The organism is Yoonia rosea, from assembly GCF_900156505.1.
GTDB lineage: Bacteria > Pseudomonadota > Alphaproteobacteria > Rhodobacterales > Rhodobacteraceae > Yoonia > Yoonia rosea.
Genome location: NZ_FTPR01000002.1, coordinates 341,787 through 568,438, shown reverse-complemented (window position 1 = coordinate 568,438; position 226,652 = coordinate 341,787). Strand labels below are relative to the sequence as shown.

Sequence of the window (226,652 nt, the reverse complement as noted above, 5' to 3'; positions counted from 1 at the left end):
ACATCGCTGTCAATGCTGTCCGCCACACCAGGGTATTGCACCTTGATCGCAAGATCCCTGCCATCCTTTAGCCTTGCACGATGGACCTGCCCGATCGAGGCTGCCGCAATGGGCCGCACATCAAACTTTGCGAATTGGCTCAACCAGTTCTTGGGCCACTGCGTATCCAGAACCCGCCGCAACTGCGCGGGCGGCATCGTATGGGCATTGTCCCGCAGCCGCGCCATGATCTGTGCCATCTCCGGCGGGAGAAATTCACCCGTATCCATCGACATAAGTTGCCCGATCTTCATCGCCGCACCGCGCATCTGGGCAAGCTTTTCGGTGATCCGCGTAATGTTCTGCGGGGTGATCAGCAAATCGCGCATTGCGGGCCGCTGGCCTTGCGCCAATTGCGCAATCCCGTTGACGGCCATATTACCGGCAACGCCAGCCGTCATCGCGCTCAAACGGGTAAACCGCGATACGCGGCTGGAAGGCACGGCAAGGGCGCGCACGTTGGGGTCTTGTTCACTCATGTGAGTGAGGTAGGCGGGTAGCGCCACATTGCCAGCTATTTATAATGCGCCCGTCTGTCCGAAAAATCGCGGACGCGTTTACGCCATGCGCGGTAACTGCCGGTTTTCAGGGTGTCGCGCATCAGGGCTTTGACGTCTTTCTCGCCAATCCCGTATTCGCGGTGGATATCCGCAAAGCTGACGTGATCCGACAGCGCCATCTGGATCACTTCGCTGACATGTTCGGGGGCAAGTTCAGGTTTCTTCGTCATGCCCTTCCAACTAGCGGGGCCGCGCATGAAAGCAAGCTGCGACCAATGACCCTCTACAGTCGTCTTCCGCCGCGCCCGTCCTATTTGGGGCACATGGATCAGAACAAACTCTCTCCCTTGAAGCGCCTGCTCACCCTTTGTCTCGGCGTCTTGCGCCCGCCTGCAGGCCGTAAACGGATCGCGGTGGCGTTTCTTTATGGCTCAGTTTGCCACGTGATCTTTGCCGCCGCCGTGATGGCGATGATCACGGCCATGTTTTTCGGGATGAGCGAAAGTCTGGGCCGTGTGCCGGGTACTTGGGCGATTTTGGCCAACGCGCTTTTGATCCTGCAGTTTCCACTTATGCACTCCTTGCTCCTGAGCGCACGGGGGCGGCGGTTGCTTGGTTATCTCGCCCCTGCCGCCTATAGCGGCACGCTCTCAACCACGACTTACGCGATTGTCGCATCCGTTCAGCTTCTGGCGCTCTTTGCGCTTTGGACACCCAGCGGCATTGTCTGGTGGCGTGCCGAAGGGGCGGCGTTCTATGTGATTTGCGCCTTCTACATGATCGCTTGGCTGCTGCTGATCAAAGCCAGTTATGACGCAGGGGCCGAGGTGCAATCAGGTGCTTTGGGGTGGATGTCTTTGGCGCAGAACATCAAGCCTGTCTTTCCCGACATGCCTGTCACGGGTCTGTTCCGGATCATCCGGCAGCCGATCTATGTGGCTTTTGCCCTGACGCTTTGGACAGTCCCGGTCTGGACGCCCGACCAATTGTTCCTTGCGATCAGTCTGACCGCATACTGCCTTGCCGCACCGCGACTGAAGGAGCGGCGGTTTGCCCAACGCTATGGCGAAAGGTTCACACGCTACCAAGCAAAGGTACCTTATGCCGTGCCAGCCCTGCGCAAGTTGCCAAAGCATCCCGACCAGCCATGAAAAAACCCGCCGCGCAGTTGGCGCAGCGGGTGATTTTCAATGTACCTGATGGTTAGTCTGCCGTCAGAAGCGGTGGTTTCTTGCTTCCACCTGTGATCCGGCCCTGCGTCGGTTCTTCAAAGGTCAGATCCAACGCGCCCTTCTTGACGCCAACCTTGACAACACCACCTTTGACCAGCTTGCCAAAGAGCAACTCTTCGGCCAGCGGCTTTTTGATGTGTTCCTGAATGACACGGCCCAGCGGGCGCGCACCCATCTTTTCATCATAGCCCTTGTCGGCCAGCCATTCGGCGGCGGCCTTGGTCAGTTCGATGTGCACATTACGGTCGATCAGTTGTGCCTCAAGCTGCAGCACGAATTTCTCGACAACCTGCATGATCACCTCTTTCGGCAGGGCGCCAAAGCTGATGATCGCATCCAGACGGTTGCGGAATTCCGGCGTAAATGTCCGTTCAATCGCGGCGGTATCTTCACCGGTCCGCGCTTCACGGCCAAAGCCCAGAGCATTCTTCGACATCTCGGCAGCACCTGCGTTCGAGGTCATGATGATGATCACGTTGCGGAAATCGGTTGTCCGGCCGTTGTGGTCGGTCAATTTCCCGTGGTCCATCACCTGCAACAGGATGTTGTAGACGTCAGGATGCGCCTTCTCCATCTCGTCGAGCAACAACACACAGTGCGGGTTCTGATCGACACCGTCAGTCAGCATACCACCCTGATCAAAACCGACATAACCAGGAGGCGCACCGATCAAGCGTGAAACCGCGTGCTTTTCCATGTACTCGGACATGTCAAAGCGCATCAGCTCGACACCCAGCGTATCGGCCAGCTGCTTGGCCACTTCGGTTTTACCAACACCGGTTGGACCGGCGAAAAGGTAGTTACCAATCGGCTTCTCCGGTTCACGCAGACCTGCGCGCGCCAGTTTGATCGCAGAAGACAAGGCCTCAATCGCCTGATCCTGACCAAACACAACGCGCTTGAGGGACTTTTCAAGATCCTTAAGCACCTCTGCATCGTCTTTCGAAACGTTCTTTGGCGGAATGCGGGCAATCTTGGCCACAACATCCTCGATCTCTTTGGCACCAATCGTCTTGCGGCGCTTGGATTCAGCAACCAGATGCTGTGCGGCACCCGCCTCATCGATCACGTCAATCGCCTTGTCAGGCAATTTGCGGTCGTTGATATAACGTGCAGAGAGCTCTACCGCGGTTTTGATCGCATCGGCTGTGTATTTGATGTGGTGGTGCTCTTCGAAGTAAGGCTTCAGACCCTGCAAAATCTTGATCGCGTCAGGCACCGAAGGCTCTGTCACATCAATTTTCTGGAACCGGCGCGACAAGGCGCGGTCCTTTTCAAAGTGCTGGCGGAATTCCTTATAGGTCGTCGACCCCATGCAGCGCAGCTTGCCGCCCTGCAACGCAGGTTTCAGCAGGTTGGACGCATCCATCGCGCCGCCGGATGTGGCACCGGCACCGATCACTGTGTGGATTTCATCAATGAAAAGCACCGCATCTTTGTGCTCTTCCATCTCTGTCATCACCGCTTTCAGGCGTTCCTCGAAATCACCGCGATAGCGTGTACCAGCCAGCAACGCGCCCATATCGAGCGAATAGATCGTCGCTTTGGACAGCACTTCGGGCGTCTCACCGTTCACGATCTTGAACGCGAGACCCTCAGCGATAGCCGTTTTCCCCACGCCGGGATCGCCCACCAGAAGCGGGTTGTTCTTGCGGCGGCGGCACAGCACCTGAATGCAACGCTCGACCTCATGCGCGCGGCCGATCAGGGGATCAACATCGCCCTTGGTCGCCTTGGCGTTCAGATCAACACAGTATTTTGCGAGCGCACTTTCTTTTTCGTCACCTTCGCCCGGCGCGATTGTTTCGCTTTCGTCGGTAGATCCCGTGACAGGACGCGATTCACCGAAAGCGGGGTCTTTGGCCACGCCATGGGCGATAAAGTTCACCGCATCATAACGCGTCATATCCTGTTCTTGCAGGAAATAAGCGGCATTGCTTTCGCGCTCGGCAAAGATCGCGACCAGCACATTGGCACCGGTCACTTCGCTGCGTCCGGATGATTGCACGTGGATTGCCGCACGTTGAATAACCCGCTGGAACGCAGCAGTCGGCACCGCCTCGGACCCTTCGACATCTGTGATCAAGGTTGAAAGATCATCCTCGATAAATCCTTCCAGATCCTTGCGCAGCTCATCAAGGTTTACCGAACACGCACGCATCACGCGCGCCGCGTCAGGTTCGTCAATCAACGCCAGAAGCAGGTGTTCCAGCGTGGCAAGTTCGTGCTTGTGTTCATTGGCCAGCGCAAGTGCGCCATGAATGGACTGCTCGAGTGTGGTCGAAAATGATGGCACGGCTTGTGCTCCTTCATATCGGGGGTTGGCGCGAACCAACCGTGGCCTCTTACCCTTAAGGTTTGGTTTTATTTGCCAACCTTCAAGGACTTTTTTCGCTTTTGGCATCACAATTCGTGTGATGCTTGGTTTTTGACCTGCTTTTCACCACGCGCTTGCAGCAAGATGGTTAAAACTTGTCTTTTTGCGCCCGTGCAAAGGTAAACACATCCAGATCAGACGCGTCGTTCATGCCTAGGGCGGCTTTGAATTCGGGAACATCGGCGCGCAAAAATGGGTTTGTGCGCTTCTCTTCGGTCAGCGTTGACGGGACAGTTGGTTTGCCAGCGGCGCGCGCCGCTTCGATCCCTTTGGTACGAAAGATAAGGTCGGAATTCTCTGGGTCAAGGGACATCGCAAAACGTGCATTGGCGGTCGTGTACTCATGGCCGGAACAGACCAGCGTATCATCAGGCAGCGCGCGCAGTTTTTGCATGCTGTCCCACATCTGCGCAGGCGTTCCTTCAAACAGGCGGCCGCAGCCCAACGCCATCAGGCTATCGGCGGTAAAGACGAGCGCCGCGTCCGGCATGTGAAAGGCGATGTGGCCGATGGTATGGCCGGAAACATCCATGACATGGGTCGCCTGCCCGCAGACTGTCACAGTATCACCATCCGCAACGCCAAGATCAAGATCAGGCAGGCGATGGGCATCAGCCTTGGCACCGATCACGCGCGCACCTTCACGCAGCGCGGCAACGCCATCAATATGATCATCGTGGTGATGGGTGATCAGAATATCATTCAGGCGCCACCCCCGCGCGGCAAGTGCGTCCGCAATCGGCGCCGCCTCGGGCGCATCAACCAACGCGGTCTCGCCTGTGTCGTGGTTGTGCACCAAAAAAGCATAGTTATCCGTCCGGCATGGCACCACGACCAATTCAACCTCTGATCTCTTTGTCATGGCAATGTGCCTTTCTCTTGATATGCTGCCTCCATAGCTTTGCCCAAGGAGTTGCAAACCGCAATGCATCTCGACGTTCTGGATCTGCGTAACTTCTATTACCGCAGCGCATTGGGGCGTGCGGCGCAAAAAGTGATCCGCGACGAACTCTGCACGCTCTGGCCCGAGGCCAAGGGGCAAATGGTTGTGGGCTTCGGCTTTGCAGTGCCCTTACTGCGGCCTTTCCTGAAAGATGCGCGGCGGGTGATCGGACTGATGCCGGGACCACAAGGGGTGATGCCGTGGCCACCTGACGGCAACAACGTCAGCGTGCTCTGTGAAGATACATCCTGGCCGATTGAGACAGGCCATGTCGACAAACTCGTCATGCTGCACGGGTTGGAAACCACCGAACAGCCCTCATTGCTACTGGATGAGGCATGGCGCGTCCTTGGTCCGGGCGGCCGGGCGGTCTTTGTTGTACCGAACCGCGCGGGGCTTTGGTCGCGCTCGGATGCCACACCCTTTGGCTATGGCCGCCCCTATTCGCTCAGCCAGTTGGAGGCCCAACTCCGGCGGCACCAATTTGTGACCGAACGCACCATGTCCGCGCTCTACCAGCCGCCCTCGGCAAGCAAGCTCTGGCGCAAATCAGCAGGGTTTCTTGAAAAAGTCGGGCATAACCTGCCGGTTGTCGCCGCTGGCGGCGTGTTGATCATCGAGGTCAGCAAACAAATGGCCGCCCCCAGACGGCCAGGATTGACCGAAGCAGTGCGCAAACCCTTCAGGGCCCTCGAAGGCATCACAAAGCCCAAACCGAAACCGGAACCATCACCGTCACGGGTGATTGTCAGATAGCAACGGAAAGACTACCGCTCACGTGCGAGAACGAGCACCCAATAGGGCCCGCGTGGACTATTGGCTTTGGCAAGCGCGAAGTCCTCGAACCGTGGATCGAGATTATTTGCCCGATGCCCAGCAGAATTCATCCAGGCATCCAGCACAGCCTGCTCATCAACCTGACCGCGTGCGATGTTTTCGCCAACAAGGTTCCACTGATAGCCGGCATCGGTGACACGTTGTCCAACGGTTGATCCGTCACTCCCCGTGTGGGAGAAAAAATTATTCGCAGCCATATCATTTGCATGCCGGTTCGCCGCCGCACCAAGACGGCTATCATAGGTGAGCGCCCCTGCACCTGCTCCTGACCGCACGCCATTAAGCATGCCTGAAAATGTCTGACTCGGCGCCGCGGACACGGCAACTTGCGGCAAATCCGCGATCGGGATGGGCGCGGCACCACCACTTGAACTTGTACTCACGCTCGTTGTGCTCCCACCTGCTCCGCCACATGCTGTTGCAAGGCATAATGCAGCTATCGCAAAAGTTCTTTTCATGAATCTTGTCCAAATCTTGTTTCGAAAAGCAGTTATGTCTCCGACCACTTTTCACACAATCAAAACCTGCAAGATACCGCCACATAAGCATAAATTCGCTCGTGACCGCAGAATGAGAGAAGAAAGCCGCCGAAACCGGGATGCAAACGTGGCAAAAACAAATCGGAGCTCTGCAAGGCCGCAAAACGGGCTGACTTTCTGACCGTATTGGCGCATGAAATTACAGAGCGTGAAAATCACGCGTGCCGACCAGCCGAAAGGGGCGACCAATTTGCGTAATCTAGCACGCCTCTGCGCCATGGCAGTCATGATCTCCTCAGCCGACGCCCAGCCAACACAGAGTCTTCAAGAACAGGCAGAAGCCGCCCTTGTGGCAGGCGCGCCCGCCACAACCCTGCGCCTCGCCCAAGAGATGCTGCGCGCGCAACCGGAAGATTTTGCTGCACTCTACCTGCTGGCACTTGCCCAGTCGGACCTGAATGACCCGCAAAGTGCCGCAGCCTCTGGCGCACGCGCCTATGCCGCCGCGACAAGTCAGGACACCCGCTTTGAAACAGCGCGTTTTGTGGCCGGCGCGTATTTTCAGGCCGGCCACTATACCCGTTCTGCATTCTGGTTGCGACGCGCAGCCAATCACGCATCCACCGAAGCCGATCTGCAGTTTATCGCAGAGGCCTATGCGAACACTGTCAGAACCAACCCGCTTTCGGTCGCGGTCACCGCCGCAATCGCACCCACCGATAACATCAACAACGGATCAGAAGACGGCATCTTGCGACTGGAAGGAATCGACCTGACCTTCGTGCTGCCCGAAGACCGCCGCGCACTTTCCGGTATCGGCTTTTCTGCCAGCACCGACCTGCGCTACCGAATTTCAGAGACCGCACACCAAGTCACGACGGTTACCGCCACGCTTGCAGGCGATACCTATCTGTTGTCAGACGACGCAAAGTCCTTGATTGCCGACTCTCCCGATCCAGAGGTGCGCGCAATTGATGGGCGCGATTTCGCGACAGTGACGGCCAGTGTGGGCATTGAACGACAGCAAAACAACATAAGCCCGCTGGGCCCGCTCAGCCTCGGGACGGCCTTCGGGACCTATTGGGAAGGTGGCGAAAGGCTGGTCGACTTTCACGACCTCAGCCTCGAACAGACCGTTCCCCTCACCAACACCAGCCGCCTGCAACTCCGCGCGCTCCGGCGCTGGCAGGACGCACGTACCCCTGCGTTAGACGATACAAACATCTACGACATTACGATCGCCTATGACCGGCTGCTGGCAAACCGCGACCAGTTGCGGCTCAGCCTGATATCACAGCGCAACGCGGCAGGACCGGAAAATTCTTTCGACGAATACCAGATCGGCATCGGTTATCTGCTGGCCGAGCCTGTTTTGGGGGCACAAATTTCCACGTCCCTCAACATCGGGTTCCGCACGTTCGAGGAATTCACAACCACACTCGACGGCCGCGATGATCATTTCTATCTGGCCTCGGTCACAGCCGTTTTCGAAGACGTCAGCTACTTTGGTTTCTCCCCCAGCGTGACGGTCTCGGGTGCGCGTACACACTCAACCGCCGAGGAAAACACATCAGCGGCAGCACAGATCCTTTTCGGGGTCGCATCGCGGTTCTGACGCGGGGACCGATTGGCATTTGCATCACCACAGCAAAGCCCAGTATGCACGGGCCATGACAACACCCTTTGAAATCTTCATGGTCTGCACCCCCGGTTTTGAACAGGCCCTCCACGCCGAGGCGCTGGAGAACGGCTTTGCCGACCCGCAAATCACCAGCGGCGGGATCACGACCACCGGCACATGGGAGGACGTCTGGCGCGCCAACCTTGTCATGCGCGGGGCCACGCGAATCTTGGCGCGCGTGGGGAGCTTTATGGCCTTTCACCTTGCCCAACTCGACAAACGGGCGCGCAAATATCCATGGGATGACGTGCTGCGTCAGGACGTCCCTGTCCGGGTCGAGGTCAGCACCTCAAAGAAGTCAAAGATCTACCATGCAGGTGCCGCAACCCAGCGGATCGAGACCGCTCTGAAAGAGAGCCACGGCATGACTATCGCGGCAGACGCGCCCGTAGCACTCAAGGTCCGCATCGACGACAACCGTGTCACAATCAGCGTTGATACCTCTGGCGAGAGCCTGCACAAGCGCGGCCATAAAGAGGCGGTGGGCAAAGCCCCCATGCGCGAAACACTGGCCGCACTGATGCTGCGTGAATGTGGCTATACGGGAAACGAACCCGTGGTCGACCCGATGTGCGGGTCGGGCACATTTCTGATCGAAGCCGCGGAAATGACCATGGGCCTCAACCCCGGTCGCACCCGCGAGTTTGCGTTCCAACATCTCGCCACCTACGACGACGCAGCATGGCAAGACATGCGTAGGATGGGTGAAACCCACGCGCCCACCCAGCATTTCCACGGCAGCGACCGTGATGCGGGCGCCATCCGCATGGCCACCGCCAACGCCGAACGGGCAGGCGTGGCTGATCACATCACCTTCCAGAACCTTTCAGCCGCTGACATGAAACGGCCCGCAGGCCCGCCGGGTCTGATCATTTGCAACCCGCCTTATGGCGGGCGGATCGGCAACCAGAACATGCTCTATGGGGTCTATGCAGGTCTCGGCGAGGCGCTCAAACGCGAATTCACAGGCTGGCGCGTCGGCATGGTCACCAGCGAAGCGGGCCTTGCCAAAGCGTCGGGCCTGCCTTTCAAACCCAAAGGCCCCGCCATTCCACACGGCGGCCTGAAGGTCTGGCTCTTCCAGACGGGTACACTCTAAGCCCTGTTATTACTGGCCCAAAAATATCCCCGCCGGAGGCTCCTGCCCTCTCAGACCGTCACACCCTGACGTTTGACCTCAATCCCTGCTGCCTGCATCGCTGTCGCGGCAATATCCACCGCCGTCAGCCCTGCATCCGCATACATCGCATCAGGGGCCGCGTGATCAATATAGCGGTCCGGCAATGTCATTGTCCGCACCTGACAGCGCCCGTCCAGCAAGCCGTCATTGGCCAGATCATGCAGGACCATGGCACCAAAGCCACCCTTTGCGCCCTGTTCGACCGTGATCAGCGCCTTGTGGTTGCGCAAGAGTTGCCGGATCAGCGCGCGGTCCAGCGGCTTGGCAAAACGCGCATCGGCAATCGTTGCCGTCACACCTTGCGCGGCCAGTTTCTCGGCGGCCTTCTGACATTCGGCCAGATGCGCGCCAAAGCACAGGATCGCCACGTCCGACCCTTCCTGCACGATACGTCCCTTGCCGATCTCGATGATCTCACCACGTTCCGGCAACTCGATCCCAACCCCTTCGCCACGGGGATAACGGAACGCAATCGGGCCCTCATCATAGGCGGCGGCAGTCCGGACCATATGCATCAGTTCCACCTCGTCCCCCGCAGCCATTACCACCATATTCGGCAATGCGGCCATGAACCCGATATCGAAGGCCCCCGCATGGGTTGGCCCGTCAGCACCCACCAGTCCTGCACGGTCAATCGCAAAACGGACAGGCAGGTTTTGCAGGGCCACATCATGCACCACCTGATCATAACCACGCTGGAGGAACGTCGAATAGATCGCACAGAACGGTTTGAGCCCACTTGCCGCCATACCGGCCGCAAAGGTCACACCGTGTTGTTCGGCGATCCCCACATCAAACACGCGGTTCTTGAACCGTGCGCCCATGATATCGACACCGGTGCCAGAGGGCATCGCAGCGGTGACAGCCACAATAGCAGGGTCCATCTGTGCTTCGGTCGCCAGCGCAGTGCCAAAGACCTTGGTATAGCTTGGCGCGTTGGGGCGCGATTTCGCCTGCGCACCACTCTCCACATCGAATTTCGATACGCCATGCCCGCGGTCTGCACTGGTTTCGGCGGGGGCATAGCCCTTGCCTTTCTTGGTGCATACATGGATCAGCACAGGCCCAGTTGCACGGGTGCGCGCAGCGCGCAGCACCGGCAGAAGCTGGCGCATATCATGGCCGTCAATCGGGCCGACATAGGAAAACCCAAGTTCTTCGAACAAGGTGCCGGACCCACCGGTCTGCATCCCTGTGACCAGATGGCGCGCACGGCGGGCGTGGTCACGCAGCGGGCCGGGCAAGGCGGCCTCGAACCCTTCGGCCATTTTGTGCAACTCGCCCACGGGCGAGGCATAGAGACCGGACAAATATTTGGACATGGCACCCACAGGCGGGGCGATCGACATCTCGTTATCGTTGAGGATCACAAACAAGCGACGGCCTTCAGAGCCGGCGTTATTCATCGCTTCATAGGCCATGCCCGCACTGATCGACCCGTCACCGATCACGGCAATTGCATCGCCTGTTGGCATCCCCATATCGCGCCCGACCGTGAAACCAAGCGCGGCAGAGATCGAGGTGCTGGAATGCGCCGCACCGAAAGGATCATAATCGCTCTCGGCACGTTTGGTGAAACCCGACAAACCGCCCTCTTGGCGAAGGGTGCGGATCCGGTCACGGCGGCCTGTGATCACTTTATGGGGGTAACACTGGTGTCCGACATCAAAGATCAGCTTGTCGCGCGGGGTGTCAAAGACAGCGTGGATGGCCACGGTCAATTCGACAACGCCCAGCGACGAGCCCAGGTGTCCGCCTGTTTCCGATACCGCCGAGATCACCTCGGCGCGGACATCATCAGCCAAATTGGCGATCGCGGTGTCGTTCATGCGACGAATGTCGGCAGGACCCGAGACGCTATCGAGGAAGGGTGTTTGAGGACGGATGGTCATGACGGCACCTTTGTGGTAAATAAAAAAGCGCCGCAAAAGGGTTACCCCGATTGCGACGCTAGTCTCCTGTAGCCAACAGGAAGGGAACTGGGGTCGAAACCCCAATATCGGGCCAGCCAGGGAGGGTAGCCCGATGGCGCTGGAACAGGCGGGGCGTCGCGCGCCGCCTGTTCCGATCTCGCTAGACTTGTGCGACCTCGGGGGTCGCTTCGATCATCAAGGATGACCGGTTAATCGGATCAGGCGTGTCGCGGCTTTCTTCGGGCAGGATGCGGCCAATAAAGGCCATCGCCGCAATCACAAACCAGATCGCCAGAACAAAGATCGCGGCGTAACCCGCCCCCTTAAGCATCAAGAGCGTGATATCGGCGGTCAGCCTGCTCTTTTCGCTCATGTCGAGGATGTTATCGTTTTTCATCATCTCTCTCCTTAGTTTACTGGCGCATAGCCGTGGACTTGCGCCCAGACGAACCAGTTATCAACAACCGTACCGGTCAACAGGATCCCGATACCGCCGGTCAGCGTTGTCAGGACTGCGAACCACCACGCCCAGCGGTGGATACCTTCCATGGTGGCGTTAAAGCCCATGGTCCAGCGCCAGAAGAGGGCGGCACGCTCGGTCGCGGTACCGCGGTCCACGATCTGTTCGATCTCGCGCTCACCGCCAAAGCGGCTCACGGCAAGGATCGTCGCACCGTGCATCGCAAACAGCAGGGCAGAACCGTAAAGGAACGCGATGCTCAAAGCGTGGAACGGATTGTAGAACAGGTTGCCATATGTGATCGAAAACAGGTTCGTCCAGTCGAGGTGTGAGAAGACACCGTAAGGCACCATCTCGGACCAGTCGCCCATCAGGATCGGGCGGAAAAGGCCCAGCACAAGGAACAACCAGATCGCAGAGGCAAAGGCCCATGCCACATGCTTGCCCATGCCCAGCGCTTCGGCGCGCAGGTAGGTCCGTACCCACCATGTCAGCACCGAAATCAGCAAGAAGAAGGACGCGATCATAAAGTAACCGCCGTCATTCATGGGTGGCATGCTCAGACCGTACCCCGGTGAGGGTGGATCAAGTGACAGCCAGAACAGATCCCGCAAGAAGATCGCAGGGTTATAGTCGGCCTGCGCCCAGAAGGACAAACCCACCATGATGAACCAGATTGCACCGGTCGCCAGTGAGATGACCCCGAAGGACCCCAGATAGATCGGCCCTAACTGCGCGTTGCCAAAAAGACCGGCAAGCTTGGAGAACCCCGTTGTGGTTCCGCGATCAATCGCGGTCCCGTCAGGTCCGGGGAGGCCCATTTCGGGCGGCCCCTGTACTTGAACCTGTGTGAAGATGTTTTGATATTCAGCCATTTTTCATATCCTCCTACAGATCGACCCACCAAGGGAGCTCATAGTACCAATCCCACCAGACGATCCATTCTTCGAACCAGATGGTGCCGGAAATCACGATACAAATCGCAGACCAGAAACCCGCATTCAGCGCCAGAAACAGACCGAGGCGGTGAATCCCCAATGGCCCGATCGAATAGCCGATCAGATCGCGGAAATACGTGTCTTCGTGATCAGGTGACTTGATCTCTTGGCCCTTGCCCGGGTTCACGGCCGACAACACCAGTGATCCGTGCAGCGCGAGCGCCAGACAGGTGGTGAAGAAGAACGTGATCGCGATCATATGGACCGGATTGTAGTGGAAGTTCCCGTAGGTGTAGCCCACGTTGTTCACCCAATCGAGGTGGCTGAAAATGCCATAAGGGAACGCATGCCCCCAGGCACCCAGCAGCACCGGACGGATCACAACAAGTGTCACATAGGCAAAGATCGCCACGCCGAATGCAAAGGGCACGTGATAGCCAATGCCCAGCTTGCGGCAAATCTCGACTTCGCGCATCATCCAGCTGACAAAAGCACCAATGGCACAGATCGTGATGATCTGCCAAAGCCCGCCCTCCATCAATGGGGCTGCACCCAGACCGTACTCAAGCGGCGGCGGGTCAATCGAAATCAACCACGGGTTCCATGTGGGGCCCTGGCTGGCCCCGTAAAATATCAGTATTGTCCCAAGGACGGCGAAAAAGAACGTCGTGACCCCGAAGAAGCCAACATAAAATGGCCCCACCCAAAAGTCGAACAGATCACCGCCTACCAATGTCCCGCCACGGACCCGGTATTTTCTCTCGAAGCTGAGCTGTGCCATCTTCCAATCTCCATTCTAGACAGGCCCTGCATCCGCGTTCCGGTGCGCCCTATCTTCATCAATGTCGGTGTTTGCTACGGGCGGAACTGGCCCGCCCGTAGCGTGATTTCGTCAGCAAAGCTGATTACATTCCGCCAAAGGCGAGCTGGAACCAGTTTGTGCTTTCATTGCTCAACAGAACGAGGTGAATCATTGCTGCAAGCAGGAACAGGAATACGCCCTGAGCCACGAAAACGCGGCGTGGGTCGAATACCAACCAGATCTTATAGAACTGTGCCATTTGCTAATTCTCCTACCAGCTGAACCAAGGAAGCTTGATGTACGTCAGTACGTGAGCAACCACGGCAACGATCGTGAAGATCGTGAACCCGCTCATGTAAACTGCGTGCAGCTCCTGGGCCTGCTCGTCAGTGAGACCTGTGAAAGAAAGGTCAGATTTGTCAGCCATGTTTTGTCTCCAAAATTAAGTACTGACGCCGCGTACCCCCCGCGGCCGGGTTACGACAGAAGCTCTTCCTCTGCCCCAATCCATCATCCCGGGGGGGAATGATGAACATCGGATGCCCGTTTCCGGACAAATGTCGTGCCATCAGGTTCATGCGCTGAAGATCTGTGGCGTAATAATGCGGGCCTGTGTCCAGGCCTTTGCGAAGGGGCCTTTCTCCGGCAGCTCCATCCGACGCGCGGCAGACAACACCCATGTCAGGATGCAGAGCGGCAGCGTGGCCAGAAAGATGAGCCCGAAATAGGCGTAGTATTCGCGCTTTGGTGGCGCTGACCGGGCCCGTGTCGTGTGGGGCATGTCTGTTGTAAAATCGGTCATTTGCGTCCTCCAGAAGTGGGTTGCAGTGTTTCGACGGTCTCAAGAACGACCCGGTCGTTGCCGGCGTCGAGGGCTGCACGCTCGGCTGCGTCACGCAGCGTTTTGGCGGCAGAAATTCGTGTCAGGATCGGGTGGGTGGCCACGATCTCGTCCAGCTTGGCCTGTGCGTCGGCATCCCAGGGGAAATCGCGGCGCAGCGGGGTCAGCGTGGCATCGGTGGCGTCCATATCCGTACCCAAAGGCAGGATGTGGAACAGCGCATCAAACAGGCCATTGCAGACCTCTTGCAGCAGATAGGTAGCCCCTGCATAGCCCATGAACGGCGTGCCGGTCGCACGGCGGATCGCAGCACCGGGGAAGCTGGCGGGGATAAATACGGGGCTTGGTCCATGCCCTGCTTTCATTTCGGCCAGATACATTTTCTCGTTGATGGACCCCAACACGATCAAAGGGCGCTTGCTATGCAGCATGGCGCGTACTTCGTCGTTGTTGGTCTTTTTGCCGCGTGTCCGCGCAACCGCAAAGGCACATGGGAAACCCAAATCACCCTCAAGGAAATGACGCACGCCACGGGCGTATGTCTCATTCGCAACGATCGCGAATTCGGCGGTGGCAAAGAAATCCTGTGTGACCGAGCGCCACAGATCCCATACGGGCTTGATGGTCGAATGCTTTTCTCGCTCGATAAACGGTTCCGGATCGAGCCCAGTCAACTCACCCAGCTTGCGCAGGAATTTTGTGGTTGAATCAATCCCGAACGGCGCTTGCAGGTATGGCTTGCCCAGCACTTCACACAAGCCACGGCCAAATTCGCGGTACATGGTGACGTTCACATCGGCATTCACCAGATTGCGCATTTCGGCGACATGGGCACCCAATGGCATGACCATATTGATCTCGGCACCAATGCCTTCGACCAAACGACGAATTTCGGCCAGATCGGACGGCATGTTGAATGCGCCATACATCGGCCCAAGGATATTCACGCGCGGTTTTGCACCCTCTTCGCGTTTTTTCTCGGGCGGCATCCGGCCCTTGGTCATGCCAAATTCGGTGAAAATCCACGTCATGGCACGGTCGGCGCATTCCCATTGATCTTCATCAATGGTGCGCGGCAAAAAGCGTTGAATGTTGGTGCCTTGCGGTGTCACACCGCCACCGATCATCTCGGCAATGGACCCTGTCACAACAACCGCAGGCAAAGCCGGATCAAGCGTTTTCCAGGCCCGCTTCATCGCGTCCTCGGTGCCTTCACCCATCTCGGTTTCACCCAGACCGGTGACAACAATCGGCAACTCATGCGGCGGCAAACCATCGGTGTAATGCAACACGGATGTCACCGGCAGGTTTTCACAGCCTACGGGGCCGTCGATAACCACTTGCAAACCTTTGACGGCACAGAAGGCGTAAACCGCACCCCAGTATCCGCCCGCGCGATCATGATCGGTGACTAACACGTTGCGCCCTCCTTCGAAGGCGTGCGGCCGCGATTGGCTGCGCCAATCTCTTTCCCGCACCGTGGCGATTTTGTTCCAAAATACGCCACTAGATCATCTCCTGCGCTTTGGCCGCACGCGCCATTTTATCAAGCTTCTTTTGATGCTGCGCGCGGAAGTCGGGGCGCAAATTCGGCGCGCCTTCCCAGACACCGGCAGTGTCGCCATGGCCCACGCCTTCAAAGAAGTCGCGCATCTTGTCCATCTTCTGCTTGCCCGCAATCGCGGCATTGACGACCTGCGCCAAGGATCCGGCACCCGCAGGTCCCATCAGCGGACGCGCAGAAATCAGGTTGGTAAAGTAAAGCGACGGGATACCCGCCTCTTTGGCGTGCTGGACCACCGGTGTGGTGCCAATCGCCAGATCAGGTTTGATCGCATCGACAGCGGCAAGATCATCCTCAAGCGAAGCGCGATACTTGATCTTCACGCCTTTCGCGGCCAACCATTCAGCGTCGGGCCGCGACCATTCTGTCTTGGGACAGGCGGTGCCCACATAAGGCACGTCCGCGCCGCTTTCGATCAGCAAACGCGCCACCAAAAGCTCGGAGCCCTCATAGCCCGACAAGGTAACAGTGCCGTTGATCTGCGCGCCGGCCAGTGCACCTTTGATGGCAGGCAGGAACGCATTTTGCGCCGCTGCAATCTGGTCAGGGGCAACATTATAAGCATCACCAATCGCCGCAAGCCAAGCGGCCGTGCCGTCATGGCCGACAGGGGCAGAACCCACGATTTTGCGGCCAGCAGCCTGAAATTCGCGGATTGAGGCGGTATAGAAAGGGTGGATCGCCGCCGCGACACCGCAATCAAGCGCGGCATAAAGTTCGCGCCATTCGCGTGTCGGCACGACAGGACCAGCGGCAAGGCCCATGGGCGCAAGCATCGCACCGATCATCATCGGATCAGCGGGGAACATTTCGCCCAGCAAGGCCACATTCGGACGGTCGGATTTACCACCGACAGGGCGGGCGACAGGGCCTGCCTTAATCTCTTCGCGTGCATATTGCAGCATCGCACCCGCCAGCACGTCCTTGGCCTCGGCGTGGGTCGGGATACCGAAACCAGGCACATCAATGCCCACGATCCGCACGCCGTTGATTTCTTTGGGCAACAACCGGAGCGGCACACCGGATGCGGTTGGCACACACAGGTTGGTCACAACAATCGCGTCATAGCGGTCAGGATCGGCCATATCATGGACACTCTCGCGGATGTCCTCGAACAGTTTACCCGTCACCAATGTCTCGGAATTAAACGGAACGTAGCCGACAGACCGGCGTGCCCCATAAAAATGCGAAACAAACGTGAGACCGTATACACAACAAGCCGAACCGGACAGAACCGTGGCCACACGTTTCATCCGAAGGCCTACACGCAAAGACCCGAACGCAGGGCACATGCTCTGCGGTTGATCGTGGGGTCCTTGCGGATAATCCTTCGCATATTGATCGAGGATCTCGGATTTACCCGCGGCACGGGCCGCTGCCTCCATTGATCCTGCACTGGCGGTGCAACCGCCCTCAAGCGCTGTCGCCTGCTGGGACGCATCCAGCGCTTCAGGCGAATCTGCACGTGCAACACCCTCGATGATCTGGACCTGGCCAGCCTCATCATAGCCAACTTCATAGCCTTGGGTGTCTGTATCATGCGTCATATTTGACAGGCTCCTTGGCGACAGCCGGTGCTGTCATGACATCAGCCAGCAGCCGCGCGAGCTGCGCTGGCGTGGCGCGGGCAAGCATTGCTTGCACTTCGCGTTCAACGGTCTTGCGGGCATCAGGCGTCGTCATAGATCACCTCCAGGCTCTCTTTCGGCTGGGCGTTCTTGCCGCGCATGTCGACATCGGTGGCGGGTACAAGCTGATAGTCGCCGCCGGTGTCTTTGGCGTCGAACAGACCCAGCAAACCATCCTGATCAAGCGGGTTCGGGCGCACTGGCGGGGCAATACCCACAGCCTCGGCCAGACCTTCAAACATCGGACCCCATTCACTTTGATGGGTGCCAACGATCTGATAATTCGCGCTTTTCTTTCTCAGGTCATCGTTTTGCGGGATTGCAGCAAGGACAGGTATGCTCACAGCCTCGGCAAAGGCCTGCGCCTCGCCCGTGCCATCGTCCTTGTTGATAACAAGACCCGCGACGCCCACGTTACCACCCAGCTTGCGGAAGTACTCGACCGCCGAGCAGACGTTATTGGCCACATAAAGCGATTGCAGGTCGTTCGAGGCGACCAAAATCACTTTTTGTGCCATATCGCGGGCAATCGGCAGGCCAAAGCCACCGCACACAACGTCGCCCAGAAAATCCAGCAGGACATAGTCAAAGTCCCAATCGTGAAAACCAAGCTTTTCAAGCAATTCAAACCCGTGAATAATCCCGCGTCCGCCGCAGCCACGGCCAACCTCTGGTCCGCCAAGTTCCATTGCAAAAACACCACCGCGCTTGAAGCAGACATCACCGATGGCAACCTCTTCACCCGCGAGCTTCTTCTTGGCCGAAGTCTCGATAATCGTCGGACAGGCTTTGCCGCCGAACAGCAGGCTGGTGGTATCGGATTTCGGGTCACAGCCGATGAGCAAAACGCGCTTGCCCATCTCAGCCATCATGTGGCTGAGGTTGGCCAACGTGAAAGACTTGCCAATCCCGCCCTTGCCGTAAATCGCGATGATCTGCGTCTTGGATGTTGGCTCGCCATGAGGGACCTCAAGCGTGGGCTCCTCATGCGCTTCGTCGCGCAGACGCTGATCAAAATCCTTCAGGTTTGGAATTTCATCTTTCATGCGGTTCCCCAGTTCAAAATCATTTTCAGGCAGGCCGGATCGGTGAATGCCGTTTCATAGGCGGTCCCTGCGGCTTCTGCGGGCTGTTGGTGTGTGATCAAATCGGCCAATTCCAGAACGCCCGCCTCGACCAAGGCTTTGGTGGCGGTCATATCGTCCGCTGCCCATTCGGCACTGATGCGGAAACGGGCCTCTTTCATAAACGCGGGCGGAAAGGCGAATTGCAGCGGTGCGGTGTAGAAGCCCGCCAAGACAATCTCGCCCCCTTTGGCGATGCGGCCGATCCAGTCGTTCAGCAGATCACCACGACCGGAGGCATCGTAAACAGATTTATAGTCACGGCGCGCATCGGCTTCGGGTGTTGTCACTTCATAGCCACTGGCACCGCCCATGCGGATCGGATCAACCTCCCAAACGGTTGGCGCGGGCGCACCAGAGGCAATGGTCAAGCGCGCCAAAAGACGGCCCAGCACACCATGGCCAATGATCAGATCAGGCACCGCCTTGTTCGGGCCCGCCATCGCATGGCGCGCCGTCGCCGCCAACGCCAGCAATGCCCCCGCAGCGCCAAGACCCCGATCAATACGGGTCACGCGTGATGCTTTGGTGACCAGCGTTTGCGCCGCCGCACCGAACAAACCAAACGCACCCTCATAGCAGCTCGCTCCGGGAACAAAGACATGCTCACCCACACGGTAGCCACTGTCAGCACCCGCCTCGATCACTTCGCCAGCGGCTTCATATCCGGGGATCAAGGGATACCCCATGCCCGGGAATGGGGGCATCTCACCGGTCCAGAACAGCTTTTCCGTCCCTGTCGAAATGCCCGAATGCCTGATTGCGACCACAATATCGTCCGCCGCAGGGGGAACGATTCCCACCTGATCAAGCGCGAGCTTACCCGGCGCTGATAGAATGACGGCCTTTGTTTCCAACGCTTCTCTCCCCAGTGCGCGGCTTTGGAACATTCCAAATCGCAACACTCTGTCCTGTCCTAGTTTAGCCTTACAGATCAAACTGTCAATTTATTTAGACATACATAGTGTCAACTTTTCCTTACACCCGACACAATGGATGTAATAAATGCGCGGCGCGGCTTTGGGGTTTGCACATCTTCAAAGCCTGCCTGCACCAAAAGGGCCGCAATCTCCGCCTGAGACCGCGCACGCCCGGTGCGCATCGCCATGCAATAAAGGGCAAAATAGGCATCCCCCGCGCGCTGGGGGCTATCCCCACCGGTCATCGGTTCCGACACTAGAATCCGGCCGCCCACAGGCAGCGCATCATGCGCCGCCTTAAGCAAAGCGATCACGGTGTCGTCGGCGTGATCGTAAAGCACACGGATCAGGCTGATGATATCGGCACCCTGCGGCAAGGGATCATCCCGAAAAGACCCGGGAACGATCGTGGTACGGTCACGCAGGCCCGCCGCGTCAAAACGTTCTGCAGCAGCGGGGGCCACAGCCGGCAGATCAAAAAGTGTCAGATGCAGATGCGGATGCGCGGCACCGACAGCCACCAGAAAGGCCCCCGTGCCACCACCCACATCGAGGATATTTTTACTTTCAGAGAACCCATACATCGCGAGCGTGTCGTCAGCGACAAGCGCCTGACTATCCGCCATCAGCCGGGAATAGACTGCCGTTGTTTCGGGATCGGTCGCGCCACCTGCGCCAAAGACATATGGCCAGAAACCCGCAAGCTCGGTCGCAACCTCACCGCGGAAAAAGGCAACCGGATCAGCCAGATCACGGTAGAGCACATCATGGTGGTCAATCATCCCGCGCAAGCCGGGTACGCCCGCCAATGCCGCACCCCGCGTCGTCAGCGCATAGCGCCCCGCACGACGGTGCTTCAGCAGGCCAATGGCGACAGATGCCGAGAGCAGAATCGCCAGACGGTCTTTTGGGATATCCAGCTCATGCGCCAAAGCTTCGGCGCTCATTTCATTGGCCAACAAAAGCCCGGCCACATCAAACCGCACGAAGGCCTGCAAAATCTGGCTATGGCAAAAGCCTGCAACCAGATCGAACATCGCCTCACCTTCGGTTCGCACGATACGACGTGTCAGGGGAAAGCGGGCCGCCCACTTTTGAAATCCCCGTGATGCGACCAAACGGGTCAATCGCCCCGTACGCCGCAACGCCCCACGCGGCAACGCAGGTTTTTGCAAAGGGATATCAACGTCTTTCATTATTCGCCGGGGACGGTAGATCTGCCACGCGCGCCAGCAGGCACCAGTTTATCAGCATAAGCGCGCACCATCTGCGCGAGGGCCGCTTCGCCGGGACAGGCAGGAATGGACGAGATCGCGCCGCCTAGGATGTCGTCGAAACGCTTTACAGCACCCGCTACACCGTAAGAGGCCACCGCATTGGGCCGCCCGTGCAGATCATCCTGACCGGCCGGTTTGCCCAGCGTATCCTCATCGCATAGCGCATCGCGCAAATCATCCGCGACCTGAAATGCCTCGCCAATGCGCGCACCCAGCTCTTCCCACGGTTCGGCCTCTTGTCCGGCCGCCACAGCACCCATTTGCGTTGCAGCAATGAACAAAGCACCGGTTTTGGCCTGATGGTAAGCGGACAAATCGATGTTCTCTTCGCTCTCCCAGCCCTGGCCTGCGCAAATACCAAAAGGCATCCCTGTGCGGGTACCCAGAATATCAATGAGGTTCAGCGCCCGCGCAGGCGCATCGCCAGCAGCACGCGCAAGAATCTGAAACCCCATGATGATCAGGCTATCGCCTGCAAGCACCGCCAAAGGTTCGGAATAGGCACGATGCAGCGCCGGTTTACCGCGCCGCAGATCGGCATCGTCAAAGCAAGGCAGATCATCATGCACAAGGCTCGCGCAATGGATCACCTCAAGTGCCACCGCCGCCGCATTGGTCAACTCAGGGCGATCATCGCCGCAGGCCATCGCCACAGAGGTCAGGATTGTCGGCCTGATCCGCGCACCGCCGGGTGTGACCGCATATTCGAGCGCCGCCGCCAGTTTTGCCGGCGCAACACCACCCTGGCCTGCCTTGATGGCCGCTGCCATGGTCGCGTCAATCCGTTCCGAGATTCTCATGGACGTCTCCTTTGCAATCTATAGTGTCTATTTTAGTTTACATATGTCAATGTAAATCAAACGTAACAAAAGACTCAGGGCCGGATGAAAGCGGATTCCCCAAAAATTGTTGTTATTGGCGCTGGAATCGGCGGATTGGCCGCGGCACTGCGGCTGGCCCATCAGGGTTGCGATGTCACTGTGCTGGATATGCACAGCGCGCCGGGCGGCAAGATGCGCACGGTAGCATCAGATGCTGGGCCGGTCGATGCAGGCCCGACTGTCCTGACAATGCGGCCCGTGTTTGAGGCGCTGTTTACCGATGTGGATGAGGTGCTCGGTGACCACCTCACGCTTGAACCGCTGACCACACTGGCGCGGCATTATTGGGATGATGGCGCGATGCTTGATCTCGATGCGGATCCTGCGCAAAGCCTTGCCAATGTGACTGCCACCTTCGGACCGAAAGCAGGACAGGAATTCGCGGCGTTCTCGGTACGCGCCAAGCGCCTGTTTGACGCTTTCGATGCGCCCATGATGCGCACGCCCGAACCCGACCAATGGGCGATCACGAAAACCGTGCTCCGCCAGCCCGGTCTGATCCCGGCCATGGCCCCGCACCGCACCTTGGCTGGCTTACTGCGGACTTCTTTCAGCGATCCGCGCCTTGCGCAACTTTTCGGCCGCTACGCCACCTATGTCGGCGGCTCACCCTATGCCGCACCCGCCATTCTGGCGCTGATCTGGCAGGCCGAGGCACAAGGCGTCTGGTCCGTGAAGGGCGGGATGCATCAACTGGCGCAAACCATCGCCAAACTGGCGCAGGCACGCGGTGCCACCTTCCACTACAACATGCCCGCCACGCGGATCACGCGGCAGAACGGGCGTATCAACGGGGTGCAAACCGCCACAGGGCACTTTCCCGCAGATATGGTGCTGTTCAATGGCGATCCGCGCGCATTGGAAACCGGTCTTCTCGGCGATGGTGCAAAAGACGCGGTGCAGCCACAACACACAACACCCCGTAGCCTCTCGGCCTTCGTGCATGCCTTCGCTGCTATGCCTGAAGGTGTCGCGCTCAAACACCACACCGTGTTTTTCGGGCACGATCCCAAAGCCGAGTTCAAAGCCCTCGCCAAAGGCGAAATGCCGACCGATGCCACCCTCTATCTTTGCGCGCAGGATCACGGGGCAGTCGCACCCGACGCCCTGCAACGGTTCGAGATCATCATGAACGGCCCACCCGTCCCGCGCGCCCCTGAAAAGGAAAAACCCCCATGTCAGACACAGATTTTCAATCGTCTCCGCGCCTTCGGCCTGACCTTCAGCCCCACGCCGGGACCGGACGTGCTGACCACGCCGCAAGGGTTCGACGCGCTGTTTCCAGCGAGCCTCGGTTCCCTTTACGGGCGGAGCCCGCATGGGCTGATGGCGGCCTTCAAACGCCCGACAGCACGCACACCGGTGCCGGGACTGTACCTTTGCGGGGGCGGGGCACATCCGGGGGCGGGGGTGCCGATGGCGACACTCTCCGCAGCGCACGCGGCCGCGGCGATCATGACGGACCATGCTTCCACCTTGATGTCCCGCCAAACGGCTACGCGTGGTGGTACATTGACGGGATCAGCGCGGACGGGACGAAAGCGGTCTCTGTCATAGGATTTATCGGCTCGGTGTTTTCGCCTTGGTACGCATGGTCAGGGCGCCGCGACCCCGCCAATCACTGCTGCATCAACGTGGCGACCTATGGACCAGGCGGGCGGTTCACCATGACAGACCGCGGGCGCGCAGCGCTTCACACAACGCCGGACACATTTCAGGTCGGCCCGTCCTCGATGCATTGGACAGGCCGCGATCTGGTGATCGACATCAACGAGATCAGCAGCCCGCCCCTGATCAGCCGCGTGCGCGGGCAAATCACAATCACACCGCATGCGATCACCAATGTCGAACTGCCGCTGACACCGGATGGCGCACATATCTGGCGGCCTTTTGCGCCGTCGTCCGACATCAAGGTCGAACTGGAGGCAAAGGACTGGCAATGGTCCGGCCACGGCTATTTCGACAGCAATTTCGGGACGCGGTCGCTCGAAGAAGATTTCAGTTTCTGGACATGGGGCCGCTATCCGACCAAAGCAGGCGCGACTTGCATCTACGACGCCGTCCGCCGCGATGGCTCAACGCTCGACACCGCGATTGCCTTTGACACTGCGGGCGGCGCAAAAATTGTCGATGCCCCGCCGCGTACCCGTTTCAAACGGTCACTCTGGCAGGTCATGCGTGAAACCCGCGCTGATCCGGGCGTTGTACCGAAACAAGTGCTGCCCATGCTGGACGCGCCGTTTTATTCACGGTCCGCCGTGCAAACCCAACTGAACGGCGAAGTGGTGACAGGCGTACATGAAGCGTTGGACCTGAACCGATTCCGCTCACCGCTTCTCAAACCCATGCTGGCAGTCAGGGTACCACGCCGCAAAGGATGGCCGGGTGAAGTACGCTAAGACAGTATAGGTTGGCGTGCTGACGTGGTCAGTTGTGGTTCTTATGAATCACAAGCGTCGGCAGCCGGGTTTCCGGGCACTGCGACACAATTGCGCCGTATATGTCTTTCATTTCATTAATGAAGAACGCGCCCTGCTCACGGTTTTCCTGATCCTTGCGCGCAGGCGGGTTAAGAACCAGCCCGACCGACCGCCTTGCGATGACAAGCAGGTCATCAACGATCTGGCGCCACTCCCCGACCGCTCCATAAGCATCAAGAGCTTGATGCACCAACACGATGTCAAAGCTTTCAGGTGCAAAACCATAGGGGCGCGCGCGCCCGTCAAAGTGCTGACACTCTACCCCCAATGCCTTGTGAATTCCGGCATATGATGTGCCAAGCGGGTTCTTCCCGTCCTGATCCAGATAGTCATAGGATTTCACGTTATGCCCATAACGTGAAAGGACATCGAAAATCCCGCAGGCCCCACAAGACAACTCAAGCACATCTTGCGGCGGAGCATCACCCAATAGTTCAGGAAACATTGTCCAAAGGCGCGCATATTCGCGGAGGCCGTTCAATCCACGGTACTGATACTTGATCGGAAGCCGTGCTGCCAGCCGGTCCATGATCTCAATCTCGTAGGGCGTCATGATCTTGGCCAGCACATTGTCCGGCTCAGGTCCGTTGGTGTCGAGCCACGTGGCGACAGCACGTACCCGCCGATACCATTTTTCGCGTTTTTCCGCAGGAAAGCGGCGGTTTGCTACGGCAGGGCGCGCGCGGGACGCGGCGACATACAAAGCTTCCTCAGCCGCGATGTAATCCTCTGCGATGCTCTCGTAACCCATCAATCCACCTCTGTTCCGGACTCTTTGCACTGCGCCATCCGTTGCAAGGTTTGCATGTAAACGGCCACAAACGGGTAAGTCTTTTTCATTTCACACACCGAATGCCTTACTGCGTGCCCTTTGGATTGACAAACCTATTGTCGCGCGCGGTGGTCCATCGGCTCCTTCGGGTCAGGCCCCGTGCATCCATGACGACCGGCATTGAACTTGGCGGGCACTTGCAGCATCTTGCCGCCGAAAGCATCCATGACACATGGACCTACAGACACCGCACCCCTTGCGACAGGACGAAGACATGAACGCGGAAACCAAGCTTCAGCCCAGCAAGCGGCATCGCGACCAGATCATCAAGATGGGCGGCCCGATCGGTGCTGTCGCGCAGCTCTCGCAATATTCAGAGCGCAAGGGCGCAGTGCTTGATGTGGGTGTCAACCGTGGCACCATGGCACTGCATCTGTGCCGTCTTTTCTGCGACATGCCGATTCACCTGATTGAGCCGATCCCGGCGCAATGCGACTATGTGCTTGAACGCTTTTCGCGGTTTCCAACGGTCAAGGTTCATCAGATGGCTTTGTCGCATGAGACCGGACAAAGCGATTTCCACATTGCCGATTATCTTGGCAATTCCTCGCTCTTCACCAACAACGACGAAGACGTCGCACAGCACACCGAGCACGCAACAATCGAGACGATCACCGTCGAGACCAGCCGGCTTGATGATTGGTGCGCCGCGCAGGCCATTGATCATATCGCCTGCATGAAACTTGATACACAGGGCAGTGAATTCAACATCCTGACCGGTGCAAAGACCCTGCTATCACGCAACGCAATCGACATCATCATGCTCGAATGGTTCTCGCTTCCGCACTATGATGGCGTTCCATTGCTTGAAGACATCCTTATTCTGATGCGCAGCCACGGCTATGTGCTCTATAATATTTATCCATCACGCAAACTGAAAACCGGCGTGCTGCGTTATGGCGACGCGGTATTCATCTCCGAGACATTCCACAAAACGCGCCTGTCAGGGATGGACGGAACCTAGGTTCATCCCCCCAGCGTCACGATCACGCCGCCTGCCGCCTGTGCATCATCTGCGTCATGGGTAACCATCAGCACAGGCAGCGCGCGGGCGCGGGCGCGGTCAAACACCATCTCGCGCACTTGGGCACGCAGGGCGGCATCCAACCGCGAAAAAGGCTCGTCCAGCAGCAATGCGCAGGGTTCCGACAGCAACATCCGCATGAGTGCGATACGCGCTTTCTGCCCACCTGACAGGGTGGCAGGATCGCGGTCTGCAAACCCACTCAAGCCAACCTCATCCAGCGCCTCTTCGATCTTTGCCTTGCGCGTTGCAGGGCAACCACCGGGTTGCAGGCCAAAGGCCAGATTGGCCCCGACCGATAAATGCGGAAACAGCAGATCATCCTGAAACAGGATCCCGACCCTGCGTTGATGCGGCGCCGCATGGGTGATGTTCTGGCCATCCAGCCAAACCTCGCCTGTCGCGACAAAATCACTGGCCAAGGTACCCGTGATAAAGGCCAGCAGGGTCGATTTGCCGACACCAGAAGGGCCCATAATCGTCAGCACCTCGCCCGGCGCGATCTCTTGCGCGACTGACAATAGCGGCACACCGCCTTTGGTGATCGTCACGTCTTTCAGCACCAAACCCTTATCCATGCCGCAATCCCCTTCTGTTGCGCCAGATCAGCGCCGGCAGCAGCAGCGCAAGCGCAAATGGCACCAGCGCCGCCCCTGTCTGCATCAATCCATAAACCCCGATCGCCCGCCGGTCGCCCCCCGAGGCCAGCGCCACAGCCTCGGTCGTCAATGTCGCAACGCGCCCGCCACCAATCAGAAGCGTTGGCAGATACTGCCCCACCGACACCGCCAGACCCACCGCCAACGCGGTCAGGATCGGACGCAAAAGCATCGGCAGGCGCACGCGCCACAGCACGCCATCGGGACTGGCCCGCAAAGCTGCGGCAATCGTGCCCATCCGCGTATCCCATGCACGAAACGGATCAGCGAGGGACAGGAATACATATGGCAGCACGAACACAAGATGCGCCAGCATCACCGGCAATCGCCCGACATCGGCCCCCATATTCAACATCAACGTCTGCAACCCCGGCAGGAATGCCGTTTGGGGAATAAGCAGCGGCAGGTACAACAACCAGACCGCGCGCTGGCTGAACGACAGACCATAGCGGTACTCGGCCTCAAGACAGCCAATCGTCAGGATCAGCGCGACAAGGGCCACAGTACAGGCGATCAGGGCCGTTTCACCCAGAGCCTCTAACGTGCCGGGACCAAAGCGCATCCAGTTGCGCAGGGTCCAGCCATCAGGAAAGGCATCCGGAAACCCCCAGAACCCCGCAAAAGACCAGATCACCAAGACCACCAGCCCCAACAGGACAGTCACCGCCGAAATCCCGCCCGCCACAAGCGCAGCCTGCGCCACAACCGGATCAAGCCGCCCGCGGCTGCCTTTGGCGATCCAGCGCCGCCCCAGAGAGGCCACGACCACTTCACCAATCCGCCAGAAGAGCAACGCACCGACCACAAGGCCCAGTTGCAACAGCGCACCCGCCGCCGCCTCAAGCCGCATCGCCAGATCAGGATCAGACATCCATTTGACAATCTGAACTGATAAGGACGGCGGCGTATTCGGGCCAAGGATCACGGCGACATCCACCACCGACATCGAATAGGCCAGAACCACGTAAACCGGCGGTCTGATCTGCGCATAGACACGTGGAAACACGGTCTTCAGCCAGCCTGTGACCCGCCCATAGCCCAGCGCCTGCGCGATCGTCGTGCTGCGTTGCGCATCGGCCTGACCAAGGGCTGCCAGCGTAATCAACAGCAAGAACGGCACTTCCTTGATAATCAGGCCCGCCGTCATCGTCAGGCCCCAGCTATCCTGCACGATCAGGATATCCGGCGGACGCTCCCACCCTGTCAGGCCGGGCGATACCAGCCGCGACAACCACCCCGACGGGGCTATCAGAAAAGCCAGTCCAAAGGCTGCTGCCGCATGTGGCACCGACAATAGCGGCGAGAGCAACCGCTCAAGCGCACGAAAGGGCCGCGTACCGGACCAGCCGGCAGTGATCAGCACAACAATTGCCAATGAGATGCCTGTCGCCAGCACCCCCGTCGAGAGCGATAGCATCACCGCCCTTGGCAGGCCCGCCCAGTCAAACAGATCACGAAACGGATCAAGCGACGGTCCCGCCAGTCCCGCTGCGGGCAAATGCCCGAAGGCCGGCAGGACCGTCCCCCACAGACCGGCCGCCACCGGCCCCAGCATAGCAAGCAAGGTCAGGATCGGCAGGACGGGAAGGAAACGACGACGGTTCATATTTGGTGCGACGCAGTCCCGGACATGATCCGGAACCTCCCACTGCAACGGCGAGGCCCCGGATCACGTCCGGGGCTGCGTTCACTTACATCGGACACGGGTTACTGCGAAACACCGTAGCGTGTGACCCAGTCATCCGCGATCCGTGTGGCCCAGCTTGGGTGCGGCTCATCCTGCACTGTGCCCAATTCCGCAGGCGATAGCGTCGCAACACCCAGTTCAAGCGCATCAAACAACGCACGGTCATCATCCGACAAGGCATCCATGTTCAACACGGTCCCATAGCCAAGGATCGCAGGATCCTGCGCGCGCGCCTGTGCCTCTGGCGACATCAGGAAATTGGCGACAACCATCGCACCGGCCTTGGACCCCGAATTGTAAGGCACCGCCACGAACGACGCGTTTCCGATGGTGCCTTTGTCCAACACGAAGGTCCGCACACTTGGCGGCAGTTCGTTGTTCGCAATCGCCGTCGAAGCCGCGCCCGGACTAAAGGAGATCGACAAATCCAGCTCACCGTCCGCAATCAGCGGGAACATGGCGGTGCCGGTCGGCGGATAGGCCTTGCCCTCACGCCACAGGTTCGGCGTCAGTGCGTCCATATAGGCCCAAAGCGGGGCCGTGATATCTGCGTAGTTCTCGTCCGTGGCTGGTGCGGCCAACACAGACGGATCAGGCAGAATATCGACCAAAACCTGTTTCAGAAATGTCGTGCCCAAGAAATCCGGCGGCTGTGGATAGCTGAACCGCCCGGGGTTGGCTTGGGTCCATTCCAGCAGGGCCTGCATGGAGCCCAGACGCTCGGGCATATCCTCGGTATCATGCACAAAGACCACCTGCGCCATGGCCCACGGGCTCTCAAAGCCTTCAGTCGGTACAGTAAAATCGGTTTGCACGGTCTTGCCTTCGACATCGACCAAAGCCCAGTTCGGCAAGGCCTCTGCATAAGGGCCAAACAAGAGATCGGCCTCTTTCATCGCTGCAAAATTCGCACCGTTGATCCAGATCATGTCGATTGCACCGTCATCATCCTCGCCCGCCTGCTTTTCGGACAGCACACGTGTGACCGCATCGGCGGTATCGGTCAGCTTCACATGCTCAAGCGTGACACCATACTCTTCCATCACGCGCTCACCGACCCACGCGATGAAGTCATTGGTTGTCGTGGAGCCGCCCCATGCGTTCCAGAACACCGTCTGGCCTTCGGCCTCGGCGGTGACAGCGTCCCAATTGCTGACGTCGATATCTGCAAGCGCAGGAACCGGGGCGAGCAAAGCTGCCAGAATGGCGAGATGTTTCATAAGTTACGTCCTTCAGTCAGAATAGATACGTTTGGCGGCGAGTATGCGCAGGATCGCCGTAGCGAAGCACAGGCTTCCAAAGAGCCACGCAAGTGGCGCGAAGAAAGTTTCAAAGAGGCAAAGAAGGAGGAAGAAGACAATCGTTTCCGTCCCTTCCAGAAGCCCGTTGGAATAATAGAGCGTCTTCTGCCCCTGCAGATCGGTCTTGTGACCACGCTTTTCGGCAAGGATCGCGTAGCCCAGAAAGCTCGTCCCGTTGAAATAGAAGGAAGCGAGAAGGAACGCCCCGGCCGCCCCGTTTGCAGCAGGATCATAGAAAACGAAGGCCATCGGAATTGCCCCGTAAAACAAGAAATCCGCAGCAATATCCAGATATCCGCCAAAATCCGTTTTCTGCGTTGCCCGCGCCACGGCACCATCAAGGCCATCGGCCAAACGGCTGGCCAAGAGCGGCACCAACGCCCAACCAAACTGGCCCAAAGCGATCAAAAGCGCTGCACACAGCCCGAGCGTAAGCCCGACCAGTGTAACACCGTCCGCACTACACCCGCGCGCCGCCAACCCGCGACCCATCAGGTTCAACGGCGGGTCAATCAACTGACGTGCGTAACGGTCGAGCATCCGGGCTCCTCTCAAGTTGATTTGTTGTGACCGATGCCACCCGTTGGCGCAATCAACCTGACAACAATGTGAAAGATCAAGAGAAGTCTGTCACAAATGATCTACCTGCTGGCGATCCGCGGGCGTCCACTGGCCTCGACCCGTAGGGTGGCCTCGATAAACATGGCCCTGTTTTCAACTGTGATTTCAGAAATATCGCGGGACACGGAAAAGCGGATTTCCTCCACCCCTGACGCACGCACCAATCCTTCGGCTTCCTCCCGCAGGGCCGTTTCAAGAACGCCCAGCGCTTCGTCACGATCCGCAAAGATTTTCGGTCCGTCCGTCAGGTGCACAGCGAAAGACCCTTCGCCCGCACTTGTCACCGTCCCTGTGGCCTGCATCCGCACCTGCCCCACAACCGCGCCAATCGCATTGGCCACACCGCCATGTTCGGGCAGCACCATCCGCGTGCCAAGCCGGTCACCCACAGCGCCATAGTAGGCCGCAGCAGAGGCGCCGAGACCAATCACCGGCACACCCAAAGACAACTGCATCCGCACCACGCCACTGTGCCGGTCCAGCCCCGCCATGCTCAGCGGATGCTTGGCGAGTGCTGCCGGATCGGGCCAGTCCAGATCATCCTCGGCAAAGGCCGCCTGCAACAGACAATCGACCGTCTGCGCTGTCAGTTGATCAATGATTTGCTGTGCCAGCACCTGTCCGTTTTCGGCCACCCGTGTTCCCGCACCGGTGCGCCTGCGGGCAAAAAGCGTCAACGCCTTTTCGGCCGCCTGCGCGTCCCATGCATCCACCATCCCCAGAACATGCGACGCATCAGAGGGCGTGACCCCCGCAAGAATGGCCAGACCACGCTCCACCAGCCGCCCCAAAGCGGGGCTTTCCATCCGTGACTGCACCGCATGGCCAAGGCGCAGTGGCCCCTCTGCCAGACGTGCCGCCACAATCTGTTCGCGCTTGTCCAAACCCGCTGGCATCTCTTGCCAGAGTGGGATCACAAACTGCCCACCATCCGTCGCCGGAATATCCTGCGCCAGAGCGCGGTCCAGAACCGCATGGACCAAATCAGGATACTGCTGCGCGGCCAAAGAGACCGGCATCAACCGGCGCGGCCCCAACCGCAAGCCACCATGCAGCCCCTCGACCACATGCACCTCGCTGTCACCACCAAGGCCGGTCGTGCGCATCGCCACCGCCTCGACCATCGTGCGGAAGGGGCCAACACGTGCGCCCTGCGGGTCGATCTTGGGGCGGCCATCGCGCAGCAGACAAACATCCGTTGTCGTACCGCCGATATCACTGACCAACGCATCGGTTTCGCCTGTCAGCCAACTGGCACCGGCAATCGAAGCGGCAGGCCCGCTCAGGATTGTCTCGATCGGCTTTTCGCGCGCCAGATCGGCAGAGACCAACGCGCCATCCCCGCGCACAACCATCAAGCGCGCCATGATGCCCACTGCGGTCAAATGCGCCTCGCAGGCTGTGATCAGACGGTCCAGCATCCCGATCAGGCGCGCATTCAGAACAGCGGTCAAGGCGCGCTTTGGCCCGCCCAGTGCCTGGCTCAACTCATGCGAACAACTGACAGGCTGGCCTGTGGTATTCCGCAACACATCGCGCACGGCGATTTCGTGGGCAGGGTTGCGCGTCGCGAAACTCGCGGCAACGGCAAACCCTGTTATGCCGTCCTCAAGATCGGCGAGGGCCGCGTGCAATGTGGCAAGATCAAGCGCCGCCGCCTCACCGCCGGCATGGTTATGACCGCCCGCAAGGCGGATCACAGGATCGCCGCGCAAGGCCTCGGTCAAACCCGCACGCGCAAGGTCGGCATCATCAAAACCGATGGCAACCAGCGCAATCCGGCCACCCTGTCCCTCGACAAGCGCATTCGTGGCAAGGGTTGTCGAAAGCGATACCATCGCAATATCGGCGGGTTTGACCGCAGCCTGTGCAATTGCTGCATCAATGGCCCCCCCGACACCAGCAGCCAGATCAGGCCGCGAGGTCAGCGCCTTGGCGGACCCCAGAACCTTGTCCCGTGCCTCATCAATAATCACCGCATCGGTATATGTGCCGCCAGTGTCGACACCCAACAAATATGTCATGCAATCCCGCCTTACGTCTGGCGCACATCTAAACGACCGACACACGCCAAGTGCAATGACATTTCGCCCCGTCCTTCGCGAAAAGCGACAGCGTGAAAACGTCGTCTAGTCCTGCATGGCGAAAAGCAGCTGGTCATCATTGCTCAGGGGGACAGGACGCAACCAGGCGACGGAAAGCTCACCGGCCGCCAGTCCAGTCAGAAAATCGCTCACATAGGTCTGACCCGCACAAAGCAAAACATGTGTCGCCCCCTGATTTCGGGCAAGGTCTTCAAAGGCCGTCTCTTCCAGATCAAAACCCAAAACACCGTTCATGAAAGCATCAGGACTGCGATGATAGGGCGCGGACAGCGTGCTGTGATGGGTTACCCAAAGCAAAGGCGCACCCATATTCGTGCTGTTCATGATCACTGCAGGCGGGACATCATTCAATGCCAGAAGTGTTTCATGATTGCGGCAGTTGGCCCCTTCTCTTTGGGTCACTGGACCTTGGATGAAAGGCTTGAGAGGGTTCAATAAAATCTGCGGCGCACTGATCCCGATCGCCACGATGAATATCAATGCGGCGGTGGCAAGGCTGCGGGTTTGTAGATAGGCCTTTAGCAAGGCGGCAAGACAGATGCCCCCAATCGCCGGCACAACTGACGCCACCAAAATGACTGTCCGCATCTGTAGAAAGATCACACCAATCCCAAAAAACCCAAGCAGCAATAACTGCCCAAGTATGGCATTTTGCGTTTGCCCTGTGCCCTGTTTGCCGCGCTGCGACCACCAAAGAACCGTCCCTGAAACCAGCGCGACAACAACGGGAAACATGAATCCCAAAGCCGCGAATAGTTGCGTTTGCACATAGATCAGGAACGGTTTTGCCTCTGTAATGCGCGTTGCGATCATTTCTTGCAGTTCCGGCGGCAAATCGCCGTAAGGTCCGCGGACGCAAGGCCCCAGAAGTGGCCAAGCAATTGCAAGGCCGATTCCCGTCAGAGCGAGCGTCGCGCTGATCTGAAACACCGCGCCCGGAATGCGGCCGCGCAAAACCAGAGGCGCAAGGGCCGCAACAACGGCGATGGCAATCACACTCAGCATCGGGGTGCCCAACTGATCGCAGACTGGCAGAGCGCGCAGAGCCGGTGCAGTGATACCAAGCCAGAAAACAAGGCTCCCTGCCGCCAAAGCAAGGCTGAAAGCAATCAAAAGGCGCTGTGTCTGAGCCCTAGGGTCAAACACGCAACGCCCATACAGAACGATGCCTCCCGCAACAATGAAAAGCAGACTTTCCAGACCCGTGGAAAGCGCGAAAGCCGCAGCAAGCCCGCCGGAAATCCCCGCAGAAACCGGCCGGTCCGGCCAGACGACTGCGTAGACAAAGATCACCATCATCAGGATTTGAATGTTGTGGTGGTCCAGATTTCCGGCTTGTGCGTGCAGGTCGCTCAGCAACGGCCACAAGATCGTGCACAGGACCGCGAAAGATGCAGCAATCGGGCCAAAAAGCCGTTTGGTTCCAAACCCTATGACAAGAAGTGTCAGGATCAGAATGACCGTTGGCCAGATCGCAGCGCCGATCAATTCAGCCTTCTCCATTGGCATGAAATACGAAAACGGCACGATGAACGCGGCAATCCCCGCATCAATATAGCGGGACCAATGGATCAACACCCCCTCGGGCGGCATCAGGCGGTATTGTGTCGTATCAAACCAGCTTTGCCCGGCCAGCCAGTCGCGCACCATGACCAAACGCATGATGTCGTCATTGCCCATCGAAATGAAATTGTCCTCCATCTGAAGGCCAGTGGCGACAGCTTTTCCAATCGCGATCGTGATCGCGCCAATCAGCACAATCAACAGCGGCCTTTCCTGGCAGAATTTCATCAAGGGGACGGCTTTCATTCTATCAATCACTCAACATGCCGCGTCGGCAAAGAGTCTTTCACATTCTGACGGCAAAACAATGGCAATCTTCTCCGCACCTTAGGCCAGTCTTTCGTGCACAGGCGACACGCTCAGGCCCGAAACGCCACGTAGCGCGCCCCAAAGAAGTTGAGAAGCGATCCGACAAAAGAGCCCAGCGCAAATCCCGCGAAGATGGTCAACGATGCCGTCCCAAACAGACCGATAACAGCGGAATAAACCAGATAGTTGGTCAGGCTCCCGACGGCCTGAACCCCGAAGTACCGTCGCAACTGGCCTTGCCTGCTTGCATCACGCGTCGCGCGAAACGTCCAATTGCGGTTCAACGCCCATGTCACCACGACGGCGATGGGGAAGGAAAATGCGCGTGCCAGATACGGATTGAAACCAAGCCCAATCATCACCCACAACAACCCGCCATCAACGACGAAACCCACGCCACCAACTGCACCAAAGCGCAGCATCTGCGCAATGAGTTCGGAACGCATCGGTCCTAGCGCCGTGATGGTGCGGGCAGAGCCAGATAGGCCATCCGCTTCATTTCGCGGCGCCCCAGCGTCACGGTATCAAGGATCAGACCGGTAATCACGGACAGAACGGCGATCACCATGATCGCAGAGGCCAAGATCGCCGTAGGAAACCGCGGCACAAGGCCTGTTTCCAGAAACTCGACAACAACAGGCCCGCCCAATAGCAACGAGATCAGCCCCAAAAACACGCCAACGCCGCCAAAAAAGGCAAAAGGGCGCTCCTCCTTCACCAGCAAGACAATCATTTTCAAAATGCGCAACCCGTCGCGGATCGTATTCAGTTTGCTGTCAGAGCCCGGCAGCCGGTCTATGTACACCGTATCGACATCAGCGATCGGCATACGCAGTTCCAGCGCGTGAACGGTCAACTCGGTTTCAATCTCGAACCCGCGTGACAGCGCCGGAAAGGATTTGACAAAGCGGCGCGAAAAGACGCGATAACCGGTCAACATATCCTTGGTGCGCTTTCCAAAAATACTGGCAACAAGGCCGGTCAGCATCCAGTTCCCGAAACGGTGGCCCGGCCGATACGCTTCCTCGATCTCTGTCACGCGGCACCCGCTGACCATATCAAGCGTTTCATCAATCAGCTTGTCGACAAGCGCAGGGGCCGCCTTGGCCTCATAGGTGTTGTCGCCATCCACCATGACGTAAACATCTGCATCAATATCGGCAAACATCCGGCGGACGACGTTGCCCTTACCCTGCTGGGTTTCGACCCGCACAATAGCCCCCGCAGCACGGGCGACCTCGGCGGTATCGTCGGTAGAATTGTTGTCGTAAACATAGATGTCGGCTGCAGGCAGCGCCGCGCGAAAGTCAGCCACGACAGTGCCAATCGGCTTGGCCTCGTTATAGCACGGGATCAGAACCGCGACCTTCATATCTGACGTCAATTCCACGCGTCTGCGCTCCATCGTAATGTGGCCCCTTGGCATAGCAGGCGGGATACAACATGGCGATACACTGCGGTTCTTTTGTGGCCGCACTGTGTAATTTCAAAATCACACCATTGTCTGTTCCACCGGAAAGACGAATACTCAAACCATGACAAAGAACACGAACCTCGCACGCGCCATCACCGACCGCCGCGATGATCTGATCGCGCTGACCCAGGACCTGATCCGTATTCCCACGCTCAACCCCCCGGGACGCGACTATCGCGCGATTTGCGAATATCTGGACCGGCGCTTGCGGGGATCGGGGTTTGAAACGGAACTGATCCGCGCCCGCGGCACCCCCGGCGACAGCGACAAATACCCCCGCTGGAACATCGTCGCACGGCGCGAGGGCGGTCAGCCCGGCGATTGCGTCCACTTCAACAGCCACACGGATGTGGTTGAGGTGGGCCACGGCTGGACCAAAGACCCTTTTGGCGGCGAACTGATCGACGGCAAAATCTACGGGCGCGGGGCTTGCGATATGAAAGGCGGGCTTGCGGCCTCTATCATCGCCGCCGAGGCGTTCCTTGCGACCCATCCCACCTTCTCCGGCGCGATCGAGATTTCCGGCACAGCGGATGAAGAATCCGGCGGTTATGGCGGCGTCGCCTATCTGGCCGAAAAGGGCTATTTCGACCCCGCCCGCGTGCAGCACGTAATCATTCCCGAACCTTTGAACAAAGACCGCGTCTGCCTTGGCCATCGCGGCGGCTGGTGGGCGGAAATCGAAACATTCGGCGAAATCGCGCACGGGTCCATGCCCTTTCTGGGCGACTGCGCGGTGCGGCACATGGGTGCGGTGCTGACTGAGTTCGAAGACAAACTCTATCCCGCCATGGCCGCGCGGCACACCGACATGCCTGTCGTGCCTGAAGGCGCGCGGTCTTCGACCATGAACATCAATTCGATCCACGGCGGGCAACCCGAACAGGATGACGACTATACCGGCCTGCCAGCCCATTGCGTGCCCGACAGTTGCCGCATCGTGATCGACCGCCGCTTTCTGGCCGAAGAAAACATCGACGACGTGCGCGGCGAGGTGAAGGCGCTACTTGAAGGACTGAAAGCCAGCCGTGACCGCTTTGACTATGATCTGCGCGAAATGAATGTGGTCCTGCCCAGCATGACCGATCGCGATGCCCCTGTCGTGCAAGTCATCGCCGCCGAGATCGAAAAAACCTTGGGCAAACCCGCCGAATTCGTAGCCTCACCCGGGACCTACGACCAAAAACACATCGACCGGATCGGCAAGCTGAAAAACTGCATCGCCTACGGACCGGGGATATTGGAACTGGCGCATAAGCCCGATGAATACATCGGTGTAGATGATATGATCGACAGCGCAAAGGTCATGGCGGGGGCGTTGTCCACAATACTGATGTCATAGGTCGCCTTCTTCCCGACATCACGTCATCCGCAAGCAGTACTTGAATTGCACCCCCGTTTTGTAAACACTCACCTTCGACAACAGGGGGAGCATCATGCACCATTTCAAAACACTCGCGGCATCCACCGCCATCTTTCTTTGCGCCTCGGGCGCGCTTGCCCAAGACAGCATTACCGTTGCCATCCAGCTGGAACCGCCGAACCTTGACCCCACAGGCGGGGCCGCGCAGGCGATTGATAGCGTGCTCTACGCCAATGTTTTCGAGGGCCTCACACGGTTTGACGCGGATGGCGCGATCATCCGTGGCCTTGCCCAAAGCTGGGATATCTCCGATGACGGTCTGGTCTATACCTTCAACCTTGCCGCCGGTGTCACCTTCCATGACGGCACCACAATGGACGCCGAGGATGTGAAATTCAGCCTTGATCGCGCCCGCTCCGAGGACAGCACCAACGCGCAAAAGGCCCTCTTCGCAGGCATCACCGATGTCACCGTGATTGATCCGCTGACCGTGCAGGTCACACTGGACCAACCTAACGGCAACTTCCTGTTCAACATGGCGTGGGGGGATGCGGTGATCGTAGCCCCTGAAAGCATTGAAAACATCGCGTCAAACCCGATTGGCACCGGCCCTTTCACCTTCACTGATTGGGTTCAGGGTGATCGCCTGGAACTGACACGGAACGACGCCTACTGGGGGCCTGCGCCCGCGCTGGAAACTGCAACCTTCCGCTTCATCTCTGATCCCACCGCCGCCTTCGCCGCTGTGATGGCCGAGGACGTGGACGCATTTGTCGGCTTCCCCGCCCCCGAAAACCTGCCACAGTTCGAGGCCGATCCGCGTTTTCAGGTCCTTGTCGGCAATACCGAAGGCGAAACGATCCTGTCGACCAACAACAAGATGCCACCCTTCGACGATGTCCGCGTCCGCAAAGCGTTGGCCCACGCCATCGACCGCCAGGCGATCATCGACGGGGCGATGTTCGGCTACGGCACACCCATCGGCACGCATTTTGCCCCGCACAATCCCGACTACGTCGATCTGCTGGCCAATTCGCAATACGATCCGGACCTGTCCCGCAGCCTCTTGGCCGAGGCAGGCTTTGCGGACGGTTTCACCACCACACTGAAACTACCGCCCCCATCCTACGCCCGCCGCGGTGGCGAGATTATCGCCAGCCAGTTGCGTGCGGTCGGGATCGAAACGGAAATCACCAACCTTGAATGGGCGCAGTGGATTGAAGAGGTCTTCACCAACAAGGACTTTGGCCTGTCCATCGTCAGCCACACCGAGCCCATGGATATCGGCATCTACGCTAATCCCGATTACTATTTCCAATACGACAATCCGGAATTCCAGGCGCTGATGGAAACGCTGAACGCCACCACAGACCCGGCGATGCGGAGCGACCTGCTGGCGCAGGCGCAAACCATCATTTCCGAGGATTACGTGAACGGGTACCTTTTTGAACTGGCGGTGGCGACCGTCGCCAAGGCAGGGCTGCAAGGCCTGTGGGTCAACCAGCCCACAGCGGCCGTTGACCTGACCGGCGTCAGCTGGAGCAACTAAGACAATGCCCCCCGTCAGTCTCTTGCGGGGGGCGTCCATTCATGCAGCGCGCGTTTCGGCGCGATCAAGATCAACCAAGGCCTTGGCCGCCCGCGCCGCTTCCTTGCCCTTCTCGACGAAATGCGCGCGAAAGATCGCCTTATGATGATCGGTTTCCTGAAACTGATGCGGCGTCAAACTAACGGACAGAACGGGCACCTGCGTGTCCAGCCCCACACGCATCAGCCCGTCAACCACGGCACCGGCCACAAAATCATGCCGGTAGATCCCGCCATCCACGACCAAAGCCGCACAGGCTATCGCATCGAAACGGCCCGTCAGCGCCAGCTTTTGCGCCATCATCGGCAATTCGAATGCGCCGGGCACGTTATAGACCGTCACCTGCGCTGCCGGAATTTCACTCAAAAATCCATCAAGCGCACGATCGACGATATCGGCATGCCAATTGGCCTTGATGAATGCAAACTGGGGAAGTGTCATAATGTGATCTCCTTTTGGTTCCGACACGTCACCCAAGGCATCACACGCAACACCATGCGCTTGACCGGCGCACAACGTTCCGCATTCTCTTTCATCCGGACTATGACCGTCGGCTCAGGCGTCGCACCTGATCTGCTGACCCTTCCAAGTGGAAGGCGCTCGCGGGCTCATGGCATAACCACATACCGCCGGTGGGGAATTCCACCCCGCCCTGAGAATGCGCATCTTTTGGCACGGGGCATGCGCCACGGCAAGAGTATGACGGCATGACAGACAACGTCACGATCAGGGAAGAACTGCCGGAGGATCACGACGCGATCTATGCGCTGACGCGGGACGCCTTTGCGCCAATGTCCTTCAGCGACAGCAGCGAACCCGACATGATTGACCAGATGCGTGAAGCCGGTGATCTGACACTGTCTTTGGTGGCGGAAGACGACGGGATCGTCGGCCATGTCGCCTTCTCTCTCGCCAGGATCAGCGAAACCCAGGGCATCTGGTATGGGCTTGGCCCGATCTCGGTTCGGGCTGACAGGCAAAGGCAAGGAATTGGCACAAAACTTGCGCAGACGGGGCTGGAGATGCTGCGCAAGATGGGTGCCACAGGATGTGTCCTGACCGGAAATCCTGACGTCTATCGCCCGATGGGGTTCTCGACCGAGCACGCGCTGACTTACAGTGGCCTGAACCCCAAATTCATCTCGTACTACGCATTCGATGCCACCCAACCAGTGGGCGAAATCAACTTCGTCGAAGCGCTGGAAGAGGAGCACCCATGATCCGCTATGCGCTTGGGCGCCTCACCTCGCTGACTATCAGCCTGATTGTGGCATCCATCGTCATCTTTGCGGTGATCGAGGTGATCCCGGGTGATCCCGCAGCCTTTATGCTGGGCATCAACGCTCGCCCCGATACGATTGCGGCCTTGCGCACGGAGATGGGCCTCGATCAATCCTTAGTGGCGCGATATTTCGATTGGGTCACGGGGTTGCTGCGCGGTGATTTCGGGCAGTCCTGGACCTATAAAACCCCTGTCGCAGAGCTGATCGCGGACCGGATCTGGGTTTCGCTTCCGCTGGCCATGTATGCACTCGCGCTCTCGACCCTCATTGCCTTTCCCGCAGGAATTTATGCCGCAAGCCGTCGCGGCAGCGCAGGCGATGTGACCATCATGGGCGCCACGCAACTGGGTGTGGCAATCCCGAATTTCTGGTTCGCGATGATCCTTGTGCTGATCTTTGCAATCAACCTGCGCTGGTTCAGCGCAGGCGGGTTTCCCGGTTGGGACAACCCGTTGCAGGCCATCAAATCCCTGACCCTGCCTGCCATTGCGCTCGCCCTGCCGCAAGCGGCAATCCTCGCGCGGGTCATGCGCTCATCGCTCCTGGATATGCTGGGCGAGGATTTCATCCGCACCGCCCGCGCGAAGGGCCTTTCGGCCCGCCAAGCGCTCTGGAAACACGCCGTGCGCAACGCGCTTATCCCGGTGCTCACCATCATCGGCCTGCAATTTTCCTTTCTGCTCGCAGGAGGGATCATTATTGAACAGGTCTTCTTCCTGCCCGGTCTGGGCCGTCTGATTTTCCAGTCGATCAGCGCGCGCGACCTGATCGTGGTTGAAAGCGTGGTGATGCTTCTGGTCTTCACAGTGATCATGGTGAACTTCCTTGTTGATCTGGCCTATGCCGCCGTCGACCCGCGCCTGAGGACCAAATCATGAGCCGCAATCTGATCATCGGCACGGCGCTGACGGTCCTGTTCATCGCACTGGCAGCGGTGTCCTTTGTCTGGACCCCCGCCGATATCGAAACACTGGACATCCCTAACAGATTGCAAACGCCAAGCGCCGCAAACTGGCTCGGCACCGATCACTTCGGCCGCGATATCCTGTCGATGATCATGATGGGTGCACGCACCTCGATTGCCGTTGCCCTGCTCGCGGTGGGCATCGGCATGGCGCTCGGCATCCCGTTGGGATTGCTCGCGGCGGCACGGCACGGATCATTCCTTGACGAACTCATCATGCGCGGCAACGACCTTGTCTTTGCCTTCCCGTCGCTGGTCATCGCCATTCTGATTACCGCTGTTTTCGGCGCCTCAGCCGTCAACGCCATCATCGCCATTGGTATCTTTAACATCCCCGTCTTTGCCCGGCTGACCCGTGGCGCGGCCCTGCCGCTGTGGGAGCGTGATTTCATCCTCGCAGCCCGCGTCTGCGGAAAATCCACCACGCACATCTCGATTGAACATATCCTGCCAAACATCACCAATCTGATGATCGTCCAGGGCACGATCCAGTTCAGCCTTGGCATCTTGGCCGAGGCCGCCCTGTCCTACATCGGCCTTGGCGCACAACCTCCGACCGCCAGCTGGGGACGCATGCTGGCCGATGCGCAAACGCTGGTCAGCATTGCACCGCATGTCGCGCTGGTCCCGGGCTTTGCGATCCTGCTCATGGTGCTGGGCCTCAACCTGATGGGTGACGGGCTGCGCGACTGGCTTGATCCCCGCATCAGGGTGGCCCGCACATGAGCCTGCTTGCCATCAAAGACTTGTCGCTTTCCATCGGTGATACCGAAATCCTCCACGATATCGACCTGACCATCGCGGCCGGCGAAATCGTGGCGATCACCGGAGAAAGTGGTTCTGGCAAATCCATGACAGCCCTCGCCGTCATGGGCTTGTTGCCACGCGGATCGGTGGCCGAAGGCGCGATTAACCTCGACGGCACCGACATTTTGCAAACCTCTGAACCCGACCTGTGCAAGATGCGCGGCAACACCATGGGCATGGTGTTTCAGGAACCGATGACCGCGCTTAATCCGGTTCAAACGATTGGCGCGCAGGTTGCCGAAACAATCCTGATCCACGAAAAAACGACCAAAGCCGCTGCCCACAAACGCGCCGCCGCGATGCTGGAACGGGTGGGGTTGAAAGTGCCCCCCTCGCGCTATCCCCATGAACTTTCCGGCGGCCAACGCCAGCGTGTCGTCATCGCCATGGCCATCGCCCTGCGTCCCAAGCTGCTGATCGCGGATGAACCGACAACAGCGCTTGATGTCACGACCCAGGCCCGCATCCTTGATCTGCTGCGCGATCTCGTCCGCGAATTCGACATGGGGCTTTTGCTGATCACCCATGATCTGGCAGTCGTGGCGGACATCGCCGACAAGATCGCCGTCATGCAGAACGGGCGCATCGTGGAGTCCGGCGCAACCAGACATCTCTTTGCCCACATGCAGCACCCCTACACCAAGGCGCTCTTCGCAGCCTCGGCCCATACCGTCTCACTTCCCGAAACGCCCCCTTCACCCCCGATCCTGCAAGTCAGGAACGTCGCACGCGATTACCCCATGTCGCGCACGGCCTTTCTGGGCCCGCGCCCCATGTTCCGCGCCTTGCACGACATCAGCTTTCAGATCAACGCAGGCGAACGCGTCGGCCTTGTCGGCGAAAGCGGATGTGGGAAATCGACACTCACACGGGCGATTTTGGGTCTGGAAGATGTGCAAGAGGGCCAGATCACGCTTGACGGTGACCCTGTTTTCAGCGGCAAACACCCAAACCTTGCGGTCCGGCGCAAGATGCAGGTCGTCTTTCAGGACCCCTACAGCAGCTTCAATCCCCGCCACCGCGTTGACCGTTTGATCACCGAACCCTTCCACCTTTTGCCACATCCGCCCACCGGACAGGCGCGTGCCGATGCCATTGCCAAAGCGCTCACCGACGTGGGCCTGTCACCCGCTGACGCCAGCAAATACATCCACGAATTCTCGGGCGGGCAGCGCCAGCGCATCGCCATCGCCCGCGCCCTGATCATTGAACCCGAACTGATCATCTTCGACGAAGCAGTGTCTGCCCTTGATGTTTCCGTCCGCGCCCAAGTGCTTGACCTGATCGCGGACCTCTGCCGCAAACGCCCCTTGGCTTATCTGTTCATCAGCCATGATTTGTCCGTCGTGCGCACAGTCACCGACCGTGTCATGGTCATGCAGGCGGGAAAAATCGTCGAACAGGGCGAAACAGAGACTGTTTTTGCACATCCACAACATCCCTACACCCGCACTTTGATCGCAGCGGCGCCCAAGCTGCCGGATATTGGGCAGACGGGATAAGAAAGAGATTGCAGCGCGGCTTGCGTCCATTACGCTGCCGGAAAATGAGGGGGATATCATGCGACTGGCTGGCAAAACGGCAATTGTTACGGGCGGCGGCTCGGGTTTCGGGGCAGGGATCGCGCGCAAATTCGCGGCTGAAGGGTGCCGTGTCTTTGTCGCTGACCTCAATATTGATGGTGCTCGGCATGTGGCGGATGAAATCAGCGGCACCGCCGTTGAATGTGATGTCTCAAACGCGGAATCAGTGTCTAACATGGCGAAAGCCATCCTTTCTCAAGGCCCCTTGGACATCCTTGTGAACAACGCAGGCATCACCCATCTGCCCGACGCGATGGAGGACGTGAGCGAAGAGGACTTCGACCGTGTCATGGCCGTGAACATGAAATCGGTCTACCTGACCGCCCGCGCCTTTGTCCCCCATTTCAAAGAACGCAAGCGGGGCGCGATCCTCAACGTGGCTTCGACCGCCGGCGTCTCACCGCGCCCGCGCCTGAATTGGTATAACGCCTCAAAGGGCTGGATGATCACCGCGACAAAAACCATGGCGGTGGAACTGGCCCCGGATGGGGTCCGCGTGAACGCGATTAACCCTGTGGCGGGCGATACGCCTTTGTTGAAATCCTTTATGGGCGAGGACACGCCGGAAATTCGCGCCAAATTCCTGTCGACCATCCCGCTGGGCCGCTTTTCCACGCCCGAGGACATGGGCAATGCCGCCTGTTTTCTTTGCTCGGACGAGGCCAGCATGATCACCGGTGTCGCAATGGAGGTGGATGGTGGCCGCTGTATCTAAAGGACCCCGCAATCTGATCACTGATGTGGCGGGTTTGCGCGTGGGCAACGCGCAGGACGATCACATCAAGACCGGTACCACCGTGCTGGTGGGTGACAAACCCTTCACCGCTAGCGTCCATGTGATGGGCGGTGCACCGGGGACCAAAGAAACCGATCTTTTGGCCCCTGATAAAACTGTCGAACAGGTCGATGCGCTGGTGCTCTCGGGTGGCTCGGCCTTCGGGCTTGATGCCTGTTCGGGTGTCATGGACGGACTGCGCGCGATGAGGCGGGGGTTCGCCATCGGTGATATCCGCATCCCGATTGTGCCAGGGGCGATTATCTTTGATCTGATCAACGGCGGCGCAAAGGACTGGGGCGAAAACCCCTACCGCGCCTTGGGGCGAGAAGCGCTGACAAGCGCGTCCGAGCAGTTTGCGATAGGCACTGCAGGCGCAGGGACAGGGGCTATGGCCGCCATGCAAAAGGGCGGGCTTGGCTCTGCCTCTCTGACGCTGGCTGATGGTACGACCGTGGGGGCATTGGTGGTGGTGAACGCGCTTGGCAGCGTCACAACGCCCGGTGACAGACATTTCTGGGCCGCTCCCTTCGAAATTGACGGCGAATTTGGCGGCGCAGGGCCGGATCCAAACGCCGGACATGTGACATCAGAGCCAAGTCGCAAAGAACACGCCATGATGCAGCAGGCCACCCAAGGCGCGAATACCACCATCGCGATTGTTGCCACCGATGCACCGCTCAGCAAAGTGCAATGCCACAGGCTTGCTGTCACCGCCCACGACGGCATGGCGCGGGCGATTGTTCCGTCGCATACGCCGCTTGATGGTGATCTGGTCTTTGGCGTCTCGACGGGGGCAGGCACGCCTGTCGACCAAACCCATTTCCGCGAGATCGCAGCCGCAGCGGCCACCTGTCTGGCCCGCGCCATCGCGCGCGGAGCCTATGAGGCGACAAGCGCCCCCGGCGACATCATCCCAACCTATCGGGAGCTGAACGGCTAGGGCGCAAACGCGCCGTCATAATAATCAGGGATCGCACCACCCGTCGCGACGATTGCACCCAGCCGCCCAATCTCATCCGCGCATTTCGCCGCGGCCCCGTTCCCTGCAGTGAGGGCGATGATATGATCAGTCTGCGGATAAACGAACGGATTGCCATTAGGCGAAAAGCTCGTCGCGCAACTGTCAAAATGAATAGAACGGTACTTCAGCCCCGGCATCAGCCCGATCAAAATCTCTGAGATCGCCGCACCCGCCACAGGATCACCGCCACTGCGGAACCACGCGATCATATCATCGACGCTGTGCAATTCGGTATCCACCGCATCGCCACCGATTTTGATATAGGTCTTGCCGTCAGGATACAGCACAGGCGGCAGGATATATGGGTCCTCGGACCGGCCCGGTGGGACGTAGATCACCGAAGGCATCCCCGACAGACGTGTGACCTCTCCTTCGTCCAGTTCGAAAAACGCGATCGTACGGGCATAGACCCGCATCGGGATCGGGTCCGGTAAAAGCCCCTCAGCCTTGGAAAAAGCGCCACAGGCGACAATCACCTTGGCGGCGGTCAGGACGGCACCACCCGCACAATGCACCTGCGCCGCACCGCCGCCCTCAGAAATCCGCACGACCGTATCACGATGCAACACAGCACCCGCCTTGGTCGCTGCCGTAATCTCGGCCTTCACATGCAGACGCGGATTGATCCAGCCTGCGTCCGTCTCTTCATGCAACGCAAGGATCCCCTCGGGAAAGGCGAACGCGGGGAACCGCGCAGCCAGTTCCGCCCCTCGCAACGGCGTGTGTGCGACACCATTCGCCTGCGCATGGCGTTGCGCGTTCAGAATATAGTCGCGCTCTGCGCCCACTTCCGTGCCTGCCACAAGTGCTCCCGCAGGCGTATAAAACGGCTGCGCGCCCTTCGCGGCAATCTCGGGGTAGCGCGCAATCGCCTCTTGCGCGAAACGGGCCCAGTTCTTGCGGGTGTCGATCTTGCGCGTGATCCGTGCCTGATCGTAGTGGCTGGCAAAAACCCCTGTATGCGTGGCTTTTTCCACCGGTTCATCCGGCCCCACAAGGGCCGTTTTCACGCCCATTTCAGCAAGATGACGCGCCGCTGCACTGCCCATCAGCCCTGCACCAACAACAATCACATCATAGCTCTGGTCAGTCATGACAGCCCTCGTTTCCGAGCGATCATGGCAAGCGTTTGGGGAAAAGAAAATAGGCGTCTTTCAGGGCCTGCGCGGGCGCAGACCCATGGACCAGACCCTGCGCCGCGCAATCGCCCACGCAAGCACAGCAAGCACCAGTGCTGACAGGGCCGTTTTGCTGATCATCTCCATTGTTCCGACAATCTGCAAAGCATGCACCACTGTGCCAAGGGCGGCCAAACTGACGGCTGCCGTATGCCCCCAACGCCAAGCCCGTAGCGGCAAACGCGGTCGCAGAACCGCCAACAGGCCCGCAACAAAAACAGCCCACATCGCCAAAACACCCCAGATCGCAAAAGGCGTGGGCGAGCGGAGCAGGAGAACATCAATCACATCAGGCGGGCTCGTGATCCAAAGCCCGATGACATGGCCCAGAATAGCGAGCACAAGGCCCACACCAACAGCGCGGTGAAGACGACGGGACGCCGGCACAGACACCCCCGGGAGCACGCCGATCGCCAGCAAAGGTTGTACCAGCATCATCGCCATACCGACGACACCGGCAAGACCTGCAAAAATGTAGACAGGGTCACGCCACTGCAAAAGCGGGCTGCTTGCTGCGGCGAAGACGGGCGCAAAGAGGACCAACACCAGCACCCCCCAAATCAACGCGGCGCGCAGCAACCTAGGCAGGTTCCAGCACGAAATCCACGTGCAGCGTTGTATCGTTGGGGCTTGCCATCACAGGACGCAGGAACACCGTTTTGAATTCGCCGCTGTCGTAGGCCAGATGCCCGTGCGCCTGACCAAAAGCAGGCACGATCTGGGGCATCTCGAGGCGGAATACACCATCTGCATCCGTCAGGGTCGCGCCATGGCTATGCGCATCACGCTCGTGGCCTTCGGTGGTATGTGCCCACACCTGAATGCGCTGGCCCGCCAACGGCGCCCCATCGCCAGTGCGCCTGACGGTCCCTGCCATCCAGAAACCACCGCCGCCGATACGGTCCACAATTGGGGCCTTCGGACGATAGTTGTTCGCGCCACCCCGCATGGTGGGGGTCGGGGCAAGGCCGGCAGCCTGTGCTGGTGACAAGAGCCCTGTGGCGGGGGCGACAAACGCAGCCGTACCAAGAGCCACCGCATGGCGACGCGTAATCAATCCTTTGGTCATAACAGGTCTCCCGTCAGCAAATCATGCCAAGAACATAGCACATCAAACACACAATCCGAACGCGCCGGATTGTCCCGCACTTCAAGTTCGCGTGAAAGGGGCACAGGTAACGCGAGGGGATGTGGTCAGGGTGCACAGATGGGAAGTGGCTGCTTCGCGTCCAGATTACCCTGCGTAGGGTGGGCGTAACCCACAGTTCTGTGCTGTAAAACGAATAGAAAAAGGCCCCGTGCACCGCACGGAGCCTTTCATTATCGCAATCTCCCGGATCAATACCGGGACAGCGTACGCTTAGTTCAAGGCAGCATCTGTAATCGCACTGGTCCACGCGCCTTCAGGCTGTGCAGAAATCACCGGATCAGAACCACCTGCCAAAAGCGTATCAACCGTGCGCTGGAAATCCGCCGGATCAAGCGCGCCGTTGGACCCTGCGGTCAGCTTGGCAATTTCGCCCATCATGCGAATTTGTGCCGCCTCGGATTGTGCGCCGGTTTCGTCGTTATCCAGAACGATACCTGCGGCCTCAACCGGGTTTTCCTCGGCCCATTTCCACCCCTTCATCGAAGCGCGGACAAAGCGCACCATCTTGTCGACAAAGACCGGATCTTCGAGGTTCTCTTCCAGCGCATAGATGCCGTCCTCAAGCGTGGCGACCCCTTGGTCCTCATACATGAATGTCACCAGCTCATCTTCGGACACACCTGCATCGAGCACCTGACCGTATTCGTTATAGGTCATGGTCGAAATACAATCCGCCTCACGGTTCAAAAGCGGGTCAACGTTGAAACCCTGCCGCAGGACTGTCACGCCCTCATCGCCACCATCGGTGGGGATACCGGCCTGGCTCATCCAGCTTAGGAACGGGTATTCATTGCCAAAGAACCACACGCCAATCGTCTTGCCGCGGAAATCCTCGACCGTTTCGATGCCGGTGTCTTTCCAGCATGTCAGCATCAGACCCGATGTCTTGAACGGCTGCGCGATATTCACAACCGGCAGGCCGCGTTCACGCGCGGCCAGCGCGGATGGCATCCAGTTCAACATCACATCGGCACCACCGCCGGCCAGCACCTGTGGCGGCGCGATATCGGGACCGCCGGGCAGGATGGTTACATTCAGCCCCTCTTCTTCATAGAACCCCTGATCGAGCGCCACATAGTATCCCGCAAACTGTGCCTGCGTGACCCACTGCAACTGCAGTGTCACATCATTGGCGTGGGCATCCGCATGGGCCATGCCACCCAATCCAGCGGCCATCGCCGCTGCCATCATCATCTTTTTCATTTTGACCTCCTAGTCAGTTGTTATGCCCTCTTTGCGGGGCTCAATTCATTATTTGCGTTGCGATGGGTGCCAAAAGGTCACCCGCCCCTCAATCCATGCCATCAATCCGTAAAGAGTACTTCCGGCCAGTGCGGCAACGACAATCTCGGCCCAGACCATATCAAGCGCAAGACGCCCCACCGAGGTCGATATGCGAAAACCCATACCCACCGTAGGGGAGCCGAAAAATTCAGCAACAATCGCCCCGATCAGCGCCAGAGTCGTCGCAATTTTAAGCCCGTTAAAGATGAACGGCATCGCCGCAGGCAGGCGCAATTTGAACAGCGTCGGCCAATAGCCCGCGCCATAGGTGCGCATCAGATCGCGCTGCATCGCTGTTGTGTCACGTAGTCCGGCCACGGTATTCACAAGGATCGGGAAGAACACCATGACGGCCACCACAGCCGCCTTGGACTGCCAGTCGCTCCCCAGCCAACGGACGAAAATCGGCGCAATTCCGACAATCGGCAAGGCCGCCATAAAGCCACCTACTGGCAGAATACCCCGTGTCAGAAAATCCGAGCGGTCTGCTAGGACTGCCACGCCAAAGGCCGCCAGCATTCCGATGACGTACCCCGTCATGGCCCCTTTGATGATCGTCTGGACAAAATCTGCCCAGAGCGTCGGGAGTTCATTTGCAAACCGTTCCGCAATCATCGTTGGAGGCGGCAGGATAATCGGGCTGACCTCTAACAGGCGCACCAGAAGCTCCCACATGATCAGCAGTGTCAGACCAAAAATCGCAGGCACCAGTAACTTGACCAGACGGGTTTTTGCCGCAGCACCATTCGCCAACCGCGCGTTGATAAACCATCCCGCAGCCCAGAGCGCCAAAGCGCTGATAATCGCTGTCCCCGTCATACCGCCTGCATCCCCATCCGGCGCAAGGTCCAGCGTTCAACCAGGCTGAAAAACCCCACCAATGCTGCCGCTGTCAACGCCGCGGCGAAAAGCGCAGCCCAAGTGACCAGCGGCTGCCCGTATTGATCCCCCACCAACATCCGCGCGCCAAAACCCGCACGCGCACCCGTGGGCAATTCGGCCACAATGGCACCCACCAGTGACGCCGAAATGCCGATCTTGAGCGAGGCAAACAGATAGGGCACCGAGGCCGGCAAACGCAGCTTCCAGAACCCCTGCGCGGGGCTGGCGGAATAGGTGCGCAGTAGATCAAGCTGCATACCGTCAGGGCTGCGCAGCCCCTTCACCATGCCCACGACGACAGGAAAGAAACTCAGATAGGCGCTGATCACCGCCTTCGGAAACAGCCCCTGAATGCCGATCGCGCCCATCATCACAATAATCATCGGCGCAAGGGCCAGAATAGGAATGGTCTGGCTGGCAATGGCCCAGGGCATCACGCTCATATCCATCGCACGGTTATACACGATCCCCACAGCCAAAAGAACACCTAGGCCCGTCCCGATCACAAACCCAAGCAGCGTAGCCGACAATGTCACCCAGCCATGAAAGACCAGTGACCGCCGCGATGTGATGTTCTGCAAGGCAATCGTATTCCACATCTCCACCACAACCTGATGGGGCGAGGGCAAACGCGGACGGTCCAACGTGTATGTCATGCCAAATAATTGCGGGTTGCGCAGTGCCAGCCCGATCCCCGAATACTCCTGCCGCGCCACAGGCGTATCAGGTGTAACCACAATATCCTGCCGCTGTGCCAGATCCGCCGTCAGATGCATATTCATCGGCACAACGGACACGATCCAGAACAACAGGATCGCCCCGATTACGGTCAGAACTGGCAGAACAGACTTCACCTGCCCACCTCATCATCTTGCCAAAAATACTCCCCCCGGAGGGTCCTACACATCGTCATGGCCTGCCCTCAGCCCGTCACGCACCCTGTGCGCAATCGCGATAAACTCCGCACTATCGCGAATATCCAAAGGCCGCTCTTTGGGCAGCGGGCTTTCGATCACATCGGTAATCCGTCCCGGACGCGGCGACATGACCACAATCTTGGTCGACAGATACACCGCCTCGGGGATCGAGTGGGTCACAAAGCCGATCGTCTTTTCGGTGCGCGCCCAAAGCTGCAACAGCTGCTCGTTCAGGTGATCGCGCACGATCTCATCCAATGCGCCAAAGGGTTCGTCCATCAACAGGATATCCGCATCAAAGGCCAGCGCCCGCGCGATCGAGGCGCGCTGCTGCATCCCCCCCGACAATTGCCATGGAAACTTCTTCTCGAACCCCGCCAGATCAACCAGCTCCAGCACCCGCGCCACCCGTTCAGCCTGTTCCGCTTTGGCGAACCCCATGATCTCAAGCGGCAGCTTGATATTGCCACCAATCGTGCGCCACGGGTAAAGCCCAGCCGCCTGAAACACATAGCCATAGGCCCGCGCCATGCGCGCCTCATCCGGTGTCATGCCGTTGACGGATATCTCCCCACCAGTCGGCTGCTCAAGCCCCGCAATACAACGCAGGAATGTCGTCTTGCCACAGCCAGACGGGCCGATGAAACTGACGAAATCACCTTTCGCGATATCAAGATTCACGTTCTTGAGCGCATGGACCGGGCCATCATTGGTCTGAAAGGTCAGATCCAGTTCCCGGGCGAAAACTACATTGTCTAGCACAGTCGATTTGTCTTTCATTGCTGCCAATCTGGATCCGGTCCATGACGCCAGTCTTGTCCAAAATCCTGAAGTAGGTCGATCGCCTCTTTGGCCTGTCGCAACTCAAAGCCGCCAATATCACGCATCTCTTTGACTGCCTCCAACTTGCGCCCGCCTTGAACGATGGCCAACAGGCGCGCGATGTCCGGATCAGACATCTGGCGCAATGCGTCGCGCCCCATGCGTCTCTGCTTTCTTTTGCTGATCGGCGACAGTCTGGCATCCGCGGCCGCAGGAAAAGCTTTTCGTCCCCACGGCAAATACCCCGTTCCGAAGGCAACGAGGACCAAAGCCGCGGATAAAAACCCGTCGGCGTACATGAACGCGACCGCGACCAGTACCGCAATGATCGCAAACGGCGCTACCGGCCTGTCCCGCGCGACACGGTCAGAATGATGATCCATTCAAACCCCCGTCGCCGGAATACCCGTCCGCTCCACCGGCCGCGGCGCGGTCAGCTCTTTCCATTTGCTCAGCGCCTTGTTCGTCGGCGTATTCGGCTCGCGCTTCACAAATTTACCGTGGCCTTCCTGCGTGCGCACTTCGCCATCATGGATCGCTACATGCCCGCGCGTCAGGGTAAAGCGCGGCAGGCCCTTCACCTCTTTGCCCTCGAATACGTTATAGTCGATGGCCGACTGCTGCGCCCCCGCCGTGATCGTCTTGGATTTCTCGGGATCCCAGACCACCAGATCGGCGTCGGCCCCCACCAGAACGGCCCCCTTGCGCGGATAGCAATTCAGCACCTTCGCGATATTGGTCGAGGTCACGGCGACAAACTCGTTCATCGTCAAACGGCCCGTGGCCACACCATGCGTCCAGAGCATCGGCATCCGGTCCTCAAGCCCGCCTGTGCCATTCGGAATCTTCGTGAAGTCACCAACGCCATAGCGTTTCTGTTCGGTAGTAAAGGCGCAGTGGTCGGTGGCCACAACGCTCAAAGATCCTGACTGCAATCCGGCCCAGAGACTATCCTGATGCTGCTTGTTGCGGAACGGCGGTGACATGACGCGGCGCGCGGCGTGATCCCAGTCTTTGTTGAAATACTCACTCTCATCCAGCGTCAGATGCTGGATCAGCGGTTCACCCCAGACGCGTTTACCCTGCATGCGGGCACGGCGGATCGCCTCATGCGCCTCTTCGCAGGACACATGCACGATATAGAGCGGCACACCAGTCATATCCGCAATCATGATGGCACGGTTCGCGGCCTCGCCTTCCACCTGCGGCGGGCGGGAATAGGCGTGAGCCTCGGGTCCGGTGTTGCCCTCGGCCAGCAGTTTGGCAGAGAGTTCGGCCACCACATCACCATTCTCTGCGTGCACCATCGCAATGGCCCCCAGCGAGGCAAGACGCGAGAAGGATGCATACATCTCGTCATCATTGACCATCAGCGCGCCTTTGTAGGCCATGAAGTGCTTGAAGGTGTTGATGCCGCGGTCCTTGACCACGCTTTCCATCTCGTTGAATACCTGCTCGCCCCACCATGTGACGGCCATGTGGAAGGAATAATCGCAGTTCGCACGGCCGGATTTATTGTCCCACATCTGCAAGGCATCATGCAGGCCCTGACCGGGGGCAGGCAGCGCAAAATCGACAACCATTGTCGTGCCGCCAGACAGCGCCGCGCGCGTTCCGCTTTCGAAATCATCGGTCGAATAGGTGCCCATGAAAGGCATTTCCAAATGGGTATGCGGATCAATCCCGCCCGGCATGACGTAGCATCCGGTCGCGTCCAGTTCCTCGTCGCCCTTCAGGTTTGGGCCAATCTCGATGATCTTGCCACCATCGATCAACACGTCTGCCTTATAGGTCAAATCCGCGGTGACGATGGTGCCGTTCTTAATTACTTTGGTCATCTTGTTCCCCCTTTTCTTTTTTGAGTCCGCCCCAAAACATCCTCAATGTGGCGTAGACGAGGCCCGCAGTGACAGCCGAAATGGCGATCTCGCGAAACTCTGGCGGCCATGTCGGACCGAAAACAAAGTCAATTGCGATCGAAATCAGTGCAAAAGCTGGCGCAAAATAAATGAAGTGACGGAAGAAAGCTGACGTCACCCGACAATCTCCGCCGTCTCGACCACCGCGTGAAACAGCACATCCGTCCCCGCCGCCGCCCATGCCGGTGAAATCTCTTCCGCCTCGTTATGGCTGAGCCCGTCGACGCAAGGGCACATCACCATTGCCGTCGGGTAGATATCATTGATCCAGCAGGCATCATGCCCGGCACCCGAGACGATATCCATGTGGCTATACCCCAGCCGCTCGGCCGCATCACGCACGGCTTTCACACAGCCCTCATCGAAAGCGGGCGGGTCGAACTGGCCGACGATCTCGGCCTCGAATGTCACGCCGATCTCTTCGCAAATCTTTGGCGCACGCTCCATCAGTTCGGCCACCATACCGTTCAGCTTATCCAGTAGATGCGTCCGCATATCGACAGTAAAGACCACCTTGCCGGGGATGATATTTCGGCTGTTGGGATAGACGTCGATATGTCCAATCGCACCCACCGCATTGGGCTGGTTCTTCATCGCGATTTCATGCACCAGTTCGGTGATCAGCGCCAAACCGCGCCCCGCATTCTTGCGCATGTGCATCGGCGTTGATCCGGTATGGCTTTCCTTGCCGGTAACGGTGCATTGGATCCAGCGCAGACCCTGACCGTGGGTCACGACGCCAATATCCTTGCCTTCGGCCTCCAAAATCGGCCCTTGTTCGATATGTAGCTCGAAGAACGCATGCATCTTGCGATCACCGACCTTTTCGGTGCCCTTCCAGCCGATCCGCTCCAGCTCATCGCCGAACCGTTTGCCATCGGCATCGACACGGTCATTGGCCCAGTCCAGCGCATGCTTGCCCGCAAAAACACCCGAGGCCAGCATGGCAGGGGCGTAACGGGTGCCCTCCTCATTAGTCCAGTTTGTTACGACAATCGGGTGTTTGGTCTTGATATCAAGGTCATTCAGCGTGCGGATCACCTCAAGGCCACCGAGTACACCCAAAACGCCATCATATTTCCCACCCGTGGGCTGGGTATCCAGATGCGAGCCCACATAGACCGGTAGCGCATCGGGGTCTGTCCCCTCGCGTCGCGCGAACATATTGCCGATCTCATCGACGCCCATGGTGCAACCCGCAGCCTCGCACCAGCTCTGGAAAAGGTGGCGGCCTTCGCTATCCTCATCGGTCAGGGTCTGGCGGTTGTTCCCGCCCGCGATACCGGGGCCGATCTTGGCCATTTCCATCAGGCTGTCCCACAGCCGCTCACCGTTAATGCGCAGGTTCTCTCCGGGGGCTGGCATGAAGGCTCCTCTCTTCTGGTTTGACCAACTGGTCAAAATAACGCTAACAGAGAGACTACATCAGTCAAGTTCTCTGCGCTAAATACTGGCAGATGCACCCATCACAGGCAAAATTGGGCAATTCCGGCCCGGCTTCGCCTGAATTTTGAGCAAAGGATCGGCATGACCAAAGCCCCCACCCGTATCCAGCAGCGTAATCGCGCGACGATCCTCTCTGCTGGTCTCGATATTTTTTCGCAATACGGGTTTCGGGGGGCAACGCTGGATCAGATCGCCGATGCGGCGGGCCTGTCAAAACCGAACCTGCTTTACTACTTCCCTTCCAAAGAGGCCATTCACTCAGCGCTACTGGAACGTCTGCTTGAGACATGGCTGGACCCTCTCAAGGCACTTGACGGATCGGGTGATCCAATCACCGAAATCATGGGCTATGCCCAGCGCAAACTGGCGATGAGCCGCGATTTCCCCCGCGAAAGCCGCCTGTTTGCGAACGAGATTTTACAAGGTGCACCACGGATCGAAGAGATTCTGAAGACCGACCTCAAAAGGCTCGTGGATCAAAAGGCTGAAATCATCAAAGCGTGGGCCGATGAGGGGAAAATCGCCGCAATAGACCCGCATCATCTGATCTTCTCGATTTGGGCGCTGACACAGCACTACGCCGATTTCGACGTGCAAGTGCGTGCGGTTTTGGGAGAACGCGATCCTTTCCCGGATGCCGCCACGCATCTGGATCACCTTTTTCAACGCATGCTGAAAGTGGAACCATAACCGCGGTTCATGCGTTCGATCTGCAAAGAAAGGATCACACATGACCTACACACTGACGTTGCAAGAGATCGAACCTCTTACCCATGACACCTACAGACTCACCTTCAACCGCCCTGAAGGTTTCGACTTTGAGGCGGGTCAGGCGACGGAGCTTTCTATCCAAAAGGACGGTCTCAGGGATGAGGGTCGCCCCTTTACGATGACGTCGCGCCCAAACGACAAACATCTTGAGTTTGTCATCAAATCCTATCCTGACCATGACGGTGTGACCGCCGAAATCCCAAACCTTGGCATGACCGATCAGGTCAGCGCCACACCACCCTTTGGGGCAATCACCGATCACGGGCCGGGTGTTTTCATTGCCGGTGGCGCGGGCATCACACCGTTCATTTCGATCCTGCGCAAACAGCAGCAGGAAGGCGAGGCACAGGCGCAGTTGATCTTTGCCAATAAATCCGAAGACGACATCATTCTTAGGGACATGTGGCAATCCATGCCCAATGTTGCCGAGACCTTTGTTGTCAGCAAAACAGAGCAGTCTGATCTCCGCTCGGGCCGGATCGACAAATCACTGCTGCAGGAACTGGTCGGTGAGACAGACCAACCTTTCTACATCTGCGGACCGGGTGCGATGGTCGACGATGTGCGGGATGCGCTGAAGACCATGGGGGTCGATGACAAGAACATCATCACAGAAGATGGCTGGTAAATCAGCAGAAAGGCCGCCCCATTCGGGCGGCCTTTTTGGTTTTCAGCGATTGCGCAACGCGGCGATCAGTTCACTTTTCTGCATATCGCTGCGCCCCTCAATGTCCAATTCCTGCGCCCGCTCATATAGCGCATCACGTGTCCAGTCTTCGTAGGGTGGCTGTTTGCCCCCTTTTTCCGAAGGCGACTGGTCATCGTTTGCTTGTGCGTTCGCGATCCTTGCCGCCTTTTCCTTGGAAGCGCCATCTTCGCGCAGCGCTTCATATGTTTCGTCATCCTTGATCGAAGGGCCATGATCTTTGGTCATTTTCGTGTCTCCTTTGCAGGGTCAACACGCAGATGACGGCACTGGTTCCCTATTCCGCCGCGACAGCACCCGGATTGTTGGGGTGCGTCGTCCAGTTCGCATAATCTTTCTCGACAACTTTACCAGTGCGCGGATCAACCTCACCCGGCTGCATTGCCTCCATCGTGATGCAGTTCTCAACCGGGCAGACATCGACGCATAGGTTACAAGCCACGCATTCCGCATCAATCACACTGAACGTGCGATCGTCGGACATGGCAATCGCTTGGTGACTGGTGTCTTCGCAGGCCGCATAACAGCGCCCGCATTTGATGCAATCGTCCTGATTGATCTTGGCCTTGGCCACGTAATTCAGGTTCAGATACTGCCAATCGGTCACGTTCGGCACGGCACGCCCGACAACCTCTTCGACGGAGGTATAGCCCTTCTCATCCATCCACTGGGACAGGCCGCTGATCATTTCCTGCACGATCTTGAAACCATAGGTCATCGCCGCCGTACACACCTGCACATTGCCACAGCCAAGGCTGATAAATTCAGCCGCATCGCGCCATGTGGTCACACCGCCAATGCCACTGATGGGCAAACCATGCGTTTCAGGATTGCGCGCAATTTCCGACACCATCGACATGGCAATCGGTTTCACCGCAGGGCCACAATAGCCGCCGTGTGATCCTTTGCCGTCAATTGACGGTTCGGGCGACATCGTGTCGAGGTTCACCGACGTGATCGAGTTGATTGTATTGATCAGGCTGACCGCATCGGCCCCACCGCGCATCGCCGCCGCCGCAGGTTTGCGCACGTCCGTGATATTCGGCGTCAGTTTCACGATCACCGGTTTGTCATAATACTGCTTGCACCAGCGCGTGACCATTTCGATGTACTCCGGCACCTGCCCGACAGCAGCACCCATACCCCGTTCGCTCATCCCGTGCGGACAGCCAAAGTTCAGCTCGATACCATCTGCACCAGTGGCTGCCACGCGGGGGAGAATGTCTTTCCATGCCTGTTCTTCACAGGGCACCATGATCGATACGATCATTGCGCGATCCGGATAATCGGCCTTTACGCGGGTGATTTCTTCAAGGTTCACTTCCAACGGGCGATCCGTGATCAGCTCGATATTGTTCAACCCCAACAACCGCCGGTCTGCGCCATAGATCGCACCATAGCGCGGGCCATTGACGTTGACGACGGGCGGCCCTTCGGAGCCCAGCGTTTTCCAGACGACACCGCCCCAGCCCGCCTCGAACGCGCGGCGGACGTTGTATTCCTTGTCTGTTGGCGGGGCCGAGGCCAGCCAGAACGGATTGGGGCTTTTGATGCCCAGAAAGTTTGTTGTCAGATCAGCCATTTTAGTTGCTCCCCATCAAGGTTGCATGAATATCCATCGCCGCATCGCGGCCTTCTGCGACAGCCGTGACCGTCAGGTCGTCACCGCCAGTCGCGCAATCCCCACCGGCCCAGACACCTGTCTGGCTCGTCCGGCCCGCACCTGTCACAGCAATCTTGCGCCCTGCCAGTGCCAGACCACCGTCAGTCGTCAGGGTCTGGCCAATGGCCTTGAACACCTGATCGGCGGGCAGGCGCACAGTCTCGCCGGTGCCTTTCAATCCGCTGCCATCGTCGGTGGTGTATTCCAGTTCGATCTCGCGCACCGCACCGTTGCCGTGGATCGCAACAGGCTGGGCGTTGAACATCAGCCGCACCCCTTTTGACGCGGCTAGATCCTGTTCATAGGTGCTGGCGCTCATCGCCTCGCGCCCGCGCCTGTAGGCAATCGTGACATTCTGCGCGCCCAACAGTTTTGATTGCACGGCGGCATCGACAGCGGTCATCCCGCCCCCGATCACCACCACATCGCGGCCAACAGGCAGGGCCGCCAGATCACTGGCCTGACGCAGTTCTTTGATGAAGTCGACAGCATCGCGGACACCGTCCTTGTCCTCACCGTCACTGCCCAGCGCATTCACACCGCCAAGGCCGACGCCAAGGAAAACAGCGTCATAGCTCTCGGTCAGTCCGCCAAGGGAAATACCTTCACCCAGGCGCACCCCCGTTTGCACAGTGATCCCGCCGATCCCCAAGAGCCAATCTACCTCGCGCGCCGCGAAATCATCGGTGGATTTATAGGCGGCAATCCCGAATTCGTTCAGGCCGCCTGCCTTGGCCTCGGCATCATAGATGGTCACGTCGTGACCATGCATCGCCAAGCGGTGCGCACAGGCCAGACCCGCAGGCCCCGCGCCAACGACCGCTACCTTCTTGCCAGTTTCGGGCGCACGATCATAAGGATGGCGCTGTTTCGCCATCAGCGTATCGGTGGCATGACGCTGCAGGCGCCCGATCTCGACCGGCTTGCCCTCGGCCATTTCACGCACGCAGGCCTGTTCGCAAAGGTCTTCGGTCGGACAGACGCGGGCACACATGCCACCGAGAATATTCTGGTCAAAAATGGTCTTACCCGCCGCTTCTGGCGTTCCAGTGCTGATCTGGCGGATGAAAAGCGGGATATCAATATCGGTCGGGCAGGCCGTCACGCACGGGGCGTCATGACAGAAATAACAACGATCCGCAGCAACCGCCGCCTCATGGGGCGTAAAGGGCGCATGTAGATCGCCAAAGTTCTCGTCAAGTATTTCGGCGGGCAGACGCGCGGCGACAATTCCGGGGGTCATGGGGCTGGACATGGTGCAATCCTGATCTGGCTTCTCACCAGCAGCCTGCCACAGTTTTATTTTTTATCAAATGGTAAATTTTTGGCAGTTTATGAAAACAGACGCCGACGCCTTTCGCACGGGCAGGATGCCTCCGGCGGAAGTTTGATTAGACATGGAAAATCATAAGGTTACGCTAAAAGTGGAAAGCTGCGACCACATTGCGTTTGCCAAGTGTCAGCGCATCCGCCACATGCAGCATCGGTGACAAATCCACCTCGGATGCATTTGTTTTGACCAATTCCGCCATCCGGTCATAGAGCGCGGGATACTCACGATCTGCCCCCGCCGCGACCTCATTGCCATCAATCAACAGCCGCGCACCCCCATCATGGAGTGAGAGCGTGCCGGTGGTCGTTTCCACCGTAATGTCCCAGCTTTGCGGGCCCTCCTGACGCCAGTCAAAATCACCCGTCACATTTTGTGTCCATTGCATATGCGCCGCAATCGGCGTGTCGCGGTTCTCGGGGAAAAACAGTTCAGCCGACCGCAAGTGGATCGGCATCGGCAGGATTTCCGTGATGATTGACAGCGCATTACTGCCCGGATCAAACACCCCCATGCCGCCGGGCGCAAAGACCCAGTCCTGCCCCGGATGCCAGCGCCGCACGTCCTCTTTCCAGCAGATATGAACGCCGGTCACGGTTTTATCCGCAAGCCATGCCTTGGCGGGCGCCACGCCTTTCGCCATCCGGCTGTGCCATGTGGTATAAAGCGATACCCCCGCCGCATGGGCCATGTCGGCCAGCGCATATACCTCGGCCAAGGTCGCACCCGGGGGTTTTTCCAGCATCACATGCCTGCCCGCTGCGATTGCCTTGGCCGCGTAATCATAGCGCGGCACTGGCGGCAGGCAGAGCGAAATCACGGGGATATCGGGCCGCTCGGAGAGCATCTGATCAAAATCCGTGAAGGATTGCACGCCATCAACACTGCCAGCCCGGCTGACCGTCGCGGCGAGTTCCCAATCGGCGCTCCCGCCTATCGCGGGCACATGTTGATCGACAGCAATTTTGCCGATCCCGACCAGACAAATGGCTGTCATCAATGCGCCTCTTTGCCGACAGCATTGCCGCGATGCCCGACGAGGAAATCAAAATCGGCCCCCGTATCGGCCCCCATGACGCGATCATGGTAAAGCATCGCATAGCCGCTTTCCGGCCGCGGGTTCGCACCGGATTTCTCGGCAGTCCATTTCGCCAATCGCGCGGCCAGTTCGTCATCGGAAATATCCAGATGCAAACGCCGCCCTGCGACGTCCAACTCAATCATATCACCCGACTGCACCACGGCGAGCGGGCCACCGACAGCCGCCTCGGGCGACGTATGCAGCACGACGGTGCCAAAGGCCGTACCCGACATGCGCGCGTCCGAAATCCGCACCATATCGGTGATCCCTTTCTTCAGTATCTTTGGCGGCAGGCCCATATTACCCACCTCTGCCATGCCCGGATAACCGCGCGGACCGCAGTTTTTCAGAACCATCACGCAGGTTTCGTCAATATCAAGATCATCGTCGTTGATGCGTGCTTTATAGTCGTCGATATCCTCGAACACGACAGCACGGCCACGGTGTTGCATCAATTCCGGCATGGCTGCTGAGGGTTTCAAGACCGCCCCACCCGGCGCCAGATTGCCGCGCAACACGGCGATACCGCCCGATTGCGTGAGCGCCTTTTCCACTGGCAGGATTACATCCTCATTCCAGTTCTTGACGTGTTTGACCTCATCCCACATCGACCCGCCGGATACGGTCAGCGCGTCTTTATGCAACAGCCCTGCCTCGCCCAATCGCTTGATCACGACAGGCAGACCACCGGCATAGAAGAACTCTTCCATCAGGTATTTGCCCGAGGGCATCAGGTTCACAATCGTGGGCACATCGCGGCCCAACCGGTCCCAGTCATCAAGGGTCAGATCAACGCCTTTGGTGCGGCCCGCCATGGCCAGCAGGTGGATCACCGCATTGGTGGACCCGCCAATCGCGGCATTGGTCCGGATCGCATTTTCAAAGGCCTGCTTGGTCATCACATCGGACGGTTTCAGATCATCCTTGACCATATCCACAATGCGCCGCCCCGTCAGATGCGCCATCACACGGCGGCGGCTATCCACCGCAGGGATCGCGGCATTGCCGGATAGCGCCATGCCCAGCGCCTCGGCCATCGACGCCATCGTACTTGCCGTGCCCATTGTGTTGCAGGACCCCGGTGAGCGGGACATCGACGCTTCGGCCTCGACGAATTCCTCAGCCGTCATTTCACCCGCACGCACCGCCTCGGAGAATTTCCACAAATGTGTACCAGAGCCCACACGTTCACCACGGAACATGCCGTTCAACATCGGGCCACCCGACACAACGATCGCAGGCAGATCCACCGACGCGGCCCCCATCAACAAGGCAGGCGTGGTTTTGTCACAGCCCGCAAGCAACACAACACCGTCCATCGACATGCCGCGGATCGCCTCTTCCACGTCCATCGCACAGAGGTTGCGATACATCATGGCGGTGGGACGCAGGCTGCTCTCGGCAGGCGAGAACACGGGGAATTCCACCGGAAAACCACCTGCCTCGTAAATCCCGAATTTCACCTTTTCGGCCAGATCGCGCAAATGCGCGTTGCATGGGGTCAGTTCAGACCATGTGTTGCAGATACCGACCACAGGACGGCCATCCAGCAAATCCGCAGGCAAGCCCTGATTCTTCATCCAGGACCGGTGATAGATCGCATCTTTCGACGATCCTCCGAACCATTCCTGAGACCGCAATTTGCGAGGCCACTTGGCTGGCTTGAATGTCATGATCAGACTTCCTTTAGGGCATATGTTGGCGCATCATTAACCCGCAGCCCGATGAAATCCAAGGAGCGGTGATGAACAGCCATCCACAAAATATGACGCACTGGCAAGAGCGGGTCGATATGGCCGCGGCCTTTCGCTGGACAGCACGGCTGAACATGCATGAGGGCGTGGCCAACCACTTCAGCCTCGCGATCAACGATGATGGCACGCGGTTCCTGATGAACCCCAACCAGATGCATTTCAGCCGGATCAAGGCCAGTGATCTGATCGTGGTTGACGCCAATGATCCCGACACGCTGACCGGTCCGAACGCACCTGATCCTACCGCATGGGGGCTGCACGGGGGCATCCACCGTCTGGTGCCCCACGCGCGCTGCGCGATGCATGTGCATTCCATCTTCGCCACGGTTCTGGCGTCTCTCAAGGACAGCCGCCTGCCACCCATCGACCAGAACTGCTGCACGTTCTTCAACCGCTACGTGATCGACGACGGCTATGGCGGGCTGGCGTTTGAAAGTGAAGGCGCGCGCTGTGCAGCCCTCTTTTCCGACCCCAAACAAAAGGTAATGATCATGGGCAATCACGGTGTGCTCGTGATCGGTGCGACCGTGGCGGAAACCTTCAACCGGATGTATTATTTCGAACGCGCCGCCGAAACCTATATCCGCGCCCTGCAAACCGGCCAGCCCCTCCGCGTCCTGCCCGATGACATCGCCGAGAAAACAGCACAAGAACTCGAATCCTACCCCGAACAGGACATCCGGCACCTCGCCGAACTCCGCGCCGTACTCGACGCCGAACAGGCCGACTACGCCACCTAGCCCCCTTATTACTGGCCCGCTAAATATCCCCGCCGGAGGCATCCCACCCTCTCGTCCGAGACAAGGCTGAGATTTGGCTAGTGACGTTGACGCAAAAATGGAAGGCAACTCAATATTAAGCTGAACCGAAGAGGGGTGACTTAACCCCAAATTGTTGAAAAGCTGGACGGGGTAGGAATCAGCGAAAAAGAGATGAACGTTGCCAACAAGATATCCAGACGAAAGTTCTCAGCGGCGTTCTTGCTGCGATGTCTAGGCGCGATTGGATCATCGCAATTGCATTTGGACTAGCGTTGCCAGCCGAATACACTTTGGCCCAAGCGACTGCCGAAGATCAGCCAAGGCAAGAAGAAAGCGCTTCCGACAGCAATGATGCCCGCGACCGCCAAGATGATCGGACCATAGACCTTACGCCCGCGCTCAAAGACATCGAAGCAGCAATCTCCAATCTGGTAGCCGAGAAAAATCAGATAGAAGCCGAGGCCCGACAGGAGCGTGAGAGCCGCGATCTTGATGCCCAAGAAGCTATGGCAAAGTGGGCTAAGTGGATGTTCTACGCTACCACTGCGACCGTATTGCTTACTTTCTTTGCACTGTTGGCGATTGTCAGAACCCTTCACCATACGCGCCGTGCTGCTGACTCTGCTGACGGTATGCTCACCGAGGCAAAGGCAACTACTATCGCCGCTCAAGAAAACAGTCATGTTACCCAACGCATTGGGGAAGCACAGGTAAGGGCTTACCTTTCGATCACAAGAGTTACACTTACCGTTGCGCATATCAGTCAAGATGACGTTCGCTGGCAGTTTGGCGTTTTCATCAAGAACAGCGGTCAATCCCCAGCGCGAAAAGTCGGGATCAGCGCAGAAATTGAAGGTCAAGATAGGGTGTCGGTATCTAGCTTGGGTTTGGGCGACATTCCAAGCGCAACCGAGGTTGACGAAGTGATCAACAAAGGAACTGGCAATGTTGATCTAAAGTTTATCGGAAAAGATCAAACACACGTGCAAATCAAGGCAACAGTAAAAGTTTCTGGAAGCGATGTTTTCGGGTGTAAAATAGAACTTAATCAAAGGCTTGTCGGAAATATTCATCTGATCGTCGGGGAAACAATCACTATGGATCGAATGAAGCATTTGGATATGAAATTCGGGCCACCGTTCACAAAAAAGGCGAAAGACTAAAGCGACAACCTTAATCACCCTTCCCACCCCGTCTCTCCCCTTATTACTGGCCCCCTAAATATCCCCGCCGGAGGCATCCCGCTCTCTCGTCCCGCACAAACACTTGCCTCCTAGCGCAGGTTCCGGCACCACAGGTACATGACAGAAACACTTCTTTCCTTCGGCCACGGCTATAGCGCCCGCGCCCTTTCCCGCATCCTTCTGCCACAAGACTGGCGCATCATCGGCACCACACGCTCCGAAGACAAAGCGCCCCGTCTGATGAACGAAGGAATTGAGCCGCGTATCTGGCCGGGTGCCGATATGACACCGGCGCTGGATGCCGCGACCCACCTGCTGATTTCGGCTGCCCCTGATGACGCCGGCGATCCTGTGCTGGCGGAACTGCATGATGAAATCGCAAAACGCGCGGACCAGTTCGCATGGGTCGGCTATCTGTCCACCACCGGCGTCTACGGCGACCACCATGGCGATTGGGTGGATGAGAACACCGCCCTGACCCCCGCCACCAAACGCGGTATCGCGCGGGTCGAGGCCGAGGCCGCATGGGCCGCCATCCCCGGACTGCCCCTGCATATCTTCCGCCTTGCGGGCATCTACGGGCCGGGGCGCGGGCCGTTTTCCAAGGTGCGCAACGGCACCGCGCGCCGGATCATCAAAGAGGGGCAGGTCTTTAGCCGCACCCATGTCGCCGACATCGCGCGCGTGCTGGCCGCCTCGATCGCCAAACCGAACCCCGGTGCGGCCTATAACGTCTGCGACAATGATCCCGCCCCGCCGCAGGATGTGATCGCCTATGCCGCCGAATTGCTGGGGCTGCCCATCCCCGAGGCCGTCGCTTTTGAAGACGCCGACATGTCCCCCATGGCGCGCAGCTTTTACGCCGAAAGCAAAAAGGTGCGGAACGACCGGATCAAGGACGAACTCGGCGTCGAGCTGCTATACCCCGACTACAAATCAGGGCTCAGAGCTTTGCTGGCGCAGGAAATCGGCGCCTGATCGCCCAGGCAATCCCGGCGTAAAGCAGCAAGACGACAACACCGGATGTGAAGTAGGACGCGTAGACAATCAGGCGCTCTGACAGTTCCAGATTGTTCAGGAACGGATAGGGCAAGCCGCTCGTCACGCGGCCCGCGGGGCTGGTGTTGAGCGGTTCGAGCACCAGTTCCGCCCACAAAAGATAAACCCCCACCACACCACAAAGCCATGCAAAACCCGCCCCCAAACGGCGATAGCTGCGGTGGATGAACAGACTGTCAAACACCTGCAAAGCGGGTCCAAGCCCGTGCAGGTAGAGTTCCAGATGCCACGCGGCCAATTCGCCATCAGCGGTCACCGAGGCAGGATCAGCGAAGAAGAGACGCCAATACAGCATCACGACCATCGTGTTGATAACCGCCGTCATGCAAACGAACCCGTCCCAGCGGCGCGCGCTCCGGCCTTCCTCAATCGCCATCATGCGGCTGAACACAAAAAACGAACAAAACAGCGCCCAGACCGTCAGGAACCGGAACGGCCCTCCAAACTGGTCCCATTCCCCGAAAACCAGCATCCGGATGCAATAGCCTCCTGCCAGCAAAAACGCGGTCCAGCGAAAGATCAAACGGGGGTTTAACGACATTCCAGGCTCACCTTTTAGGCAAATCATGCGCAGGCGCACCGATATGCGTCCAGTCTTACGTAGCGTGACGTGATGCCCTTGCTCAACTGTTGCAAACATCCCATATCAGGGGCGCTTGAACCAGAGGACCCCGCATGACTCTCCGCCAGAAAACAGCCGATCTGCTTGCCACCGCATGGGTCCGGAATTTTATCGTGGCGGTGATCATCTTCAACGCGATCATTCTGGGGATGGAGACATCGCAATCCATCATGGATGCGGCCGGTCCGCTGATCATCGCACTGGACCGGATTTGTCTTGCGATCTTCGTGGCCGAACTTGGCGCCAAACTCTTTGCCCAGCGCCTGCAGTTCTTCCGCAGCGGCTGGAACATCTTTGATTTCATCATCGTCGGCGTGTCACTGGTCCCCGGCAACGGCGGGCTGTCGGTCTTGCGCGCCCTGCGCATCCTGCGGGTCCTGCGCGTGATCTCGGTGGTGCCATCGCTACGCCGCGTGGTCGAAGGCTTTGTCACAGCCCTGCCGGGCATGGGATCGGTATTCCTGCTGATGGGGATCGTGTTCTACATCGCCGCCGTCATGGCCACCAAACTCTTTGGCGATGCCTTCCCCGAATGGTTCGGCACATTGGGGCGCTCGGGCTATTCGCTGTTCCAGATCATGACGCTGGAAAGCTGGTCCATGGGCATCGTGCGCCCCGTGATGGAAATCTACCCCTACGCATGGGCCTTCTTTGTGCCCTTCATCATGGTGACGACTTTCGCAGTGGTAAACCTGCTGGTCGGTCTGATCGTGAACTCGATGCAGGACGCCCACGCCGAAGAAGGCAACGCCGCGACGGATGCGTATCGGGATGAGGTGCTGGCGAAACTGGAGGCGATTGAGAAGCGGTTGGATGATAAGAGATGAATGTATTAGTTTCGGTAGCTTGCTTCGCTTTTTGAAAGACCCGCTTTAATCCCATTTGATTTGAGCGCAGCCTGAATAGTTCCCACAGGAGCCCGATTTGTTGGCCCAATCGTAACATATCGGACGATTTCAGTAGGAATCTCAAATTTCAAGAAAGGCGATACGCCGTTGATACTGTCTCTGTACTCCAGATTTGGAATCTCCTGCCAAGGAGCGAATAGCATAAGTCGCCATTCCTTTTCCTCTTCAAACGCCCGATCCTTTACCGTGAATAAATTCCTTGCTGCAGCCCTTTGATGAGCAAATTTCTCTGGTGACAATTCTAATGGCATTGACCCTGTACCGTTTGGACCAGCTGAGAATTTCTTGGCATCCTCGCCAAAGGCTTCCCAAAGCGACCGGATCATTTCATTAATTCTCGTCCAATCGTTCTGGCCGTAAATAATCTTTGAGAGCAAAGGCTTGGGATCGTTTTTTGAGTTGGACACAAATTCTTCCAGTCCCTTCCTATCGAATGTGATCGAAAACCCCGATCCATCTCGCGCATAGCCTCGCCACTGGCTCAAGAGATCGCTCTGCTCTGAAAAACAGGTTCCCAAGGCCACATTTTTTCGAAGAACATCCTCTACCAGGAGTTCCGCGCCTCTTCTGACTTCTTGTTCCCTATTACTTGGATCAAATTTGTCGAGCCATCGACGAAGCAGCCAACGACCTTCTAAGTGGTCATTTGATTGGGAAAGCGAAGTCAACCAGAGTTGTTTGCTCTTAATGAAAGAAAGAAAAACCGAAGCCGAACAGTAATGGGTGATTTCATCGACCAAAGCTAAGCCCGCTTCTCCAACGTCGCCACGCCCATCACTTCCAGCACCTTCGCCTCGATGTGTTCAGCGTTCATGCCTGCCACATCATACATGGCCTTGGGGCTGGCCTGATCAATGAACGTATCGGGCAGCACCATCGAGCGGAACTTCAGGCCGTGATCGAACACCCCCTCATCCGCCAAGAGCTGCGCGACATGTGATCCGAAACCACCCACAGCGCCCTCTTCGACGGTGATCAGCGCCTCATGTGCGGCGGCGAGTTTCAGGATCAAGTCACGGTCCAATGGTTTGGCAAAACGTGCGTCCGCCACGGTCGGCGTGATACCTTTGGCCTGCAACGCTTCACAGGCTTTCATCACTTCCTGCAAGCGCGTTCCGAACGACAAAATGGCAACGCGGCTGCCTTCACTGATCATCCGGCCCTTGCCGATTTCCAGCACTTCTGGATTCTCCGGCATCTCGACGCCCGCGCCTTCACCACGTGGGAAACGGAACGCAATCGGGCCTTCGTCATGCGCCGCAGCGGTCGCAACCATGCGTACCAGTTCGGCCTCATCCGCGGCTGCCATCACGACAAAACCGGGCAGGTTGGCAAGGAACGCCACATCAAACGAGCCCGCATGTGTCGCCCCGTCAGCGCCCACCAGCCCTGCACGGTCGATGGCAAAACGCACCGGCAGACGCTGGATCGCCACATCATGGACCACCTGATCATATCCGCGTTGCAGGAAGGTCGAGTAAAGCGCACAAAACGGGCGCAACCCGCCGGCTGCAAGGCCTGCTGCAAATGTCACCGCGTGTTGTTCGGCGATACCCACATCAAAACAACGGCTGGCATAGCGCTCCATGAATTTGTTCAAACCTGTCCCATCGGGCATTGCCGCCGTCACGGCGCAGATCTTGGAATCATCGGCGGCATGTTTCAGCAGGCTTTCGGCAAAAACCGATGTATAGGACGGCGCGTTGCTCGGCGCTTTCTTCTGCTCACCGGTGATCACATCGAACTTGGCCGTGGCATGGCCTTTGTCGCTCGCGCGCTCGGCAGGAGCATAGCCTTTGCCCTTTTTCGTAATCGCATGGATCAGGATCGGGCCATCGGCACGGGCCTTGACGGTGCGCAAGACCGACAAAAGCTGCTCCATGTCATGGCCGTCAATCGGACCGAGGTACGAGAACCCCAGCTCCTCAAAGAGCGTCCCGCCCACGGTCATATGCTTGAGCACATCCTTGGCGCGCTTGGCCCCTTCGCGGAAGGGTTCGGGCAGCAAGGATATCGCGCCTTTGGCGGCGGCCTTGAATTCCTGAAACGGCTCGCCTGCATAAAGGCGCGACAGGTAGGACGACATCGCGCCTGTGGGGGGCGCAATCGACATTTCGTTATCGTTCAGGATTACGATCAGACGTTTGCCAAGATGGCCCGCGTTATTCATTGCCTCATAGGCCATGCCCGCCGACATCGCGCCATCACCAATGATCGCAATCGCATCGCCGCCTTCACCGCCCAGATCGCGGGCGACGGCAAAGCCAAGCGCGGCAGAAATCGAGGTGCTGGAATGGGCGGCACCAAAAGGATCATAGGGGCTCTCGGAGCGTTTGGTAAACCCGCTCAGGCCACCTTCTGTGCGCAGGGTGCGGATACGGTCGCGCCGGCCCGTCAGAATCTTGTGCGGATAACACTGGTGCGACACGTCCCAGATAATCTTGTCTTTGGGCGCATCGAAGACCGCATGCAGCGCCACAGTCATCTCAACCACCCCCAGACCGGCCCCCAAATGCCCGCCCGTCACAGACACCGCCGAGATCGTCTCGGCGCGCAATTCATCGGCCAACTGGCGCAGTTCGGCGTCAGACATGCCCTTCATATCGGCAGGTGTATGGACACGGTCCAGAACGGGCGTGTGGGGTTGGTCAGACATGGCGACCCTTCTTAATGTGTGCGGGCAATCACAAATTGCGCGGCTTCTTTCAACGTATCGGCTTCATTCCCGTACGGAGATAGCGCATCACAGGCTTCTTCCACCAGTGCGCTCGCGCGGCTTTTCGCCCCATCAAGACCCAATAAAGACACAAAAGTCGCTTTTCCAGCGGCAGCGTCCTTGCCAACAGCCTTGCCAACAGTGTCTGCATCGCCAGTCGCATCCAGAACATCATCGACAATCTGGAACGCCATACCCAGGTATGCGCCATAGATCGACAAAGGTTCGCGCTCGGCCTCGGCCATGCGCGGCCCGACAAGGGCTGACCATGAAATCAAAGCACCTGTCTTGGCGGCCTGCAGATCCATGACCTGCTGCAAATCAAGCGGCACCTTCGCCGTCTCTGCGGCGATATCCGCAGCCTGCCCGCCAACCATTCCGCGAATACCCGCAGCGTTGGTCAGTGACATCAAAAGGTTCAGCTTGGCGCGGGGGGCACATTCGGCCTGCAACAGCAATTCAAACGCAAGTGCCTGTAGCCCATCACCTGCCAAAACAGCCGTCGCTTCGTCCCATTTTTTATGCACTGTCGGCTGACCACGGCGCAGATCATCATCATCCATGCAGGGCAGATCATCATGCACCAGCGAATAGGCGTGAATACACTCGATCGCCGCGGCAGCACCGGCTGCAGCAACCGGATTGATACCCAGCATACGGGTGGTTTCCAAAACCAGAAACGCACGGAACGCCTTACCACCGGAAGAGGCATAGATCATCGCGTCGGCAACATCGCCCTCCAGTCCCGTCAGGGCGAACCCGATCCGCGCTTGTGAAACCTTCGCGGCATGGGCCAGCGTTTCTTCAAACGGCTTACGCTTCAGCGCGGCGATTTGGTATTTTTCAAGAGGATTAGCCATCGAGCGATGCCGTGCCGACAGGTGAACCACCTTCGCCCAATGTGATCTTCGCGACCTTTTCTTCGGCCTCTTTCAACTTTGCTTCGCAGCGGGCTTTCAGCGCCGCGCCACGCTCATAAAGGGCGATGCTTTCATCCAGAGCAACGTCGCCACGCTCCAGCTGGCCGACAACCTTTTCCAATTCTTTGATTGCGTCCTCAAAGCTCATGTTCTCAACGTCGCTCATCGACCTCTTTCCTCCAAAACCTTTACATGGGCAGCTGCAGACGCGCCCAGCGCCGTCAGGTCATATCCACCTTCAAGGCTCGATACCACCCGCCCGTTACAATGGGTACTTGCTACATCACACAAACGTCCTGTCACCCAACCAAAGTCTTCTGTCGTCAGGTTCATCCCCGCCAAGGGATCACTCATATGTGCATCGAAACCGGCCGAAATTATGACGAGTTGTGGAGAGAATGCGTCAAGCCGTGGCAAAACAAGGCGCTCCATCACATCACGAAAGGCCTTTGATCCGGTGCCTTCGGGCAAGGGCACGTTCAACACGTTATCGACACCCACCTCATGGGCGGCACCGGTGCCTGGGTAAAGCGGGGACTGATGGGTCGAACAAAACAGAATCCGCGGATCATCCTCGACAAGATCCTGCGTGCCATTGCCGTGATGCACGTCAAAATCCACGATCGCGACCCGGTCCAACCCGTGATAGTCCAACGCGTGCTTGGCCCCGATGACAACATTGCCAAAAAAGCAAAACCCCATCGCCGTTTCGCGTTCCGCATGATGGCCCGGCGGGCGCACTGCAACGAAGGCATTATTTGCCTCACCGCCCAGCACCATATCAACGGCGCGCACAACGCCACCTGCGGCACGCAAAGCGGCGGTCAGCGTACCGGGCGACATGTGGGTATCGGCATCCAGTGACCGCCATCCTTCGGTCGGGGCAGCCGCGCGGATTGCATCTATATGGGTCTGCGGATGGGCGCGCAACAGATCGTCATCTGCCACCAAAGGGGCTGTGACACGGGTCAGGGGCATGCCCTCAAGGGCATTCAAGACCGCCGCCAACCGCGCCACCTGTTCAGGGTGGCCCGGGGGTGTGATGTGATCCGCGCAATCGGGGTGAGAGATCAAAGCTGTTGTCATAGGCGCAGAAAACGCAATTCAGGTGGGAAGCACAACTATGTTTGTGATCTTCACGGCATTTACCGCGCGAGATCAGGCACCAGCTAGGTCGCGGTGCTGACTTTTACAAACCAGACCGCCGGTTTAGGCGCGGCGAAAGTCCAGTTTGAGCCTAATGTGTCGGCCTGTTTTGCTGTGGGGGTGCTTTTGGGTGAAACGGAGAAGGTAACTGTGTCCGCACTTTCCAGTTCCCTCGCACCGCAACAAAGGCCGTTCTGAGGTGAGAATGCAGGGATACCCCCCTTATTCAGGCGCCAACATATAACCCGCACCACGGACCGTCTGAAGGTAGCGGGGCTGTTTGGGGTCCACCTCGATCTTGCGGCGCAGGCGCGTGATCTGGACATCCACCGCGCGTTCCTGCGTCTGCCCCCCCGACCGGCTCAGCTCCTCGACCAGTTTGGTGCGCGTCACGGATTGCCCGGGACACCCCGAGAAGATCCGCATCAGCTGGCTTTCGGTGGCGGTCAGCCGGACCAGTTGGTCCCCATGCCACATCTCGCCGCGTTCAATGTCATAGCGCACCGGCCCCATGTTCAGAACCTTAGGCAAGACCACGCTGGGTTCAGCGGCAGGCACACGGCGCAAAATCGCATTGATCCGTAGCAGCAGTTCTTTGGGTTCAAACGGCTTGGGCAGGTAATCGTCCGCGCCCGCCTCGAGCCCCGTAATCCGGTCATCGGTGCCACCCTTCGCGGTCAGCAGCATGATCGGCGTTGTGATCGTCTGGCGCAGATCACGACAAAGCGACATACCGTCCTCGCCCGGCATCATCACGTCCAGAACGATCATATCAAATTCCAGCCCCGCCAGAATACGCCGCGCATGGGCGGCGTCGCGGGCGGTGCTGACCAGAAAACCCGAGCGCATCAGGAACTTCTGCAAAAGTCCGCGGATGCGTTCATCGTCATCGACAATCAACAGGTGGGCATCGTCATTGCTCATTCCGGTTTATCCTTCATCGCCTCATAATGGTGGCGCGTCTCTTCATCCATCATGGCCTCCAAAACCTGCCGAAAACCGGCAACCGCCGCCGGACCTGCCGCACGATAGGCAGCCCGCATCCGGTCACGCTGGGCATCGGATAATTCCCGCTCGAGCGCTTCACCCGCTGCAGTCAGGTGCAAATGTCGCTCGCGCTTGTCCCGCTGTCCAACAGTGCTCGCTACCAAACCGTCTTCGATCAAACTGCGCAAGACACGATTGAGCGATTGTTTTGTAACGCCAAGAATGGACAAAAGGTTATTGACCGTTGTGCCCGGACTGCGGTGGATGAAGTGGATCGCACGATGATGCGCACGCCCGTATGACTTCTGCGCAAGAATACGGTCGGGATCAGCGGTAAAGCCGCGATAGGCAAAAAACATCGCCTCGATCCCTTTGCGCAACTGCTCATCCGTCAGGAACAGCAGGCTTTGGCCCATCTGCGGCGGCAACCCGTCATTCATGCGCGTCCTCCCTTGGTCTTGACGCTACAATACGTCAGCTTTGTTGACATTCCAAGAATCAACTGCTAGCGAAACGCAGAAACTACGCAACATTATGTCCGAAACGGACCTATTGACGTAACAAATGCAAAACGGGATGGAGATTACGATGGCCGGTGCATATGACGACAGAGACGGTAAAATCTGGATGGACGGCCAGTTGGTCGAATGGCGCGATGCCAAAGTCCACATTCTGACCCACGCCATGCACTACGCCTCATCCGTGTTCGAGGGCGAGCGCTGCTATTCCGGCAAGATCTTCAAATCACGCGAACACAGCGAGCGTCTGATCAAATCCGGCCAGTTGATCGATTTCCAAATCCCCTACACCGTCGATGAAATCGAAGCGGCAAAACAAGCCGCTCTTGATGCCAACGGCCTCAAAGACGCCTATGTCCGCCCCGTTGCATGGCGCGGATCAGGCGAAGACATGGGTGTCGCGGCGGCCCGCAACCCTGTCCACCTTGCCGTGGCGGTCTGGGAATGGGGCAACTACTATGGCGACGCCAAGATGAAGGGCGCCAAGCTCGATATCGCGAAATGGAAACGCCCCAGCCCTGAAACAGCACCATCGCAGGCAAAAGCGGCGGGTCTTTATATGATCGCCACCATGTCCAAACATGCCGCCGAGGCCAAAGGCTGTTCCGACGCCATGATGTTCGACTATCGCGGCTATGTGGCCGAAGCGACAGGCGCGAATATCTTCTTTGTCAAAGACGGTGAGGTGCACACACCTGTTGCCGATGCATTCCTGAACGGCATCACCCGCCAGACAGTGATCGGCATGTTGCGCGACAAGGGCCTGACGGTCAACGAACGGATTATCATGCCCGAAGAACTCGAAGGGTTCGAACAGTGCTGGCTCACAGGCACCGCCGCCGAAGTGACCCCTGTGGGACAAATCGGCGACTATAACTTTGAGGTCGGTGCCATCACACGCGAGATTTCAGCCGACTATGAGAAACTGGTCCGCGCGTAACGGATCCCATACGGCAATCGAAAGGGGCGCTCGGGCGCCCCTTTTTCGTCGGCTAGGGCCGCATACCGCGCGCAAACCGCACAAAGAAACTGGTGCGGCTGTCAAGCGTCCGCTGCCGTTTGCGGCGCTGAAGGTCCAGTGTCGCTTTGTGCGGTCCTTCGTGGCGTTCGATCGCAATAGCCCGGACCATACGTGCAGGCGTCACGGTGTTTGGTCTGTCGAGTACATGTTTTTTCATGTCATCCTCCACTATGTCCATTCACCATAGCACAAACTTGCTGATTCTGCCCAATCACTCAAAACGCGACTTGCGCTATCATTGCGCCATTTGAGGGAATTAATTCATAGAAACTTGCTTACTGTAGCCTTAACCGCAACAATAAACGGGCAGGTCCGCCCAGAGGGGCCTAAGTTCCGGCAGGTTTGAATGGGACTCTGATTCAGCTTGGTTTGTTAGTTAGAGTCGTCATGTACCCACCGCACACGGACACCACCGATCATATCACCGCACAACCAAAGCTCACTGAAAAAGAGCGTGCCGTGCGACGGTTGCTCAGGTCATCCCCCCAAGACCTCTGGCTTGACACGCTGCGCCGCACACGCGGTACAGAGCATTGCGCGCTTGTCCACTGGATGTTGTGCCAGCCTGAATGCGATTTTGCTGTGGCGGTGCACGCCTTCTATCGCTGCAACCCCACTGATTTTCTGGACAATCCCCGGCCACTGCCCGCACGTCCGCGAACCCATGACATCTTTGCGCTTATCCTGCGCAACTGGGAAACGGGATCTTACAGGACACATCGCCTGAAGCTCGAAGCAATCGATGCCGATCCAAGCATCGTGTCACAGGTCAGACAAAAATTGATGATTTACTCCGAAGGCACGCTGCCCTTCACGATCCCACCGGCCTTTATTGATCCGACCGGCGGATCACCCGTCAAAGTGCCGCCACATCTGCAACCCAATGAGATCCGGGAAATCTGGTCACTATTTTCCGATTTGGGCCTCAATGTGCACACATCCCCACCGGGGTTTGCCCGACGAATCGCGCAGGTGCGATGGCTTTTTGCGCGGCTGCGACAAGGCGCGCGACAGGCCTAGGATCCGATATTCCCGGTCGCTTTGCGTTGCTGTGCGCGTTGCAGACCCAGCTTGCGCTCGCGCCAGATAATCAGCACACCCGCCGCAATCACGATCCCTGCGCCAATCAGCATGGTGCCGGTCGGCACTTCGTCAAAGATGAAGTAGCCGATCAACAGGGCAAGGATCATCGAACTATAATCGAAAGGCGCCACAAGCGACGCATCGGCGTAGCGGTAACTTGAGGTTAGCAAGATCTGCCCCACCCCACCCAAGAGCCCAGCCATCACCAACATCACCGCGATCTGCCAAGTCGGCACGACCCAGCCCCAAGGCAACGTGAAAAGCGCCATCACCGAGGACGTGACCGTAAACCAAAACACGATCGCAGCCGTTGTTTCTGTCGCCACCAGTTTGCGCACGAAAACCTGCGCGAGGGCCGCAAGAACCGCCCCCATCAAAACGACAATCGCGCCCAGCGTTTCGGAATGGTTCAAGCTCGCCCCGACCGAAAGCCGCGGCGACAACACGATCAGAACGCCAACCATCCCCATCGCAACAGCCGACAGACGGAACGCGCGCACGTTTTCATTCAGGAACATCGCCGCAAAGACGACGACCAACAGCGGCGCGGCATAGCCAATCGCTGTCACCTCGGGCAATGGCAGCAGGCCGAGCCCGGTAAACCCCAGCCCCATTGCCGATGTGCCCACCAAGCCCCGCCAGAAATGGCCCATCGGGTTCTTGGTTTTCCAGCCATCCCGGAGTTCATGCCGGATCGCCAGCCACCCCAGAATAATGGGCAAAGCAAAGAAAGACCGAAAGAAAACAGCCTGCCCCGGCGGGACATCAACCGAGGCGGCTTTGACCAGACTGGCCATCCCCATGAACATGCAGACAGACAGGACTTTAAAGATAATGCCCCGAAGCGGCTGCATGATGTGTTCCTCTTTTCGCTACACTAGGACGCAGGTAGACCACATTGAAGCCTTTTTCGCTTGCTAATCGTTGACGTTAGGGTATCGAAAATCATCACAGGCTAAGAAGCAGTATATGCAAGACAAAAATAAGACCCCCGCGAACATGACCCCCCGTGACTGGGTCCAGATTTTGGCAAAATACCGCGAACCAAGCAGCATCCGCAGCAGCTTTGAACTCGCAGTCAGTTTGATCCCCTTTGTGGTGCTTTGGGTGCTGGCCTGCTGGGTCGCGCAGTATAGCTATCTTGGCGCACTTGTGATCTCGGCGGCGAACGGACTTTTCCTGTTGCGGCTCTTTTGTATCCAACACGATTGCGGTCATGGTTCCTTCTTTGGCAACCGCGATGTCAGTGATTGGGTCGGGCGGGCCTTGGGCGTTGTCACGCTTACGCCATATGATGTCTGGCGGCGCACACATTCGATCCATCACAGCCATGCGGGTGATCTTGATCAGCGCGGCATCGGTGATGTGATGACGCTGACGGTCGAAGAATACCACCAGCGCACGCCTTTCGGACGGTTCCTTTATCGGGCGTACCGCCATCCCTTCGTCATGTTCGGCCTTGGCCCGACCTATCTGTTTTTCCTGCAAAATCGCCTGCCGCTGGGCCTGCAAGGACGCAAATACTGGATCAGTGCGATGGGCACCAATGCCGCCATCGTGGCGACCCTTGGCACAATCGTTTATTTCGGCGGGTTTCAGGCGCTGTTTCTGGTGTTTCTGCCCACAACCCTGATCGCCGCATCCATCGGCGTGTGGCTGTTTTACGTTCAACACCAGTTTGAAACGACGCACTGGGAACAGAACGATGACTGGCAACTGCACGAGGCCGCTTTGCACGGCAGCTCACACTATGATCTGCCACCGATCCTGCGCTGGTTCACTGCCAACATCGGCATCCACCATGTTCACCATCTCTATAGCCGTATTCCATTCTACCGGTTGACAGAAGTGCTGCGCGATCACAACGAACTGGTCGAGGTGAGCCGCATGACAATCGCCCAAAGCATCAAATGCGCAAGCCTTGATCTTTGGGACGAAAAGTCCAAGCGCCTGATTTCTTTTGCCGCAGCGCGCAAGCTGGCCGCCTAGCACCCCGAAGTCCCGGATCTGATCCGGGACCTCATGCCTGACCGCGGCAGGATAGCAAAGACCTATAGCAGACCTTCTACACCAAGCGTCCGAATGGCTGTTTTGTGGGACCGAACCGCCATTCACTGCACGTTTGCCAAGGTCTGCTCTGGCGCCTATGCCCTCATAATCTGCCCGACTGTAAGTTGCACCTTGAAGGTCGCGCTCAGCGTCGTGTGTCTCCTAACAACATGGCGCGCAGGTTCTGCTCGATCGGGGGTCGTTCGTGCAGGTTTAGCGCGGAATGCAGGTCGACAAGATGGCTTTGCATCAGTTCTTCAGCGCGCTGCCCGTCGTTTTCGGCGATCGCAGCGATCAAGGCATGGTGCGCCTGACTTTCACACAGCGCACTTTCACGCCGCCAGTACAGCGCGATGATCAATGATGAGCGCGCAATCAAGATATCTATCATATCGGCAATCGTCTTCTGATTGGCGATCCGTGCAATTTCCAGGTGGAATTTCCCAGACAGATACAACGCACGCCCCCGATCCCCGGCGTCTAACGCAGCATGTTCTTGCGTGATGTGATCTTTAAGCAGCGCAACGTCTTCAGGCGCTGCATTCAATGCTGCGCTGCGGGCGGTCCGTGGTTCAAGCAATTCGCGGGCCTCGAACACCTCGTGCGCCTCGGTGAGGCTGGGCTGTGCCACGAACGCACCGCGGTTTCGTTTGATTTCAACAATCTGTTGATGCGAAAGGGATTGGAGTGCAGATCGAACAATGGTGCGTGATACCCCATAGATGTCTGACAGATCATCTTCGCCCAACTTGGTTCCCGGCGCCAAGCGGTGTTCATGAATAGCGAGTGACAACGCGCTCGAAATGGACGCAGCGCTGACGCTGGGTTTTTCCGTTGTTGGCGTTGTCAGCGTCATTCGTGCCTCCTCTGAATCGAAATGCCAGAGCAGGATTGAAGACACAACCCAATTTCCCCTCACTACAATTTAAACAATTATTGTATACAATTTTGCGTACAAGAATGCATCATGAGCGTTTATTCCCGCCCAAAATGCAGGCAGTCGCGATAAAAGACCCACCAGACAGCCCTAAAACGATTGCGTTGTGTATGAGTTGTCTCGCTGCTGGACCCAACATTGCGTTTGGAGTCCGCTGTGAGCAAGCAAGATTTAGAATTGGTGTCAGTGAGCAAACGATACGGCAGGACGACTGCTGTTGACGCAATCAACTACCACTTCAAATCCGAGAGCTATACCTGCTTGCTGGGTCCATCCGGTTGTGGAAAGTCGTCCACGCTGCGGATGATAGCTGGCCACGAAAGCGTCAGTGACGGCGCAATTTTGCTGGCAGGACGTAATATTTCGAACTTGCCTCCTGCACAGCGCGGCACGGCGATGATGTTTCAGAATTACGCGTTGTTTCCGCATCTCAGCGTGTTGGACAATGTGGCCTTCAGCCTCAAGATGAAGGGTGTCGATACTGTCAAGCGCCACGCACAGGCGCGCGAAATGCTTGATCTCGTAGACCTTACAGACCTCGCGGAAAGGTTGCCAGATCAGCTTTCTGGGGGGCAACAACAGCGCGTTGCGCTTGCAAGAGCGCTGATCACCCGCCCTCAGGTACTGCTTCTCGACGAGCCGTTGTCCGCGCTTGATCCATTCCTGCGGGTGCGCATGCGCGCGGAATTGCGGAAGCTACAAAAAGAACTGGGCATCAGCTTCATTCACGTCACGCACGGTCAAGACGAAGCGCTGGCTTTGGCAGACGAGATCATCGTTATGAACAATGCCGTGATTGAGCAAGCTGGCCCAGCCCGAGATGTGTTCAATTCTCCGAAAACCCAATTCGTCGCCCAGTTCATGGGCGGACATAATGTCATTGCGCTTCCCGCAGGACATTTCGCAGTCCGTGCTGATGCCGTGTCGGTCACGGAGCCTTCGAAAGGAGCGGTCGAAGGCCAAGTCATAGCCGTCGAATATCAGGGCACCCATGTCTCTTTGTCGGCACGGATTGCCGGTGACCAAGAAGTCTTGGCCCTTATTCCAGACAGCAAATTTTACAACAACCCGCACCACCCCGGTGACCGGATCGGTCTCCACTGGGACGCCAATAACCAACACGAACTGACCGCATGAACTGCGGCGCAATTCTTTCAAACAAGAAAATACCTGACAAGGAGACGAACCAATGACAAAATTTACACATCGTAACGGCCTAAGCCGTCGCACACTTCTGAAAGGCGCAACTGCTGCCGTGGCTGGCGGCACATTGGGTGCCCCGATGCTCTGGGCGCAAAACATCAAAGATGTCACTCTGCGACAGTTCGGAACAGGGGTGTCCAACCTCAATGATGTTGCAACCAAAGTGAAAGAGGACCTTGGCTTTACGCTCGAAATGACAGCGCTGGACACAGACAGTGTGACACAGCGCGCAGCGACCCAGCCCAATAGTTTCGATATTGCCGACATCGAATACTTTATCTGCAAAAAGGTCTGGGCTGCGGGCAACCTGCAGGCAATGGACACGACCAAAATTGACAACTACGACAAAATCGCCGGAACATTCCGCAGCGGTCTTTTGACACCGACAAGCACAATCGCGCAGGGCACCGCGCCGCACACTGTCGGCTTTACTTCCGGTCCGAACGGCACTGATTTTGTTCAGGAAGAATCCGGTTGGATGACGCTGATCCCGACCATCTACAACGCGGATACATTGGGCATCCGACCAGACCTGATCGGCCGTCCGATTACCAATTGGTCCGAGCTGTTGAACCCCGAGTTTAAAGGCAAAGCCTCGATCCTTGATATTTCGTCCATCGGGATCATGGATATGGCAATGGTTGTGGAATCCATGGGTGAGTATACCTACCCGGACAAAGGCAACATGACGCGCGAAGAGATTGATCTGACCATCGGTATCTTCACCGAGGCCAAGCAAAACGGCCAGTTCCGCGCATTCTGGAAGTCGTTTGACGAGAGCGTCAACCTGATGGCATCCGGCGAAGTGGTGATCCAGTCAATGTGGTCCCCCGCGATCACGGCTGTGAAATCCCAAGGTATCCCTTGCGTCTACCAGCCGCTTGAAGAAGGCTATCGCTCGTGGGGCGGCGGCTTGGGCATTTCTGCGGCACTGTCGGGTATCGAACTGGATGCAGCCTATGAGTACATCAACTGGTACCTCTCTGGCTGGGTTGGTGGCTACCTGATGCGTCAGGGCTATTACTCTGCGGTTCCTGAAACCTCCAAAGCGTTCATGTCCGCCGATGAGTGGGGCTTCTGGTATGAAGGCAAAGCCGCCGAAGGCGACATCCTGTCCCCAACAGGTGACAAGCTTGCCGGTGCGGGCGAAGTCCGCGATGGCGGGTCCTTCTTGGACCGTATGGGATCGGTCGTTTGCTGGAACTCCGTCATGGACGAAAACCAGTACATGGTCCGTAAGTGGAACGAGTTCATCGCAGCCTAAGCTGCATGATCTTGATCAACGGGTGCGCTCTTCCTGAGGGGGCGCACCCACCCTCTTGCCCAGAGAACATTCAATGAAGAATTGGCGTGACAATACGGCCTTCAAGGGTTGGCTGATGGTCTCCCCGCTCGCGGCGGTCTTGATCATCTTTCTGGTGTTACCAATCGTTCTGATTGTCATCGTCAGTTTTTGGCGCGCGACAGAGTTTTCGATTATCCCGGCCTTTGAGTTCGACAACTACGCATTCCTCTTTGGGTCCCCGGTGACCTATACGGTCTTTTTCAACACCTTTAAGTACGCCTTGATCACTTGGGTTTTCACCCTGTTGATCGGATTTACAGTCGCTTATTATCTCGCATTTCACATCCGCACCCTGACGTGGCAGATCGCCTTGTTTCTTTTGTGCACCATACCGTTCTGGACGTCGAACATCATTCGCATGATTTCTTGGATCCCGTTCTTGGGCCGCAACGGGATCGCCAATTCAACATTGATGTCGTGGGGTGTGATTGATGAGCCGATTGAGTGGCTGTTATTCTCGGATTTCGCCGTCATTCTGGCCTTTGTCCATCTCTATACGCTCTTCATGGTCGTCCCGATCTTCAATACCATGATGCGGATCGACAAATCCCTGATCGAGGCGGCACGGGACGCTGGCGCAAACGGAGCGCAAATCCTGTGGAACGTCATCATCCCGCTGACCAAACCCGGCATTATGATCGGCACGATTTTTGTGGTTACGCTGGTGATGGGTGATTTCATCACCGTGCGGTTTATGTCGGGCTCCCAGTCCGCGAATGTGGGGCGTCTGATCTCGAACGATATCGCCTTACTGCAATATCCAAGCGCCTCGGCCACGGCGATTGTCTTGCTGCTGACAGTACTGCTGACGATCGGCATCTTGCTACGCTTCGTCGATATTCGGAAGGAGCTGTAAGATGGAGCCACGTCCACGGTCCTTCTACGTCCTCAGCGCATTCTTCGCATTGTTCATTCTGTTTCTTTATGGACCGACAATCACCATCGGTATCCTGTCGTTCCAAGGTGAAGGGGGCGGGCTGACCTTCCCGATGCGCGGCGTATCGCTGTATTGGTTCTATGACCTCTTTGAACAGCAAGCGGTTGGCGACATCTGGGGCAGTTTCCGGCGCAGCTTTATGCTCGGGCTGATGGTGATGGTCGTCACGGTTGTGGTCTCTGTGATGGGCGGGCTTGCGTTCCGGAACAGATTTCCAGGGTCGAATATCCTGTTTTACCTGATCATCACGTCGCTGGTGATCCCGTCAATTCTGATCTCGCTCGGCGTGGGTTTGCTGTTTTCCCAATCCGGCCTCAACGTGCATTGGTCCACATCAGGGTTCGGGGCGCAACTGACGTGGACGCTGCCCTTTGGTTTGTTGATCATGTTTGCGGTCTTTAACCGGTTCGACAAAAGCTATGAAGAGGCCGCGCGCGATCTGGGTGCCACCCCATGGCAAACGCTGCGCCATGTTGTGCTGCCGATTATCGCGCCATCGCTGATCGGGGTGGCCCTGTTCGGCTTCACACTCAGCTATGATGAGTTTGCCCGGACCTTGCTGACCTCGGGTAGCTACAACACATTGCCATTGGAAATCTACGGGATGACCACCAACGTTACCTCGCCCGTTCTTTATGCTTTGGGGACACTGACGACAGTCTTTTCCCTGATTATCATTGGCGCCTTTCTGTGTGTTGCTCTGATCGCGAACAAGCGCCGCGCCCGCCACGGATCTGATGCAGGCAAGGGCCACTTATGATCGTCATCATTAACCCAAACAGCACCCATTCGATGACGACGGCAATGCTCGAAACCGCACACAAGGCTGCCCCGGAGACTCAAGTGGTTGGCTGGACATCAGCGGGCGGCCCACCCGCAATTCAAGGCGAGCAGGACGGGAACGCAGCAATCCCGCCGCTGTTGGAGCTCGTAAAAAAGGCGGATGGGGCAGGAGCGCGCGCAATCATCATAGGTTGCTTTGATGATACCGGTCTTAGCGCAGCACGCGCGTTAGCGACATGTCCGGTCATTGGCATCGGGCAAGCGGCCTACCATCTGGCATCCCTTTTTGGCCAACGTTTTTCCGTCGTGACAACACTGGATGTATCGGTCCCTATTCTTAACGCAAATGTCAGCGATTACGGGCTCGCCAAAAACCTGGGGCGCATTCGGGCAAGTGGCGTGCCGGTTCTCGCCCTCGAAGATGATCGCGCCAATGCAACAGAGAAAGTTAAGGCCGAGATCAGAGCAGCCGTACGGGAAGACGGCATCAACAGCGTCGTGCTTGGCTGCGCGGGCATGGTGCACATCGTTGAGGAAAGCGACGACATTTCCATCAAATTGATCGATGGCGTTCAAGCCGCGGTACGTTTTGCGACGATGCTCTAAATTGGTGGGCGTACCTTCTTCAATTTCGTCAAAAGACTGACACCGCCAAGCCGACATTCGCCGCGTGACGCTCAACGTGCACACTACCCCGGCGCCACCCGCAGCACCTCGCCTGCATCCAACAGCAGCAGCACCGCACCGTCCTCCAGCACTTCCACGTCACGGATGCGGCCCACATCAGTCAGCAAACGCTCTTCGCCAACCACACGCCCGTTCTGGATATCCAGACGCACCAGCGCACCGGGGTTGAGCGAGGCAATCAGCAAATCCCCCTGCCACGCAGCATATGGCCCGTCGTAAAACATCATCCCACCGGGCGCGATCACAGGGTCCCAATAGTAAACGGGTTCTTCAAATTCGGGCCCGCTTGCATTGCCACGGCCCACATCTGATCCGCGATAGTTGATGCCATAACTAACCACCGGCCAACCATAGTTCAGCCCCGCCTGCGGTCTGTTCAACTCATCCCCGCCACGCGGCCCGTGCTCGATTGTCCAAAGCCCGCCGGGCCCCATCGCGGCACCCTGCACGTTGCGATGACCCAGCGACCAGACCAGATCATTGCCCGCACGGCCCACAAAAGGATTGTCCGCAGGCGCCGATCCATCCGCATTCACACGGATGATCTTGCCATGGGTCGTCTCGATATCCTGCACCAACGTGCCACTATCGCCGGCACCACGATCACCAGTCGTAATCCAGACGGTACCATCTGCCATTGGCAAAATACGGCTTCCGAAATGGCGCCCGTTGCGCGCGGGGTTATCCTGCACAAAAATATCCGTCGCATCGCTGATCACACCGTCGGCACCCAAAGTCCCGCGGGCCGCCGCCGTCACCAAACCGCCACGCACGGATTTCGCATAGGTCCAGAAAATCGTCCGGTCTTGCGCGAAATTGGGCGACACTGCCACATCCAGCAACCCGCCCTGGCCCTGCGCCGCCACATCAGGCAACCCCGCCAATGGGCTGCTCAAACTGCCATCCGCATTCATGAGGCGCAGATTTCCCACCTTCTCGGTCACCAGAAACTGCCCGTTCCCGAGGTTCGCAATCCCCCATGGGCCATCCAGACCATCGGCAAAAACCTCAACTGTGACATCGGTGACAGGCAGCGCGGGCGCACGTGTCTGCTCTGCAAACGCGGGGGCGAAATCGGCATTCGGGCGCCCTTGGTCCACCTGCGCGTGGGCGGCAACGGGTAACATCATCAAAGCAAGAATTCGAAACATGATCAGTCCTCCTTCAAACGTGAGATAGCCCAGCGCGCCGCATCGGCCACTGCCGCATCAAGATCGTCAACCAAAGGTGAAACGGTCGCGATCAACGTCTGATCACCGGAATTGCCAATCGCATAGGCCACATTACGCACAAAACGGTCACGGCCGATCCGCTTGATCGGTGATCCCGAAAACAGCGCACGAAAGCCCGCATCATCCAAACCCGCCAAATCTGCCAATGGTGGTGAAATCAATTCATCCCGCGCCGCAAGCTTTGCGTCCCGCCCCTCATGGGCAAATTTGTTCCACGGACAAACCGCCAGACAATCATCACAACCATAAATCCGGTTGCCCATCAGCGGGCGCAACGCGGCGTCCACCGGCCCCTTATGCTCAATTGTCAGATAGGAAATACACCGCCGCGCATCCAGACGGTAAGGGGCCGGAAACGCCCCCGTCGGACAGATATCCAGACAGGCGGTGCAGGATCCGCAATGGCTCGTCTCTGCCACATCGCTTGCCAGATCCACCGTGGTAAAGATCGCGCCCAGAAAGAACCAGTTGCCCAGATCACGGGACAACAGATTGGTATGCTTGCCCTGCCACCCCAGTCCGGCCGCCTGCGCGAGCGGTTTCTCCATCACAGGGGCGGTATCCACAAAGACCTTGATCTCCGCCTCCGGCACCGCCTCGATCAGCCATCGCCCGACGCGTTTCAGCCGCTTCTTGACCACGTCATGATAATCACGGTTCTGCGCATAAACACTGATCGCCGCACGGTCACGTTCCTCCAACACCGCCAAAGGATCATGCGCGGGCGTATAGGGTTCGGCCAGCATGATCACCGACCGCGCCGCAGGCCAAAGCGCTGTCGGGTCCGCACGCCATGCCATCCGCTCGGCCATCCAGCCCATCTGCCCGTGCATCCCGGCCGCAACAAATGCCTGCAACCGTTCGGGCAATTCCGGCACAGCATCAGGCCGGCACACACCAACAGCGGCAAAACCCGCCTCCTGCGCAAAGCCGATCAAACGCTGTTTCAGATCACCCGTTTCTTGCAAAGCAGCGCACCCCGCAGCATGCCCGTTATTATTGGCCCGAAAATATCCCGGGGAGTCCCGGACATCGTCCGGGACGGGGCAGAGCCCCTAGAAGTCCAGATCAGCATAATGCGCCGCAGGCTGGAACCCCGGCACCTCATCCGCCAGAATAGACCGGAACGCAGGGCGGGACTTGATCTTGGCATACCAGTCCTTCAGCACCTCATGCCGGTTCCAGTCCACATCACTGGTATAATCCAGACACGACAGCTGTGCCGCAGCGGCAAAATCCGCCATCGTCATCTCGTTCCCCGCAAGCCAGCGGCGTTCGTCCAGCAGGCGCGCCATATAATCCAAATGGTATTTGATCGCCTTCGCGCCGGCTTTCACATTCGTGCTGTCCGGATAGCCCGTGCCCATGATCTTGCGGTAGACACGCTCACCGGTCAGCTTTGTCGTGACCTCTTGATAGAACTTGTCATCAAACCACCCCACCAGACGCCGGACCTCGCAGCGGGCATCGGCCCCTTTGGGCAACAACGCAGGCGTCGGGTGCGTCTCTTCGATATACTCGCAGATCGCCACGCTGTCCGACATCATGCGCCCGTCCATTTTCAGCACAGGAACCTTGCCCGCCGGATTGCGGCGCAAGAAATCCGGATCTTTTTCCCAATAGCGTTCTTCGACCAAAGCAACTTCGATCTTCTTTTCGCCCAGACACAGGCGGACTTTGCGTGAAAACGGGGACAACGGATAATGGTACAGGGTATTCATGCGTGGCTCACAACAATAACTCGCCCTTCAATGCCGCAAGCTGCGCCTCTGTTCAATGGCTGGGTCAGTTTTCAAAGCATTCCGCGCGCCCGTCCGCCGCAATCGTTGCAGCCCCGCTCATGATCGCGCGCGTGCGTTCGCGCGTAAATGTGCTGGGGTTGCTGGCCGAACGGGTCTTGGGCGCAGGTAGGATCGCCGCAAGGCGCGCCGCCTGTGTTGGCGTCAGATCGGCCGCATCCACACCGAAATAATGCCGCGCCGCAGCCTGCACGCCAAACACACCTTCATCAAATTCGGCCACATTCAGGTAAAGCTCGACAATCCGGCGCTTGGACCAGATCGCCTCGGTCAAGGGCGTCCAGAGCGCCTCGATGGCTTTGCGCGACCAGCTGCGTCCATGCCAGAGAAAGACGTTTTTCACGACCTGCTGTGAAATGGTCGAGGCCCCGCCGCGCCCGCGTTCCACCGCATCCTGGATCGCGTTGACATCCAGGCCCCAGTGCAGGCAGAAATTCGCGTCTTCCGCGGCAACCACGGACCGCGCCATGACAGGGGCGATATCTTCGATATCCACCCATTCCCGTTCAATCGTCACCAAACGGTGGGCCTCTGCGCGCATATAGGGTGTCGTGGGCGGATTGATAAACGCGTAAAGCAGCGTCCAAAGCAGGGCGAAAGAAAAGACAGCTACAGCACCCCAAAAAACCGTCCTGCGGATAAACCGCCGCACGCGGGCTACAAGCCCCAGCTTTTCGGTCTTCCTCGCAGGTTTCTTTTTGGGTGCCGGCTTTTGCGCCGTTCGCTTTCTAGCTGTGCTCGGTTCTGCCATCCGACCCATAAGCCATAGGCGGTGTGAAGCGGTCAAGAAGGTGCAGCGCCCCCGCGCGATTTTCAGCGCGGGGGCGTGGTATTTATTCCGCAGGGATTGCCGCGTCCTCGATGCTCAGCGGTGCAGGCAAATGCACCAGCATCTCTTTGGGGCAGACCTGCAGGAAATTGGCTTTCTCAAGGTCCCAATGCTGCAGGATATCAGCGGCCTTGCGGCTGCCTGTTTCCGCGGCATGACGTTCGATCAGGCCTTTCAACTGGGTCTCCCAGTGATCGACCGTCACAGGGTTCGTCACCAGTGTTTCCATGTTGATCAACTCTGCGGCCTCGCCCTTGGGGTCATAAAGATAGGCCATACCACCGGTCATGCCCGCCCCGAAGTTCGCACCAATCGTGCCAAGGATCACAGCCACACCACCGGTCATATATTCACACCCGTTTGTGCCGCAGCCTTCAATCACCACATGGGCACCCGAGTTGCGCACCGCAAAGCGCTCGCCCGCGCGACCGGCGGCGAAAAGATACCCCGCCGTCGCACCGTAAAGCACGGTATTGCCAATAATCGTGTTGTCCGACGCCACCAGCGGGCTGACCATGGGCGGACGGATCACGATTGTCCCCCCCGACAGACCTTTGCCCACATAGTCGTTGGCATCACCCGACACCTCAAGCTTGAGGCCCGGAGCGGCAAACGCCCCCAGCGACTGGCCCGCAGAGCCGCGCAATTTCACCGTCAGGTGATCCGGCTGCAACGCGTTGCGCATCCCGAACTGCTGCACGATGTGGCTGGATGTGCGTGTGCCGATCGTCCGCAGCGTGTTCTGCACCGCATAGTCCAGCTGCATCTTCTCGCCATCATTCAGGAAGCGCGCGGCGTCCTTCACAATCTGTGCATCCAGCGTATCATCGACAGGATTACGCGGCTTGTTGCGGTCATAGGTGATCTTGTTGGCCCCATCGACGGTGATCAACAGCGGGTTCAAGTCCAGATCATCCAGGTGCGCCGAGCCGCGCGACACTTGGGTCAACAGATCGGCACGGCCAATCACATCGTCCAAGGACCGCGCACCAATCGAGGCAAGGATTTCACGCACCTCGGTGGCATAGAAGGTGATCAGGTTGACAACCTTATCGGCATTGCCGGTGAACTTCTCGCGCAAGGCTTCGTCTTGGGTACACACACCAACGGGGCATGTGTTCGACTGGCACTGACGGACCATGATACAGCCCATCGCAATCAGCGCAGCGGTGCCGATGCCGTATTCCTCGGCCCCCATCATCGCCGCCATGACAATGTCACGCCCTGTGCGCAAACCACCATCCGTGCGCAGGGTGATCCGCTCACGCAGGTTGTTCATGGCAAGTACCTGATGCGCCTCGGTCAGACCCATTTCCCATGGCAGGCCTGCGTATTTGATCGACGTACCGGGCGACGCACCTGTGCCGCCATTGTGACCCGAAATCAGGATCACATCGGCCTTGGCCTTGGCCACGCCCGCGGCAATCGTACCGACACCGGACGACGACACCAGCTTGACGGTTACCTTACAGCGCGGGTTGATCTGCTTGAGGTCGTAGATCAGCTGCGCAAGGTCCTCGATGGAATAGATATCGTGGTGCGGCGGCGGTGAAATCAGGGTCACACCCTTGGTCGAATGGCGTAGGCGCGCAATCAGGTCGGTGACCTTCATACCCGGCAACTGGCCACCCTCACCAGGCTTGGCACCTTGCGCGACCTTGATCTCAAGCTCTTCACAGGCGTTCAGATATTCGGCGGTTACACCAAAACGGCCTGACGCCACCTGCTTGATCTTCGCAGAGGGGTTATCGCCATTGGGTTCGGGGTTGAAGTGTGCCGGATCTTCGCCACCCTCACCACTGTCGGACTTTGCGCCAATCCGGTTCATCGCCACGTTCAGCGTTTTATGTGCTTCGGGGCTGAGCGCACCCAAAGACATGCCGGGTGTGACGAAACGCTTGCGGATCGCGGTAATGCTTTCGACCTCTTCAATCGGGATCGGCGCACCCAAAGGTTTGATCGCCAGCAAATCACGCAAATGGATCGGCGGGTTCGACTGCATGGATTTCGAGAACTGCTGCCACAAAGCATAGCTCGCCTTGTTACAGGCCGCCTGCAACATATGCATCGTTTGCGCTTCCCATGCGTGCTTTTCACCGGACCGGCGGGCCTTGTAGAAACCCCCGATCGGCAGAACATCACTGCCGCCTTTCCAGCCCTTTGCATGTACTTCTTCCAGCTTGGTCTGGATACCGGATGTACCAATGCCGGAAATCCGGCTGTGCATCCCGGGGAAGTATTCCGCAACCATCGCACGGGACAGACCCACAGCCTCAAAGTTCAGACCACCGCGATAGGACGACAGAACCGAAATCCCCATCTTCGACATGATCTTGAGAAGACCCGCATCAATGGCCGCACGATAGCGCGCGATGGCTTCGGTCAATGTGCCCTCAATCAGGCCGCGACGCACACGGTCCGCGATGGAATCCTGTGCGAGATACGCGTTCACAGTCGTGGCGCCACAGCCGATCAGCACCGCAAAGTAATGCGGATCAATACACTCGGCCGAGCGCACGTTGATCGAACAGAAGGTCCGCAGGCCTTTCGATGTCAGACCTGAATGGACCGCAGAGGTCGCAAGGATCATCGGCATCGGCACCAGATCTTCGGACTGGTTCTGATCGGTCAGCACGATATGGCCCGCACCTGAACGCACGGCGTCTTCGGCCTCGGCGCGGATACGTTGCAGACCTGCATTCAGAGATCCCGCACCCGGCTCGAAGACACAGTCGATCACAGCAACGCTGTCGCCAAACTGCTTCATCATCTGCTCGAACTCGGCGTTGGCGACAAACGGACTGGCCAGCAACAAGATCTCGGTTTGCGAAGAATCCTCGTCCAGCACGTTTTTCAGGTTCCCGAACCGCGTTTTCAGCGACATCACACGGCTTTCGCGCAAACTGTCGATTGGCGGGTTCGTGACCTGGCTAAAGTTCTGCCGGAAGAAATGCGACAACGGGCGATAGGTCTTGGACAGGACCGCAGAGGGCGTATCATCCCCCATGGACGCGATCATTTCCTTGCCGTCCTCGGCCATGGGCGCGAGCACCTGTTCCAGCTCTTCGATGCTGTAACCGGCAGCAACCTGACGCTTGCGCAGGTCAGCCCCCTCAAAGATCGCGTTTTCCGGCACATCCCGCATGATGTCGTTCAGATCGACGACTTTCTCGACCCAGTCACCAAAGGGCTGGGCGGCGGCTAGTTTGTCCTTCAATTCCTTGTCGTGGTACAAGCGACCCTCTTGCATATCCACGGCGATCATCTGCCCCGGACCAAGCGCGCCTTTTTCGACAACTGTGGCTTCATCCACAGGCACCATGCCCACTTCGGAACCTGCCACCAGCAGACCGTCACCTGTCACCACATAACGCAGCGGACGCAGACCATTGCGGTCCAGACCGCCGCAAACCCAACGCCCGTCTGTCATCGCAAGGGCGGCAGGCCCATCCCATGGCTCCATCACGGCGTTGCAATAGCCATACATATCCTGCCACGCCTGTGGCATTTCCACGGCCTGCTGCGACCACGCCTCGGGTACCATCATGGTCTTTGCCATCGGCGCATTGCGGCCCGCACGCACCAGAACCTCGAATACGGAGTCCAAGGCGGCACTATCCGACGCACCCGACGGGATGATTGGCTTGATGTCACCGGCCTTGTCGCCGAATGCATTGGACGCCATGCGGATTTCATGGCTCTTCATCCAGTTGACATTGCCTTTCAGCGTGTTGATCTCGCCGTTATGGGCCAACATGCGGAACGGCTGGGCCAGCGACCACTGCGGGAATGTGTTGGTGGAATAGCGCTGGTGATAGATCGCAAAAGCACTCTCGAACCGCGCATCCATCAGGTCAGGGTAGAACTCGGCCACCTGCTCGGCCAGCATCATACCCTTGTAGATCAGCGACCGGCACGACAGCGAACAGACATACATACCATTGATCGCAGCAGCAGTCGCCGCCTTCTCGATCCGGCGGCGTATGATGTAAAGCTCGCGCTCGAACGCCTCTTCGTCCAGCCCCTTTTCGTTACGGATCAGAATCTGCTCGATCTCGGGGCGTGTCGCATTGGCCTTGTCACCCAGCACTTCGGTGTTCACCGGCACATGGCGCCAGCCATAGATATAGTGGCCCATGCGCAGCACTTCGGACTCCACAATCGTGCGGCAGCGTTCCTGGGCGGCAAAATCGGTGCGCGGCAGAAACACCTGACCCACAGCAATCAGCTTGTCGTCGATTGGTTCATGGCCGGTCCGGCGGATCTGGTCGTTAAAGAAGGGCACAGGGATCTGCACGTGAATACCCGCGCCATCCCCTGTCTTTCCGTCGGCATCAACAGCACCACGGTGCCAGACTGCCTTCAGCGCATTGATGCCCTTTTCCACAACATCACGCGACGGGGTGCCATCAATCGACACCACAAGGCCCACACCACAAGAAGCATGTTCATCGTCCGCCTTATACAGGCCATTCTCGGCCATCCACTGACGCTTGGCCTCTTCGGCGGCGACCCAGGTTTTGTCATAGGTTGTCATGGTTATTCTCCAGTTTCTGGGCAGTTGAAGGGACGAAGGAAGACAACAGCAATCTGCAAGTTTCTTCCGGAGTCTGAGACATGAAATAGGGTGAATCCGGACCGACGATATCGATTACATTCGCAGAGCGCTGCCAGTCGAAGTCATCGTTGGAAGCAAAGTCGCGAAACCGCGTCGCAGATTCTGCAATGACAAGAATGCGGGTTACAGGATCGATCAAGTAGATGCCCTGGCTTTCAATCATCCGATAATGGTCCGGCATCAGAATATTTTGATGGAAAGCGGCGATGCTAAAATTTCCCACCGAGAAAGGTTGGTGATCGTCGTAAAGCCGAACACTGGTCAGCAATTCTGAGTCCATTTCAAGGCCCGGGACCAGTGAATTCCGGACCACGATGCTTACACGTTCCTCACCGCGTCTCAAAAGATCGGTCAGTGAAAATGCATCATTTGCATCGATCACATACTCCAGCCCAGTGCCAGTTGCGACATCCCGTTGATAAATCAACTCATAGTCAGGACCGACGAGCATGGCGGACCGCACCTCCGAGGTGACAAGCGTTTCGGCGTATGTGCCACCAGATGCGCAGCGATAGAAATTCTGAACGATGCAATCGTCAAAAAGCGCCGTTACAACAGGATCACAAGACGCGCGCATGTCCGAATATTCGTCGGTCAACGCCGCGGTCGGCCACAGTCCGGCGACTAGAATAATGAAGCGCGGCAGATTCATGAGATCGCCACCCCACACCCGTGCTTCGGGCTGGCGCTCAGGAACCCGGGCTCGCCGGGGAAGATAAATTCAACGGGGCGATTGGACCGCTCATAAGTTCCGTCCGATGTCGTTACCGTGCCGGTTCCGGCCAGAAACATACGCCAATCGCGGTTGATAAATTCACGGCCCTGGGCCGCCCATACCTCATTGCCCGCCCCGTCATAGGCGGTGATGTCGTAGGTGGTCTCATCCAGTGTCACGCCATCAATAGTGATCTGGCGGCCGGTCAACGTATCGCGGCCCACATAGCGGGTTTCGCCGATCTCGTCGGACAGGGTGCGAAAATCAAAAGTATCAAGATCTGTCGCGATCAGTTCGCTGAAGGATGCAGGATCAACCGGTGCGCTTTCCAATACTTCCCTATGCCCGCTGAGGACATGAAAACTGCTGATCCACTGCGCCTCTGCATCGGTGACGCCTGTATAAGTCATGCCCTGCTCATCAAGGCTGACACGGCGCTTGTGCCCCTTAGGATCGTTCAGACAGATAAAGTGGTGATCCACCTGACAGCTCTCGCTTTGCACAGTCACAAAGGCTTCGCACCCACCCGGCAGGGCGAATGTGTCTTGCGCAGCAGCAGGGCCGGCCAAAAGGATCAGGGCGCACGCAAGTCTCATGGGCGGAACCCTGATTCTATAACGTTGCATTCGTATAGAGGCATATCCGCAAAGAACCCCGGTTCACCCGGATAGATGAACTCGACCGGTGACATATCAATCACCTGATCAGGAGTATCGTCGGACCAGGTTTCACCGAAAAAGAACAATCGGTGCTCTTCGCTGACATACTGGCGGCCACTGCTTGCGTCGATGATATTGCCGTCGCCATCAATTGTCCGCCCCTGAAACTCGGTATTGAGCAGGACCTCCCCGTCAATCTCGGTGGTTTCGCCGGTCAGCATGTCAAAACCCACGTTCCGCTCGGTGCCCTCATCGGTTTCCAGCGTGAAATCCCACGTATCAATCTGGGTCTCGAAAAGCGTGGTCAGCGACGCAGGGTCCTCGGCAGGCGTGATCAGACGCTCGTTTCCTGTGACCTTATAGGCCTCGACCCACTGGAATTCGGCGTCAACCTTTTGCACGCTGAAGACACCCGCCTGCGTCAGCAGCGCGATCCATTGATCACCCGGCTCATCGGCGGCGCATTGCCAGACATTGGTCATGACGCAACCCTTGTTCTGGACGGTCAGCACGGCTTCACACCCCTCTGGCGCGGCAAAGCTCTGCTGGGCCGTGGCCGGAGCGGCCACAACCAAAGCAGTCAGAATGATCATCGGTTTCATCATTTCTTTACCCTCCAGGTCAGCAGATGTGACCTACCTAAATCGCGTGTAAGACGTCCGTATGTACGCGGCTTGTACGGCCTATTCGGCAGCAACAGTGGCTGCTTGCCCCAGATACTCCAGCATTGCGGTCGCCGCGTCACGGCCGTCGCGAATAGCCCAAACAACAAGCGACGCACCGCGCACGATGTCACCGGCGGCAAAAACACCATCAAGGCTTGTCGCGCCGGTGTTGAAGTCCGCTTTCACAGTGCCCCAACGGGTTACTTCCAGCCCATCGACGCCCCACAACTTCGGGAGATCTTCGGGTTCAAAGCCCAGCGCCTTGATCACGATATCCGCACCCTCGACATAGTCCGACCCTTCGATCAACTCGGGCGCTTGGCGCCCCGTCGCATCAGGCGCGCCAAGACGCATCTTTTGCACCTTCACACCTGTGACTGGATCGCCCTCGAAACCATTGGGGGCAGCAAGCCAGACAAACTCGACACCTTCTTCTTCGGCGTTCTGCACTTCGCGCTGTGATCCAGGCATGTTGGCACGGTCACGGCGGTACAAACACTTCACGCTTTCGGCACCCTGACGGATCGCTGTGCGGACACAGTCCATCGCGGTATCACCGCCGCCGATCACGACAATGCGCTTGCCCTCGGCGTTCAATTCACCACTGTCGAACTCGGGCACATCATCGCCAAAGCTTTTACGGTTGCTTGCGGTCAGATAATCAATCGCGTCAACAATCCCGTCTGCACCGGAATCCGGCAGATCACGTGTTTTATAGACACCTGTTGCGATCAGAACCGCGTCATGCTTGCCGCGGATCGCATCAAAGGACAAATCCTCACCCACGTTACAATTCAGCACAAACTGCACGCCGCCGTCTTCAAGCTGGGCCATGCGCTGCATGACGATATCTTTCTCAAGCTTGAAGCCGGGAATACCGTAGGTGAGCAAACCGCCCCCGCGATCATAGCGGTCATAGACTGTGACCTGCACGCCCTGACGGCGCAGCATGTCGGCAGCCGCCAAACCACCGGGGCCTGCACCAATAATGCCAACACTCTCACTGCGCTCGGCATGGGGGCGGATCGGCTGCACCCAGCCTTCTTCGAATGCAGTGTCGGTGATGTACTTTTCGACCGACCCGATCGTGACAGTGCCATGGCCGGATTGTTCGATGACACAGTTCCCTTCGCAAAGACGGTCCTGCGGGCAGATACGGCCACAAATTTCGGGGAACGTGTTGGTGACCTGCGAAATTTCATAGGCTTCCTGCAAACGCCCCTCGGCTGTCAAACGCAGCCAGTCGGGGATATTGTTGTGCAACGGACAATGGGTCTGGCAATAAGGCACGCCACATTGGCTGCAACGGCTCGCCTGTTCAGCGGCCTTCTCACGCGCATACTCGGCGTAAATCTCGCCAAAGTCTTCCTTGCGTAAGTTCGGCGGACGCTTTTCCGGCATCTCGCGCGAGACCTGTGTAAACTTCAACATCTTTTGGCCAGCCATAAGCTACCCTCCCGTATTCCAGAGCGAGACGCCTTTTAAAACGGTCCAAACCAAATGAAAAGGCAGTACTACTGACCTATATCGAAGAAAATTTGTCGCAGCGCACGAAAGATCAAGGTCAAAAGGTTAAAATTAGGTCCGGTATGTTACCTATATCCCCTCTTTCCCCAAGATTCATGCAGGTTATAGGTTGGACAAGACGAATCAAAAGCCGGATCAATGACAACACTCCACCTGCTCATCATCGCGATCGTCCAAGGGATCACCGAGTTCCTGCCCGTGTCATCATCCGGTCACCTGATCCTGCTGCCATTACTGACAGGCATGCCCGATCAGGGACAGGTCATCGATGTCGCGGCCCATGTCGGTACACTCTGCGCGGTCATGCTCTATTTCCGGTCCGACGTGAAACTGGCCCTCGGCGGCACCCTGCGCCTGCTGCGCGGCAAGATCGACACCCAAGGCGCGTTTCTTGCCCTTTGCCTGATCATCGCAACAATTCCCGTGATCATCGTAGGCCTGATCCTCAAGGTAACAGGGCTCTCTGACGCGATGCGCGGTCTCGCCGTGATCGGCTGGGCCATGATCATCTTCGGGATCGTGCTTTATTGGGCCGACCAGAAAGGCGTAGAGGAAAAGACAGCCACCAGTTGGTCATTGAAAGACGCCCTGAAAATGGGGCTCTGGCAGGCGGTTGCCCTGATCCCCGGCACATCGCGTTCCGGCATTACGATCACCGCAGGACGGATGCTGGGCTATACACGTACAGATGCCGCGCGCCTTGCGATGTTGATGTCGATCCCGACAATCATTGCCTCTGCGGCCTTGCTCAGCCTCGATGTGGTCGGATCAGGCAACATCGGCGCATGGCGCGATATCGGGCTAGTCGTCGTACTGTCATTCGCGGCGGCACTGTTTGCACTGACGCTCATGATGCGCCTGCTCAGAACCGTCAGCTTCACACCTTACGTGATCTACCGGATCGCGGTTGGCGTGGTGCTGCTCTGGATCGCCTATACCTAGGCTTTCAGGTTCTTCGCGGATTCCTTGATCGCGTCATACTGCCCCGACGGACGGAACCGCCAAAGGTAATCAGGCAGCACGGCCTCCATCGCGGTTGGCTGCAAACCCAGAGCGGCAAACCCTTTGGCATCCCCGGATACGATATTATCCACGCCCAGATTGATAACCTGATCCTTCGTCACAGGCCCCTTGATCAAACCCAGCGACACAGCACGCACAATGCCAAAAACAGTTGCCATGATCCGCGCCATCCAGAACGGCGTATTGATGATCAAACGGCGGCGGCGGATGATACGCAGCATCAGTTGCATCAGCTCACGGAAGCTATGCACATCGGGCCCGCCCAGCTCATAAACACCGCCTTCGGCTTGCCCCAGAACGCCTTTGACCGCAGCAGCTGCAACATCATCCACATAGACGGGCTGGAACTTGGTCTCGGCACCGATCACAGGCAAGACTGGCCCTAAACGGGACATTCCAGCGAAGCGGTTAAAGAACTGGTCCTCGGCACCGAATACGATCGACGGACGCAGGATGACGGCGTTCGGCATATGCTCCAGTACTGACGCCTCGCCTGCAGCTTTGGTCTTGGAATATTCGCTTGCCGCCTCGGCGTTCGCGCCAATCGCAGAGATATGCACCATCCGCGCCACACCATGTGCCGCAGCGATGCGGGCGATGCGCCCGGCACCTTCGGCCTGCACGGCCGTGAATGTGTTCTTGCCAACCTCGTCGAGCACACCCACGCAGTTGACCACAGCATCGGCACCCTCGGTCACCGCTGCAACGCTGGCATCATCACGGATATTGCAGAAAACCGGTTCAACCTGACCCACCACACCGTACGGGCGGACAAACATCGCCTCGTTGACGTTGCGCACCGCGACGCGGACACGCCAACCCTCTTTCGCCATGCGCCGCGCGATATAGCGTCCGACAAAGCCGGAACCGCCGAAGATAGTGACAAGCTGTGACATCCCTGGGCCTTTAGATAAGTAGCTGGTGTCGGGTTTACCCCCCGCCCCCCCTGTAAGACAAGGCGCAATCTGGGACGTTTTATTTGTTCCCCAGATATTTGTGGTCGAATCGCGTTGACAGCCCCTTAAACCGCGCGTAAATCCGCGCCACGTGACCTGCCCAGGTGGCGGAATTGGTAGACGCGCCAGCTTCAGGTGCTGGTGTCTGTATGGACGTGGAGGTTCGAGTCCTCTCCTGGGCACCAAAATCCCGAAAAGTGGTACGACATTCGCCGGTGAGTACGTTGCCGCATGTGCGCGCGAACTTTTCCGCAGATCTATTCGTCAGCTTTCACAAAAGAACACACCACCAGATAATCGGTCGTAACTTCCCAATCATTGGATATCGGCCTTTTGTCGCTTTTCGGGCGCACCGCGTCTATCAACAGATACGGATGTAAGGCCCAAGGCACCGCGACCTTGGCCAGAGCCAGACCTGATTGAGACTTGTCTTTTCTGCCCGAAAGCCGGACGTTGGCGGCCCCGGCAATAGCGCGAGTGCAGTGCTTCCATGGTTGATATTCTTGATGGTCTCATCGCGGCATTCTGGCTGGTCGTCACCTTCGACGCCGAGCTGTGGGAAATCAGCCTGCGCTCGCTCCGCGTAACGTTGACCGCGCTGGTGATTGCCTCTGTCATTGCGATCCCGCTGGGCACTTTCCTTGCGGTACAGCGTTTCCGCTATCGCCGGTTCGTTATCTCGATGATCAACGCTTTGATGGGGCTGCCGCCTGTCGTTGTCGGCCTTGTTGTCTATATACTTTTGTCGCGGTCCGGCCCCTTTGGTGTGCTGGACCTGCTCTTTACGCCCACAGCGATGATCATCGCGCAGGTCATTATTATCACGCCGGTCATTGCCTCGATCGCGCATCAATCCATGCGCGAGCTCTGGGCCGAGTATCATGACCTTCTGATATCGCTCAACACATCGAAAAGGCAGCGGATCATGACGCTGATCTGGGATGGGCGGCGCAATCTGCTGACGGCGGCGCTTGCCGGGTTCGGGCGCGCCATTGGCGAGGTAGGCGCGATCATGATCGTTGGCGGCAACATCGACAATGTCACCCGGGTGCTGACCACGGCAATTGCACTGGAAACGGGCAAGGGTGACTTTGCCTTGGCGCTTGGTCTCGGCTTTGTCCTGATTGGCCTTGCGATCTTTGTGAATCTTGCCATCCACACCCTCTCGCAAACCGAGCGGGAGGGCCGCTGGTGACACAGATGTTTCCACTAACCCTGAACAAGGTACTGGTACGCCGCCGTGGCAAGGTTGTGATTGGCCCAACGGACCTTGTGCTTGATGCGGGGGGACCGACAATCATCATCGGGCCAAATGGGGCCGGAAAAACAACCCTGCTGCGCGTGATGCACGGGATTGAGCGCGTCACAAGCGGCACGGTGACCTGGCACCACGATGATCCGGCGCAGCACGCCTTTGTCTTTCAATCGCCCATCGTCTTGCGGCGGTCCGCGGCGGATAATCTGGCCTATCCCCTCAGGCTCTTGGGGCGTTCAAAGGCCGAAATCGCGCAAGCCGTGGATCATTGGCTTGACCGGATCGGGCTGACCGAGCGCGCAGGTAACCCTGCGACACGCCTGTCCGGCGGTGAGCGGCAAAAACTTGCCATTGCCCGCGCGCTGATCCGCAAACCGCAGGTGCTGTTTCTGGATGAGCCTTGCGCCAACCTTGACGGCCATACCACACGCGAGATTGAGGCGCTTTTGCAGGAGACATCTGCCGCTGGAACCCGCCTTGTGATGTCCACCCATGACATGGGGCAGGCCCGCCGGCTCGCGCAGGATCTGATATTCATGTTGCATGGCAAGGTACATGATGTCAGCCAAGCAGAGGTTGCATTTGCGCGCCCGCAAACCGAAGAACTGGCTGCGTTTTTGAGAGGAGATATTGTGACATGATGAAGGGAATTCTGGCCGGTATCATGGCCATCTGGGCGACAACGTCTGTTGCCGAAGACATGCGGATGGCGGTGACGACATCCTTTGATAGTTCGGGCCTTGCCGAGGTGCTCTTGCCTGCGATCAAGGAAGACCTTGATATTGACCTGCAACTGCTTGTTGTGGGCACAGGTCAGGCGTTGCGACTGGGCGAGGCGGGTGATGTCGATGCGGTTCTGGTCCATTCGCGCCCTGCGGAAGAGGCGTTTGTTGCCGCAGGCCACGGCACGCATCGCCGTGAAATCATGTATAACGATTTCGTCCTGATCGGCCCTGCGTCGGACCCTGCCGATATCGCCAATGCCGCAAGCGCTGCTGATGCGCTCCAAAGGATCGCGGCTGCCGAGGCGCCTTTCGTCAGCCGTGGGGACGAAAGCGGCACCCATAAAGCCGAGCTTGGCGTTTGGGCGACAGCAGGTCTTGATGCAGCAGGTTTTGACGGCTGGTACCGGCCTGTCGGTGCTGGCATGGGCCAAGCGCTGAACACAGCGGCAGGAATGGACGCTTACCTGATTTCAGACCGCGCCAGCTGGCTGAACTTTGCCAACAAGGCCGATCTGGCGCTGCTCTATTCTGGCGATCCGGTGCTGTTCAACCAATACGCCTATCTGCCCGTTGACCCTTCCAAGAACGCGAACGTCCGCAACGATCTGGCGATGGCGCTTGAAACCTGGCTGGTCAGTCCGCGTGCGGCGGCATTGATCAACGATTACACGATCAACGGCGAAACGCTGTTTGTGTTTAACGCCAAAGCTGAGTGATCAATGCGTGTGCGGCTCGTCCAGTGAGCCGTGCACGGCAAATTGCGTCAGGTCGGCGTCTTGGGGCGCAATCACGCGGTAGCTTTCCCGCACACCTGCGTCGGTCAATTCACGCGCGACAGTCAGCAGGGTGTTGGGGTCGTGATCGGCGCAAAGCTCGGCCATCTGGGCGATCTCTTCGAGGGCCACAGCATGCGCCGCTTCCAGCGAGGGCGCGCCGTAGATATCAACGAAATGCTGGGCAAGCAGGCCTGCGATGGCGTCCTTTTCCTGCGGCTCAATCTGGGTGACCGCAACAAAACTGACCCGTCCGAAGGTTTCACACCCCATCCAGCCATTGGAAAAGGCCTGTTTCGCCTTGCCCATCAAGTCCGCCTCGCTCCAGTTGGAGAATTCAAAGCCGCCTGAAATGCACCATTCACCCGTGCGCGCGGGATTATGGAACACACGGCTGTCGCTTTCGTCAAAATGGATTGCGCGGGCAAGTTTCATGTAGGCCTCGTCAGGATAGCGGTCAGGGGAACCAGTTCTATCTTGTCCCCGATTTTGAGCAAAAGGCCAAGGTCTTCGTCCAGTCCGGTATAGGTGCCGGTTTTGCCTTTGACAGTCACCTTACCCTCTAAAGCATGCGCGAGGCCGATCCATTCGCGATGCAGTGGCGCGGTACCGCTGTCAACCCATGTGTTGATTCCGACCAAAGTGTGGCGCACCCACGACTCCAGCAACGTGATCGCATCCACCTCGGCGCAGCCTTCGGCGTAGAGTGCCGTTTCATCGGGGGTCAGGCCGGTGTCTTCGCTCGGTGGCCAAAGTGCCAGTTCCAGCGCGATGACCAACCAATCGGGTTCATCCTCTGGCTGGCCGGGGGCCGCCATTTTCAATGCGCCGCAGCGCCCGCCGTTGACATAGATTGGACCATCCCAACCAAGATGAACCGCCACCTCGGGCGGGGCCAAGGCGCCAAGGGCATTTTGAAACCCGACGCCGCAAATGGGCAGTATTACGGCCGCTTTACGCAGTGGCACGTCGGGGGCAAAGATAATTGCCGCGCGCAAAAGATCAGCCGCAAGGTCATAGACCACAAGACCTGCATCACACCCGGCCTCAGCCGTGGCGCAAGCACGCGCAAAAGGATCGCTGCCCGCCGCATCCTGCCCTGTAAAGAGCGGTGGAAACGACGGCTCGCTCATGCGTGGCCTTCGGCGATCAGGTCGCGGGCCACCTGCCGGAAGGCAGCCGCTTGGCTGCTGTCGGGCTTGGACACCACAATCGGTGCGCCGCCATCGGCCGCAAGACGGATATCCATATGCAGCGGGATTTCCGCCAGCAGAGGAACGCCCAGCTTTTCCGCCTCTTTCGCCACACCGCCATGACCGAACATGTGTTCTTCATGCCCGCAGGCCGAACAGATATGCGTGGACATGTTTTCAATCATCCCGATGATCGGCGTGCCCAACTGGTTGAACATATCAATGCCTTTGCGCGCATCGAGCAAGGCAATGTCCTGCGGTGTAGACACGATAATCGCCCCGTTCAGGTGCGATTTCTGCGCCAATGTCATCTGCACGTCACCTGTGCCGGGGGGCAGATCAACGATCAAAACATCCAGCGCGCCCCACTGCACCTGCGTCAGCATCTGTTGCAGCGCACCCATCAACATCGGGCCACGCCAGACAACGGCCTGATCCTCATTTGCCATCAGCCCCAGCGACATCATGGTGACGCCATAGTTGCGCATTGGCAAAATGGTTTTGCCATCAGGTGAAGCGGGCCTGCCCGAGACACCCAGCATTCTTGGCTGGCTGGGCCCATAAACATCGGCGTCCAACAAACCAACGCGCCGTCCTTCGGCAGCAAGTGCGCAGGCAAGGTTGGCTGAAACAGTCGATTTCCCGACCCCGCCCTTGCCAGAGGCCACCGCGATAATCCGGTCAACACCGGGGATTTTCTCGGGCCCCGCAGGCGCGCCGCCACGCTGTGGTTTCAGATCAGGCGGCGCAGCCGGTGTGCTATGCGCCGTCATGACAACCGACACTGACGCTACGCCATCCAGCGCCTTGATCTGCGCTTCGGCGCTGTCTTTGATCGCGGTATAGGCGCTTGCATGGCTGCCGCTGACTTCCATGACAAAGCGCACAGCGCCGTCTTGCACCGTCAGGGCTTTGACAATCCCCGCCTCGGCGATGGATGTGCCGCTTATAGGGTCTTCGATCGTCTTGAGAATCTCAAGAACGGCTTCACGGGTAAGCGCCACGTTACGACTGCCCTTCGATTTTGCCGGTCACGACATGTGCCAGATCAAGCCCGTCGATTGTCAGCACGACCTTGGCCTCGAAACTGCGCCCAGCGGTGTCACCGGCGTTGCGCATCGCCTCTTCGATCGCCTGCTGCGATGTCACGCCAACCTGTTTGAGGAACTTGCGCATGGACATGTTAAAGTCTTCGCTCATCGTGATTTCTCCTTGATATGATGGGTCGCCGGATCAGTGATCCTTGCGCTTGGACAAATAGTCATCGGTCGTGCGCGGGCGGGGCCGTTCGCCAGATGCGAAAGGGTTATTCTCGGAATGATACTGTGCGTTGATCCGGCAATTGTCGCACATCTGGATCATGCGGATCGCGTTCGGGTTCTGGTACATCGCGTGATTGTTCGCCAGCTTTTCAGTGATCCGTTCCACAGTAGATTTCACCCCGAAAAGGCTGCCGCAGTCGATACAGGCGAAAGGCTCTTCCTCGTTGAGCACCGTTTGCGACAGGGCGGCATCGGTCAGGTCCAGTTGCGGCTGTAAGGTGATCGCCTTTTCGGGGCAGACATTGGCGCACAGGCCGCATTGCAGACAGGCATCCTCTTGGAACCGCAGTTGCGGCAGATCGGAATTATCGCCCAGCGCGCCAGAGGGGCAAAGCGAGGCACAGGCCAGACACAATGTGCAGGCATCTGTATCCACGATCACCGCGCCATAAGGCGCATTGGCGGGCAGCGGCAGCGTTTCAACATCAGGGTTGAGCGCTTTGGCCGACAGGCGGGCCACCTGCCTGCGCGATCCTAAAGGCAGAATGGGCGTTGCGATCGCGGCCGATTTGGTCTGTGCGAACAAATGGTCAGACAGTGCATCTGGATCGGCGATATCAAGCAAGGCAACCTTGTCTGGCGAAATCGCGTTGGCCAAGTCTGCCTGAGGCACCAGCGCGTCGCGTTCCGTTTTTGGCGCAAGCAAAATATCAACACGGGCAAACCCGCTCGCCAAAGCGCCCACCATCTCGGCGTGACCAAACCCCGCCAAAGCATCCACCTGCAAAGGGATCACATTGGCGGGCAGGCCGCGCCCGTAGCGTGCCGCAAGGCTGATCATTTCGGCACCGTGGTCATCGTGTACCAGCAGCGTGGCGTTTTTGCCGCCCGCAGCGCGATAGGTACTGGCAAGGGAGTTGATGCGGCGAAATGTGAAATCGCCCGAGGGCGCGTCATAGCTGATTGCCCCCGACGGACAGACCGCCGCACAGGCACCACACCCGGCACAGATCATCGGATCAATGCTGACATGTTCGCCCGCCGAAGTGATTGCGCCCGTGGGGCAAAGGTTCAGACAATTGGAACAGGCCGGTTTTTCGGCGCGCGAATGGGCGCACAGGCTGGTTTCCAAACGCACATAGAAGGGTTTTTCAAACGTGCCGACCAATTGGCTGGCCGCAAACACTGCGTCTGCGACGGCAACCGGGCTTTTAGGGTCAGCCCGCACATAGCCATCGCGTTTGTCGGGGGCGGGGAACAAGGGGGTGCCGCCCGTCAGATCAAGAATAATATCGCAGTCCGACAACGCACCATCGCGTGGCGCTGTCATCGCGGGGGTACCACGCCCGCCTGTCATGCTTTGCTGGAACACGTTGATACGCACCTGAAAGCGGCCAAGCGTGCCGCTAGCCTGATGCAAGGTGCCGACGACAGTGTCGTAGTTCGGGTTCGGCATGATTTCGGCACCTGGCGCAAGAAGCACAGTGACCGAAAGCGCCTCTGACAGCTTTTCGGCCGCAGCAAGAGCAACCTCGCTCGCACCCACGATCAGACAGGTGCCTTCCGATACAACATCAAAGGCCTTTTGCGCCGGAGGCGTCAAAGCCGCCTCGGCGATCAATGCTGCCATTTTCGGCGTCGTGTCCGCAGTATCATCAGTCCAGCCGGCACGGTCACGAATATCGACAAAGGCAGGTGCCTCTGCGTCGATCTCTTCAGACAGGGCAAGAAAACGATGGGCCTCTTGCTGGCAGGCGATCGTCACGTCACCTTGCGCGATTGCCTTGGCTGCAATGTCGATCTGATCGGTGCAAAGACTTGTGTAACATGCGCCACAGCTTTGGCCTGTAGCGGCTTCCAGCGCGGAGGAATCAACCGTTTGGGAACCAAGACAGTCACAAACCAGCAGTGTTTTCGACATGGTCACCCCCAAATTTCATGAACGCAGATCGCGGCGTAGCTATTCAGGAAATGACCAGACAGTAAACCCAAATATCAGTGCGATTCACTTCCAACTGGTTGTGCAGGTGCAGCAATTCAAACAATCTAATAATACATAGCGTGTCTCTTTCTCACGCAGAACCCTTGTGCGCTTGGCCTCTGCGAAATGCTGCAGTGCAGTATGCTAAGGGTGCGACATCTTTACATAAAAACAAGCTTTTCGTTTGCAACTTTCTGCGGCAATCTGTCCGTGCACCGAGGCACACTAAACGAGGATTTCTTTTGAAATTCGAATACCCAGGTTCGCAGTCATTGCCGCTTGGCGTCGTCGTAAGACGCGCGCCGGGTGTAACGCGTTGGGCCAAGCACGCGTGGAAAGCCTCTGCTGTCCTGCCGGGTGCGGGTCCTGCGGATTGGAAAATGCTGCGCACCGATGGTGATGTGACTGAATTTCATGCCGCAACGCTTCCACTGACGCTCTATGTGTCTGACGTCGAGGCGTATGCCCACGAACTGCAGGCACGCGAACCTTCTGTTTATGTGGTGTTGCGTCCGGTGTCGGGGAACAAGGATATACCCTGGACTGTCGCGCTTGTTACTGCGTCCCCTTATGAGGCGCAGGACTATTGCGATTCCGCCGAAGAGCAGGTCGAGAAAATTCCAATGCCGGATGGTCTCGGGGCGTGGATCACCGAATTTGTAGACAAGCACTACGAGGAAGAGGTGTTCGTAAAGCGCCGGCGCGATAAGGCCCGCATCGATCGAAGCCAGGACGGCATTGGTGATCCGCGTATCCGCCAAACAACCGATGTCTATCGCGCACCGCGCCGCAAAGAGGTGGTGAATTGAGCGATATGTTGTCATCATGGTCGCGCAGGCGCGCCGCTGTCGCGGCCGAAGCCGAACAAGAGAACCGCACTGCGCAGGAAGCGGCTTTGGCGCAAGAGCAAGAGGCGCTGGCCGAAAAATCGGACGAAGAGATCTTGGAGACGCTTGGCCTCCCTGATCCTGACAGCCTTGCGATTGGCGATGATTTCAAGGCTTTCATGTCCAAGGCCGTGCCTGAACACATTCGCAAACGCGCGCTGCGCAAGCTATGGCGCAGCAATCCGGTTCTGGCCTGTGTTGACGGGCTGAACGATTATGATGACGACTATCTTGCGCAAAGCATTGGGCAAGATGCGTTAAAGACCACCTATCAGGTGGGCAAAGGGATGCTGGCGCATCTATTGGAAATCGAGCGCCAGAAAGAGGCAGGTCCAGCCGTCGCGAAGGTGGAGGTCGAGGAGGACACCACCGAAGAAGTCGCCGAGACACGCGCGCCGTCTGTTGATCTGCCCAAGGATGGTGCAGCGGTTGAGGAGGACCCTGCACCATTCACCCCCCGCCGTATGCAGTTTCAATTTGAGGATGATGTCGCATGAACGCCGCTGTCGAAATAGTCGATATCGCCGAGGAAGACCGTCTTCGCGCGGATCTCTATAACTATCTTGGCGTTATGCTGGCGGGACCACCCGATCAATTGCTGCTGGATCAGACCGCGGGGCTTTCGGGCGATGATACCGCTTTGGGACAAGCAATCAACGGTCTGGCGCGTGTGGCAAAGATCTCCAAGCCAAAGGCGGTGCGCTCGGAATTCAACGCGCTCTTCATCGGCCTTGGTCGGGGCGAGTTGCTGCCTTTTGCCAGCTACTACCTCACAGGGTTCCTGAACGAAAAGCCGCTGGCCAACTTGCGCAGGACAATGGCCGATTTTGGCATGACCCGCGCCGAAAACGTGTTTGAACCCGAAGATAACATCGCGTCCTTGATGGAAATGATGGCTGGCATGATCGTTGGCCGTTTTGGCCGCGTGGCAACTGTGGCCGAACAACAGACGTTCTTTAACGCGCATATCGGCACCTGGGCATCGCACTATTTCAGCGACCTGCAAGGGGCCAAGTCATCGATCCTTTATGCCTCTGTCGGCGCTGTCGGACAGGCATTCATGGAGATCGAAAAAGAAGCATTTCGCATGACAGCAGGCTGACGGGCTTGCGACAAAACCGGTGGGGATGCCCGCCAATGAAAGAAAGGGAGACATCCTTATGACCGAGAAAAAAGAAGGCACAAACCGCCGCGGATTTCTAAAACTGGCCGGCACAGCCGCGCCAGCCGCTGTTGCTGCCGTGGCCGCGGGGGGTGCGACGCAAGCCGCAGCACAGCCCGTCGATCTGTCATCGCAGACGATGCAGGATACAGATCATACACGCGCTTATCTTGAGAGCACACGGTTCTAAAACAGTCTGGGGTACGTATCGTGGTCTTGACTGACCATAACCCATAGGCCCGAAAAGAATTATCCGAGAAGATCGGATCAGGGAGGAAAAGAATGCTGAGGAAAAAGACCAACGGGTATACACGCCGGTCCGGTCGTTCGCCGATTACGGTGAACACAGGTGCCAAAGGAATTGACCGTCGCGGGTTCTTGCGCGGATCCGGCCTTGCCATCGGTGGCTTGGCTGCGATTGCCGCAACAGGCGGCAGTGTGACCCAAGCAACAGCACAACAGGCCGCGACACGCGCCGTTGAAAGCATCAAATCGGTTTGTACGCACTGCTCGGTCGGTTGTACCGTGATCGCAGAAGTCGATAACGGCGTCTGGACAGGGCAAGAGCCCGGCTGGGACAGCCCGTTCAACCTCGGGGCACACTGCGCCAAAGGTGCTGCGGTCCGTGAGCACGCCCATGGCGAGCGCCGCCTGAAATACCCGATGAAGAAAGAAAACGGCGAGTGGGTCCGCATCAGCTGGGAAACCGCGATCAACGAGATCGGCGACGGCATGATGAAAATCCGCGAAGAAAGCGGGCCGGACTCTGTGTATTGGCTGGGCTCTGCCAAGAGCAACAACGAACAGGCCTATCTGTTCCGCAAATTCGCTGCCTACTGGGGCACAAACAACGTCGACCACCAGGCGCGTATTTGCCACTCGACCACTGTTGCCGGCGTGGCGAACACATGGGGCTACGGCGCCATGACCAACAGCTACAACGACATCCATAACTCCAAAGCGATGTTCCTGATTGGCGGCAACCCGGCCGAGGCGCACCCTGTGTCCCTGCTGCACATGCTGAAAGCCAAAGAGCAGAACAACGCACCATTGATCGTATGTGACCCACGGTTCACCCGCACAGCGGCCCATGCCGATGAATATGTCCGCTTCCGGCCCGGCACTGACGTGGCTTTGGTCTGGGGCATCCTGTGGCACATCTTTGAAAACGGCTGGGAGGATCAGGAATTCATCCGCACCCGTGTCTGGGGCATGGACGAGATCAAGATCGAAGTGGCCAAGTGGACACCTGAAGAGGTCGAGCGCGTCACCGGCGCACCCGGCAGCCAGCTGGAGCGCGTCGCACGCACCCTCGCCAACAACCGCCCCGGCACCGTGATCTGGTGCATGGGTGGCACACAGCACACCAACGGCAACAACAACACCCGCGCTTACTGCATCTTGCAGCTGGCTCTGGGTAACATGGGCGTCGCCGGTGGTGGCACCAACATCTTCCGTGGCCACGATAACGTGCAGGGTGCAACCGACCTTGGCGTTCTGGCCGATACGCTGCCAGGCTACTACGGCCTTGCACCAGGATCATGGGCGCACTGGGCGCGCGTGTGGGAAGAAGACCTTGACTGGCTCAAGGGCCGGTTCTCGGAAGCGTCTTACGGCGATACATCCATGATGAACCTGACAGGTATTCCCGTAAGCCGATGGATTGATGGCGTGTTGGAAGATGCCGAAAACATCGACCAGCCCGACAACACCCGTGCGATGGTGCTTTGGGGCCATGCGCCGAACTCTCAGACCCGTCAGAAAGAGATGAAGACGGCGATGGAGAAACTCGACATGCTTGTCGTGGTTGACCCTTATCCGACAGTGACGGCTGTTCTGCAGGACCGGACAGACGGTGTTTACCTGCTGCCGGCATGTACACAGTTCGAAACGCGTGGTTCTGTGACGGCGTCGAACCGGTCGCTGCAGTGGCGTGACAAAGTCGTCGAGCCTCTGTTTGAATCGCTGCCTGATCACACAATCATGGCGATGTTTGCTGAAAAGTTCGGCTTCCACGACAAGATTTTCCGCAACATCGCGATCGACGAGGGCGGCGAGCCCAACATTGAGGACATCACCCGCGAGTTTAACCGCGGCATGTGGACCATCGGCTACACTGGCCAGAGCCCTGAGCGTCTCAAGATGCACATGGCCAACCAGCACACCTTTGACCGCACCACACTGCGGGCTGTCGGTGGTCCGGCTGACGGTGACTTCTACGGCATGCCTTGGCCATGCTGGGGCACACCCGAGATGAACCACCCGGGCACGGCAAACCTTTATGACATGTCGATGCCGGTCGCCGAAGGCGGTCTGACATTCCGCGCTCGCTTTGGGGTGGAACGCGATGGTGAAAACCTGCTGGCCGAGGGCGTGTTTACCCCCGGGTCGCAGATCGAGGATGGTTATCCAGAATTCACCATGCAGATGCTGATCGACCTTGGCTGGGACGGTGATCTGACCGCCGAGGAACGCGCGTCAATCGAACAGGTCGCAGGCTACATGAAGCCGGGAATGGCCGAAACGGGCGAGCAGTCGCAGACAGGCGAAATTGCATCCGACTACGCAGCCAAGGTTGGTGGCGTGAACTGGAAAACCGACCTTTCGGGCGGCATTCAACGCGTCGCAATTGCACGTGGTTGTGCGCCATTTGGCAACGCCAAGGCGCGGGCAGTGGTCTGGACATTCCCTGACCCTGTGCCAATCCACCGCGAACCGCTCTACACCAACCGCCGCGATCTGGTCGCTGAATATCCGACCTATGCGGATAAGAAGTTCTGGCGCGTGCCGACCATGTATGCCTCAATTCAGGAAAACGATTTCTCGCAAGAGTATCCGATCATCCTGACCTCGGGCCGCCTGGTTGAATACGAAGGTGGCGGGGATGAAACCCGTTCGAACCCATGGCTGGCCGAATTGCAGCAGGACATGTTCATCGAGATCAACACACGCGACGCCAACAACCTTGGTGTCCGTGACGGTGCACAGGTCTGGGTTGAAGGCCCCGAAGGCGGCAAGGTCAAGGTTATGGCCATGGTCACCGAACGGGTTGGCGAAGGCGTGGCGTTCATGCCATTCCACTTTGGTGGACACATGGAGGGCGTCGATCTGCGGGACAAATATCCTGAAGGTGCCGACCCATACGTCTTGGGCGAATCCACCAACACCGCACAAACCTATGGCTATGACAGCGTAACCCAGATGCAAGAGACCAAAGCGACTCTTTGCAAAATCTGGACAGCATAAGGGAGAAGTAGAATGGCTAGAGCAAAATTTCTCGTTGATGCTGAACGCTGCATCGAATGTAACGCCTGCGTCACTGCATGTAAGAACGAACATGAGGTGCCTTGGGGTATCAACCGCCGCAAAGTTGTCACAATCAATGACGGCAAGCCCGGCGAGCGGTCGATCTCGGTCGCATGTATGCATTGCTCGGATGCACCGTGCATGGCGGTTTGTCCGGTAGACTGTTTCTACCAGACAGCCGACGGTGTTGTGTTGCACTCCAAAGACCTGTGCATCGGGTGTGGCTATTGCTTCTACGCGTGTCCGTTCGGCGCGCCGCAATTCCCGCAGGCGGGCAACTTTGGCTCACGCGGCAAGATGGACAAATGTACCTTCTGCGCTGGTGGTCCCGAAGAGAACAACTCGACAGCCGAGTTCGCCAAATACGGCCGGAACCGGATTGCCGAGGGCAAGCTGCCGATCTGCGCCGAAATGTGCGCAACCAAGGCGTTGCTGGCCGGTGATGGCGACACAGTGTCCGACATCTACCGCGAGCGTGTCGTGGCCCGTGGTTTCGGGTCCGGCGCTTGGGGTTGGGGCACGGCTTACGACCAAAAAGGCGGCTAATCGCCCCTTTTGCGAGATGCAAATAAAAGGGGCGGCCTTTTCACGGGCCGCCCTTCTTTGATTAGCCAAAGAGGATTTCTCAATGCTGCGTCTGATGACAGTTTTCGCATTGCTATTCGCCATGACAGCGCCCGCATCGGCGCAAGAGGCCACCGAAGATCCGCGCGCAGCCACTGGCGGTGCGCAAACATTGGAAGATATCCTGCGCCGTCAGGAAGGTCTGGTCATGGATGACAGTTTCCGGAGTGATGTGACTGGCAACCCCGAAAATGCCGCACCGATTACCGATCAGCTTGGCACCTTGGGTGGCGCCTCCGATCCCGATTTATGGCGCGCATACCGCTATGAAGTTGCCGATCTGACCACGCAGGCACGCGGGCCTGCGGTCACGACAATGATCCAGGACCGTGGGATGTGGTGGCAGGCTTTCCGCGAAGGACCACTGGTTTTAATGACGGCGGCTTTGCTGGGCGGCACGCTTGTGCTGCTGACGCTGTTCTATCTGATCCGTGGGCGCATCCGTATTCACGGCGAAAAGACAGGACGGACGATTACACGCTTCAAGGCGTTCGAACGTTTTGGCCACTGGCTATTGGCATCGTCGTTTATCCTGCTTGGGCTCACCGGACTGATATCGCTGTTGGGCCGCAAGGTTCTGATCCCCACCTTTGGGCATGAGGCCTTTTCTGGTTTGGCAATCGCCAGCAAATGGATTCACAACAACGTCTCTTGGGCTTTCATGCTGGCGCTTGTGATCGTCTTTGTCGTCTGGGTCGTACATAACATCCCCGACCGCACCGATCTGAGATGGCTTGCAAAAGCGGGCGGTTTGTTTGGCGGCGATCACCCCCCCGCGAAAAAGTTCAACGCAGGTCAAAAGCTGATCTTCTGGGCGGTGATTGTGCTCGGAACCTCGATTTCGGCCTCTGGTATTTCGTTGCTGTTCCCATTCGAATTCAACATGTTTGCGCACACATTCTCGGTCATCAATGGCTGGGGCGTGCCGGGGTGGTTCGGCCTGCCTGATTTGCCCTACCCGCTGTTGCCACACGAAGAGATGCAGTTCGCCCAACTTTGGCACGCAATTGTCAGCCTTGTCCTGACCGCAATCATCTTTGCACATATCTATCTTGGGTCCGTCGGCATGGAAGGCGCCTTTGATGCGATGGGCAAAGGCGAGGTCGAAGAACAATGGGCCCGCGAGCACCACAGCATCTGGGCCGATGAGGTGCTGAACGCCAAACCCTCCAAGAGCGAGGCATAGCACGATGAAAGCTTTCCTGATCTCTCTGGTGGCACTGATCATCATCACGGTGGGCGCGAATCAGATCCTGATGCGTGTCGGCCCGTCCAGCGCTGAAGCCACCGTTTCAAACGACAACGTGCGCCTGTCAGACTAACGATCTGTCAAATACGACGAAACACAGGGCCCTACGGGGCCCTGTTTTACATCTGTAAAAGGGGATTTGCGCATCGCTATAGAAAACGATACCAGCCGGATAAAGCGATGGGGCCAAGGGGAGGCCTTGATCCGCGATACCAACATCTAAACCCTATTTCCTGTCTCTGGCGCAGCGTTGAGGATGCACTCCTTCGCCGCGTCTATGGCGGGGTGTGGTGGTTATCGAGAAAGGAAAGGCCTCAGGGTGCTCATCTCCATCAAGACACATCTCAGCTACACCACGGCCACCTCCTGTAGCCTGCTGCTTCAGATCGAGGCAGCGCAGGATATCGCGCAGGTCTGCGAAAGCAGTCACTTCACCACGAATAAAGAAATCTACTGGAACATCATTCCGGGCGAAGAGAACATCGGTTTGCGTCGCTGGGGGCGGATCGAACAGGCATTCGAGTGCGTCTACGAGGCCAAGGTACGCGTGCAGCGCCCTGCATCCGATCTGGCGCATCTTGCGGCCCATGATGTCACGCAATTGCCCAGTGACGTGACCAAGTTTCTAATGCCCTCGCGCTATTGCTTTCCCGAAGCTTTCCTTGGCTTTGTCCCCGAACAATTCGGGTCACTCGCGGGTGGCGCGCTGATCGCGCAGATGAGCGACTGGATCAGAGAGAACTTTACTTACGACATCTGCGCCAGCAACGCGCTGACCACCGCGACCGATAGCTTTCAGGCGCGGCGCGGCGTCTGTCGCGATTACGCGCATGTATTGATTGGCATGGCACGCTCTGCTGGCATCCCAGCGCGGATTGCCAGTGCCTATGGGCCGGCTGTGGATCCGCAGGATTTCCATGCCGTCGCCGAGGTGTTTCTGGACGGTGCATGGCACATCGTAGACCCCACAGGCATGGCCCACCCAAGCGAGATTGTCCGCATCGGTGTCGGGCGTGACGCGGCTGATGTGTCGTTCATGACGTCCTATGGTTGGATGGAGATGAAAAAACAGTCAGTTGATGTTTCTTTCATCGGATGAAACAGCAGGGAGCCCGTCATCTGCTTGCAACTCCTTTTACGTACGTTAGGTTGATCGCATGAGTACAGATAGACAGCACTTTGATGAGATGCTTTTGGGCGAGGCAGGCGTGCGCGCCCCTTATGCCGAATATCAAGAGTGGTTCTCGCATGAAGACGTATCGCGCCTTTCCAAAAAGTCGAAAGAGGCAGAAGCCTTCTTTCGCAGGACGGGTATTACCTTCAACGTTTACGGTCAGGCGGCGGCGCAAGAACGGCTGATCCCCTTTGATCTGATCCCGCGGATCATCGCGAACCGCGAATGGACAAAGCTGTCGAAAGGCATCGAACAGCGCGTGCGCGGTGTGAACGCCTTTTTGCATGATATCTACCACCGTCAGGAAATTCTGCGCGCCGGTGTGGTGCCGATTGACCTGATCGCGAAAAACGCCGCGTTCCTGCCGCAGATGATGGGCGTGACACCGCCGGGAAATGTTTACACGCATATTGTGGGCACCGATATCGTGCGCACCGGCGAAGATGACTTCTTTGTGCTGGAAGACAACGCGCGCACCCCGTCCGGCGTGTCTTACATGCTCGAAAATCGCGAAACGATGCTGCAAATGTTCCCTGAACTGTTCAGCCAGATCAAGGTACAGCCGGTCAGCGATTACCCCAAGAACCTGCGCCGGTCCCTTGCGGCCTGCGCACCGGCGGGATGCAATGGCAAACCGACGGTCGCGATCCTGACGCCGGGTATCCATAACTCGGCTTATTTTGAGCATTCATTCCTTGCCGATCAAATGGGCGTGGAACTGGTCGAGGGGCATGATCTGCGCGTTGTCGACGGCCATATCGCGATGCGCACGACCGAAGGGTATAAAACTATCGACGTGCTCTATCGGCGTGTTGACGATGATTACCTTGATCCGCTGAACTTCCGCCCGGATTCTATGTTGGGTGTGCCCGGCATCATGGATGTCTACCGTGCCGGCAATATCACTATCGCCAACGCCCCCGGCACAGGTATTGCCGATGACAAAGCGATCTATTCCTACATGCCTGACATCATCGAGTTTTATACCGGTGAAAAGGCGATCCTGAAGAACGTCCAGACCTTCCGCTGTTCCGAACCTGATGCGTTGAAATACGTGCTCGATAACCTCGCTGATCTGGTGGTGAAAGAAGTGCACGGATCAGGTGGTTACGGCATGCTGGTTGGCCCCGCCGCATCAAAGAAGGAATTGGCGGCATTCGCAGCGAAACTGCGAAGATCTCCCGGCAATTATATCGCGCAGCCGACACTGTCGTTGTCGACCGTTCCGATCTTTACCAAGAAGGGCCTTGCCCCCCGCCACGTCGATCTGCGGCCCTTTGCGCTGGTGTCGCCTGACGGCATGAACATCACACCCGGTGGTTTGACACGCGTTGCGTTGAAAGCCGGATCACTGGTGGTGAATTCCAGCCAGGGCGGCGGCACAAAAGACACTTGGGTTTTGGAGGACTAGGCGATGCTTGGAAAAACCGCAGGTGGGCTGTACTGGATGTTCCGCTTTCTGGAACGCAGTGAAAATACCGCACGACTGGTTGAGGCGGGGTTCCGGATTGCCCTGACGCGATCGTCAGACCCTGAATCAGAGTGGAAGTCCGTTCTGACAACCGCCGGTGTGCGGATGAACTATGACCAGAAATATGATGGTTATACCGCACTGGATGCGATTGATTTCCTGCTGCGTGATACCGACAACCCGTCAAGTGTCATGTCGTCGATCAACAACGCGCGCACCAACGCGCGGATGGTGCGCACGGCACTGACAACCGAAGTCTGGGAGGCCGTGAACGAAAGCTGGATGGCCATGAAGGCGGCGTTGAAATTGCCCGTCACACAGGCAAAACTGCCAGAAGTTCTGGGTGAAATCCGCCGCCATACTGCTCTCGTGCGGGGCGCGTTACATGGCACCATGCTGCGCAATGATATCTTCGACTTTTCCCAGCTTGGTATCGCGATTGAGCGGGCAGATAACACCGCGCGGATCATCGACGTAAAGTATTATACGCTGCTGCCATCAGCCAGTTTCGTCGGCTCTGCCCTTGATAACGTGCAGTGGGAAACGATCCTGCGGTCGGTGTCGGCCTACCGGTCATTCCGGTGGCTGAACAACGACGATATCTCACCGATGAGCATTGCGGACTTTTTGATTTTCGACAGCCGCTTTCCGCGGTCCCTGTCATTCTGTAGCCGGATCCTTGATGAAAACCTAGGCTATCTGGCCAAGGACTATGGGAGTCGCCTGCCATGTCATGACATGATCGAAGCCCAGCGCGACAGACTGCGCGCCAGCACGATTGAAACGGTCTTTGATGAGGGGCTGCACGAATTCATCACCTCGTTCATCCGTGAAAACAACGCGATCGGGCTTCAGATCGAACAAGACTACAGTTTTGTAGGATAGGTATTTTCAGACCATGAGACTCAGTATCAGACATGCAACGAAATATACCTATGACGCGCCTGTGTCCTATGGGCTGCAACAGGTGCGGTTGACACCTGTCAATTCCAGCCATCAGACGGTTCATAACTGGACGGTCGCGGTGACAGGCGGCACCAAAGAACTGACGTTCGAGGACCATTATCAGAACCAGACCATTCTGGTGCGGGCCGATAAGGGTGCTACCGAAGTTACGGTCGAGGTGTCCGGCGAGGTCGAGACTCATACGAATGATGGCATTTTTGGCAAGACCTACGGCACCGCGCCGCTGTGGCATTTCAAGCAAAGCACACGGCGGACCGAGGCGGGCAAAGGCATCCGCAAGCTGGCGAAGACTTTGGAAAAAGCGCCCAATGTACTTGATGGGCTGCACGCGTTGTCACACGCGATCACCGCGGCGGCACCTTACGGCCAAGCCGTAACCTATTCCGGCACCACAGCAGAAGAGGCGCTGATGGCCGGTGGTGGTGTCTGTCAGGATCATGCGCAGATTTTTATATCGGCAGCGCGCCTTGCGGGTGTGCCAGCACGCTATGTCAGCGGTTATCTGATGATGAATGACCGCATCGACCAAGACGCGAGCCATGCATGGGCGGAGGCGTATATCGATGAGCTTGGCTGGGTCGGTTTTGACGTATCCAACGGTTATTCGCCCGACGAGCGCTATGTGAGGATCGCAACAGGTCTGGATTCGCGCGATGCATCCCCGGTTACCGGCGTGCGTTTGGGGTCTGCATCAGAAGCAATGATTGTATCGCTTCAAATTCAGCAGTAGATGCATATTTGAATGCTGGATTTCTCTTAACGGTACTGGACCACTGAATTGACATACTGTGTTGGGCTTCGCCTGAATAAGGGACTGGTCTTTATGTCCGACACCCGCACCAATGCCGGTGTAGATAACTTTTCTGTCACCCGCAAAATGTTCACATGGAACACGCCCGGTGAACGGGTCATCACCCTGATGACCGCGGGGAACCTTGCCACGACACAGGCCCTCGTCAGCCTTCTGGACGAGCGATCAAAGGCGACAGCGGAACGTAACCCCACTTTGCTGGAACTGCCGACGATGTTCCAGGTGGCACGCTTGGTCGGCGCCACTTTGAAAGAAGTCATCGAGGAAAGCGGGCCTGACGGGCAGGAAGCCTCGACCAAGTTCCGCGCATCGGTCATCCTTGGTGGTCAGATCAAAGGTGGCAAGCCCACGCTGTTCCTGATCTATCCAGAGGGCAATTTCATCGAAATTACCGAAGACAGCCCGTTCTTCCAGATTGGTGAAGCCAAATATGGCAAGCCGATTTTGGTGCGCGCCTATGATCCGGACATGAGTTTCGAAGATACAATCAAGCTCTTGCTGGTCTCTTTTGACAGCACGATCAAGGCGAACCTTTCAGTGGGGCTGCCACTTGATCTGCAAATCTATGAGGCGGACAGTTTCAAGGTGACAGAACGCCCGCGGATTGAGGCTGATGACCCGTATTTCCAACATATTTCAAATAGTTGGGGCGAGGCTTTGCGCACCGCATTGGCGCAGCTTCCCAGCTATCAGGCTGACTAGCGGCACCGCAAGATGAAGGCGGTTCTGGCCCTCATCGCGGTGGTCCTTTCGCTTTTCGTGCTGGAAACCGCCCGTCAGGGTGTCAGCATCACGCATTTCGCAGTCGGCGAAACACCCGCGACAAGATATGCGCGCGCAGGCGCGGATGGCCCTTCCGTAGTGGTTGCGCATGGCTTTGCCGGATCGCAGCAGATGATGCAGGGCTATGCTTTGCCACTCGCTCAGGCAGGGTATCAGGTCTACGCCTTTGAATTCCTCGGGCATGGGCGACACAAACAACCGATGTCGGGCGATGTGAACGCGTTGGATGGCACGACCCGTTTGTTGGTAGCGCAAACAAGCGCAGTCATCGACAGCATTGATGCGGGCGGTGTGCCAGTTGCGCTCTTGGGGCATTCCATGGCGACCGATATCCTCGCCCGTGTTGCGCAAGAGCGTGATGATATTGGCCCTCTGGTTCTGGTTTCGGCGTTTTCGCAGGTGATTGATGCCAACACCCCGCCCGATCTGCTCTTGATCACCGGAAGCTGGGAGCCAGGCCTGCGCGACTTTGCGCAAGAGGCCGTGCAGATGGTTGATCCGGCAGCCACCACAGGAGAGACCGTCACCGCCGGTGATCTGCGCCGCCGCGCTGTCATTGCGCCGTTCAGCGAACATGTCTCGGTCCTGCATAGCCGCGCGGGGCGGGCCGAAGCGGTCGCGTGGCTTGACGGCTTCTATGGGAGGCAATCACGGCCCATGATCTTGCCAACCGGGACAGCGATTTTGGGGCTTTTGATCGGAATTGTCCTGTTGTTCGGGCCGATTGCCAAGCGCCTGCCGCAGCAACAGATTGCGGTGTCAGAGATGGATCGCAAGCATTTGGCGGTTTTGTTGCTGGCCCCCATGGTGCTTACGCCCCTCATCGCCGTACCGCTTTCACCCAGTTTTTTGCCGGTCCTTGTGGCCGATTACCTTGGCCTGCACCTGTTGATCTTTGGGGGAATACAGCTTGCCCTGCTTTGGCATTGGCGGCATCCGATCGGGCCTTTCGGTTGGAGCGCTCTAGCGCTTCTGTTGCTGTGGTGCGCGCTTTTCGGTTTCTTGCTGGATCGTTATGCCGCAAATTTCCTGCCCACGCCCCAGCGGATCTGGATTATGGGCGTCCTCGCCCTTGGCGCCGTGCCCTATATGCTCGCTGATATGGTCTTGAGCGCACAATCAGCGTTCTGGCGCAGGCTGCTGGTCCGCCTTGCCTTCCTCATATCACTCGGCATCGCTGTCGCGTTGGACTTCGAGGGGCTGTTCTTTCTGATCATGATCGCGCCGGTACTTGTGCTTTTCTACGCAGTCTTCGGCACGATGGGGCGTCAAGTCGCACGCCGGTCGGGAGCCGCAACATCCGGAACAGCACTTGGATTGGTGCTCGCATGGGCACTAGGGGTCAGTTTTCCCTTGTTTGTCGGGTCATAATTCACTTTGTGTACAACAGTACACCAAAATGCATTCCCTTTCGAAGTCTGTTCCACTAGTGATGTGAATCAAACGCGTGCGGTTCTTTTCATGTAGGCCGCCTGCCTATGCAACACGACCAAACCACGAGGATATGCGCATGTCAGACCAGACCCTTCCCGATATCATTTACACGAAAACCGATGAAGCGCCGCAACTGGCGTCCGCGTCTTTGCTGCCGATCCTGCGCAGGTTTCTGGGCGAAGCGGATATCACCATCGGCACCAAGGATATCTCGCTTGCAGGCCGCATTCTGGCGTCATTCCCCGAGCGGTTGACCGACGCGCAAAAAGTGCCGGACGATCTGGCCTTGCTGGGCGAGGTTGTGAAAGACGCAAGCGCCAATGTGATCAAACTGCCCAACGTGTCGGCCTCTGTCCCACAGCTTGTGGCAGCGGTGAAGGAATTGCAGGGCCAAGGCTATGACATCCCCGATTACCCCGAAAACCCGCAGACCCCCGATGAGGTCGAGGCGCGCAAGCGCTATGACGCCGTCAAAGGCTCGGCCGTGAACCCCGTCCTGCGTGAAGGCAACTCGGATCGCCGTGCGCCGTCATCAGTAAAGGCATACGCCCGCGCCAACCCGCACCGCATGGGCGCGTGGTCAAAGGACAGCAAAACCTGTGTGTCTACCATGGCCGCCAATGATTTCTATTCGAACGAGACCTCGGTCACCTTGACCGATGCGCAGGCCGAAGGCCCGCTCAAAATCGAACACACTGCCGCCGATGGTACTGTCACGACATTGAAAGACGGCATCAAAATGCCGGCAGGCACGATTGTCGACGCGACGTTCATGTCAGCGAAGGCGCTCAAGGCGTTCTATCACGCGCAGATCGAAAAGACGCTGGCTGATGGCACGCTGTTCTCATTGCACCTGAAAGCCACGATGATGAAGGTCTCTGACCCGATCCTGTTTGGCCATGCGGTTGTCGCCTATTTGCAGCCCGTCTTTGACCGCCATGCCGATGCTTTTGCCGCTGCGGGCGTGGGCCCGAATGCGGGCTTTGGCACGATGTTCAATGCAATCGCGCAAATGCCGAACGGCGCCGAGATCAAGGCCGAAATCGACGCGGTACTGGCCGAACGCCCGCCGCTTTACATGGTGAACTCTGACCGCGGCATCACAAACCTGCATGTGCCCTCTGACGTAATTATTGACGCGTCAATGCCTGCGGTGATCCGCGCAGGCGGCAAGGGCTGGGGCCCTGACGGCGCAGAGGCCGACACAAACTGTGTGATCCCCGATAGCTCTTATGCGCCAGTCTATGAGGCATCCGTGAACTTCTGCAAAGAGAACGGCGCGCTTGATCCGGTAACGGCAGGCACTGTGCAAAACGTCGGTCTGATGGCGCAGAAGGCCGAGGAATACGGCTCTCACCCCACGACTTTCGAAATTCCGCAGGACGGCACCATGCGTGTGATTGCAGGCAATGGTGACGTGCTGCACACACATGCGGTTGAGGCGGGCGATATCTGGCGCATGGCCTCGGCACGTCGCGCACCGATTGAAAACTGGATCCAGCTTGCGATTGACCGGATGCAGGCGACAGGGTTTGAGACCATCTTCTGGCTTGACCGGAACCGCGCGCACGATGCTGAATTGCTGAAGTACGTGGAACCCGCCTTGGCCAAGGCGGGTTTGACAGATGCCGTAAAAATCATGGCCCCGCGCGAGGCGACATCAAGGTCGTTCGAACTGATCTATCAAGGCAAGGATACGATTGCCGTCACAGGCAACGTTCTGCGCGATTATCTGACCGACCTGTTCCCGATCCTTGAGGTCGGCACATCGGCCAAGATGCTGTCAGTTGTGAAACTGATGCAAGGTGGCGGCCTGTTCGAAACCGGCGCTGGTGGTTCCGCGCCCAAGCACGTCGAGCAACTGGTCAACGAAAACCACCTGCGCTGGGACAGCCTGGGTGAGTTCTGCGCCTTGGGTGAAAGCCTGCGCTTCCTTGGCAACGCGCAAAACAAAGCTGCGGCAAATGTCTTGGGCAATGCGGTAGATGCCGCGACAGAAAAACTGCTCTCCGAGGGTCATTCACCCCAGCGTAAAGCGGGCCAACCCGACAACCGCCACAGCCACTATTGGTTCGCACGCTACTGGGCGGAAGCATTGGCCGCGCAAACGACTGATGCTGCGTTGGCCGCAAAAATCGCGCCTCTTGCAGCGGAACTGGCCCAAAACGAAACGGCGATCCTCAGCGAGTTGTCGCAAGGTCAGGGCCATGCAGTTGATCTGGGCGGGTACTACAACACTTCGGACGCGCTTGCCGCTGCCGCGATGCGCCCCTCGGCGACATTGAACGCGCTGATCGACTAAGCCAAAACGACTTTGGGGGCGGATTGCTCCGCCCCCATCTGTGTCGCTTGGTCGGGTCTTCGGTCTTAGTTGAACGAATAGACGAGCGAGACACCAAAGGTATTGTCTGTATCTTCTGCTGTACCGGGCTCGGTGTGGAACTCGGTCAGGATGCTTGTGCGCAGAGCCAGTGTTTCGGTCATGGACACATTCATCGCCAGATCGTTGAAGACAACTGTGTCTGATTCTGACCAGATGATATCCGTGTCATTGGTAAAGAACACAGTCTCGGTCAGCTTTTGTGCATAGTCAGAGGACACGCCGAATGCAGCTTCGCTTACATCACCGTCGGTAATGTCATTGAGTTCCGCAAAACGATAGCCTGGGCCAGCCTGAAGTGACCACTGGCGATCAGCCTCGTTAAAGACGCGGTAACCCGCACCAAAGCTGGCGAACGTATCGGTTTCATACTGTGCATCTGTCGCACTGTCAGCAGACCCTTGCAGTTTGGCAAAGCCAAAGAACTGTGGGTTCAGGTCGCGTGTGTACTCGAGCCCGTAGAACAGGCTTTCTTCCGAGGCAGTGTCATCATCGTCGCTGTAAGCATAGTTCAGCTGCAGCTCGACACCGTTCGGACCAAACACATAGTTCATGTCAGTGCCGATACCGATATTGACGGATTCGGTGTTGCCGCTTTGTGCGATACCGCGCAATGCAACGGAACCGGTAAAGCCCTGTGGGCGGCCTTCGTTGCCGAAACGGTCCAGTTCACGCTCTGCGTCGTCTTCGATGGCTTCGATCAGGTCTTCATTCAGATCACCTGCAACCGTGTCACGACCGATCAGGTTTTGTGCTGATACGGAGGTCGCCAGAATTGTCGTGACAGCCGCTACGATAAATACATTCTTTGTCATGGGTCTATCCTTTCCCAAGTCAGTGACCCGCACCGTCATTGGCGCGGAAGCGTCTTTTGCTGAGAGGATATCTAGGGAAAAACTATACCTAAGAGAAATTCAAAATAATCATACTTAAAACGATTTTTACTCATTCTCACCAAGTACCACGATCGTCTTATCTTCGCTGATCGCCCGCAGTTGCTCGAGTACTGCCTGACTGTCTGCTTCGGCCCCATCAGCAACCTGGGCCAATGTTGATTTTGCAATCTCGGCAATCTCGGGGTCGAGGTCATCGCGCCAAACTGCCCAAACCGGATAGGGAAAACGGGGCGCATCCGCGACGAGGTGAAGTTGCCCGCTATCAAGGTATTTCTTCACGTAGCGCGCGGGCAGATAGGCGGAAGCTTTGCGATTGACGATATATTCCGCAACCATAGCGCCTAACGAAAACGTCAGGCCCGGATTGGTGAGTGCGGGCAAGGCCAGTGCATGCGCCCCGACAAACTCGGGGCCCCAATCAACAAAGACATAGTCCAGAAGGTTCTCGATATCTGCATCAGGATATGACGCAACCATCACCAGTTCTTCGTCCATGACCTCTTCTGCGGAAAGGCCTGGTCTGATTTGCGGCATGTAGAGGAGGCCGACATGCATGATGCCCTCGATCAGAAATCGGGTCAGGCGATCAGGCATCCCGATTTCAGCGCGGATATTCAGATCGGGGGCCGCTATCTCCAACCGGTCGATCCAGCGAAATCCAAGACGCGGCCAGAGTGAATATTGCGCACCAATTGTCAGGCTGCGCGTAAACCCCTCTGGAATAGCGACTTGCTGACGCGCCTCCTCCCAGACACGGATAATGGAAAGGGCATATCGCTCAAACTCTCGGCCTGCGCTGGTCAACTCGGCACCAGCCTTGGAGCGTGTGAACATCGGCTTGCCCAACGAATCTTCCAGTCGCTGAATACGCAAGGAGACGGCGGATTGGGTGACATAAAGACGCTCGGACGCGGAGACAAAAGATCCGGTGGCGGCGACTTCGAGAAAGGTTTTCAGCAGCGTAATGTCCATTTGACAAACATGAGTGTTTCTCAAGCAACGCACAACTATGCAGCACCGTCTTTGCAAGAAGAAAACAAATGGCACCTCAGGCCTGTACGCGCCACGAGGGACCATCTGTACCCGGTCTTGAATGACGAGATACTTTCGGAACGCAGGCGGCATTCACTTGTTTGGTTGCATGATTATTGTGCAGGTGACACTGCCGATAATCCTGAAAATCACAATTTTGTTGATTTGCATGAAAAACACTGACAATTTGTAAACGTAATGAATGCGAACAGATTCGGATCAACCGGACGCGCTTTGCCCAACACTGGAGATTGAAATGAAACACACAGTTATCTGCGCTGCCGCCATTGCGATGGCGACCACCGCAACCGCACAAAGCTGGGATATGCCCACGCCCTACGGCGATTCCACGTTCCACACCCAGAACATCATGCAATTTGCTGATGATCTGCGTGAAGCGACAGGTGGCGAACTTGATATCACGATCCACTCTGCGGGATCACTGTTTCCGCACTCGGAAATCAAAAGCGCCGTGCGCAACCGCTCCGTACCAATTGGAGAGTTCTTCCTTTCGACTCTGTCGAATGAAGATCTGGCCTTCGGTATCGACAGCCAACCCTTTGTCGCAACCAGCTATGAGGACGCGGCCACCCTGTGGGAAGCCCAGCGCCCTGTCATCACCGAACTGCTGGCCGAGCAAGGCCTGATGCCGCTGTTCTCTGTGCCGTGGCCACCACAAGGGCTCTATACAAACGGGGAAATCGCAGGCGTGGAAGATCTCAATGGGCTGCGTTTCCGTGCGTATAACGCCGCACTTGAAGAATTTGCGACCCTTGCAGGTGCAGCGCCTGTCCAGATCGAAGCATCCGACATCCCACAAGCCTTTGCCACGGGTCAGGTTGCGGCGATGATCACGTCACCCTCAACAGGTGTAAACTCGACCGCATGGGATTTTGTAACGCATTATTCCCCGATCAACGCATGGGTGCCGAAGAACATTGTCGTCGTGAACCAGCGCATGTTTGATGGCCTCGACGCAGAGACGCAGGCCGCTGTTATGGCAGCTGCTGCAACCGCGCAAACCCGCGGTTGGGAGATGTCTCAGGAAGAAGCGACAAGCATGACAGCCGCTTTGGCCGACAACGGAATTATCGTGTATGAGCCAAGCGCAGAACTGACCGAGGGGCTGCAGGCGATTGGCGCGACGATGCTGGACAACTGGAATGCCAACGCATCAGACAGCGCGAAGGCGATCCTGGAAGCCTACCAGAACTAAGCAATTAGACTGGCCGGCGGGACCTTACCGCCGGCCAATTTCATTTCAGGGTTTTCGAGCAGGGCGGTTAGATGGATCGAGCTTTACAACGTCTTTACGACATCTGCGGTGCAATCGCGGGGGTCCTGATCCTTTGCATCTGCATTTTAATCAGTGCGCAGATCATTTTGAACGGTTTTGGCCGGCTGAGCCCCGGGACGCTGCCATCAACGATCCCGTCTTACGCTGATTTCTCGGGTTACATGCTGGCAGGTGCAACCTTTCTGGCCTTGGCCCATACCCTGCGTGCAGGTGGCCATATCCGCGTGAACCTTGTCGTCGGCCGGTTCCCCCCGTCGATACAACTGTGGTTCGAGGGGTTTGTCCTGCTGATATCCATTCTGCTGATTGGCTACCTTGCCTGGTTTATGATCGCACTGGTGCTGGAAAGCCTGCACTATGGCGATGTCTCCACAGGTATTATCCCCATCCCGCTCTGGATTCCGCAAAGCGTCGCTGCGTTCGGTGTTGTCTTGCTCTGGATCGCAGTCCTTCACACGCTTGCTGATCTGGTCCGCACCCGCGCGCCCGTTCTCTCTACTCCGGATGAGGTCTAAGCCATGTCAGATCCCTTTATCGGCCTCACACTTCTCGGTCTTCTAATTGCCCTTCTTGCCAGCGGTGTTTGGGTCGCGCTGTCACTGTCGCTTGTCGGTCTTGCGGGGCTGGTGCTGTTTTCGAATGCTCCGTCGGGACTGATTATTGCCTCAACATTCTGGGGCCATTCGCATAGCTGGGCATTGACCGCCTTGCCACTGTTCATCCTGATGGGGGAAATCCTGCTCCGCTCGCGGATGAGCGACGACATGTTCACCGGCCTTGTCCCGTGGCTTGCGCGTGCACCGGGGCGGTTGCTGCATGTGAATGTCTTCGGCTGTGCAATCTTTGCAGCAGTTTCAGGATCGTCCGCCGCCACGGCGGCAACGATCGGGCGCATGTCCGTGCCCGAACTGACCAAACGCGGCTATCCCGAAAGTCTGATCCTTGGCACGCTTGCGGGGTCCGCGACGCTGGGCCTGTTGATCCCGCCCTCAATCATCCTGATCGTCTATGGCGTGGCAACCGAGCAATCCATCGCCCGCCTGTTCGTGGCAGGCATCCTGCCGGGCTTTATGCTGATCGGCCTTTTTGCGGGCTATGTCGCGGTGCGCGCATGGATGAACCCCAACCTGATCCCGCCCATTGATGAGACGTTTTCCTTCAAGGAAAAGATTATGGCGTCACGGCGTTTGGTCCCCGTCGCCCTGTTGATTGGTGGCGTGATCGGCGCGATCTATGGCGGGCTTGCCTCGCCGACGGACGCTGCCGCGTTGGGCGTGGTGCTGGCGACGATCCTTGCTTGGGCGTCCGGGTCATTCAGCTGGGCCTTGTTCGGTGCGGCGGTGATGTCGGCCACCCGCACCTCTTGCATGATCGCGCTGATCCTCTTGGGGGCGGCGTTCCTATCCGTATCTATGGGTTTCACAGGGTTGCCACGCAATCTGGCAGCGTGGATTTCAGATATGAACCTGTCGGTCACAGCATTGCTGGTGGCGCTGACCCTGTTCTTCATTGTCTTGGGCTGCTTTCTTGACGGTATTTCGGTCATCGTACTGACCACGTCGATCATTATGCCAATGGTCACGGCCGTCGGCATCGACCCGCTTTGGTTCGGGATCTATCTCGTGATCGTTGTGGAAATGAGCCAGATCACACCACCCGTCGGCTTTAACCTCTTCGTGATCCAAGGCCTGACGGGGATCGACATCCTGCGTATTGCCAAAGCGGCGTTCCCGTTCTTCTTACTGCTCTTGCTTGGCGTGGTCTTGATCACGGTCTTTCCGCAGATCGTGACCGTTCTGCCAAACATGATGGGGAATTAGAGCGAGGCTGCCGCCCGACTGGCCTGATCATACTGCCCCGACAGGGCACGCAGGCTGGCGGCCATCGCACGCATCTGATCCCCCGTCATGTCCAGATGCGCCAGCCCATCAAGGAAGCAGCGCGTCCGCACTTGGCGGTAAGCCTCGCAGAGTTCCGCACCCTGTGGAGAGGTGCGGTAGAACACTTCCTTGCCACGTTTTTCTGACGACAGAAGCTCCATCTTCATCAATTTGCGCAAAGCATAGTTGACAGTATGTGTGTCTTCGATGTTGAGCAGAAAACAGATATCCGTCAGCCTTTTGTCCCGCCCACGGTGATTGGTATTGTGCAAAACCAGAATTTCCAGCGGCGTCAGATCGGTATTCCCCGCCGCCGACATGCAGCGCGTCATCCAGCGCGAGAACGCATTATAGGCGATAATCATGCCATACTCGACCTCGGACGCTTCCCAGCCTTCCCCTTCGGCTAGGTGACGCGATGAGACGATGCGGCGCTTTGGATCGGGTGTCACTGTCATTTTATCATCCATTTGCAAGAGTTTTATCAACATAGATGATGTAATACAGCTTTGCTAGGGATGTGATTTCCGGACGTTCTGTCAATTCAGGCGCGGAAACATACGCCGGCCAACCCGGGTATGCCTGAAAGACGACAGGCGTGATTTCTTCTTGCGTCGCGCCAAAGGACTGTGAGGCAGTTGCAGCGGACAGGGGTCTCAGCGATTGTCAGGCACGTGCCGATCTTGCGCGGGGTCAGTTATATGTGTCCTCGGGTCGGGAATAAACATGTAGGTTGCCATCGCACAGCAAAGGCACAGTGCCATAACAGCGAAAGACCACCACCCCCCATAGGTCTGCGTCGCCCATGCAAAAGCGAAAGGCGCAGAGGCGTTGATCCCCATTTGTACAAATGAAATCCAGCCAAGCCGCGCGCCATACCCTTTGGCTCCAAACAAGGCCAAAGGCAGTGTGCCCCGGGCAATCGTCTTGATCCCGTCACCCATCCCGTAAAGCGCTGCGGCCAGCAAAAGCCCCGGCAGGGTAAAGCCAAGCGTCAACAGGACGACAAAGCCGGAAAACATCAACCCAAGACTCAGGGCATAGGTCACCAGCGGGTACATATTCTGACTGACCAGCATCTCGAAAAACCGGCCTACCGTCTTGAACGGTCCGATCACCGCCCCGGCAAGGGCGGCCATGGCAGCCGTATGTCCAAGATCCTGCACGTTGGTCACCCAAAGCGTCATTACGGCACCCATCAGGTAGCCCGAGAAGATGAACGATACGACCATCCAAAGCATGGCCTGTCTGCGCAGTCGTCCAGTCAGCTCGGGCCAATCCGGTGCGTTGTCAGGCTTCGGGGCGTCTGCCGCGCGTTCGCGGCCGCGCAGAACGAAGAAATGGATCGGTGTGCAGAACAGCAAAGCACTGAGCCCGAGGATCACCCAGGTTGTTTCCCATCCATAGCGATTGAAAAGCGCAAGTGTCAGCGGCCAGTAGATCGTGGATGCCACACCGCCAAACAGGGTGATGACCGAAATCGAACGCTGTGGCGGAACGCTCAAATCCAACCGTGCGACGCTTGCAAAAGCTACGTTATAAAGCACGAACATGCCTGCCCCTTCGGCCAGCAATATCAGAATGAAGAGCCCTATCCGACCTTCGACCTGGCTCATTGCCATCACTGCCAGACAGGCCACAATCGTGCCAAGCGTCATCACCCAGCGCCCGCCGAAACAGTCCACCAGTTTGCCCGCCACAGGCGAGACCAGCCCACCAAAAAACAGGCCCAGCGACAGGATGCCAAAGACTTCTGACAAGGTAAGCCCAAGGTCCTTGGCCATTTCAGGCAACAGTACCGCGTAGGCATACATCAACGTGCCGTAGCCGATGATCTGTGTGATCCCCAACCCGATTGCGGGCAGGTAGTCGCGATCAATGCGTAGCGGGGTCATGCAACCTTGTTGCCTTGGCTCCACACGCCCCGCAACAGTGGTGTCTGGCCAATTTTGCGCACCCGCAAAACATCACCACGCAAACCTGTCTTCAAGGCACCACGATCATGCAACCGCACAGCCTTGGCAGGGTTGGTCGTCACAGTGGCAATGGCGCGTGGCAGATCATTCCAGATATCGGCAAGGCGGAAGGCGGACAAAAGCAGCGCCGAAGGCACATAGTCTGACGACACGATGTCAAGAAGGTCAGCTTTCGCCAGTTCTTCGGCGGCGACATTGCCAGAGTGCGACCCGCCACGGATAAGGTTGGGTGCGCCCATCATCACGGCAATCCCGTGCGTGCGACATGCCGCGGCGGCCTCGACCGTTGTGGGAAACTCGGCAAAACCCACGCCATTGCCCGCAGAGGTGCCAACATGCTCGGCCGTGGTGTCATCGTGGCTGGCAAGCACCGCACCAAGGCGCACTGCTTCGGTGACAGCACCGGTTTCATGCTTGGCGCCATAGCGTTCTTGCAGGGCCAACAGGTTCGCGACATGGGCGTCAAATTCTGCGTCATTCAAACCGCGTTTCTTGCCGACATAGGTTTTCAAAGCTGTCAGGTCACGAAACTGGCGCTGGCCCGGCGTGTGATCCATCAGGCTGACGATCCCGACGCGGTCCTCGGGTGCAAAGGCCGCCAATTCCTCAAGCAGCGTCTCCGAACAAATCTCAGCGCGCAGATGCAGGAAATGGCTGATCTTGAAGAAACCCGCTGCACGTGCGGCCAAGAGCTCGTCCGCCAGTTTGCGGGCATAATCACTATAGCGCGCCTTGCCGCTATGGATCGAGCCCACGCGCAGCGCATCAAACACCGTTGTGATGCCCGTTGAGGCCAGTTCGGCATCATGGGCGATCAGCGCGGGCAGATGCGGCCAGTCCACCTCGGGGCGCGGTTCGATGTGGCGCTCGACATTGTCGGTATGCAATTCAACAAGCCCCGGGATCACCAGATCACCGGCACAATCGAGGGCGCCTGCCGGCACATGATCTCCCTCGGCAATATCGCAGATGATCCCTTTTTCGATTGTCACCGATCCGGTGATCACCTGATCCGCCAGGACAAGCTGCGCATTTGCAAGACACAGGTTGCTTGACACATCCGTGTCACAAGCCTTTGTCAAAGAGGCCGTAGGAAAAGGGGAATTCATGTCATACTCTCGATTTGCAGTTTATTACGTTCCGCCGGCAGGGCCTTTGGCCGATTTCGGGGCGTCGTGGCTCGGGTGGGATGTTGTAAACGGTCAAGCGGCGCGTCAGCCCGATCTGCCCGATCTGCGTGACATTACAATGACACCGCGCAAATACGGGTTTCATGGGACGTTGAAGCCGCCCTTCCGGCTCAAGGATGGCCGTACTGTCGCTGATCTTGAAAAGGCGGTCGCGGAAATGGCGGCGTCGCTTGCGCCTGCCATCTGCGATGGTCTGGCGCTGACCACACTTGGCCGCTTTCTGGCCCTGACACCCCACGGTGACACAACAGCCTTGCAGCGGGTGGCAACGGCCTGCGTCAGCACGCTTGACGATTTTCGCGCACCTGCCAGCGACGCAGAGTTGGCGCGCCGTCGCGCATCCGGCCTCACAGCGCGGCAGGATGCCTTGCTCGTCCAATGGGGCTATCCCTATGTGATGGAAGAATTCCGCTTTCACCTGACACTTTCGGGGCAGTTGCCCGAGGCCGCGATCACAACATGGTCCGACACTCTGCAGCGCATGTTGCCCACCTTGCCTGCGCCCTTCATTCTTGACCAGATCGCCTTGTGTGGTGAGCGGAAGGATGGGCACTTTGAGATGCTCCATCGCTATACGCTCGCCGGTTGAAGCAGCGCCACCCCGCGGGCGACGGTCTGGGATATCGGGCCGTCGTTGGCGAGATGGATTACATGAAGCCCCGCCGGCAACGGCTTGTTTGCCTCTGCAAGGCGCTTGGCAATTTCTTCCTCGGTCTCACGCCCCCGCGCAGAAAGACGATGCGCTAGTGTTTGTGGTGTTGCACTGATGTTGAGAACGAGGAAGTTCGGGAATATCGCGGCCGCTTCGACCAACGCCTTGCGGGAAAAATTGACAAGGCAATCAGTGCCGGTGTTCAATTGATCAATGACGGTGATCGGGATGCCGTAGTGCAGCCCATGCGCGCTCCAATACACAGCGAAAGCACCGTTTTCGGCCAGATCCTCAAATTGCGATACTGACACCGCGTCATAGTCTTCGCCGCCAAGCGCGGGCGCGCGGGTGATGACGCGGCGCACCAGATGCAAGCGCGGCATTGCCTCACAAAGGCCCGCCATCACGCTGTCCTTGCCGACACCCGAGGGGCCGACAACAGCTATGAGGCGACCTTGGGTCATGCGGCAACCTTTGGTGTAAAGCGGCTGACGTCGATCTCGCGGTCACAGACGCGGGCGCGGGCGGCCTCATCGTGGAAAATCCCGATGATGGCAGCACCGCGTGCCTTGGCCTCTTCGATCAGGGACAGCACGACTTCGCGGTTCTTGGCATCCAAGCTGGCGGTCGGTTCATCCAGCAGCATCGCAGGATAGGCATGGGCAAAGCCGCGCGCGATATTCACCCGCTGTTGTTCGCCGCCTGAAAAGGTGGTGGGCGACAGTGACCAAAGGCGTTCAGGGATGTTCAACTGGCCTAGCAATGCCTTGGCGCGGGCTTGTGAGATTTCTGCGGAAACGCCTAGCGTCCGTAGCGGTTCGGCGACCACATCAAGTGTTGGCACACGCGGCACGACTCGCAGGAACTGGCTGACGTAGCCCAGAACTTCACGGCGCACCGCGATAACCTGGCGTGGTTCAGCTTGTACGAGATCCACATCGCCAATACGGATTTGGCCTGCTTGTGTCAGGTAGTTGCCATAGATCATCCGCATCAGCGTGGATTTACCCGCACCGGACGCGCCCGTCAGCGCCACACATTCGCCAGCAGCAACGGCGAAGGACACATCATTGATCACCTCGATGACCGCGCTGCCCTGATTGTGCAGGGTGAAGGTTTTAGAGACGTTGGTAAGTTCAATCATGGGTCATACCTGCAAAACGGAGCTGACAAGGAGTTGGCTATAGGCATGCTGCGGGTCGTCCAGCAACTGATCGGTCAGGCCGGCTTCGACCACGCGGCCGTCCTTCATGACCATCAGACGATCCGCGAGCAGACGCACCACCGCCAGATCGTGTGTGACGATGATCGCGGACAGCCCCATGTCGCGGACAAGACCGCGCAGCAGATCAAGCAAGCGCGCCTGCACGGACACATCAAGCCCACCCGTAGGTTCATCCATGAACACCAGTCGCGGCCCGGTCACAAGGTTACGGGCGATTTGCAGGCGTTGCTGCATCCCGCCCGAGAAGGTCGTCGGGCGATCATCAACGCGCGCGGCATCAATCTCGACCCGCCCCAGCCAGTCGGTCGCCTTGTCACGGATATCGCCATAGTGCCGCTCACCCACAGCCATCAGGCGTTCACCGACATTGCCACCGGCGCTGACACCCATGCGCAGCCCGTCGCGCGCGTGTTGGTGGACAAAGGCCCAATCGGTGCGCCCCAGCATCCGGCGTTCGGGTTCGGACATCGTGATCGTGTCACGCGGACCATCGGCACGCGTATCGAAGACGACCTGCCCCGCATCGGGGCGCAGATGACCTGCCATACAATTGAGCAAGGTCGATTTGCCAGAGCCGCTTTCACCCACAATTCCCATGACCTCCCCCGGGTAAAGGTCGAACGAGACATCCGCGCAACCGATATGGGCACCGTATCGTTTGGTAACGCCCTGAACAGACAGCAAAGGTGTCATGCCGCGTCCTTTCCTTTATGGCCCGCCGCCTGACGCGCCTCGCAATAGTCGGTATCCGAGCACACGAACATCCGCCCGCCTGCGTCATCAATGATGAGTTCATCCAGATAGCTGTCCTGCGCCCCGCACATCCCGCAAGGATGATCGGCCTTTGTCGCCTCAAACGGGTGATCCTCAAAATCAAGGCTAACCACTCGGGTATAGGGCGGCAGGGCGTAAATGCGCTGTTCACGCCCCGCACCAAAAAGCTGGATCGCGGCCATATCGCCAAGCTTGGGATTATCGAATTTCGGAATGGGTGACGGGTCCATGACATAGCGCCCTTCGACCTTGACCGGATAGGCATATGAGGTCGCGATATGCCCGTGACGGCTGATGTCTTCGTAAAGCTTCACATGCATCAGCCCGTATTCCTCAAGGCTATGCATCTTGCGCGTCTCGCTTTCACGCGGCTCCAGAAAGCGCAGCGGTTCAGGGATTGGCACCTGATAAACAAGGATCTGGCCCTCCCTCAGCGCCTCTTCGGGGATACGGTGGCGGGTCTGGATCACAGTGGCGTCGCATGTCGCGGTGGTCGTCGCCACCCCTGCAGTGCGCTGAAAGAAGCTGCGAATTGACACCGCGTTTGTGGTGTCATCGGCCCCTTGGTCGATGACCTTGAAGGTATCTTCAGGGGTCAGGACTGCGGCGGACACCTGCACGCCGCCAGTGCCCCAACCATAGGGCATCGGCATTTCGCGGCTGGCAAAAGGCACCTGATAACCGGGAATGGCAAGGCCCTTGAGGATCGCGCGGCGGATCATCCGCTTGGTCTGTTCATCCAGATAGGCAAAGTTGTATGCGGCTTCTGTCATAAAAGAGTCTCAATTCTGCGGCAGCAAGAGATATGGAGTTTTTCAGTGACCTTATTGCGGCCATCCGAGATCATCCGCGCGAGGTACTGATCTGTATTGCGGTGCCCGTCGTGCTGGCGCTCGTTCTGAGAGGCGATGGCCCAAGCGGTGGCGGCTGGTCTGATGGGGACGGTGGCGACTGACATTATTCGGCAGCCTCCTTTACATATTCCGCGCCTGCTTCGCGGCGCAGCTTGCGCACCAGTTCCAGTTCGGACTGAAAATCAACGTAATGGGGCAGTTTGATATGCTCCAGAAAGCCCGTCGCCTGAATGTTGTCGGCGTGATAAAGAACGAATTCCGCATCCTGCGCGGGGGCGCCAACGTTGTCCTCGCCCAGTTCTTCCCACCGTAAGGCGCGGTCGACCAAGGCCATTGAAATCGCCTTGCGCTCGGTCTGGCCAAAGACCAACCCATAGCCGCGTGTGAATTGCGGCGGTTCGGTTTTGGAACCGGTGAACTGGTTGACGGTTTCGCATTCGGTCAAGGTCACTTCGCCGATCTCAATGGCAAAGCCCAGTTCCGGGATGTCCATTTCAACGGGCACCGCCCCGATGCGCAACTCGCCCACAAAGGCGTGGTTGCGCCCGTAACCGCGCTGTGTTGAATAGGCGAGGCCAAGCGTAAAACCCTCGTCCGCGCGGGTAAGCGCCTGAAGGCGCAAGGGCCGGTCTGCCGGCATTTCCAGCGGTTCGCGGGTCAGGTCACGCGGTGGCGTGTCATCATGGCGGGCCTCTTCAATCAGCCCTTCGCGGTTCAAGAACCCCGTTACATGCGGCACATCGCCAGTTTCCGACGCGCGCGCAGGCGCATCTGGTACTTCGCCATCCGCCGCCAGTTTAAAGTCCAGCAAGCGGTGCGTGTAATCAAAGGTTGGCCCCAGCACCTGCCCGCCCGGCAGGTCCTTGAACGTCGCCGAGATGCGCCGGTCGCAGGCCATTGCGCCGGTATCAACCGGTTCAGACGCCCCAAAGCGGGGCAGCGTGGTCCGGTAAGCGCGGATCAGAAAGATCGCCTCGATCAGATCACCGCGGGCCTGTTTGATCGCCAAGGCCGCCAGATCAGGATCATAGAGCGAGCCTTCGGCCATGACGCGATTAACGGCAAGGCTGAGTTGTTCGCGTATCTGCGCGATGCCGAGTTCGGCAATATCCGTATTGCCGCGGCGTTCTTCGGCAAGCCATGCATGAGCGTTCTCGATTGCCCGTTCACCGCCTTTGACTGCGACATACATCAGGACACCTTTGTCGTTCTTGGCAGAGCCGCAACGCAGTCTCCACTGGTGAAGATGAAATCCAGCCCCAGCGGGAACAGCGCGCGGTTGGATTGGAAGGCAGCAACCTCTGGCAGGGAAAGTACCGCCTGATCCTTGATACCCGGGCCAGTCAGGGCCGCGCCTGTTGCGGAAAGGTCGGGCCGTTCCACAATCAACGTGGCTGATCGGTCGGGGTATTGTGATGAGCCGACGGGATAGGACGACAGCGGTGCAAGCGCATCCCATATGCCCACAGCGAACATGCATTCCGCCGGACCCACCAAAGGGGCACCCGTATGAAAGGCCAGCCAGACGCGCACCGCTTCGCAATCGGCAGCGCCCGCCAGATAGACCGGCGTTTCAGTATCGCAGAGAGTGAGCAAAACGGTGCCTGCCGCTGGAGAGAGCGGTGCCGGGGGCATGGCCCCCGAAATCTCCTGCACAGTCCCTGGACGGGCCATTGCCTCCATCACGGCGCGGAAGGCGTGGGATGATGCAATGGACGGGTCTGCAAATCCGCCGGAAAGAGTATCTGCCTGCATCAGTCTTCTCCTCGGACCATTGTGAAGAAATCGACCTTTGTCGCAGCAGCCTTGGCGGCGCGCGCAGCTTTGGCGGTGGTCATTTCGGCCTCCAGCGGTTCAAGCACTGATGTCCGCAGTGGTTGCGACATTGCCGTTTGCATTAGCGCATCAATCAAAGCAGCCGTTTCTGCATCTTCTTTGCGCCGCCCTTGAATATAGGCATGTCCGACCTCACCGGTGCCCAAGGTCAATGCGCAGCGGGTCACTGTCATTTCGCCAAGATTAAAAGGCGCACCCGTGGCACCCGCGCGGGCACGGACCATGGTGCTGCCGATCTCGGGCGCGCGCAGCCATGTGAAGGCAGGGCGCGCAATGGCCCCATCCAGCAAGGTGGCGGCACGGCCTTCCGGCGCTTTGGCCAGCAGGCTCATCCACGCTTTGCGGGGATTATTTTCTTGTAAAGTGTCTTTCATCTCGACAACTTTTCCATTTACTATACAACTATACATATCTTACCACATTTGTGGTCTTGCGACAGAAGAGTTTTGTGAAATTTGCGTGACAGTTCAGGTAGAACCCCAATCTGGAAAGCCATCGCTGATGCCTTACGCAGCGATTTGGCCGAAGGACGCTATAGTCCGGGTGACAAACTCCCGACCGAAGCTACACTGGCAGACCGTTTCGGCGTCAATCGCCACACGGTCAGGCACGGGATTGCGGCATTGGTGGATGACGGTCTGGTCCGGACCCGGCGCGGTGCAGGCGCGTTTGTCGCAGCGACACCCACAGACTACCCCATCGGCAACCGCGTCCGGTTTCATGAAAACCTGATCGCTGCGGGCCGCAGGCCGGAAAAACGGGTTCTGACGTTGGATGAACGCGCCGCGACAGAAGGTGAAGCCAAGGCGCTGCAAATCGCTGCGGGTGCACCACTCTGCGCCTATCACGGTCTTTCACTGGCTGATGGCCAGCCGATTGCCATCTTTGAAAGCCTGTTTCCATTGGATCGCATCGCGGGCATCACCGACGCCTTGCGCAATACAAGTAGCGTGACAGAAGCGCTGCGTGTGGCAGGCATCGCCGACTACACCCGCGCCTCAACCCGTCTGACAGCGGTGCGTGCCACGGCCACGCAAGCACTGCATCTGCATGTTTCGGAGGGCGATCCGCTACTAAGGTCGTCCGGTGTGAATACAGGCCAGCTGGGCCAACCTGTTGAGTATGGGCGCACATGGTTTGTCGGGGATCGGGTCACACTGACGCTCGATACCTAGGGTCAGGACCGACGAGGCTGTCACAAAACCTTCACTTTCCAGAACTCTTAATTCAGATATACATGAATTATGGATTTATTGATTCCCAACCGCCTTTCGACACTTGGTCATCCGCAACGGCTCGCCCTTTTTCGGCTCCTGATGCGGCGATACCCTGATCGCATTCCAGCCACTGAACTGGCAGTGGCGCTTGGGCTGAAGCCAAATACGCTTTCCACCTATGTCAACGCCCTTATGCAGGCAGGTCTGATCAACCAGGAACGTGTTGGCACATCCTTGCGTTATTCGATCAACATGGACGCCGCGCGCGAAACGATTGATTACCTGCTGCACGAATGCTGCAGGGGGCGCCCCGAAATTTGCGCACCCAACGCCTATCCGACAGAAGACAAAGGCGCTGAAAAGACCGATCGCAAGTACAATGCCCTGTTCATCTGCACCGGCAACTCTGCGCGATCCATTTTCGCAGAAACGATCCTGCGCGATCTCGCCGGTGACCGTTTCGTGGCCTATTCGGCAGGTACCAAGCCCCGCTCGGAACTGAACCCCTTTGCCCTCGAAGTATTGGAGCAGAAGGGACATGACACCGCCGTTCTGCGCGCGAAGAACATCGCCGCGTTCCAAGGCGACAACACCCCCCGTTTCGATTTCGTTTTCACCGTCTGCAATCAAGCCGCGAATGAAGACTGCCCTGCATGGCAGGGCCAGCCGATCAGCGCACATTGGGGGCTTCCTGATCCGGTCAAGGTTGAGGGATCGGACGCAGAGAAAAGCCTTGCTTTCCACCAAACCTATGGCGCGCTCCGCAATCGGATGATCGCCTTTACCGCCCTGCCGCTTTCGTCACTTGATCGCATGTCATTGCAAAAGGCCGTCGATGAGATTGGCCAATCTATAGAAGAAGGACCTTCCAAATGACTGTCTACGCCCTGAACGGCCTTGGCCGTATCGGCAAGCTTGCCCTGAAACCATTGCTGGAACAGGGGGCAGACATCGCGTGGATCAATGATGCGGTTGGTGATCCCGAAATGCACGCGCATCTATTTGAATTCGACACGGTTCATGGCCGCTGGAAGGCTGATTTCACACATGATGCGGACAGTGTCACAATCGACGGTGTGCGCCTGCCCTTCATCGGCACGCGCGACATCGCGGATTTGCCGCTTGATGGCGTGGATGTTGTCATTGACTGCACCGGTGTGTTCAAGACCGAAGCAAAGATCGCCCCTTACTTTGATGCCGGGGTGAAAAAGGTGGTTGTCTCTGCGCCGGTCAAAGACGGCGATGCGGCCAATATCGTCTTTGGGATAAATCACGATATCTATGAGCCAGACCGCCATCGGATCGTCACGGCCGCCAGTTGCACCACCAACTGCCTTGCACCTGTCGTCAAGGTGATCCACGAGAACCTGAGGATCAAACACGGGTCCATCACGACAATCCATGACGTTACAAACACGCAAACAATCGTGGATCGCCCTGCCAAAGACCTGCGCCGCGCCCGATCTGCCCTGAATTCGCTGATCCCGACCACGACCGGCAGCGCCACAGCCATCACACTGATATACCCCGAACTCAAAGGTCGCCTGAACGGTCATGCCGTCCGCGTCCCTTTGCTGAATGCGTCGCTGACAGATTGCGTGTTCGAAGTAGAGCAGCCAACAACCGCCGAAGAGGTCAACGCGCTGTTCAAAGCCGCGTCAGAAGGGCCATTGAAAGGCATTCTGGGCTATGAAGAACGCCCGCTGGTATCGAGCGATTACACCAATGACGAACGATCAGGCATCGTCGATGCGCTTTCAACCATGGTTATCAACGGCACGCAGGTGAAGATCTATGCGTGGTATGACAACGAAATGGGCTATGCACACAGGCTTGTTGATGTGGCCTTGATGGTTGGGGATAGTTTGTGACCAAAACGACCATGCGGCCTGATGGTCTGTCGGCCTATATTGCGGTTACGGCGGCCTATTGGGCGTTCATGCTGACCGATGGTGCGCTGCGTATGCTGGTGCTTTTGCATTTTCACACCCTGGGCTTTTCGCCGGTGCAGCTTGCCTATCTTTTTGTGCTTTATGAAATCGCAGGCGTGGTCACCAACCTCTGCGCAGGGTGGATCGCGGCGCGCTTTGGGCTGACATCGACGCTTTATGCGGGCCTTGGCCTGCAAGTTCTTGCCCTGCTTGCGTTGGCACAACTTGATCCGTCATGGGCGGTTGGTGCATCCGTCGTTTTCGTCATGCTGGTACAGGGTGCGAGCGGGGTCGCCAAAGACCTTGCCAAGATGTCGTCGAAGTCCGCGGTCAAGCTTCTGGCACCGTCAGAAGATGGCGGGCTTTTCCGCTGGGTGGCCCTGCTGACGGGCTCCAAGAACATGGTCAAGGGCCTTGGCTTTCTATTGGGTGCGGCCCTGCTGGCGACTTTGGGTTTCGTTTGGGCGGTTCTTGGCATGGCTTTGATCCTTGCCGTCATCCTGTTGGCTGTTTTGATCGCCATGCCTGCAGGTTTGCCAAAGGGCCGCAAGGGCACAAAGTTTTCCGAGGTGTTTTCCAAGTCGCGCAATGTAAATCTGCTCAGCGCGGCGCGCGTATTCCTGTTCGGCGCACGCGACGTCTGGTTTGTGGTCGGCATACCGATCTATTTTTATGCGGTCCTGTCCGACGGCACGACCGAGGGCAACCGTACCGCGTTCTTTCTGATCGGCACGTTCATGGCCGGGTGGATCATCCTTTATGGTCTGGTGCAGGCCAACGCGCCACGCATTCTGCGCGCAAAAACCCGCCCCGAGGCAGAGCTGATCACTGCCGCACGCGGCTGGGCTTGGGCGCTTGCGGTAGTTCCTGCGGCTTTGACACTGGCCGCGATCTTTGCGCAGGGGCCGCAGATGTGGCTGACGCTGCTCTTGATCGCTGGATTGCTGGTCTTTGGTGGTATCTTTGCGGTGAACTCGTCCCTGCATTCCTATCTGATCCTGACGTTCACCAAAGCAGAGCGTGTCACAATGGACGTCGGCTTTTACTATATGGCCAATGCCGCTGGACGGCTGGCGGGCACGTTGCTTTCGGGGGTGACCTATCAGGTCGGCGGGCTTGCTCTGATGCTTGGAGCAGCGGCCATGATGGTTGCGCTGTCAGCAATCACCGTGGGATTCTTACGGCCGCAAGACAGCTAAGCCAATTGCTTTGCTAACCGCCGTATTTTTCCAGAAATGCCGCTGCCGTCATCATGCGAAAGTCCGGCAAAGCAGCGCGTAGCGTGTCGTGCGACCAGTCCCACCAACCCAGCGCGATCAGACGCTCTGCAATGTCGCGCGGCTGGCGCAGGCGTAGAGTCTTTGCAGGCGTACCCGCAACGATGGTGTAGGGTTCAACATCTTTCGTCACAACGGCACCCGCCGCGACAACGGCACCATGGCCAAGCGTCACCTCGGGTTTGATCATCGCGCCCGCACCGATCCATGTATCATGCCCGACGTATGCGGTACGGGATTTACGATGTGCGAAAAACGCGTCGTCGTTCGTGGCGTCATCCCAATAGTCGGCAGAGCGATACAGAAAATGATGGCACGCGGCCGTGTGCAGCGGGTGATCAGTGGCACCGATCCGGACAAAGGCCGCGATATTGGCGAATTTGCCAATCTCCGCGTTCGCAATATCGGCGTAGCGGTCACAATAGCTGTAATCGCCGAAAATTCCATGCGCGATGCGGCTGCCTTTGCCGATCTCGACGAAAGCGCCAAAAGTGCTGTCAGTGATCTCGCATTCAGGATGAATGAAAGGGGTCGTGGCGGAAAGACGCGGCATCAGTCTTTGCGCCCTATCAGTTTACCGCGTAGCCAGCCCGAGAACCAATCCATGAACATCACCATGGCGATGATCAGGATGATGTAATAGGCGACTTCTTCCCAATCCTTTTGGGTCTGGATGGCCTGCGTCAGCATCAATCCGATACCGCCCCCCGTAATTGCGCCAATAATGGTGGCAGACCGCGTGTTGGATTCAAGAAAATACAGGATTTGCGCCAAGAGCACCGGTACGACTTGCGGGATCACACCAAAACGATACCGTTGCAGCGGATTTGCCCCTGTCGAAGAGACACCCTCGATCTGTTTCTGGTCGACGTTCTCCAGTGCCTCAGAGAAAATCTTGCCGAAGGTGCCGGTGTCGGTGATCAGGATCGCCAAAGCACCTGTCAAAGGGCCGGGGCCAAAGGCGCGGGCCAGAACCACCGTCCAGATGAGCGCATCAACGCCGCGCACAAAATCGAACAGACGACGGGTTGCCGCGCGCAGCAGCATGACAGGAGAAAAGCGTTTGGCCGCAAGAAAGGCCAGTGGCAGCGCGATGATCGCACCACCCATTGTGCCAAGGAAGGCCATGAGGACGGTTTCGCCGATCGCCCATGCCACATCTTTGTGACGCCACATCGCATTGTTCCACCAGTCCGAGACAGCGCCCGCGATGTTCCCGCGGTTCGGGTCTAGCTGCTCACCGAACAGGATCGTGCCCAAGCCCTGCCCGTGATAGGGGCTGTCCAATGTGAACCAGAACAGTTCCCATCCGGGGAAATAGTTGAACACTTCCGTCCGTGCACCCGTTAGGGTGATGCGTCCTTCGGGCGTCGTGATCCCGACACGGCGATCGGTGGCGGAAATCCAGTCGGGCAGGTCATCAGGCAGGTTGGTTGTGACAAGGCGGCCCTCGGCCTGCGCCGTAATCAACGGGAAGCCCGGAATGTCGATCTCGGTCCGGTTGTCCGGCAGGTAACGGACGAAATGGTCACCACCCAAGTCAATAGTGGTCACCTCGTCACCACTGACCCACGCGGGGCGCATACCATCGGGATAGGTGCCCTTGCGTTCACCCTCTACCGCGTAGGTAATCTCACCCGAGCGGTTATCGCGGGTGACGTGGACCTTGTGGGACCAGCTGTCAGAGGCAAGCGTGACCGCATTATCCAGATTTGCGCGTTCCGCGAGACCAGGAAGGTCAAAGGCAAAGAAGATATAGGTCAGGTAGACCGCGATGACCGCAGGGATTCCAAAGCCGATGATGCGCTTGCGCTGAAATAGCTTCTCAGCCGCCAGTTTTGTGTCGTGCAGTTCAGCGGCGGTCATTGGCCTTGCCCCTCGGTCAAACGGTTGCGGTAGCGGCTTGAAACCTGATCGAAGAACACGATGGTTCCGAACAGCAGAATGAAGATCGCGGCGGCTTCGTCAAAGCGGCCGGGGCCCCATGCCATGGAATTGCGCAACTCGTAGCCCAGACCGCCAGCACCGACGAAACCAAGGATAGCCGAAGCGCGGATGTTGATCTCGAACCGCAGCAATGTGTAGCTGACATAGTTTGGCGCGACCTGCGGCAGTACACCCAAAAGCATCCTCTGGAACCACGTTGCACCGGTCGAGGTCAGCCCTTCGACGGCTTTCAGGTCGGTGTTCTCGGACACTTCGGAAAACAGCTTGGCCAAGGCGCCAGCGGTATGGATGGCGATGGCGATCATTGCGGGGACAGGGCCCCCGCCAAGGACGAAGATCAGCACCAGCGCGATAACGATCTCTGGGACCGCACGCATGACGTCCGAGATCCGGCGGAACAGCGGGATCAGACGGGGCCATTTGGCAAGGCCGCGGGTGCCAAGCAGCGACAGGAACAGGCCACCGATTGCACCGATCAGGGTCGAGACCGCAGCGATATTGATCGTTTCCACCAAAGCCGGAAAATACTTCACCATCAGGGCGGGAAGGTCCGCGCGCTTTTCCCATGCCTCTGACAGAACATCCGCGGGATAGTCGCCGATCTGGTGCAAACCTTCCCAGAAACCGCCCGCGTTACGGTCATCAGCAACGTGAAAGCCCGAAACCATCAGGATGACAAAAATCAGGAGCGTTAAGCCACCATAGAGCCTGCGGCGGTGCACTTGCGCCATATAGGCAGTCTGTATGCTATCCACGGACGGCGCCGCACTGCTGAGCGATATACCTGTCATTCCAATCCCCGCACAAAGAAAACCCGGCAGCCCCTGAGGGCTACCGGACACATCATGAAAATAGCTTAGTTGCCGATCACGGCCTGACGGGCAGCTACGATGCTTTCGTACATCTCGTGGGTCACCGGCTGGAAGCCAAGTGTGTCACCAGCCGCAACACCGTAGGCGCAGTCAGCGTCACGCTCGTGCAGGCCATCGACCAGTGCCGTCATTGTCGCCTTTACATCGTCTGGAAGTGCTGTGCGCAGAACCACAGGGCCTTCGGGGATGACGTTCGATTTCCAGATCTGGACCATGTCGTTCATATCAACAAGACCCGCATCAACCGCTTTGCGCAGCGCGCCGGAGTTATAGCCGTCTTCCCAGTTGCCCTGACCGTCGGCCCACGTCACGCCAGCGTCGATATCACCATTGCTCACAGCAACGATCGTCTGCTCGTGACCGCCGGTGAAACGTACTTCACCGAAATACGCGCCGGATTCCATTGTGATGCCGTCTTTGTACTGTGGGATCTCGATGGACGGGATCAGGTAACCGGATGTCGAGTTCGGGTCACCAAAACCAAAGACCTTGCCTTCCATATCGTCAAGCGATGTCACACCGCTATCGACACGGGCAAAACCGATGGAGTGATAGCCGACAGAGCCGTCGACGTTCACTTTGATCAGCACAGGCTCAACCACACTCGGGTCTTGCAGGTATGTCGCAGCATAGGCAGATGCGCCCAACCATGCCATGTCGATAGTGCCGCCCAGCAGGCCCTGGATCACGCCGTTATAGTCGGCAGGGGCAAACAGCTTCGTTTCCACGCCGAGCGCTTCGGTCGTGTAATCAGCCAGACACTGATAGCTGTTCATGCGGTCCTGTGCGTTTTCACCGCCAAGAATACCGATGCGGAATTCGTTGATTTCCTGAGCGAATGCGCCATCGCTGAGCGCTGTGGTGGCGACAAGCGCCATTGCGAGGGTCTTTTTCATCGTTTTCTCCGTTGGGTTTGATGAAGGTGGCCCGCGCCGATCACGCGGGGTGAACTGGCTCAGGCGTAGGCCTCTGCTTCGCGGACTTCTGGCCTGTCCAGTGTTTCGATTTCAGTAGAAGTGGCAGCCTCGGAAAAATCCGCACCCGCCCCGTAGATGTCGCGCGCGACGCCCGTGGTCAGTTGCGCAGGCGAGCCGTCAAAAACGATCCGGCCGTCGCGCATGCCGATCACGCGGTTACAGTAACGACGCGCGGTATCAAGCGTATGGAGGTTGGCGATCACCATACGACCGTCTTCCTCATGAATGGTACGCAGTGATTGCATCACCACCTGCGCGTTCATGGGATCAAGGGACGCAATCGGTTCATCTGCCAGAATGATCTTTGGGTCTTGCATCAGGGCACGGGCAATCGCGACGCGCTGCTGTTGCCCGCCCGACAATGCCTCAGCACGTTTCGGCGCCTGTTCTGCAATGCCCAGACGATCAAGTATTTCAATCGCTCTGTGGATATCGGCCTGCGGATAGAGGTTGAACATCGTCGCGAAGGTCGAGCGTTTGTTCAGTGTCCCGTGCAGAACGTTCGAGACCACATCCATGCGCGGTACGAGGTTGAACTGCTGAAAGATCATCGCGCAACGCGATTGCCAGTCTCGCTTGGCAGCGCCGCGAAGGGCGGTAATATCCTCGCCCTCAAATGTGATCGTGCCGGACGTCGCATCGCTCAGGCGATTGACCATCCGCAGCAGCGTGGATTTACCCGCGCCGGACCGGCCAATGATCCCGATCATTGCAGGTTTGTTGACGGAGATATTGGCCGCATCCACAGCCGTTTTGTCTCCGAAGCGCTTGGTTAGCGTATCGATTTGCAGCATATCGCCCCCATGTTTGAGAGGCGGATACGGGACTAAAGCGACAGCTCTGTGAAAGTTATGATTCAGTTAGCTGACAATTGCGCAACAGTTCTATGACACCGCGCCAATGGCTTTGTTCCGTTGGCCAGACGCCACAAGGAAAAGCATTCAGAATATTTTTATCCACAGGCTGTCATATAGCTGTTACATTCAAACCCAGAGCAATTGGTTTTCGGATTATGAACTTTCGTACCTTTCTTCTCTGCGTCTACGTCACGCTTCCGGCTTTTGCCCAAGCGCAGATGTCGGATGTCAGCTGTGATGACACCGCGCGGATGACCGAGACCCTGAAACAGGTTATCGGGGCCGAGCGCAAAGGCATGGGCCTGCGCGACCCGGAAACGATGCTGGAAGTCTGGGTAACCGCACGCAATGGCGATTGGGTAGTCGTGCAGAGTTACGCCAATGGCACATCTTGCATCGTCGCGATGGGCGAACATTGGGAAGGTTCGTTTGCGAACCCGGCCTAAACTATCCGCGCAGTGGCGGTCGGCATGAAAAAGGAACGATCCTTGCCTGCGTTGCTGATTAGCCAACTCACGCAAACACGACATTCGGCGCACAACTGACGGGGCTCTGGTGGTTGTGGTGCCTCAAGAGGGACTCGAACCCCCGACCTTGTCCTTACGAAGGACCTGCTCTACCAGCTGAGCTATTGAGGCGAATAGGCGCTACCAGCTTTTTCCATTTGCCGTGGACAAATCGATTTTGCAAGCCATTCCCGTCACAAGCCGCGAATTACGCATTGCCTACAGGGCCCACCCCGCCTGAGCTACCGGAGCAACTGGCATAACAAGCGCTATTTTGGCGGCTCACCCGCGACGATCTCAGCTTCTTCGACAACCTGCGTGGATGGCAGCGCCGCATCAGCGGCGCGCCCCACGATCAGAGGCAACATCTCGGTGCCAGCAGGCATTGCGACCTCGCTGATGGGCGGTGTTTTCCACGCGAGCGTGTCAAATGCACCGCAGTTGCCGCAGGTTGGGGCCCATGTCGCATGAATATGCTGGCATTTGTCGCAAATCCACTGCGGGCCGCGCGGGGCTGTCAACGCTTTGGTCAGCCAGCCGCGCACCACAGAATCGTCGGCACCTTCGCCACGCTCGATTGCGGCCATGAGCGTCAGAACACGCGCGGTTGGTTGCTTTTCAACCAGATCACCAAGCGCACGTTTGGCCGCCGGGAAATCCTCGGCCGAGATTTGCAGCTCGGCCATCAGCATCTTGGTTTCGGGGTTGTCGGCGGTCGCCTTTGTCAAAGTGGTAAACCGTTTGATCCGCGCGTCAGGTGTCTCGTCAGGGACGATCTCGGCGAAGGCGGCAGCGATATCAGGATGCGGCTGCGCGTTCCATGCTTTGGTCAACACCCGTGTCGCATAGCGCGCATTGCCTTCACCGATGTATCCGCGTGCTGCCATAATCGCAGCAGGGATCAGATCGGGTGAAAGACGGTTTGCCTCGATTGCGGCTTCGCGCGCTTCAATGGTTTTACCTTCATCCAGAATGTCACGCGCCTGCGACAGCGCCAGCACCGCATCGCGGCGCTTGTGCACATCGCGGGGCAGGCTACCGGATTTCAACTTGGCACCCAGCGTTTTGCGTGCGCCTTCCCAATCCGATTTTTCGGCCTGCAGGCGTAGCAATACGTCCTGCGTTTCTTCATGCTTGGGCTTCAGCGCAAAGGCCTTTTGCGCAAGCGCCATCGCGGTATCGGTGTCACCCTCGGCCAGCTTTTGTTTCATGATGCCGCGCACCCCGACAAAGCGGGTTTTGTCATCTGCAAGCAGCTTTTTGTATGTTTCTTCTGCGGTCTTCCGGTCACCCGTCATCTCGGCGGCCTGTGCTGTCAGAAGGTTGGTCAACTGCGGTTGCTTGAGGTATTTATCTGCCCGCGCGGCCTTGGTCATGGCCAGATGCCCCTCACCCGAGGCAAGCGCCATCATGCCCTCGCTCAGCGCTTCATATCCCTTCCGCTCACGGTTGCGGTCAAAGTAACGTGAAATCGCGGTTTCATCACCGTTCAGGAACTTAAATGTGGCCACCAAAAGCGCCATCAGCTTCAACCCCAGCCAGACTGCAACGACCAGCGCAACCAAAGCAAAAACCATCTCGAGCGGGCTAAGCGTGAATTCCTGACCGGCAACATCGACTGTCGTGCCACCGTCCACTTCCATCAACTGCGTGCCACCATAGGTCAGCGCCGTGACAAGGAGGACAAACGCTATAATTTTTGTAAGTGACCAAAGCATAGGGTTCGCCTTTAGTTATCTGAAAGGGATGTGGAAAGAATATCGACAGCGGCAATCGCATCCGCACGTTGTTCGGCCTGCGCCAGCCAGTCGGACATTTCGGCGCGGGCAACCTCGGGCAGAGCGCTGATTTCGGCTAAGGCATCAGACAAGCGGCCAGAACGGACAGCGGCTTCGGCGCGGGACAGGATCGCATCGGCAGTGTTGCCTTCGCGCGGCGTGGTGGAACGCACGTCCAACTGGTTCCGCAAAAACGCGCCAAAGCCTGTTGTTTCCTCACCTGATACACCTTCCGCGCGGGCTGTGGCCAATGCAGCGCGGGCAACATCGGGGAACTGGTCTTGCAGGCTGGCAAGGGTCGGTACACCGTCCTGAACCGCCAGCAATTCTGTTGGTGCACTCTGTGCGGTCGCGGCTTCAAGATCACCAAGGGCGGCACCAATGGGTGCGCCGCTTTCCAATGCGGTCTGAACCCGCGAGAGTGCAGCGCGCGCAGCAGCATTGCGTGCGGCTGCCGCGGCATTTTCCTCGATCGAAGCGGCTGCAGCGCGCGCTTCTTCCAACTCGGTCTGCGCCGCATTCGTCATTTCCGCGATCTGCGCACGCAGCGCATCCAGTTCAGCAGAAACGTCTTCGCCAGTGGCGTCGGAAATCACAGTCGTTGCAGGACGCGCCGCAAGCTCATCAATCCGGGCCTGCATGTCGGAGAGCTGAACCGCCAGATCCGCTTGCGCGGCCTCAATACCGCTAAGATCGACCTGCGCCGCAGCATCAATACGCTGTTCCAGCTGAGTGATCTGTGTCGCTTGCGCGCTGATCTGGTCAATAAGGGTTGTGTCCGCAGCAGGCGTCGTGAGCGATGCAACGGCAAACCCGATCACACCGGCAAGAAGCCCGCCCAACGCAAGCGGGAAAAATCCGCCACTTTGTGATTTTGGTTGCGCAGGCGCGGCCGTTTTTGGCGTTTCCGGCGCTTTGGACTTGTCCGCAGGTGCGGGGGTGTCAGCCGATTTCGCAGCTTCAGAAGGCTTCACAGACGGCACGGATGTCGCAACTTTGGCATGCACTTCAGGCGGAATCGCATCAACCATGGGCTGAAGGGCCACAGACGATTCGGTCGCTCCCTCACCGGAAGTTGCCGCATTATTTGGTTCTGCTGGTGTCTTTCGACCCTTAGTTGGCTGTTTTGCCACGTTTTCATCCCTTCAGAGCCTCACCCGTCATATAGACAGATAGGCTTTAGACTATCTTGCATCCGCAGGACCCTCAAGCAAAGCGCCTGTCTATGCCCTCTGACCAGAGTGCGCATCCAGCGCATCCAGCGTTGCATCCAGCATCGCGGGCATATCGGGGTGCTTTGCCACCGTTATCTGCCGCGTTGATCCGTAACCGAAAGCCTCGGCCACGGCTTGACTTAGCGCAATCACATGCACAGGCGCGAAAAAAGGCCCCTGCTCGCGCAATATGGTGGCTGTGCGCGGGGAAAACAGGGGGAAAATGACCGGTTCCTGCGCATCAAGCGCGCGTTTTGCATCATTATTCAGCATCTGGGATTGCTGATCGTAGACAATGACATCCGCGCAATCCAACCCTGCCGCGCGCAACTGATCCTTGACCGCTCCCCGCGTATGTTTGCCACGCAGATGCACAAGGCGGCCATTCGGCCGTGCCGCAATAATGCTGGCAATCAACCCATCCGCATCACCTGGCCCGATATGCGGCACAAAACCGGCCTCTTGTGCCAAGGCACCGGTCTTTTCGCCCACGCACCACGCAGGGATTCCTTTTCGAATATTCAGCCGTTCGGCAGCTTCGACCCCATGGGCCGACGTAAAGATCACCGCGTCAAAGGAATCGATCCCTGGGGTCAGCGGGACGATCCGCAGCAAAGGTGAAATCACCACCTCTAGCGGGCCCGACCAGCGCGCGAGAACCTCAGCCGCAAAGCTGTCGCTCTGGACCTCTGGGCGGGTCAGGATCATTGTTGCGGTCATGCTGCACCATTGTTTGCGCGTTCCGGCAGTGTTACCTGCGACAGGGCAACACGCAACCGGAAGCGCTATGACACGCTCTTTGACGATCCTTGGCATTGAAAGCAGCTGCGATGATACGGCGGCGGCGGTCGTGCGGGATTGCGATGTGCTGGCCTCGGTCGTTTACGGGCAAACGGCGCTGCATGCGGAATTTGGCGGCGTGGTGCCGGAAATTGCCGCAAGGGCACATGCGGAAAAGCTGGATCACTGTATTGAAGAAGCTCTGGCAGTGGCGGGTGTTACATTCGCAGATCTCGACGCCATTGCCGTCACGGCCGGTCCCGGCCTGATTGGCGGGGTGCTGTCCGGTGTGATGTGCGCCAAGGGATTGTCCGCCGCGACAGGTTTGCCTTTGATTGGCGTGAACCATCTGGCAGGTCACGCCCTGACCCCGCGCCTGACAGATCAGCTGACCTATCCTTATCTGATGTTGCTTGTCTCGGGCGGGCACTGTCAATTCCTGATCGCCGCAGGCCACGACAGCTTTCAGCGGATCGGCGGCACCATTGACGACGCTCCCGGCGAAGCTTTTGACAAGACGGCGCGGCTGCTGGGATTGCCGCAACCCGGTGGGCCATCAGTGGAGAAGGCCGCAAAGACCGGTGATGCGCAGCGCTTTCCGCTGCCCCGCCCGCTGTTGAACCAGCCCGGATGCGATATGTCGTTCTCTGGCCTGAAGACAGCAATCCTGCGCGCACGTGACAGTGTTGTCGCTGAAAAAGGCGGGCTGACATCGCAGGATCAGGCCGATCTGAGCGCGAGCTTTCAGGCGGCAATCACCGACGTGCTGATTGAAAAGTCCCGTCGCGCGCTTGACGCCTATCTGGCACTGAACCCTGAAAAACCCGCTTTTGCGATTGCCGGTGGTGTCGCAGCAAACACTGCTGTGCGAGAGGGTTTGATGGCGCTTTGCGTAGAGTTAGAGACTGATTTTGTCGCACCACCACTCCGGCTATGCACCGATAATGCAGCAATGATCGCCTATGCGGGGCTGGAACGTATGCAGGCCGGCGAACAAGACGACCTGACGCTTTCGGCACGGCCCCGTTGGCCGTTGGATAAACGTGCGGCCCCGATGCTAGGCTCGGGCAAGAAGGGGGCGAAGGCATGAAAATCGGGATTGCAGGCGCTGGCGCGTTCGGGACCGCTTTGGGCGTCGCATTGGCCTTGGATGGAAACACAATCCATCTTTGGGCACGTGATGCTGAGCGCGTGACGCAGATGCAGGAAACACGCGAGAACCCGAAGCTCCCTGGGGTCACCCTCCCCCAAAATATGACCTTTTCCGCCGCGTTAGAGCCGCTTTTTGCCTGCGACACAATCCTGATCGCAATCCCCGCGCAAACGCTGCCCGCATTTCTGACGGCCAATGTTGAGGCACTTACGGGCAAGACCCTTGTCGCATGCTGCAAGGGCATCGACCTGCAACGCATGACCGGCCCCGCCAGCACGATCCGCGATCTGGTACCGCATGCGCAGGCGGCCATGTTAACCGGTCCCAGCTTTGCCGCAGATATCGCGCGCGGCCTGCCCACGGCGCTGACTTTGGCCTGTGCTGACGACGCATTGGGGGCCATGCTACAGACAGCCCTCTCGACCACGAGTATCCGCCTTTACCGCACAACAGACACTATTGGCGCGGAATTGGGTGGTGCCTTGAAGAACGTCATGGCGATTGCCTCGGGCGTGGCGATCGGCGCAAAGCTGGGCGAAAGCGCACGCGCGGCGCTCATCACCCGCGGGTTCCCCGAAATGCAGCGCCTTGCGCTGGCCTTGGGCGCGCAGCCAGACACGTTGGCAGGGTTATCCGGTTTCGGTGATCTGGTGCTGACCTGCACCTCGGACCAGTCGCGGAACTACCGTTACGGGCTGGCGCTAGGGTCCGGTACCGATTTTGACCTGACCACGACTGTCGAAGGTGTCGCCACGGCCCGCGCGGTGCGGCAATTGGCACAAGAGCTTGGAATTGATATGCCGATCTGCGCTGTTGTGGCCGATTTGACCGAAGGCAAAACAGACGTCGCGACCGCCCTGAACACACTTCTCTCACGCCCGTTAAAGGAAGAATAAATGCGCTTTGCCCTGATGACAAAAGACAAACCCGGTGCCCTGCAAACCCGCATGGACAACCGCGAGGCCCATTTGGCCTATATCGCCGAAACCGGCGTTGTTGAAATGGCCGGTCCTGTGTTGGATGACGACGGACAAATGTGCGGGTCGCTGATCGTGCTGGATGTTGAAGATCTGGCGGCGGCGCAGGCCTGGGCGGACAACGACCCCTACGCCAAAGCGGGACTGTTCGAAGCGGTCACATTGCGCGCGTGGAAAAAGGTGATCGGCTGATGGCGTATTGGCTCTTCAAATCCGAACCCGATGTCTGGGGCTGGGATGCGCAGGTGGCCAAAGGCGATACCGGCGAGCAATGGGACGGTGTGCGCAACTATCAGGCGCGCAACAACATGCGCGCCATGAAACTGGGCGAGAAAGGGTTTTTCTACCACTCGCGCACCGGGCTCGAGATTGTGGGGATTGTCGAAGTCTGCGCAGAGGCGCATCCCGATACGACCACGGAGGACCCACGCTGGGACTGCGTTGATGTGAAAGCCCTGCGCCCGTTCAAAAAACCTGTGACGCTCGAAACGATCAAGGCGGACCCGCGCCTGAAAGACATGGTGCTCGTGAATAACTCGCGCCTGTCTGTCCAACCCGTGAGTGAAGATGAATGGCAAATCATCTGCGCTTTAGGTGAAACACAGGCTTAGGGATCACACAAAAAGAGGGTCCGACAGATGCCGAACCCTCTTTCACCCCGCGTGCTCCACATCCACCACACGCAACTGATTCCGGTTCGGCCGTTCTGGCCTACATATGGACTTAGCGTTTGATCACAGCGCCACGCAACAAATTAGCGCTTCAAAAACGTTTCAAATCAGCCTGATATGCGACAGCTGAACGCAGAACGCCCGCCGAATCGGCGGGCGTTTTGTGTCGAAAAACAGTGTTCTTTAGCCGTAGACAGCTTCTTTGCCGAAGTGTTTGGTCAGCATATAATAGACCACGGCACGGTATTTGTTGCGCTCGGACTGGCCATAGGTATTGAGGACAGAGGCGATGGCCGCATCAAGCTCGGGGCTGTCTTTCAGGCCGAGTTTCTTCACCAGGAAGTTGTTCTTGACCGTTTCCAGTTCGGCAGGCTGGCTACCAGCAACAGTCGAGGCATCAGCATTGTAGATTGCGGGACCGCAGCCGATCGTTACCTTTGTCAAAAGGTCCATATCTGGCGTCATGCCACATTTGTTTTTCAAATCATCCGCATACTTCGCAATCAAATCGTCTCTTTTACCCATGAGAATGTCCCCGGTGTTGTTTTTTGTTTCTAAATAAACGGTCATATTTGCCGCCGTGCGCGTAAGTTAACGGGTCTGCGTCGCTTTGGTAAAGAAAAAAGCCTGCGGTCGGCGGGGTTTTACCACCGTATCGCTGCGAGACCGCCTGATCACATGTAGTCACAGCGGTGTGAGCGCTGAAACTTGATCCCGGATCTTTACGTGACTGTTGCACCAAAACTTTGGAACCCTAACACAACAAGGACGCAACTATGTCAGTAAACAAGTTACTTATCGTCACTGCAGTCGCATTGGCACCAGCTATGGCACAAGCCCAGGATTGGACTGGCGCCTATGGCGGTCTCACCGTCGGTGGTGCCGACATTGAAGCCACAGTCAAAGCGGCTGATGCCGAACTCGAAGGCGACGGCTCATCCGTTGGTTTCTTTGCAGGCTATAACTATCAAATGGGCAATATCGTCTATGGCGGTGAATTTGATCTGGACGGCACAGATTACGAAATCGCGGACGGCGCCGTGAAGGTTGAAAGCACAGCACGCTTGAAGGCCCGCGTCGGCGCGCCCATTGGCAACGGTCTTGCTTATGGTGTGGTTGGTGCCGTCGGCGCGACATCGAATGAAGTCAATGACGGTCGCGGCGTTCTTGTGGGGGCAGGCTATGACATGAAGCTGTCCGAAAGCCTCTTGATCGGTAGCGAAGTCCTGTTCCACAACTTTGACGATGACGACCTTGAGGTGGATGTCACCACACTGCGTCTGCGCGTTGGCTTCAGCTTTTAAGCAAACTTCACAGAATATTCCAAAGATCGGCGCGAGGGTCACCTCGCGCCATTTTTGTTAGCGGCAAAGGCCCCATCCGCGCGATTGCAGATGAAAGTGACCCGCATGCAGGCGGTTGTAGTCAGGTGAAAGCGTCAGGCTGAACCAGTCGCACGCGCCATCCCGCACTGCGCGCAGGAAATCACCCTTGCGGCCGGGTGGTTCCCAATCCGTCAACAGCCTGACCCGCCTACCATCGGCCAGTTGAAACCCCGCAATATCAATTGCATCCGCAGTCGCATGCGTGCTCATCCGCGTGGACGAACCATTTCCAGTGCGGATTGTGCGACAATTGTAGCTGCCGATATGGTCAATGGCGGAGACCGATGTTTGCAGAAATTCTGCGGCCGCGGGCTGTACGCTATGCGTTTCCCACATCGCCAGCCGCAAGGCGATCGCGCAACGCGTTTCAATCGGGACCACCCGTGCGTCCCCCACGCCCCGCAGATCAACGCGGTCGCGGATAAAGCACTGATCACTCTCCTCGAGCGGAGCAAGCGGTTGCAAGCTGGCGAAACCGTCCAAGGCTGCAAGGCATTGCGCCTGATCCGCTGCTGCACGATTGAGTTTCCATCCTGTGAGCGGCGTCACCGGATCGCTGATGCGCAATGGCACCGTTGGGTTCCAAGCACGCGGCAAGGGTGTCTCGGGATGGACCAGCACCTGATACCCGCCAAAGGCCAGCGCCCCCGCAAAGAAAAACGCAGCTAGACCGCTGATCAGGGCCCAACTGCGTTGTTTCTTTTTGACCTGCCTTTGCGCGGCCTGCTGCGCCATCTGCTGACGTTTGGCATGCCGCATAAAGGGTTAGTACCGGTAGTGTTCGGGCTTGAACGGGCCTTCGACGGTGACGCCGATGTAATCCGCCTGATCTTTCTTCAACTCGGTCAGTTTCACACCGATCCGTGCAAGGTGCAGACGTGCGACCTTTTCATCAAGACGCTTGGGCAGGATGTGCACGCCAACTTCGTAGGCGTCGCCATTGTTCCAAAGCTCCATCTGCGCCAGCACCTGATTGGTAAAGGACGCGGACATCACGAAAGACGGGTGGCCCGTGGCATTACCAAGGTTCAACAAACGGCCCTCGGAAAGCAGGATCAGACGGTTGCCTGATGGCATCTCGATCATGTCGACCTGTTCTTTGATGTTCGTCCACTTGTGGTTCTTCAGCGCCGCGACCTGAATTTCATTGTCGAAGTGGCCGATGTTGCCGACGATCGCCATATCCTTCATCTCGCGCATGTGCTCGATGCGGATCACGTCTTTGTTGCCGGTTGTGGTGATAAAGATGTCTGCGCTGTCCAGCACATCCTCAAGCACAACGACTTCAAAACCGTCCATTGCGGCCTGCAGTGCGCAGATCGGGTCAACTTCCGTCACCTTCACGCGGGCACCGGCACCGGCCAATGACGCGGCAGAGCCTTTGCCCACATCCCCGTAACCACAGACAACGGCAACCTTACCGGCCATCATCGTGTCAGTGGCGCGGCGGATACCGTCAACCAGTGATTCCTTACAGCCGTATTTGTTGTCGAACTTCGACTTGGTCACACTGTCGTTCACGTTGATCGCAGGGAAAGGCAACTGGCCGTTCTTGTGCAGATCATAAAGGCGGTGAACACCGGTTGTCGTTTCCTCGGACACGCCCTTGATCGCGTCGCGCGTTTTGGTGAACCAGCCTGGGCTGGCCGCCATACGTTTGGCGATCTGTGCCTTGATCACCGCTTCTTCTTCGGACTGGGGGACAGGGATGATCTCTTCGCCCGCTTCGGCACGTGCGCCCAGCAGAACATAGAGCGTGGCGTCGCCGCCATCATCAAGGATCATGTTGGCGCCTTCCGGGAACATGAAGGACTTATCCAGATAGTCCCAATGCTCTTCCAGCGACTGCCCTTTGATCGCGAAAACCGGTGTGCCACCCGCCGCAATTGCCGCGGCAGCGTGATCCTGGGTTGAAAAGATGTTGCATGACGCCCAGCGCACGTCGGCACCCAGCTCAACCAGTGTTTCGATCAGAACCGCAGTCTGGATCGTCATGTGGAGCGACCCCACAATACGCGCACCTTTGAGAGGCTTCTTGTCGCCATACTCTTCGCGCAGCGCCATCAGACCCGGCATTTCTGTTTCCGCAATATCAAGCTCTTTGCGGCCAAATTCTGCAAGGGCGATGTCCTTGACAATATAATCTTTCATTACTGCCTCCTCGGCGGGCGTTAATCAATTTGAAGCGCTGATAGCAGGGGTTTTCCTCTGCGACAATGGCAGCAGTGTCGCGCCTAAGTGACAATCACTTATGAACACTTAAAGGCAGGAAAGTTCATGCCAAGACAGGCTATGCAAACCACACCATGGTTTACGATTTGCAGACACCCCAGTATGTCAGAAGTTGCTGAACCAAGGAGCCACTATGCCCAAAGCCCAACCCCGCGCATGGCAGCGTATGTTGTCAGGACGCAGGCTCGATCTTCTGGATCCGACACCTGTTGATATCGAGATTGAGGATATCGCCCATGGTCTTGCCTTTGTGGCGCGCTGGAATGGACAGACAAAAGGCGACTTTGCCTATTCAGTGGCCGAACATTCGCTCTTGGTCACTGAAATCTTCATGCGCCAGCAACCCAAAGCACCGGTGAAGTGGCAGTTGGCGGCTCTGCTGCACGATGCACCAGAATACGTCATTGGTGATATGATCAGCCCGGTCAAAGCGGCTGTTGGTCCGGATTACGGTCTTCTGGATGACCGCTTGACTGCAGCGATACATCTTCGGTTCGGCCTGCCCGCGCAAATTCCTGTCGCAGTCAAGAGGCAGATCAAGAAAGCCGATAAACTCTCTGCTTGGCTCGAGGCGATCCAGATCGCCGGGTTCACACAGGCCGAAGCAGATAAATACTTTGGAAAACAGGATCCTGGATTGGCAGGAAGCCTTCAGATCAAGTTGCGCCCGCCTGTTGCAGTGCGCGACGACTATACCGCGCTCTATCACAGACTGGCGGCCGCTCTCTCGTTTGATTAAAAAGCGCAACGCTTGCTTAAGGACTCTCGGCGCATACTCAGCAGACAACGCTGCAGGGATGAAAAATGCGCTGGAAATCCAATCCGCTTGAGGTAGTCAGGCGGCCCTTCTTATTACGCAAGCCCGAGAGGCTATGGGCGCACTACTGCCTAGCGCTCATTATTGTCCTGTGTCTCATCATCTTCAGCTATGTCCAGAACCGTGCGATGGTCGATCGGGGCCTTTTAGCGGCGCAGGCCATCAAACGCAGCAATGGTCAAGTTCTGGCCGCCCAAGACATCATCGCGATTTCCGACGGATTGGTTGGCGCCAATGCTGCGGATCTTGCCGAATTCGATAATGCCGTGCTGAATTTTGAAGCCGTCTATGCCGACTTGCGCGCATCACAACCCAGCTGGCATCTTTTTGACGACAACCTTGTCGACACAACCCAGCACCTGCATCAGAAAACGATATCGTTCCTGGCTGTCGCCAAAGACTTTGCAGCGGCGCCTCCTGATCGGCGCTTCGGTCTGAACCTTCGCCTCAAATATGTTTATCAGCAAAGCGGCCTACACGAAAATCTGCTTGAAGTGTCACGCGTCATCAGCGCAAGGTTCAAGGCCGAGGCAACCCGCTTCCAGATCCAACAGAAAGCCATGCTTCTGGCATCTGGTCTTGTCTTGCTTGCAGAAGCGCTTTTCATCTTTCGACCTGCGCAGATGTCCGTGGTTTCCAGCTTAAAGTCCATGCGAAAGACCACCAACGAGCTGCGCACATCCCAAGAGAAGCTGAAGAAAATGAATGCGCAGCTTGAACATATTGTGCGGCATGACCCGTTGACCGGTTTGCCGAACCGCCGCTCTTTGATCGAATATCTTGACGGTATCAAGTTTGACAAACGAACGGATGCATGGAGCCTACTGCTCGTCGGTCTTGATGGCTTTAAGTCGATCAACGACACAATCGGTCACGATTATGGTGACGCGCTTTTGATCGCTGTGGGCAATGCTTTAAAAAGCTGTGTCGATTCTGAGCATCTCGTTGCACATGTCGGAGGCGACGAATTCGTTCTCATCTCCAACGAAGCAAGCGAGTATCTGATCAAACGGATCTTCGCATTACTGAATGAACCCTTCGAGATATCAGGGCGGCGCATTCCGATTAATGCGAGCATCGGACACGTGGCAATTGACGACAGCAGCCGTCAAGCGAATGACCTGCTAGCAGATGCAGAGATCGCACTTCAGTTCGCCAAGAATTCTGGCGGCAAGAAAGCTCAGGCCTTTCAACAGCATGTGCGGGATGACATTGGGTCTATGCAAAAGCTGCAACTGGACCTGACGGATGCAATCCGAAACGGCGAAATAGAACCTTGGTTTCAACCACAAGTGCGGCTTGCCGATGGGCGGTTGCATGGTGCCGAGGTATTGGTGCGCTGGCGGCATCCCACCCGTGGCCTGCTGACCCCTGACATTTTCTTGCCTGCCGCTGAACGTGCCGGCCTGATGATTGATCTGGACCACGCTGTCTGGAAATCCGCCATGGACTTGGCACGCGGTTGGCAAGATGCCGATGTTTGGCGGCCCGTTATCTCATTGAACGCCGCGCCGGATACGATTTCAGACCCTTATCTCATTGAGCGGTTTTTGCGCGCGGTCCAGCTTTCCGGGCTTGAAGCGGATCAAGTGGTTATCGAAGTACTTGAGACGACGTTGATCAACGGCAAGGATGATCTCGCGTCGATCAACATCGACAGTCTTGCAGAATGCGGTATCGCACTTGAACTTGACGATTTCGGAACCGGCTATGCGTCGCTTTCAAAGTTGACGCAGCTGCCATTGGCGGGGATCAAACTTGACCGGTCGCTGATCGCCCCCCTTCCGGATCACGCAGCAGACAGTGTGGTGCGCGCTATCCTGGCACTTGCCGCCGAACTTGGGCTGCATGTTATTGCCGAAGGTGTTGAGGAAGACGCCCAAGCGGCACATCTGAAGGAGCGTGGGTGCAATGTTGGACAAGGCTATGGCTTTGGAAGACCCATGCCGCCCAAAGAGTTTACCACTTGGCTTTCTGCCAATGCCAAAAGAACGCTGAAAGCAGGGCCGGATATCGCGCGTATCGCATGAAGCCCTTGAGGAATAGCCGCACAATCCGTATTTGACCCTCAACAGGCTGACCAGAAAAGGGCAATACATGGCCAACCACCTTTACAAGAATGATCTGCCGGACGGGCTTGATCTGGGCCCGATTGTCGCAATTGACTGCGAAACCATGGGGTTGAACCCGCATCGCGACCGGCTGTGCCTGATCCAGATGTCCGGCGGTGACGGGAATTGCCATCTTGTGCAGGTCACCCCTGGTCAGACCGCTGCACCAAATCTCTGTGCAATGCTGGAAAACCCTGATGTGCTCAAACTTTTCCACTTTGGCCGCTTTGACATCGCCGCCCTTTTGAATGCCTTCGGCGCTTTGGCGGCCCCTGTTTATTGCACCAAAATCGCCTCAAAGCTGGTGCGTACCTATACAGATCGCCACGGGCTTAAGATCTTGTTGCAGGATATGGTTGGCGTCGACATTTCCAAGCACCAACAGCAAAGCGATTGGGGCGCGCCGGTCTTGACGGACGCGCAACTGGATTATGCAGCTTCTGATGTTCTTTACCTGCACCAACTGAAGGAAAAATTCGATATCCTGCTGGCCCGTGAAGGGCGCACCGAAATCGCGCAGGCCTGTTTCGATTTTCTGCCAACACGTGCCAGACTTGACTTGTCGGGTTGGCCCGAACTCGACATCTTTTCGCACTGATGGCCGATCATCAGAAATTCCTTGCCACAGCGCGGCGCGTTATCACGCAAGAGGCGGATGCGCTGACCATTCTGGCCGACGGGTTGAGCGAGAGCTTTGGCGAGGCCGTTGCGCTTTTGTTGAATGCCAAGGGGCGCGTGATCGTCTCAGGCATGGGGAAATCAGGGCATATCGCCCGCAAGATCGCCGCAACCTTCGCCAGCACCGGAACACCCGCACATTTCGTACACCCCGCCGAGGCAAGCCACGGTGATCTGGGCATGATGACACGCGGCGATGTTGTTCTGGTGCTGTCCAATTCAGGTGAAACCCCCGAACTCGCCGATCTTGTCGCCTATACGCGGCGCTTTGGCATCCCGATGATCGGCGTCGCCAGCAGGCCGGAAAGCACACTCTTGCAACGCGCCGATGTCGCCGTCGTTTTGCCCGCGCTGAAAGAGGCCTGCGGTACCGGCGTGGTGCCCACAACATCTACCACCATGACGCTTGCGCTGGGCGATGCCCTGGCTGTTGCGTTGATGGAGCACCGCGATTTCACACCGGAAAACTTCCGTGAATTCCACCCCGGTGGCAAACTGGGCGCGCAATTGTCCAAGGTCTCGGACCTGATGCATGTTGATAGCACTGTCCCTCTGGTCGCGGCAGAAACCCCGATGAGCGACGCGCTTTTGGAGATCAGCCAAAAAGGGTTCGGCGTTGTTGGTGTTGTGGATCGCGACAAGCGCCTGATCGGGATCGTCACAGACGGGGACCTGCGGCGCCATATGACGGGCTTGCTGGATCATACCGCGGGTGAAGTCATGACCGCGCACCCTGCGACAGTCGCGCCCGCCGCACTGGCAGAAGAGGCTGTGGCCATAATGAACGCCAAAAAGATCACCTGTCTTTTCGCGGTTGATCCCGATGGTCACGGTCAAGTGTCAGGATTCCTGCATATTCATGACTGCCTGCGCGCCGGGATTGTTTAGCCTTGGCTCTTTCCGAACATCTCTATTCCCAGCTTGTAGGATGGGCCAAGATCGTCCTCCCGCTTGGGGCTTTGGCGCTGCTATCGACATTGTTCCTCTTTGCGCGCTCAACACCGGGTCAGGACGACTTTACCGTCGCAAAAGTCGAGGCGATTGCCCGCGAACAGCGCGTCTCTGCGCCAGAGTTTTCCGGTGTGACCGACGATGGCGCCGTGATCGTTGTATCCGCAGCAACAGCGCGACCCGATACGGACCGCCCCGACACCATGAGCATCAATGATATGCGTCTGCGCATGGACAACGCCGATGGCAGCAACGTTGAGGTGACAGCGACTGAGGGCGAGGTTGACGGACGCGGCCAAATTGCGCGTTTTCTTGGCCTTGCCCGACTGATCACATCGGACGGGTATCAAATGGAAACCAACGGATTAATCGCCGAGCTTGAAACGGGGCGCATTACGTCGGACGGCCTATTAGAAATCCGCGCTCCATTCGGGGACCTGACTGCCGGAAAAGTCACTTTTCAGTCGGCCATGGACGGCAAAGCGCAGGAGATACTGTTCACTGACGGCGTTCGCCTGCTATATAACCCCCAAACACCGTGATGAAGGACACTGCATCTATGCTGAAAAAGATCGCATTTTGCGCAGCTCTTTCATTCATGTTGCCGCTGGCGGCCCATGCCCAGACCAACATCAATCTGGGCGGCATGGAGGTTGATACAAGCGCAGCTGTCGAAGTGACCGCCGACAGTCTTTCGATTGATCAGGCCAACGGCTCTGCCGTATTTGATGGAAACGTGATGATTGTGCAGGGCGATCTGCGCCTGACAGCGGGCCGGGTCGAGGTGATCTATGGCGCAAATACGTCGGAAATCGCGCGCCTTCTGGCATCTGGAGGCGTGACTTTTGTGACCGCCGATGAAGCCGCAGAAGCGCAGCAGGCCGATTATGATATCGCCAGCGGCCTTTTGGTGATGACAGGTGATGTGCTGCTGACGCAGGGGCCAAGCGCAATTTCGGCGGGTCAGATGACAATCAACGTCACGGATGGCACCGCCACAATGGAAGGGCGCGTGCGCACCGTTCTGCAACAAGGTGATAACTGATGCCTGATGCGCCGCAACTCAGCATCAAGGAAGGCGACGTCGGGCTGCATATCGTCAATCTGCGCAAAAGCTATCGCAAGCGCCCTGTGATACGCGATGTCAGTATTGATCTTGGGCGGGGTGAAGTGGTGGCGTTGCTTGGGCCGAATGGTTCAGGCAAGACGACCTGCTTTTATTCAATTGCAGGGTTGGTTACCCCCGAGGGCGGCCGCGTGATCATTGATGGCCGTGATGTGACGACCTTGCCGATGTACCGCCGCGCCCAGCTTGGGATCGGGTATCTGCCGCAGGAAATGTCGATCTTTCGCGGCATGTCGGTCGAGGATAACATCATGTCGATCCTTGAAATCGCGGTTCCCGACAAACACCGCCGCAGAGAGCGGCTGGAAGAACTCTTGTCCGAATTCTCGATCGAACACCTGCGCCGCGCCTCGGCGATGGCACTTTCGGGCGGCGAACGCCGGCGGGTCGAGATCGCGCGCTGCCTTGCCGCCGGGCCCAAATACGTTCTGCTGGATGAACCTTTTGCAGGCGTTGACCCGATTGCAGTCGCCGAAATCCGGCATCTGGTGGCAGACCTCAAGAACCGCGGTATCGGTGTTTTGATTACGGACCACAACGTGCAGGAAACGCTTCAGATCGTCGATCGCGCTTATATCCTGCACGATGGCAAAGTCCTGATGAGCGGCACGACCCAAGAGGTGATCAAGGACGAAAACGTCCGCCGCGTCTATCTGGGGAACAACTTCCGCGTAAACTGATTCTTTTGCGCCGTTAATCTTTGCATCATTGACAACTGGCCACGATTCATCGCCAAATAGAGGGGATGACAAACCCGTTTTCTTTCCCCGCATGTATGTCGGCCGACCGCCGAATACTGTGGATAAGTTTAATGATAACGGGGTGTTATCGTGATCCACTCATATAACATTGCTTTGCTTTGCCGATAAATCGGTGAAGATCCTCGTTCTGTTATGATCCAATAAAGGAGATACGATGCGTTACCAAATCAGTGGAAAACAAATCGACATTGGTGCAGCCTTACAAACTCATGTGCAGACCGAGTTGGCAGAAATTCTGAGTAAGTATGCCGGACGCCCGACTGAGGCCTATGTCGTGTTTTCGAAATCAGGCCACGAATATGTCTGTGAATCCGTGGTGCATCTTTCAACCGGTCTCAACGCGCAGGCGACAGGTAAAGCAAACGAGATTTACGCCGCTTTTGACGCAAGCGCCGAGAAAATGGACAAACAACTGCGGCGCTATAAACGCCGCCTGAAGGATCACCACAAGGAACGATCACAGCCTGTTGAACTTTCGGACGCCGGATCATATATCCTCGAATCAAGAGAAGAGTCTGATGAGGATGGACAAGACTCGTTCAATGCAATGATCGTTGCCGAGATGGAGACGAAAATCCCTTCATTGTCTGTCGGTGAGGCAGTCATGCAGATGGAAATAGCCAGTGCTCCGGTACTGGTGTTCCGGAACGAGAAACATAACGGAGTGAACGTCGTTTATCGGCGGGACGACGGAAACATCGGATGGATCGACCCGCGAAATTCGGGTTAAACCAACATATCAATTGAGAGACGCAATCAATGCAACTTGGCGATATTCTGAAGGCGAGTGCTGTAAAGTCTATTTCATCTTGCACTAGCAAGAAGCGTCTCTTCCATGATCTGGGCGAACTTGCCGAGGCCAGCTATGGTATCAGCGCGTCCAGCATCATCGAAGCTTTGATGGATCGCGAAAACCTTGGGCCAACAGGTGTGGGCCAAGGCATCGCGCTGCCTCATGCGCGCATGGCCGAAGCCAAGGGTGTATTCGGCTTGTTCCTGCGTCTTGAAAAACCATTGGATTTTGATGCGGTTGACCGTCAGCCTGTTGATCTTGTTTTTGCGTTGATCGCTCCCGAAGATGCAGGCGTCGAACACCTCAAGGCGCTGGCATTGGTGTCACGCACACTGCGCAACACGTCGATTTGCGCGAAATTGCGCGCCAATCAAGACGCCAATACCCTGCACACAATCCTGACTGCCGTGGAATCGACGCAGGCAGCCTAGCGCCAGTTTTCGAACCCGAAAGCCGCATAGTCGCGCGCATATGCGTCGCGCGCTGCGGCTTCGAGCACGGGATCATAGATCGCCGCGAGTCGCCCTTCCCACCGATGCGCCGTGTCCCCCAGCTTCGGTGATTGCGCCAAACCGACCTGCCGCGCCACAAAGCCAAGGTCTTTGGCCAAAGTTTCCTCGCGCAGGATGTGATCTGGCAAGGCGAATTGCGCCATGCCTTGCAAAAGCGTTAGTTGGCTGGCCCATGAAGGATCAACGCGAATGCTCGTCTGTCCGGCGAGGTTTGTTTTGAGGAAATCCAGAAAACCTGCAAAGGCACGCCGGTGATCCGCGTCCGAATAGGCACTGGTATCAGCAAGGTCTGGCGCCGTCTGGGGCAGCGCAAGCTTATGCACCCTGATCAGGTTCGCGCGAATTTCCGGCAGAGACTGCGAACCATCAAGCAGGATCCGGTCACAAAACGCGGCATGTGCACGCGCAAGCGGATGCCGCAACACCGCAAAGCTGCGGTGTGTTTCATGGGTTTCCTGCCACATCCGCAGCGACTTTTGCGTGAACTTCCGGATCAACGCCTTAGGCTGCGCATTGTCCAGATCGGCCAGCCATTGCCGCACAGCTTTGTCCGGACCAGACCGCAACGGCATATATAAAACACCCGATTGCGGTGCAGCCACATAAGACGGGATGGCAGGGCCACGGCTCGGTTCAAAATGCGGGGTCCGCCCCAGATCAAAGCGATCGAGGCGCGCCAAAGCAGATGTCATCTCATCATAGTTACTTACCCGTTCCTCAAGAGGCTCAGGGTTTTGCTTTTTGAGCTTTTTGTTCACATTCGACAACCGCGCATCGCAGCCAAGAAATTGCGCCAACCCGTTCAGTACGTCCAGATCGCGCAGGTCGTTATAATTGATGTAAAACGCGGCTTGACCACTGGTTTGCAGCGCCCTTTGGATCCGCACTTGAAAGCTCTGAATTGCTTCAAGATGTGCCTCAAACGCAGCCGGATCGAATGTGATGGACGTTGATTTCGAATGCGTGGCATTTGTCAGTTTCCACTGCCCCGTAGCCTGCGCGATTTTCCAGCTGACAAAGCTATCCAGCGGATTGCGTGTCAGGATGATTTTCGCACAGCGCTGATCCTCAATACAGGTATTCAGAATGCGCGGATCATGGTCGTGAAAAAAGCGAAAGCCCGCCAAAGTGTCGCTTTCCCTGATCTTCCCGAGCAAGGCAAAGGGATCTTTTTCGCGGGCATCCCTGTCGATGCCAAGCAGAGCGTCAATCTTGGGGTAGCCTACAAAAGACGGGTTAAACGCCTCACCGTGACAGGTGACGCCGTCAAGCATATTGATGTTGGCTTCCAGAAGATTGGACCCCGTCCGCATTTCCGCCAGCAAAATGAAATAATCAAACCTGCTCATTTTCCGCTGATCACATAGGGTTTGCGCCGCACCACCGGTTTGGCGGCAGGCGCGATGCCGACAGTAATATCACCCGTCAGGAACGGGTGCATGCCCTGATTCTTCAGCTCTTGGAGATAATCCGGCAGACCCGCTAAATCGCGCATTCTGGGGGCCTCTTTAATGGCAAGGCCACGGTGCCCCGCGATTTCGTCAATAATCGTTTGCAGCACCACCATTGGCGCTTCGATAAACTGGGCCAGCGTCATAATCTTGATCCGCGCCCGCGCGACAGGGGATCGCAGCACCTTGAGAAATTTGTCCTCGATGCGTTGCAGGCGCGCCGCCTCTGCCCGCACCTCGCTCGCCGAGCGGCCAGAGCAGAAAAGCGGGATCGACCAGGCCCCTGACACCACCCAGATGCTGGCCTGTGTGTCTTTCGCCAAGGTCCATCTAATGTCTTGGGTATCGGCAGGGCCGAACTGAAAACAGTGGTGTCGGTCACGGCCATTCCAGATCAGATTGCTGAGGAACATTTTACCGTTGTAGTCGCGCAGCCGCGCATTATCCGATATGCAGCCGCGGTAAACCTCGGCCTCATCCGCAAAATGCGCACGGTCTTTTGCATAGAGATGCCCGTGCACCACAGCACCCGTTTGCTGTGTCAGCCATGACTGGAAATCGGGGAAGATATCATCAAAGCCCTGCAAAACTGCATAAGGGGCCGCTGCAATGCTGGTTTGGCGGTCGATGCTCGGGAAACGGCTTTGCATAAAAAGGCCCTGCCGCCCCAAGGTACGCCGGTCAACGGCCTGTGCAAAGACGCGGTCCACTGTTCCTGAATTGGGCTCTTCTGCTTGGCGCAGGGGATCTTCCGATGCAGGAAACGTAGTGAACAAAAGATCGGCGTCGCGCCAGATTTTCCGCGCCACAAAGCATTTGGAGCGCTGCAAGAGTTCAACGTGATCATCAAAAAAGATGTGCGGTTTGCCCTGAAAATCAAACTTTGCCAAGGTCAGCGACCGGCTTTCGATCTTGCGGGCATGGAGCCGCGCAAGTGTCTGGTAGTAGCTTTCATCAGGAATCCAGACCTTACGGAAGTAGGCATCGTAGGTCGCACGGTTTGGGTCGCGCAAGATCGCGTCAAGCGTCTGCCGTGTCAGGCACCACCACTGTGAACCCATATGGGGTACGACACCCTCTGGAATGCGGCGTTTATACCCGACTGCCTGCTGTACCTTCACAAAAGCATCAAAGAGCTTCCGGCGCTTTTTCCATGCAAACGGGAACCGCAGGGTAAAGCGTTCGCGGTCAAGCCCGCCAACCGTCCAGGGCACATCAGCCGTTGTCGCGCTTTCGATAAAGTCAGTGTCGGGGTGCGTATTCAGGTAGTGCTGCAGTTCTGCAATCGGGCGCAACGGGAGGCAGGCACCTGAGGCCAGAAACACATGCCGCAGTTCGGGAAATTCTTCGAGCAAGAGCGTTGCGGCTTCTTGGGATGCGGCCACCAACCCCCACGTACCCCATTCGCAGCGGTGCCGTGCGCAAAACCGAACATCAGGCAGGTCCGCCAAAGACCCGACAAAGCGGTCATAGGTCTGTGATGGCACATTGCTGTCGACATGAACAACAACGGGACAACCCGCACCGGCCCAATGGCGCACCATCTGTTCGGCACGGTCAAAGGCCGTATGGACAAGCATGATGACACCCAAGCTCATGCCCAGTTCCCCTTGGACATCAGGCCCAGCACCTCAAGTTGTCGCCAGTTGATATATTGCTCGCTCCATTGGCACCACAAATCCGGGTCGGCACCATGCCGTTCTGCATAAGTTTTATACTCGCGTCCGCCCTTATAGTGCTCGGCGCGCGCGGCCTCTTCGACGGCACGATCGCCAAAGGTGTTCAGGAATTTTGCGTGCAGCAAGATACCGGAGGTTTTTTCCCCACCCTGCTGATCGTAAACAAGGTTCAATCCGCGCGGCAGCATCATATGGGTCGAGCTGACATAGGCATAGGGCCTGCGCCATTTCACAAATGGTATTTTATTCAGCGCGGGCGCCTGCCTGGGCTTGCTGGCAAAGAAACTGCGTGCACGCGGACCGCCCTGAATCCAAAGGTTTCGCAGCAGCTTGTTCTTGGTCATAAAATAATTGCCCGGATCAAACCAGTTGGCGGTTTGAAACGGATTATCCCCGCGCCGATACGTCGTCTGCCCCACGGGTCCTTTGGGATACATATCCAGTAACATCGCCCCAAAAGACCGCACATCAGATGCGTCCAGCCAGTCGGCCAAGGCGCGAATAGGCCGTGTGTCGCAGAACGGATAGACAAAGAATTCATCCACATCGACCGTCAGCGCCCAATGCCCATGCGCGTATTTGCCTTGCAGATAGGTTAGCCAGTCAACGCCGTAGCGCGCTTCGCCGTAAGGGGCATCGGTGCGCCACAAAGACACATCAGGCTGTTCACGGGCGAAATCGCTTCCTGCGTCCTCGCTGCCGTTGTCGATCATCAGGAAATGAGCAATCCCGAGCTTGCGGTAATATTCAAAGAAGAATGGCAGCCGGATGTCTTCGTTCCGGAAGGTGCAGAAAAGCAAGACATCATCGGGGGCTATTTCCTTCGTGCGGTCCGTCACCGCGACAAGTTCCCGCCCCTTGCGCAACGCACGCATGCGCAGGCGTTTCCGCTTCCACCGCAAACGATATGACGTCAAAATGCTCAAAACGACTGCGCCCTATTCCGGTTTGTTCCCGCCTGCATATCAGACCCAGCGCCCCTTTGACATCAGCCCGAGTGCGACCAGTTGCGCGTCACCGCCATACCGACAAGACCCTTCATACCAGAAATCAGGATTTTCGGTCAGGTGCAGATGATAATCCTGATAAAGTGCTGTGTTCTGAAAATGCTGTCCCCGTTCCAGCTCTTCCGCAGACTTCGCCCCGATCATCGGCAGGAACTTGGTATGGAGCAAGGCGCCGCTCGCTTTGCTGTTGCCTTCAAAATCAAAAACATCGTGCAGGCGGGTCGGCAATATCTGATGGGTTGAGCTGACATAGGCATAGCGCCACGACCAACGCACCAGTGGCGTTTTATTCAACGTTGGTGCGCGCGCAGGTTCGTTTGCAAAGAATACGCGGTCACGGACACCGCCCTGTATCCACAGGTTGCCGTAATAATGGTGCACCTGATGGCGATAATTGTCGGCGTCAAACCATGCCAAAGTCTTGGTCGGATCGTCGCCAGGCACATAGGGCGCGTCCTCAAGCGGTCCTTCGGGGTAGAGGTCCAGCATCAATGCGCCAAAAGAGGCGTGGCCCTGTCCATCCAGCCATGTTGTCAGTGCTTTCAGATCGCGGGATTCATGATCTGGATAGATCAAGAGTTCATCCGCATCGACAGTCAGACACCAATGGCGATTGCCGTACTGCCATAGCAGCCACCCCAGCCAATCCATACCGAAACGGGCAAGACGATAGCTCTGCGTGGTTGTCCAGACTGACACATCAGGCTGCTGCGCCAGATACTCGGCCGTTCCGTCATCGCTGCCATTATCGACGATCAGAAAGTGGTCGACGCCAAGTTTGCGGTAATGCTTCAGAAAATATGGCAGGCGGACGATTTCATTCCGGACCGTCGCAAAGCAAAGGATCGCTTCCGGCCCGATCAGGTCTGTACGGTTTACGGCCGCCGCAATCTCATGGCGTTTGCGCCAAATGCGAAACAGTAACCGCCGCCGCTTCCATCGCAGGCGATACGCATGCCAAAGGTCCATTTGCGGCCCTACTGTGCGGCCTGCTTTGTTGCGTGCATCTGCGCCAGAAATTCCGCGAACTCATCACGCAACTCCTCGCGCGCAAGTGCAAAGGCAACGGTCGCCTGCAGGAAACCAGCCTTGGACCCACAATCATAGCGCTGCCCGTCAAAGCGATAGCCGAACACATTGCGGCCTGCGCTGATTTCTTCTGCGATTGCGTCGGTCAGCTGGATTTCACCACCGGCACCGCGCCCGATCTTGTCAAAATTGGCAAGAACCTGTGGCGTCAGAATATAGCGGCCGATCACCGCCAGATTGGATGGTGCAGTGCCCACGGCGGGTTTTTCAACCATCCCTTTGGCCCTGACAATCGGCCCGTCCTGCGCAGCGATATCAAGCACACCGTAAGATGCGGTTTGCGCTGGCGAGACTTCCATCGCAGCCACCATCGCGCCACCGGTTTCCTGATAGGCCTCGACCATCTGCTGCAGACAAGGTTTCTCGGCCGCGATCACATCGTCGGGCAGAATAACCGCAAAGGGCTCATCCCCGATCAGTTTACGTGCGCAGGACACCGCATGCCCAAGGCCCAACGCCTTGTGCTGGCGCAAATAGGCGATCGTGCCGCTTTCCATGTTGGTGCTGCGCAGGATTTCCAACAGCTTGGTTTTCCCCGAAGCCTCCAGCGCTGCTTCCAGATCAGGCGCAAGATCAAAGTAGTCTTCAAGTGCGGACTTGCCGCGTGAGGTGACAAAGATAAAATCTTCGATGCCAGCGGCACGCGCCTCGTCAATCGCATATTGGATCAGCGGGCGGTCGACCAAGGTCATGATTTCCTTGGGTACGGATTTTGTCGCCGGTAGAAACCGCGTGCCAAGTCCCGCAACGGGAAAAATGGCTTTTGATACTTTTCTATCCATGACTCTACCCTCAATACTTAAAGACTGCCGCAATAACCGCCGATATGGACGATAATAAGACGGAAAACGTAAAATTTCTGCGGGCCAGTCTGGCCTGCCTTCATAAAAAACTTAGTCATGCCCCATTTCTTTGAGCATTTCTTCAATACGCGGAACATCTTCGGGGTTGTTCAATTCCCAAAACTGCCTGCCCTTGGCGGCGACTTCCACACAAAGCATGGGAACACCCCGTTCAAGAAAACGCAACTGCTCTAACCCTTCCAATTGCTCCAAGGGCCCGGCGGGCCATTGTGGGTAGGATTTGAGCGCATCCGGACGATAGGCGTAAACGCCAACATGGTGGAAAACCGGTGTTTCATCCGCGTCGTCGTAGGTTTTTCCGGTGAAGGGAATCACCTCTTTCGAGAAATAGAGTGCGTTGTTGTCCGCACCAAAGACGGCCGTTGTCCCGCCCACACGCCCTTCCCGGCGGTCCTGCAACAGCCCGTTCAACGCGCGCCCTTCGGTGCGCAAAACAGGGGTCGCAACATCTGCTGCGGGATTATCGCGCAGGCCTTGCACCAAATCCTCGATGAACCATGCCGGTGTCAGCGGGGCATCACCCTGCAGGTTCACCACGATGTCATAGTCTTCACTCAAGTTCACAAGCGTCTCTGCGCAACGCTCGGTTCCGTTCTGGCAAGTGGTCGACGTCATCACGACCTCGGCACCAAAGGCTGCACAAGCCTCGGCAATGCGCGCGTCATCGGTCGCCACGACTACCTTGTCGATACCTGCCACCCCGCAGGCCGCATCCCATGACCGGCGGATCAGGCTCTTGGCCTCGCCACTGGCCCCTTTCAGCGTCACAAGCGGTTTGCCGGGATAGCGCGTAGACGCGTACCGTGCGGGAATGACGATGATGACGGACATTACGGCCTCTCCAGTGCGACACCCGGGGCGTAGGCAATGAAGAACGGGTTTTCAAATGCCGGCTTTCCATACTGCAACGGCGTATGGTCATCAAAGCGAACAACCGCGCCACCTGCGCCATTCAACACCGCATGGCCCGCCGCCGTGTCCCATTCCATCGTACGGCCAAGCCGCGGATAAAGATCGGCTTCACCGGTGGCCACCAAACAGAATTTCAAGGACGAACCGGCGCTCTTCATGTCTGCTGTCGCATATTTGCTGATATAGTCATCTGTCGCCTGATCGCGGTGCGACTTGGACGCAACAACAAGAAGCGCGTTGTTGTCGGGTTTTGACACAGTGATTGGGGTTGTGTGGCCCTGTTTACCTACGTGAAACGGGCCTTGCTCTTCGACAGAAACGCCTTGGGCATCAGTGTAAAAAAGGCGCTCTTTCGCAGGCGCATAGACAATGCCACGCACCGGCACGCCGTCTTTGACATAAGCAATATTCACCGTGAAATCGCCACGCCGTTTGATGAATTCCTTCGTACCGTCCAGCGGATCGACAATCAGAAATGTGCGGGCCGAAACCCGATGCGATGCGGCCTGCTCCTCGGTGACCAAAGGGATGTCAGGGAAGGCTGTACGCAACCCTGCGCTGATGATCTCGTCTGCGGCTTCATCCGCGGCAGTGACCGGGCTTTCGTCGCTTTTGGAGCGGACTTCAAAATCATCCGCGTTATAGATTTCCATGATCTTGTCACCAGCTTGCAAGGCAAGCGCACGCATCACCTTGGTGAGTTCTTCAAAATCCATTAAATGTTACCTGTCATCAAAAAGCCCTGTTCGGCCTGTTTATGCTGTTTCGCCGCGCGATCAGCAAGGTTATCGTCGCAACATATACAACAACGCTTTTACCCAGCAAAACGGACTGCCTATGTTCCAGACCCCGATCTATAGAAACAAGACAAGTGGTCTGTTTGGCATGCTTGAGGTGATCTATCACACGATCGTCCGCAAAGCGCGCAGCGGTCATCGCAGTGCTGTTATCGCAATGTTGCTGAACCTCATGCAGGGCCTGACAATGATAATCGCCTTCCTGCTGTTTTTCACTGTGCTTGGGCTTCGCAGTTCTCCGATCCGTGGCGATATGATGCTTTACATCATGACCGGGATTTTTGTTTATCTCACGCATATCAAATCAGTGAGCGCCGTCATGGGCGCGGGTGGACCCACATCTTCAATGATGCTGCACCGCCCGATGAATACAATCATCGCCATCGTGGCTGCGGCTTTTGCAACGCTTTACACGCAGATCTTCACGCTGGTTGTGATCCTGTCAGTCTACCACATCGCATTCACGCCGATCACAATCCATGATCCTGTCGCCGCAATGGGCTTTTTCCTGATGGCGTGGTTTTCAGGCTGTGCGGTTGGCATGATTTTTCTGGCCTTGAGCCCGTGGTTCCCGCGTTTCACGTCGCTTGCCAAAACGATCTACACACGTGTGAATATGCTCGCGTCGGGCAAAATGTTTGTTGTCAACACACTGCCCGCATCAATGATAGCAATGTTTGACTGGAACCCTTTGTTCCACAACATCGACCAGATGCGCGGTGCCGTGTTCCTGCATTACAACCCGCAGTTCACCAGCGTCGAATATCCGATTTATTTGTCGCTTGTCCTGATCATGATCGGTCTTATGGGCGAATTTTTCGGGCGACAGCACGTCTCGATAAGCTGGTCTGCCGGCAGATAGGTAAGACAAGCGCCGCCTATCCAGAAAAAACCGGTATTTTAGGCTTCTCGTCGCACCCCAGATGCTTGCAGCCCCAATATCGCACCCCTATATACGCTGAGATCGAAGTCGAGCGGAGCAACCGCAGACTTCACACTGGAAACTGGCGCGGGTGCCGAAACGGGTTCGCGCTGCTCAAACCGCCTAAAGTAGAGGGATTTGAAAAATGGCCAAAGTTATTGGTATCGACCTGGGAACCACGAACTCTTGTATCGCCATCATGGATGGTGCAAAGCCACGTGTAATCGAAAATTCCGAAGGTGCGCGGACAACGCCATCTATCGTTGCGTTCACAGATGATGAGCGTCTCGTGGGTCAGCCCGCGAAACGCCAGGCTGTCACCAACCCCGAGAATACAATCTTTGCGGTCAAGCGCCTGATCGGTCGTCGGTTCGACGACAAGGATCTTGCCAAAGACAAGAAGAACATGCCGTTCAATGTCGTCAACGGCGGCAACGGTGACGCATGGGTCGAGGCCAAGGGTGAGAAATACTCCCCAAGCCAGATCTCTGCCTTTATCCTTGGCAAAATGAAAGAGACCGCCGAGAGCTATCTTGGCGAAGAAGTAACGCAGGCTGTTATCACCGTACCTGCCTACTTTAACGACGCCCAGCGTCAGGCCACCAAAGACGCCGGTAAAATCGCTGGTCTCGAAGTACTGCGGATCATCAACGAGCCGACAGCAGCTGCCCTTGCCTATGGTCTGGATAAAAAAGACAGCAAGACAATCGCCGTCTATGACCTTGGTGGTGGTACATTCGACGTGACCATTCTGGAAATCGACGACGGCCTGTTCGAAGTGAAATCCACTAACGGTGACACGTTCCTTGGTGGTGAAGACTTTGACATGCGCATCGTCAACTACCTTGCCGACGAGTTCAAGAAAGAGAACTCGGTCGATTTGACCAAGGACAAGATGGCGTTGCAGCGTCTGAAAGAAGCTGCCGAGAAAGCCAAGATCGAGCTGTCCTCGTCTTCCAGCACCGAAATTAACCAGCCGTTTATTTCGATGGGCTCGAACGGCCAGCCCCTGCACATGGTCATGAAACTGACACGTGCGAAACTGGAAAGCCTTGTTGGCGATCTGATCAAGGCGTCACTGAAGCCATGTAAAGACGCGATCAAAGACGCGGGCCTGTCCACATCCGACATCGACGAAGTCGTGTTGGTCGGTGGTATGACACGCATGCCGAAGGTGAAGGAAGAAGTTGCCAAATTCTTTGGCAAGGAAGCCCACCAAGGCGTGAACCCTGACGAAGTGGTTGCCATGGGCGCCGCCATTCAGGCCGGTGTTCTGCAGGGTGACGTCAAAGACGTGGTTCTTCTCGACGTGACACCGCTGTCGCTGGGTATCGAAACGCTCGGTGGTGTGTTCACACGCCTGATCGACCGCAACACAACGATCCCGACGAAAAAGTCTCAGGTCTTCTCGACTGCCGAAGACAACCAGAACGCCGTGACACTGCGCGTGTTCCAGGGTGAGCGCGAAATGGCGGCCGACAACAAGATGTTGGGCCAGTTCAACCTCGAAGATATCCCGCCAGCACCACGCGGCATGCCACAGATCGAAGTGACCTTCGACATCGACGCCAACGGCATCGTTGAAGTCGGCGCGAAAGATAAAGGCACCGGCAAAGAGCAGAAGATCACGATCCAGGCCTCTGGCGGTTTGTCCGATGAGGACATCGAAGCAATGGTTAAAGACGCCGAGGCAAACGCCGAGGCCGACAAGGAACGCCGCGAGCTTGTGGATGCGAAAAACCAGGCTGAAAGCCTGATCCACTCGACTGAAAAGTCGATGGAAGAGCATGCCGACAAGGTTGACCCAACCACGATCGAAGCGATCGAGTTGGCGATTGCCGCGCTCAAGGATGATCTGGAAGGCGACAAAGCCGACAAGATCAAGTCCGGCATCCAGAACGTGACCGAAGCAGCCATGAAACTGGGCGAAGCGATCTACAAGTCTCAGCAAGAAGCAGACGGCGAAGTAGAGCCGGATGCACCGGGTGCAGACGAAGAAATCCTTGATGCGGATTTCGAGGATCTGGGCGACGACAAGCGTGACAACTAAGGCCGCGCGCCGCTGACATTTGACCGGCCCCTGAACCGGGCCGGTCTTTGTCATTCCCAAGGGGGAACTTATCATGGCAAAACGTGACTATTACGAAGTGCTTGGTGTTGCCAAAGGCGCCGATGCTGCAGAGATCAAGAAGGGCTACCGCCAGAAGGCGAAAGAGCTCCATCCTGATCGCAATGCCGACAATCCCAATGCCGAAGCCCAGTTCAAAGAGGCCAATGAGGCCTATGAAGTTCTGAAAGATCCCAACAAGAAAGCCGCCTATGACCGCTATGGTCATGCCGCGTTCGAAAACGGTATGGGCGGCGGTGGCGGTGGGCCACGCGGCGGCCAAGGTGATTTCGGCAGCGCATTTTCTGACGTGTTCGACGATCTCTTTGGTGATTTCATGGGGGGTCGCGGTGGCGGTAGACGCAATGCGGCCCAGCGCGGCAATGACCTGCGGTATAACCTCCGGATCAACCTTGAAGATGCCTTCTCGGGCATGCAGAAAACGATCACTGTTCCTACGGCTGTGGGCTGTGGTTCTTGCAACGGAACAGGTGCCGAAGGCGGCTCTGAACCGCAAACCTGCCCCACATGTTCCGGCATGGGCAAAGTGCGCGCACAGCAGGGTTTCTTTACGGTCGAACGGACCTGTCCGACATGTTCCGGAATGGGGCAGACCATCAAGGATCCCTGCCGGACGTGCCACGGCCAAGGCCGTGTCGAAAAAGAGAAATCGCTGTCTGTGAACATTCCGGCCGGTGTTGAAACCGGCACACGCATCCGCCTCGCTGGCGAGGGTGAAGCAGGGATGCGCGGCGGGCCAACGGGCGATCTCTATATCTTTATCGAAGTGCAGAACCATGCGCTGTTCGAGCGGGAAAATACGAACCTTTATTGCCGTGTGCCCGTGTCGATCGCGACTGCTGCTTTGGGTGGCGAAATCGAGGTGCCGACGATTGACGGTGGCCGCAGCCGCGTCAAGGTGCCCGAGGGATCACAATCCGGTCGTCAGATGCGTCTGCGCGGCAAGGGTATGCCTGCCCTGCGCGGTGGTGGCATCGGCGACATGTTCATCGAATTGGCTGTGGAAACACCTGTCAAACTGACCGCACGCCAGCGTGAAATCCTCAAAGAGTTCGACCAGCTGAGCGAAGACAACAATCCGCACGGATCAAGCTTTTTCGACACGGTTAAAAGCTTTTGGGACTCGATGAAGAGCTAGCGTTAACCGCGCAGTAACCACCACTTCGGCAAAGTGATTGTATGAATCACTTTGCCGAAGCACCCTCCCTGTTTCCTGACCACGACGACGTGACCGAGGTTCTGCCGCTCACGCCCGGCAAACTCCCGTCTTATGTGCGTGACCATCGCAAACGGCTACGCGAACGCTTTCTGGCGGGCGGGGCCGATGCCATGCCAGATTATGAACTACTCGAACTGGTACTGTTTCGTGCGATCCCGCGCCAGGATGTCAAACCGCTCGCCCGGGCGCTGATTGATACGTTTGGCGACTTTAACCGCGTCCTTTCCGCACCTCTGGCCCAGCTTTCCGGCGTCAAGTGGGTTGGTGATGCCGTTCTGCTGGAACTCAAACTGGTCGAAGCTGCCGCACACCGGTTGTCGCGCTCGAAGGTTATGCAGCGCCATGTGCTATCGAACTGGGATGCTTTGCTGGATTATTGCCATACGACGATGGCGCACCGCGAAACCGAGCAGTTTCGCATCCTGTTTCTGGATACCAAAAACACCGTGATCGCCGATGAGGAACAGGCAAAAGGCACCGTTGACCATGTACCGGTCTATCCGCGCGAGGTGGTTAAACGTGCGCTCGAACTGAATGCCAGCGCCCTTATCCTTGTGCACAACCACCCATCCGGTGACCCTACGCCGTCAGATGCCGATGTGCAGATGACACGGCAAATTACGAACGCCGCCATGGCACTGAACATCACGGTGCATGATCATCTGATCATCGGAAAATCCAGCGAAACCAGCTTTCGGTCACTCGGCCTGTTTGACGGAACCGCCTAGTTCGAGACCACCGCAAGGTTGGTAAATTTGTTCTGGATCAAGGTCACTTCACCAACTTGATCACAGGCGGGCATTTGTAGCGTGATCTCGTTCACCACAAGCGTCTGGCCCGAGTTGGTCTGGATCGTACCTGCATCGATTTCCCGACCACAGTTTGCGGCAGTTACGTTGACACCGACACGCAAATCAACACCACTGTTGCGGTTCATCTGCCCTTCGGGAAAAGTATAAACCTCAGCCTGAAAGGGAATTTCGGCCTCGGCATCACCAAGATAGAGGACAAAGCCGTTTTTGCCGTCACGTGTGTCTTCGGCAGTGTGGAACGACGCCGACCAAACATGTCCGGGATCACCAATCTGCGCACCATTCTCAAGCGCATGAAGGCGCATGTTATCTGTCGTCGACCATTGCAGGACCGCACGGTCATAGCGGCGCAACTCCGGAACAAAGACTTCGGATGATGCTTTGAGAATATTATCAAACGTCACTTCGAATTCGGCATTGGGAACAAGAGCAGGCATCAACACCTGCGCATTGCCGCTTCGGTCCGTGGTTGCAGACACGCGCAGACCACTGTGCGACACAACAAAGGATTCGTTCGTAAGGCAGGGTGACGCGATGCTGAGTGTGACAAGAGCAGCTGTCTCGCGTCGGGTATCGAGGACGGTCTCGCATCCCGGCGTGGGCGTGGCCATGATGGACTGGAATTGTGGGGCGTCGAATTCCGTGTAGACCGAATCAACCGCGACCACCCGTTTTGCATTGGCCGTATGGTCCAGCGGGGTTGTTACGATGTTGGGTACGCCAAAAACAGCCTGCCCCTCCGCGTTGGTCGACAACATCAAGGATTGGGGTGGTTTATTGTAGGTTTCAAGCACATCGGCACCGGCCATGTCCGGTGTCGTTTCGCCATACTGTGCCACGAATCCAATCGACAGCGCCACGGTGAGCGTGGACGCAATTGTCTTGATTGTCTTTAAGCGAGACATCCCCATCCCTCACAGCTGAAATTAAGCTAGGATGAAGTTGCACGGTTAGCGTGACGTTAACAGGACTGGCTAAAGGTCTTAGCGTGTTCCGATTATGTCAGAAATTAGGCGAGCCTTCCGTGGCAGTGCTTGAATTTTTTGCCTGATCCACAGGGGCAGCTGTCATTGCGACCAGGGTTTCCCCATGTATTCGGGTCGTTTTCGTCAAAACCTTCACGCACCGTTCCCGTCGCCTCAGCCACCGCCGCAGGGGCCGCTGCACCTGCCGCCGCCGCTGCTGCGGCTGCCTGCTGCTGGCGGATCTGGGCGATCATCTGTTCCTGCTCTTCTTTCGACATTGGCCGGATCTGCGCCAGCTTTTTCGTTACGTCAGAACGCAGGCTTTCGAGCATGGTTTCGAACAACTGAAACCCTTCGGTTTTGTATTCGTTCAACGGATCCCGTTGGGCATATCCACGGAAACCAACAACCGAGCGCAGGTGCTCAAGCGTCAGCAAATGTTCGCGCCACTTGGCGTCAATGGTCTGCAACAAAAGCTGCTTTTCAACATTGCGCATCGTCTCATCGCCAAAGGCTTCTGCCTTTTCGGCCATGTATTTGTCTGCGGCCTCTTCAAGACGTTCGCGGATGTCATCATCGTCCACACCCTCTTCGGCAGCCCAAGCAACAACAGGCAGGTCAAGACCGATGTGTTCCTTGACACTTTCCGCGAGACCCTCTGTATCCCATTGATCTGCATATGTTTTTGGCGGCATATAGTCATGAACAAGGTCGTCGATCACCTGATCGCGCATGTCCTTTGTGACCTCTGAAAGGTCCTTTGCCATCATGATATCGCGCCGCTGCGAGAAGATGACCTTGCGCTGCTCATTCATCACATCGTCGAACTTCAACAGCTGTTTGCGAATGTCAAAGTTACGGCCTTCGACCTTGGCCTGCGCGCGCTCGAGCGATTTGTTCACCCATGGGTGCACGATTGCCTCGCCCTCTTTCATGCCAAGGCCGGACAGCACTTTGTCCAGACGGTCAGAGCCGAAAATCCGCATCAGATCGTCTTCGAGCGACAAAAAGAACGCCGAGCGTCCGGGGTCACCCTGACGGCCGGAACGGCCGCGCAGCTGGTTATCGATCCGGCGGCTTTCGTGCCGTTCGGTCGCCAGCACATAAAGACCACCGGCCGCCTTTACCTTTTCCTTTTCATCGGCAACTTCGGCCTCGATCTTGGCACGGACCGCTTCGATGTCAGCGTCGGGATTTTCTTCCATCGCCTGCATCACGCGCATTTCAACGTTACCACCCAACTGAATGTCCGTACCACGACCCGCCATGTTGGTCGCAATCGTCACCGCATTCAGCTTGCCGGCATCGGCAACAATCTGGGCTTCTTTTTCGTGCTGCCGCGCGTTGAGAATATTGTAGGTGATTCCCTCGGCTTTCAGCATCTCGGCCAAAGCCTCTGACTTTTCGATAGATGTCGTACCCACAAGAATCGGCTGACCTTTGTCATGGGCCGCTTTAATCTCTGCGACGATGCCTTCGAATTTCTCGCGCGCTGTGCGATAAACCTGATCGTCTTCGTCGATACGTGCGATAGGGCGGTTCGTCGGCACCTCAACAACGCCAAGGTTATAGATTTCGCGGAATTCCTCGGCCTCGGTCGCAGCGGTGCCGGTCATGCCGCCCAGTTTGTCGTAAAGGCGGAAATAGTTCTGGAAGGTCACAGAGGCCAAAGTCACGTTCTCTGGTTTGATCGTGCAGCCTTCTTTCGCTTCAATGGCCTGATGCAAACCGTCCGACAGACGGCGACCGGCCATCATGCGGCCAGTGAATTCGTCAATCAGCACGACCTCGTCATCGCGCACAATATAGTCTTTGTCCTTGGTGAATAGCTTATGCGCGCGCAATGCCTGGTTCACATGGTGAACCAAAGTCGCGCTTTCAGGATCATAAAGCGTCTGCCCTTCGGGCAAGAGCCCCGCAGCAGTGAGCCTTTCTTCGAGAAAGTCATTGCCTTCATCAGAGAATGACACTTGGCGGGTTTTCTCATCCAGTGTGAAATGTTCGTCCGCCACATCGGGGATCACTTTGTCGATGGTCGCATACATGTCGGACCGGTCTTGCGCGGGGCCAGAGATGATCAGCGGTGTGCGTGCCTCATCAATCAGGATACTGTCGACTTCGTCCACGATCGCAAAGTTATGCTCACGCTGGAACATCTGGCTCAGCTCGGATTTCATGTTGTCGCGCAGATAATCAAAACCAAGTTCGTTGTTCGTGGCATAGGTCACGTCACAGGCATAGGCGGCTTTCTTTTCGCCCTCTGGCTGCTGGGGGTAAACCACACCGGTGGTCAGACCCAAAGCGCCATACACCTTGCTCATCCATTCCGCGTCACGGCGCGCCAGATAGTCGTTCACGGTGACGATATGTACGCCTTTACCTGTCAGCGCGTTCAGATAGGCCGGAAACGTCGCAACGAGCGTTTTACCTTCACCGGTTTTCATCTCGGCGATGTTGCCCTGATGCAGAAAGATGCCGCCCTTGAGCTGGGTGTCAAACGCCCGCAAACCCAAGGCACGTTTCGCGGCTTCGCGGCAGTTGGCAAATGCCTCTGGCAACAGGTCATCAAGGCTCTCGCCACCCATTGCACGCTTGGCAAGCTCTTCTGTCTTTTGTTTGATGCCTTCGTCAGAAAGCGCCTCAAACTCAGGCTCAAGCGCATTGATCTTGTCGACCAAGGGACGGGCAGCTTTTACTTTGCGGTCGTTTGCGGTGCCAAACACCTTTTTGGCAATTGTTCCGAAACCCAGCATGTTCTCTCCGATGGCGCCTCGGCGCCTGTCTGACATCTATTTGAGAGGAGGTCGCTTGTAGGCCCGCTTCAGGCCACTTAGAAAGGGCCAAGATTATCGAACTATAACGGCCTCCTCGAGGCATCTTTGGGATGTAAGGGGCCGCCAGTACAGTGTCAACGCCGCGGGAAGCCGCGGCCTATCAAGGGAACGTATAATGCTGAAACATGTTACATTTTTGGGTGCAACTGCAGTGGCCGCCACTTTGTCCACCGGGGCCTTCGCCCAAGACGTAACAGCTGACACAGTTGTTGCCACCGTTGGCGAGACAGAGATCACCATGGGTGAGATTATCATCGCCCGCACCCTGCTGCCGCCGCAGTATGCGCAACTCCCTGCCGAGGTGCTTTTTGATGGTCTTGTCGAACAATTGATCCAGCAACAGCTTTTGGCAGATGCGGCAGGCGAGCCTTCGGCGCGCACGAACTTTACGCTGCTGAACGAACGCCGCTCTTTGCTCGCGGCTGAAGAGATTACAGAGATTGCCGAAAACGCGGTAACCGAAGCTGATCTACAGGCTGCCTATGAGGCGCGGTATGCAAATGCCGAAGAGATCGAGGAATTCAACGCCGCACACCTGCTTGTCGAAACACAAGAAGAAGCAGCCGCAGCCAAAACCCGCATCGATGAAGGTGCTGCCTTTGCTGATGTAGCGCGTGATGTATCCACGGGACCAACGGGCCCGAATGGCGGCAATCTGGGGTGGTTCGGCGCTGGCGCGATGGTGCCTGAATTCGAAAACGCCGTGACAGCGCTTGAGGTGGGTGGCGTGACCGAGCCGTTCGAAACCCAGTTCGGCTGGCATGTCGCAACACTGCTCGACAAACGGATTCAGGCTGGCCCGACACTCGATGAGGTCCGCCGCGAACTGACTGCCGAACTCCAAGAGGCGGCAATCACTGTCCGTCTGGACGCATTGGCGGCCGAAGAAACAATTACAAAGCCAGAGCCGGGGCAGTTTGATCCCAGCCTGATTGATGCAACCAACCTGCTGGATTGATCTGATATGCCTGTCTCGCCCCTTGCCCCCGCAACTTTTCCGGAACTGCCCAAAATTGACGGGGTCACCTTTGCGGCGGCCTCGGCAGGCGTCAAATACAAGAACCGTACCGATGTAATGCTGGCGATTGTCGCGCCTGGCACTGCGGTGGCCGGGGTTTTTACGCGCTCGGCGACCCGCTCGGCACCTGTGCTGGATTGTCAGGCGAAACTGGGCAGTGACCCCAGCAGCATCGCCGCATTTCTGGTAAATTCAGGCAATTCGAACGCCTTTACTGGCAGCCGAGGCAGCGCATCGGTTGAGGCGGTGTGTGAAGCCGTGGCAGCCCAGACCGGCGCGCCGATAGACCGGATTTTCACGGCATCTACCGGTGTGATCGGTGAGCCGCTGCCACATGACCGGATCATTGCCAAGATCGCGGAATTGCACGCAAACCAAAGTGCGGATGAGATCGAGAACGCTGCCCGCGCGATCATGACCACCGATACATTTGCAAAGGGCGCCGCAGCCACGATCACGGTGAACGGCAAGGACGTGAAGATCGCAGGCATCGCCAAAGGCTCTGGCATGATCGCGCCTGATATGGCGACGATGCTGGTTTATATCTTTACCGATGCACAGTTTGGGCAGGCGGATTTGCAAACGCTTGTTTCTGAAACCAACGCGAAAACCTTTAACTGCATCACCGTCGATAGCGACACATCGACCTCGGATTCACTTTTGATGGCCGCAACTGGCGCATCAGGTGTGGATGTGACAGGAAACGCCGATTTCGCAGCGGCCTTGCACGACGTCATGCAGGACCTCGCGCATCAGGTCGTGCGTGACGGCGAAGGGGCGACCAAATTTGTGACCGTCAAAGTGACCGGCGCAAAGACTGATACCGACGCCCATAAAGTGGCGCTCTCGATCGCCAATTCACCTTTGGTGAAAACCGCGATCGCAGGCGAAGACGCCAACTGGGGGCGGATAGTGATGGCTGTTGGCAAGTCAGGCGCCGCAGCAGACCGCGACACGCTCAGCATTCGGTTTGGGGACATCACCGTCGCCGAAAACGGCTGGCGCGCGCCGGATTATTCGGAAGAGGCCACCAGCGCCTATATGAAAAACGCCGAGCTTGAGATCGGCGTTGATCTGGGGATCGGCAGTGGCGAAAGTACCGTCTGGACCTGCGATCTGACCCACGGCTACATCACAATCAACGCCGATTATCGCTCATGAAGACTGTTCTGGTGTCCGCAGTCGCCCTGATTGATGGCGACGGCCGCATCCTTTTGGCACAACGCCCCGAGGGGAAATCTATGGCGGGCCTGTGGGAATTCCCGGGCGGCAAGGTGGAAGAGGGTGAAACACCAGAGGCCGCGCTGATCCGTGAACTGCAAGAGGAACTGGGCATCGACACTTGGGCGTCCTGCCTCGCACCGCTGACCTTTGCCAGTCATACTTACGAGAATTTCCACCTGCTGATGCCGCTGTTCGCCTGCCGGAAATGGGAGGGCACGCCGCAATCGCGCGAGGGGCAGGCACTCAAATGGGTGCGGGCAAACCAGCTGCGGGATTACCCGATGCCTGCGGCTGATATACCCCTGATCCCGATCTTGCGGGATTGGCTTTAGCACTACCGAAACGAAAAAGGGCGGCCCTTGGGACCGCCCTTTTCTATTCCTGAAACCCGCTGTTACAGGTTCCGTTCGACCTCTTCGCGCTCGAAAATCTCGATCACGTCATTCGGGCGGATATCATCATAGTTCTCGAACGCCATGCCGCATTCCTGACCGGATTGCACCTCGGCAACCTCGTCCTTGAAGCGCTTGAGCGTCTTCAGCGTGCCTTCGTGAATAACCACGTTGTCGCGCAGCAGACGGACGCCCGCAGAACGACGCGCGACACCTTCTGTCACAAGACAACCGGCAACCTTACCCACATTCGAGACCTTGAAGACCTCTTTGATGTTGGCATAGCCGATGAACTTTTCGCGAATTTCCGCAGACAACAGACCAGAGGCCGCCGCTTTCACATCATCCACAAGATCGTAGATGACCGAATAGTAGCGGATCTCGACACCTTTTTGGTTGGCTGTGTTCCGTGCGGTCGCATTCGCACGGACGTTAAAGCCAAAGACAGGCGCACCGGATGCTTCAGCCAAACCGATATCGGTTTCAGTAATCGCACCAACACCAGAGTGCAGGACGCGCACGCGGACCTCATCGTTGCCGATCTTTTCCATCGCTTGCACAATCGCTTCGGCCGAGCCTTGCACGTCTGCTTTTACCACAATCGGCAGTTCGCTGACGTTTTCATCGGCCTTGGCGTTCGCCATCAGCTGTTCAAGCGTTGTCGCAGCACCGGCAGCAGCGCGTTTCTCTTTCGCAGCCTTTTCACGATACTCGGCGATTTCACGTGCCTGGGCATCGGTATCAACAACGTTCAACACGTCGCCTGCTTCTGGCGTACCGTTCAGGCCGAGCACCTCGACCGGTACGGCAGGGCCTGCTTCTTTCACGCGTTCGCCTTTGTCGTTGATCAGCGCACGGACCTTGCCGTACTGCTCGCCCACAACAAAGATATCGCCTTGGCGCAATGTCCCGTTCTGCACAAGAACGGTTGCAACAGGGCCGCGGCCCACATCAAGCTGCGCCTCGATCACGGCACCTTCGGCAGCGCGATCAGGGTTGGCTTTAAGTTCAAGAATCTCTGCCTGCAGGGCAATCGCTTCGAGCAGATCATCAAGACCTTTGCCTGTGATGGCCGACACTTCAACGTCCTGCACATCGCCGGACATCTTTTCGACGATCACTTCATGCTGCAACAGATCCGTCCGCACTTTGTCAGGGTTTGCCTCGGGCTTGTCGATTTTGTTGATCGCCACGATCATCGGCACTTTCGCCGCTTTCGCGTGGTTAATCGCCTCAACCGTTTGCGGCATGACAGCATCATCGGCCGCCACTACAAGCACAACGATATCCGTCACCTGTGCGCCGCGAGAGCGCATCGAGGTAAAGGCGGCGTGGCCGGGTGTGTCAAGGAACGACAGCACTGCACCACTTTCGGTCGTGACCTGATAGGCACCGATGTGCTGTGTGATCCCGCCTGCTTCGCCGGCCACAACCTTTGCATTGCGGATCGCATCAAGCAGCGACGTCTTGCCGTGGTCAACGTGGCCCATGATCGTAATGATCGGCGGACGCGGTTTAAGGTCTTCGGGCTTATCTTCCACGGCCTGAATGACATCTTCGACATCCGCGTCGGACACGCGCACAACTGTGTGGCCGAATTCTTCGATAATCAATTCGGCGGTATCCGCGTCAATCGTCTGGTTCTGCGTCGCCATGATACCGTTGGTCATCAGCGCTTTCACAACGTCGGCAACACGCTCGGTCATCCGGTTGGCCAGTTCCGACACCGTGATCGCCTCGGGCAGCGCCACTTCGCGGAAGACCTTTTCACGCTCGACAGATCCACCCATCGCTTTCGCACGGGCGCGGTCCTGCTTGCGCTTCATCGCAGCCATTGAGCGCTGACGCCCACCTTCGCGGCCGGCCATCGCATCATTCAGCGTCAGCTTGCCGGAACGGCGGTTGTCTTCACCACCACGGTTTGGTTTCGGCTTGGTTTCTTTATCACGCGCATCGTTTCCACGATCCGATTTACGCGGCGCGGCAGAGGGGCGGGAAATCTCGGTTTCGCCGGGAACAGCGGCGGCTGCAGGCGGCGCATCTGCGATCGCCTTGGCTTTCGCAGCGGCAGCGGCCTTGCGCTCTTCTTCCTCGGCTTTTGCTCTCGCGCGCTCTTCGCGTTCGCGATCCTCGGCCTCTTTGGCTTCCATCTCGGCGCGGCGCGCTTCACGCTCGGCAGCGCGTTCCTTTTCGTCGGCTTCGCGCGCGGCGGCCTCTTCGGCCTCGCGGGCTTTCGCCATCTTCAGCGCGTTCATCCGGCGCTCAAGTTCAACATCAGAAATGCCTGCGGGGCGCTTCTTTGGATCACCACCAACAGGGCCACCGGTTGTGGTAGGCTTGGCTGCACCGGGCTTCGGCACCACAACGCGTTTGCGTTTGGTTTCCACCACGACGTTTTTGGTCCGCCCATGGCTAAAACTTTGCTTCACGTTGCTGGGACGTGAACCACCAAGGCCGAGTGTCTTTTTACCGTCGTTATCGCTCATTTAGCTTCTTTATCCTTCCCGGAGGCCGTATCGCCCCCGTTCCCTTCGCGTAATCCGCGTAGCTTTGTGGCTTCCTCTACAACACGATCGCTGAGTCTGCCAGTCGCAAGCGCGCCATGTATCACACTTTGCCGCCCAAATGCCAAACCCAATTCCTGAGAGGTCAGGCAGCCAAAGTATCGGGCACCCTCGGGCGTCCATAGTTTCGTTTTGCCCCGTTCCGACCCGTCAGAGGCCTGAACCAGAACACGGACCCGCTCACCACCGGCGAGCCAACCCTTTACCTTTTCAAATCCGCAAACCGCACGGCCCGCTTTGCGGGTCAGTGCGATCAGATCAACGGTGCGGCGGGCAAGTTGGCGTTCAACTTCGTCCACCAGTCCGTCGGGCACAGTGACCGCCTGCTTGGCAGAGCGTGAAAACTGACCTTTCTTCGCCTCTTCAAGCGTTGTCCGGTCAGCTGTCACGTACATGCCACGGCCCGGCAGTTTGCCCAGAACATCAGGCACAACCTGATTGTCAGGGCCCACAACAAAGCGGATCAAGCCAGCCTTTGGCTGCACCTCGCCCGTGACGATGCACTTACGTTCAACATCATCGCGTTCTTTGTTATGGCCACCACGCGCCATCTGCGATCCCCTCGAAGGCCTGCGATCAGGCCTCCTCCTCCGCGATCAGCTCTTCTTCGCTGTCCGAAACAAGATCATCAGGGTCAACCCAACCCAGCATCACGCGGGCGGTCATCACCATGTCTTGCGCTTCTTCCAGCGATATGTCGAACGGCTCTAGCACGCCCTCGTCTTTTACGCGTTCGCCGTTGACCGTCGTCCAGCCACCGGCCAGTTCCCAGTCAGCACAGGTTGCAAAGTCTTCGAGTGTTTTCACACCGTCTTTGCCCAGCGCCTCAAGCATGGCAGGTGTCAGCCCTTCGAAATTGACAAGGCTGTCTTCGACACCCAACGCGCGGGCCGCTTCCATGGCTTTTTTGGCTTCCGCTTCCAGATAGTCGCGCGCACGCGCCTGCAATTCGGCAGCAGTATCGTCATCGACGCCTTCGATCACCAGCAGTTCATCCAGCTCAACGTAGGCGACCTCTTCAAGGTTCGTGAACCCTTCAGATACCAAGAGTTGGGCAAAGAACTCGTCCAGATCAAGGGTATCCATGAACAATTTCGTGCGCAGCTCGAATTCGGCCTGACGACGCTTGCTCTCTTCTTCCTCGGTCATGATGTCGATATCCAGACCGGTCAGTTGCGACGCAAGGCGCACGTTCTGGCCGCGGCGACCGATGGCAAGAGAAAGCTGCTCTTCAGGCACAACAACTTCAATCTTGCCGGCCTCTTCGTCCAGAACCACCTTAGATACCTCGGCAGGCTGCAACGCGTTCACAAGGAAGGTCGGCATATCTTCATTCCATGGAATGATGTCGATCTTTTCGCCCTGCAGTTCGTTCACAACGGCCTGCACGCGGGACCCGCGCATACCAACGCAGGCACCGACAGGGTCAATGGACCCGTCATAGGAAATGACAGCGATCTTCGCGCGCGAACCGGGGTCACGGGCCACAGCCTTGATCTCGATGATGCCTTCATAAATCTCGGGCACTTCCATCTTGAACAGTTCTGCCATGAACTCTGGCGCGGTGCGCGACAGGAAGATTTGTGGGCCACGCTGTTCGCGGCGCACTTCCTTGATGTAACAGCGGATACGGTCATTGGGACGGTATGCCTCGCGGCCGATCTTTTCATTGCGGCGCAGCACGGCCTCACCGGAACCCACGTCAACGATCACGTTGCCGTACTCTTCACGCTTGACCAGCGCGTTGATGATCGTGCCGGCGCGATCCTTGAACTCTTCGTATTGCTTGTCACGCTCGGCTTCGCGGACTTTCTGCAGGATCACCTGCTTGGCAGACTGTGCAGCAATGCGGCCCAATTCCACAGGTGGCACTTCTTCGATGAACTGCTGGCCGACTTCAGGGTTATCCATGTATTCTTTGGCCTGCTCGACAGTGAATTCAGCCTGATAGTTCTCAAGCTCATCATCCTCGACCACAGTCCGCACGCGGGTGAAGGTCGCCTTGCCGGTTTTGCGGTCGATGGACACGCGAATGTCCATTTCCGCGCCATAGCGCGACTTGGCCGCACGGGCGAGCGATTCTTCCATCGCTTCCACAACAAGCCCGGGCTCGATGTTCTTTTCGCGGGCCACGGCCTCTGCTGTTTGCAACAACTCCAACTGGTTGGCGGATGTGTATGCCATCTTAAGTGTTCTCCTCGCCATCAATGATGGTTTCGATTTCATCAAATTGGGTCTCGTCGATCTGACCCGCGTCTTTGCGACCGCGCAAAACATCGCGGATCAACTCATCTGTCAGAACCAGTTTGGCGTCTGACAGCCATTCAAATTTCAGTCCGATCGTGCCCTCGGCAATCGTGATCAGAATCTCGTCACCTTCGGTGCCCGCCAATTGCCCTTTGAAACGGCGGCGGCCATCGATCAGTTCATCGGTTTCAACTTTGGCTTCAAAGCCTTCCCACTGATCGAAATCCTTCATCCGCGTCAGCGGACGGTCGATCCCGGGGCTTGAAACCTCAAGCGTGTAAACATCCAGAATCGGGTCTTCGACATCCAGCACTGCACTGATAGCTGTGGAAATCTGGGCACATTCATCGACTTCGATCTGGCCATCGGGGCGCTGCACCATGATCTGCAGGATGCTTTCCTTGCCGGTCATCAAACGCACGCGCACGACTTCGAACCCCATGTCCTCGACAACTGGGGTGATGATTTCAGCGATGCGGCGGTCAATGGCCGCTTTGGCGATCAGATCGTTCATCATTCTTTCCGACTTATCATTCGGCACAAAAAAACGGGCGCGCGGCCCGTGGAAAATTCCGGTGGAGGCTTGGGGGTGGAGGCCAAGTCGCCGCTGTTAAGGATCGTATACGGAAGGAACGGCCAAACTGCAAGGCCTGTCATCACCTACCCGCCTTTCAAGCGCAAAACGCCCCGCCTTTCGGCAGGGCGTTTCTATTCTCAAGCCAGCACGGCTTATGCCAGCGACCAACGCTCGGCCATGCGGGCGTTGTCCATCTGCCAGAGGTTGCCCACTGTTTCCGGTGTCGCGATGCGGTTGTTCAACGCCTGCACATAGTTGGCAAACATTGGCAGGATCACACCGCCATCGTCACGCAGGATCTGCTGCATTTCGTAGTACTGCTCGCGGCGCTTGTCGCTATCCAGCTCGGCACGGGCGGACAACAGCAGTTCCTGGAAGCGGGGTTCATCCCACTGGCTGTCATTCCAAGGCGCACCGGCCTCATATGCGGTCGAGAACATCCAGTCCTCTGTCGCGCGGCCAGACCAGTAGCTGGCGCACCAAGGCTTCTTCAACCAGACATTGGACCAATAGCCGTCAGCGGGTTCCTGAATCACATTGATATTGATTCCAGCTTCGCCAGCAGAGTTCTTGTAAAGAAGCGCTGCATCAACGGCACCCTCAAACGCCGCATTGGATGCCGAAAGATCAAGGTCGATGCTGTCGAGACCAGCTTCCCGGAGGTAGAACTTAGCCTTATCAGGGTCGTAAGCCAGCTGTTCCATATCTGGATTGTAGTACTGGTTTGCAGGACCGATTGGCGAATCGTTACCGATTTGGCCGTGACCGAGCAGGATCTTGTCCACCATTTCCTGACGGTTGATGCCGTACTTCAGCGCGCGGCGCACGTTCACGTCATCAAACGGTGCAACCTTTGTCAGCATCGGGAAGATGTAGTGCTGGTTACCGGTCAGTTCCTGAATGCGCAGCGCAGGGTTCGCACGCAACAGCGCCTCGGTCTGAAAATCAATCCGGTTGATCGCATCAACCTGACCAGTCAGCAGCGCGTTGGTCCGTGCTGTGTTGTCATTGATTGCGATATATTCAATCTCGTCAAAGAAACCGGCGCTGTCGCCTTTATAGTGATCCGCATAACGGGTCGCGACCATGCGCACACCGGGATCAAAGGACTGCACCTGATAAAGGCCCGTACCGATACCCTGCGCAATCGCCTCTTCAATCTGGCCTGCTGGATACATCAGCAGGTGATAATCCGACAGCAGATAGGGCAGATCAGCGTTGCCTGCTGCCAGCGTCAGCTGGACCTGATAATCAGTGACCTTGGTCATTTCGGTGATGGCTGAAACGATGGGCTCTGCCGCAGATTTCGCGCCTTCAGCAACGTGCATTTGCAGCGATTCGATCACGTCATCCGCGCCAAAGGATTTGCCGTTGTGGAAGGTCACGCCCTGACGCAGGTTGAATGTCCAGACCTTTGCATCAGCAGATGCTTCCCAGCTTTCGGCCAATTCGCCCTTGAGCAAGCCATCAGCGCCAACTTCTGTGAGGCTGTCAAAAACAGCGCCCTGCGCCGAAGCGATCATGAAGAGGTCAGAGTGGGTACGTCCGTCCCAACTATCAGATGTGTTTGCACCTGAAAGACCGGCGGTCAGTTTACCACCGCGAGTTTGCGCACGCAGCGGCATTCCTGACAGGCCCAACACACCTGCTGCTACACCTGTCTTTAACAGGCCGCGTCTACTAATTCCTTGCATACTTGCATTCTCCCTAGTTGTCTTATTCGGCATCTTTCGCCGGTTTGTTCCATCACTCTCGTGAATGATTCGAATTACATCTTATCAACAGCTGCATCGCCGATGTTATCAACCCCACGTTCAGCTAGCAGATTAGTGAGCCAGTCCGGGTCCATTTCAGGAACCGAGGACAATAACAGATCGGTGTAGGCGTGATGTGGCGGCTTGAACATTTCCTTCTTTGGTCCCTGTTCTACCACACGTCCGTCCTTCATGACGACCACTTCATCGGAAATCGCCCGCACTGTCGCGAGATCATGTGTAATAAACATGTACGTCAGCGAAAGTTCATCCTGCAACCGTGCCAATAGTCGCAGAATACCCTCAGCAACCAGTTGGTCCAACGCGGAGGTTACCTCATCGCAGATGATGAATTTGGGTTCTGCCGCAAGCGCGCGGGCGATCCCGATCCGCTGCTTTTGCCCGCCAGAGAGTTCGGACGGAAGGCGGTGATAATACTGTGAGGGCTCAAGCTCGATCTGTTCAAGAAGCCGATCTACCTTTTTGCGTTTTTCCTTGCCCTTCAAGCCGAGATAAAACTCGACCGGGCGCGCAATAATCTGGCCGATGGACATGCGCGGGTTCAGTGCCGTGTCCGCCATCTGGTAAATCATCTGCACCTGCTGCAGCTGGTCCTTGCTTCGCTTGCGATAGTCCGCAGGCAATACTTCGCCGTGCAGCAAGACCTGCCCTGCTTTGGGCGGCAAAAGGCCTGTGATGCAGCGCGCCGTCGTCGATTTTCCCGATCCGCTTTCACCAACAACTGCGACGGTGCGGCCTTCATGCAGATCAAAACTGACGTCATGCAGCACCGGAACCGTGCCATAAGATGCATCAACATTCTGGACGCTCACGACTGGGACAGAGCCCGTCTGGATTGCCGGTTTCTGCGGGCGTTCAAAACTGCGCACCGCCCAGAGCGATTTTGTGTAGTCCTGCGTCGGTGCAGAAAGCATGGTGCGGGTGTCGGCGGTTTCGACCTCATCACCTTTCAGCAGCACTTTGATCCGGTCGGCCATTTGCGCCACAACAGCAAGGTCATGTGTGATATAGATCGCGGCGGTGTTGAACTGTTCCACAATATCACGGATCGAGGCCAGCACTTCGATCTGTGTCGTCACATCCAGCGCCGTTGTCGGTTCGTCAAAGATAATCAGATCAGGGCGGCAGGACATGGCCATCGCCGTCATGCAGCGCTGCAACTGACCGCCCGAGACCTGGTGCGGATAACGAAACCCGATCTGTTCGGGGTCCGGCAGGCGCAATTTACGATAAAGCTCGATCCCGTCTGTTGCACTTTCAGCGCGGCTCATCACGCCATGCTGCACGGGGCCTTCGACATGCTGATCCATCAGTTTGTGGGCAGGATTGAAGCTCGCTGCGGCGGACTGCGCGACATAAGCAATACGCTTGCCCAGCAATTCACGTTTGACGGAGGCCGAGGCTTTCAGCAGGTCAATCCCGTCAAATTCAACGGACCCTTTAGAGATGCGCACACCGTCGCGGGTATAGCCCATCGCCGCCAGACCAAGGGTCGATTTACCGGCACCGGATTCACCGATCAGCCCCAGCACCTCGCCACGCGCCAGCGTCAGATCGACACCGTTGATAATAGGGTTCCACGTCTCGTCGCTCCGGCCCTCTAGCCAGACATCGCGCATTTTGACGAGTGGTTCTTCGCTCATTCCTTTAGCCCCGATGATTTCTGTAGCATCCAGTCCACGACGAAATTCACGGCAACCGTCAGCAGCGCAATCGCGCCAGCCGCCAGCAAGGGGGCCGTGGCCGCCATCGGCGCGAATTGCGCAAAATTCACAAACCCCGCCAAGTCACGCACCATTGTCCCCCAGTCGGCCAATGGAGGCTGGATGCCCACGCCAAGGAAGGACAAAGATGCGATCGTCAGGAAGACAAAACAAAAGCGCAGGCCGAATTCGGCAAGAAGCGGGGCCATCGCATTAGGCAGGATTTCCTTGAAAACAAGATATCCCAACCCCTCGCCACGGAGTTTGGCGGCCTCGATATAGTCCATCACAACAATATTCTGTCCGACTGCGCGCGCCAGACGGTAAACCCGCGTGCTGTCGATCACCGCAATGATGATGACCATAAAGAACGTCAAAGGAATGCCCAGCTGCGGGGCCCACACTTGCGCGATGGTCATCAGCAAAAGCGCGAAAATCAGCGACGGGATCGCCATCAACACATCAACCGCGCGCGACAAAAGCTGATCCAGCCACCCGCCAAGCGTAGCCGCCAGAAAACCAAAGGTCCCCCCAAGGAGAAACGCCAGAACCGTGGTGGCAAAAGCAATGCCGACGGTGTTCTGCGCGCCATAGATCAAACGGCTCAGGATATCGCGGCCAATCTGGTCGGTCCCAAGCGGGAAATCAGGGTTACCGCCCAGTGCAGGATCGCCACCGGGGATAATATTCGCAGCAACGCCTTGGATAATCTGTTCCTGACCGTAAGGCGCAATTGCGCCTGCAAAAATCGCAAGGATTGCGTAAATCAGAATGGTCAGAATGCCGAACGCTGCGGTCAGAGGCATGGAACGGAACAGCTTTTTGGTTGCCGCCGTCCCCACTGACCGCCCCAGTATGCGGAACAGCCATGCGGCGATCGCAAAGATGATAAAGCCCTCGATCGCAATGCGCAGGAAGAAGAACTTATTTGCGATCAAAGGATCTGCACTGCGCCCTTGCACGTACGCCCAGACCAGCCAAAGCAGGACAGCCACGCCCAGTACATAGCCGTAGGCAACGCCGTAAGGCATATCCCGAAACTTCGGTGCGTTTCCTGTTACGGCCTGTCCCGCAAAGCGAAACCCCCAAGCCAAGGCAGCCATGCCAACCAACGCGATGATGATCCATAAAATCATTTCGGATGCCTCAGACGTGGATTAGACAGGATCGACAGAATGTCGGCTGTCAGGTTCAACAGAATAAAGGCCGTCGCAAAGATCAGACAGCAGGCCTGCACCACCGGAATGTCACGGTTCTTCACAGCATCCACAAAAAGCTGGCCAATGCCGGGATAAACAAAGACCACCTCGACCACGACGACGCCAGTAATCAGATACGCAAGGTTCAGCGCGATGACGTTGATGATCGGGGCCAGCGCATTAGGCAGTGCGTGCTTGACGATCACGCGCATCGGCGAAAGGCCTTTTAGCCGCGCCATTTCGATATAGGGCGAGGCCAGCAGATTGATGATCGCGGCCCGCGTCATCCGCATCATATGGGCAGTCACAACGAGCGTGAGCGTCAAAGCAGGCAACATGGATTTTTCGACCCGTTCACCAAAAGGCATGCCCGCGAAAATATTCGACAATGACGGAAAGATCGGGTTCAGAACGGCCAGAAACAGGATCAGCACGTAGGCCAGAAAGAACTCGGGGCTTGAAATCGAGGTCAGCGTAAAAATGTTCGTTGCGCGGTCAAATACGGTATTGCGGTAAAGTGCTGCCAGAATACCCAGTATGATCGAGAACGGCACCGCAATGGCGGCCGTGATCATTGCAAGGAACATCGTATTGCCAAAACGCGGTGCAATCTGCGCCGCGACAGTGGTTGCGCCCGAGTCTGTCCCCGTAAAGCTTGAAAAATTTGCCTGTGCGAAACTGGTGCCCAGATCGCCCTGCATCACACCGCCCAGCCATTGAAAGTAGCGTGACACGAGGGGCTCATCGAGCCCAAGATCGGTACGGATCGCGGCGACTGCCTCGGGCGTCGCGCCTTGGCCCAAAATGGATTCAGCAAAGTCCCCGGGCAGCAAATTGACCGCAACGAAGATCACGATCGACACAATGAGCAATGTGAGAAGGCCGAGCGCGAGACGTTGCAAAATAATCGTTAGGACGTTGCCCAAGTTTACGAATTCCCCGGTAGCTGGACCTAAAGCTTAACGGCATATTCCCGGCTGTAAACCCTAAAGCCCCAGCGCACGGCGCTGCGCACCCATCATGTCCATCGTACGCACCAGTTCCGCGCTGATCCCGGGTTCAGACAACGCATGCCCGGCGCGCCCGATAAAAGTCAGGCGCGACTTGGGCCACATCTGCGACAGCTTATGCGCAGAAACAGGCGGACAAATCATGTCATAGCGCCCCTGAACAATGACACCGGGCACATCGGCAATCTTGGCCATCTGGTCAGGATGCAGAATTTGCTGATCCGCATTCAGAAAGCCGCCATGATAAAAATAATGGTTCTCAAGCCGCGAAAAGGCGCGTGCATAATCCGCAGGGCTTTCCCCTGTCACGCCATCACTTTCGATCGAGGCGAGGGCGTTTTCCCATGACGCCCAGGCACGGGCGAAACGGACCTCGAGGTGATGATCACCCGAAAACAGCCTGCGGTGATAAGCGGCGATAAAGTCATCATGCTCGTCCGCGGGGATTAAAGATGCAAAACGGTCCCACAGATCAGGCCAGAATTTTCCGGCACCGCCACCATAGAACCAATCCAACTCAGGCTTGGTCATCAGGAACACACCGCGCAAGGCAAGGGCAGCGGCGCGGTCGGGGTGGGCCTGCGCATAGATCAACGCCAGCGTCGCACCCCATGACCCGCCAAAGACAATCCAACGGTCAATGCCCAGTGTTTCACGGATTAACTCGATATCAGCGACCAGATGCCATGTTGTATTGGCATCCACACTGGCATGGGGCTTTGAGCGGCCACAGCCGCGCTGATCAAACAGGATGATCCGGAAAACATTGGGATCAAAATAACGGCGCATCGCTGGGCTGCATCCGCCGCCGGGGCCGCCATGCAGCACCACAACAGGAACACCGTCAGGATTGCCGCATTGTTCCATATAAATGCGGTGACCATCGCCGACATCCAGCATCCGCTGATCAAAGGGATCAATCGGCTGGTAAAGATGTGCCCCTGGGCGCTTTTGTCCTACGACTTTATCCATAATCATCCTATATCGCGTGTTGAACTAAGTGACCACAACGCGGAGCGATGAAAATGTCGGCAACGAACACAGTAGACCCCGGTGAAATTGCCAAATTTGAGGCGATGGCCGCCGAATGGTGGGATCTGAGCGGCAAATTCAAGCCTCTGCACATGATGAACCCTGTACGGCTTGACTATATCACGCGTCAAATTGCCGCCGAATTCGGGCGCGACCTGAGCCAGCCCGAACCGTTCAAAGGCCTGCGGATCCTTGATATCGGCTGCGGTGGGGGCCTTTTGTGCGAACCGATGGCGCGATTGGGTGCAACTGTGGTGGGGGCCGATGCGGCAGAACGGAATATTCCCGTGGCGCAGATCCATGCCGAGCAATCCGGCCTTGAGATTGACTATCGCCACACCACAGCCGAGGCGATGGCCGCAGCAGGCGAACAATTCGATGCCGTTCTGAATATGGAAGTGGTCGAACATGTGGCCGATCCACAGGGCTATCTGGATGCGTGCCAGCAACTGATGAAACCGGGCGGCATTCACATTTGTTCGACCATCAACCGCAACCCGAAATCCTTTATGATGGCGATTGTCGGGGCCGAATACGTGATGCGCTGGCTGCCAAAGGGCACGCATGAGTGGAACAAATTCATCACGCCGGATGAACTGTTCGGCTTCCTGGAAAAGGCCGGCATGACACCGGTCGACCGCAAAGGTTTCGTGTTTAATTTTGCAAAATTCACATGGTCCATCTCGGACCGTGACCTGTCAGTCAACTATGTGACGGCCGCAACAAAGCCGGTGTAGAGGCTAGTGACCATGCTCACAAAGCAATCTAGCAGCTGGGTCGAGTTGACATAACGCTGCAATTTTCCAGGCATTTCGGGCAGCCATGACTATTTGAGAAAGACAAAAGTTTGAAGTTTTCCAAATGCGCTTGGAGCACGACCCAATAGTCAGCCTTGGTCGGCAATGAACGCCAACGTGACGACGCTTCGCCAGACCGAGTGCTTTTAGTGACCCACCAGTGGTTTCTCTGGCAAAGCGGCTTCGATACGCAGATAGGCGATGAGTGCACTTATGAAAAAAATGATGCCACTCATCTCAAAGGTTTCCTCTAGCGTCATTACAACACGCCAACCAAGACTTAGCTCTGCGGACCGATCCGCACTCACTAGGCTACCAGCCAAAATCTCCATACCAAGTGCGCCAAGAATATACAGACCTCCGCCAAGTACAATTGTTTTACTAATTGCTAGAGGAAGGCGCCTCAGAAAGGAAATATAGCTTAAACCAAACAGAAAAGCGAAGATACCGACTGGTATGACCCATGAGTAATAAAAGAACCCGACTGTCGGAAGTGCCGATTCAACAGCACTACCCAACTTTTCATGCATTTGTGCCGCTTCATCAAACGACATAAGCAGAAAAGTTATGGCAAGGATAAGCCAGTGTATTTTGAGCGGATCATTTCGCTGATAGACGATCGCTGTTATTAAAAACAGAAGAACCGCCGACAAAACAAGAAGCGAAAAATTAAAAAACGTAGGCAAATTCTTCTCGGTATCAAAATTGACAACGCTAAAATATATGCCTGCTATTTTGCTTCTCGATGGCCCCAGCAAGTATTCTGGAGTGAAATATAGAACTGCCTCTGCCGCCATATGAAGAAAAAGCAAGCATCCAAATATCGCGAATGCGACAGCCCGAAACTTAAGTGGATGCGGCAACCGCAAAAAAACACCGAACGGTAAGTTCGCGCGCTCCATCCTTTGTCCTCCAAGAATTGATAACAGTGTCTACCTGAACTTCGTTTCGTTGATGACCTGAAAACTTTCTCAAGTCGAGAGCGCCGAATGAGAAATCTCGATGGCGATTGTCGGTGCGAAATACGTGATGCGCTGGCTGCCAAAGGGCACGCATGAATGGAACAAATTCATCACGCCGGATGACCTGTTCGATTTTCTGGAGAAGGCCGGCATGACGCCCGTTGATCGCAAAGGTTTCGTGGTAATTTTGCAAAATTCACATGGTCCATCTCGGACCGTGACCTGTCAGTCAACTATGTGACGGCCGCAACAAAGCCGGTTGCGTAGCCAGCGTAAAGAACCTTAAGTTCCGCGTAGAGTTGATCTGCTTTCAAGGCCAGTCAACTCTGCGACGCAAACGCATGAGTGAAGAGACTTGATAGGACCCAAAAAGATCACCCGCCGCGTCGTGCGCTTTTACACAAAACTGTTCAGAAACCTGTTTTTCGGTAAACCCAGTGTGAGTGACAAGCGTGCGCGCGCCATTACACACATGAACAACAAGGTCGTGCGACAGGCAGGTGTCGAACCCCTTGCCTACAAGATTGTCCAGTCTCAGGAACAGCAGCCTGCAACAGATGTGATCCTGCGCAAGGAACAAGGCAGCATTGTCGCGCTTGTCCGCACCGATTGCGAATGGGAATATGTCTTTGAGACGCGAAACAAGATTGCGCCTTATATCTTTTGGTTCCAACAGACGTCTGATGATGTGCGCCAGATCACCGTGAACGCAGCTGATGGCAATCTTGCCAGTATCGCGGACTACAGATTTTCAAGCGTGTCAGATCAGCATGTCCTGCTGCCCGACGCACATTTCTTCGCGCAGCGCGGCTATGCTGAAACCGATATATTTGCAGCAAACAACAGCCTGTCATGGGACGATCGGTCAGACGACATTGTCTGGCGGGGGGCCGTCAATGGCACAGGCCATTGGAGTGTCGACCCTGAAACGGTTATTTTGCCGGGGATCATGCAACGCTTGCATATGGCCCATAAGTGCAAGGCTCTCGACGTGGATTTTCGCTTTGTGGTCATGCCCGAGGCGCATGACTATGCGGTCCTCAAGAATGCAGGGTTTCTTGGCGATTTCATACCCACCCACAACTGGGGCGCCATGAAGTACGCGATTGATATTGACGGCTTTACGAACGCGTGGTGCAACCTTTTGCAGCGGTTGAAACTGGGTTGCTGTGTGCTCAAGGTCGCAAGCCCATTTGGGTATAAGCAATGGTACTATGACCGGCTGATCCCGTGGGTGCATTTCGTGCCGATCAGCGCCGACCTTTCGGACCTGCGTGAAAGGATCGACTGGGTCAAATCGCATCCAGCCGAGGCGCGCGACATCGCAAGACAGGGCCAAATCCTAGCCAAAGATCTGACCTTTGAAAGTGAAACAGTTTATGCGGTGCGTGCCATCGAAGAACGCGAGTGCCGCGCGTGACTTTCTGGCGCAATAAAACCGTCCTTGTTGCCGGGGGCGCAGGATTTATCGGGCGCCATCTGGTGCGGGCAATTTTGGAGGCAGGCAGCAAGGTTTATGTCTTGGATGACTTTTCCACTGGGCAGGAAGGGCCACTCAAAACACTGGACCAAACCAATTTAACGGTGCTGACCGGCGATATTTCGCAGCCCACGACACTTCCACAGGTCGATATCATCTACAATCTGGCCAGTCCCGCATCGCCCGTGCACTATCAAAGTGATCCGATACGAACTTGGAAAACCAATATCCTCGGGACGCTGCAGCTCTTTGACCATGCGCAGGCCTGCAATGCGACACTTGTGCAGGCCTCGACAAGCGAAGTCTACGGCGACCCACTTTCACATCCGCAAAAGGAAACTGACTGGGGCCATGTGAACCCGGTTGGACCGCGCGCCTGCTATGACGAAAGCAAGCGGGCCGCAGAGACACTTTTGATGGACGCTGTCCGCACTTTGGGCGCCGATATTCGCATTGCCCGCATCTTTAACACTTACGGGCCTGGTATGACGGTGTCGGACGGGCGCGCGATCCCTAATTTCGTAGCGCAGGCGAAATCCGGAAAGGCGCTGACAATCCACGGCGACGGCACACAGACCCGCAGCTTTTGTCATGTCAGTGATACCATTGACGGGTTGCTGCGTCTCGGCGAAGTTGCTGCTGCGCGGGGCGAGATTTTCAACATTGGGAACCCTGTTGAGAATACGATTTTTGAGATCGCACAAGAGATTGTGACCCTGTTTGGGGATGGGAATGATATCGTCTTTGAGGGTCGGCCAATCGACGACCCTCAGCGCCGCCGGCCTGATATCAAAAAGGCTGAAAGCGTCTTGGGGTGGGCACCGAAAGTCTCATTAAGGGCAGGTCTCTTGTCACTTCTTGATCTGGAAGAGCCGGTTCTGAGGGACATCCTCTAGACGCGTGGCGCCACGCTATTCGACTTGGCCCAGCTTCAATCGCATTTCCCGCAGAACGGGCAGAACGGCTTTGGCTTTGTCTTCACCCACTTTGGTCACGACATCGGCAATTACAGGCGCGATAGCGGCCAGTGCCGCGTCACGGGCAGCCTGACCCGAAGGGCTGATCGCCACCATCTTGCGCCGTGCATCATCCCAATCAGGACGGACATGCACCCACCCCGCCCATTCAAGTTTTTGAAGGGTATTCGTCATCGCCCCGCGGGTCAGGTGGAACGTCTTGGCCAGTTGCGCAGGCGTCCGTTCAACACCTGCATTCGCCAGATGGTTCAGAACCGAAAAATGTGAAAGCTCCATCCCTTTGGGCAAGACCCGCGCCACATTTGCCCGCGCCAACTGATCCACAGCGAGAATTTCGCTGAACAGGGACACGGCAAGATTATGTGCGGTATCTGACATCAGGGGCCTTCAAAGGGGCGATCATGGCTAAGTGCCGCAATCCGTTTGCGGCTTTGTGCCACTTCCGCAGGGTCAAGATCAACCAAAGCCAGCCCCGGTTCCGTCCCTAAATCCGCCAACACCTCGCCCCAAGGCGAAATTGCCATCGTGTGCCCATATGTTTGGCGCGGCCTGCCTGCTTGGGCCGCATGCTGGCCGGTCTGAGCGGCGGCCAGGACATAGCACCCCGTCTCAATGGCGCGGGCGCGCAGCAAGGGTTCCCAATGTGCGGCCCCCGTTACGGGAGAAAATGCGGACGGCACCAGCAGAACCTGCGCACCTGCCTGGGCAAGCGCACGGTAAAGATAGGCGAAACGGATATCGTAGCAGATACTCAGCCCGATCTTTGCGAAAGGCGTATCTGCGACAACCGCCTGTGTGCCAGGCCGATACCCGGCGGATTCGCGGTAGGTTTCTGTCTCTGACACAGTCACATCGAACATATGGATCTTGTCATAACGCGCAACGATTCGCCCCGCAGGATCAATCAGGAAAGAACGGTTTGCAAAACGCCCGTCAGGGTCGTCGGTTTTCAGTGCCAAAGAACCAACCGAGAGCCAGACACCATGGCGGATCGCCGCCTCGCGCAGTCCGGCAAGGGTGATATCCTCGGTCTCGTGCTGCAACACGCGCTTTTGATGCGCGCGATCCTGCGAGACGCAGTTGGTGACTTCCGGCGTCAGGACAAAACCTGCACCCTGCCCGGCCGCTTGAGCGACCATGTCAGCGGTCCGCGCCAGATTGGTGACGGGATCATCGCTGACATTGAGTTGTAGGAGGGCCGCCTTCATGCAGCGAGCAGCGCGTCCAGTTTGCCGCCGCGCTCAAGTGCGAAAAGATCATCACAACCGCCCACATGGGTGCCGTCGATGAAAATCTGCGGCACAGTGCTGCCGCCATTCGCGCGCTGGATCATTTCTGCACGGCGCTCGGGCTGCGCAGATATATTCACCTCGGCAAAGCTGATGCCTTTGGAAGACAGCAGGCGTTTGGCCATATGACAAAACCCGCAGGTTGGTTTGGTATAAATCTCGACAGTTGCCATAAGAATGATCCTTGCATCGTGTTGGCACTGATCTAAGCGTCTTTGACCACTCTTGCCAGAGTAACAATCGACACATTTCTGGCACCACCGGCCATCGCAGCCTCGGCACTGGCCGCCAGCGTGGCCCCCGACGTCATGACATCATCCACCAAAATCACATGTTTATCCGCGATCTGCGCTAAGCGTTTGGGATTGGGCAAGATAGCCCCTGCAAGTTCGAAAAAACGCGCGTCACGGCTATGGCCTTGCAAGGTTGCAGTGCGTTTGGGCCGCAAAAGCGCATCAACACAAACCGGCGTATTCATCACTTTGGCGATCTCTTGCGCAAGCAGCGCGGATTGGTTGTAGCGCCTGCGCAGCAGCCGGAGCCAATGAAGCGGCACGGGCACAAAAACAGTGTCTATTCCGGCCCAATCAGGAATTTTTTGCGCCATCCACCGCGCGGCAGGGCGTGCAAGCTCGGTTCGGTCACCATGTTTGAGCGCCAAGACAAGGCGCCGTCCAACGCCGCTATAGGCCAGCACTGTACGCCCGCGATCCCAAGGGCGCGCAATGGTCATGCAATCATCACACTGTACCGTTTCTCCGTGATCCTCGCCTGGCAGCGGCACACCGCAACTGTCGCAAACCAGCCCGCCAATGAACTGTGTTTCGCGCCAACATGCGGCGCAAAGACCAAAGTCATCCTCGGTCGGCGCATCGCACGCGACACATTGCGCGGGATAAATTGCCCGAATGACGCTTTGCAACCGCATGAATGCACCCTAAATGACCGGCATGACTATGCCCCAGATCACCGACCGCGCCGCCTTGATGCGCAACCGCGCCCGCGCTTTGCCCGATGCGTTGTTCCTGCAAGAGCACGCCGCCGATGAAATTCAAGAGAGACTGATCGAGGTTAATAGAACCTTTACGTCCGTCGCGATTGTCACCGGTTTCCCCGATTTTTGGCGCGCGCGTTACCCTGATGCGACGATTGTACCGGATGAAGACACGCTTGATCTGAAACCACAGGCGTATGATCTGATCCTGCACACCATGTGCCTGCATTGGGCGAATGATCCGGTCGGCCAGCTGGTGCAGGCGCGCCATGCGTTGAAGCCTGATGGATTGTTGCTCTGCACATTCCTCGGCGGGCAAACCCTGCATGAGTTGCGCATGTCATTGGCCGAGGCCGAGGTGGCTATCACTGGGGGCCTCTCGCCGAGAGTTGCACCGATGGGCGAAATTCGTGATTTGGGCGGGCTGTTGCAACGGGCCGGCTTTGCCTTGCCTGTCGCCGACGGCACACCGCTGACCGCAAGCTATGTGAACGCCTTCCACCTGATGCATGATCTGCGCAAGATGGGCGAAAACAATGCGCTGACGGGCAGGATCAAACACCCGACACGGCGCAATGTCCTGACCGAGGCCGCCTGTATTTACGCCGATAATTTCCGCAATGCCGAGAATCGCGTCGATGCCACTTTTGAGCTCATCACGCTCACAGGATGGGCACCGGCCGAGAGCCAACCGCAACCATTGCGCCCCGGTAGCGCGAAAACGCGCCTTGCGGATGCGCTAAACACAAAAGAAACGCCTTTAAACAGGTCCAATGATTGACGCGGCGCGTATCCCATTTAACTACCAGCGAAATAACGTTACCTAAGGGCCCATGAAAATGTTTGATGCACAGAACCAGGCCGAAGAGCGCCCCGCCGTATGCCCCGTACATGCGCAACCCGATCATCCGGCGGTGAAACCGGCCCGTGTTGGCATCTTGCTGGCAAATCTCGGGACACCTGACGCGACCGATTATTGGTCCATGCGGCGGTACCTGAATGAATTTCTGTCCGACAAACGCGTCGTGGATTATTCCGCGTGGATCTGGCAACCGCTCTTGCAGTTGGTCATCCTGACCAAGCGCCCGTTTTCGTCAGGCGCGGCGTATAAATCAATCTGGAACGAAGAAGACAACGAAAGTCCGCTTCTGACCATTACCAAGAAACAAACCGCTGCGATCAAGGCGCAGATGGTTGAACGCTATGGCGATGACGTCCGCGTTGATTTCTGCATGCGTTACGGCAATCCTTCGACCAAATCGAAGGTGCGTGAAATGGTCGATGCAGGATGTACCAAGATCCTGTTTTTCCCGCTTTATCCACATTACGCCGGTGCGACGTCAGCGACGGCAAACGACCAATTCTTCCGCGCCCTGATGGACGAAAAATGGCAGCCTGTGGCGCGTGTCGTTGAGCCTTACTTCAACGAACCAGCCTATATCGAGGCTTTGGCGCAATCCATCGAACGCGCCTATGCGGAAGCAGAAACAAAGCCCGAAAAACTGGTGTGTTCGTACCACGGCGTTCCGGAACGTTACCTGCGCGAGGGCGACCCTTATCACTGCCAATGCCAGAAAACAACGCGCTTGCTAAAGGAACGTCTGGGCTGGGATGACACGCAGATCGTCACGACATTCCAATCGCGTTTCGGTCCCGAAGAATGGTTGAAACCCTATACGGTTGAAGAGGTTGCGCGCCTTGCAGAAGAGGACGGCGTAAAAAACATCGCCGTTTGTGCCCCTGCTTTCTCAGCTGACTGCATCGAGACTCTGGAAGAGATCAACGAAGAGATCAAAGAAAGCTTTGAAGAAGCGGGCGGCGAGCACTTTACCTATATTCCATGCCTCAATGATGATCCCGCGCATATTGATGCACTCTCGGGCGTGATTGAGAAAAATCTCAAGGGCTGGTTGGGCTAAACGCCAAGGATGAAAATCGACCTATCTCATGGCGGTGCGACGGTTGATGCCCATGATCTTGGGCCACTCCTTGGTCTGGATCCTTCTGAAGTACCTGCAAAAATGCGGGCAGGAGAGATCACAAGCCGTTCCGAACAAGGCATCGACGAGGATGCCGGGCGCGTCCGCCTGACATTTTGGTATAAAAGCCAGCGCGTTCGGCTGATTTGCGACGCGGACGGGACCGTACTGAAGACAACAAGAATCAACGCCACATCCTGATTTCAGCAGCTGCCAAAACATCGTCTGCTATCGCAATTATCTGCAACCTCGAGCGACCCTAGATGAAGAATCATCCCCTTATTGGTTCAAAAGACTGCATTTTGCGCAAGTTGTGCCATATTTCTATGGGCTGCCGCCGCAAAGGAAACATAATTCCGTGACATAAAATAGTCGTAAAAGTGTTTGTTTGGAGCGTGCCACCTGTATAGCACGACGAGTGAGAATTATGACTGCAGCACACCAGCCAATCCAAGGTGACGCACCACAGGAAAGAAGCGAAGCTCTTCCTGACGGCACTCCCCTGTTGGGCGATCAGTTTACGATCGAAAGAGCGCTGAGCAATGGTGGGTTCGGTATAACCTATTTGGCGAGAGACAACTATCTTGATCGCCGCGTCGTTATCAAAGAATGCTACCCCGAAGTTTTTTGTATGCGCGAAGGCAAGAAGGTCGTTGTACGATCTGACCAGCACAAGGCAAAGTACCGTACCATCGTCAAGATGTTCATGCGCGAAGCGCGCAGCATCGCAAAGATGCGTCACCCCAATATCGTGGGCGTCCACCGCATCTTTGAGGACAACCAGACCGCATATATGGTTCTTGATCTGATTCATGGCCGCGATTTGCTGAGCATTGTGAATGACAAGAACAAGCCTTTGCCACCGGCGCAGATCAAGGAAATCCTGATCAAGGTTCTGGATGCGGTTGATCTGGTGCACCAGAATGACCTGCTGCACCGTGATATTTCACCTGACAACATCCTGTTGGACAAATGGGGAAGCCCGTTCCTGATTGATTTTGGGGCTGCGCGCGAGGAAGCCAGCCGTGAAACACGTGCTGTGTCATCCGTATTGATCGTGAAAGATGGCTATTCCCCGCAGGAATTCTACTTTGCAGGCGGTAAGCAAGGCCCCAGCAGTGACCTTTATGCGCTGGGCGCTACATTCTATCACCTGATCAGCGGTGTTGCCCCGCCAAACAGCCAAACCCGCATGGCCGAATTTGCTGGCAAAAACCCTGATCCATGTGAACCGCTTGCCGGGCGCTTCCCTGAATATGATCGCGCTTTTCTCGAAGCAATCGACAAGGCCATGCAGATCTTGCCGAAGGCACGGATCCAGTCAGCACGGGAATGGCTGAACATTATCAACAAAGAAGGCCAGCGAGTAAAACCGCTAAAGGTGAATCCCCGCTTTGACCTCAACAAGACTCTGACACGGTTGGTGTCCGAGACAAATGAATACGTCCTGAATTCGGAGCCACGCATACCCAAGTCACAACCGCTCGAGCTCAAGCCAGCAGTAGAGAAACCGGTAAAGGCACCGGGCTGGGTTCAGGAATTCAACCAAGAAACAGGAAAAGCACCTCAGGCGGGGATTAGCAATCTCGTCGATACGGTCGAAGAGCAGCGCGCGGTGGAAAAAACAGTAGCAGAACTTGAAGCCCGCAAAGCGGCACGATTGGCTGCCGAAGCACGCAAGAAAAAGTGGTGGCGTCTGGGTTTTTAATAATCTTGTCCGCCGAACACATAGGACCTACCGATCAAAAAAGGGCGCATCTGGTGAGGCGCCCTTTTTCTATTTGGATAAACGCTATCGTCGGCGTCAAATGAGCAAAACCTGCGTACCAACACGACTTAGCGCATACAGTTCCGCAATCTGTTCGTTATAAAGACCAACGCACCCGTTCGATGACCGGCGGCCAATCTTGCGTGTGTCGTGGGTGCCGTGAATGCGGTAGTACTGCCAAGACAGGTGCAAGGCATGCGTACCAAGGGGGTTAGCAGGACCCGGACCAATGAAATCAGGCCACTCAGGGTTACGCAGCTTCATGGATGGCGTTGGCGCCCAGCTTGGACCTTCCACTTTGCGTGTAATCTCGGTCCGGCCCGTCCGTGTTAGCTCATCGGACAGCGGAACACTTGTCGGATAAAGCTTATAAATCGCCTCATCTTCGGACCAGAAATGCAAAGCCCGCGACTGCAGATCGACAAGAATCGCGCCGTTGTTCAGATTGCTGAAATACGGTTGCCAATCCAAAGACCGGAAACTTGCAATATTCCGTTGAACACCCTGCGAGATATCAGCCTCGATTTCAGTACTATTGGCCGTCTGCGCAACTGCCCCTGTGCCGACCATCGCTGCCGAAGCGGCCAGAAATCCGCGACGCGAGAATGAATTTGTCATTTTGGCCCTCCTCAAAGGATCACTTTTCTTATCACCGCTAGATAATGCGTCTGGCATAGCATCGCAATTCAAACAAATGTCATTCCCGCCGATCTGTGTGGATGTGGGTTTGAAGTGTCACGCCAATCAAGCTAAAGGTTGAGAAACCCAAAAAGGACGAGCGGTCTAATGTTGCGACGCGAAATGGTGATGGGACTGGTAGCAGTCGGACTTGCGGCCTGTAGTGCTCCGAGCAACAGAGCGCTTGGGCCGGATGGTCTCCCATTGCCGACAGCATATGTTATCCGTCCTGGCGACGAAGCCGCAATCCAATTCCGGATGCTGGACAGTGTCAACGCGTTGCGGCGCACCGCAGGCGTCCCGCTAGTCGAACTCGATGCACGGCTGAATGCCGCCGCCGCCACGCACTCACGCGATATGGCCGTACAAAACCGGCCCTGGCTTTTTGGATCTGATGGTTCGAGCCCGCTGGAACGGGCGCGCCGCGTGGGTTTCCCGGGGCGGCTTTTGGGCGAGAATATCTCGGAGTCGTTTGAATCCGAACTGCAGACACTTGGTGCGTGGATGGCGCAACCCGATACACGCGCCGTAATCCTTGATCCTGACGCACGTTTTATGGGCTTTGCGTGGTTCCAAGAGGAATCAGCCAAGCTTTGGTGGACCTTGAACATGGGAAGCGACCCAAGCGTCAGACAGCCAATCGCCGGCTTCAGCTTTTAAGCGTAGATGTAGATCAGCGTGCCTGTATCGACCATGGCATAGACCTCTTCCATCTCTTCGTTGGTCACCGCAATGCAACCCCACGTCCAATCCGGTGTGCCGACCCATTTTTGGGGCGTGCCATGGATAAAGATATCACCCCCCGGATCCACACCATTGGCCTTCGCATAGGCAAGGTCGTTGGCATCAGGATAAGAGATCCCCAAAGAAAGGTGGAAGCGGCTGTTGGGGTTGCGCCGGTCAATCCGGTAGCCACCTTCGGGTGTTCGGCCGTCACCTTCTTGGGTCTTGTGACCAATCGGGTCAAAACCCAGATCAATTTTGTAAGATTTCAAAAGGGTGCGGTTGTTCAGCAACTGCATCTCGCGCCGTTCTTTCAGCACCTGAATGCGCGTTACCTCGGGTCCGGAGTAAACCGTTGGTTGGCTTGCACATCCGGCGAACCCGAAAGCGGCCGAACCCGCTATCATCGAACGTCTTGAAATCATATCTCTGCCCAATCACTACGGTCTACGCCGTTTAACCTAGAATATATGATCAAGACGTTTCGGAAAAGAGATTGTTGAACGATTACATTCATTTCCGCGTGAATGATGCAACAACCTCTACATGCGGTGACCAGCGGAACTGATCCACGACCTGTACCCAAGGCATCGTAAACCCTGCATCAATGAGCAATTTGGCATCGCGGGCGAATGTCACAGGGTTACAGGATACCATTGCAATGGTCTTGATGTCTGAGTCTGCCAGCGTAGCGATCTGGGCCTCGGCCCCTGCGCGTGGTGGATCAATCACAGCAGCATCAAAGTGGCGCAGCTCATCCGCCTCGAGCGGACGGCGGAACAAATCGCGGGTTTCTGTCGTGACACGACGCAACTGATGTCCTGTCCGCCAGCCCCGATCAAGTGCGGCCAGCATCGCAGCTTCGCTCTCAACTGCGTGCAGCTCTGCGCGTTTTGAAAGCGGAAGGGTGAACGTGCCGCAGCCTGCAAAAAGGTCGATGATGCGGGCCGCACCTACAGTGATTTCGTCAACTGCGGCAAGTAACGCGGCCTCACCATGTTTCGTTGCCTGCAAAAACGCACCGGGCGGCGGCACAACGCCTGTCCCACCAAAATCCTGCATCGGCGGGTTAATCGTGACGACAGGTTCGTCGTTCCACACCAACCGTGACAGACCGAACTGGTTCGCCAGCGAAGCCAGTTCCACGCGCAACTGCGGCGTCAGCTCTTTCTCGGTCCCGATCAAAATATCAGGGCCAAGAACCGCTTCGGTCACAGTCAGGTCGATTTCGCCTTTGCGCGAACAGGCCAGAACGGTCAAAGCCTCAAGCGCGGGAAAACTGGCCAGCAATGCCGGTGTGACCAGTTGGCAATCTGTCACCTGCACGAGGTTATCCGACGCGCGGGTGTGAAACCCGACCATCGCACCTTTTTTCGTGCGCCGCCCCGAGAATTTCGCCCGCCTGCGCGACTGTGCGGGTGACGTCGCGATTTCGCGGAACGCTGGGTCCAGCCCGCGGGCATGGACGGCTTTGACAACGATATCTTGTTTCCACGCGGCAACAAACGCATCAGTGGCATGTTGCATCGCGCAACCACCACAGGTCTTGAAATGACGGCAGGGGGCAGCGACCCGATCCACGGAAGGCGTCACAATCCGCAAAGTACCATCTTGCGCGACATCCACCTCTTCACCCGGCAGGACACGCGGCAGCAAGGATTGCCCGTCAGAGGCGCGCCCCATGCCAAGGTGGGTCAGGCTTTCAATTGTCAGCATTTATTCCGCCGCATCTTTCACATTGATGAACCCACCGGACTGGCGATTCCAATAGCGCGCATAAAGCCCGCCTTGGGCCAAAAGCACATCATGCGTTCCTTCTTCGACAATGCGACCTGCGTCAAGCACGACGATCCGGTCCATCCGCGCCAAGGTGGACAAGCGGTGTGCGATCGCAATAACGGTCTTTCGATCCATAATAGAGTCTAACGCTGACTGAATCGATGCTTCAACCTCGGAATCAAGCGCGCTTGTCGCCTCGTCCAACACCAGAATTGGTGCGTCTTTCAGGATTGCGCGCGCGATGGCAATGCGCTGGCGTTGACCGCCCGAGAGCTTAACCCCGCGTTCCCCCAAATGCGCATCATAGCCGGTGCGCCCTTTATGGTCTTTCAGCGTCAGGATGAAATCATGCGCCTCGGCCTGCTTTGCTGCCGCTTCAATTTCGTCCTGCGTCGCATCGGGTTTTCCGTATTTGATATTATCGCGGGCTGAGCGGTTAAACATCGCTGTTTCCTGCGTGACCATCGCGATCTGGCGACGCAGACTTTCTTGGGTCACGTCACGCACATCGGTGCCATCAATCGCAATCCTGCCTGCCTCGGCATCATAAAGCCGCAGCAACAATGCGACCAAAGTTGATTTGCCTGCACCCGATGCGCCAACCAACCCAAGCTTTTCTCCCGGCGCTACATTGAGAGACACGCCATCCAACCCACCGGGGCCGCCGCCGTAGGTAAATGACACATCCTCCAGCGCAATCGCGCCCTTGTGCGCAGTCAATTCAATCGCGTTTTCAGCATCAGTCAGCGTATGTGCAGGGCTGAGCGTGATCATCGCATCTTCGACCTCGCCCACATTTGCGTACATGCCCATTAAGGTGAAACTGACCCAACCGGTCATCTGCGCAAGCCGTAGCGATATCGCACCGGCGGCGGCGATATCACCGGCCGAAGCAGTGCCTAAGCTCCAGAAATAGAGTGTCATGCCGACCAGAATGACAGGCAAAAGACCGCCCAGCGCCATCAGCCAAAAGCGGAAGGATGCGGACATCCAGCCATAGCGCACAGCAGTGCCCCAGTAATTCTCCATCGCGTCAATCGCCGCGCGGTCTTCATGGGCGTCATGCGCAAACAGTTTGACGGTCTTGATATTGGTAATCGTGTCAACGACCTGCCCCGTTACCATCGCCCTCGTAGCGGCACGTGCTTTCGATCGTGCACGGATGCGCGGCATGAAAAAGCGGATCAGCCAGATATAGGACACTGCCCAGATGGCCAGCAGGAGCGCAGAACGCGCATCAATTGTGAACAAAAGGATGATCGAGGCGACCAAAGACGCTAAAGCAAAGGCCACCGTATGGATCATATCAACGATCAGGTCGGTCGTCGCACGCGCCGCTTGCATCTGTTTTTGTGCAATGCGTCCGGCAAAATCATCATCAAAGAACGTCACCGACTGGCCAATCGAATGGCGGTGCAAGCGTGACAGGATCAGATTGCCCAATGACGGGCCAACGACCACCGCCTGCATTACACCAGAGATACCAAGGATAACGGGGCGCAAAACGACGAAGAATGCGGTCACGCCCATCAACAGGATCACGTTTTCCGTAAAATACCCCTCGCCCGATGAGTTGAGCGCGGCATCAATGACCCACCCCAGCATGAGCGCCGTTGCTACCTCAAGCGTGCCTGCCAAAGCAGACACTAATCCAGCCCAAAGCGTGATTTTTGTGCTGCCTTTCAGGCACCACCGCAAGAACGCCATCAGCGTCTGCGGCGGCGGGCCCTCGGCGGGTTCAAAGGGGTCGATCCAGCGTTCTGGGGTCATTTTATTTCCTGTCCGCCACGTCCCAGAAAGCCCCCTGATTGGCGCGCCCAGAACCGTGCGTATTGTCCATTTGCCGCCAGCAACGCGTCATGCGTGCCGTCTTCGATGATACGCCCCTGATCCATCACGATAATCCGGTCCATCTGGGCAATCGTCGACAAACGGTGTGCGATGGCGATGACGGTCTTGCCTTCCATCATACCATAGAGTGTCTGCTGAATGGCGGCTTCGACCTCACTATCTAGTGCGCTCGTCGCTTCGTCCAAGAGCAGGATGGGCGCGTCCTTCAGAATAACCCGTGCAAGGCTGATCCTCTGTCGCTGTCCACCCGAAAGTTTCACACCGCGTTCACCGACACGGGCATCATATCCCGTATTCCCTTCGTTGTCTTGCAGACCAAGAATGAAATCATGAGCTTCGGCCTTTTGGGCGGCAGTAATCATAGCCTCTTCAGTGGCGGCGGGATTGCCATAAAGGATATTCTCGCGCACCGAGCGATGCAAAAGCGCACTATCCTGTTGCACCATGCCGATGGCGCTGCGCAGGCTGTCCTGCGTGGCGGATTTGATGTCCTGCCCGTCGATCAGGATCTGGCCCTGCTCCACGTCGTAGAACCGCAGCAGCAGCTTCACGAGCGTGGATTTTCCGGCACCGGATTGCCCGACAAGACCGACCTTTTCACCCGCAGCAATGGACAGGTTCACATGATCCAGACCGCCGGTTTTCTTGCCATAGTGATGCGACAGATTGCGGACCTCGACTGCGCCGGCCCGAATATCCAATACCTTGGCATCCGGTTGATCCACCAAAGTCACAGGTTGCGCGATCGTCAGCATCCCCTCCTTCACCACGCCCAGTTCGCGGAAAAAATCTGTCATCGCCCAAATGATCCAGCCCGACATCGAATTCAGGCGCAGCGCAAGCGAGGTTGCGACAGCCACCACACCAACCGACGCCATCCCCTGCATCCAGAGCCAGATGGACCAGCCAACGACCCCCACAACCAATACGCCATTCAGCAGCATCAAACCCGCGTCCATCAGCGTATAGAGCCGCATTTCGATCTGGAAGGTCCGGCGCGCTTCCTCGATTGCTTCTTTGGCGTAATCAATTTCGCGGTCGTGGTGGGCGAACATCTTGACGGCGTGAATGTTGGTGTAGCTATCCACAACCCGCCCCGTTACCGCACTGCGCGCATTCGACGCCGCCTCAGAGGCAGGTGTAATGCGGCGGATGACCCAGTGAAGCAGGAAGAGATAGGGCACAAGCCAGAGCATCAACGGCAGCAACAGCCGCAAATCCGCCTGCCCCAGCAAAACGGCCGCGCCAATGATATAGGCCACGGCAAAGGTCAGCGCATCGAACAGTTGAAACACGACAGACCCCGCAGCAGGGGGCGTTTGCATGATGCGGTTCGCAATCCGGCCTGCGAAATCATCCTCGAACCAGCCCACAGATTGCCGCAAGACATGGCGGTGCGCCCGCCAACGGACCAACGTGCCAAAATTCGGCAGGATCGTGTTGTTCAGCAGCAGGATCTGCAGCATGTGAAAGGCGGGACGGATCGTGAGGATCAGGAATGCGACCAGCAGGAATTCACCGCCACTTTCGGCCCACACCTGCGCAGGTGTGCCACCGCCAAGGATATCAACAAGGCGGCCAAGATAGCTCAGCAGCCAGATTTCGATCATCGCGATGATGATGGCGGAAATACCTGTGACCCAGAACACCTTTTTGAACGGCTCTGCGTAGGCGCGCAGAAACGGGTAAAGCCGCTTGGGCGGCGTGTCGTTCTCCTTGTAGGGCACATAGGGATCGACAAGACCTTCGAACCAACGAAACACGGGGCCTGCCTTTCTGAGTTAGACCCCCGCTATAGCAAAGCTTATCTCAGAGAAAAAGAAGGACCGAAAAACCCGCCAAAGCCAGCGCCATAACGCGCATGAAGATACGCCAGGCAGCAGGGTTTTTCAGCAGATAAGCCAGCAAACTGCCAGCGACCGCCCAAAAAATGCAGACGCCAAGGTTAAGCGAGGAGAACGTTGTTGCCAAGGTCAGCGCCTGCTGCATAGGCGCCAGTGTCGCGACATAAGCGGTGGCGCTGAGCGCAACAGCCCAGACCTTGGGGTTCACCCATTGAAACAGGATCGCCTGAAGGAAGGTAAAAGGCCTGTCCCACTCACGCCGTTTCACCGGATCAGCACGCCACAGGTTATAGGCCATCCACAGGATCCAAAGACCCGCGATGATCTTCAACACTCCACCAAGCGCAGGGTGCGTGGTGATCAACGCCCCGATACCGATTCCGGTGACAGCAGCGATAATGCCAACACCCAAAGCCACACCGATGATATGCGGCAGAGTGCGTTGAAACCCGAAACGCGCGCCGGAGGTTGTGATCAAGATCACATTCGGCCCCGGCGAGAAAAGGCCGAAGAAAACAAAACCGATGAGAGGCAGAAACTCAGCCAAGCAGGTCTGCTTTCGTGAGGGTAAAGCCCGAGGCGATCCACCGCGCCTCGGCGTCTTGCAGGGCCTTGCCCAGCGCGGGACCGGAAACCACAGGCATCAGATCCGCGGCCTTGAGGGGGAATACTTGGTTTGCCGCATGGGTGATCGCCGCAAGAGCGGTGCCGGCGATTGGCTGTCCCAATGATGCGGATTGCACCAGTAAGGCATCCCTGCCCGCGGCTTCACCGTGGCGATAAGCGGTTTCAACCGGCGACAGACCGGCGATGATGTGACCCAACGCGCGGGATTGGGCGTTAGACAGGCGCAGGGCCTGCGCGGGCTGCCCACCAATCACCGCCAAACGGCGCAAGCAGTCTGGCGCAATACCAAATGACTGTTCCAGATGCACAAGCACGGCCAGTGCCCCGCTTTCTGCACCAGGCAAGACCTGCGCCAAGGCCCCGGTAGAGGCCATCGCAGCCAAGGCCGGTGCAGGATCAGGCGCGCCAAGCAGTTTCAGCATCTCGGCGGTGATGCGCTCTACGGAAAGCGATTGTAGGCCCTCGATGTTGGCGGCACAGGCAGCCAGTCCATCGCGGTCAGGGCCTTCGCTCACATCCCCATACCACGCGTAAAACCTGAAAAACCGCAAGATGCGCAGGTAGTCTTCTTTGATCCGCTGATCGGCATCTTCGATAAACCGCACACGGCGCGCGATAAGATCGGGCAAACCATCCAAAGGGTCGGTAATCTGGCCATCAGGGGCGGCATAGAGCGCATTCATGGTGAAATCGCGACGCCGCGCATCATCCTTGATGTTATCGGAAAAGGCGACAGCAGCGCGGCGGCCGTCGGTGGCGACATCGCGGCGAAACGTCGTGATCTCGAACGGGGTGTCGTTGACAACCAAAGTGACTGTCCCGTGGTCGATCCCTGTGGGAATGGCCTTGATCCGTGCTTTTTTGGCCAAAGTCATCACGGTTTGCGGTAAGGCATCTGTCGAAAGATCAAGATCCGCCACAGGTGCACCCAACAGTTCATTGCGGACACATCCCCCCACAAACCACGCCTGATGGCCCGCGTCAGTCAGCAAGGCGCAGACCTTTTGCGCAGCCTCATCGTGCAACCATGATGCGGAAATGCGCGTCATGTCATCCGCTCGGCAAAGGCGCGCAAGATACGCGCGGTCGCACCCCAGATATAATAGGGGCCGAAAGGTACGGTGTAATAGAGCCTGCGGCGACCTTGCCAGCGCCGGCCCTCGATCAGGTAGTTTCGCGGGTCAATGAGATGCGCCAGAGGGACCTCGAAGATCTCGCTCACTTCGCCCTGCTCCGGCACAGGATCATAGTGCCCGTCAATGAGGCCAACAACCGGGGTCACCTGATACCCCGTGACGGTCTGATGCGGAGGCAGTTCACCCAGAACATCGACAATCACAGGGGGCAGACCAATCTCCTCGCGCGCTTCGCGCAGGGCGGCATCAGTAAGCGTGGCGTCAGTCGGGTCTTGTTTGCCGCCAGGAAAGGCAATCTGACCGGGATGATGTTTCAGCCGCGCCGAGCGCTTCGTTAGAATAACAGTCTCTGTTTCCGCGCGAATTCCGATCAGAACGGCCGCAGGCGTGAGCACCGCATCGGGTTTTTTCACATCAGCGTTCAGGTCAAAATCAGAAGACGCGCTGCCCGCTTGTGCAAGCGCGTCTTCCAGTCTTTTACGTAGATCAGGCACCGGTATCCGTGGCTTCAAACCCCAGCGTTTCAGGTTTGAAGGTATAATGCGCGCCGCAGAACTGGCAGTCCGCTGTTACGGTGCCTTCTTCGGTTGTCATGGTGCCGATATCCTTGGCCGAATAGATCGACAGGCTTTGGCGGACTGCATCTTCGGAACAGCTACAGCCGAATTTAACAGGCTGGGCATCATAGACACGCGGCTGTTCCTCGTGGAACAAACGCACAAGCAGGTCCGTGGGCGCAACGCTTGGGCCGATCAGCTCAATCTCGTCTACCGTATCCAACAGCACATTGGCACGAATCCAGTTTTCGCCCTCTTCGGCATCCAAGATATCAGTTGCGTCCAGCAGGCCATCTTCGCCCGATCCGCCTTCACCGGTCACATGGGGTGACGCCTTGGGCATATGCTGCAACATCACGCCACCCGCACGCCAATGGGTTCCTTCACCGGGCAGTTGCGACAGACCATGGGTCAGTTGAAAGCGCGTCGGCAGTTGTTCGGATTGCGCAAAATAGGTTTCGGCACAGGCCGAAAGTGAGCCACCAGCAATCGGTGTGATCCCCTGATAGGGGGCCATATCCTGACCCTGATCAATCAGGATTGCAAAATACCCTTTGCCGATCTGGCTGAACGGATCAGCCGTCTGATCCAGTGTTTCCGCATCATAGGACGCATAGGCACGGATACGCGCAGGGGCGCCGTCCTCGGTCGGGCCGTAGTAATCGGTCGCGATCAAACGGGCGGGGCCATCGCCGCGCACCTGCAACGACAGCTTCCACCGCAGTTTCATGGTTTGACCGATCAAAGCGGTCAGCAAAGCCATCTCGGCCACCAGACCTTCGATCATGGCAGGGTAGTTATGTTGCTTGAGAACCTGTTCCAAGACACCATCAAGCCGCGCCACCCGTCCACGGATGTCGGAGGCGTCAAGTTGGAATGGCAGGACGGTGTCGTCCCAGGCGATTTTGGTGCCGAGGCTCATGGTCTTTCCTAACAGGTTTCTGGATGGCATACCGCGCCTATATAGGTGGGGCAAGGCGGCGTCCAAGGGTGAAGCTATGATCAGACGGTATGGCGAGGTGCCACAAAACGGGCAGCGCTACAAATTACGACCCGGTGTTTACGCGATTTTACCGCGTGCAGGCAAGCTGCTGTGCACCTATCAGGGCGATCCGCATTTCGAGGTACAACTGCCCGGCGGCGGTATTGACCCCGGGGAACATCCGTTGAATGCGCTGCACCGCGAGGTGTTTGAGGAAACAGGCTGGCGCATTGCAGCACCACGCAAGCTGGGCGCGTTCCGGCGATTCACCTTTATGCCGGACTACGACCTATGGGCCGAAAAGCTGTGTCATATCTATCTGGCAAGGCCCGTACGACCCCATGGTCCACCAACCGAACCCGGGCATATGGCGCTGTGGTTGTCCGTCGAGGAGGCTTTGGCAGAGCTTTATAATGACGGCGATGCGGATTTTGTCGCACGATTTGCGTTCTAAGGGGCTTTGCCCCCGGTGCTGCGCACCTCCCCCAGGATATTTTTGGGCCAATAATGACGGGACCGGTTGCTGTTCTTGCCCCTGTCAGGAAAAACCTTTATCGCGCGAGACAACTTATATTGACGTAAAGGCGCTTGCTGATGACCGCTCCGAAAAAAGTTGTTCTGGCCTATTCCGGTGGGCTTGATACCTCGATCATCCTGAAATGGCTGCAGACCGAGTACGGCTGCGAGGTGGTGACCTTTACCGCCGATCTCGGTCAGGGTGAGGAACTGGAGCCAGCGCGCGCCAAGGCCGAGATGATGGGTGCCTCTGCGATCTACATCGAGGACCTGCGCGAAGAGTTTGTGCGCGACTTTGTGTTCCCGATGTTCCGTGCCAACGCACTTTACGAAGGCCTTTACCTCTTGGGTACATCCATTGCCCGCCCTTTGATTTCCAAGCGGCTGGTCGAGATTGCGGCCGCTGAAGGTGCCGACGCTGTGGCGCACGGCGCGACTGGCAAAGGCAATGATCAGGTGCGGTTTGAACTGGCCGCCTATGCGTTGAACCCTGAAATCAAAGTGATCGCGCCTTGGCGTGAGTGGGATTTGACGAGCCGGACACGTCTGTTGGAGTTTGCCGAGAAGAACCAGATCCCTGTTGCCAAGGACAAGCGCGGCGAAGCGCCGTTCAGTGTGGATGCAAACCTTTTGCATACATCGTCTGAAGGGAAAGTACTGGAAGATCCCGGTGTTGAGGCGCCGGATTACGTGTACCAGCGGACAGTCGCACCCGAAGAAGCGCCCGATGTTGCGGAGATGGTCGAGATCGAATTTGAGCGCGGAGACGCCGTGGGGATCAACGGTGAGCGCATGTCGCCTGCAACCATCCTGACCAAACTGAATGAACTGGGTGGCAAGCATGGTGTGGGCCGGCTTGATCTGGTGGAAAACCGCTTTGTCGGGATGAAATCACGCGGGATTTACGAGACGCCCGGCGGTACCGTGCTGCTGGAAGCGCATCGCGGGATTGAACAGATTACGCTGGATAGCGGTGCGGGCCACCTCAAAGACAGCATCATGCCGCGATATGCGGAACTGATCTACAATGGTTTCTGGTTCTCGCCAGAGCGTGAAATGCTGCAGGCCCTGATCGACAAGAGCCAGGAGCATGTGTCGGGCACAGTCCGTGTGAAGTTGTATAAGGGATCAGCGACAACTGTGGCACGTTGGTCGGACCAGTCGCTTTATTCCGAGGCGCATGTGACCTTTGAGGATGATGCGGGCGCTTATGACCAGACGGATGCGCAAGGGTTCATCCAATTGAACGCGCTGCGGTTGAAACTGTTGGCAGCACGTAATCGCAAGGGGTAAAAACCTAACAGGCATGAGAACAAAAAGAGTCCAAATTTGCTGGACTCACCATAGTCATGCTTGATACCATATGATGGTGTAGATGAATCTCCAGACCCAAGCCCTAGCCTGATAAGCGGCGGGCAACGGCCCGGGAAAGGAGGTGAAAGCTAATGGCTAAATCTACACGTAAAGTAGGTCGGAGCGCGATCACAGGTCGCTTCACTTCGGTCTCCACGGCTCGCAACAAGCCCAAAACGCATGTTGTCGAAACCGTGAAAAAAACGACGCCTCGCAAGAGGAAGTAAGTTTCAGGGCGGCTAACTCTTCCAGGGGTGGCCGCCCTGTTTTTATTTTGTCATTAAATCGCCTGAGATTCAATAACAAACTCAATAGCTTAAGAAATCAAAAATCTGAATCTACATCAAGGACTTAGGTCAATTTCCGTTCTATCAAGCCTTCATAGTGTAACTCAGCTTCCTTTAGTATTGGTGAGTAGGCCGTCTCAATTTCCGGCAAATCCCCCTCTGCCCCTGCAAAGCCGGTGCTTTCGTGGACGGCATTATACCAATGCGCAGCCCAGATCCCATCTTCTGAACGCGGACCGATAGGCCAATGTAGCATTGCCGAATCAAAGGCTAAGTCTATGGCATCACAGAGTTTCCGTAGCATTCGTTCGGGGTCTGCGCGAATGTCGGCGCTGTCGATGACGATGCCGCCGAGCTTTTCAAAAAGGGCGGTCTGTTGCGGAAAACCGATATCTTCCAAGCTCATATGATCCATCTTCGCACCGTAGCTTGCGATCACGCGGGCGGGGTGGCGGATGAGGTGGATATTGATGCAATCCCGAGCCCAATCCAGCGGGAAGCCCGTAATCATGTGATGCGGCATATGCTTCATGTAGAAATGCGGCTTATCGTCAGGAATAGTGTCTAAACAGCGCTGTGCAACAATTATCGGGTCCGTCTCGTGTCCGGCGATGATCTCATCCCGCATCGGGTGGTTTGCGCCGGTTGCTTTCAGGTAGGGAGCATAGAATGGTTCATCCCAGACGGCGAAATCCGCACGGTTGCCAAAGGCGTACATCATCGCGGTCGAGAGATTGCGGGGACCGGACCACATGGCGATTCTCATCGGCCACATCCCGTACACAAGCTGTACACAACCTGTACATACAGATGACACATCATGACCGGTCCACCAAATCCTTGTAGAGCGCGCGCAAACGTGCGGTTATTGGACCCAGTTCGCCGGTACCTATGATGCGGCCATCAATGCTGCTGACGGGCGTTTGCGCGCCGAAGGTGCCTGTGAGAAACGCCTCATCGGCCGCGTAAGTGTCGACGAGGCTGTAGTTGCGCTCGAACACCGGAATGTCGTTGGCACGGCACAGGTCGATCACCTTCTGGCGGGTAATGCCGTTCATGCAATAGTCACCCGTGCTGGTCCAGACCGCGCCCTTTTTGACGATAAAGAAGTTACAGGCGTTTGTCGTGTTCACAAAACCATGCACGTCGAGCATCAGCGCCTCATCTGCCCCTGCCTTCTGCGCAGCGATACAGGCGAGAATGCAGTTGAGTTTCGAGTGGCTGTTCAGTTTCGGATCCTGCGTCATCGGCAGGCCGCGCTGGTGGGGAACCGTGGCAAGCGTAATCGGGCGCGGGATTTTCGGGCGCGAATGTTCCATGATGATCACAAAAGTAGGCCCTGATTGCGACAGGCTGGGGTGTTGGAAAGGGCGCACCTTTACCCCACGGGTCACCATCAGCCGCGCATGGGCGTCTGTCGTCATACCGTTGGCTTTTTGTGTCTCTAACAATACGGAAACAACGCCTTTCCGGTCCATGCCGATGTCGAGATCAATCGCCTTTGCCGCCTCAAAAAGCCGGTCCAGATGCTCATCCATGAAGGCCCATTTGCCATCATAAAGCCGCAGCCCTTCCCAAACCCCATCACCCAGCATAAAGCCGCTGTCGTAGACGCTGACAGTGGCCTGGGCTTTCGGGACAATCTGTCCGTCAACGTAGATCAGGATGGCCTCATTGCGGGCATCATCCTCGGCCTGATGGGTGGTGACTTCGGTCATTGGTGTTCTCCTTGTCGTGGACGCTAGGCCAGTGTTCTGGCCGTTCCAAGAGGGAAAACGCAGGTGTCAGGGGTGAAAGTCCTGCACTTCGGACAGATCAGGAATAACGTCAGCGGTACCATGCCGCATGACCATAAGTGCGCCTGCTTTGGTCGCTTGCCCGATGGCTTGCTCCATAGGCAGGCCACGGTCAAGGCCGGCAAGAACGTAACCGGTGAAGGTGTCACCTGCGCCGGTTGTATCGACAGCATCGACCTTGATCGCAGGGAAGTGCTGTTTTCCTGCCGCACTGTACCAATCTGCGCCATCGGCACCGCGGGTCACGATCACATCGCGCACAGGCAGATCAGCGGGCGCGGTCCCAATAGCTTCTTCAAGCTGGGCGGCCTCAACCGCATTGAGGATCAGGAAATCAAGCGACGGCAGCACCGCCTGAACGCGATCCGCATCGAAGGGCGCGGCAGCATATGCGATTTGCAGCCCCAGCTCTTTGCCCATTTCGGCGGCGGTGCGTTGCAGGTTCGTTTCATTCTGGATGATCAGCCAATCGCCGGTTTCGGCTTCGGCCATTGCGGCCTGCAGGGTAACTTGAGGAATTTCCGCATTCGCACCCGGATGAAGGACGATTGCATTCTCGCCCGCGGGGTCGACCATAATGATCGCTTGGGCTGTTTCAGTGTCTAACACGGCGATATTGCGGGTATCCACGCCGTATTCAAGCAAGCGCTGGATCGCCCATCGCCCGTCTTGACCAACAGCGCCAATGTGATTGACGCGGGCCGCAGCACGGGCCGCAGCGACCGACATATTGGTGCCCTTCCCACCCAAGAACATCTGGCGGCCGGTGGACGACAGCGTTTCACCGGGTGCCGGGATATGCGGGACGCGATAGACAAAATCCGCGTTGATCGACCCCAGGTTCCAGATTGCCATCAGTCGACCTTGCAGGCCGCAATTACAGCCATGTTCAAGATGTCGTTGACCGTCGAGACCGTCGAACAGATCTGGATTGGCTTTCCGATACCCGACAGGATTGGCCCAATCACCGTCGCACCTGCCATTTCCTGCATCAGTTTCACGGAAATTGACGCGGAATGACGCGCCGGCACGACCAATACGTTCGCTGGACCCGTCAGGCGTTGGAACGGATAGTTCTCTTGTGCGGCGGCATTGAGTGCCACATCGACCGTCATTTCACCCTCGTATTCGAAATCGGCTTTGCGCGCGTCGAGCACTTGGGGGGCTTTGTGCATTTTTTCTGCCCGCTCGGAGACGGGGTAACCGAAGGTCGAGAAAGACAGGAAAGCCACGCGCGGTTCTAGCCCCAGTTCGCGCGCGACGGCAGCACCGCGTTCGGCGATATCCGCGAGATCGTTTTCATCGGGCCATTCGTGGACGAGCGTATCTGTGATGAGCACGATCCGACCTTTATGCAGGACGGCGGTAACACCCACTGCACCATCGTGTGGTTCTGCGTCGAAGACGTGGTTAATCAGTTCCAGAATATGCGCCGACTTACGTGTCGCCCCTGTCACCATCCCATCGGCATGGCCATGCGCAAGCATGAGTGCCGCAAATACGTGACGGTCGCGCGCGGCGAGGCGGTGCACGTCTTGCGCATCAAAACCTTTGCGTTGCAGCCGCTTATACAGGAAATCCTTATAGGTTTCCAAATGCGGGGTCGTAGCGGCGTTGACGATTTCAAGCTCGTCAAAAGCCTCGGCCAGACCCTCAGCTGTCAATTTCTGTTTCACATCGTCCTTGCGGCCAACAATCAACGCTTTGCCCATGCCAGAGCGCTGATACATCACGGCAGCGCGCAACACGCGGGGATCATCACCTTCCGCGAACACAACGGTGGATTGGTTGGCGCGGGCACGCGTATTTAGGCTGCGTAGAATGGACTGCGTGGGATCCATCCGGGATTTGAGCGATAATTCGTAGGCATCCATGTCAACGATGGGGCGCCGTGCGACGCCTGTTTTCATACCAGCCCGCGCCACAGATGTTGGAATGCGGTGAATCAGGCGGGGATCGAACGGTGTCGGGATGATGTAATCGCGCCCGAAGGTCAGCTTTTTGCCGTAAGCCATAGCGACTTCATCCGGCACATCCTCGCGCGCCAGCGCGGCAAGCGCCTCGGCACAGGCGATTTTCATTTCGTCGTTGATCGCGCGGGCGTGGATGTCGAGCGCACCACGGAAAAGATAGGGAAAGCCCAGCACGTTGTTCACCTGATTGGGGTAATCGCTGCGGCCTGTGGCGACGATGGCGTCCTCGCGGACAGCATGGGCATCTTCGGGCGTGATTTCCGGATCAGGGTTCGCCATGGCAAAAATAACCGGGTTTTCTGCCATGTTAGACACCATTTCTTGGGTCACAGCACCTTTGGCGCTCACGCCAAGGAACACGTCACAGCCCTTCATCGCGTCATCAAGTGTGCGGGCGGTGGTATTGGCGGCATGGGCAGATTTCCATTGGTTCATGCCTTCGGTCCGGCCTTGGTAAATGACACCTTTTGTATCAGCCATGATGCAGTTGTCGTGTTTCGCACCCATCGCCTTGAGCAATTCGAGGCACGCAATCCCCGCAGCGCCTGCGCCGTTCAGGACGATTTTGACATCTTCGATTTTCTTGCCCGACAGATGCAGCGCGTTCAGCAGACCTGCGGCACAGATCACTGCTGTCCCATGCTGGTCATCATGAAAGACAGGGATATCCATCTGCTCTTTGAGGGTTTGTTCGATGATAAAACACTCGGGCGCCTTGATGTCTTCAAGGTTGATGCCACCAAAGGTGGGACCCATCAGGCGGACAGCCTTGATAAATTCATCCGGGTCTTCGGTATCCAGTTCAATGTCGATGGAATTGACGTCGGCAAAACGTTTGAAAAGTACGGATTTGCCTTCCATCACCGGTTTGCTGCCCAGCGCGCCGAGATTGCCAAGGCCAAGAACCGCAGTGCCGTTTGAAATCACGGCAACCAGATTGCCCTTATTGGTGTAATCATAAGCCAGCGCGGGGTTTGCGGCGATTTCCTCGCAGGGGATCGCGACGCCGGGGGAATAGGCCAGCGACAGATCGCGTTGCGTCGTCATCGGGACAGTCGCCTGAATTTCCCATTTGCCCGGGGTTGGATGCATATGGAATTGCAGTGCATCTTCGCGGGTTAATTTGTTCTTCGGCATCTGGTCCCCCTGTTTTAGTCCACAAGACATAGCGGTTTCTGCAACGGACCTGCAACGGATTCATTTCAGGGTTTCGCAGCTTTCATGCGGTGGTAATGTGCGCGGGATGATCCCGGGGGATACATGAGCAACAGCACAGTCACGCCGATGATGGCGCAATATCTGGAAATCAAGGCAGAGCATCCTGATGCGCTGCTGTTTTACCGGATGGGCGATTTCTATGAGATGTTCTTTGACGATGCCGTTGCGGCCGCCGAAGCGCTGGATATCGCGCTGACAAAACGCGGCAAACATGATGATCAGGACATACCGATGTGCGGTGTGCCGCATCACGCGGCTGAAGGCTATTTCCTGACGCTGATCCGCAAAGGGTTCCGCGTCGCGGTTTGCGAGCAGATGGAAAGCCCCGCCGAGGCAAAAAAGCGCGGCTACAAAGCGGTTGTGAAACGTGAAGTCGTCCGTCTGGTCACGCCCGGCACCTTGACCGAGGATTCGCTACTGGATGCACGCCGGCATAATTTTCTAGCCGCCTATCATAGCGTGCGCGATGCAGGGGCGCTTGCTTGGGTTGATATCTCGACCGGGGCGTTTCATGTGATGCCATGCGGCGGCGCGCAACTGGGCCCAGAACTGGCACGATTGACGCCGCGCGAGGTGATTGTTGCAGACGGATCAGAGACTAATTGGGCTGGAATAGTGTCTGATTCCGGTGCAACGCTGACCACCTTGGGTGCAGCGGCGTTTGACAGCGTTTCTGGCGAAAAACGCCTTTGTAGTCTCTATAAAGTCAGCTCACTTGATGCGTTTGGCAGCTTTGGTCGCGCCGAGATTGGGGCCATGTCTGCTGTTGCTGAATATCTGGATATTACGCAGCGCGGTAATCTTCCGTTGTTGCGCCCGCCCGTTCAGGAGGGCCAGTCAGCAGCAATGCAGATTGATGCGGCGACACGGCGATCATTGGAGCTGACCCAAGCGATGAACGGCGGCAAGCAAGGGTCGCTTTTGCATTGCATTGATCGCACAGTCACCGCAGGTGGTGCGCGATTGTTGGAACGGCGGCTTTCGTCACCGTCCTGCAATGGTGATGTCATCACGGGGCGGTTGGATGCGGTCGGGTTCTTGGCCAATCAGGCGCGGCTGACCAAGGATATTCGACAGAGTTTGCGCGGCGTGCATGATCTGGACCGCGCGTTGTCACGTTTGGCGCTGGATCGTGGCGGGCCACGGGATATGGCAGCAATTCGCAACACCATCGGACAGGCCATTGCGCTCTCCGCGCTGATGCCGGCGGATTTGCCCCCTATTCTGGCGGATGCGACGCAAGATTTGATAGGGCATGAGGAGTTGTTGGACCTGCTGGATGAGGCGCTGATTGCAGAGCCGCCGCTTTTGTCGCGCGACGGCGGGTTCATTGCGCCGGGGTATGACGCCGAACTGGACGAAGTGCGCAAGTTACGTGACGAAGGCCGTTCAGTGATTGCGCAAATGCAATCAGAGTACATTGAAATATCAGGCGTGGCGTCGCTGAAGATCAAGCACAACAATGTGCTGGGGTACTTCATCGAGACAACAGCAACACATGCGGCCAAAATGATGGCCCCGCCCCTGAACGAGACGTTTATTCACCGCCAGACCACCGCCAATCAGGTGCGTTTTACCACCGTAGAGCTGTCAGAAATCGAGACGCGTATCCTCAATGCGGGCGGGCGTGCACTCGAGATCGAAAAGAGACTCTATTCCAGCCTGAAAGAGGCAATTATTGCGCAAGCAGGGCCGCTTGGCGCATTGGCGCGGGCGCTGTCCGAAATTGATTTGCACGCGGGTTTGGCGGAATTGGCGGTGACCGAAAACTGGGTCAGGCCACGGGTGGACGACAGCCGCGCATTTGACATCACAGGCGGGCGACACCCCGTGGTTGAGGCGGCCTTGCAGAAAGACGGCTTGCCATTTATCGCCAATGATTGCGGATTGACAGACACACCGATCTGGTTGCTGACCGGTCCGAACATGGCGGGTAAATCGACGTTTCTGCGGCAGAATGCGCTGCTTGCGATTTTAGCCCAGATGGGGAGCTTTGTGCCAGCCACCGGGGCCCACATCGGGATTGTCAGCCAGTTGTTCAGCCGCGTCGGGGCGTCAGACGATCTGGCGCGTGGGCGGTCGACCTTTATGGTCGAGATGGTGGAAACGGCGGCAATTCTCAATCAGGCCGATGATCGGGCGCTTGTCATTCTGGATGAAATCGGGCGCGGCACCGCGACATATGACGGTTTGTCGATTGCCTGGGCGACGTTGGAACACTTGCATGATGTGAACCGCTGTCGCGCACTGTTTGCCACGCATTACCATGAAATGTCGGCGCTATCGGCAAAGCTCGAGGGTGTGGATAATGCGACGGTCACTGTAAAAGAGTGGGAAGGTGACGTGATTTTCCTGCATGAGGTGAAGCGCGGCACGGCGGATCGCAGTTATGGGGTGCAGGTTGCGCGTTTGGCAGGCTTGCCCGCCGTCGTTGTGGAGCGCGCCAAAGTGGTTCTGGAAGCTTTGGAAAAAGGTGAGCGTGAAGGCGGGACAGCGCAAAAAGCGATCATTGATGATCTGCCGCTTTTTTCTGCAACACCTGCCCCAGTGAGCGTTGCGCCAAAACCCTCGGCTATTGAGGAACGTTTGCGCGATGTGCACCCCGATGAGCTGAGCCCCCGGGATGCGCTTGATCTGATTTATGAGTTGCGGTCGAAGCTGTAGGGCGGGCTTGACCCACCCTACGATGCAGGCATGGATGACACGCCGACCTGTGCGGGGCGCAAAAGGCGGTCGTGCAACATGAAGCCTTCGGCAGCGACCTGAATAATCTCGCCTGCTTTGGTACCGGGCACGGGCGCTTCAAACATCGCCTGGTGCAGTTGCGGGTCAAATTTATCGCCGACTTCAGGTGTAATAGGGTCGATTCCGTGCTTTTTGAACACGCTGATCAATTCGCGCATTGTCAGCTCAACACCCTCTAGCAAGGCTTTGTTTGCTTCTTGCTCGGCTTCGGCTGAGGACTGCAGCGCGCGGCGCAGGTTGTCGTAAACCGGCAGCATATCGCGGGCGAGTTTTGAGCCGCCATAGTTTTCAGCCTCGCGGCGGTCACGGTCGGCCCGTTTGCGGGTATTTTCCGCATCGGCCAGTGCGCGCATGAACTTGTCACGGAATTCATCACGCTCTGCGCGCAGGGCTTCGATTTCATCAAAGCTTGCTTCAGCAGCATCGAAATCAACCTCGTCGCCTTCAGCTGCGAGTTCATCAAGGCTTTGTAGTTCTTCGTCTTTATCAGACATCAGTCTTCCCTTTACGAGCGGTCGGCAATCATTTTGCCAACCAGCTTTGCGGTGTAGTTCACGATTGGTACGATACGCCCATAGTTCAGCCGTGTTGGACCAATCACCCCAACGGCGCCAATGATCTTTTTGTCGGCGTTCATATAAGGGGAAACGACCAGAGATGAACCCGAAAGTGAGAACAATTTGTTCTCTGAGCCAATAAAAATGCGCACCCCCTCACCTTCTTCGGCAAGATCAAGGAATTGCGCGATGTCACGCTTGCGTTCAAGGTCGTCAAACAGGGTGCGGATACGGGCAAGATCAGCCTCGTCACCGCCCTCGCCCAGCAGATTGCCGCGACCGCGGACAATCAAGCGCTCGGTCGATTCGCCCTCATTCTCCCAAAGAACAACGCCATTTTCGACGAGGGCGGCGGCCAAGGCGTTTATTTCCTGACGCCGTGTTTTGATCTCACGTGAGATTACGGCGCTGAGGTCCGATAGCGTATGCCCTGCTGCGATGGCATTCAGAAAATTCGCAGCCTCGCGCATAGACGACGGCGTTTGCCCCGGCGGTGGCGTGAAGACGCGGTTTTCAACATGACCGTCACCGAAGACCAGCACAACCAGCGCGCGCTCGGCAGAAAGCGACACAAATTCGATATGTTTGATCGGCGCCTCGTGTTTCGGGGTCAGCACAAGGCTGGCACCATGCGTCACGCCAGAGAGCGCCTGGCCTACCTGATCCAGAACGGAGGTAACGTCCTGATTGTTCGATGTGACCGTGCGGTCAATCTTTTCGCGGTCCTGACCATCGAGATCGCCAACTTCAAGCAACCCATCAACGAAGAGGCGCAACCCCAACTGGGTGGGAATGCGGCCAGCGCTGACATGGGGGCTTCCCAACAGTCCGAGGTATTCAAGGTCTTGCATCACATTGCGGATGGTTGCGGCGCTAACCTGTTCAGAGAAATCACGGGTGAGCGTGCGCGACCCGACAGGTGCCCCGCTTTCAAGGTAGCCTTCGACCACGCGGCGAAACACCTCACGCGAGCGCGCATTCATTTCGTCAATATTTGGCGATTGTTCTGTCATTGGTTCCACTGGCAAGGCGTCGCAATTAAAACGAAGTTTGCGGTAGCGTCAATCGGGGTTGGATTTCATATGTGGGCAGCGTATGCCGCTGATGCAACCGATAGGAGGAAACCCGATGCGTCCATCTGGCCGTCAAACGAACGAAATGCGCGAAATCTCAATCGAGACAGGCGTGACGATGCATGCGGAAGGGTCTTGTCTGATCAAATGTGGCAATACCCATGTGTTGTGTACCGCAACAATTGATGAGCGTGTGCCCCCATTTCTGAAGAATTCCGGCCTTGGCTGGGTTACCGCGGAATACGGGATGCTGCCACGTGCGACAAATACGCGGATGCGTCGCGAGGCCAAGAACGGTCAGTCCGGCCGCACACAGGAAATCCAGCGTTTGATCGGGCGGTCTTTGCGGGCCGGTGTTGATCGGGTCGCTTTGGGGGAGCGCCAGATCGTGGTGGATTGCGATGTAATTCAGGCTGATGGCGGCACACGCTGTGCGTCAATCACCGGTGGTTGGGTGGCATTGAAGCTGGCAGTGCAGAAGCTGATGAAGGCCGGTGATGTGATCAGTGATCCTTTGATTGACCCTGTTGCGGCAATTTCCTGCGGGATTTACGCGGGTCAGGAAGTGCTTGACCTGGATTATCTCGAGGACAGCGAAGCCGGTGTTGATGGCAACTTTGTTATGACTGCCGGCAAACTGATCGAAGTACAGATGTCAGCCGAAGGATCGACCTATACGCGCGCGCAGATGGATGCTTTGCTTGATCTGGCAGAAAAAGGTGTCGCGGAACTGACTGCGGCGCAATTGGCTGCGGTGTCCTGATGCGGCGATTTGACGGCAAGGAATTGGTGATTGCGACCCATAACCAAGGGAAGCTGGAAGAGATTGCCGATCTGTTGCGCCCTTACGGGGTGTCTTTGACGTCAAACGCGGATCACGGGTTGCCCGAGCCGGAAGAGACGGAAACGACCTTTGTCGGCAATGCCCGGATCAAGGCGCATGCAGCAGCCAAGGCAACCGGCCTGCCGGCCCTGTCCGATGATAGCGGGATCGAGATTGACGGCCTTGGTGGTGCACCCGGTGTTTATACGGCGGATTGGGCGGAAACGCCCAACGGCCGAGATTTCAAGATGGCGATGGCGCGGAGTTGGGCCGAATTAGAGTCTGTTTCTGCCCCCTACCCACGGACTGCGCGGTTTTGTTGCACCTTGGTTCTGGCGTGGCCTGATGGACATGATGAGGTCTTTCCCGGCGTCATGCCCGGCCAGATTGTTTGGCCGATGCGGGGCGACCAAGGGCATGGATATGATCCAATTTTCCAGCCTGACGGCTATGACATCACCTTTGGCGAGATGGATCGTTGGGAAAAGAACAAGATCAGCCACCGTGCTGATGCCTTTGCCAAGCTGATCGCCGGTTGTTTTGCCTAAGATGGAAGACTGGGAACATGGAGGCTTTGGCCTCTATATTCACTGGCCGTTTTGTCAGGCGAAGTGTCCCTATTGTGATTTTAACAGTCATGTCGTGGCCCAGATTGACCAGAATGCCTGGGCCGAGGCCTATTTGAGCGAAATTGGTCGTGTTGGTGCCGAAACAGAGGGCCGCGTTTTGCGGTCCGTTTTCTTTGGAGGAGGCACGCCTAGCCTGATGGATCCGGCGGTGGTTGATGCAATCCTGACAAAGGTACGTGCGACCTGGCCGATGGCGAATGATATCGAGATCACGTTGGAGGCGAATCCAACCTCTGTTGAGGCGGGACGCTTTGCCGGGTACCGCGATGCGGGAGTGAACCGTGTATCCATGGGGATTCAGGCGCTGAACGATGCGGATTTGAAGGCCCTTGGCCGGTTGCATAGCGCAGATGAGGCGATGCGGGCCTTTGAGATTGCACGCGACGTCTTTGATCGGGTGAGTTTTGACCTGATCTATG

The 226,652-nt window shown here is 57.3% G+C and carries 226 protein-coding genes, 2 tRNA genes, 1 pseudogene and 1 riboswitch (2 of these 230 cut by a window edge); of the genes and pseudogenes, 97 read left to right on the top strand and 132 right to left on the bottom strand.

Translation table 11 applies throughout. The features are described from left to right. Together B0B09_RS14025 and B0B09_RS14020 are read right to left on the bottom strand one after the other, a co-directional pair. Positions 1–518, bottom strand: the 5' end (the start) of a protein-coding gene (locus B0B09_RS14025) for an ABC1 kinase family protein (protein WP_076660567.1). 820 nt of this gene lie to the left of the window's left edge; only the first 518 of its 1,338 coding nucleotides appear in the window; the start codon lies at positions 516–518; its stop codon lies off the left edge, out of view. Positions 519–553: 35 nt separating this feature from the next. Beyond that, positions 554–769: a DUF2805 domain-containing protein gene (locus B0B09_RS14020; protein WP_055296896.1), complete on the bottom strand. Its 216-nt coding sequence runs from the start codon at positions 767–769 to the stop codon at positions 554–556. Between the two features lie 93 nt (positions 770–862). Here B0B09_RS14020 and B0B09_RS14015 point away from each other — a divergent pair, with 93 nt between their 5' ends. Further along, positions 863–1,690 carry a hypothetical protein gene (locus tag B0B09_RS14015; protein WP_076660691.1) on the top strand — a complete coding sequence of 276 codons (828 nt, stop codon included), beginning with the start codon at positions 863–865 and terminating at the stop codon, positions 1,688–1,690. Between the two features lie 52 nt (positions 1,691–1,742). Here B0B09_RS14015 and clpA read toward each other — a convergent pair whose 3' ends face one another. After that, complete coding sequence (clpA, locus tag B0B09_RS14010; protein ID WP_076660566.1) at positions 1,743–4,067, bottom strand: ATP-dependent Clp protease ATP-binding subunit ClpA; 2,325 nt, start codon at positions 4,065–4,067, stop codon at positions 1,743–1,745. Positions 4,068–4,236: 169 nt separating this feature from the next. Continuing rightward, complete coding sequence (gene gloB, locus B0B09_RS14005) at positions 4,237–5,010, bottom strand: hydroxyacylglutathione hydrolase (RefSeq protein ID WP_076660565.1); 774 nt, start codon at positions 5,008–5,010, stop codon at positions 4,237–4,239. A 63-nt stretch (positions 5,011–5,073) separates the two neighbouring features. Between gloB and B0B09_RS14000 the strand changes: the two genes are divergently transcribed. After that, positions 5,074–5,847, top strand: coding sequence for a class I SAM-dependent methyltransferase (locus tag B0B09_RS14000; protein ID WP_076660564.1), 774 nt, complete (start codon positions 5,074–5,076; stop codon positions 5,845–5,847). A gap of 11 nt (positions 5,848–5,858) precedes the next feature. On the opposite strand, the gene B0B09_RS13995 is transcribed toward B0B09_RS14000, so the two are convergent. Next, complete coding sequence (locus tag B0B09_RS13995; RefSeq protein WP_242654449.1) at positions 5,859–6,215, bottom strand: CAP domain-containing protein; 357 nt, start codon at positions 6,213–6,215, stop codon at positions 5,859–5,861. A gap of 478 nt (positions 6,216–6,693) precedes the next feature. On the opposite strand from B0B09_RS13995, the gene B0B09_RS13990 reads away from it, so the two are divergent. Then, on the top strand, positions 6,694–8,022 hold the full coding sequence (locus B0B09_RS13990) for a hypothetical protein (protein WP_207552163.1): 1,329 nt from the start codon (positions 6,694–6,696) through the stop codon (positions 8,020–8,022). Positions 8,023–8,077: 55 nt separating this feature from the next. After that, on the top strand, positions 8,078–9,187 hold the full coding sequence (locus tag B0B09_RS13985) for a THUMP domain-containing class I SAM-dependent RNA methyltransferase (RefSeq protein WP_076660561.1): 1,110 nt from the start codon (positions 8,078–8,080) through the stop codon (positions 9,185–9,187). 50 nt (positions 9,188–9,237) lie between these two features. Here the strand turns inward: B0B09_RS13985 and dxs (B0B09_RS13980) are convergent, their stop codons facing one another. From dxs (B0B09_RS13980) to B0B09_RS13920, 14 genes are all read right to left on the bottom strand, one after another. Continuing rightward, positions 9,238–11,160 (bottom strand): 1-deoxy-D-xylulose-5-phosphate synthase, encoded by a 1,923-nt coding sequence (gene dxs / locus B0B09_RS13980; RefSeq protein ID WP_076660690.1) that lies wholly within the window; start codon positions 11,158–11,160, stop codon positions 9,238–9,240. A 181-nt stretch (positions 11,161–11,341) separates the two neighbouring features. Next, positions 11,342–11,578 carry an RC-LH1 core complex protein PufX gene (pufX, locus tag B0B09_RS13975; RefSeq protein WP_242654448.1) on the bottom strand — a complete coding sequence of 79 codons (237 nt, stop codon included), beginning with the start codon at positions 11,576–11,578 and terminating at the stop codon, positions 11,342–11,344. Between the two features lie 11 nt (positions 11,579–11,589). Beyond that, a complete protein-coding gene (gene pufM / locus B0B09_RS13970; protein WP_076660559.1) occupies positions 11,590–12,516 on the bottom strand; it encodes a photosynthetic reaction center subunit M in 927 nt (308 codons plus the stop codon). Between the two features lie 13 nt (positions 12,517–12,529). Further along, entirely contained in the window at positions 12,530–13,360 is an 831-nt protein-coding gene (pufL, locus tag B0B09_RS13965; protein WP_055296878.1) for a photosynthetic reaction center subunit L, read from the bottom strand. A 124-nt stretch (positions 13,361–13,484) separates the two neighbouring features. Then, positions 13,485–13,640, bottom strand: a complete 156-nt coding sequence (gene pufA / locus B0B09_RS13960; RefSeq protein WP_019954421.1) for a light-harvesting antenna LH1, alpha subunit — start codon at positions 13,638–13,640, stop codon at positions 13,485–13,487. A 12-nt stretch (positions 13,641–13,652) separates the two neighbouring features. Further along, positions 13,653–13,808: a light-harvesting antenna LH1, beta subunit gene (pufB, locus tag B0B09_RS13955; RefSeq protein WP_008231906.1), complete on the bottom strand. Its 156-nt coding sequence runs from the start codon at positions 13,806–13,808 to the stop codon at positions 13,653–13,655. 147 nt (positions 13,809–13,955) lie between these two features. Further along, positions 13,956–14,183, bottom strand: coding sequence for a cytochrome PufQ (gene pufQ, locus B0B09_RS13950; protein ID WP_076660558.1), 228 nt, complete (start codon positions 14,181–14,183; stop codon positions 13,956–13,958). Then, positions 14,180–15,640: a chlorophyllide a reductase subunit Z gene (gene bchZ, locus B0B09_RS13945; protein WP_076660557.1), complete on the bottom strand. Its 1,461-nt coding sequence runs from the start codon at positions 15,638–15,640 to the stop codon at positions 14,180–14,182. Before bchZ ends, pufQ begins: the two co-directional genes overlap by 4 nt. Before the next feature lie 88 nt (positions 15,641–15,728). Next, the gene (bchY, locus tag B0B09_RS13940) at positions 15,729–17,333 is read right to left on the bottom strand and encodes a chlorophyllide a reductase subunit Y (RefSeq protein WP_076660556.1); all 1,605 of its coding nucleotides are present in this window, start codon (positions 17,331–17,333) and stop codon (positions 15,729–15,731) included. Then, a complete protein-coding gene (locus tag B0B09_RS18000) occupies positions 17,323–17,469 on the bottom strand; it encodes a hypothetical protein (RefSeq protein ID WP_165689335.1) in 147 nt (48 codons plus the stop codon). The genes bchY and B0B09_RS18000 overlap by 11 nt, the downstream gene beginning before the upstream one ends. Then, the gene (locus B0B09_RS13935; RefSeq protein WP_076660555.1) at positions 17,456–18,460 is read right to left on the bottom strand and encodes a chlorophyllide a reductase iron protein subunit X; all 1,005 of its coding nucleotides are present in this window, start codon (positions 18,458–18,460) and stop codon (positions 17,456–17,458) included. Before B0B09_RS13935 ends, B0B09_RS18000 begins: the two co-directional genes overlap by 14 nt. Continuing rightward, positions 18,457–19,395, bottom strand: coding sequence for a chlorophyll synthesis pathway protein BchC (gene bchC, locus B0B09_RS13930; RefSeq protein ID WP_076660689.1), 939 nt, complete (start codon positions 19,393–19,395; stop codon positions 18,457–18,459). The genes B0B09_RS13935 and bchC overlap by 4 nt, the downstream gene beginning before the upstream one ends. A 110-nt stretch (positions 19,396–19,505) precedes the next feature. After that, positions 19,506–20,654 carry a methyltransferase gene (locus B0B09_RS13925; RefSeq protein ID WP_076660554.1) on the bottom strand — a complete coding sequence of 383 codons (1,149 nt, stop codon included), beginning with the start codon at positions 20,652–20,654 and terminating at the stop codon, positions 19,506–19,508. Then, positions 20,654–21,535, bottom strand: coding sequence for a polyprenyl synthetase family protein (locus B0B09_RS13920; RefSeq protein WP_076660553.1), 882 nt, complete (start codon positions 21,533–21,535; stop codon positions 20,654–20,656). The genes B0B09_RS13925 and B0B09_RS13920 overlap by 1 nt, the downstream gene beginning before the upstream one ends. Before the next feature lie 84 nt (positions 21,536–21,619). On the opposite strand from B0B09_RS13920, the gene crtD reads away from it, so the two are divergent. Beyond that, positions 21,620–23,173: a 1-hydroxycarotenoid 3,4-desaturase CrtD gene (gene crtD, locus B0B09_RS13915; protein ID WP_076660552.1), complete on the top strand. Its 1,554-nt coding sequence runs from the start codon at positions 21,620–21,622 to the stop codon at positions 23,171–23,173. A gap of 14 nt (positions 23,174–23,187) precedes the next feature. Further along, positions 23,188–24,015, top strand: a complete 828-nt coding sequence (crtC, locus tag B0B09_RS13910) for a carotenoid 1,2-hydratase (protein WP_110549961.1) — start codon at positions 23,188–23,190, stop codon at positions 24,013–24,015. A gap of 28 nt (positions 24,016–24,043) precedes the next feature. On the opposite strand, the gene B0B09_RS13905 is transcribed toward crtC, so the two are convergent. Beyond that, positions 24,044–24,847 (bottom strand): class I SAM-dependent methyltransferase, encoded by an 804-nt coding sequence (locus tag B0B09_RS13905; protein ID WP_076660551.1) that lies wholly within the window; start codon positions 24,845–24,847, stop codon positions 24,044–24,046. 253 nt (positions 24,848–25,100) lie between these two features. On the opposite strand from B0B09_RS13905, the gene B0B09_RS13900 reads away from it, so the two are divergent. Beyond that, the gene (locus B0B09_RS13900) at positions 25,101–25,892 is read left to right on the top strand and encodes an FkbM family methyltransferase (protein ID WP_084190848.1); all 792 of its coding nucleotides are present in this window, start codon (positions 25,101–25,103) and stop codon (positions 25,890–25,892) included. A gap of 2 nt (positions 25,893–25,894) precedes the next feature. Here B0B09_RS13900 and B0B09_RS13895 read toward each other — a convergent pair whose 3' ends face one another. The 8 genes from B0B09_RS13895 to B0B09_RS13860 all read right to left on the bottom strand — a co-directional run bounded on the left by B0B09_RS13895 (position 25,895) and on the right by B0B09_RS13860 (position 35,587). Beyond that, complete coding sequence (locus B0B09_RS13895; protein WP_076660549.1) at positions 25,895–26,530, bottom strand: ATP-binding cassette domain-containing protein; 636 nt, start codon at positions 26,528–26,530, stop codon at positions 25,895–25,897. Continuing rightward, entirely contained in the window at positions 26,523–28,217 is a 1,695-nt protein-coding gene (locus tag B0B09_RS13890; RefSeq protein WP_076660548.1) for an ABC transporter permease, read from the bottom strand. The genes B0B09_RS13895 and B0B09_RS13890 overlap by 8 nt, the downstream gene beginning before the upstream one ends. Before the next feature lie 101 nt (positions 28,218–28,318). Then, positions 28,319–29,518: an ABC transporter substrate-binding protein gene (locus B0B09_RS13885; protein ID WP_076660547.1), complete on the bottom strand. Its 1,200-nt coding sequence runs from the start codon at positions 29,516–29,518 to the stop codon at positions 28,319–28,321. 12 nt (positions 29,519–29,530) lie between these two features. Further along, positions 29,531–30,139 (bottom strand): CDP-alcohol phosphatidyltransferase family protein, encoded by a 609-nt coding sequence (locus B0B09_RS13880; protein ID WP_076660546.1) that lies wholly within the window; start codon positions 30,137–30,139, stop codon positions 29,531–29,533. A 101-nt stretch (positions 30,140–30,240) separates the two neighbouring features. Then, the gene (locus B0B09_RS13875) at positions 30,241–32,244 is read right to left on the bottom strand and encodes a hydantoinase/oxoprolinase N-terminal domain-containing protein (RefSeq protein ID WP_076660545.1); all 2,004 of its coding nucleotides are present in this window, start codon (positions 32,242–32,244) and stop codon (positions 30,241–30,243) included. Between the two features lie 105 nt (positions 32,245–32,349). After that, entirely contained in the window at positions 32,350–34,134 is a 1,785-nt protein-coding gene (locus B0B09_RS13870; RefSeq protein ID WP_131825033.1) for a hypothetical protein, read from the bottom strand. A gap of 113 nt (positions 34,135–34,247) precedes the next feature. After that, complete coding sequence (locus B0B09_RS13865; protein ID WP_055296846.1) at positions 34,248–34,643, bottom strand: GtrA family protein; 396 nt, start codon at positions 34,641–34,643, stop codon at positions 34,248–34,250. 5 nt (positions 34,644–34,648) lie between these two features. Further along, entirely contained in the window at positions 34,649–35,587 is a 939-nt protein-coding gene (locus B0B09_RS13860; RefSeq protein ID WP_242654446.1) for a glycosyltransferase family 2 protein, read from the bottom strand. Positions 35,588–35,732: 145 nt separating this feature from the next. Between B0B09_RS13860 and B0B09_RS13855 the strand changes: the two genes are divergently transcribed. Together B0B09_RS13855 and B0B09_RS13850 are read left to right on the top strand one after the other, a co-directional pair. After that, positions 35,733–37,013, top strand: coding sequence for an acetylornithine deacetylase/succinyl-diaminopimelate desuccinylase family protein (locus B0B09_RS13855; RefSeq protein ID WP_076660543.1), 1,281 nt, complete (start codon positions 35,733–35,735; stop codon positions 37,011–37,013). A gap of 94 nt (positions 37,014–37,107) precedes the next feature. Continuing rightward, the gene (locus B0B09_RS13850) at positions 37,108–38,583 is read left to right on the top strand and encodes an ABC transporter substrate-binding protein (protein WP_076660542.1); all 1,476 of its coding nucleotides are present in this window, start codon (positions 37,108–37,110) and stop codon (positions 38,581–38,583) included. 39 nt (positions 38,584–38,622) lie between these two features. Here B0B09_RS13850 and B0B09_RS13845 read toward each other — a convergent pair whose 3' ends face one another. Beyond that, the gene (locus B0B09_RS13845) at positions 38,623–39,063 is read right to left on the bottom strand and encodes a 6,7-dimethyl-8-ribityllumazine synthase (protein ID WP_076660541.1); all 441 of its coding nucleotides are present in this window, start codon (positions 39,061–39,063) and stop codon (positions 38,623–38,625) included. Between the two features lie 79 nt (positions 39,064–39,142). Beyond that, positions 39,143–39,286: riboswitch (FMN riboswitch) on the bottom strand. 43 nt (positions 39,287–39,329) lie between these two features. On the opposite strand from B0B09_RS13845, the gene B0B09_RS13840 reads away from it, so the two are divergent. The 6 genes from B0B09_RS13840 to B0B09_RS13815 are packed head-to-tail and all read left to right on the top strand — an operon-like array spanning position 39,330 to position 44,977. Beyond that, the gene (locus tag B0B09_RS13840; RefSeq protein ID WP_076660540.1) at positions 39,330–39,842 is read left to right on the top strand and encodes a GNAT family N-acetyltransferase; all 513 of its coding nucleotides are present in this window, start codon (positions 39,330–39,332) and stop codon (positions 39,840–39,842) included. After that, positions 39,839–40,783: an ABC transporter permease gene (locus B0B09_RS13835; protein WP_076660539.1), complete on the top strand. Its 945-nt coding sequence runs from the start codon at positions 39,839–39,841 to the stop codon at positions 40,781–40,783. Before B0B09_RS13840 ends, B0B09_RS13835 begins: the two co-directional genes overlap by 4 nt. Next, positions 40,780–41,595, top strand: coding sequence for an ABC transporter permease (locus tag B0B09_RS13830; protein ID WP_076660538.1), 816 nt, complete (start codon positions 40,780–40,782; stop codon positions 41,593–41,595). The genes B0B09_RS13835 and B0B09_RS13830 overlap by 4 nt, the downstream gene beginning before the upstream one ends. Continuing rightward, positions 41,592–43,178: an ABC transporter ATP-binding protein gene (locus B0B09_RS13825; protein WP_076660537.1), complete on the top strand. Its 1,587-nt coding sequence runs from the start codon at positions 41,592–41,594 to the stop codon at positions 43,176–43,178. The genes B0B09_RS13830 and B0B09_RS13825 overlap by 4 nt, the downstream gene beginning before the upstream one ends. A 58-nt stretch (positions 43,179–43,236) precedes the next feature. Continuing rightward, on the top strand, positions 43,237–43,974 hold the full coding sequence (locus tag B0B09_RS13820) for a glucose 1-dehydrogenase (protein ID WP_076660686.1): 738 nt from the start codon (positions 43,237–43,239) through the stop codon (positions 43,972–43,974). Further along, positions 43,955–44,977, top strand: a complete 1,023-nt coding sequence (locus B0B09_RS13815; protein ID WP_076660536.1) for a P1 family peptidase — start codon at positions 43,955–43,957, stop codon at positions 44,975–44,977. Before B0B09_RS13820 ends, B0B09_RS13815 begins: the two co-directional genes overlap by 20 nt. On the opposite strand, the gene B0B09_RS13810 is transcribed toward B0B09_RS13815, so the two are convergent. From B0B09_RS13810 to B0B09_RS13755, 10 genes are all read right to left on the bottom strand, one after another. Beyond that, on the bottom strand, positions 44,974–46,152 hold the full coding sequence (locus B0B09_RS13810) for an NAD(P)/FAD-dependent oxidoreductase (protein ID WP_076660535.1): 1,179 nt from the start codon (positions 46,150–46,152) through the stop codon (positions 44,974–44,976). The two genes, B0B09_RS13815 and B0B09_RS13810, sit on opposite strands and share 4 nt — an antisense overlap. Before the next feature lie 60 nt (positions 46,153–46,212). Continuing rightward, entirely contained in the window at positions 46,213–46,782 is a 570-nt protein-coding gene (locus B0B09_RS13805) for a ferric reductase-like transmembrane domain-containing protein (RefSeq protein WP_242654442.1), read from the bottom strand. Between the two features lie 34 nt (positions 46,783–46,816). Further along, positions 46,817–47,305, bottom strand: coding sequence for a peptidase associated/transthyretin-like domain-containing protein (locus B0B09_RS13800; RefSeq protein WP_076660533.1), 489 nt, complete (start codon positions 47,303–47,305; stop codon positions 46,817–46,819). A gap of 291 nt (positions 47,306–47,596) precedes the next feature. Next, a complete protein-coding gene (locus tag B0B09_RS13795; RefSeq protein ID WP_055296826.1) occupies positions 47,597–48,589 on the bottom strand; it encodes an ABC transporter substrate-binding protein in 993 nt (330 codons plus the stop codon). A 48-nt stretch (positions 48,590–48,637) separates the two neighbouring features. Next, positions 48,638–49,489 carry an ABC transporter permease gene (locus B0B09_RS13790; RefSeq protein ID WP_076660532.1) on the bottom strand — a complete coding sequence of 284 codons (852 nt, stop codon included), beginning with the start codon at positions 49,487–49,489 and terminating at the stop codon, positions 48,638–48,640. Continuing rightward, positions 49,486–50,406 (bottom strand): ABC transporter permease, encoded by a 921-nt coding sequence (locus B0B09_RS13785; protein WP_076660531.1) that lies wholly within the window; start codon positions 50,404–50,406, stop codon positions 49,486–49,488. Before B0B09_RS13785 ends, B0B09_RS13790 begins: the two co-directional genes overlap by 4 nt. 45 nt (positions 50,407–50,451) lie before the next feature. Continuing rightward, positions 50,452–51,249 carry an ABC transporter ATP-binding protein gene (locus B0B09_RS13780; RefSeq protein WP_076660530.1) on the bottom strand — a complete coding sequence of 266 codons (798 nt, stop codon included), beginning with the start codon at positions 51,247–51,249 and terminating at the stop codon, positions 50,452–50,454. After that, the gene (locus B0B09_RS17800; RefSeq protein ID WP_131825032.1) at positions 51,246–51,674 is read right to left on the bottom strand and encodes a hypothetical protein; all 429 of its coding nucleotides are present in this window, start codon (positions 51,672–51,674) and stop codon (positions 51,246–51,248) included. The genes B0B09_RS13780 and B0B09_RS17800 overlap by 4 nt, the downstream gene beginning before the upstream one ends. Next, positions 51,675–53,129: a dihydropyrimidinase gene (gene hydA, locus B0B09_RS13765; RefSeq protein WP_076660527.1), complete on the bottom strand. Its 1,455-nt coding sequence runs from the start codon at positions 53,127–53,129 to the stop codon at positions 51,675–51,677. Between the two features lie 195 nt (positions 53,130–53,324). Next, positions 53,325–54,575, bottom strand: a complete 1,251-nt coding sequence (locus B0B09_RS13755) for a Zn-dependent hydrolase (RefSeq protein ID WP_076660525.1) — start codon at positions 54,573–54,575, stop codon at positions 53,325–53,327. Between the two features lie 162 nt (positions 54,576–54,737). Here B0B09_RS13755 and B0B09_RS13750 point away from each other — a divergent pair, with 162 nt between their 5' ends. Next, positions 54,738–55,346: a TetR family transcriptional regulator C-terminal domain-containing protein gene (locus tag B0B09_RS13750; protein WP_055296809.1), complete on the top strand. Its 609-nt coding sequence runs from the start codon at positions 54,738–54,740 to the stop codon at positions 55,344–55,346. A 40-nt stretch (positions 55,347–55,386) separates the two neighbouring features. Continuing rightward, a complete protein-coding gene (locus tag B0B09_RS13745; protein ID WP_076660524.1) occupies positions 55,387–56,055 on the top strand; it encodes an FAD-binding oxidoreductase in 669 nt (222 codons plus the stop codon). Between the two features lie 42 nt (positions 56,056–56,097). Here B0B09_RS13745 and B0B09_RS13740 read toward each other — a convergent pair whose 3' ends face one another. The 5 genes from B0B09_RS13740 to araD form a co-directional block, all read right to left on the bottom strand. Further along, a complete protein-coding gene (locus B0B09_RS13740; protein WP_055296805.1) occupies positions 56,098–56,361 on the bottom strand; it encodes a DUF7218 family protein in 264 nt (87 codons plus the stop codon). 49 nt (positions 56,362–56,410) lie between these two features. Further along, positions 56,411–57,715 carry an NAD-dependent dihydropyrimidine dehydrogenase subunit PreA gene (preA, locus tag B0B09_RS13735; protein ID WP_055296803.1) on the bottom strand — a complete coding sequence of 435 codons (1,305 nt, stop codon included), beginning with the start codon at positions 57,713–57,715 and terminating at the stop codon, positions 56,411–56,413. Between the two features lies 1 nt (position 57,716). Beyond that, the gene (locus B0B09_RS13730) at positions 57,717–59,051 is read right to left on the bottom strand and encodes an NAD(P)-dependent oxidoreductase (RefSeq protein WP_055296801.1); all 1,335 of its coding nucleotides are present in this window, start codon (positions 59,049–59,051) and stop codon (positions 57,717–57,719) included. A 163-nt stretch (positions 59,052–59,214) separates the two neighbouring features. Next, positions 59,215–60,123, bottom strand: a complete 909-nt coding sequence (locus tag B0B09_RS13725; RefSeq protein WP_076660523.1) for a Gfo/Idh/MocA family protein — start codon at positions 60,121–60,123, stop codon at positions 59,215–59,217. Beyond that, positions 60,123–61,880: an L-arabinonate dehydratase gene (gene araD / locus B0B09_RS13720; protein WP_076660522.1), complete on the bottom strand. Its 1,758-nt coding sequence runs from the start codon at positions 61,878–61,880 to the stop codon at positions 60,123–60,125. Before araD ends, B0B09_RS13725 begins: the two co-directional genes overlap by 1 nt. A gap of 71 nt (positions 61,881–61,951) precedes the next feature. Here araD and B0B09_RS13715 point away from each other — a divergent pair, with 71 nt between their 5' ends. From B0B09_RS13715 to B0B09_RS13700, 4 genes are all read left to right on the top strand, one after another. Then, on the top strand, positions 61,952–62,701 hold the full coding sequence (locus B0B09_RS13715; protein WP_076660521.1) for a class II aldolase and adducin N-terminal domain-containing protein: 750 nt from the start codon (positions 61,952–61,954) through the stop codon (positions 62,699–62,701). A gap of 150 nt (positions 62,702–62,851) precedes the next feature. Further along, positions 62,852–62,992, top strand: coding sequence for a DUF6471 domain-containing protein (locus B0B09_RS18140; RefSeq protein WP_278247290.1), 141 nt, complete (start codon positions 62,852–62,854; stop codon positions 62,990–62,992). A 20-nt stretch (positions 62,993–63,012) separates the two neighbouring features. Beyond that, on the top strand, positions 63,013–63,885 hold the full coding sequence (locus B0B09_RS13705; RefSeq protein ID WP_131825031.1) for a hypothetical protein: 873 nt from the start codon (positions 63,013–63,015) through the stop codon (positions 63,883–63,885). Between the two features lie 138 nt (positions 63,886–64,023). Further along, positions 64,024–64,884 carry an SDR family oxidoreductase gene (locus B0B09_RS13700; RefSeq protein ID WP_076660518.1) on the top strand — a complete coding sequence of 287 codons (861 nt, stop codon included), beginning with the start codon at positions 64,024–64,026 and terminating at the stop codon, positions 64,882–64,884. Here the strand turns inward: B0B09_RS13700 and B0B09_RS13695 are convergent. Continuing rightward, complete coding sequence (locus B0B09_RS13695; RefSeq protein WP_076660517.1) at positions 64,850–65,506, bottom strand: androgen-induced gene 1 family protein; 657 nt, start codon at positions 65,504–65,506, stop codon at positions 64,850–64,852. The genes B0B09_RS13700 and B0B09_RS13695 overlap by 35 nt on opposite strands. A 134-nt stretch (positions 65,507–65,640) precedes the next feature. Here B0B09_RS13695 and B0B09_RS13690 point away from each other — a divergent pair, with 134 nt between their 5' ends. Next, positions 65,641–66,414 (top strand): ion transporter, encoded by a 774-nt coding sequence (locus B0B09_RS13690; protein WP_076660516.1) that lies wholly within the window; start codon positions 65,641–65,643, stop codon positions 66,412–66,414. 5 nt (positions 66,415–66,419) lie between these two features. Here B0B09_RS13690 and B0B09_RS13685 read toward each other — a convergent pair whose 3' ends face one another. The 7 genes from B0B09_RS13685 to B0B09_RS13655 all read right to left on the bottom strand — a co-directional run bounded on the left by B0B09_RS13685 (position 66,420) and on the right by B0B09_RS13655 (position 72,704). Continuing rightward, positions 66,420–67,235, bottom strand: coding sequence for a DUF2971 domain-containing protein (locus B0B09_RS13685; protein WP_076660515.1), 816 nt, complete (start codon positions 67,233–67,235; stop codon positions 66,420–66,422). Between the two features lie 2 nt (positions 67,236–67,237). Continuing rightward, on the bottom strand, positions 67,238–69,151 hold the full coding sequence (gene dxs, locus B0B09_RS13680; RefSeq protein ID WP_076660514.1) for a 1-deoxy-D-xylulose-5-phosphate synthase: 1,914 nt from the start codon (positions 69,149–69,151) through the stop codon (positions 67,238–67,240). Between the two features lie 11 nt (positions 69,152–69,162). Further along, on the bottom strand, positions 69,163–70,071 hold the full coding sequence (locus B0B09_RS13675; protein WP_076660513.1) for a polyprenyl synthetase family protein: 909 nt from the start codon (positions 70,069–70,071) through the stop codon (positions 69,163–69,165). Then, positions 70,064–70,297, bottom strand: a complete 234-nt coding sequence (locus tag B0B09_RS13670; protein WP_055296781.1) for an exodeoxyribonuclease VII small subunit — start codon at positions 70,295–70,297, stop codon at positions 70,064–70,066. The genes B0B09_RS13675 and B0B09_RS13670 overlap by 8 nt, the downstream gene beginning before the upstream one ends. Continuing rightward, entirely contained in the window at positions 70,294–71,217 is a 924-nt protein-coding gene (locus B0B09_RS13665; RefSeq protein ID WP_076660512.1) for a histone deacetylase family protein, read from the bottom strand. Before B0B09_RS13665 ends, B0B09_RS13670 begins: the two co-directional genes overlap by 4 nt. 282 nt (positions 71,218–71,499) lie before the next feature. Continuing rightward, positions 71,500–72,201, bottom strand: a complete 702-nt coding sequence (locus B0B09_RS13660) for a response regulator (RefSeq protein WP_055296777.1) — start codon at positions 72,199–72,201, stop codon at positions 71,500–71,502. Continuing rightward, on the bottom strand, positions 72,198–72,704 hold the full coding sequence (locus B0B09_RS13655) for a MarR family winged helix-turn-helix transcriptional regulator (protein ID WP_055296775.1): 507 nt from the start codon (positions 72,702–72,704) through the stop codon (positions 72,198–72,200). Before B0B09_RS13655 ends, B0B09_RS13660 begins: the two co-directional genes overlap by 4 nt. Positions 72,705–72,852: 148 nt before the next feature. On the opposite strand from B0B09_RS13655, the gene B0B09_RS13650 reads away from it, so the two are divergent. Next, on the top strand, positions 72,853–73,722 hold the full coding sequence (locus B0B09_RS13650) for a branched-chain amino acid aminotransferase (RefSeq protein WP_076660685.1): 870 nt from the start codon (positions 72,853–72,855) through the stop codon (positions 73,720–73,722). Between the two features lie 52 nt (positions 73,723–73,774). On the opposite strand, the gene B0B09_RS13645 is transcribed toward B0B09_RS13650, so the two are convergent. Next, complete coding sequence (locus B0B09_RS13645) at positions 73,775–73,960, bottom strand: hypothetical protein (RefSeq protein WP_076660511.1); 186 nt, start codon at positions 73,958–73,960, stop codon at positions 73,775–73,777. Positions 73,961–74,190: 230 nt separating this feature from the next. Here B0B09_RS13645 and B0B09_RS13640 point away from each other — a divergent pair, with 230 nt between their 5' ends. Then, positions 74,191–74,823 (top strand): hypothetical protein, encoded by a 633-nt coding sequence (locus tag B0B09_RS13640; protein ID WP_131825030.1) that lies wholly within the window; start codon positions 74,191–74,193, stop codon positions 74,821–74,823. Here the strand turns inward: B0B09_RS13640 and B0B09_RS13635 are convergent. Further along, the gene (locus tag B0B09_RS13635) at positions 74,820–75,740 is read right to left on the bottom strand and encodes a DMT family transporter (protein ID WP_055296772.1); all 921 of its coding nucleotides are present in this window, start codon (positions 75,738–75,740) and stop codon (positions 74,820–74,822) included. The genes B0B09_RS13640 and B0B09_RS13635 overlap by 4 nt on opposite strands. Before the next feature lie 145 nt (positions 75,741–75,885). Here B0B09_RS13635 and B0B09_RS13630 point away from each other — a divergent pair, with 145 nt between their 5' ends. Then, positions 75,886–76,875, top strand: a complete 990-nt coding sequence (locus B0B09_RS13630; protein WP_242654439.1) for a fatty acid desaturase — start codon at positions 75,886–75,888, stop codon at positions 76,873–76,875. Between the two features lie 205 nt (positions 76,876–77,080). Here the strand turns inward: B0B09_RS13630 and B0B09_RS13625 are convergent, their stop codons facing one another. Continuing rightward, a complete protein-coding gene (locus B0B09_RS13625; RefSeq protein ID WP_076660508.1) occupies positions 77,081–77,791 on the bottom strand; it encodes a GntR family transcriptional regulator in 711 nt (236 codons plus the stop codon). 237 nt (positions 77,792–78,028) lie between these two features. On the opposite strand from B0B09_RS13625, the gene B0B09_RS13620 reads away from it, so the two are divergent. From B0B09_RS13620 to B0B09_RS13600, 5 genes are all read left to right on the top strand, one after another. Continuing rightward, entirely contained in the window at positions 78,029–79,009 is a 981-nt protein-coding gene (locus B0B09_RS13620; protein WP_076660684.1) for an ABC transporter ATP-binding protein, read from the top strand. Positions 79,010–79,061: 52 nt separating this feature from the next. Then, positions 79,062–80,339 (top strand): ABC transporter substrate-binding protein, encoded by a 1,278-nt coding sequence (locus B0B09_RS13615; protein WP_076660507.1) that lies wholly within the window; start codon positions 79,062–79,064, stop codon positions 80,337–80,339. Between the two features lie 73 nt (positions 80,340–80,412). Further along, positions 80,413–81,276 (top strand): ABC transporter permease, encoded by an 864-nt coding sequence (locus B0B09_RS13610; protein WP_076660506.1) that lies wholly within the window; start codon positions 80,413–80,415, stop codon positions 81,274–81,276. Position 81,277: 1 nt separating this feature from the next. After that, positions 81,278–82,117 (top strand): ABC transporter permease, encoded by an 840-nt coding sequence (locus tag B0B09_RS13605; protein WP_055296761.1) that lies wholly within the window; start codon positions 81,278–81,280, stop codon positions 82,115–82,117. Beyond that, on the top strand, positions 82,114–82,746 hold the full coding sequence (locus B0B09_RS13600) for an aspartate/glutamate racemase family protein (RefSeq protein WP_076660505.1): 633 nt from the start codon (positions 82,114–82,116) through the stop codon (positions 82,744–82,746). Before B0B09_RS13605 ends, B0B09_RS13600 begins: the two co-directional genes overlap by 4 nt. Before the next feature lie 83 nt (positions 82,747–82,829). On the opposite strand, the gene B0B09_RS13595 is transcribed toward B0B09_RS13600, so the two are convergent. The 9 genes from B0B09_RS13595 to B0B09_RS13555 form a co-directional block, all read right to left on the bottom strand. Then, complete coding sequence (locus B0B09_RS13595; RefSeq protein WP_076660504.1) at positions 82,830–83,978, bottom strand: PQQ-dependent sugar dehydrogenase; 1,149 nt, start codon at positions 83,976–83,978, stop codon at positions 82,830–82,832. A 2-nt stretch (positions 83,979–83,980) separates the two neighbouring features. Beyond that, complete coding sequence (queG, locus tag B0B09_RS13590; protein ID WP_375342224.1) at positions 83,981–85,027, bottom strand: tRNA epoxyqueuosine(34) reductase QueG; 1,047 nt, start codon at positions 85,025–85,027, stop codon at positions 83,981–83,983. 87 nt (positions 85,028–85,114) lie between these two features. Beyond that, positions 85,115–85,780, bottom strand: coding sequence for an FtsZ-binding protein FzlA (gene fzlA, locus B0B09_RS13585; protein ID WP_055296755.1), 666 nt, complete (start codon positions 85,778–85,780; stop codon positions 85,115–85,117). Positions 85,781–85,844: 64 nt separating this feature from the next. Further along, complete coding sequence (gene mtgA, locus B0B09_RS13580; RefSeq protein ID WP_084190864.1) at positions 85,845–86,609, bottom strand: monofunctional biosynthetic peptidoglycan transglycosylase; 765 nt, start codon at positions 86,607–86,609, stop codon at positions 85,845–85,847. A gap of 82 nt (positions 86,610–86,691) precedes the next feature. Next, complete coding sequence (gene gltB / locus B0B09_RS13575; RefSeq protein WP_076660503.1) at positions 86,692–91,224, bottom strand: glutamate synthase large subunit; 4,533 nt, start codon at positions 91,222–91,224, stop codon at positions 86,692–86,694. Continuing rightward, the gene (locus B0B09_RS13570) at positions 91,211–91,957 is read right to left on the bottom strand and encodes a hypothetical protein (RefSeq protein ID WP_055296750.1); all 747 of its coding nucleotides are present in this window, start codon (positions 91,955–91,957) and stop codon (positions 91,211–91,213) included. Before B0B09_RS13570 ends, gltB begins: the two co-directional genes overlap by 14 nt. Next, entirely contained in the window at positions 91,954–92,616 is a 663-nt protein-coding gene (locus B0B09_RS13565) for a hypothetical protein (protein WP_084190847.1), read from the bottom strand. The genes B0B09_RS13570 and B0B09_RS13565 overlap by 4 nt, the downstream gene beginning before the upstream one ends. Then, positions 92,613–93,284, bottom strand: a complete 672-nt coding sequence (locus B0B09_RS13560) for a hypothetical protein (protein WP_076660502.1) — start codon at positions 93,282–93,284, stop codon at positions 92,613–92,615. Before B0B09_RS13560 ends, B0B09_RS13565 begins: the two co-directional genes overlap by 4 nt. A 78-nt stretch (positions 93,285–93,362) precedes the next feature. Beyond that, complete coding sequence (locus tag B0B09_RS13555; RefSeq protein WP_076660501.1) at positions 93,363–94,790, bottom strand: NAD(P)-dependent oxidoreductase; 1,428 nt, start codon at positions 94,788–94,790, stop codon at positions 93,363–93,365. A 219-nt stretch (positions 94,791–95,009) separates the two neighbouring features. Here B0B09_RS13555 and B0B09_RS13550 point away from each other — a divergent pair, with 219 nt between their 5' ends. Beyond that, positions 95,010–95,813, top strand: a complete 804-nt coding sequence (locus B0B09_RS13550) for an undecaprenyl-diphosphate phosphatase (RefSeq protein WP_076660500.1) — start codon at positions 95,010–95,012, stop codon at positions 95,811–95,813. On the opposite strand, the gene B0B09_RS13545 is transcribed toward B0B09_RS13550, so the two are convergent. After that, a complete protein-coding gene (locus B0B09_RS13545; protein WP_076660499.1) occupies positions 95,810–96,790 on the bottom strand; it encodes a complex I NDUFA9 subunit family protein in 981 nt (326 codons plus the stop codon). The two genes, B0B09_RS13550 and B0B09_RS13545, sit on opposite strands and share 4 nt — an antisense overlap. 158 nt (positions 96,791–96,948) lie before the next feature. Here B0B09_RS13545 and B0B09_RS13540 point away from each other — a divergent pair. The 4 genes from B0B09_RS13540 to B0B09_RS13525 all read left to right on the top strand — a co-directional run bounded on the left by B0B09_RS13540 (position 96,949) and on the right by B0B09_RS13525 (position 99,546). Continuing rightward, a tRNA-Leu gene (locus B0B09_RS13540) sits at positions 96,949–97,035 on the top strand. Between the two features lie 305 nt (positions 97,036–97,340). Beyond that, the gene (locus B0B09_RS13535) at positions 97,341–98,045 is read left to right on the top strand and encodes an ABC transporter permease (protein WP_055296735.1); all 705 of its coding nucleotides are present in this window, start codon (positions 97,341–97,343) and stop codon (positions 98,043–98,045) included. A 5-nt stretch (positions 98,046–98,050) separates the two neighbouring features. After that, entirely contained in the window at positions 98,051–98,746 is a 696-nt protein-coding gene (locus B0B09_RS13530) for an ABC transporter ATP-binding protein (RefSeq protein ID WP_076660680.1), read from the top strand. Next, entirely contained in the window at positions 98,746–99,546 is an 801-nt protein-coding gene (locus B0B09_RS13525; RefSeq protein WP_110549970.1) for an ABC transporter substrate-binding protein, read from the top strand. Before B0B09_RS13530 ends, B0B09_RS13525 begins: the two co-directional genes overlap by 1 nt. Here the strand turns inward: B0B09_RS13525 and B0B09_RS13520 are convergent, their stop codons facing one another. Genes B0B09_RS13520 through B0B09_RS13500 form a run of 5 tightly spaced genes read right to left on the bottom strand, consistent with a single transcriptional unit; the run spans position 99,547 to position 103,979 of the window. Continuing rightward, positions 99,547–100,038 carry a DUF6505 family protein gene (locus tag B0B09_RS13520; RefSeq protein ID WP_076660497.1) on the bottom strand — a complete coding sequence of 164 codons (492 nt, stop codon included), beginning with the start codon at positions 100,036–100,038 and terminating at the stop codon, positions 99,547–99,549. Further along, complete coding sequence (locus tag B0B09_RS13515; RefSeq protein WP_076660496.1) at positions 100,035–100,736, bottom strand: biotin/lipoate--protein ligase family protein; 702 nt, start codon at positions 100,734–100,736, stop codon at positions 100,035–100,037. The genes B0B09_RS13520 and B0B09_RS13515 overlap by 4 nt, the downstream gene beginning before the upstream one ends. After that, the gene (locus tag B0B09_RS13510; protein ID WP_076660495.1) at positions 100,733–101,800 is read right to left on the bottom strand and encodes an Mrp/NBP35 family ATP-binding protein; all 1,068 of its coding nucleotides are present in this window, start codon (positions 101,798–101,800) and stop codon (positions 100,733–100,735) included. Before B0B09_RS13510 ends, B0B09_RS13515 begins: the two co-directional genes overlap by 4 nt. Before the next feature lies 1 nt (position 101,801). Beyond that, on the bottom strand, positions 101,802–101,996 hold the full coding sequence (locus B0B09_RS13505) for a DUF6494 family protein (RefSeq protein WP_076660494.1): 195 nt from the start codon (positions 101,994–101,996) through the stop codon (positions 101,802–101,804). A 33-nt stretch (positions 101,997–102,029) separates the two neighbouring features. Next, complete coding sequence (locus B0B09_RS13500; RefSeq protein ID WP_076660493.1) at positions 102,030–103,979, bottom strand: 4Fe-4S binding protein; 1,950 nt, start codon at positions 103,977–103,979, stop codon at positions 102,030–102,032. Positions 103,980–104,281: 302 nt separating this feature from the next. Here B0B09_RS13500 and B0B09_RS13495 point away from each other — a divergent pair, with 302 nt between their 5' ends. The 15 genes from B0B09_RS13495 to B0B09_RS13430 all read left to right on the top strand — a co-directional run bounded on the left by B0B09_RS13495 (position 104,282) and on the right by B0B09_RS13430 (position 120,208). Beyond that, positions 104,282–104,848: a DUF3305 domain-containing protein gene (locus B0B09_RS13495; protein ID WP_084190846.1), complete on the top strand. Its 567-nt coding sequence runs from the start codon at positions 104,282–104,284 to the stop codon at positions 104,846–104,848. A gap of 5 nt (positions 104,849–104,853) precedes the next feature. Further along, positions 104,854–105,423 (top strand): DUF3306 domain-containing protein, encoded by a 570-nt coding sequence (locus tag B0B09_RS13490; protein ID WP_084190863.1) that lies wholly within the window; start codon positions 104,854–104,856, stop codon positions 105,421–105,423. Then, a complete protein-coding gene (locus tag B0B09_RS13485; RefSeq protein WP_055295462.1) occupies positions 105,420–106,028 on the top strand; it encodes a TorD/DmsD family molecular chaperone in 609 nt (202 codons plus the stop codon). The genes B0B09_RS13490 and B0B09_RS13485 overlap by 4 nt, the downstream gene beginning before the upstream one ends. A gap of 58 nt (positions 106,029–106,086) precedes the next feature. Then, positions 106,087–106,278 carry a twin-arginine translocation pathway signal protein gene (locus tag B0B09_RS13480; protein WP_076660491.1) on the top strand — a complete coding sequence of 64 codons (192 nt, stop codon included), beginning with the start codon at positions 106,087–106,089 and terminating at the stop codon, positions 106,276–106,278. Positions 106,279–106,370: 92 nt separating this feature from the next. Continuing rightward, positions 106,371–109,334, top strand: coding sequence for a formate dehydrogenase subunit alpha (locus B0B09_RS13475; protein WP_076660490.1), 2,964 nt, complete (start codon positions 106,371–106,373; stop codon positions 109,332–109,334). 12 nt (positions 109,335–109,346) lie between these two features. Continuing rightward, entirely contained in the window at positions 109,347–109,940 is a 594-nt protein-coding gene (gene fdh3B / locus B0B09_RS13470) for a formate dehydrogenase FDH3 subunit beta (RefSeq protein WP_055295457.1), read from the top strand. Positions 109,941–110,022: 82 nt separating this feature from the next. Then, positions 110,023–111,204 (top strand): formate dehydrogenase subunit gamma, encoded by a 1,182-nt coding sequence (locus B0B09_RS13465; RefSeq protein WP_076660489.1) that lies wholly within the window; start codon positions 110,023–110,025, stop codon positions 111,202–111,204. A gap of 4 nt (positions 111,205–111,208) precedes the next feature. After that, positions 111,209–111,340, top strand: a complete 132-nt coding sequence (locus tag B0B09_RS18180; protein WP_278247286.1) for a hypothetical protein — start codon at positions 111,209–111,211, stop codon at positions 111,338–111,340. Positions 111,341–111,586: 246 nt separating this feature from the next. Further along, positions 111,587–112,366, top strand: coding sequence for a transglutaminase-like domain-containing protein (locus B0B09_RS13460; RefSeq protein WP_076660488.1), 780 nt, complete (start codon positions 111,587–111,589; stop codon positions 112,364–112,366). 58 nt (positions 112,367–112,424) lie between these two features. Then, positions 112,425–113,852 carry a circularly permuted type 2 ATP-grasp protein gene (locus tag B0B09_RS13455; RefSeq protein WP_076660487.1) on the top strand — a complete coding sequence of 476 codons (1,428 nt, stop codon included), beginning with the start codon at positions 112,425–112,427 and terminating at the stop codon, positions 113,850–113,852. A 3-nt stretch (positions 113,853–113,855) separates the two neighbouring features. Then, positions 113,856–114,797 (top strand): alpha-E domain-containing protein, encoded by a 942-nt coding sequence (locus B0B09_RS13450; protein ID WP_076660486.1) that lies wholly within the window; start codon positions 113,856–113,858, stop codon positions 114,795–114,797. 13 nt (positions 114,798–114,810) lie between these two features. Then, complete coding sequence (locus tag B0B09_RS13445) at positions 114,811–115,608, top strand: transglutaminase family protein (protein WP_076660485.1); 798 nt, start codon at positions 114,811–114,813, stop codon at positions 115,606–115,608. 48 nt (positions 115,609–115,656) lie between these two features. Further along, positions 115,657–116,391, top strand: coding sequence for a proteasome-type protease (locus B0B09_RS13440; protein ID WP_055295446.1), 735 nt, complete (start codon positions 115,657–115,659; stop codon positions 116,389–116,391). A gap of 12 nt (positions 116,392–116,403) precedes the next feature. Continuing rightward, a complete protein-coding gene (locus B0B09_RS13435) occupies positions 116,404–117,843 on the top strand; it encodes an alpha/beta hydrolase (RefSeq protein ID WP_076660484.1) in 1,440 nt (479 codons plus the stop codon). A 139-nt stretch (positions 117,844–117,982) separates the two neighbouring features. Then, complete coding sequence (locus tag B0B09_RS13430; protein ID WP_076660483.1) at positions 117,983–120,208, top strand: NADP-dependent isocitrate dehydrogenase; 2,226 nt, start codon at positions 117,983–117,985, stop codon at positions 120,206–120,208. Positions 120,209–120,273: 65 nt separating this feature from the next. Here the strand turns inward: B0B09_RS13430 and B0B09_RS13425 are convergent, their stop codons facing one another. Both B0B09_RS13425 and B0B09_RS13420 read right to left on the bottom strand, forming a co-directional pair. Further along, entirely contained in the window at positions 120,274–121,101 is an 828-nt protein-coding gene (locus B0B09_RS13425; protein WP_055295442.1) for a DUF481 domain-containing protein, read from the bottom strand. Between the two features lie 126 nt (positions 121,102–121,227). After that, the gene (locus tag B0B09_RS13420) at positions 121,228–122,154 is read right to left on the bottom strand and encodes a LysR family transcriptional regulator (protein WP_076660482.1); all 927 of its coding nucleotides are present in this window, start codon (positions 122,152–122,154) and stop codon (positions 121,228–121,230) included. A 9-nt stretch (positions 122,155–122,163) separates the two neighbouring features. Between B0B09_RS13420 and B0B09_RS17795 the strand changes: the two genes are divergently transcribed. The 4 genes from B0B09_RS17795 (at position 122,164) to B0B09_RS13405 (ending at position 125,331) form a co-directional block, all read left to right on the top strand. Further along, the gene (locus B0B09_RS17795; RefSeq protein WP_131825029.1) at positions 122,164–122,397 is read left to right on the top strand and encodes a hypothetical protein; all 234 of its coding nucleotides are present in this window, start codon (positions 122,164–122,166) and stop codon (positions 122,395–122,397) included. 73 nt (positions 122,398–122,470) lie between these two features. After that, entirely contained in the window at positions 122,471–123,430 is a 960-nt protein-coding gene (locus tag B0B09_RS13415) for a TRAP transporter substrate-binding protein (protein ID WP_076660678.1), read from the top strand. 71 nt (positions 123,431–123,501) lie between these two features. Then, positions 123,502–124,026, top strand: coding sequence for a TRAP transporter small permease (locus B0B09_RS13410; RefSeq protein ID WP_076660481.1), 525 nt, complete (start codon positions 123,502–123,504; stop codon positions 124,024–124,026). Between the two features lie 3 nt (positions 124,027–124,029). Then, the gene (locus B0B09_RS13405) at positions 124,030–125,331 is read left to right on the top strand and encodes a TRAP transporter large permease (RefSeq protein ID WP_076660480.1); all 1,302 of its coding nucleotides are present in this window, start codon (positions 124,030–124,032) and stop codon (positions 125,329–125,331) included. Here the strand turns inward: B0B09_RS13405 and B0B09_RS13400 are convergent. The 3 genes from B0B09_RS13400 to B0B09_RS13390 all read right to left on the bottom strand — a co-directional run bounded on the left by B0B09_RS13400 (position 125,328) and on the right by B0B09_RS13390 (position 128,476). Next, positions 125,328–125,849, bottom strand: coding sequence for a winged helix DNA-binding protein (locus tag B0B09_RS13400; protein WP_084190862.1), 522 nt, complete (start codon positions 125,847–125,849; stop codon positions 125,328–125,330). The two genes, B0B09_RS13405 and B0B09_RS13400, sit on opposite strands and share 4 nt — an antisense overlap. Positions 125,850–126,047: 198 nt before the next feature. Next, a complete protein-coding gene (locus tag B0B09_RS13395; RefSeq protein ID WP_076660479.1) occupies positions 126,048–127,286 on the bottom strand; it encodes an MFS transporter in 1,239 nt (412 codons plus the stop codon). Continuing rightward, positions 127,283–128,476, bottom strand: a complete 1,194-nt coding sequence (locus B0B09_RS13390; protein ID WP_084190845.1) for an alpha-D-ribose 1-methylphosphonate 5-triphosphate diphosphatase — start codon at positions 128,474–128,476, stop codon at positions 127,283–127,285. Before B0B09_RS13390 ends, B0B09_RS13395 begins: the two co-directional genes overlap by 4 nt. Between B0B09_RS13390 and B0B09_RS13385 the strand changes: the two genes are divergently transcribed. Next, on the top strand, positions 128,475–129,146 hold the full coding sequence (locus tag B0B09_RS13385) for a DUF1045 domain-containing protein (protein WP_076660478.1): 672 nt from the start codon (positions 128,475–128,477) through the stop codon (positions 129,144–129,146). The two genes, B0B09_RS13390 and B0B09_RS13385, sit on opposite strands and share 2 nt — an antisense overlap. On the opposite strand, the gene phnN is transcribed toward B0B09_RS13385, so the two are convergent. The 4 genes from phnN to B0B09_RS13365 are packed head-to-tail and all read right to left on the bottom strand — an operon-like array spanning position 129,128 to position 131,981. Then, entirely contained in the window at positions 129,128–129,673 is a 546-nt protein-coding gene (phnN, locus tag B0B09_RS13380) for a phosphonate metabolism protein/1,5-bisphosphokinase (PRPP-forming) PhnN (RefSeq protein WP_076660477.1), read from the bottom strand. The genes B0B09_RS13385 and phnN overlap by 19 nt on opposite strands. Continuing rightward, the gene (gene phnL, locus B0B09_RS13375) at positions 129,670–130,353 is read right to left on the bottom strand and encodes a phosphonate C-P lyase system protein PhnL (protein WP_076660476.1); all 684 of its coding nucleotides are present in this window, start codon (positions 130,351–130,353) and stop codon (positions 129,670–129,672) included. Before phnL ends, phnN begins: the two co-directional genes overlap by 4 nt. A gap of 3 nt (positions 130,354–130,356) precedes the next feature. Further along, positions 130,357–131,127: a phosphonate C-P lyase system protein PhnK gene (gene phnK / locus B0B09_RS13370; RefSeq protein WP_076660475.1), complete on the bottom strand. Its 771-nt coding sequence runs from the start codon at positions 131,125–131,127 to the stop codon at positions 130,357–130,359. After that, on the bottom strand, positions 131,124–131,981 hold the full coding sequence (locus tag B0B09_RS13365; RefSeq protein WP_076660474.1) for an alpha-D-ribose 1-methylphosphonate 5-phosphate C-P-lyase PhnJ: 858 nt from the start codon (positions 131,979–131,981) through the stop codon (positions 131,124–131,126). The genes phnK and B0B09_RS13365 overlap by 4 nt, the downstream gene beginning before the upstream one ends. Positions 131,982–132,013: 32 nt before the next feature. Between B0B09_RS13365 and B0B09_RS17995 the strand changes: the two genes are divergently transcribed. Beyond that, complete coding sequence (locus B0B09_RS17995) at positions 132,014–132,163, top strand: hypothetical protein (RefSeq protein ID WP_165689334.1); 150 nt, start codon at positions 132,014–132,016, stop codon at positions 132,161–132,163. 2 nt (positions 132,164–132,165) lie between these two features. Here the strand turns inward: B0B09_RS17995 and B0B09_RS13360 are convergent, their stop codons facing one another. From B0B09_RS13360 to phnG, 3 genes are read right to left on the bottom strand one after another with little or no spacing between them, the layout of a single operon-like run. Beyond that, a complete protein-coding gene (locus tag B0B09_RS13360; protein WP_076660473.1) occupies positions 132,166–133,254 on the bottom strand; it encodes a carbon-phosphorus lyase complex subunit in 1,089 nt (362 codons plus the stop codon). Continuing rightward, positions 133,254–133,817, bottom strand: coding sequence for a phosphonate C-P lyase system protein PhnH (gene phnH, locus B0B09_RS13355; protein ID WP_076660472.1), 564 nt, complete (start codon positions 133,815–133,817; stop codon positions 133,254–133,256). Before phnH ends, B0B09_RS13360 begins: the two co-directional genes overlap by 1 nt. After that, complete coding sequence (gene phnG, locus B0B09_RS13350) at positions 133,817–134,272, bottom strand: phosphonate C-P lyase system protein PhnG (protein WP_076660470.1); 456 nt, start codon at positions 134,270–134,272, stop codon at positions 133,817–133,819. The genes phnH and phnG overlap by 1 nt, the downstream gene beginning before the upstream one ends. Positions 134,273–134,353: 81 nt before the next feature. Here phnG and phnF point away from each other — a divergent pair, with 81 nt between their 5' ends. The 4 genes from phnF to arsJ all read left to right on the top strand — a co-directional run bounded on the left by phnF (position 134,354) and on the right by arsJ (position 138,245). Further along, positions 134,354–135,073, top strand: a complete 720-nt coding sequence (gene phnF / locus B0B09_RS13345) for a phosphonate metabolism transcriptional regulator PhnF (protein ID WP_076660468.1) — start codon at positions 134,354–134,356, stop codon at positions 135,071–135,073. Positions 135,074–135,142: 69 nt separating this feature from the next. Beyond that, positions 135,143–135,991, top strand: coding sequence for an arsenate reductase/protein-tyrosine-phosphatase family protein (locus B0B09_RS13340; RefSeq protein ID WP_076660466.1), 849 nt, complete (start codon positions 135,143–135,145; stop codon positions 135,989–135,991). After that, positions 135,988–136,986: an ArsJ-associated glyceraldehyde-3-phosphate dehydrogenase gene (locus B0B09_RS13335; protein WP_076660464.1), complete on the top strand. Its 999-nt coding sequence runs from the start codon at positions 135,988–135,990 to the stop codon at positions 136,984–136,986. The genes B0B09_RS13340 and B0B09_RS13335 overlap by 4 nt, the downstream gene beginning before the upstream one ends. An 11-nt stretch (positions 136,987–136,997) precedes the next feature. Next, positions 136,998–138,245 carry an organoarsenical effux MFS transporter ArsJ gene (gene arsJ / locus B0B09_RS13330; protein ID WP_076660675.1) on the top strand — a complete coding sequence of 416 codons (1,248 nt, stop codon included), beginning with the start codon at positions 136,998–137,000 and terminating at the stop codon, positions 138,243–138,245. 13 nt (positions 138,246–138,258) lie between these two features. Here the strand turns inward: arsJ and B0B09_RS13325 are convergent, their stop codons facing one another. The 5 genes from B0B09_RS13325 to phnC form a co-directional block, all read right to left on the bottom strand. Continuing rightward, the gene (locus B0B09_RS13325; RefSeq protein ID WP_076660462.1) at positions 138,259–138,876 is read right to left on the bottom strand and encodes an LbetaH domain-containing protein; all 618 of its coding nucleotides are present in this window, start codon (positions 138,874–138,876) and stop codon (positions 138,259–138,261) included. Next, positions 138,876–140,189 carry a phosphonate ABC transporter, permease protein PhnE gene (gene phnE, locus B0B09_RS13320; RefSeq protein ID WP_076660460.1) on the bottom strand — a complete coding sequence of 438 codons (1,314 nt, stop codon included), beginning with the start codon at positions 140,187–140,189 and terminating at the stop codon, positions 138,876–138,878. The genes B0B09_RS13325 and phnE (B0B09_RS13320) overlap by 1 nt, the downstream gene beginning before the upstream one ends. Continuing rightward, positions 140,186–141,061 (bottom strand): phosphonate ABC transporter, permease protein PhnE, encoded by an 876-nt coding sequence (phnE, locus tag B0B09_RS13315; RefSeq protein WP_055295402.1) that lies wholly within the window; start codon positions 141,059–141,061, stop codon positions 140,186–140,188. Before phnE (B0B09_RS13315) ends, phnE (B0B09_RS13320) begins: the two co-directional genes overlap by 4 nt. 65 nt (positions 141,062–141,126) lie before the next feature. Then, on the bottom strand, positions 141,127–142,038 hold the full coding sequence (phnD, locus tag B0B09_RS13310) for a phosphonate ABC transporter substrate-binding protein (protein WP_076660458.1): 912 nt from the start codon (positions 142,036–142,038) through the stop codon (positions 141,127–141,129). A gap of 59 nt (positions 142,039–142,097) precedes the next feature. Next, complete coding sequence (gene phnC / locus B0B09_RS13305) at positions 142,098–142,913, bottom strand: phosphonate ABC transporter ATP-binding protein (protein ID WP_076660455.1); 816 nt, start codon at positions 142,911–142,913, stop codon at positions 142,098–142,100. A 218-nt stretch (positions 142,914–143,131) separates the two neighbouring features. Here phnC and B0B09_RS13300 point away from each other — a divergent pair, with 218 nt between their 5' ends. After that, positions 143,132–143,422: a hypothetical protein gene (locus B0B09_RS13300; protein ID WP_055295397.1), complete on the top strand. Its 291-nt coding sequence runs from the start codon at positions 143,132–143,134 to the stop codon at positions 143,420–143,422. A 116-nt stretch (positions 143,423–143,538) separates the two neighbouring features. On the opposite strand, the gene B0B09_RS13295 is transcribed toward B0B09_RS13300, so the two are convergent. From B0B09_RS13295 to B0B09_RS13280, 4 genes are all read right to left on the bottom strand, one after another. Further along, positions 143,539–143,614, bottom strand: a tRNA-Thr gene (locus B0B09_RS13295). 137 nt (positions 143,615–143,751) lie between these two features. Continuing rightward, positions 143,752–145,200, bottom strand: coding sequence for a heme biosynthesis protein HemY (locus B0B09_RS13290; RefSeq protein ID WP_076660453.1), 1,449 nt, complete (start codon positions 145,198–145,200; stop codon positions 143,752–143,754). Positions 145,201–145,211: 11 nt separating this feature from the next. Next, the gene (locus tag B0B09_RS13285; protein WP_242654437.1) at positions 145,212–146,306 is read right to left on the bottom strand and encodes a COG4223 family protein; all 1,095 of its coding nucleotides are present in this window, start codon (positions 146,304–146,306) and stop codon (positions 145,212–145,214) included. Between the two features lie 177 nt (positions 146,307–146,483). Then, positions 146,484–147,194 (bottom strand): uroporphyrinogen-III synthase, encoded by a 711-nt coding sequence (locus B0B09_RS13280; RefSeq protein WP_084190843.1) that lies wholly within the window; start codon positions 147,192–147,194, stop codon positions 146,484–146,486. Between the two features lie 67 nt (positions 147,195–147,261). Between B0B09_RS13280 and tsaD the strand changes: the two genes are divergently transcribed. The 4 genes from tsaD to B0B09_RS13260 are packed head-to-tail and all read left to right on the top strand — an operon-like array spanning position 147,262 to position 149,995. Next, a complete protein-coding gene (gene tsaD / locus B0B09_RS13275) occupies positions 147,262–148,344 on the top strand; it encodes a tRNA (adenosine(37)-N6)-threonylcarbamoyltransferase complex transferase subunit TsaD (protein ID WP_076660449.1) in 1,083 nt (360 codons plus the stop codon). Beyond that, positions 148,341–149,303, top strand: coding sequence for an NAD(P)H-dependent glycerol-3-phosphate dehydrogenase (locus B0B09_RS13270; RefSeq protein WP_076660447.1), 963 nt, complete (start codon positions 148,341–148,343; stop codon positions 149,301–149,303). The genes tsaD and B0B09_RS13270 overlap by 4 nt, the downstream gene beginning before the upstream one ends. Continuing rightward, positions 149,304–149,576, top strand: a complete 273-nt coding sequence (locus B0B09_RS13265; protein WP_055295386.1) for a YciI family protein — start codon at positions 149,304–149,306, stop codon at positions 149,574–149,576. Beyond that, on the top strand, positions 149,576–149,995 hold the full coding sequence (locus tag B0B09_RS13260) for an EVE domain-containing protein (RefSeq protein ID WP_076660446.1): 420 nt from the start codon (positions 149,576–149,578) through the stop codon (positions 149,993–149,995). Before B0B09_RS13265 ends, B0B09_RS13260 begins: the two co-directional genes overlap by 1 nt. Before the next feature lie 243 nt (positions 149,996–150,238). On the opposite strand, the gene B0B09_RS13255 is transcribed toward B0B09_RS13260, so the two are convergent. After that, positions 150,239–150,580, bottom strand: a complete 342-nt coding sequence (locus B0B09_RS13255; RefSeq protein ID WP_076660673.1) for a DUF2853 family protein — start codon at positions 150,578–150,580, stop codon at positions 150,239–150,241. A 251-nt stretch (positions 150,581–150,831) separates the two neighbouring features. Between B0B09_RS13255 and B0B09_RS13250 the strand changes: the two genes are divergently transcribed. Then, positions 150,832–151,359, top strand: a complete 528-nt coding sequence (locus B0B09_RS13250) for an outer membrane protein (RefSeq protein ID WP_076660444.1) — start codon at positions 150,832–150,834, stop codon at positions 151,357–151,359. Between the two features lie 57 nt (positions 151,360–151,416). On the opposite strand, the gene B0B09_RS13245 is transcribed toward B0B09_RS13250, so the two are convergent. Both B0B09_RS13245 and ahcY read right to left on the bottom strand, forming a co-directional pair. After that, entirely contained in the window at positions 151,417–152,175 is a 759-nt protein-coding gene (locus B0B09_RS13245; RefSeq protein ID WP_076660672.1) for an extensin-like domain-containing protein, read from the bottom strand. 30 nt (positions 152,176–152,205) lie between these two features. Further along, positions 152,206–153,591, bottom strand: coding sequence for an adenosylhomocysteinase (gene ahcY / locus B0B09_RS13240; protein ID WP_055295379.1), 1,386 nt, complete (start codon positions 153,589–153,591; stop codon positions 152,206–152,208). A gap of 247 nt (positions 153,592–153,838) precedes the next feature. On the opposite strand from ahcY, the gene B0B09_RS13235 reads away from it, so the two are divergent. The 9 genes from B0B09_RS13235 (at position 153,839) to B0B09_RS13195 (ending at position 161,340) form a co-directional block, all read left to right on the top strand. Further along, positions 153,839–154,411: an HD domain-containing protein gene (locus tag B0B09_RS13235; protein ID WP_076660671.1), complete on the top strand. Its 573-nt coding sequence runs from the start codon at positions 153,839–153,841 to the stop codon at positions 154,409–154,411. Between the two features lie 65 nt (positions 154,412–154,476). Beyond that, positions 154,477–156,519: a putative bifunctional diguanylate cyclase/phosphodiesterase gene (locus B0B09_RS13230; RefSeq protein ID WP_076660442.1), complete on the top strand. Its 2,043-nt coding sequence runs from the start codon at positions 154,477–154,479 to the stop codon at positions 156,517–156,519. A 67-nt stretch (positions 156,520–156,586) separates the two neighbouring features. Then, positions 156,587–157,198, top strand: coding sequence for a ribonuclease D (locus B0B09_RS13225; protein ID WP_076660440.1), 612 nt, complete (start codon positions 156,587–156,589; stop codon positions 157,196–157,198). Further along, complete coding sequence (locus B0B09_RS13220; RefSeq protein ID WP_076660437.1) at positions 157,198–158,166, top strand: KpsF/GutQ family sugar-phosphate isomerase; 969 nt, start codon at positions 157,198–157,200, stop codon at positions 158,164–158,166. Before B0B09_RS13225 ends, B0B09_RS13220 begins: the two co-directional genes overlap by 1 nt. 2 nt (positions 158,167–158,168) lie before the next feature. Next, a complete protein-coding gene (locus tag B0B09_RS13215) occupies positions 158,169–158,771 on the top strand; it encodes a hypothetical protein (protein WP_055295371.1) in 603 nt (200 codons plus the stop codon). A 17-nt stretch (positions 158,772–158,788) separates the two neighbouring features. Next, the gene (locus B0B09_RS13210) at positions 158,789–159,274 is read left to right on the top strand and encodes an LptA/OstA family protein (RefSeq protein ID WP_076660435.1); all 486 of its coding nucleotides are present in this window, start codon (positions 158,789–158,791) and stop codon (positions 159,272–159,274) included. Continuing rightward, positions 159,274–160,035: an LPS export ABC transporter ATP-binding protein gene (gene lptB, locus B0B09_RS13205; RefSeq protein ID WP_055295367.1), complete on the top strand. Its 762-nt coding sequence runs from the start codon at positions 159,274–159,276 to the stop codon at positions 160,033–160,035. The genes B0B09_RS13210 and lptB overlap by 1 nt, the downstream gene beginning before the upstream one ends. 235 nt (positions 160,036–160,270) lie before the next feature. Continuing rightward, positions 160,271–160,846: a ribosome hibernation-promoting factor, HPF/YfiA family gene (hpf, locus tag B0B09_RS13200; RefSeq protein WP_055295366.1), complete on the top strand. Its 576-nt coding sequence runs from the start codon at positions 160,271–160,273 to the stop codon at positions 160,844–160,846. 29 nt (positions 160,847–160,875) lie between these two features. After that, positions 160,876–161,340, top strand: a complete 465-nt coding sequence (locus tag B0B09_RS13195) for a PTS sugar transporter subunit IIA (RefSeq protein WP_076660433.1) — start codon at positions 160,876–160,878, stop codon at positions 161,338–161,340. On the opposite strand, the gene B0B09_RS13190 is transcribed toward B0B09_RS13195, so the two are convergent. The 7 genes from B0B09_RS13190 to cysQ all read right to left on the bottom strand — a co-directional run bounded on the left by B0B09_RS13190 (position 161,337) and on the right by cysQ (position 169,138). Then, positions 161,337–162,770, bottom strand: a complete 1,434-nt coding sequence (locus tag B0B09_RS13190; RefSeq protein WP_076660431.1) for a sulfotransferase family 2 domain-containing protein — start codon at positions 162,768–162,770, stop codon at positions 161,337–161,339. The genes B0B09_RS13195 and B0B09_RS13190 overlap by 4 nt on opposite strands. Then, positions 162,767–164,470: a DUF5927 domain-containing protein gene (locus B0B09_RS13185; protein ID WP_076660429.1), complete on the bottom strand. Its 1,704-nt coding sequence runs from the start codon at positions 164,468–164,470 to the stop codon at positions 162,767–162,769. Before B0B09_RS13185 ends, B0B09_RS13190 begins: the two co-directional genes overlap by 4 nt. Further along, entirely contained in the window at positions 164,467–165,426 is a 960-nt protein-coding gene (locus B0B09_RS13180) for a glycosyltransferase family 2 protein (RefSeq protein ID WP_207552161.1), read from the bottom strand. The genes B0B09_RS13185 and B0B09_RS13180 overlap by 4 nt, the downstream gene beginning before the upstream one ends. Before the next feature lie 90 nt (positions 165,427–165,516). After that, positions 165,517–166,527 (bottom strand): glycosyltransferase family 2 protein, encoded by a 1,011-nt coding sequence (locus tag B0B09_RS13175; protein ID WP_076660427.1) that lies wholly within the window; start codon positions 166,525–166,527, stop codon positions 165,517–165,519. An 8-nt stretch (positions 166,528–166,535) separates the two neighbouring features. Next, the gene (locus B0B09_RS13170) at positions 166,536–167,429 is read right to left on the bottom strand and encodes a UTP--glucose-1-phosphate uridylyltransferase (RefSeq protein ID WP_055295356.1); all 894 of its coding nucleotides are present in this window, start codon (positions 167,427–167,429) and stop codon (positions 166,536–166,538) included. Between the two features lie 111 nt (positions 167,430–167,540). Next, positions 167,541–168,341: a 3-deoxy-manno-octulosonate cytidylyltransferase gene (locus tag B0B09_RS13165; RefSeq protein WP_076660425.1), complete on the bottom strand. Its 801-nt coding sequence runs from the start codon at positions 168,339–168,341 to the stop codon at positions 167,541–167,543. Further along, positions 168,341–169,138: a 3'(2'),5'-bisphosphate nucleotidase CysQ gene (gene cysQ, locus B0B09_RS13160; RefSeq protein ID WP_076660423.1), complete on the bottom strand. Its 798-nt coding sequence runs from the start codon at positions 169,136–169,138 to the stop codon at positions 168,341–168,343. Before cysQ ends, B0B09_RS13165 begins: the two co-directional genes overlap by 1 nt. Before the next feature lie 121 nt (positions 169,139–169,259). On the opposite strand from cysQ, the gene B0B09_RS13155 reads away from it, so the two are divergent. The 4 genes from B0B09_RS13155 (at position 169,260) to radC (ending at position 174,216) form a co-directional block, all read left to right on the top strand. Further along, complete coding sequence (locus B0B09_RS13155; protein ID WP_055295352.1) at positions 169,260–170,081, top strand: ABC transporter permease; 822 nt, start codon at positions 169,260–169,262, stop codon at positions 170,079–170,081. Positions 170,082–170,286: 205 nt separating this feature from the next. Continuing rightward, complete coding sequence (gene dnaK, locus B0B09_RS13150) at positions 170,287–172,191, top strand: molecular chaperone DnaK (protein WP_055295350.1); 1,905 nt, start codon at positions 170,287–170,289, stop codon at positions 172,189–172,191. A 73-nt stretch (positions 172,192–172,264) separates the two neighbouring features. Continuing rightward, a complete protein-coding gene (gene dnaJ / locus B0B09_RS13145) occupies positions 172,265–173,407 on the top strand; it encodes a molecular chaperone DnaJ (protein WP_055295349.1) in 1,143 nt (380 codons plus the stop codon). A 41-nt stretch (positions 173,408–173,448) separates the two neighbouring features. Continuing rightward, the gene (gene radC / locus B0B09_RS13140) at positions 173,449–174,216 is read left to right on the top strand and encodes a RadC family protein (RefSeq protein WP_076660421.1); all 768 of its coding nucleotides are present in this window, start codon (positions 173,449–173,451) and stop codon (positions 174,214–174,216) included. Here the strand turns inward: radC and B0B09_RS13135 are convergent. Next, on the bottom strand, positions 174,213–175,205 hold the full coding sequence (locus B0B09_RS13135) for a hypothetical protein (RefSeq protein ID WP_076660419.1): 993 nt from the start codon (positions 175,203–175,205) through the stop codon (positions 174,213–174,215). The genes radC and B0B09_RS13135 overlap by 4 nt on opposite strands. A gap of 104 nt (positions 175,206–175,309) precedes the next feature. Then, a complete protein-coding gene (secA, locus tag B0B09_RS13130) occupies positions 175,310–178,018 on the bottom strand; it encodes a preprotein translocase subunit SecA (RefSeq protein WP_076660417.1) in 2,709 nt (902 codons plus the stop codon). Between the two features lie 196 nt (positions 178,019–178,214). Between secA and B0B09_RS13125 the strand changes: the two genes are divergently transcribed. Genes B0B09_RS13125 through mutT form a run of 3 tightly spaced genes read left to right on the top strand, consistent with a single transcriptional unit; the run spans position 178,215 to position 180,673 of the window. Further along, positions 178,215–179,057: a peptidylprolyl isomerase gene (locus B0B09_RS13125; protein WP_076660416.1), complete on the top strand. Its 843-nt coding sequence runs from the start codon at positions 178,215–178,217 to the stop codon at positions 179,055–179,057. 6 nt (positions 179,058–179,063) lie between these two features. Then, complete coding sequence (gene argJ, locus B0B09_RS13120) at positions 179,064–180,278, top strand: bifunctional glutamate N-acetyltransferase/amino-acid acetyltransferase ArgJ (RefSeq protein WP_076660414.1); 1,215 nt, start codon at positions 179,064–179,066, stop codon at positions 180,276–180,278. Further along, on the top strand, positions 180,275–180,673 hold the full coding sequence (gene mutT / locus B0B09_RS13115; protein ID WP_076660412.1) for an 8-oxo-dGTP diphosphatase MutT: 399 nt from the start codon (positions 180,275–180,277) through the stop codon (positions 180,671–180,673). Before argJ ends, mutT begins: the two co-directional genes overlap by 4 nt. A gap of 62 nt (positions 180,674–180,735) precedes the next feature. Here the strand turns inward: mutT and infB are convergent, their stop codons facing one another. From infB to pip, 9 genes are all read right to left on the bottom strand, one after another. Beyond that, positions 180,736–183,219 (bottom strand): translation initiation factor IF-2, encoded by a 2,484-nt coding sequence (gene infB / locus B0B09_RS13110; protein ID WP_076660410.1) that lies wholly within the window; start codon positions 183,217–183,219, stop codon positions 180,736–180,738. After that, positions 183,216–183,848: an RNA-binding protein gene (locus B0B09_RS13105; protein ID WP_076660408.1), complete on the bottom strand. Its 633-nt coding sequence runs from the start codon at positions 183,846–183,848 to the stop codon at positions 183,216–183,218. The genes infB and B0B09_RS13105 overlap by 4 nt, the downstream gene beginning before the upstream one ends. Positions 183,849–183,873: 25 nt before the next feature. Then, entirely contained in the window at positions 183,874–185,481 is a 1,608-nt protein-coding gene (nusA, locus tag B0B09_RS13100; RefSeq protein ID WP_055295333.1) for a transcription termination factor NusA, read from the bottom strand. A gap of 1 nt (position 185,482) precedes the next feature. After that, positions 185,483–186,058 carry a ribosome maturation factor RimP gene (rimP, locus tag B0B09_RS13095; protein ID WP_076660406.1) on the bottom strand — a complete coding sequence of 192 codons (576 nt, stop codon included), beginning with the start codon at positions 186,056–186,058 and terminating at the stop codon, positions 185,483–185,485. A 215-nt stretch (positions 186,059–186,273) separates the two neighbouring features. Then, positions 186,274–187,815, bottom strand: a complete 1,542-nt coding sequence (locus B0B09_RS13090) for an ABC transporter substrate-binding protein (RefSeq protein ID WP_055295331.1) — start codon at positions 187,813–187,815, stop codon at positions 186,274–186,276. A 74-nt stretch (positions 187,816–187,889) separates the two neighbouring features. Further along, positions 187,890–189,539, bottom strand: a complete 1,650-nt coding sequence (locus B0B09_RS13085; RefSeq protein ID WP_076660404.1) for an ABC transporter ATP-binding protein — start codon at positions 189,537–189,539, stop codon at positions 187,890–187,892. Next, positions 189,536–190,735 carry an ABC transporter permease gene (locus B0B09_RS13080; protein ID WP_207552160.1) on the bottom strand — a complete coding sequence of 400 codons (1,200 nt, stop codon included), beginning with the start codon at positions 190,733–190,735 and terminating at the stop codon, positions 189,536–189,538. Before B0B09_RS13080 ends, B0B09_RS13085 begins: the two co-directional genes overlap by 4 nt. Then, complete coding sequence (locus B0B09_RS13075) at positions 190,732–191,724, bottom strand: ABC transporter permease (protein WP_055295328.1); 993 nt, start codon at positions 191,722–191,724, stop codon at positions 190,732–190,734. Before B0B09_RS13075 ends, B0B09_RS13080 begins: the two co-directional genes overlap by 4 nt. A gap of 60 nt (positions 191,725–191,784) precedes the next feature. Continuing rightward, a complete protein-coding gene (gene pip / locus B0B09_RS13070) occupies positions 191,785–192,780 on the bottom strand; it encodes a prolyl aminopeptidase (protein WP_055295326.1) in 996 nt (331 codons plus the stop codon). 47 nt (positions 192,781–192,827) lie between these two features. Here pip and ubiG point away from each other — a divergent pair, with 47 nt between their 5' ends. Further along, positions 192,828–193,577: a bifunctional 2-polyprenyl-6-hydroxyphenol methylase/3-demethylubiquinol 3-O-methyltransferase UbiG gene (ubiG, locus tag B0B09_RS13065; protein ID WP_076660402.1), complete on the top strand. Its 750-nt coding sequence runs from the start codon at positions 192,828–192,830 to the stop codon at positions 193,575–193,577. Between the two features lie 206 nt (positions 193,578–193,783). Here ubiG and B0B09_RS13060 read toward each other — a convergent pair whose 3' ends face one another. Then, entirely contained in the window at positions 193,784–194,539 is a 756-nt protein-coding gene (locus B0B09_RS13060) for a DUF8692 domain-containing protein (protein ID WP_076660400.1), read from the bottom strand. A gap of 97 nt (positions 194,540–194,636) precedes the next feature. On the opposite strand from B0B09_RS13060, the pseudogene B0B09_RS13055 reads away from it, so the two are divergent. From B0B09_RS13055 to B0B09_RS13045, 3 genes and pseudogenes are all read left to right on the top strand, one after another. Further along, positions 194,637–194,866, top strand: a pseudogene (locus B0B09_RS13055) (bifunctional 2-polyprenyl-6-hydroxyphenol methylase/3-demethylubiquinol 3-O-methyltransferase UbiG); the annotation flags it as partial. 172 nt (positions 194,867–195,038) lie between these two features. Then, positions 195,039–196,019 (top strand): glycosyl transferase family 90, encoded by a 981-nt coding sequence (locus B0B09_RS18135; protein ID WP_242654436.1) that lies wholly within the window; start codon positions 195,039–195,041, stop codon positions 196,017–196,019. Continuing rightward, on the top strand, positions 196,007–196,975 hold the full coding sequence (locus tag B0B09_RS13045) for an NAD-dependent epimerase/dehydratase family protein (RefSeq protein WP_311135460.1): 969 nt from the start codon (positions 196,007–196,009) through the stop codon (positions 196,973–196,975). The genes B0B09_RS18135 and B0B09_RS13045 overlap by 13 nt, the downstream gene beginning before the upstream one ends. 15 nt (positions 196,976–196,990) lie before the next feature. On the opposite strand, the gene B0B09_RS13040 is transcribed toward B0B09_RS13045, so the two are convergent. From B0B09_RS13040 to B0B09_RS13025, 4 genes are read right to left on the bottom strand one after another with little or no spacing between them, the layout of a single operon-like run. After that, entirely contained in the window at positions 196,991–197,434 is a 444-nt protein-coding gene (locus tag B0B09_RS13040; protein WP_055295319.1) for a MarR family winged helix-turn-helix transcriptional regulator, read from the bottom strand. Then, positions 197,434–198,264: a carbon-nitrogen hydrolase family protein gene (locus tag B0B09_RS13035; RefSeq protein ID WP_076660396.1), complete on the bottom strand. Its 831-nt coding sequence runs from the start codon at positions 198,262–198,264 to the stop codon at positions 197,434–197,436. The genes B0B09_RS13040 and B0B09_RS13035 overlap by 1 nt, the downstream gene beginning before the upstream one ends. Next, the gene (gene grxC, locus B0B09_RS13030) at positions 198,261–198,518 is read right to left on the bottom strand and encodes a glutaredoxin 3 (RefSeq protein WP_076660395.1); all 258 of its coding nucleotides are present in this window, start codon (positions 198,516–198,518) and stop codon (positions 198,261–198,263) included. Before grxC ends, B0B09_RS13035 begins: the two co-directional genes overlap by 4 nt. Before the next feature lie 32 nt (positions 198,519–198,550). Beyond that, positions 198,551–199,273: a ComF family protein gene (locus B0B09_RS13025; RefSeq protein ID WP_076660393.1), complete on the bottom strand. Its 723-nt coding sequence runs from the start codon at positions 199,271–199,273 to the stop codon at positions 198,551–198,553. Positions 199,274–199,286: 13 nt separating this feature from the next. Here B0B09_RS13025 and B0B09_RS13020 point away from each other — a divergent pair, with 13 nt between their 5' ends. The 4 genes from B0B09_RS13020 (at position 199,287) to B0B09_RS13005 (ending at position 203,026) form a co-directional block, all read left to right on the top strand. Beyond that, entirely contained in the window at positions 199,287–200,120 is an 834-nt protein-coding gene (locus tag B0B09_RS13020; protein WP_375342223.1) for a methyltransferase domain-containing protein, read from the top strand. A gap of 52 nt (positions 200,121–200,172) precedes the next feature. Then, a complete protein-coding gene (gene hemH / locus B0B09_RS13015) occupies positions 200,173–201,258 on the top strand; it encodes a ferrochelatase (protein ID WP_076660392.1) in 1,086 nt (361 codons plus the stop codon). A gap of 9 nt (positions 201,259–201,267) precedes the next feature. Then, positions 201,268–201,519, top strand: coding sequence for a DUF6522 family protein (locus B0B09_RS13010; protein WP_076660390.1), 252 nt, complete (start codon positions 201,268–201,270; stop codon positions 201,517–201,519). A 226-nt stretch (positions 201,520–201,745) separates the two neighbouring features. Then, the gene (locus tag B0B09_RS13005; protein WP_076660388.1) at positions 201,746–203,026 is read left to right on the top strand and encodes a serine/threonine protein kinase; all 1,281 of its coding nucleotides are present in this window, start codon (positions 201,746–201,748) and stop codon (positions 203,024–203,026) included. 96 nt (positions 203,027–203,122) lie between these two features. Here the strand turns inward: B0B09_RS13005 and B0B09_RS13000 are convergent, their stop codons facing one another. Further along, complete coding sequence (locus B0B09_RS13000) at positions 203,123–203,704, bottom strand: L,D-transpeptidase (RefSeq protein WP_076660386.1); 582 nt, start codon at positions 203,702–203,704, stop codon at positions 203,123–203,125. A 168-nt stretch (positions 203,705–203,872) separates the two neighbouring features. Between B0B09_RS13000 and dalA the strand changes: the two genes are divergently transcribed. Beyond that, the gene (dalA, locus tag B0B09_RS12995; RefSeq protein ID WP_076660385.1) at positions 203,873–204,424 is read left to right on the top strand and encodes a divisome-associated lipoprotein DalA; all 552 of its coding nucleotides are present in this window, start codon (positions 203,873–203,875) and stop codon (positions 204,422–204,424) included. On the opposite strand, the gene B0B09_RS12990 is transcribed toward dalA, so the two are convergent. From B0B09_RS12990 to hslO, 8 genes are all read right to left on the bottom strand, one after another. After that, positions 204,421–204,894, bottom strand: coding sequence for a L,D-transpeptidase family protein (locus tag B0B09_RS12990; RefSeq protein ID WP_076660383.1), 474 nt, complete (start codon positions 204,892–204,894; stop codon positions 204,421–204,423). The two genes, dalA and B0B09_RS12990, sit on opposite strands and share 4 nt — an antisense overlap. A 106-nt stretch (positions 204,895–205,000) precedes the next feature. Further along, on the bottom strand, positions 205,001–206,203 hold the full coding sequence (locus B0B09_RS12985; RefSeq protein WP_076660381.1) for a class I SAM-dependent RNA methyltransferase: 1,203 nt from the start codon (positions 206,201–206,203) through the stop codon (positions 205,001–205,003). Next, complete coding sequence (locus B0B09_RS12980) at positions 206,204–208,036, bottom strand: ABC transporter ATP-binding protein (RefSeq protein WP_076660379.1); 1,833 nt, start codon at positions 208,034–208,036, stop codon at positions 206,204–206,206. Continuing rightward, a complete protein-coding gene (locus B0B09_RS12975) occupies positions 208,033–209,880 on the bottom strand; it encodes an ABC transporter ATP-binding protein (protein ID WP_076660377.1) in 1,848 nt (615 codons plus the stop codon). The genes B0B09_RS12980 and B0B09_RS12975 overlap by 4 nt, the downstream gene beginning before the upstream one ends. A gap of 46 nt (positions 209,881–209,926) precedes the next feature. After that, positions 209,927–210,508 (bottom strand): LysE family translocator, encoded by a 582-nt coding sequence (locus tag B0B09_RS12970; RefSeq protein WP_076660375.1) that lies wholly within the window; start codon positions 210,506–210,508, stop codon positions 209,927–209,929. Continuing rightward, a complete protein-coding gene (locus B0B09_RS12965) occupies positions 210,501–211,637 on the bottom strand; it encodes a CCA tRNA nucleotidyltransferase (protein WP_076660373.1) in 1,137 nt (378 codons plus the stop codon). Before B0B09_RS12965 ends, B0B09_RS12970 begins: the two co-directional genes overlap by 8 nt. Beyond that, a complete protein-coding gene (locus tag B0B09_RS12960) occupies positions 211,634–212,218 on the bottom strand; it encodes a CoA pyrophosphatase (RefSeq protein WP_076660370.1) in 585 nt (194 codons plus the stop codon). Before B0B09_RS12960 ends, B0B09_RS12965 begins: the two co-directional genes overlap by 4 nt. Further along, positions 212,211–213,203: an Hsp33 family molecular chaperone HslO gene (hslO, locus tag B0B09_RS12955; protein WP_055295291.1), complete on the bottom strand. Its 993-nt coding sequence runs from the start codon at positions 213,201–213,203 to the stop codon at positions 212,211–212,213. The genes B0B09_RS12960 and hslO overlap by 8 nt, the downstream gene beginning before the upstream one ends. Positions 213,204–213,279: 76 nt before the next feature. On the opposite strand from hslO, the gene B0B09_RS12950 reads away from it, so the two are divergent. Further along, complete coding sequence (locus B0B09_RS12950; protein ID WP_076660368.1) at positions 213,280–213,717, top strand: NUDIX hydrolase; 438 nt, start codon at positions 213,280–213,282, stop codon at positions 213,715–213,717. Positions 213,718–213,857: 140 nt separating this feature from the next. Further along, on the top strand, positions 213,858–215,072 hold the full coding sequence (locus B0B09_RS12945; protein ID WP_076660366.1) for an argininosuccinate synthase: 1,215 nt from the start codon (positions 213,858–213,860) through the stop codon (positions 215,070–215,072). A 411-nt stretch (positions 215,073–215,483) separates the two neighbouring features. Here the strand turns inward: B0B09_RS12945 and B0B09_RS12940 are convergent, their stop codons facing one another. From B0B09_RS12940 to B0B09_RS12925, 4 genes are all read right to left on the bottom strand, one after another. Then, positions 215,484–216,185: a sulfotransferase-like domain-containing protein gene (locus tag B0B09_RS12940; protein WP_076660667.1), complete on the bottom strand. Its 702-nt coding sequence runs from the start codon at positions 216,183–216,185 to the stop codon at positions 215,484–215,486. Positions 216,186–216,237: 52 nt separating this feature from the next. Continuing rightward, entirely contained in the window at positions 216,238–217,137 is a 900-nt protein-coding gene (locus tag B0B09_RS12935; RefSeq protein WP_076660364.1) for a D-amino acid aminotransferase, read from the bottom strand. Between the two features lie 66 nt (positions 217,138–217,203). Continuing rightward, a complete protein-coding gene (locus B0B09_RS12930; RefSeq protein ID WP_076660362.1) occupies positions 217,204–218,070 on the bottom strand; it encodes a ribokinase in 867 nt (288 codons plus the stop codon). Beyond that, the gene (locus B0B09_RS12925) at positions 218,070–220,325 is read right to left on the bottom strand and encodes an NADP-dependent malic enzyme (protein ID WP_076660360.1); all 2,256 of its coding nucleotides are present in this window, start codon (positions 220,323–220,325) and stop codon (positions 218,070–218,072) included. Before B0B09_RS12925 ends, B0B09_RS12930 begins: the two co-directional genes overlap by 1 nt. A 123-nt stretch (positions 220,326–220,448) precedes the next feature. Here B0B09_RS12925 and mutS point away from each other — a divergent pair, with 123 nt between their 5' ends. After that, the gene (gene mutS, locus B0B09_RS12920) at positions 220,449–223,070 is read left to right on the top strand and encodes a DNA mismatch repair protein MutS (protein ID WP_076660359.1); all 2,622 of its coding nucleotides are present in this window, start codon (positions 220,449–220,451) and stop codon (positions 223,068–223,070) included. A 17-nt stretch (positions 223,071–223,087) separates the two neighbouring features. On the opposite strand, the gene B0B09_RS12915 is transcribed toward mutS, so the two are convergent. Further along, a complete protein-coding gene (locus B0B09_RS12915) occupies positions 223,088–223,645 on the bottom strand; it encodes a nucleotide exchange factor GrpE (RefSeq protein ID WP_055295275.1) in 558 nt (185 codons plus the stop codon). A gap of 11 nt (positions 223,646–223,656) precedes the next feature. Further along, a complete protein-coding gene (gene hrcA / locus B0B09_RS12910) occupies positions 223,657–224,721 on the bottom strand; it encodes a heat-inducible transcriptional repressor HrcA (protein ID WP_076660357.1) in 1,065 nt (354 codons plus the stop codon). 115 nt (positions 224,722–224,836) lie between these two features. On the opposite strand from hrcA, the gene rph reads away from it, so the two are divergent. The 3 genes in view from rph to hemW are tightly spaced (at most 1 nt apart) and all read left to right on the top strand, a layout consistent with a single transcriptional unit that may run on beyond the window. Then, entirely contained in the window at positions 224,837–225,544 is a 708-nt protein-coding gene (gene rph / locus B0B09_RS12905; RefSeq protein ID WP_076660355.1) for a ribonuclease PH, read from the top strand. Further along, complete coding sequence (gene rdgB / locus B0B09_RS12900; RefSeq protein ID WP_076660353.1) at positions 225,544–226,152, top strand: RdgB/HAM1 family non-canonical purine NTP pyrophosphatase; 609 nt, start codon at positions 225,544–225,546, stop codon at positions 226,150–226,152. The genes rph and rdgB overlap by 1 nt, the downstream gene beginning before the upstream one ends. A 1-nt stretch (position 226,153) precedes the next feature. Beyond that, positions 226,154–226,652, top strand: partial view of a radical SAM family heme chaperone HemW gene (hemW, locus tag B0B09_RS12895; protein ID WP_076660351.1) — the beginning only. 656 nt of this gene lie beyond the right edge of the window; 499 of the gene's 1,155 nt are visible here — the first part of the coding sequence; its start codon is at positions 226,154–226,156; its stop codon lies off the right edge, out of view.

What these genes read in the sequence shown, in the direction of transcription:
- B0B09_RS14020 (WP_055296896.1), bottom strand. Translation starts at nt 769, where the DNA reads ATGACGAAGAAACCTGAACTTGCCCCCGAACATGTCAGCGAAGTGATC.
- B0B09_RS14015 (WP_076660691.1), top strand. Translation starts at nt 863, where the DNA reads ATGGATCAGAACAAACTCTCTCCCTTGAAGCGCCTGCTCACCCTTTGT.
- gloB (WP_076660565.1), bottom strand. Translation starts at nt 5,010, where the DNA reads ATGACAAAGAGATCAGAGGTTGAATTGGTCGTGGTGCCATGCCGGACG.
- B0B09_RS14000 (WP_076660564.1), top strand. Translation starts at nt 5,074, where the DNA reads ATGCATCTCGACGTTCTGGATCTGCGTAACTTCTATTACCGCAGCGCA.
- B0B09_RS13995 (WP_242654449.1), bottom strand. Translation starts at nt 6,215, where the DNA reads ATGCTTAATGGCGTGCGGTCAGGAGCAGGTGCAGGGGCGCTCACCTAT.
- B0B09_RS13990 (WP_207552163.1), top strand. Translation starts at nt 6,694, where the DNA reads ATGATCTCCTCAGCCGACGCCCAGCCAACACAGAGTCTTCAAGAACAG.
- B0B09_RS13985 (WP_076660561.1), top strand. Translation starts at nt 8,078, where the DNA reads ATGACAACACCCTTTGAAATCTTCATGGTCTGCACCCCCGGTTTTGAA.
- dxs (WP_076660690.1), bottom strand. Translation starts at nt 11,160, where the DNA reads ATGACCATCCGTCCTCAAACACCCTTCCTCGATAGCGTCTCGGGTCCT.
- pufX (WP_242654448.1), bottom strand. Translation starts at nt 11,578, where the DNA reads ATGAAAAACGATAACATCCTCGACATGAGCGAAAAGAGCAGGCTGACC.
- pufM (WP_076660559.1), bottom strand. Translation starts at nt 12,516, where the DNA reads ATGGCTGAATATCAAAACATCTTCACACAGGTTCAAGTACAGGGGCCG.
- pufL (WP_055296878.1), bottom strand. Translation starts at nt 13,360, where the DNA reads ATGGCACAGCTCAGCTTCGAGAGAAAATACCGGGTCCGTGGCGGGACA.
- pufA (WP_019954421.1), bottom strand. Translation starts at nt 13,640, where the DNA reads ATGGCACAGTTCTATAAGATCTGGTTGGTATTCGACCCACGCCGCGTT.
- pufB (WP_008231906.1), bottom strand. Translation starts at nt 13,808, where the DNA reads ATGGCTGACAAATCTGACCTTTCTTTCACAGGTCTCACTGACGAGCAG.
- pufQ (WP_076660558.1), bottom strand. Translation starts at nt 14,183, where the DNA reads ATGACCGATTTTACAACAGACATGCCCCACACGACACGGGCCCGGTCA.
- bchY (WP_076660556.1), bottom strand. Translation starts at nt 17,333, where the DNA reads ATGACGCATGATACAGACACCCAAGGCTATGAAGTTGGCTATGATGAG.
- B0B09_RS18000 (WP_165689335.1), bottom strand. Translation starts at nt 17,469, where the DNA reads ATGACGACGCCTGATGCCCGCAAGACCGTTGAACGCGAAGTGCAAGCA.
- B0B09_RS13935 (WP_076660555.1), bottom strand. Translation starts at nt 18,460, where the DNA reads ATGAAAGATGAAATTCCAAACCTGAAGGATTTTGATCAGCGTCTGCGC.
- B0B09_RS13925 (WP_076660554.1), bottom strand. Translation starts at nt 20,654, where the DNA reads ATGAAAGACGTTGATATCCCTTTGCAAAAACCTGCGTTGCCGCGTGGG.
- B0B09_RS13920 (WP_076660553.1), bottom strand. Translation starts at nt 21,535, where the DNA reads ATGAGAATCTCGGAACGGATTGACGCGACCATGGCAGCGGCCATCAAG.
- crtD (WP_076660552.1), top strand. Translation starts at nt 21,620, where the DNA reads ATGAAAGCGGATTCCCCAAAAATTGTTGTTATTGGCGCTGGAATCGGC.
- B0B09_RS13905 (WP_076660551.1), bottom strand. Translation starts at nt 24,847, where the DNA reads ATGGGTTACGAGAGCATCGCAGAGGATTACATCGCGGCTGAGGAAGCT.
- B0B09_RS13900 (WP_084190848.1), top strand. Translation starts at nt 25,101, where the DNA reads ATGGACCTACAGACACCGCACCCCTTGCGACAGGACGAAGACATGAAC.
- B0B09_RS13895 (WP_076660549.1), bottom strand. Translation starts at nt 26,530, where the DNA reads ATGGATAAGGGTTTGGTGCTGAAAGACGTGACGATCACCAAAGGCGGT.
- B0B09_RS13890 (WP_076660548.1), bottom strand. Translation starts at nt 28,217, where the DNA reads ATGAACCGTCGTCGTTTCCTTCCCGTCCTGCCGATCCTGACCTTGCTT.
- B0B09_RS13885 (WP_076660547.1), bottom strand. Translation starts at nt 29,518, where the DNA reads ATGAAACATCTCGCCATTCTGGCAGCTTTGCTCGCCCCGGTTCCTGCG.
- B0B09_RS13880 (WP_076660546.1), bottom strand. Translation starts at nt 30,139, where the DNA reads ATGCTCGACCGTTACGCACGTCAGTTGATTGACCCGCCGTTGAACCTG.
- B0B09_RS13875 (WP_076660545.1), bottom strand. Translation starts at nt 32,244, where the DNA reads ATGACATATTTGTTGGGTGTCGACACTGGCGGCACATATACCGATGCG.
- B0B09_RS13870 (WP_131825033.1), bottom strand. Translation starts at nt 34,134, where the DNA reads ATGAAAGCCGTCCCCTTGATGAAATTCTGCCAGGAAAGGCCGCTGTTG.
- B0B09_RS13865 (WP_055296846.1), bottom strand. Translation starts at nt 34,643, where the DNA reads ATGCGTTCCGAACTCATTGCGCAGATGCTGCGCTTTGGTGCAGTTGGT.
- B0B09_RS13855 (WP_076660543.1), top strand. Translation starts at nt 35,733, where the DNA reads ATGACAAAGAACACGAACCTCGCACGCGCCATCACCGACCGCCGCGAT.
- B0B09_RS13850 (WP_076660542.1), top strand. Translation starts at nt 37,108, where the DNA reads ATGCACCATTTCAAAACACTCGCGGCATCCACCGCCATCTTTCTTTGC.
- B0B09_RS13845 (WP_076660541.1), bottom strand. Translation starts at nt 39,063, where the DNA reads ATGACACTTCCCCAGTTTGCATTCATCAAGGCCAATTGGCATGCCGAT.
- B0B09_RS13840 (WP_076660540.1), top strand. Translation starts at nt 39,330, where the DNA reads ATGACAGACAACGTCACGATCAGGGAAGAACTGCCGGAGGATCACGAC.
- B0B09_RS13835 (WP_076660539.1), top strand. Translation starts at nt 39,839, where the DNA reads ATGATCCGCTATGCGCTTGGGCGCCTCACCTCGCTGACTATCAGCCTG.
- B0B09_RS13830 (WP_076660538.1), top strand. Translation starts at nt 40,780, where the DNA reads ATGAGCCGCAATCTGATCATCGGCACGGCGCTGACGGTCCTGTTCATC.
- B0B09_RS13825 (WP_076660537.1), top strand. Translation starts at nt 41,592, where the DNA reads ATGAGCCTGCTTGCCATCAAAGACTTGTCGCTTTCCATCGGTGATACC.
- B0B09_RS13820 (WP_076660686.1), top strand. Translation starts at nt 43,237, where the DNA reads ATGCGACTGGCTGGCAAAACGGCAATTGTTACGGGCGGCGGCTCGGGT.
- B0B09_RS13815 (WP_076660536.1), top strand. Translation starts at nt 43,955, where the DNA reads ATGGTGGCCGCTGTATCTAAAGGACCCCGCAATCTGATCACTGATGTG.
- B0B09_RS13810 (WP_076660535.1), bottom strand. Translation starts at nt 46,152, where the DNA reads ATGACTGACCAGAGCTATGATGTGATTGTTGTTGGTGCAGGGCTGATG.
- B0B09_RS13800 (WP_076660533.1), bottom strand. Translation starts at nt 47,305, where the DNA reads ATGACCAAAGGATTGATTACGCGTCGCCATGCGGTGGCTCTTGGTACG.
- B0B09_RS13795 (WP_055296826.1), bottom strand. Translation starts at nt 48,589, where the DNA reads ATGAAAAAGATGATGATGGCAGCGGCGATGGCCGCTGGATTGGGTGGC.
- B0B09_RS13790 (WP_076660532.1), bottom strand. Translation starts at nt 49,489, where the DNA reads ATGACGGGGACAGCGATTATCAGCGCTTTGGCGCTCTGGGCTGCGGGA.
- B0B09_RS13780 (WP_076660530.1), bottom strand. Translation starts at nt 51,249, where the DNA reads ATGAAAGACAAATCGACTGTGCTAGACAATGTAGTTTTCGCCCGGGAA.
- B0B09_RS17800 (WP_131825032.1), bottom strand. Translation starts at nt 51,674, where the DNA reads ATGGATCATCATTCTGACCGTGTCGCGCGGGACAGGCCGGTAGCGCCG.
- hydA (WP_076660527.1), bottom strand. Translation starts at nt 53,129, where the DNA reads ATGACCAAAGTAATTAAGAACGGCACCATCGTCACCGCGGATTTGACC.
- B0B09_RS13755 (WP_076660525.1), bottom strand. Translation starts at nt 54,575, where the DNA reads ATGCCAGCCCCCGGAGAGAACCTGCGCATTAACGGTGAGCGGCTGTGG.
- B0B09_RS13750 (WP_055296809.1), top strand. Translation starts at nt 54,738, where the DNA reads ATGACCAAAGCCCCCACCCGTATCCAGCAGCGTAATCGCGCGACGATC.
- B0B09_RS13745 (WP_076660524.1), top strand. Translation starts at nt 55,387, where the DNA reads ATGACCTACACACTGACGTTGCAAGAGATCGAACCTCTTACCCATGAC.
- B0B09_RS13740 (WP_055296805.1), bottom strand. Translation starts at nt 56,361, where the DNA reads ATGACCAAAGATCATGGCCCTTCGATCAAGGATGACGAAACATATGAA.
- preA (WP_055296803.1), bottom strand. Translation starts at nt 57,715, where the DNA reads ATGGCTGATCTGACAACAAACTTTCTGGGCATCAAAAGCCCCAATCCG.
- B0B09_RS13730 (WP_055296801.1), bottom strand. Translation starts at nt 59,051, where the DNA reads ATGTCCAGCCCCATGACCCCCGGAATTGTCGCCGCGCGTCTGCCCGCC.
- B0B09_RS13725 (WP_076660523.1), bottom strand. Translation starts at nt 60,123, where the DNA reads ATGACAGCCATTTGTCTGGTCGGGATCGGCAAAATTGCTGTCGATCAA.
- araD (WP_076660522.1), bottom strand. Translation starts at nt 61,880, where the DNA reads ATGACATTCAAGCCAGCCAAGTGGCCTCGCAAATTGCGGTCTCAGGAA.
- B0B09_RS13715 (WP_076660521.1), top strand. Translation starts at nt 61,952, where the DNA reads ATGAACAGCCATCCACAAAATATGACGCACTGGCAAGAGCGGGTCGAT.
- B0B09_RS13700 (WP_076660518.1), top strand. Translation starts at nt 64,024, where the DNA reads ATGACAGAAACACTTCTTTCCTTCGGCCACGGCTATAGCGCCCGCGCC.
- B0B09_RS13695 (WP_076660517.1), bottom strand. Translation starts at nt 65,506, where the DNA reads ATGTCGTTAAACCCCCGTTTGATCTTTCGCTGGACCGCGTTTTTGCTG.
- B0B09_RS13690 (WP_076660516.1), top strand. Translation starts at nt 65,641, where the DNA reads ATGACTCTCCGCCAGAAAACAGCCGATCTGCTTGCCACCGCATGGGTC.
- dxs (WP_076660514.1), bottom strand. Translation starts at nt 69,151, where the DNA reads ATGTCTGACCAACCCCACACGCCCGTTCTGGACCGTGTCCATACACCT.
- B0B09_RS13675 (WP_076660513.1), bottom strand. Translation starts at nt 70,071, where the DNA reads ATGGCTAATCCTCTTGAAAAATACCAAATCGCCGCGCTGAAGCGTAAG.
- B0B09_RS13670 (WP_055296781.1), bottom strand. Translation starts at nt 70,297, where the DNA reads ATGAGCGACGTTGAGAACATGAGCTTTGAGGACGCAATCAAAGAATTG.
- B0B09_RS13665 (WP_076660512.1), bottom strand. Translation starts at nt 71,217, where the DNA reads ATGACAACAGCTTTGATCTCTCACCCCGATTGCGCGGATCACATCACA.
- B0B09_RS13660 (WP_055296777.1), bottom strand. Translation starts at nt 72,201, where the DNA reads ATGAGCAATGACGATGCCCACCTGTTGATTGTCGATGACGATGAACGC.
- B0B09_RS13655 (WP_055296775.1), bottom strand. Translation starts at nt 72,704, where the DNA reads ATGAATGACGGGTTGCCGCCGCAGATGGGCCAAAGCCTGCTGTTCCTG.
- B0B09_RS13650 (WP_076660685.1), top strand. Translation starts at nt 72,853, where the DNA reads ATGGCCGGTGCATATGACGACAGAGACGGTAAAATCTGGATGGACGGC.
- B0B09_RS13645 (WP_076660511.1), bottom strand. Translation starts at nt 73,960, where the DNA reads ATGAAAAAACATGTACTCGACAGACCAAACACCGTGACGCCTGCACGT.
- B0B09_RS13640 (WP_131825030.1), top strand. Translation starts at nt 74,191, where the DNA reads ATGTACCCACCGCACACGGACACCACCGATCATATCACCGCACAACCA.
- B0B09_RS13635 (WP_055296772.1), bottom strand. Translation starts at nt 75,740, where the DNA reads ATGCAGCCGCTTCGGGGCATTATCTTTAAAGTCCTGTCTGTCTGCATG.
- B0B09_RS13630 (WP_242654439.1), top strand. Translation starts at nt 75,886, where the DNA reads ATGACCCCCCGTGACTGGGTCCAGATTTTGGCAAAATACCGCGAACCA.
- B0B09_RS13625 (WP_076660508.1), bottom strand. Translation starts at nt 77,791, where the DNA reads ATGACGCTGACAACGCCAACAACGGAAAAACCCAGCGTCAGCGCTGCG.
- B0B09_RS13615 (WP_076660507.1), top strand. Translation starts at nt 79,062, where the DNA reads ATGACAAAATTTACACATCGTAACGGCCTAAGCCGTCGCACACTTCTG.
- B0B09_RS13610 (WP_076660506.1), top strand. Translation starts at nt 80,413, where the DNA reads ATGAAGAATTGGCGTGACAATACGGCCTTCAAGGGTTGGCTGATGGTC.
- B0B09_RS13605 (WP_055296761.1), top strand. Translation starts at nt 81,278, where the DNA reads ATGGAGCCACGTCCACGGTCCTTCTACGTCCTCAGCGCATTCTTCGCA.
- B0B09_RS13600 (WP_076660505.1), top strand. Translation starts at nt 82,114, where the DNA reads ATGATCGTCATCATTAACCCAAACAGCACCCATTCGATGACGACGGCA.
- B0B09_RS13595 (WP_076660504.1), bottom strand. Translation starts at nt 83,978, where the DNA reads ATGTTTCGAATTCTTGCTTTGATGATGTTACCCGTTGCCGCCCACGCG.
- fzlA (WP_055296755.1), bottom strand. Translation starts at nt 85,780, where the DNA reads ATGAATACCCTGTACCATTATCCGTTGTCCCCGTTTTCACGCAAAGTC.
- mtgA (WP_084190864.1), bottom strand. Translation starts at nt 86,609, where the DNA reads ATGGCAGAACCGAGCACAGCTAGAAAGCGAACGGCGCAAAAGCCGGCA.
- gltB (WP_076660503.1), bottom strand. Translation starts at nt 91,224, where the DNA reads ATGACAACCTATGACAAAACCTGGGTCGCCGCCGAAGAGGCCAAGCGT.
- B0B09_RS13570 (WP_055296750.1), bottom strand. Translation starts at nt 91,957, where the DNA reads ATGAATCTGCCGCGCTTCATTATTCTAGTCGCCGGACTGTGGCCGACC.
- B0B09_RS13565 (WP_084190847.1), bottom strand. Translation starts at nt 92,616, where the DNA reads ATGAGACTTGCGTGCGCCCTGATCCTTTTGGCCGGCCCTGCTGCTGCG.
- B0B09_RS13560 (WP_076660502.1), bottom strand. Translation starts at nt 93,284, where the DNA reads ATGATGAAACCGATGATCATTCTGACTGCTTTGGTTGTGGCCGCTCCG.
- B0B09_RS13555 (WP_076660501.1), bottom strand. Translation starts at nt 94,790, where the DNA reads ATGGCTGGCCAAAAGATGTTGAAGTTTACACAGGTCTCGCGCGAGATG.
- B0B09_RS13550 (WP_076660500.1), top strand. Translation starts at nt 95,010, where the DNA reads ATGACAACACTCCACCTGCTCATCATCGCGATCGTCCAAGGGATCACC.
- B0B09_RS13545 (WP_076660499.1), bottom strand. Translation starts at nt 96,790, where the DNA reads ATGTCACAGCTTGTCACTATCTTCGGCGGTTCCGGCTTTGTCGGACGC.
- B0B09_RS13535 (WP_055296735.1), top strand. Translation starts at nt 97,341, where the DNA reads ATGGTTGATATTCTTGATGGTCTCATCGCGGCATTCTGGCTGGTCGTC.
- B0B09_RS13530 (WP_076660680.1), top strand. Translation starts at nt 98,051, where the DNA reads ATGTTTCCACTAACCCTGAACAAGGTACTGGTACGCCGCCGTGGCAAG.
- B0B09_RS13525 (WP_110549970.1), top strand. Translation starts at nt 98,746, where the DNA reads ATGAAGGGAATTCTGGCCGGTATCATGGCCATCTGGGCGACAACGTCT.
- B0B09_RS13520 (WP_076660497.1), bottom strand. Translation starts at nt 100,038, where the DNA reads ATGAAACTTGCCCGCGCAATCCATTTTGACGAAAGCGACAGCCGTGTG.
- B0B09_RS13515 (WP_076660496.1), bottom strand. Translation starts at nt 100,736, where the DNA reads ATGAGCGAGCCGTCGTTTCCACCGCTCTTTACAGGGCAGGATGCGGCG.
- B0B09_RS13505 (WP_076660494.1), bottom strand. Translation starts at nt 101,996, where the DNA reads ATGAGCGAAGACTTTAACATGTCCATGCGCAAGTTCCTCAAACAGGTT.
- B0B09_RS13500 (WP_076660493.1), bottom strand. Translation starts at nt 103,979, where the DNA reads ATGTCGAAAACACTGCTGGTTTGTGACTGTCTTGGTTCCCAAACGGTT.
- B0B09_RS13490 (WP_084190863.1), top strand. Translation starts at nt 104,854, where the DNA reads ATGTTGTCATCATGGTCGCGCAGGCGCGCCGCTGTCGCGGCCGAAGCC.
- B0B09_RS13485 (WP_055295462.1), top strand. Translation starts at nt 105,420, where the DNA reads ATGAACGCCGCTGTCGAAATAGTCGATATCGCCGAGGAAGACCGTCTT.
- B0B09_RS13480 (WP_076660491.1), top strand. Translation starts at nt 106,087, where the DNA reads ATGACCGAGAAAAAAGAAGGCACAAACCGCCGCGGATTTCTAAAACTG.
- B0B09_RS13475 (WP_076660490.1), top strand. Translation starts at nt 106,371, where the DNA reads ATGCTGAGGAAAAAGACCAACGGGTATACACGCCGGTCCGGTCGTTCG.
- fdh3B (WP_055295457.1), top strand. Translation starts at nt 109,347, where the DNA reads ATGGCTAGAGCAAAATTTCTCGTTGATGCTGAACGCTGCATCGAATGT.
- B0B09_RS13465 (WP_076660489.1), top strand. Translation starts at nt 110,023, where the DNA reads ATGCTGCGTCTGATGACAGTTTTCGCATTGCTATTCGCCATGACAGCG.
- B0B09_RS18180 (WP_278247286.1), top strand. Translation starts at nt 111,209, where the DNA reads ATGAAAGCTTTCCTGATCTCTCTGGTGGCACTGATCATCATCACGGTG.
- B0B09_RS13455 (WP_076660487.1), top strand. Translation starts at nt 112,425, where the DNA reads ATGAGTACAGATAGACAGCACTTTGATGAGATGCTTTTGGGCGAGGCA.
- B0B09_RS13450 (WP_076660486.1), top strand. Translation starts at nt 113,856, where the DNA reads ATGCTTGGAAAAACCGCAGGTGGGCTGTACTGGATGTTCCGCTTTCTG.
- B0B09_RS13445 (WP_076660485.1), top strand. Translation starts at nt 114,811, where the DNA reads ATGAGACTCAGTATCAGACATGCAACGAAATATACCTATGACGCGCCT.
- B0B09_RS13435 (WP_076660484.1), top strand. Translation starts at nt 116,404, where the DNA reads ATGAAGGCGGTTCTGGCCCTCATCGCGGTGGTCCTTTCGCTTTTCGTG.
- B0B09_RS13430 (WP_076660483.1), top strand. Translation starts at nt 117,983, where the DNA reads ATGTCAGACCAGACCCTTCCCGATATCATTTACACGAAAACCGATGAA.
- B0B09_RS13425 (WP_055295442.1), bottom strand. Translation starts at nt 121,101, where the DNA reads ATGACAAAGAATGTATTTATCGTAGCGGCTGTCACGACAATTCTGGCG.
- B0B09_RS13420 (WP_076660482.1), bottom strand. Translation starts at nt 122,154, where the DNA reads ATGGACATTACGCTGCTGAAAACCTTTCTCGAAGTCGCCGCCACCGGA.
- B0B09_RS17795 (WP_131825029.1), top strand. Translation starts at nt 122,164, where the DNA reads ATGAGTGTTTCTCAAGCAACGCACAACTATGCAGCACCGTCTTTGCAA.
- B0B09_RS13415 (WP_076660678.1), top strand. Translation starts at nt 122,471, where the DNA reads ATGAAACACACAGTTATCTGCGCTGCCGCCATTGCGATGGCGACCACC.
- B0B09_RS13410 (WP_076660481.1), top strand. Translation starts at nt 123,502, where the DNA reads ATGGATCGAGCTTTACAACGTCTTTACGACATCTGCGGTGCAATCGCG.
- B0B09_RS13405 (WP_076660480.1), top strand. Translation starts at nt 124,030, where the DNA reads ATGTCAGATCCCTTTATCGGCCTCACACTTCTCGGTCTTCTAATTGCC.
- B0B09_RS13400 (WP_084190862.1), bottom strand. Translation starts at nt 125,849, where the DNA reads ATGACAGTGACACCCGATCCAAAGCGCCGCATCGTCTCATCGCGTCAC.
- B0B09_RS13395 (WP_076660479.1), bottom strand. Translation starts at nt 127,286, where the DNA reads ATGACCCCGCTACGCATTGATCGCGACTACCTGCCCGCAATCGGGTTG.
- B0B09_RS13385 (WP_076660478.1), top strand. Translation starts at nt 128,475, where the DNA reads ATGTCATACTCTCGATTTGCAGTTTATTACGTTCCGCCGGCAGGGCCT.
- B0B09_RS13390 (WP_084190845.1), bottom strand. Translation starts at nt 128,476, where the DNA reads ATGAATTCCCCTTTTCCTACGGCCTCTTTGACAAAGGCTTGTGACACG.
- phnN (WP_076660477.1), bottom strand. Translation starts at nt 129,673, where the DNA reads ATGACCCAAGGTCGCCTCATAGCTGTTGTCGGCCCCTCGGGTGTCGGC.
- phnL (WP_076660476.1), bottom strand. Translation starts at nt 130,353, where the DNA reads ATGATTGAACTTACCAACGTCTCTAAAACCTTCACCCTGCACAATCAG.
- phnK (WP_076660475.1), bottom strand. Translation starts at nt 131,127, where the DNA reads ATGACACCTTTGCTGTCTGTTCAGGGCGTTACCAAACGATACGGTGCC.
- B0B09_RS13365 (WP_076660474.1), bottom strand. Translation starts at nt 131,981, where the DNA reads ATGACAGAAGCCGCATACAACTTTGCCTATCTGGATGAACAGACCAAG.
- B0B09_RS17995 (WP_165689334.1), top strand. Translation starts at nt 132,014, where the DNA reads ATGGAGTTTTTCAGTGACCTTATTGCGGCCATCCGAGATCATCCGCGC.
- B0B09_RS13360 (WP_076660473.1), bottom strand. Translation starts at nt 133,254, where the DNA reads ATGTATGTCGCAGTCAAAGGCGGTGAACGGGCAATCGAGAACGCTCAT.
- phnH (WP_076660472.1), bottom strand. Translation starts at nt 133,817, where the DNA reads ATGCAGGCAGATACTCTTTCCGGCGGATTTGCAGACCCGTCCATTGCA.
- phnG (WP_076660470.1), bottom strand. Translation starts at nt 134,272, where the DNA reads ATGAAAGACACTTTACAAGAAAATAATCCCCGCAAAGCGTGGATGAGC.
- B0B09_RS13340 (WP_076660466.1), top strand. Translation starts at nt 135,143, where the DNA reads ATGGATTTATTGATTCCCAACCGCCTTTCGACACTTGGTCATCCGCAA.
- B0B09_RS13335 (WP_076660464.1), top strand. Translation starts at nt 135,988, where the DNA reads ATGACTGTCTACGCCCTGAACGGCCTTGGCCGTATCGGCAAGCTTGCC.
- arsJ (WP_076660675.1), top strand. Translation starts at nt 136,998, where the DNA reads ATGCGGCCTGATGGTCTGTCGGCCTATATTGCGGTTACGGCGGCCTAT.
- B0B09_RS13325 (WP_076660462.1), bottom strand. Translation starts at nt 138,876, where the DNA reads ATGCCGCGTCTTTCCGCCACGACCCCTTTCATTCATCCTGAATGCGAG.
- phnE (WP_076660460.1), bottom strand. Translation starts at nt 140,189, where the DNA reads ATGACCGCCGCTGAACTGCACGACACAAAACTGGCGGCTGAGAAGCTA.
- phnE (WP_055295402.1), bottom strand. Translation starts at nt 141,061, where the DNA reads ATGACAGGTATATCGCTCAGCAGTGCGGCGCCGTCCGTGGATAGCATA.
- phnD (WP_076660458.1), bottom strand. Translation starts at nt 142,038, where the DNA reads ATGAAAAAGACCCTCGCAATGGCGCTTGTCGCCACCACAGCGCTCAGC.
- phnC (WP_076660455.1), bottom strand. Translation starts at nt 142,913, where the DNA reads ATGCTGCAAATCGATACGCTAACCAAGCGCTTCGGAGACAAAACGGCT.
- B0B09_RS13300 (WP_055295397.1), top strand. Translation starts at nt 143,132, where the DNA reads ATGAACTTTCGTACCTTTCTTCTCTGCGTCTACGTCACGCTTCCGGCT.
- B0B09_RS13290 (WP_076660453.1), bottom strand. Translation starts at nt 145,200, where the DNA reads ATGCTTTGGTCACTTACAAAAATTATAGCGTTTGTCCTCCTTGTCACG.
- B0B09_RS13280 (WP_084190843.1), bottom strand. Translation starts at nt 147,194, where the DNA reads ATGACCGCAACAATGATCCTGACCCGCCCAGAGGTCCAGAGCGACAGC.
- tsaD (WP_076660449.1), top strand. Translation starts at nt 147,262, where the DNA reads ATGACACGCTCTTTGACGATCCTTGGCATTGAAAGCAGCTGCGATGAT.
- B0B09_RS13270 (WP_076660447.1), top strand. Translation starts at nt 148,341, where the DNA reads ATGAAAATCGGGATTGCAGGCGCTGGCGCGTTCGGGACCGCTTTGGGC.
- B0B09_RS13265 (WP_055295386.1), top strand. Translation starts at nt 149,304, where the DNA reads ATGCGCTTTGCCCTGATGACAAAAGACAAACCCGGTGCCCTGCAAACC.
- B0B09_RS13260 (WP_076660446.1), top strand. Translation starts at nt 149,576, where the DNA reads ATGGCGTATTGGCTCTTCAAATCCGAACCCGATGTCTGGGGCTGGGAT.
- B0B09_RS13255 (WP_076660673.1), bottom strand. Translation starts at nt 150,580, where the DNA reads ATGGGTAAAAGAGACGATTTGATTGCGAAGTATGCGGATGATTTGAAA.
- B0B09_RS13250 (WP_076660444.1), top strand. Translation starts at nt 150,832, where the DNA reads ATGTCAGTAAACAAGTTACTTATCGTCACTGCAGTCGCATTGGCACCA.
- B0B09_RS13245 (WP_076660672.1), bottom strand. Translation starts at nt 152,175, where the DNA reads ATGGCGCAGCAGGCCGCGCAAAGGCAGGTCAAAAAGAAACAACGCAGT.
- ahcY (WP_055295379.1), bottom strand. Translation starts at nt 153,591, where the DNA reads ATGAAAGATTATATTGTCAAGGACATCGCCCTTGCAGAATTTGGCCGC.
- B0B09_RS13235 (WP_076660671.1), top strand. Translation starts at nt 153,839, where the DNA reads ATGTTGTCAGGACGCAGGCTCGATCTTCTGGATCCGACACCTGTTGAT.
- B0B09_RS13230 (WP_076660442.1), top strand. Translation starts at nt 154,477, where the DNA reads ATGCGCTGGAAATCCAATCCGCTTGAGGTAGTCAGGCGGCCCTTCTTA.
- B0B09_RS13225 (WP_076660440.1), top strand. Translation starts at nt 156,587, where the DNA reads ATGGCCAACCACCTTTACAAGAATGATCTGCCGGACGGGCTTGATCTG.
- B0B09_RS13220 (WP_076660437.1), top strand. Translation starts at nt 157,198, where the DNA reads ATGGCCGATCATCAGAAATTCCTTGCCACAGCGCGGCGCGTTATCACG.
- B0B09_RS13210 (WP_076660435.1), top strand. Translation starts at nt 158,789, where the DNA reads ATGCTGAAAAAGATCGCATTTTGCGCAGCTCTTTCATTCATGTTGCCG.
- lptB (WP_055295367.1), top strand. Translation starts at nt 159,274, where the DNA reads ATGCCTGATGCGCCGCAACTCAGCATCAAGGAAGGCGACGTCGGGCTG.
- hpf (WP_055295366.1), top strand. Translation starts at nt 160,271, where the DNA reads ATGCGTTACCAAATCAGTGGAAAACAAATCGACATTGGTGCAGCCTTA.
- B0B09_RS13195 (WP_076660433.1), top strand. Translation starts at nt 160,876, where the DNA reads ATGCAACTTGGCGATATTCTGAAGGCGAGTGCTGTAAAGTCTATTTCA.
- B0B09_RS13190 (WP_076660431.1), bottom strand. Translation starts at nt 162,770, where the DNA reads ATGAGCAGGTTTGATTATTTCATTTTGCTGGCGGAAATGCGGACGGGG.
- B0B09_RS13185 (WP_076660429.1), bottom strand. Translation starts at nt 164,470, where the DNA reads ATGAGCTTGGGTGTCATCATGCTTGTCCATACGGCCTTTGACCGTGCC.
- B0B09_RS13180 (WP_207552161.1), bottom strand. Translation starts at nt 165,426, where the DNA reads ATGCGTGCGTTGCGCAAGGGGCGGGAACTTGTCGCGGTGACGGACCGC.
- B0B09_RS13175 (WP_076660427.1), bottom strand. Translation starts at nt 166,527, where the DNA reads ATGGACCTTTGGCATGCGTATCGCCTGCGATGGAAGCGGCGGCGGTTA.
- B0B09_RS13170 (WP_055295356.1), bottom strand. Translation starts at nt 167,429, where the DNA reads ATGGATAGAAAAGTATCAAAAGCCATTTTTCCCGTTGCGGGACTTGGC.
- B0B09_RS13165 (WP_076660425.1), bottom strand. Translation starts at nt 168,341, where the DNA reads ATGTCCGTCATCATCGTCATTCCCGCACGGTACGCGTCTACGCGCTAT.
- cysQ (WP_076660423.1), bottom strand. Translation starts at nt 169,138, where the DNA reads ATGGATTTTGAAGAACTCACCAAGGTGATGCGTGCGCTTGCCTTGCAA.
- B0B09_RS13155 (WP_055295352.1), top strand. Translation starts at nt 169,260, where the DNA reads ATGTTCCAGACCCCGATCTATAGAAACAAGACAAGTGGTCTGTTTGGC.
- dnaK (WP_055295350.1), top strand. Translation starts at nt 170,287, where the DNA reads ATGGCCAAAGTTATTGGTATCGACCTGGGAACCACGAACTCTTGTATC.
- dnaJ (WP_055295349.1), top strand. Translation starts at nt 172,265, where the DNA reads ATGGCAAAACGTGACTATTACGAAGTGCTTGGTGTTGCCAAAGGCGCC.
- radC (WP_076660421.1), top strand. Translation starts at nt 173,449, where the DNA reads ATGAATCACTTTGCCGAAGCACCCTCCCTGTTTCCTGACCACGACGAC.
- B0B09_RS13135 (WP_076660419.1), bottom strand. Translation starts at nt 175,205, where the DNA reads ATGTCTCGCTTAAAGACAATCAAGACAATTGCGTCCACGCTCACCGTG.
- secA (WP_076660417.1), bottom strand. Translation starts at nt 178,018, where the DNA reads ATGCTGGGTTTCGGAACAATTGCCAAAAAGGTGTTTGGCACCGCAAAC.
- B0B09_RS13125 (WP_076660416.1), top strand. Translation starts at nt 178,215, where the DNA reads ATGCTGAAACATGTTACATTTTTGGGTGCAACTGCAGTGGCCGCCACT.
- argJ (WP_076660414.1), top strand. Translation starts at nt 179,064, where the DNA reads ATGCCTGTCTCGCCCCTTGCCCCCGCAACTTTTCCGGAACTGCCCAAA.
- mutT (WP_076660412.1), top strand. Translation starts at nt 180,275, where the DNA reads ATGAAGACTGTTCTGGTGTCCGCAGTCGCCCTGATTGATGGCGACGGC.
- infB (WP_076660410.1), bottom strand. Translation starts at nt 183,219, where the DNA reads ATGAGCGATAACGACGGTAAAAAGACACTCGGCCTTGGTGGTTCACGT.
- B0B09_RS13105 (WP_076660408.1), bottom strand. Translation starts at nt 183,848, where the DNA reads ATGGCGCGTGGTGGCCATAACAAAGAACGCGATGATGTTGAACGTAAG.
- nusA (WP_055295333.1), bottom strand. Translation starts at nt 185,481, where the DNA reads ATGGCATACACATCCGCCAACCAGTTGGAGTTGTTGCAAACAGCAGAG.
- rimP (WP_076660406.1), bottom strand. Translation starts at nt 186,058, where the DNA reads ATGAACGATCTGATCGCCAAAGCGGCCATTGACCGCCGCATCGCTGAA.
- B0B09_RS13090 (WP_055295331.1), bottom strand. Translation starts at nt 187,815, where the DNA reads ATGCAAGGAATTAGTAGACGCGGCCTGTTAAAGACAGGTGTAGCAGCA.
- B0B09_RS13085 (WP_076660404.1), bottom strand. Translation starts at nt 189,539, where the DNA reads ATGAGCGAAGAACCACTCGTCAAAATGCGCGATGTCTGGCTAGAGGGC.
- B0B09_RS13080 (WP_207552160.1), bottom strand. Translation starts at nt 190,735, where the DNA reads ATGATTTTATGGATCATCATCGCGTTGGTTGGCATGGCTGCCTTGGCT.
- pip (WP_055295326.1), bottom strand. Translation starts at nt 192,780, where the DNA reads ATGGATAAAGTCGTAGGACAAAAGCGCCCAGGGGCACATCTTTACCAG.
- ubiG (WP_076660402.1), top strand. Translation starts at nt 192,828, where the DNA reads ATGAAAATGTCGGCAACGAACACAGTAGACCCCGGTGAAATTGCCAAA.
- B0B09_RS13060 (WP_076660400.1), bottom strand. Translation starts at nt 194,539, where the DNA reads ATGGAGCGCGCGAACTTACCGTTCGGTGTTTTTTTGCGGTTGCCGCAT.
- B0B09_RS13040 (WP_055295319.1), bottom strand. Translation starts at nt 197,434, where the DNA reads ATGTCAGATACCGCACATAATCTTGCCGTGTCCCTGTTCAGCGAAATT.
- B0B09_RS13035 (WP_076660396.1), bottom strand. Translation starts at nt 198,264, where the DNA reads ATGAAGGCGGCCCTCCTACAACTCAATGTCAGCGATGATCCCGTCACC.
- grxC (WP_076660395.1), bottom strand. Translation starts at nt 198,518, where the DNA reads ATGGCAACTGTCGAGATTTATACCAAACCAACCTGCGGGTTTTGTCAT.
- B0B09_RS13025 (WP_076660393.1), bottom strand. Translation starts at nt 199,273, where the DNA reads ATGCGGTTGCAAAGCGTCATTCGGGCAATTTATCCCGCGCAATGTGTC.
- B0B09_RS13020 (WP_375342223.1), top strand. Translation starts at nt 199,287, where the DNA reads ATGACCGGCATGACTATGCCCCAGATCACCGACCGCGCCGCCTTGATG.
- hemH (WP_076660392.1), top strand. Translation starts at nt 200,173, where the DNA reads ATGAAAATGTTTGATGCACAGAACCAGGCCGAAGAGCGCCCCGCCGTA.
- B0B09_RS13010 (WP_076660390.1), top strand. Translation starts at nt 201,268, where the DNA reads ATGAAAATCGACCTATCTCATGGCGGTGCGACGGTTGATGCCCATGAT.
- B0B09_RS13005 (WP_076660388.1), top strand. Translation starts at nt 201,746, where the DNA reads ATGACTGCAGCACACCAGCCAATCCAAGGTGACGCACCACAGGAAAGA.
- B0B09_RS13000 (WP_076660386.1), bottom strand. Translation starts at nt 203,704, where the DNA reads ATGACAAATTCATTCTCGCGTCGCGGATTTCTGGCCGCTTCGGCAGCG.
- dalA (WP_076660385.1), top strand. Translation starts at nt 203,873, where the DNA reads ATGTTGCGACGCGAAATGGTGATGGGACTGGTAGCAGTCGGACTTGCG.
- B0B09_RS12990 (WP_076660383.1), bottom strand. Translation starts at nt 204,894, where the DNA reads ATGATAGCGGGTTCGGCCGCTTTCGGGTTCGCCGGATGTGCAAGCCAA.
- B0B09_RS12985 (WP_076660381.1), bottom strand. Translation starts at nt 206,203, where the DNA reads ATGCTGACAATTGAAAGCCTGACCCACCTTGGCATGGGGCGCGCCTCT.
- B0B09_RS12980 (WP_076660379.1), bottom strand. Translation starts at nt 208,036, where the DNA reads ATGACCCCAGAACGCTGGATCGACCCCTTTGAACCCGCCGAGGGCCCG.
- B0B09_RS12965 (WP_076660373.1), bottom strand. Translation starts at nt 211,637, where the DNA reads ATGACGCGCATTTCCGCATCATGGTTGCACGATGAGGCTGCGCAAAAG.
- hslO (WP_055295291.1), bottom strand. Translation starts at nt 213,203, where the DNA reads ATGAGCCTCGGCACCAAAATCGCCTGGGACGACACCGTCCTGCCATTC.
- B0B09_RS12950 (WP_076660368.1), top strand. Translation starts at nt 213,280, where the DNA reads ATGATCAGACGGTATGGCGAGGTGCCACAAAACGGGCAGCGCTACAAA.
- B0B09_RS12945 (WP_076660366.1), top strand. Translation starts at nt 213,858, where the DNA reads ATGACCGCTCCGAAAAAAGTTGTTCTGGCCTATTCCGGTGGGCTTGAT.
- B0B09_RS12940 (WP_076660667.1), bottom strand. Translation starts at nt 216,185, where the DNA reads ATGAGAATCGCCATGTGGTCCGGTCCCCGCAATCTCTCGACCGCGATG.
- B0B09_RS12935 (WP_076660364.1), bottom strand. Translation starts at nt 217,137, where the DNA reads ATGACCGAAGTCACCACCCATCAGGCCGAGGATGATGCCCGCAATGAG.
- B0B09_RS12930 (WP_076660362.1), bottom strand. Translation starts at nt 218,070, where the DNA reads ATGGCAATCTGGAACCTGGGGTCGATCAACGCGGATTTTGTCTATCGC.
- B0B09_RS12925 (WP_076660360.1), bottom strand. Translation starts at nt 220,325, where the DNA reads ATGCCGAAGAACAAATTAACCCGCGAAGATGCACTGCAATTCCATATG.
- mutS (WP_076660359.1), top strand. Translation starts at nt 220,449, where the DNA reads ATGAGCAACAGCACAGTCACGCCGATGATGGCGCAATATCTGGAAATC.
- B0B09_RS12915 (WP_055295275.1), bottom strand. Translation starts at nt 223,645, where the DNA reads ATGTCTGATAAAGACGAAGAACTACAAAGCCTTGATGAACTCGCAGCT.
- hrcA (WP_076660357.1), bottom strand. Translation starts at nt 224,721, where the DNA reads ATGACAGAACAATCGCCAAATATTGACGAAATGAATGCGCGCTCGCGT.
- rph (WP_076660355.1), top strand. Translation starts at nt 224,837, where the DNA reads ATGCGTCCATCTGGCCGTCAAACGAACGAAATGCGCGAAATCTCAATC.
- rdgB (WP_076660353.1), top strand. Translation starts at nt 225,544, where the DNA reads ATGCGGCGATTTGACGGCAAGGAATTGGTGATTGCGACCCATAACCAA.